The organism is Neisseria sp. 23W00296 (genome assembly GCF_044772855.1).
Lineage (GTDB): Bacteria > Pseudomonadota > Gammaproteobacteria > Burkholderiales > Neisseriaceae > Neisseria.
Window position 1 is genome coordinate 330,624 of sequence record NZ_CP173024.1, and the last position, 224,729, is coordinate 555,352.

Below are 224,729 nucleotides of genomic sequence, written 5' to 3' on the forward strand. Positions count from 1 at the left end.
CTTTACGGCCTGCCCGCCGAACTCTCCGACGCCGAAGTGGTGGAGTTCGCGCAGCAGAAACGCCGCGCCAAAACCGGCAGCGATTTCATGCCACTGCACCTGCAACGCGTCGTCGCCATATCCTGCTGCATGCGCTGGGGGCAGGACAAAATCCACGTCGGCACGATAGGCGAAATCGGCGACGACGAAGAAACCGTCATCGCCCGCTTTTTCGAGCTGGTGGAAAGCCACACGCCGCAGCTGGTGAGCTGGAACGGCGGCGGCTTCGACCTGCCCGTTCTGCACTACCGCGCCCTTATCCACGGCATCACCGCCGCCCGCTACTGGGACACCGGCGAAGGCGACTTCGGCGACAGCCGCGACTTCAAATGGAACAACTACATCAGCCGTTACCACAGCCGCCATTGCGACCTGATGGATTTGCTCTCCCTCTACCAAGCCCGCGCCGCCGTGCCGCTGGACGACATGGCCAAACTCTGCGGCTTCCCCGGCAAACTCGGCATGGACGGCGGCAAAGTATGGGAAGCCTTCCACGCAGGCCGTCTGAAAGACATCCGCGACTACTGCGAAACCGACGCCGCCAACACCTATCTGATGTACCTGCGCTTCCGCCTGATGAACGGCGCGCTCGACGCCGACGAATACGAACAGGAAATCCGCCGCCTGAAAAACTACCTGTCCGGCCTGTCCGAACAGCCGCACTGGCGCGAATTTCTCGCTGCCTGGGGCTGAGAGACAGATAGGCGAAAGGCCGTCTGAAAACCGCGAAAGCGGTTTTCAGACGGCCTTTTTCAGACGGCCTTTTTCAGACGGCCTTTTTCAGACGATCTGACGTTTTTTCCGCCGATGCGTAGGTTGTGTCGCACAGCGACGCACGCGTCCCCAATGTTCCGACAAAACCATTCAGGCTGTTGCCCGCAAAAAAATCAAAAACCGCGTGCGCCGCAAAGGTTGCCAGCAGTCCCTGCACCCGGTTAATAGGGAAAGGCCGTCTGAAAGCCTTGTGCGAGACTTTCAGACGGCCTTTTGGCGTGTGGCGGCTTATCCCTTATATTCTTCGCCGTTTTCCAAGAACAGCAGCGGCGGTTGCTGTTTGTCGATAACGTCGGCGGTGATGAGCACTTTTTTCACCTGCGGCAGGTCGGGCAGGCGGTACATGGTTTCCATCAGGGCGCGTTCGACGATGGAGCGCAGGCCGCGCGCGCCGGTTTTGCGGCTCATGGCGAGTTTGGCGATGGCGCGCAGGGCGGCTTCTTCAAATTCGAGTTCCGCCCCTTCCATGGCCAGCAGCGCCTGATATTGTTTCACCAGCGCGTTTTTCGGCTCGGTGAGGATGTTGATGAGTGCGTCTTCGTCGAGTTCGGCCAGGGTGGCGATTACGGGCAGGCGGCCGATCAGTTCGGGAATCAGGCCGAATTTGATTAAGTCTTCCGGCTCGACGATTTCAAACAGCTCGGTGATGGCGGCGTTTTCGTCTTTGCTGTGCACCGACGCACCGAAGCCGATACCGCCTTTTTCGGTGCGCTGGCGGATGACTTTTTCCAAACCGGCAAACGCGCCGCCGCAGATGAAGAGGATGTTGGTGGTGTCGACTTGGACGAAATCCTGGTTGGGATGCTTGCGCCCGCCCTGCGGGGGCACGCTGGCAACCGTGCCTTCGATGAGTTTGAGCAGCGCCTGCTGCACGCCTTCGCCCGACACGTCGCGGGTGATGGAGGGGTTGTCGCTTTTGCGCGAGATTTTGTCGATTTCGTCGATGTAAACAATGCCGCGCTGGGCTTTTTCCACGTTGAAATCGCATTTACCCAAGAGCTTGGTGATGATTTGCTCGACGTCTTCGCCGACATAGCCCGCTTCGGTGAGCGTGGTGGCGTCGGCCATCACGAAGGGCACGTCGAGTTTGCGCGCCAGCGACTGCGCCAGCAGGGTTTTGCCCGATCCGGTCGGGCCGATGAGGAGGATGTTGGATTTGGACAGTTCGACTTTGCCGCCCGCCTGCGGGTGGCGCAGGCGTTTGTAGTGGTTGTAGACGGCGACGGCGAGGGCTTTTTTCGCCTGTTCCTGGCCGATAACGTGGTCATCGAGGTTGGCGACGATTTCGGCGGGCGTGGGCAGTTTGTCTGTGGTACCGTCGCTGCCGTCTGCCTTGCCGGCACCGTCGTCGGCTTCGAGCATCACGCCGCAGGTTTCCACGCATTCGTTGCAGATATAGGCGTCTTGGCCTTCAATCAGGTGTTTGACTTCCTGCTCGGATTTGCCGCAAAAGGAGCAGTGGCGGTTTTCTGTGGTCATGGTTTTACCTCGGCAGCGCAAACGGACAGGCCGTCTGAAAGTCTGAAAAAAGTGGGCGATTATAATGATCGGCCGTGGTTTTTTCAATTTTCAGACGGCCTGACAAGGCAGTGCGGCGGCAGGGGCGCTGGCGGCGGAAACGAAAACTCGTGCAAAACTGCGTCTGCCCGCTTTACAAGGCGTTTGCTTTTCACAGACAATGCGCCGCGACCTCAAACAGGCAGCGCTTCTCCCTAAGCCGATGGCGCGGAATAAAAAATATTTTCAGACGGCCTCCCCGTCTTTGTGTCGCGCCGCCGGACGAATCTTTGCAATTTTACGGATAACACGATGTACGCAACCCGGTTTTACAAAAAGGCCGCCGCCGTTCTGCTCGGCCTGAGCCTGTTCCCCCTCAATGCCGCCGCCGACGATTTGGACGTGCTCGGCCAGTTTCTGCAACAGAATTTCCCCACCGAGCAGGATCCGTTGGGCACTTTCCTTGCCAACAATCCGGGCGATATGCTCGAAGCGCAGGCCGCCATCGCAGGCCCGCTTTTGGCTTCGCAGTCGGCTTTGATTATGAACAACCGCACAGGCGAAGTGCTGTATCAGAAAAACATGAACCGCGTGATGCCCATCGCGTCGATTTCCAAACTGATGTCGGCGATGGTGACGCTGGACGCGCGCCTGAATATGGACGAGGTGATTACCATCACGGAAGACGAAATCGACCGCCTCAAAGGCACGGGCAGCCGCCTTTCGGTGGGTACGCAGCTGACGCGGGCGCAGCTTTTGCACCTGAGTCTGATGTCGAGCGAAAACCGCGCCACCCACGCGTTGGGGCGCACCTATCCGGGCGGCATGGGTGCGTTTGTCGCCGCGATGAATGCCAAAGCGCAGAGCCTGGGCATGGCCAGCAGCCGTTTTTACGAGCCCACCGGCCTGGACTACCGCAACGTGTCCACCGCCGCCGATTTGAGCAAACTGGCGAACGCGGCGGCCAAATATCCGCAAATACGCCGCAACAGCACATCCACCTACGGCTCGGTGTACACCAGTGTCGGCCGCCAGCAGAACTATAAAAATTCCAACGCCCTCGTGCGCGAAGGCTTGTGGGATATAGAATTGCAGAAAACGGGCTATATCCGCGAGTCGGGTCGTTCGATGGTGGTGAAAGCCAGAATCGGCAGCGAGCCGGTAACCATCGTGCTGCTCAATTCGCCCACCACCACCACCCGCGTCAACGACGCGCGCAAAATCCAAAGCTGGATGATGCAGAGGCCGTCTTAAAAACGGCGGCTGCGGCTTGCAGCATTCAAAGAGGCCGTCTGAAACGTTCCGGCGTTTTCAGACGGCCTCATCCGATGCGCGGACGCAGGCCGGTTCGGATACGAAAGCGGTTTGAAACAGCGGCGGGTATGGTTTGCCGCCATACGAAAAGGCCGTCTGAAAGCCTTTCGGCATTTTCAGACGGCCTTTTTTTCAGACGGCCTCAGGCGATATCGGGCATACAGCCTTCGTTTTGGTAGAGCGTAAACAGCGGCACGCCCGCGTCGCGGATGCGTTGTCCGCCCGGCAGATCGGTAAATTCCAAAATGGCGGCGGCTTCCACCACATTGCCGCCGAGGCGGCGGATCAGCTCCGCGCCCGCCAGCATCGTGCCGCCCGTGGCCACCAAGTCGTCCACCAGCAGCATGCGTGCGCCCGGCTGCAGTGCGTCGGTGTGGATTTCCACCGTTGCCTCGCCGTATTCCAGCGCGTATTTCTGCGACACGGTTTTGAAAGGCAGCTTGCCTTTTTTGCGGATGGGGACGAAGCCGACGTTCAACTGGTAGGCCAGCGCCGCGCCGATGATAAAGCCGCGCGCGTCCAAACCCGCCACGGCGTCGATTTTCTGATCCATGTAGCGGTAGACCAGCAGATCCACCAGCAGGCGGAAATACTGCGGGCTTTGCAGAATCGGCGTAATGTCGTGAAACAGAATCCCCTTTTCCGGCCAGTCGGGAATCGTGCGCATTTTTTCAAAAAGGGCTTCCACGCCCATCACTTCGGGATGAATCAACACCGCCGTAATCCTCGTTGTCAAAGCAAAAGCGGCATTGTAACAAATTTTCTATTCCGTCGCGGTTGCGCTATAATCCGAAGCCTTATTCCACGCGATTTCCGTATCATGAGCGCAAAAAATCCCGGCAATATTTTCATCATTTCCGCCGCTTCGGGCACGGGCAAAACAACGCTGGTGTCGCGCCTGCTGTCCGCCCATGCCGACGTGCGCGTTTCCATATCGCACACCACCCGCGCCCCGCGTGAAGGCGAGCGGCACGGCGAGCATTATTATTTCGTCGGCACGGCGGAATTTGAAGAAATGGCCGATGCGGGCGGCTTTCTCGAACATGCCAACGTGTTCGGCAATTATTACGGCACCAGCCTCGCCGGCCTCAAAGCCCTGCAAAACGAAGGCTTCGACGTGATTTTGGAAATCGACGTACAAGGTGCCGAGCAGGTTCGCCGCGCCCTGCCCGAAGCCGTCGGCATCTTTATCCTGCCGCCGAGTTTCGCCGAGCTGGCCGAACGCCTGCGCGGGCGCGGCACCGACGCGCCGGAAGTGGTGGAAAAAAGGCTGCGCCAGGCGCGCGGCGAAATCGAACAGTCGCTGCTGTTCGACTACATCGTCGTCAACCGCGATCTGGCCGAGGCCGAAGCCCAGCTGGGCGCGATTATCCGTGCGCACAGGCAGACTCTGGAGCGGCAGCAGAACTTTATCGAACACCTGCTCTCGGAAAATTTCTGAATTTCTCCGAATCCGTCTCAAACCAATTCTCAAACAAACAAGGAAACCCGAAAATGGCACGCATCACCGTAGAAGACTGTTCCGACAAAATCACCAACCATTTCGACCTGACACTTGCCGCCGCCCGCCGCGCCCGCCAGCTGGAAAACGGCACCGCGCCGCTGGTGGACGACGTGCGCAATGACAAGCCCACCGTCACAGCATTGCGCGAAATCGCTGCCGGACAGGTCACGGCCGATATCCTCAACCGCAGCAAATAACGTTTCAGGCCGTCTGAAAATGTCCGTCCCCGCGCCCGCCGCCCCCTACGATCCGCTGACCGCCCAAGCGCGCGGCCTGCTGTTCGATGCCGCGTCCTACCTTCCCAAAGAAGATTTGGAGCGCCTGGAAAAAGCCTGCGCCTACGCCTTTTCCGCCCACGACGGACAAACGCGCAAAAGCGGCGAGCCCTACATCACCCATCCGATTGCCGTTGCCACCGAGCTGGCCAAATGGCATATGGACATCCAAACGCTCAGCGCGGGGCTGATGCACGACGTCTTGGAAGACACGGGTGTCACCAAAGAGGAAATGGCTGCCGAGTTCGGCGACGCCATCGCCGATATGGTAGACGGTCTCTCCAAGCTGGAAAAACTGCAATACGACAACCAAACCGAACATCAGGCCGAGAGCTTCCGCAAGCTGATTCTGGCGATGACCAAAGACATGCGCGTCATCATCGTCAAACTGTCCGACCGCCTGCACAATATGCGCACGCTCGGCTCGATGCGCCCCGACAAACGTCGCCGCATCTCGCAGGAAACGCTGGAAATCTATGCCCCGATTGCCAACCGCATCGGCCTCAACCCCGTTTACCGCGAATTGCAGGATCTCTCCTTCCAAAACATCTACCCGTCGCGCTACCGCACCCTGCAAAAAGCGATGAACAACTTCCGCCGCAACCGGCGCGACATCGTCGGCAAAGTGCTGGCGGCGTTCAGCCAGCGGCTGGTCGGCGTCAACATCGAAGCGCAAATCAAAGGGCGTGAAAAAAACTTGTACAGCATCCATCAGAAAATGCGCAACAAACACCTGCGCTTCGACGAAGTGATGGACATCTACGGCTTCCGCGTCATCACCAACAGCATCCCCGCCTGCTACGCCGCACTCGGCGCGCTGCACGGCCTCTACCAGCCCAAGCCCGGCAAATTCAAAGACTACATCGCCATCCCCAAAAGCAACGGCTACCAAAGCCTGCACACCACACTCACCGGCCCGCACGGCCTGCCGATAGAAGTGCAGATACGCACCCGCGAGATGAATGCCGTTGCCGAAAGCGGCGTTGCCAGCCACTGGGTGTACAAATCGGGCGACGACCGACCCGACCAGGCCACGCTCAACGCCAACAAATGGCTGCAAAACATTCTCGACTTGCAGGCGCGTTCGGCCAACGCCGTCGAATTCCTCGAACACGTCAAAGTCGACCTTTTCCCCAGCGAAGTCTACATCTTCACCCCTAAAGGCCGCATCCTCGTACTGCCCGAAGGCGCAACCCCCATCGACTTCGCCTACGCCGTGCACACCGACATCGGCAACCGCACCGCCGCCGCCCGCGTCAACAACAGCATGGTGCCGCTGCGTACCCGCCTGAAAACCGGCGATACCGTCGAAATCGTCACCTCCGATCAGGCACGGCCGAACGCCGCCTGGCTCAACTTCGCTGTTTCCGGCCGCGCCCGCAGCGCCATCCGCAGCTACATCAAAAACATGAACCGCCGCGACGCCGTCGAACTGGGCGAAAACCTGCTGCAAAAAGCCCTCGCCGGCCTTCTGCCGCGCGACGTCCTCCTGTCGGAAGAACTCAAAGAAGCCTATCTTGCCGACCTCACCGAAAAACAAACCAGCTTTGAAGACGTGCTGTACAGCGTCGGCATGGGGCACACCCTGCCCGTTTCCGTTGCCATGCACATTGCCGAGCTGGCGGGACAGCACCTCGGCGGCGAAGTGCGCCTCAGCCCGATAAAAATCAGCGGCAACGAAACCGGCCGCGTCCACCTCGGCCAATGCTGCAACCCGATACCCGGCGACGCCATCCGCGCCATCCTGATTAAAGACCAAGGGCTGATTATCCACCGCGAAACCTGCCCCAACCTGCTCAAAAGCGATCCCGACCAGCAGCTTGACGCCGACTGGGAAAACATCGGTGGCCACACCTACCACACCGTCCTGCTTGTCGCCTCGCAGGACAGCCACGGCCTGCTGGCGGCCATGGCGATGGCCATGTCCGAGCAGGGCGCCGACATCGAAGCCGTGGAAACGCCCTCGCAAAGCCAGTCGGGCACGGAAGGCTTTATCGAATTCAAATTCCGCATCAAAACGCAGGATCTCAAACAGCTCAACAGCATCATCCACGCCCTGCACACCATCCCGCAGGTACGCCGCGTCACCCGTTTGTAAATCCCAAGCGTAAACGAGAGGCCGTCTGAAAAACCGAAAAAGGTTTTGCAGACGGCCTGATTTACATCTTGTGCTGAGTCTTTGCTAGGGGCTGTTGACATTCAGCTTGCGAAGCGGTTTTTTGAGGAAAAATTCGTGTTTGCAAGGAAAAAGCGTAGCAAGGTTGGACACCTTGCGAGCATTTTTGACGCGGCAGGCACGGATTTTTACCAAAAATACCGCCGCAAGGCTGATTGTCAACAGACCCTACGTTGCATAAAGAAAGATAAAGGCCGTCTGAAAGCTGTTTTTTGTTTTCAGACGGCCTCTGTGTAAATGAAGAGTGGCGGTTTTGCCGTGTAACCCTTCATCGGAGGCAAAAGGCTGTCTGAAAGCGGTGGGACGACTGAACTCCCTTTTCCGCCCGTAGGGGAGGGCTGGGGCGGGGCTTATGTCGTTGCGGCAACTTTTGCGGGAGCGGCAGCGAATGCAGCTCTGCGAACTGTCACCCACCCCGACCCTCTCCCGCGCTTGTGGCGCAGGGGAGGGAGTAAAGAGAGTGGGAGAGTTGGCGGTTTCAGACGGCCTTTCGGGTTTTCGGGCTGCATGATTCAAATTTTGTGCTGAGCCTTTGCTACGCTGCATAAAGAAAGATAAAGGCCGTCTGAAAACCGGTTTTCCGTTTCAGACGGCCTTTTAAGCGGTCAAGCCCAATCGGGCGGTTTTACAGCGAGCCTAAGATAATCCGCAGTACGCGGCGCAGGGGTTCGGCCGCACCCCAGAGGAGCTGGTCGCCTACGGTAAACGCGCTGATGTATTCGCCGCCCATGCCGAGTTTGCGGATACGGCCGACGGGTACGGACAGCGTGCCGGTTACTTTGGCGGGGGTCAGCTCGTGAATGCTGGCTTCTTTTTCGTTGGGGATGACTTTCACCCAGTCGTTCGCACCGGCCAAAATGCTTTCGATTTCGGCTACGGACAGGTCTTTTTTCAGCTTCAGCGTGATGGCCTGGCTGTGGCAGCGCATTGCGCCGACGCGCACGCACAGGCCGTCGATAACGGTGGGATTGGCGCTGCGGCCGAGGATTTTGTTGGTTTCCACGCCGCCTTTCCATTCTTCTTTCGACTGGCCGTTGCCCAAATCCGCGTCAATCCACGGAATCAGGCTGCCGGCAAGCGGTACGCCGAAGTTGGCTTTGGGATAGGAGTCAGAGCGTAAAAAATCGGACACTTTTCGGTCGATGTCGAGAATCGCGCTTGCCGGGTCGGCCAGCTCGGCGGTTACTTGGCTGTGAATCGCGCCCATGCCGCTGATGAGTTCGCGCATATTTTTCGCACCCGCGCCGGAGGCGGCCTGATAGGTCATGCTGGTTGCCCATTCGACGAGGTCGTTTTGGAACAGGCCGCCGAGCGCCATCAGCATCAGCGATACTGTGCAGTTGCCGCCGATGTAGTTTTTCACGCCGTTTTGCAGGCCGGCATCGATGACGTTGCGGTTGACGGGGTCGAGCACGATAATCGCGTCGTCGGCCATACGCAGCGAAGATGCCGCATCAATCCAGTAGCCGTTCCAGCCCGAATCGCGCAGGCTTTGGAATACGGATTTGGTGTAATCGCCGCCCTGGCAGGTAACGATAATGTCCATTTTCGCCAATTCGGCGATGTTGTTGGCATCGAGCAGCGTTTTGGCGGCCTGGCCGAAATCGGGTGCCGCGCCGCCTACGTTGGATGTGGTGAAGAAATACGCGTCGGGGATGTGGGCGAAGTCGTTTTCTTCGCGCATGCGCTGCATCAATACTGAACCGACCATGCCGCGCCAGCCGACGAAACCTACTTTCATGATGTGTCTCCGTTTGGGTGTTGGTGAAGAAAGGAAAGCGCGCGTTTTAAACCTGTGCGGGGGAAAAGTAAAGTTTTTTATGCGGCACTCTTTTCAGACGGCCTTTTTGGGCTTTGAGGCCGTCTGAAAAGGGTGTTTTTCTGTTTTCAGACGGCCTTTTTGTCGGACGGTTGGCGTGCGCGAAGTATGAGGCCGTCTGAAAGGTTTTAACCTCTTTCAGACGGCCTTTGTGCTTTATACGGTTTGCGAGTATTGGGCGGTGGTTTCGCGGTGGCGCAGGTGGTAGTCGAAGACCATGGCGATGTTGCGGATGAGGAAGCGGCCTTTGGGGGTGACGGTGAGGCCGTTGGTTTTGAGTTTGACCAGGCCGAGGCGTTCCATTTGTTCGAGGTCGGCCAGTTCGTCGGCGAAGTATTGGGAGAAGGGGATGGCGAAGGTGTCTTGGTAGACGCGGAAGTCGAGGGCGAAGCGGCACATGAGGTCTTGGATGATGTTGCGCCGCAGGATGTCGTCGCGGGTGAGGCGGTAGCCGCGCATGACGGGCAGGCGTCCGGCGTCGAGGGCGGCGTAGTAGTCGGTGATGTTGCGCTCGTTTTGTTCGTAGGTGCAGCCGATTTTGCCGATGGCGGAAACGCCGATGGCGACGAGGTCGCAGTCGGCGTAGGTGGAATAGCCTTGGAAGTTGCGTTGCAGAAAGCCTTCGCGCAGGGCGACGGAGAGTTCGTCGTCGGGTTTGGCGAAGTGGTCCATGCCGATGAAGACGTAGCCTGCGTCGGATAGGCGCTCGACGGCGTATTGCAGGATGTCGAGTTTTTCTTCGCTGGAGGGGACGGCGTCGGTGTCGATGCGCCGCTGGGGTTTGAAGATGTGGGGGAGGTGGGCGTAGTGGTAGAGGGCGAGGCGGTCGGGATCGAGGGAGAGGACGGTGTCGAGGGTGGGCTTGATGCTTGCGAGGCTTTGGTGGGGCAGGCCGTAGATGAGGTCGACGCTGACGGATTTGAAGTCGGCTTCGCGGGCGGCTTCGATAACGGTGCGGGTCTCTTCGACGCTTTGGATGCGGTTGACGGCCTGCTGCACTTTGGGGTCGAAATCCTGGATGCCGACGCTCATGCGGTTGAAGCCGAGGCGGCCGAGGTGGTGCACGGTTTCGCGGCTGACTTTGCGCGGGTCGATTTCGATGGAGTATTCGCCGTCGGGCAGGAGGTTGAAGTGGCGGCGTATCATGGCGAAGACGCGGTCGAGTTGGCCGTCTGAAAGGAAGGTGGGGGTGCCGCCGCCGAAGTGGAGTTGGGCGAGGGGATTTTTGCCTCCGAGGTGGGGGGCGAGCAGTTCCATTTCGCGTTCGAGATAGCCGAGGTACTCGTCGGCGCGGGTTTTGTCTTTGGTGATGATTTTGTTGCAGCCGCAGTAGTAGCAGATGGTGTCGCAGAAGGGGATGTGGATGTAGAGGGACAGGGGTTTGTTGAGTGCGCCCGCGCTGCGCAGGGCGAGGGTTTCGATGTATTCGTTTTCACCGAAATCTTTGTGGAAGCGGTCGGCAGTGGGGTAGGAGGTGTAGCGCGGGCCGCTGGCGGGGAGGGAAGCGATGAGGTTGCGGTCGAATTCCGGCTTTTCTTTGTTGATTATGTTGATGATTTTCATGCGGAAGGGTTTGATGTTGGTAAATGTATGGTAGTTTGCTAGAATGGCACAAAGCCGATGATGATACTTTGATATTAGTCAAGGCGAATTGTATACAGTTTGCCTCAGGTGCAAAAAATTAAGGACTGTAACCAGTATGGCCGCACACACTTTGCTACAACCGATGAAGACGCTTTGTTCGACCTGTTCGCTGCGCGAGCTGTGCCTGCCCGTCGGCCTGCGTCCCAATGAATTCGAGCAGTTGGACACCGTTATCCGACAGAGCCACAGGCTGAAAAAAGGCGAGTTTCTGTTCCGTTCGGGCGAGTCTTTCCATTCCCTTTTCGCCATCCGCACCGGTTTTTTCAAAACGACTGTCGCTTCGCAGGACGGCCGCGATCAGGTAACCGGTTTTTTTATGTCCGGCGAATTGATCGGGATGGACGGTATCTGTACGCATGCGCACAGTTGCGATGCGGTGGCTTTGGAAGACAGCGAGGTGTGCGAGTTGCCGTTCGGCCATATGGAAGAGCTCAGCAAAGTGATTCCGAGCATCCAAACGCATTTCTTCCGCCTGATGAGCCGCGAGATTGTGCGCGATCAGGGTGTGATGCTGCTGTTGGGCAATATGCGTGCCGAAGAGCGGATTGCCGCCTTTTTGCTGAACTTGTCGCAAAGGCTGCACCACAGGGGTTTTGCCGCCAATGATTTCATCCTGCGTATGTCGCGCGAGGAAATCGGCAGCTATTTGGGGCTGAAACTGGAAACGGTCAGCCGCACGCTTTCGCGTTTCCATCAGGAAGAGCTGATTTCGGTGGAGCATAAACACATCAAATTACTGAAACCGGAAGTGCTGAACAGAATGGTATCCGGCGGCAGTATGCACACAGTTTGAATAAAGAGGCCGTCTGAAAAAGCAAAAGCGCTGCAGAGCAAACGTTCTGCGGCGCTTTTGCTTTTTCAGACGGCCTAAATCGAAAAGTCTTCGACAACGGGCGTATACAGAAGTTGGTCGAGCCGCGCCTTGGTTAAAGACGGATCGAAGAGTTCGATAAAACCGTAAACATATCCGCGCAGATAGCTGTCGCTGCGCAGCAGCAGGCCGGTGTGGCAGGGTTCGGTAAGATAGGGAATATCGACCAGCGTCAGATCCGCATCTGCCGTTTTGTCGTAGGCCGGCTTGGCCATCAGGCCGACGCCCAGTCCCAGTCGGACGTAGGTTTTCAGCGCATCGTTGTCGGCCACCGAGACGGCGATCTCCGGTTCGGCAATGTCTGCTTTGGCGAACGCGCGCGAAAGTACGCTGCCGCGCACGAAAGCAGATTCGTAGGCGATTAAGGGATAGGACGCAATGGCTCGGACAGACAGTGCGCCTTTGTGATCGAGCAGCGGATGATCGTTCGGCACGAGCAGACCGTAATGCCAGCTCGAACAGGAAATGCCGCGCAGCTCCGTGCCGTAATCGGAAAGTTCCGATGTCACGGCAAAATCCGTCATGCCTTCTGAAACCATCCGGCGGATTTCCTCGGGTGTCCCTTGTCGGATAACCAGCCGCACCTTCGGATAGGCTTTGGCAAACTGCGCCACCACAGGCGGTAAAACATAGCGCGCCAAAGTGTGCGTGGCGGCGAGCGTGAGCACCCCGCCGTCTTGTTTGGCAAACTCGCTGCCGATGTTTTTGATGTTTTGGATATCGTGCAAAATCCTCTCGGCCGTCTGTAAAACCGCCTTGCCCGGCTGCGAAACGGAAACGATGCGCTTGCCGCTGCGGATAAAGATGCGGATGCCGAGTTCCTCTTCCAAAAGGCGGATTTGCTTGGATACGCCGGGCTGCGACGTGAACAGAGCATCCGCCGCTTCGGAGACGTTGAGATTGTGTTTGTAGACTTCGAGCGCGTAGCGCAGCTGTTGCAGTTTCATAAGTATGGCGGCGGAATGCGGAATCGGGCTGCGGACTTTAACATAAAAACAAATCCTAATGGCAGAAAACCGCGGCAGATAAAGGGTTGGAGAGCTGCAACGGCGAATGGCGGAAGTGTCTGGCGGTAAAAAGTTCCTGTTGTTTTTGCGCAACTTTAATAAAGGAGGCAGCGTTTTTTCCGGTAAATAAGTGACAGAAAATTGATTTTTCGGCATGATGCGGCATTAGGAAACAGGTTGCTGCCCGCACAGGAGGCAGCGGGATATTGACAGTTTGCATCGGGATTTTTATAGTGCGGACTTGTATATTCTGGTTGCCGTCACGCTGCGGCCTGTATATTGTGCTTTGTAATGGTCTCACAGGTCATTGCATTAACAATCTTTTGATGAGGGAATAATAATGACCAAACAGCTTAAATTAGGTGCATTAATCGTTGCCGCTATCGCTTCTGCCAACGCATTGGCAGCCAGTGAGCCGCATACCAAACACGGCTATGTAGTCAGCCGCGAATCTCAGGAAATCGTCCGCAACAACTATGAAGAGTGCTGGCGTACCATGTACTTCGACAAAGCGACACAGGGTCGTATCGAGTGCGGCGACGCAGAAGCCCAAGCTCCTGCCGCTCCCGAATTTGTAGACGAAACCGTATCGCTGTCCGCCAACACCCTGTTCGGCTTCGACAAAGACAACCTGCGTCCGCAGGCCATCGACACCCTGAACGACTTGGCAGGCCGCCTGTCCAACGAAAACGTACAGGCTGTCCGCGTAGAAGGCCATACCGACTTCATGGGCTCCGAGCAGTACAACCAGGCTCTGTCCGAACGCCGCGCCAATGTAGTGGCAAACTACCTTGTAAACCAAGGCGTACCCGCAGGCAAGATTTCCGCAGTCGGTTTGGGCGAATCCCAAGCTCAGATGACCGCAACCTGCGAAGACCAGCTCAAAGGCAAAAAACTGTCCAAAGCCAAACGCCGTGCACAGTTGATCGCATGTATCGAACCCGACCGCCGCGTAGATGTGAAAATCCGCAGCGTAGTTCAGCGTCAGGTTTCTGCCGGTGCTGAAGCTGTCGGAGAGCGTCCTGCCAGCGACAACCACTGGTTGCCGGGTGAGCGTTCCAGCATCCACGGTTACACCCGTTGGTAAGATGATTTTAAAAAACCCCGCGAATGCGGGGTTTTTTCTTTTCATGGGTTTTATGTGCGGTTTTTTGATGTGTGCAGGGTAGCCGTTTTGTTTGTGGTAGCAGCTTCGTCGGGTGGGGCATTTATTTGTTTTCAGACGGCCTGACGGAAATGCCGCAGTGCGGTTAAATATAGTGAACCAACACGAAAATCTACGGCGTTGCTGTGTCTTAGCTCGAAGAGGGCAGGTGTGCTAAGTAAGGTATTAAAAATGCCAAGCAAACCTGCCCGTACTTAGGTGTACTGTCTGCGGCTTGCGGCCTTGTATCTTTCCGTGTTGTTTCAGTTTGGTTTTACGCAGATATAATCGGCCGAAATGGAAAATTTGCTGCCCGGCGTTTTGTTCCCTGATTTTGTCCGGCTGAAAATGAAGCGGTGTGCGATGGTTGCGTGCTGCCAAAGTCTAAGCTGTGAATGGCGGCGGCAAAAAATGGCAAATCCGGTGTTTTTTTTGCATTTGGAAAATACAGTACAGAAAACAATGGAACCAAAACGGCGAAATAAAAACAGCAGAATAAAAAACGTAAATACAGGAGGCGGCAGACAATGAACGAGTTTGACTTTATCAAAACCTATCTTGCCGATGCGGCGAAAGACAAGGCGGTATTGCTTGGGATTGGCGATGATGCAGCCGTGGTTCGTCCCGAACGGGGTAGGGATTTGTGTGTTAGCAGCGATATGTTGCTGGCGGGGAGGCATTTTTTTGCCGATACGGCGCCGCAGGATGTGGCGCACAAGGTTTTGGCGGTTAATTTGTCGGACATGGCGGCGATGGGTGCGCGGCCGCGCTGGGTGTTGCTGAGTGCGGCGCTGCCCGAGCTGGATGCAACATGGCTGCGCTTGTTTTGCGACAGTTTTTTCGCGCTTTGTGCCGAATACGGCGTTTCGCTGATTGGTGGGGATACCACCAAAGGACATTCAGTCTTCAACGTCACGATTATCGGCGATGTGCCGCAGGGTTTGGGATTGCGCCGCAGCGGGGCGCGGGTGGGCGACGATGTTTGGGTGTCGGGGCATATCGGCTCGGCGGCGGCAGCTTTGCAGCATATGCTGGGCAAGGCGGTTTTGCCCGAACCGGCCGCAGAGCATTGCTGCGGGGCTCTGCTGCGCCCCGTGCCGCGCGTGGCTTTGGGACAGGCACTGTTAACGCTGGCCAATGCCGCGCAGGATATTTCAGACGGCCTGATACAGGATTTGACGCATATTCTCGATGCATCGGGCGTCGGCGCGGAGATTGAGGAAGACAGGCTGCCCGTTCTGCCTGTCTTGCGGGAGTGCCTGCCCGAAGTGGTGCGGCGGCAATGCGTGCTGGCAGGCGGCGACGATTACGAGCTGCTGTTTACCGCTTCTCCGGCGCGGCGCGCCGAAGTGGAGCAGGCGGCGCGGCAGTGTCAAACGGAGGTCTGCCGCATCGGCAGGATTACGGCGCAACACGGCCTACAGGTGCGCGATGCGGCGGGGCGGCCGATACATTTGGCACGCGGCGGTTACGACCATTTTTCCTGAGCAGCGGCGTTTGAAAACCTGTTCGGAGTTTCCGACATTGTCGCCAATCCGTATCGGCCTTTCCGCGTGAAGTTTCTAAGGCCGCTTCCACCTTCGCGGGAGGGCGTTTCTGAAAACGAAGTTTTATAGTGAGTCAAAATAAAAAAGATACAAGGCAGCAAGCCGTAGACAGTACAGGTAGTACGGGGCAGGTTTTCTTGGCATTTCCAATGCCGTAGAAAACCGCCCTCTTCGAGCTAAGGCGCAGCAACGCCGTAGATTTTTTATTTTGGCTCACTATAACGAAGTGAAACCGCAGCTGCGTCTTGCCCAAAAGGCCGTCTGAAAGTTCTTTCAGACGGCCTTTCCCGCATCCGCAACCCATGTCCGCCCTCAGCGGATAATTTCCGGCTTGGCGGCAAACCATGCCAGCACGCACTCGAACACCATCAGCGCCGCCAGCAGCGACAGCGATGCCGACCACGAACCGAAGCGGTCGTAGAGCATGCCCATGCCCAGCGGGCCGGCGACGGCGATGGAGTAGCCCACCGTCTGCGCCATGCCCGAGAGCGCGGCGGTGGTGCGGCTGTCGAAGGCGCGCAGAGCGAACAGCATCAGGGCGGAAGAAAAGCTGCCCGACGCGCCTGCGCCAGCCAGCATTACCCACAGCCACGCGCTGCCCGCAGGCGCGAGCCACAAGCCCAGCACGCCGAACAGCATCAGCGAGGCCACCGCCAGATTGAAAAGCTGCCTGCGCCCGCTGCGGGCAAACCGTGCCGACACCGCCAGGCTGCCAGCCAGCGTGCCGACTTGGAACAGCGAAACATAATTGCCCGCCGCTGCCGCGTCCGCCCCTTTTTCCGCCAGCAGCGAGGGCAGAAAGTTCACCAGCGTGTAAAACAGCAGCGACTGCACGCCCATAAACGCGCTCAAACACCACGCGGCGGGCAGTTTCCACGCATTGAGGCCGTCTGAAACCGCCGTTTCAGACGGCCTTTGGGCACCCCGGCGGCAGAGCGGCAGCCAAGCGGCACACGCGGCCAGCGCGGCAAACAGCCACACCGCCAGCGACCACTGCCAGCCGAAACGCACCGCCAGTGGCACGGCGGCTGCGGCAGCCAGCGCCGACGACAGCGACATCCCCGCCGACAGCGTGCCCACCACCAGCCCGACGCGCGTCGGCAGATTGCGTTTGGCCAGCGCCGGCAGCAGCACATTGCCCATCGCCACCGCTGCCGCCAGCAGCAGCGTGCCGAGTGCCAGCAGCGTTTCAGACGGCCCCCACGAGCGCACCGCCATGCCCGCCGCCATCAGCGCCGCCGCCGCCGCCAGCACCCTCTCCGCGCCGAAACGGGCAGACAGGCGCACCGCCAGCGGCGAAAACAGCGCGAACGCCAGCATGGGCAACGCGGCCACCACGCCCATAAACGTGCCCGAGCTGCCCAAATCCGCCCGTATCATCCCCACCAGCGGGCCCAAAGCGGCCAGCGGCGCGCGCAGGTTGGCCGCCAGCAGCGCGACGGCAATCAGAAACAGCGCAAGCGGCGCGGTATCGCGTGCAGTCTTCATTGCGGTCTCAAAACAGTTTTTTCGAATCGAGCAGCAGCGTCACCGGCCCGTCGTTGCACAGCGACACCTGCATATGCGTGCGGAAACGCCCCGTCTCCACGCGGATGCCCCGATCGCGCAGCATCTGCGCCGTCAAAAGATACAGCCGCTCCGCCTCGTCGGGCTTGGCGGCGGCGGAAAACGACGGCCGCCTGCCGCTGCGCGCGTCGCCGTGCAGCGTGAACTGCGATACCAAAAGCACCGCTCCGCCCGTTTCGCGCAGCGACAGATTCAGCTTGCCCGCTTCGTCTTCAAAAATACGCAGGCCGGCGGTTTTGTCGGCGATATAGCGGGCGTCGTCTTCGCCGTCGTCCTGCCCCACGCCCAGCAGCACCAAGAGGCCGTCTGAAATCTGCCCGACGGTTTCACAGCCGCCCCCGTGCACAATCCCGACTTCGGCACGGGTGACTTTTTGGATAACGGCACGCATGGTTTGTTCCTTTCGTGTAAATGTTTTCGTTAAGGATTGTATAGTGAGCCAAAATAAAAAATCTACGGCGTTGCTGCGCCTTAGCTCGAAGAGGGCGGTTTTCTACGGCATTGGAAATGCCAAGAAAACCTGCCCCGTACTACCTGTACTGTCTGCGGCTTGCTGCCTTGTATCTTTTTTATTTTGACTCACTATAACGCATCTGCCGCCGCAAGCCGAACGCGGGAAAAGCCGATAAGGCCGTCTGAACGCGGGAAACAGGCTTTCAGACGGCCTTATCTACCCGATTTGCGGGGCGGGCGGACAGGTTTTGTCTACGGTTGATATGTATTCCGCTTAAAACGGTTATATAATCCGCACGTTTTTTAACACATAGGAAACAGAAAACATGAAGAAATTGTCTTTGGCGGTATTGGGCGCGCTGTTGCTGGCGGCCTGCGGCGGCGGTCACGAGCAATATGAAGGCTATTGGAAACGGCAGGGCGACGGCGACAAGCGGCCGGACGTCGTGCAAATCGTGAAAGAAGACAGCAAAACCTATCTGCTCAAAGAAAACCTGCTGCCCAACCGCAAAGGCGAAGTGCACGAAAAAAGCCTCGTCCTCTCGCAGAAAGACGACGGCACGCTGGCCGTAGACACCGGCTTCGGCAGCATACCGCTGGTGCTGTCGGAAGATGGCAAAACCCTGCGTGCGGAACGCAGGGCTTATGACAAAATCAGCTCCGGCGACTTCGACGGCATCCGGCAGCAAGTCGAGCAGGAAAACGCCGAATATGCGAAAAACGAACAGCTTTGCAAAGAGGCGGAAAAAGAATACCAGGCAGAGCGGGATGCCCATCCCCAGCCGCAGGTAGGCGGCGGCAAAGAGGTTTGGGAACGGTGGCGTGAAGAAGACAACGCCTTGAAAGAGAAATTTAAAGCTAAGCGCGACGCCATTGACCACTGCCATTTCCTGATTCTCTGACCCGTCTGCCACCTTGGCAAACGCCCGCCCCGCGGGCATAACGGCATCCTTGCCGTTCAGACGGCCTTCGAGGCTTGGCAAAGATTCCCGGCCATATCGGATAAACCGCTGCCGTTTGCGGACGGCGGCGGTTTTTATGTACAGGCCGTCTGAAAGCGCAGCTTCAACGGAGTTATAGTGAACCAAAATAGAAAAGATACAAGGCAGCAAGCCGCAGACAGTATGGGTAATACGGCAAGGCGCAGCAACGCCGTATATTTTTTATTTTGGCTCACTATAAAAAACGAAACGGGCTTTCAGACGGCCTTTCTATGGCTTGCAGGCTTCGCAACCCCGAATCCGCCCGAGCGGCATCATTCCGCGCAGGCGGGAATCTTGGCGGAATCAAAGCAGTCTTGCGGTTCGCAATTTCCGTATCGTCAAAAAGATGCCCGCCTGCGCGGGAATGACGGCGGCGGTGTCTTTATGCAGAGGCCGTCTGAAAGCCGTGTGTGGGCGTGTTGCACGGCAACGCACGTGTTTCATGCGATACCTTATGCCTTCTTTGCTTTCGTGCTGGCAAAGGCCGCCTGAAAAGTTTTCAGACGGCCTTTTATTTGAATGCCGCAGGCGTGTGTCTGCGCGGCTGTCTGCCAAAAATCGCATGTGCCGCTTTGACGGCACCCCCTGCCTTAGCGGCAGAGGCCGTCTGAAAGCGGATGCGGGGCGTTCAGACGGTCTTTTGTGATGTGCAGCCGCAGACGCGGCAATGAGGGTCTTTGGGGATGGCGAAGCTGTGCCATCGGCCGCCCAATGCGTTGTAGGTTTGCAATGTTCCGTGGGCGGGCGTGCCGGTGCCCAGCAGGACGTTCAGCGCGGCGGCGGCCTGCATGGTGCCGATGATACCGACCAGCGGAGCGAACACGCCGAAGAGGGCACAGGCGCCGTCGTCGGCGGTTTTGCCGTCGAAGAGGCAGGCGTAGCAGGGGCTGTCGGGCAGGTCGGGGCGGTAGACGGCGAGCTGGCCGTCGAAGCGCACGGCTGCGCCGGAGACGAGGGGTTTTTTGTGGTACACGCAGGCGCGGTTGACGGCTTGGCGGGTGGCGAAGTTGTCGCAGCAGTCGAGCACGATGTCGGCCTCTGCGGCATGTTGCGCCAAGCGTTCTGCGTCGAGAAAGTCGGGCAGGGCGCGGATGGTGCAGCGGCTGTTGATGCTTTTCAGTCGGTCTGCGAGGGCTTGGGCTTTGTTGCGGCCGATGTCGGCTTCGCCAAAGGCGGTTTGCCGTTGCAGGTTGGTTTCGTCGACGGTATCGCCGTCGGCGATGTTCAGACGGCCTATGCCCGCTGCGGCGAGATAGGGCAGGGCGGCTGCGCCGAGGCCGCCGCAGCCGATAACGAGGGCGGTGGCGGACAGGAGTTTTTCCTGTCCTTCAATGCCGATTTCGTCAAGCAGGATGTGGCGGCTGTAGCGCAGCAGGTCGCGGTCGTCCATGGCGGGGTTTCCTGTGTTGAGGCCGTCTGAAAGGCTTTCAGACGGCCTGTGTTTATTGTGCGGGCGCGGCGTTTTGCCATGCGTTGATTTGGTCGAACTGTGCGCGGCTGCACCGGATGTTGAAGAGCGGTTTGCCGCTGTCGGCGCGGGTGGCGGCGAGTTCTCCTGCCTGCCGGTTCAGTCGGACGCTGTGGCGCGGCAGGTTGGCCTTGCCTCCCTGTTTGCAGGCAATGATGTAGCTGATACGTTCCGCGCCCAGGCTGATGCTGCCGCAGTCGGGATTGGTTTCCGTGGCAAGGTTGGGCACCAGATTGCCGTTTTGCGCTTGGATGCGGACGACGTGGGGTACGGGGGCGCAGCCTGCCAAAGCCAGCAGGATGGGGATGAGGGAGAGTTTCATATTATTACCGTTTTGTGTTTCTGCTTCGCGGAAGACTGCAAAACCGCTTTCGGAGACGTCATTTCCGCGCAGGCGGGAACGGCTTAAAGCAGTCAGGGCGCTTCAACGGTGCAGACGCCGATTTCGCGCCCGCCGTCCATAAAGGGGAAGGCGAAACCGGGTTGCAGCAGGTGGTGCGGCGCAGTTTCGACGAGGAAGAATATGCGGTCGGCGGCGAATGATTGGGTGTTCTGCTCGTATGGCGTGTGCCCTTCGTCAAACTCAAATACCACGCTCCATGCGTCTTTGCCGTCGGACGGGCGAAGCTGGGTGTAGAGGCGGAAACATAGGGCAGCGGGCGGGTCGGGTCGTGCCAGCGGATACGGCAGGGCGGAAGGGCGGTTGGCATTTTCAGACGGACTCTTTCATCGTTTTTTGGACAAACAAAGTGTTCGGTTTGACGATGTGATTGCCCTGATTTAGATGGGTTTCATCGGCTGCTCCCCGAATCAGGCCGCGGTTCCGTTGCGGTCGTGCAGCTCGGCGGCCTGCAAGGTGTTTTCCAGCAGGGAGGCGATGGTCATCGGGCCGACGCCGCCGGGAACGGGCGTAATCATCGCGGCGCGTTCGGCCGCGGCGGCAAATTCCACATCGCCGCACAGCGAGCCGTCGTCCAGGCGGTTGATGCCCACGTCGATCACCACCGCGCCGGGTTTGATCCACGCGCCTTTGACGAAGTTGGCAATGCCCACGCCGGCCACGACGATGTCGGCCTGCGCCACTTCGGCGGCGAGGTTTTGCGTTTTGCTGTGGCAGACGGTGACCGTGGCGCGGGCGAGCAGCAGTTCCAAAAGCTGCGGGCGGCCGACGATGTTGGACGCGCCGACGACCACGGCTTTTTTGCCTTCGGGATCGATGCCGTAGTGTGCCAGCAGCGTCATGACGCCTTTGGGGGTGCAGGGGCGCAGCAGCGGCATTTTCACCGCCAGCCGCCCGACGTTGTAGGGATGGAAGCCGTCGACGTCTTTGTGCGGCGCGATGCGTTCGAGCACGGCCTGGCTGTCGATTTGCTGCGGCAGCGGCAGCTGGACGAGGATGCCGTCCACGGCTTCGTCGGCATTGAGTTTGTCTACCAGGTTTAAAAGTTCGTCCTCTGCGGTATCGGCGGGCAGCTCATAAGAGAGCGATTCGAAACCGACTTTGGCGCAGGCGGTTTTTTTGTTGCGCACATACACTTGGCTGGCGGGGTCGGATCCGACCAAAACCACGGCCAGACAGGGCGCGCGCAGCCCTTTGCTTTTGCGTTCGCCAACCTTCTCCGCCAATGCGGACAGGCGTTGCTGCGATACGGCTTTGCCGTCGATAAGTTGTGCGGACATCGGAAAACCTTTCGTTTGTGCGGATGGGAAAGCGTGCATTATGTCATGTCGTGCCGCGCTTTTCACGCGCGGGAAAGGCCGTCTGAAAGAAAATAAATGCGTTGCGGAAATAAGGGCTAAACAGACCGTCTGAAAAAATCCGCCGCCTTTTGCTTGACGCTTTTTCAGACGGCTTGTATAGTGCGCGTCTTCTCGTCGGGGCGTAGCGCAGCCCGGTTAGCGCATCTGCTTTGGGAGCAGAGGGTCGTGAGTTCGAATCCCACCGCCCCGACCAGATACCCGACGGAAAACAAAGCCCGCAAAAGTTGATGCGCCCGTAGCTCAACCGGATAGAGCACCCGCCTTCTAAGCGGGCGGTTACAGGTTCGATTCCTGTCGGGCGCGCCAAAACGGCAGATTTTGAAATTAAAGTTTTTTGTGGTGGCTGTAGCTCAGTTGGTAGAGCCCCGGATTGTGATTCCGGTTGTCGTGGGTTCGAGCCCCATCAGCCACCCCAGCATACAAACCCGCTTCGTTTGCGAAGCGGGTTTTCTGTTTTCCGGCAATTCCGATGCGGAGGCCGTCTGAAAACTGTTGCACCGGCCGTGTGCGCCCGGGGTGGGTAAAGGCCGCTTCCGTTGCCGTAATCCCATGCTTTCGGTATGATTTGCGCTTTTCGCCCGCCCGAGTAAAAACATGGAAACTTGGCCGCTGCCCGCGTTTGAACAAAAAATCTGCCCGCCCGAAGAATTGGCGGTGCGGCTTGCCGAACTGCCGCGCCCGCTGGTGTTTACCAACGGCTGCTTCGACATCCTGCACCGCGGCCATGCAACCTATCTGGCGCAGGCGCGCGCAACCGGCGCGGCGATGGTGCTGGCCTTGAATACCGACGCTTCCGTGCGGCGGCAGGGAAAAGGCGACGACCGTCCGATTAACGGGTTAGCCGACCGCGCGGCCGTTGCGGCGGCTTTGGCCGATGTCGATTTGGTGACCTGGTTTGACGAGGATACGCCTGCGGAACTGATCGAGCAGATCAAGCCCGACATATTGGTTAAAGGCGGAGACTGGCCGGTGGAGAAAATCGTCGGCGCGGAACAAACGCTGGCGCGCGGCGGCAAAGTGTTTTCCATTCCCTTCCTGCACCAAACGTCTACCACGCAGACGCTGGCGAAAATCCGCCAAACGGAACGGAAATAACATGCAGGAAGCGCATTGGCGGCTGTTGGCCGCGCTTTCAGACGGCCTGCCGCAGCATATTTCCCAACTGGCGCGCCAAGTCGGAGAGAAGCCGCAGCAGCTCAACGGCCTGTGGCTGAAAATGCCCGGCCATATCCGCGGCCTGCTGCGCCAACACGACGGCTATTGGCGCCTTATCCGACCGCTGGCGGTTTTTTCTGCGGAAAGCCTTGCCGCTGCCGCGCCCGGTTTTTCCGTCGAACTGCTGCACAGGCATCCGTCCAGCAACGATGTCATTCTCGCGCAGGCCAAACAGAGTATCACCGCCGCCCACCGCCGCCTCTGTCTGGTGCACGAACAGACGCACGGGCGCGGCAGGCAGGGGCGCAACTGGCACAGCCGCATCGGCGAATGCCTGACATTCAGCTTCGGTTGGGTGTTCGATGTGCCGCAGGCGCAGCTGGGCGCCTTGTCGTTGGTGGTGGGGCTGGCCTGCCGCAACGCACTTGCCAAGCTGAATGTCGCCGCGCAGGTTAAATGGCCGAACGATTTGGTGGCGGGAGACGGCAAGCTCGGCGGCATTCTGATTGAAACCGTCCGCGCCGAAGGCAAAACGGCCGCCGTTATCGGCATCGGTTTGAATTTCATCCTGCCCAAAGAGGTGGAGCACGCTGCCTCGGTGCAGGCCGTCTGTAAAACTGCGCCGCCCACCGCAGACATATTGTTGCGGACGCTGACGCAAGAGCTGGCCGATGTGCTGCCGCGCTTTGCCGAACACGGTTTCGCCCCTTTTCTTGCCGACTATTCGCAAGCCAACCGTGACCACGGGCAATACGTCCGCCTGCTGCTTGACGGGCAGGCTCTGGAAGAGGGTATCGTGGCAGGCGTTGCCGAACAGGGTGCCCTGCGCCTGCAAACGGCGGCGGGCGAAAAACAGATTGTCTGCGGCGAAATCAGCCTGCGCCGCCATCCCGTGCGTTTGGAGAATGCCCCGCGCCGCTATCTGCTGCTCGACGGCGGCAACAGCCGTCTGAAATGGGCATGGCTGGAAAACGGCAGGCTCGGCGCCGTATCAAACGCGCCCTACCGCGATTTGAAACCGCTGGGCGATGCCTGGCGGCAGGGAGGCAGCGAAGATACCGTTATCGTCGGCAGCGCCGTATGCGGCGAAGAAAAGAAAAAACTGGTGGAAGCGCAGCTAGGCAAGCCGGTAAGCTGGCTGTCTTCGATGTCACAGGCGCTCGGCATCCGCAACCACTACCGCAATCCTGCGGAACACGGCGCCGACCGCTGGTTTAACACGCTCGGCAGCCGTATGTTCAGCACCAATGCCTGCGTGGTTGTCAGCTGTGGAACAGCCGTTACCATCGACGCCCTCACCGACGACAACCACTATCTCGGCGGCAGCATCATGCCCGGTTTCCATCTTATGAAAGAAGCGATGGCACAGAAAACCGCCAACCTCAACCGCCCTATCGGCCGCGCATACCCCTTTCCCACCACCACTCCTAACGCGCTAGCGGGCGGTATGATGGATGCCGTATGCGGCGCCATCATATTGATGCACGGCCGTCTGAAAGAAAAAGTGGGGCAGGAAAAACCTGTCGACATCGTCATTACGGGAGGCGGAGCGGCCAGAGTGGCACAAGCCATGCCGCAGGCCCTCGCTTCGGAAAACAATATCAAAGTCGTGGACAACCTCGTTATCTACGGACTGTCAAGCTGGGTAGGACAAGAATGAAATGGCTGTTTTTTGCGCTCGTCGCGCTCAACCTCATTGTATTCGGCGGAACAATGCTTCATAAAATTGCCGCCGAACAGGAAGCTGAAATGCTCGCGCGGCGCAAAGCCGCGGGAGAAAAACTGGCGCAGACCTCGGCTTCGCTGGCAGAGCCTATGGTCAAACCAAAAGGCGGCATAAGGCCGACTGAAAGTCCCGCATCCGCCCCCGCTTCGGGCGACTGGCTGCACGACAACGGCGGCGCACAAGACGTGTTCATCGAGCCCACCGACACGGAAGAAGACGTTGCCAAACGCATTTCCGAACGCGAGAGATGGCAGGAAGAAAACAAACGCCGTCTTGCCAGAGAAGAAGCCGAGCGCCGCAACCGGCAAAACAGAGGCTTTGCCGATAACGGCGGTTCTTACGGCGGCGAGCCGCCCGCCCCGCAGGCAGCAGGCGGCAGACAATGCACGGCCACAGCCAATGTCACCATGCCCGAAGACGACTACCACCGCATCAAAGGCCTGCTGGTAAAATGGCCGCACGCCGCCAACCGTACCGTCGAACGCCGCGAAGCGCCGAAAAGCAAAACCACCTATGCCGTGTGGACGCCGATACAGATTGACGCAGGCAGCCAAATGCAGGCATTGCAGGAAAAAGGCTTCAATACCGTTCTGATGGAAGGCGGAATCAGCGTCGGTATCCGCGCCGACCGTGCGCAGGCGCAGGCGTTGCTGTCCCGTTTGCAGGGCGCGGGTTTCAGCGGGCAGCTGCGCGAAATCAATTCCGCAGGCTCGGGCGGGCAGAGTGTGGCAAAAATGCAGGTGACGTTTATGACCGTCAACGATGCCGATGCAAAAGCCATCCAAAACATCGTCGGCAGCTATGGCAGACTAAGCCGCAATAAATGCCGCTGACCGTGCCGCTGCGGATAAAAGGCCGTCTGAAAATACCTTGTTTTTAAAATGAAGACAGGGTTTTCAGACGGCCTTTTAAGCAGCTTCGGCCTGCTTGATTGCGTTTGAAGTGTACAAAGGCAACAAATCGATAAAGCGCCTGCCGTTGTTCTGCCGCAAAACCGATAAACGGATAACAAAATGAAATTCCAGCAATAAATTAAAATCTGTTGGATAAATCCCACACTTTTTTGCCGCATCCGTCTGACAAAAAGGCAATAAAGTTTGTTTTTTTACAGCGGAGCATTTATATTAGCAGTCATGTAATCACCCGAGCGGGTGGTCGACGCAACAGCTTAATCGGAGTCATCCGGTTCTGCCTGATTTTCTTAAACATAGAAAAGGAATACAGCAATGAAAAAAACTCTGATTGCTCTGTCTTTGGCCGCTTTGTCTTCTGCTGCAATGGCAGACGTGACTTTGTACGGCACTATCAAAGCCGGTGTTGAGACTGCACGTGTAAAACAAACTACTAACGGTCAAACAACATACAAAGGCCATACCGAAACAGCTATTGCCGACTTCGGTTCCCGTATCGGCTTTAAAGGTCATGAAAACTTGGGTAACGGCCTGAATGCAATTTGGAAAGTTGAATCTAAAACTTCCGTAGCAGGTAATAACGCAGGCTGGGGTAACCGCCAAGCTTACATTGGTTTGGAAACTACCGCCGGTACTATTCGCGCTGGTAAAATCCCGACTCAACTGGACGATATGGACAAAGTTGACGCTTGGGAGTACTCCAACAGCGCTTTGGGTCTGGGTATGCTGACCCGTACTGGTCAGAAAATCGTTTCTGTCCGTTACGACAGCCCTGTTTTCGCAGGTTTCAGCGCAAACGTACAGTTCACTCCGCGTGATAACAAAGTAAACACTGTTCGTGGTACTGCTAACCCGACTTCCGGTCGTGATGCCTCTCCTGCAAAAGACAATGCCGCTTACTATGCTGGTTTGAACTATGAAAATGCTGGTTTCTTCGCCCAGTATGGTTTCGGTTACAAAAAATCTGCTTATGTAACTGCTAATAACCAAAGCAAATCCGGCCAGGCTCACCGTGTTGAAGCTGGCTACGATGCAAACAACCTGTTTGTCGGTGCTGCTTACCAATATACCAACGGCTGGGATAGCGTAAACAGCTATAAAGCTGCATTGGCAAGCAATGACAACTACGATGCTGATTCCGATAAAAGTGCTGGTTTGAAAACTCACGAAGTTGCGGTAACTGGTGCATACACCATGGGTAACGTTACTCCTCGTGTTTCCTACGCTCACGGTTTTAAAGCTAAAGGCAAAAACCTTTCCAACGCAGATAAAGCCCACACTGAGTACAACCAAGTTGTTTTGGGTGCTGACTACGACTTCTCCAAACGCACTACCGCTTTCGCGCAAGCAGGTTGGTTACGTGCCGGTAAAAAAGAAGACAGAACAGAAACAACTGGTGGTTTGGTTGGTTTGCGTCACAAATTCTAATCTAATGATTGGATAAAATTGAAGAGCCTGCGAAAGCAGGCTCTTTTATTGTCAAGGCCGTCTGAAAGCATGTGACCTTAGTAAATCGATTTTCAGACGGCCTGCCGATATATATGACAGCTACCTTGCCACAGACGGACAAAGAATAAAAAGTGGCCGTTTCCTGACCTTATAATCGCCTTCTGTTTCCGCTACAATGCGAACATTCTTTTTCAAACGGCCTTTTAACTATAAAAGGCCGTGTCCTAATCCGACTCATACAAAACCGGAATAAAACATGACCGATTACCGCAAAACCGTTAATTTATTGGATACGCCGTTTCCCATGCGCGGCGATTTGGCCAAGCGCGAACCCGCATGGCTGAAAAGTTGGTACGAACAGAAGCGCTATCAGAAGCTGCGCCAAATTAGCGCAGGCCGTCCTAAATTTATTCTTCACGACGGCCCTCCTTATGCCAACGGCGATATCCATATCGGTCATGCCGTCAATAAAATCCTGAAAGACATTATTTTGCGCAGCAAAACGCTGGCCGGGTTTGATGCTCCTTATGTGCCGGGTTGGGATTGTCACGGTCTGCCGATTGAAGTGATGGTGGAAAAACTGCACGGGCGTGATATGCCCAAAGCCAAGTTCCGTGAGCTTTGTCGCTCTTATGCAGCCGAACAGATCGCACGCCAGAAAAAAGACTTTATCCGTTTGGGTGTGCTTGGTGATTGGGATAATCCTTATCTGACAATGGATTACCAAACAGAAGCCGATACCGTGCGCACTTTGGGAGAAATCTACAAAGCAGGTTATTTCTATCGTGGTGCAAAGCCCGTCCAATTCTGCCTAGATTGCGGCTCGTCACTGGCCGAAGCCGAAGTCGAATACAAAGACAAAATTTCCCCGGCTATCGATGTGGCGTATTTGTTCAAAGACAATGCAGCGCTGGCAGCTGCATTTGGTTTGGAAAAAATCGAGGGTGAAACCTTTGCCGTGATTTGGACAACCACGCCGTGGACACTTCCTGCCAGCCAGGCTATTTCCGCAGGCGCCGATATTGTTTACCAACTGATTGATACGCCGAAAGGCAAAATCGTTTTGGCCAAAGACTTGGCACAAGACGCTTTGGCGCGCTACGGTTTTTCAGACGGCCTCACAGTGTTGGCCGAAACCACAGGCGCGAAGCTCGAAAACCTGCATCTGAGCCATCCGTTTTTGGAGCGGGATATTCTGATGCTCAACGGCGACCATGTCACCACGGAAGCCGGTACCGGTTTGGTGCATACCGCGCCTGCCCACGGCTTGGAAGACTATTTTGTCTGCCTCAAATACGGTATCGAGATGATTAACCCTATCAACGCCCAAGGACGCTATATCGCAGGCACGCCGCGTGTGGAAGGCATGAGCGTATGGGAAGCCAATCCTGTGATTGTCGAGTGGTTGAAGGAAAACGGCCGCCTGCTTGCCGATGGCAAAATCGAGCATAGCTACGCCCACTGCTGGCGGCACAAAACCCCGCTGATCTACCGCGCCACCGGGCAATGGTTTATCGGCATGGACAAAAACGGGGCAGACGGCAAAACCCTGCGTAACAAGGCTTTGCAGGCAGTGGACGACACCGAGTTTTTCCCCGCTTGGGGCAGGGCACGTTTGCAGGCCATGATTGAAGGCCGCCCCGATTGGGTGGTTTCTCGCCAGCGTTTTTGGGGCACACCAATGACGTTCTTTGTGCATAAAGAAACGGGTGAATTGCATCCCAATTCCGCTGCGTTGCTCGAAGCTGTTGCCAAGCGCATCGAAGAAAAAGGCATTGAAGCATGGTTTGCCTTGGATAAAAGCGAGCTGCTCAGCCCGGAAGACTGTGAACAGTATGAAAAACTGGCCGACACCATGGATGTATGGTTTGATTCGGGCTCTACTCATTATTCTGTTTTGAAGCAGCGCGAAGAGTTGGCCTGGCCTGCCGACCTGTATCTCGAAGGCAGCGACCAGCACCGGGGCTGGTTTCAGTCTTCCATGCTGACAGGCTGCGCGACCTTGGGGCGGGCGCCTTACAAGCAGCTTTTGACCCACGGTTTCGTTGTCGATCAAAACGGCAGGAAAATGTCGAAATCATTGGGTAACGTCGTTGCGCCGCAAGAAGTGTATAACGAATTTGGCGCCGATATTCTGCGCCTGTGGGCAGCGGCCACCGATTACAGCGGCGAGCTGGCGATTTCCAAAGAAATCCTGAAACGGGTGACCGAAAGCTACCGCCGCCTGCGCAACACCCTGCGTTTTCTGTTGGCCAATCTGAGCGACTTCAACCCGATTGAAGATGCCGTGCCGCAGGCCGATATGGTGGAAATCGACCGCTATGCGCTGGTGCTGGCGCGCAAATTGCAGGAAAAACTGGCCGGCGATTATTATCCGCGCTATGCCTTCCACTTTGCCGTGCAAGACATCGTGGCTTTCTGTTCGGAAGATTTGGGTGCGTTCTACCTCGATATTTTGAAAGACCGCCTCTATACGACCAAAGCGGACAGCCATGCACGCCGCAGCGCGCAAACCGCGCTTTACCATATTACCCGCAGCCTTGTTCTGCTGATTTCTCCGATTTTGTGTTTCACAGCCGAAGAGGCGTGGGACATCATCGGCGGCGGCGAGGAAGACAGCGTGCTGTTCCACACTTGGCACGATTTTCCGCAAATGCCCGCCGCCAGTGAGGCAGAGTTGGTGAAAAAATGGCAGGCAGTCCGCGAAGCACGCAATGCGGTTACCGCTGCCATCGAGCCGCTGCGCGTCGACAAATCGGTAGGCTCTTCCTTGCAGGCCGAAGTGTCGCTGACCGCGCCGGAAGATTTGGCTGCCGCACTTGAAGCCTTGGGTGAAGAATTGCGTTTTGCCCTTTTGGTTTCCCGTGCCGAAGTTCGATCAGGCGCAGAGCTGGCCGTTGACGTGCGGGTAAGCGGCGGAGAGAAATGCGAGCGTTGCTGGCACTATACCGCCGATGTCGGAACGGTTGCGGGACATGAAACCATCTGCGCCCGCTGCGCCGACAATATCGACGGACAAGGCGAAACCCGCAGCTATGTCTGATGGTTAGAACAGTCTGATACGCTGAGGCCATCTGAAAACCCGAAAGGTTTTCAGATGGCCTTTAAGTTTGTAAGCAAAAACATAAAAATCATTGGATTGTGCAAAAAATTTGCGTTAGTCAAAAAAAACGACCGTTTGTTTTTAAAAATAACCGATAAAACCAAAAGTAATAGTCGTTGGGGCGGTTGTAATACAATCGCGCCCTTTTCCACACAACCACCCCACTTTCGAAGGAAGCATAAATGCAGCTGATGTATATGACTCCGCAGGAAATTTTGGATTTCTGGTTTGATAAAGATACACGCCGCCATTGGTTTACGAAAAGCCAGTATCTGGATTTGAAAATCCGAGCAACCTATGAGCGGATTTTTCGTGATGCCGTGAATTGCGAATTGTCGGATTGGCGCGATACCATTCAGGGGCGTTTGGCCGAAATCATTATTTTGGATCAGTTTTCCCGCGCCATTTTTCGTGGCAAGCCCCATGCCTATACGCAGGACCGCATGGCGCTTTTGCTGGCGCAGGAAGCAGTCCGCCATCAGTCCTTTCCCTTTATGGAAGCGCGTCAGCGCCAATTTATCCTGATGCCCTTTCTGCACAGCGAAAACCGCAATATCCATACCACGGCGATGGGTCTGTTCCAACGTTTCGGCACGCGTAAAAGCGTATTGTTGGAGCAGCAGCACAAATCAGTTATCGACCGCTTCGGCCGCTATCCGCACCGCAATGCGATATTAAGACGGCAGACTACGCCGGAAGAAGCTGCATTCCTCAAACTCTATCCGAGCGGTTTCGAGCCGAACGAAGATGACGACGACGACGAATAAACCATGTTGACAAACCTCGGCTGCACAGAGGCCGTCTGAAAACCTATATGCTTTCAGACGGCCTCTGTACGTGTACAATTTCAATTCCATCCCAACCGTTTTGATGAGAAATACCATGTTCCGACACATAGATTTTTATCCCGGCGATCCGATTTTGAGTTTGGTGGAAACTTTTAATGCCGACCGGCGCGAAGGAAAGGTCAATCTCGGCATCGGCATTTATTTTGACGGAGAAGGCCGTCTGCCTGTTCTGCCTTCGGTACGTTCGGCAGAAATCGAGCGGGCAGCGGAGGCTCAGCCGCGCTCTTATCTGCCCATGGAAGGTTTGGCACAATACCGCAGCGCGGTGCAAAAACTGGTTTTCGGGACGGAAAACCCATTGCTGCAAGAGGGTAGGATCGCGACGATTCAGACCTTGGGCGGTTCGGGTGCACTGAAAATAGGCGCAGATTTTCTGCACCGCTGGTTTTCCGAGGCAAAGGTCTATGTCAGCGATCCGACGTGGGACAACCATAAAAGCATTTTCGCCGGCGCGGGTTTCGAGGTCGGGACTTATCCGTATTACAACGCGGCCGATGGCAGTCTGCGCTTTGATGAGATGCTGGTTTTTTTCGCCGGATTGCCGGCACGCAGCGTATTGGTGCTGCATCCGTGCTGCCATAACCCGACAGGTGTCGATCTGAGCCGCAGCCAATGGGACGAATTGCTGAAAGTGCTTGCGGAACGCGGCCTCATTCCGTTTATGGACATGGCTTATCAGGGCTTCGGCGAAGATTTTGACAATGATGCCTATGCCGTACGCCGCGCCGCGCAGATGGGTTTGCCCGTGTTTGTTGCCAATTCGTTTTCCAAAAATCTGTCGTTTTACGGTGAGCGTATCGGTGGACTGAGCGTGGTGTGTCCGAGTGAGGCAGAAGCGGATTTGGTGTTTGGTCAGCTTAAAGCCTGCGTGCGCCGCATTTATTCCAGCCCGCCCGCGCATGGCGCGTTTGTTGCTGCTGCGGTCTTAAATACGCCGCAGCGGATGGCGCAATGGCGGGACGAAGTGGCGCAGATGCGCGGCAGAATCCGCGGAATGCGGCAGTGCCTGCACGCTTTGCTGCGAGAGCGGCGGCCGCAGAGAAATTTCGATTATCTGCTCAACCAGCGCGGTATGTTCGGTTATACGGGATTTTCCGCAGAACAGGTTCGGCGGCTGCGCGAAGAGTTTGCCGTTTATTTGGTGGATTCAGGGCGGATGTGTGTGGCCGGCCTGAACGAGGGCAATATCGAGCGTGTTGCTGATGCGTTTGCCGCTGTGTCGGAGTAGGGCAAAAAAGGCAAGAGGCCGTCTGAAAACCTTTTTTGGGGTTTTCAGACGGCCTCTTGATATATAAAAGGTGTTTTAATTCATTGAGTTGTAATAAACGTAGGCTTTGTCCATATTCTCGAAGCGGTGCATATGTCCGCGTTCCAGCACCATGGCGTTGTCGCAATATTGCCGGATGGCGTTGTCGCTGTGGGAAACGAGGATAATCGAGCGGTCTTTGCGCTTTTCAAACAACTCGTGTTTGCACTTGTTGGTGAAACGCGAGTCGCCGACAGCGATGACTTCGTCGATCAGGTAGCAGTCGAATTCCACGGCCAAAGACAGGGCAAAGGCCAAACGTGCTTTCATACCCGAGGAGTAGCGTTTGACGGGTTCGTAAAGATAGCGGCCAAGTTCGGAGAATTCTTCCGTAAACTGTTTGACGTAGTCGATATCGACATCATAGATGCGGCAGATGAAGCGCAAGTTGTCCATTCCCGTCAGGCTGCCTTGGAAGGCACCGGAAAAAGCCAGCGGCCAGGAGATGCTCATCGTGCGCCTAATTTCTCCTTCGGTCGGCGGTTCTACACCGCTGATCAGGCGGATAAGCGTGGATTTTCCGGCTCCGTTCCGTCCGAGAATGCCGATTTTTTCGCCTTTTTGCAGCGAGAAATTGATGTCGTTTAAAACGGTACGTTTGCCTTGGCGGGTTTGGTATTGTTTGTAGACGTGTTCTACTGAAATCATTGCGGTTCCACCCCTTTGCTGAATTGGGCGACCATGGACAGGCCGAGAAGTAGCAGAATCAGATTGCATAAGACAATAAACCACGGGTTTTCATAGGTAATTGAACTTCCGCCGAAATAACCTGCGCGGAACATTTCCGTGCCGTGTACCATCGGAATCATCAAAACATAATGCTGTATCTGCTGGGGCAGGTTGTGTACAAAAAAGAATGCCCCCGAAAGCGGCATCATCACAAAGCTGAGGCTGTTCCATACTTTGCCGAACGGCTCGAAACGGAAAGCGACCGAGCAGATAACCAAGCCTAATCCGATAGCAAATACGGACATCAGCAGCCAAGCCAGCAACATATAAAAAATATCGGCGGGCGGTTCGATCCACTGCACGGCAATCAATACACCCATAATGAGTATTTGGGCGATGGTCGCCCCTGCAATTTCCAAAAACATTCGGGCCAGAATGGTATCCAATACGCGGACATTACGGTGGTAGAGCAGGCTGGCGTTAGCGCTGATCGAACCGATGGCGCGGCCGGAAGCATTGCGCCACATCATCATCATCGGATAGCCGGTAATGACAAATGCGATGATGTTTAAGGAAGAGACATTGCTTGCCCTGAAGAATTTCCACATTAGGACAATAACTAATGTGAACAGCAGGGGTTCGACGAACAGCCATAAAAAACCAATATTGTTGCGTCCGTAGCGCGTGATAATTTCGCGCATCAGTAGGGCGCCGATTACCCGTTTTTGAATCGTCAATGATTCGCGAAACGAAGTTTTATGCAGCTCTTTCATCAGTTTTTATGCTCGCGTATGCTGGCCGACAGCAGGCTGGTGATGCCGTAGATAATCAAGCCGATGATGAAAGTGGCAATGATGTTGTACAAGCGCGCGGGTTTTTGCGCCAAGTCGGGTTTGCTGGGGCGGGAGATTACTTCAAGATAAAGTTGTTGCCGGTCGGCTTCGGCTTTGGCGTTTTCTAGTGAAGTAATGGCCGCTGCCAATTGTTTTTCGGCAAGTTCGTTTTCCAGATAGATGCGCTGGTATTCCGACGCCTGACTGCTTAAAGAATGATCGCCCCCACCCGAAATGGCACGCAGCTGCCGGGCAATTTCTTGGCGCAGGCTTTTTTCCCGAGCCGTCAGGCCGGAGATTTGCGGGTTTTCCGGTGTGATAGCTTTAACCTGATCCAATTGGGTTTGGATGACAATTAGTTCGTCTTGTAGTTTGGAAACCAAACCGAGTTGAACATCGGATTGTGCTTTTAAGTCGAAGATGCCGTTTTTGATTCGGAATTGGGCCAGTTGCGAAGAAGCTTCTTTGACCTGTTTTTCTGCTGATGTTACAACTTCTTCAGCATAACGGATGGTGTCTTTTCTGGCTCTTTCATTCAGCTGATTAATGAGTGCCTCGCCTTGTTTGAGCAGGGCCTCATTGATTTTCTGGGATTCTTCCGCATCAAACGAGGTAACATTTAGGTTAGAAATTCCCGAAACCGAATCAAAGTGAATGCCGATTTTTTCTCTGTAATACTGATAAAAAGCTTCGTTTTCTCCCGTTAATCCGAATGCATTGAAACGGCTGAAGATATCCCCTTTTGTTTCGTAGAATTGTCGCACGGGCATTTTTTTCATTAGTGCATCAAGCGATGAGCGAGACTGCATATATTCTTGCACAGTATAGATATCATCTTGTGAACGCGAAAATCCAGAATTTTGCAGAATCGCCCCCAAACCACTTAATGAGGTTTGATTTTTGGGTGAGCGAACAACGAAACTGGATTGGGAGATAAACTGTTCTGAGGCAATCAATCCGAAATATGTTATCGAACAAATAGTGGGTACAGCAACAGTAATCCAAAAAAGCGGACTGATTTTTTTCAGAATGTTTTTTTGCTTCTTTTTTTGTGGAGGAGTCGGCGTCTCCGTCGCTACTTGTGCCGATTGTTTCTCAGAGGTAGAAGGATTGGCAATTTGATCAGACATAATCTAAAAAACTTTCGTGGTTAATTGGTCAGATTGTTGATGCTGTTTGCACTGCTAACCACAGGAGAAAAGACAAACGACAAGAATTTTTGAACTTCTGCCAAAGGTGCGTTAGATACATAGACCACATCTTTGTTTTTGATGGGAAAACGCTGCATCCAAAACAGAGAGTTGGCATCAGTGAGATTCAAACGGTAAACGACAGGGATTTCCGCTGTAAGGCTGTATCCCTGTGTAATCCATTTGGATTGTTTTTCAGACGGCAGTTCGGACAGGGGCGCATAACGGAAAACAAATACACCGCGCGCATCGGCACGCCTGTCTTGTAAACCACCCATACGACCGACCGCTTCTGCTAATGACAACCCCTTCACGGAGAAACCGATCTGTTGGGTTCTTCCAACCGCCCCCATCGATGTGAAACTGCTGGGATTGGTAATCATGGTAATAATGTCGCCTCGGCGAAGTAGGATGTTTTGTTGTGGATCGGATACCAGATCTTCTAATGCAACTGTTTTTACCTGATTCCCACGTGTCAACTGGACATTGGTGTCTTGTACATTGGCAGTGGAACCGCCAACAGCAGCTATTGCATCCAACACCCGCTCTCCTGCCGTGGTCAGCGGCATCCTGACGCTATTACCCGCACGGATAACGGAAACGGTTGCGGCATTGTTTTGCACTGTTCGGACGATAACTTGCGGTTGGTTCGCCATTTTTTTCAGACGGTCTTTGATTAAGTCCTGAATCTGTGCCGGTGTTTTTCCGACAACTGAAACATCACCGATGAAGGGAACGGAGATTGTTCCTTTACTGCTTACCATTTGATCAGGCAGTTTAGCCTGCTGTGCATTACCCGAACCTACGGAAGATAGAGAGCCACCGAATAATAAGGCAGGGGGAGCTTCCCAGATAGTAATGTCCAGCATATCACCAGTATAAATAATGCCTCCAGACGCTGCTCCATTACCGAACTGAGCGAGAGATTGGCTGTTTTGTACTTGATAGAGGGATTCAGTAACAGCATTGTTGACATCAATCAACTCCACTGTAGGTGTTACAGATTCCCTTTGTACGACATTTTTTAAGGAGACTATATTTTTAGCACTTGGACCAGAGGATGGTATAAAAGCGCAAGCAGATAGAGTCCACAATATCGGGTAGATTAAAATTTCTTTTTTCATAAAGTAGTTTTAGTTATCCTAGTAGATCATTTAAATCCTGAAATTGCAAATAATTTCTTATTAATGATTTGGGATTTGTGTTATAAATAATGCCACCCCTCTCTCTGATGGCTAAATCTGCATTGACAATATTAAAAATTTGTACACTACTTTTTGAATCATCAATTTGAATTTCATTTTCAAGATAAAACCTAGCATTTTCTTGATTATAGATTAGATCTACCCCTAGAAGGTAGATTTCCCTAATTCCTAGATAGCTAGCAAGTTGGATAGCAAGCATCACTGTTGTACACCCATAATAATAACCATGATATAAGTCAAATGAAAAGCCATCTCTTTCAAGAGCTGAGACATAATATACATTATCTATATCATTAGGATATACATCTATAATTTCTTTTCTGAATACCTTAATCGTATTTTTACCCAATCTATACGTTGCTAATTGTTTCTTCATAGCTACATCAAAAAAACGTTTGTCTGATACGACATAATATGATTGTGTAAAATCAAATTTTTCTGATAATAAAGTAGATGCATTAATACCGATTGTAACTTCATTTTTCAGCTTTGAGAGATCGTATTCGTTTATTGATGGGCCATTTGCTAGAATAAAGCAGCGATTTCCTCTTTCTCTATCCTTTAATTTTCTAATATCATACATCAGTTAATATCTCCAAATAGATTTTATTATATATTTCAAATAATTTATCGGCTCTAAGATATTGATCAAAAAAATCAAATGATTTTTTTTGATAGTCTCGAACTAAATCGTAATTAGCTAATAGTGCGATCATGTTCTTCGAAATATTACTGGGATTACATCGATAGAAAGGTGGCATTTCTGGTGCAGTAGCAAGCGATGCTAACATGAATGAAGAAAAATAATCAGCATTGTTGATAACAACATTGCCTGCACATAAACCTTCCAAACTAATCTGGTGATAAGCTCCTGTACTTATTTCATCAATAGAAACATGGCATGTCTTTCTTACTTCAAGTAGTGTATCTTGTGGCAAAGGAGAATCAAGTTTAATTATCTCAATACTTTTCATTTTCTCCAATGAGGATATGACTGTATTCAATTCCTCTGAAAATTTATTATTCCACCTTCCGCCACGTTTATGCGTTGGGGAATACATGACTCTTAACGGTTCATCATCTTTTACCAAGTTTTTACTAGGTGCACCAAGCACAATATTAGGAACAGGATAAAAATCTGGGTAGTGCCTAGGATGATATTGCCCAACAACTAGCTTCTTTGAAAAATTAACACCAAAAGAATTTGTTTTATCAATAAAAATAGGTCCTTCTCTTAATGGAGAATGAACATGATAAATAAATTTTTGATTACTTTTCCATGTAATATCATGAAAAATATTGAAATCATTATGGATGTGTATAATATCAGCTTCTTCTATATAAGATAGTAGTTGATCAGTTAAGTATGGTATTTTTTTATTCCATAAAATTGAATACTTCATAAATTTTTCGTTTAAGCCTGATTTTTCAGGATAATCACCCAATATAATCGAATGTGATAAATATCCATTTTTTTCGCATAGGTAGCTAAGTTTTCCAGGAGCACCAACTAATGGGGTATTGGATAGATGCACTATTTTTTTCATTCACTGACACTCCACGTCGAAATATAAACCGTCTTTTGACGCATATAGATAGAAATTAGCCAAGTTGTCAAAGGTTGGATTAACTAGTAAATTTTGATATTTTAAGAAAACTTGTTCTGTAACATATAGACCATTTGTTAAATTAGCCATCGATATACACAATTCACTATGATATTTAATATTATTATTCTCTATTTTTGATAAACTCAAGTATATTTTAATATCGTAATTACGATTTTTTTCTTTAAAAAGATCAATCCGATAGTCGTCTTTCGATGATATGACAGGCAATAATATATTAATGTCCCTTGGCAAAATTTCCTGTAATACCTTTCTAATGTATAAAGATAAATTTAAAGTAGTGTCATAAATAAACGTTTTTCTAATAGGTTTTTCTTCTAATTTATTAATATTATCTTTATGAATTAAATAGTAACCTAATACATTACTAGTGACTAACTTATTGTTTTTTTGTTTTGGGATAATTTGTATTACATTTATTGTATGATTGCAATGATATAGGGATAAAGAAAAATTTTCAGTATCGTCCAGTATGAAGATATTCCTAATATTTGATAATCTATCCCTGTTGGCATTGTTTAATTTTTCAAGCATATGAAAGGGTTCTATTTCACTAAAATAATCATCATAACAATAAATAATGAGTTCCCCATCTCGCAAAGGTAAGAAATCTTTGTGTCTATGAAGTAGAGGAATTAATTCTTCTGCAATGGGATTATACCGCTCAGGGAGAAGAATCATGGTTCTTAGGTGCGCTTTCTTTGCATCCATTTCTGGAAAGACAATAAACCCACTAGGAGAAATATCCAATTTTTTTATTTTAGGACGTAACAATTTATTTTCTATTGGGATTGTATCGTGCTTATTTTTTAGAAGTATAAAATTGTATTTTTTAATTTTTAAATAAACTGGCTGAAAGTATCGGGAATCTTTAAAAAATAGGATAGGATTTCTAAAGAATTTCTTAATTTTTTTCTTTATTCTCATAAATTTGCTTTCGTTATTTCTAATTGATAGTAATTTGTCCAGATTAATTTTAATGGGGTGATATTCTCCTTTTGAAGATTGCTCTCCATATATAATGCCATTAATATTTTTTAAAAAACAGGCATTCCACTCATAAATGGTTTGTTTGGAATATTTAATAATATCAGTATTTTTTATTTTTGTGGAAATAGCATTTTTAATAGTCTGTGCAAAAATATTGATATCCCATATAGGAACTGTATGGGCAAATTTATAGTTTTGTATAAATTGACATATGCCACAATGTTCCCATAAAACAATTTGGCATCTGTTTAATATGGCTTCGCTGGCAACCATAGACCAAGTCTCAAAAATACTGGGTATAAGTACGATATCCCCAGTATTGACTAAATTTTCTAAATTTGCATCCACTCCATCAATAAAATTAAAATTTGGATGGTGCATAAACGTTTTTCTTAGCTTATCATCACCCACCAATGTAATATTTAAGGAGGGTTCTTTCTGGATTATTTTTAATAGAAATATCGTACCTTTTAAATAGTCTCCTCTTCCAATAAAAAAAATTTTTCTAGAATTATCCGATGGAATATTGTTTTCTCGTCTGGCGTTATGCAAATATATTGGATTAGGTATAATTACAACATTGTCTAAATTATCAAAAAATAATCTGCTGATGTCTACAGTAATTGACGAAGGCGCTGATATGATGTGTGCTTTGTTAATCTCAGCTTGTTCTTCACGGATTAACTCAGCTGATACCGCTAGATTTTGAAGATAGTTGCAATATGTTCTACTTCCATGTAATCTGATATGTAGTCTCGGATGGTTAATATATTTACTTGCTGTTCTAGTCTCGGGAGCTTCAACAATAGTTATCTCGTTATTATTGATAAAAAGTGCCACTCTTTTTCGAAAATCTTCTATAGGTTCCCCAAGTCTAATACTTAATATTTCAACAGTAAAGTGCTCTGATAATATATCTTTTGCTTGTTTGGTATATGCAGTTACTCCGCTTTTGTGAGATGCAAACGGATCAATAAACAAGTAATCTATTTTTCTTGACATATTGTAATTTCATATTTAAAGGTATGCTAGATAAAAATTTATATTAATCATTTATTCATGGGTCTATTTTTAATAGATAGTGAACAGAGAAATTGCTTTATTTTTTCTAGCTGTTTGTCATGTAATCTCCTGTGCAGTATCGTGAAATTTTTCTGTAAAAATTTCTGTTTTTTTAAAAATTGCATTACCTCAATGACGTTAACGAGATGTTGTGTTCGGGGATTCACATATTCCGGATAATAAACCAGCGTTCCCGTTATCAGCTGCCACAGTTCCAACTTGCGGCTTCGGCGGGGGATGGGCAGGGTATCTTCGGTCAGTCCCCAGCCTGCATAGAAGGGCAGGCCGTAGCAGCAGACTTTTTTGCCGCGCAGCAGGGCTTCGAATCCTGTCAGCGAGGTCATGGTGTGAACTTCGTCGGCGTATTGCAGGCAGGTCAGAATGTCGGCTTCGGGGGCGGTTTGGTCGGCGTAGCGGGCGGCATCTTCGGCGGAGATGTGGCCGGTGCGGTTGCCGCTGACGACGTCGGGGTGCGGTTTGTAAACGATAAAGGCATCCGGGTTGCGTTCGCGTACGGTTTTGAGCAGGTCGAGGTTGCGGCAGATTTGCGGCGAGCCGTAGCGGATGGAGGCGTCGTCTTCGACTTGGCCTGGCACAAGGATAACGGTTTTATCGGTTTTTGGCACGCTGAAATTTGTGTTGCCGACGTTGTATTTGCTGATTTTGTTTTCCGTGAGCGCCTGTTGCAGCACGGAGGCCGTCTGAAAATCCTGTTCGTCGAAGACTTGGTTTTGCAGGATGTGTTCGAGGCGCGACAGGGTTTGCGGGTTGAAATAGATGCCCATGTCGTCGATAACGAGAGACAGCGGCGGCACGAGGTTGGAGCCGAGGCCGACGGAGCGGATGAAACCGTCTTCCATACGCAGCAGCGGGATATTGTGTTCGCGGGCAAAGCGGACGGTTTCGTCTTTGCCGTTTCCCCATGCCAGCAGGCGGGCGTCGGCGGGCAGGGGTTTTCCCGCCAGTTTGTCCACGGATTTGACGAATTTCAGACGGCATGAAGGCACGTTGAAAAACGGTTTGACCACGGCGCGTTTCCACAGCGACATGCCCACGCAGTATAAGCTGCCGCGCAGTTTTTCGTTGCTGCGGCGGACGGTGGTGAGGTAGTCGATGACGTCAAACAGGCTGCCGGGTTCGCCGGTGTTGGGGTTGATGTGGCGGCTGTATTGCAGGTAGGCGGCGGCAAAGAGCTGAGGCAGGGTTCTCGGTGCGCGGCGCTGTTGTTGTGCCAAAGTTGCGGCATCGGGGTGGCGGTCGTCGCTCACGCCCCATCCGGCATACCACGGCAGGCCGAAGGTGACGGTCGGTTTGCCGCAGAGCAGGGCTTCGAAGCCCATTTGCGAGGTGACGCAGTAGACTTTGTCAACGGCTTGCAGCAGGGATACGGGGTTGATGTCTTCTACCAGCAGGCGGACGCGTTCGTGTTGCGCCAAGCCGGTCAGATAGCCTTGTTTTTTGCCGCTTAATACGTCGGGATGGGTTTTGATCCAGATTTGCGCCTGCGGGTTTTCCGCTAAGGCCGTCTGAAACATGCGCTCGAATGCCGCTTCGTCGGCTCCGCCGTATTGCACGGCCATGTCGCCGAAGGTTTGGTCGATCAAGAGCACGTTTTCCCGCTCCCGCATTTCGGACAAGAGGCCGTCTGAAAGGTCGGGAGCATGATTGTATTTGGACAGGCGGTGTTTCAGAATCAGACCGATGGCGCGTTCCGCTTCTGCCGTCGTTTCCGGCGGCATGGTGTCGGCGGCCAGAATCAGCTGCTCCAAACGCGAGGGGCGGCTTGTGTCGTAGTAGATGCCGATGTCGTCGAATACGAGGGAAAACGGCGGCCATCCTTCGACGCCTAGTCCGAGCGAGCGCAAGAAACCGTCTTCCAGTGCTACAAACGGCAGACCGTGCGCGTCGGCGAATGCGCGTGCCTTGCGGGTGGTGGGACGCAGCCCCCAGCCGATAACGGTCTGCGCGTCTGCCGGTTTGTTCCGGATGTGGAATTCGGGCAGGAATGCGGCCAGGTTGGGAATGCCGCGTATGCCGCGCGACGGGATGTAGGCGTTTTTCATGATTGTTTCAGGGTCGTCGGTTCTGATCCCGCCATTGGTTTTAACTTCGTTGAGGCCTCGTTTTCAGACGGCCTTTTACGGATGGTTGAGGCCGTCTGAAAAACCTGCGGGCGGTTCAGACGGCCTTTTTGTGCGTGTTTAAAACGTTGCCGCTTCGGCCAGTGGTTTGCCGGCAAGGTCTTTGGCTGACAGGTTCGGCTCGCCTTGCAGCGGCCATTCGATGCCGACGGCAGGGTCGTTCCAAATCAGCGAGTGTTCGGCCTGCGGGTTGTAATAGTCGGTGCATTTGTAAACAAACTCGGCTTCGTCGCTCAAAACGTAAAAGCCGTGGGCGAAACCTTCGGGCACCCAAAGCTGGCGTTTGTTGTCGGCGGAGAGGATTTCGCCCGCCCATTGCCCGAAAGTCGGCGAGCTGCGGCGCATATCGACGGCTACGTCGAACACTTCGCCCGACACCACGCGCACGAGTTTGCCCTGTGTGTTTTCGGTTTGGTAATGCAGGCCGCGCAATACGCCTTTGCCTGATTTGGAATGGTTTTCCTGTACGAATGTGCGTTCGCATACATTGGTCTTAAACCATTCGTCGCGGAAGGTTTCCATAAAAAAGCCGCGTGCGTCGCCGAAAACCTGCGGCTCTAAAAGTTTCACGTCGGGGAGGGCGGTGTCGATGATTTTCATGATGCGGTGTGTGTCGGTTTGAGGCCGTCTGAAGAGGCTGCGGTGTTTTAACTCCGTTGCAGCCCCGCTTTCAGACGGCCTGTTGCGTTACAGATAGCGGACGTTTTCGGCCGCGTCGATTTTCAGGTATCCCTGCTGTTGCAGGCCGGCAAGCAGCGCGGCGGCATCGGCGGCGTGCTGCTGTTGGAGCAGGGCGAGCAGGGCGGTTTTCTTTTTCGGACGGTTTTTTCTGATGAGCAGAACGATATGGGCGGGCACTGTGGAAGTGTCTGCGGCGGGCGCGGGATGTTGCGGTGGCGGCAACAGGACGGCCGTGGCGGCGGCACGCACTTGCACGGCGGCTTCGGCAATGATGTTGTTTTCAGTTTCCTGCACGAGGGCATTGCCTGCTTGGAGGCCGTCTGAAACGTTTTCAGACGGCCTGTTGCCTGCGGACAGGAAGCGGCGCGCTTTTTTGCCCAGTTTGCCGCCGCAGAAGATGCGTGCGTCGGGGTGGCGCTGTTGCAGTTTGCCGAGTTTCAGGCGCAGTTTGCGGCGGGGGCTGATAACGGCGATTTCGGCTTTCGGGTCGGTAGCAAGGATTTTCTCCGCTTCGGCCAGAATGGCGGCTCGGACGGCGGATTTGCGCAGCACCAGCAGGCGGAATCTGCCGCTGCCGCTTTGGTTTTTTTTGCCGTCTGCTTTTTTGCGGATGCGCAGCAGGCTGCGGAAGGGTGTGGCCGATTTTTTGTCGGCAAACAGGCGGACACGGTGTGTGCCGAAGGGAATGTATTTTTTGCCGGAATCGGTTTTGACGGTGTCGATCAGCAGGTGTGCCATATTGTTTTCTCCTTTGTTTTCGGGGCTGTAGACCATCAGACTTGCAGTATGAAACACTGCTTAGCAGGCCGAATGTCACACGCCGGGCGGAATCTGTGTTCAGTTTGCGGCGGCTGAGAAAGCGTCGATAACCGCCTGTAAGCGGTTGTGTTTCAGTTTCAGCGCGGCTTTGTTGACGACAAGACGGCTGGAAATGTCGCAGATGTGTTCGACGGCTTCAAGGCGGTTGGCTTTTAGGGTGTTGCCGGTGGAAACGAGATCGACGATGGCGTCGGACAGGCCGACCAGCGGGGCGAGTTCCATCGAACCGTAGAGTTTGATGATGTCCACATGCACGCCTTTGCCTGCGAAATGTTCCGCGGCGATGCGGGGATATTTGGTGGCGATGCGCAGGCGGCTGCCGGGCTGCGAGGCGGCGGCGTAGTCGAAACCCTGCGGCACGGCCACCATCATGCGGCATTTGGCAATCTGCAAGTCCAGCGGCTGGTAAAGTCCTTCGCCGCCGTGTTCGATGAGGACGTCGCGTCCCGCGATGCCGAAATCGGCCGCGCCGTAGCGCACATAGGTCGGCACGTCGGAGGCGCGGACGATAACCAGGCGGATGTCTGGATCGTTGGTGGCGATAACCAGTTTGCGCGATTTTTCGGGGTCTTCGGCGGGTGAGATGCCTGCTGCCGCCAGCAGCGGCAGGGTTTCTTCGAAGATGCGGCCTTTGGATAGCGCGATGGTGAGGCTGTTGTCCGGCATGGGGTTTTCCACGGTTGAGGCCGTCTGAAAAACGCGCGGCGGCGGTTTCAGACGGCCTGAAAAGCATTTAGGATTGGAGCAGGCGTTTGACGTCGGCGGCGATTTCGCCCGATGTTCTGCCGTAGTTTTCCATCAGTACGGTTTCGCCGTTTTTATCGAGAACGTAGGTGCCGGCGGTGTGGTCGATCAGGTAGATGTCGGCCGACTGTTCCTGCGATTTGGCCGATACCACGCGGTATTGCTGTTTGACGACGGGGATGCTTTGATCGCCGGTGGCGGTGAGGCCGATGAAGTCGGGGTTGAAGGTTTTGGCGAATTTGCCCACTACTTCGGGCGTGTCGCGGTCGGGGTCGACGCTGACGAATACCACGGCCACGTCTTTGGCCTGTTCGCCGAGTTGGCCGAGCACTTCGCTGTAGGTCAGCAGGCTGGTGGGGCAGACGTCGGGGCAGTTGGTGTAGCCGAAGGTGAGCAGCACGACTTTGCCTTTCAGGCTGCTGAGGGTAAAGGGTTTGCCGTTGCCGTCGGTCAGCGTGAAATCGCCGCCGATGTCGTCTTTTTGTACGTTGGTGCCGAAAAAACCGCCCTGTGCTTGAGATTTCGGTGCGGAAGCGGCGGGGACTTCCTGTGCCTGAGAAGCGGCGGGTGCGTTGTTTTGCGCGGTTTCCTGCGAGCAGGCGGCAAGCAGGAGGGTGCTCAGCAGAGCAAGGTAACGGTGTTTCATGGTCAGACCTTTCGCAAGTGGACAAAATCGCCGCAATCTTACCGTGTTTCAGGCGGCAGGGGAATGAAACTGCGGGAGAAAGTAAAGGAAAGTTGATTTGGGCAAAGTTTTTTGTTTGGGGAAAATCGTTTTTTTGTTCAATGCATTGGGCTGTATTTCCCGTAAAATCCATCCGTGCTGCTTTACAAGCGGTTTTTTTCCGCTATAATCGCACCTTTACTACCTGCCCGGGTGGTGAAATTGGTAGACACAGGAGACTCAAAATCTCCCGCCGAAAGGTGTGTCGGTTCGAGTCCGACCCCGGGCACCATCAGCCGCTTCGAGCGGTTATTTTTTTGTCCGGCGTTTAGGTCGCGTGGATAGCCTGCTTTTGCGGGTGCGGTAGAAGGTTTGGAAAAAGGCCGTCTGAAAAACTCTGTCGGGAGTTTTTCAGACGGCCTTTTTGTCATGCCGGCTTATTTGGCGGCAGAGGCGGCAGAAGCGGCTTCTGCTTTGGCGCCTGCGGCGGCGTTTTCACCCCAGGAGGCGGGGTATTTGTAGCCGGCGAAGCGCTGGTGTGCGTAGGTTTTGAATTCGTCGGAGTTGTAGGCGGATTCGATGTCTTTCACCCATTTGGCGTCTTTGTCGGCAGTGCGCACGGCAGACCAGTTGACGTAGGCGAAGCTGGGTTCTTGGAACAGGGCTTCGGTGAGTTTCATGCCGCTGCTCATGGCGTAGTTGCCGTTGACGATGGCGAAGTCGACGTCTTGGCGGCTGCGCGGCAGGTTGGCGGCTTCCATTTCGACAAACTCGATGTTTTTGCTGTTTTCGGCGATGTCGGCACGCGAGGCTTTGAGCGGGTCGATGCCGTCTTTGAGTTTGATCCAGCCCAATTTGTCCATCATCACCAGCGCACGGGCGAGGTTGGAGGGGTCGTTGGGGATGGCGACGGTGCTGCCGTCTTTCACTTCTTCGAGTTTGGCCAGTTTGCCCGGGTAGATGCCCAAGGGGGCGGTAGGCACTTGGAAGACTTCGGTCAGGTCGAGTTTGTGTTCGGCTTTGAAGGAGTCGAGATAGGGTTTGTGCTGGAAGATGTTGATGTCGATCTCGTTTTCGGCCAGGGCTTTATTGGGAGTGACGTAGTCGGGAAATTCGGTGAGGCTGACGGTGTAGCCTTGTTTTTCCAGCATGGGTTTGATTTGCTCTTTGACCATGTCGCCGAAATCGCCCGGAGTCGTGCCGAAGCGGAGTTCGCTTTTGGCGGCGGTTTCTGCGGCGGGGGCGCTGCCGGCCGTGCCGGAGGCGGCGTTATCGGCGGACTGGCTGCCGCAGGCGGCAAGGCCGAAGCCGAGGGCTGCGGCGAGAGTGAGTTTGACGAATGCGTTCATAAATAATCTCCTATGGGTGGGTGTGGGTACCGCGGTGTTGCGGCGTTTTTTTCAGACGGCCTTTTGCAGGACGCCGGAATGGTGCGGCCGTCTGAAAGCGGATTGGGTGCGTTCGCGGCCGGTTGCGGATTTTAAACGGTTTGCGTGCGGGCGCAAACGGGTTTCAGACGGCCTTCCCGGGTGCGCGGGCTAGCGTTTGTCCGCTTTGGCCGACAGGTAGTTGCCGAGGCTTTGGACGACGACGACGATGGCGCTGAGCAGGGCGACGACGGCGGCCATGACTTCGGGCATGTAGCGCTGGTGGCCGTAGCGGATGCCGAGGTCGCCGATGCCGCCGCCGCCGATGAGGCCGGCGGCGGCGCTTTCGCCGAGAATGGCGATCATCAGGATGGTGATGCTGAGGATGAGGCCGGCGCGGGCTTCGTTTATCAGCACTTTGAAGATGATGGTTGACGGTTTGGCGCCCATGGCCTGTGCGGCTTCGATCACGCCTTTGGGCACTTCGTTGAGGTTTTGTTCGACGAGGCGGGCGAAATAGAAGCTGGCGGCGATGGAGAGGGAGACGCAGGCGGCCAGGGGGCCGAAGGATGTGCCGACGACGGCGCGGGTGAGCGGCATGAGCACAATCATCAGGATGACGAAGGGGAAGGCGCGCATGAAGCTGACCAGCCAGCTGACGATACGGTTGAGCGGCGGGTTGGCGAATATCTGGCCGCGCGCGCTGGTGAAGAGCCAGATGCCGAGCGCGCCGCCGGCGATGACGGCGATGGTGGCGGAAACGCCGACCATGACGAGGGTCTGCTGGATGGCTTTTTGGAATTCGGGCAGCAGGGATTGCAGGTTTTCGAGGGCGTTGCTGTTCATAGTTCTTCCGTAATCAGTTCGCGGCCGATGTCGGTGCGGGCGAGGATTTGGCGGTCGCGCACGTCGGCCACTTCGAGGAGGCGGCCTTGGTGCAGCAGGGCGGTGCGGCGGCACAGGCGGCGGATGACGTTCATTTCGTGGGTGACGATGACGATGGTGACGTGGAAGCGGCGGTTGATGTCTTCGAGGCATTCGAGCACGCTGCGGGTGGTGGCGGGATCGAGTGCGGAGGTGGGCTCGTCGGCCAGAATCACTTTGGGGTTGGGGGCGAGGGCGCGGGCGATGCCGACGCGTTGTTTCTGCCCGCCGGAGAGCTGGGCGGGATAGTGGTGCGCGCGGTCGGACAGGCCGACGATTTCCAGGCATTCTTTGACGCGCACGGCGGTTTTTTCAGACGGCCATCCTGCGATTTCGAGGGGGAAGGCGACGTTGCCGGACACGGTGCGGTTGGACAGGAGGTTGAACTGCTGGAACACCATGCCGATGTTTTGCCGCGCGCGGCGCAGTTGGGCGGGTGTCATGGCGGTGAGGTATTCGCCGCCGACGAGGACGCGGCCGGAATCGGGGCGCTCCAAGAGGTTGATGAGGCGCAGCAGGGTGGATTTGCCTGCTCCCGAATAGCCCATCAGGCCGAAGATTTCGCCCTGTTCGATGTCGAGGCTGGTGGGTTCGACGGCGGTAAACCATTGTTTGTCGCGCGTTTGGTAGCGTTTGGAGACCCTGTCGAGAGTAATCATTGTGTCGTTTCCGGATAAAACAAAGCCCGATGTGGAACACAGCGGGCTTAAAAAATAACAGCTTAAATCGAAAAACTCTGTAACGCTTTAGCTGTTTTAACGCCCGCAAGCTGTGTCAAATCGGCGTATACATCAAGTTTCGTGATTAAAACGCAAGTTTGGGTAAATGTCAAACCTTCTCATCGGCTGTGTTGTGCGACAGGTACAGAAGGCCGTCTGAAAATCGGTTTCAGACGGCCTTCTGTCTTGTGCCGCTTTATTTCATGGCTTTGGCGAGGGCGTCGACGTTGTGGCGGATCATGCCGGTGTAGGTGTCGGCGGGCGGGGTTTTGCTCAGGGCGTCGGAATAGAGTTTGCCGCCGACTGTGCTGCCGGACTCTTTGGCGATGCGTTCGAGCATGCGGGAGTCTTTGATGTTTTCGGCGAACACGGCTTTGATGCCTTCCTGTTTGACCTGGCGGATGAGGGCGGCGACGTGTTTGGCGGAGGGTTCGGCTTCGGTATTGATGCCCTGCGGTGCGTAGAATTTGATGTTGTAGCGGCGTCCCATGTAGCCGAAGGCTTCGTGGCCGGTGAGGACTTTGCGGCGTGCGGCGGGGACGGCGTCGAATTTGGCTTTGGCGTAGGCGTCGAGCTGTTGCAGCTCTTTGCCGTAGTTTTGCAGGCGCTGGCTGTAATAGGCTTTGTTTTGCGGGTCGGCTTTGATGAGGGCGTCGGCGACATTGGCGGCGTATTTCTGCATCAGGGAGGGGTCGCTCCACACGTGCGGGTCGTAGGCGCCGTGATGGTGGTGGTGTTCGTGGCCGTGGTCGTGATCATGGCCGTGGTCGTGGTCGTGATCCGCTTCGATGGCTTTGATGCCGGCAGCGGCTTCGGCGTAGCGCACTTTGCTCTGCTGCACGGCGCGGGTCATTTCGCCCGATTCGAAACCGAGGCCGTTGAGCAGGACGAGTTTGGACGAGCGGATTTTTTTCAAATCGCCGCTGGTGAGGCGGTAGACGTGCGAGTCCTGATCCGCGCCGACGAGGTTGGTGACGGCGATTTTGTCGCCGCCGATTTGTTTGGCGACGTCGCCCAAGATGCTGAAGCTGCTGACGACATTGAGCGGCTCGGCATTGGCTGCGCCGGCAATCAGGAGGGCGAGGAGGGCGGGTTTCCAGTGTTTCATGCTTGTTCCTTTCGATGGGGGGGTTAGAAGGTTTTGTGGCGGCTGCGGCGCAGCTGTTTGGTGAGCACGCCGCCTTCGCTGCCGATGAGCACGGAGAGGGCGTACCAGCCGCCGCAGAAGAGGATGATGGCGGGGCCGGAGGGGATTTCGACATGGTAGGAAAACAGCAGTCCGGCCAGGCCGCACAGCAGGGCGAAGACAACGGACAGCAGCATCAGCATGCCCATATTGCGCGCCCACAGGCGGGCGGTAATCGCCGGAATCATCATCAGGCCGACGGCCATCAGCGTGCCGAGGGCTTGGAAACCGGCAACGAGGTTCATCACCACCAGCACGAGGAAAATCAGGTGCCACAGCGCGCCTTTGCCGTTTACCGCCTTTAAAAACAGCGGGTCTATGCTTTCGAGCAGCAGCGGGCGGTAGATAACGGCGAGGGTGAGGATGGTGGTGCTGGCGACGAGGGCGACGAGGGTGAGCGCGCTCAAATCGACGGCGAGTATCGAGCCGAACAGAAGGTGCAGCAGGTCGATATTGCTGCCGCCCATGCTCACCAGCAAAACACCGATGGCGAGGCTGGTGAGGTAGAAGGCGGCGAAGTTGGCGTCTTCCTTCAAATCGGTGAAACGGCTCACCAGCCCCGCCAGCAGCGCCATCACCATGCCGGCGACGAAACCGCCCGCGCTCATGGCGGGCAGGCTGAGGCCGCCGAGCATATAGCCGACGGCCGCGCCCGGCAGTACGGCGTGTCCCAGCGCGTCGCCGACCAGGCTCATGCGCCGCATGACGAGAAACACGCCCACCGGCGCGGCACTCAGGGCGAGAAACACCACCGAGGCGAGCGCGTGGCGCATAAAGTCGAATTCGGCAAACGGCTCGATCAGCCATTCGTAAAGGGGGATGGTCATATTCGGTTTTGTTTTTCAGACGGCCGTGCGGCTTGGAAAAACGTTTTCAGACGGCCTCCGATGCCGCCGCTTTGAGGGCATCTGAAAACGGATTTTCCATTACCAGAACGCTTTGCTGCCTTCAAAGATTTGCAGGGCGGCGGCGCAGGTTTGGGCGGCGCATTTTTTCATGGTTAAAACGGCGGTGTAATCGCCGTCTTTTTCGGCTTTCCAGCTGAAACCCGGGCTTTTGAGGATGTGCAGGTTGTTTTTCACGTGCAGGCCGTGTTTGGTTTCTTCGTCGTACAGGTCGAGATACACGTTTCTGTACAGATCGAGATGCAGATTGTCGCACTCGGGGCCGCAACGGCCGGTAATGTTGTAGGTTTTGCCTGCGGTGAAGTGCGTGCGCACGACGATTTCCTGCCCCTGGGCAAGTTTTTCCTCTGTGGCGGCGATTTCGCGCGATTCGGGGTCGTTGCGCTGCTGATATTGGCGGATCACATCGGTTGCGCGTGCCAGGGTGTGGGTTTTCGAATACCGGTCAAGCACGGCTTTTTCGTCGGCTTTTGCATCGGTTTGGGCGCGGTCTTTTGCCGCAGCCTGTCCGATACCGACGGACAGCAGGGCGGCGAGGAGGGTAAGGGCGGGTTTGATCGTCATATACGGTTTCCTTTTGGTTTGCTTGTCACAGGCGCGGCCGAGGCCGTCTGAAAACGGGTTTTAACTTCGTTGAAGCGGTGCTTTCAGACGGCCTTCACACTCAGGCGGCGCACCACTGCACGTAGTCGTAACGCTGCATGGCTTCGTTGGCCTGTTGCAGATAGCCCTCGGTCAGCACCTCTTCCGTTTTGCCCGCCGTGATTTTCTCCCGCGCAATCAGCAGCGTGTTGGGGAAATAGGCGCGCACCTGCTCGTAATCGTGCAAAACGGCAATCACCGCCTGATGTTCGGCGTTGCAGCGGCGCAAAACGTCGAGCAGGGCGTAGGTCGTTTTCGCGTCCACCGCGTTGAAGGGTTCGTCGAGCAGCAGGAATTTGGCGTTCTGCGCCAGCATCCGCGCAAACAGCACGCGCTGGAACTGGCCGTTGGACAGGTGGGCGATTTGGCGGTGGGCAAATTCGGCCATCTCCACCCGCGCCAGAGCCTGCATCACGCGCTCCTTCTGCGCGGCACTGACGCGGCCGAAAAAGCCGATTTCGTACCACAGCCCCATCGCCGCCAGCTCGAACACCGTCATCGGCTGGCTGCGGTCGATGTCGGCCTGCTGCGGCAGATAGGCGATGTCGCTGCGGCGCAGGCCGTGCCACGACACCTTGCCCGTGCTGCATTCGAGCAGGCGCATCACGGCTTTGAGCAGCGTCGATTTGCCCGCGCCGTTGGGGCCGAACACCGCCCACATCGAAGCGTTGTCGAAACGCATGTCCACATGGTGCACGGCCGGTTTGCGCTGGTAGCTGACGGTGAGGTTTTCCACTTCGATCATGACGATGCCGCCCAAAAATAAACGCCCCACACCACGGCCAGAGCCGCCGCCGCCAGAAGCAGCCGTTGGAGCAATCCGCTGAGTAATAGATTCATTGTCGTATGTTCCCGCGCGCGGCGGGCGGTGCAGACGGCCTGCCGCCTGCGGAGGGTTGTCGGAACGTGTTTTCAGACGGCCTTCACGAATATGGCGGCGTCGGAAAAGGCGTGATGATACGTTGTAACACTTTTTTTGTAAATCTCGATGCAAGGGCGGCTGCCGACATATCCGAAAGCCGTCTGAAAACCGGGGCGGCGTATAATCGCCGCTTTTTGACGCGAGGGAGCAGCCAATGACCGAACCGCTTTTAAACGACAAACTCAACCTCGAAACCGCCCGCATTGCCTGGGCAGACCTGCAAACCCATTTCGCACGCGGCGCGGCGGTGTATGTGTCGTCCGATGTTGATTTGATTGCCGCCGCGCGGCTGGTTGCCGACGACGACCGCGAAGCTGTCGCCCGCCTGATGGAGGAGGGCAGGTTCGGTTTGGTGACGGAAGAACAGGCGCGGCGGTTTTATGCCGACAAGCAGGAGATGTGGGCGGTGGTGGTCGCACCGTGGGTGCTGGTGCAGCCGGTGCGTGAGGCCGTCTGAAAAAACGCAGGCCGCAAACGAAAAAGGCCGTCTGAAAACCCGAATCGGTTTTTCAGACGGCCTTTTGGCGCGTCAGACGCGGAACTCAGATTTTGCACGCGCCGCCGGGGCAGGAATCGTCGTCGCTGTCGCTGTCGAATCCGCCTTCCACGGCCACGTCGTCAAAACCGGCCAATGCGTCGTCGAGGTTGTCCATTGCGCTGTCGAAATCGGTATCTTCCATTTTGCTGCTCCTGATTGTGTTGCGGGATAAGGGCGCGCATTCTACCGAAGCGGCGGCTTGGCGGCAAAAGGCCGTCTGAAAACCGGTTTTAACTTCGTTGAAGCGGTGCTTTCAGACGGCCTTTTTGCTGCATTCAGAAACGTCATTCCCGCGTTTATGCCCCGCAGGGGTATAGGCGGGAGCGGCCTCAAAGCTGTATCCGCATCAGCCGCACATCCAGATTTTCGCGTCCCCATTTGGTTTTATAAATCAGACGCAGGATAAAGGGATAATGCGGCGCGCAGAGGCTGCTGAGGTGGATTTCTTCAATCAGGCGGCTGCCGGGGGCGAGTTTCAGCACATCGTTTGCATCGCGCACGCCCCAGCGGAATTCGGGCGGCGTTTCATTCATTTTTTTCAGCGCATCGTGCTGCTGGGCGCGGCCGACCATTTTTTGAGCCAGCGCGTCCATCGCCACCTGCGTGCCGGGCAGTTTGCGCTGCACCATTTCAAAAAACGAGCGCACCTGCGCTTCGTCAAAATACATCAGCACGCCTTCGATAATCAGCAAAACGGGTTTGCCATGCGCGGCAACGGTGTCCGTCCACGCTTCGTCAAACATCGAAATGCCCAGATAGCGGTTGCTCGATTCGGGCAGCAGCATCCGCCGCACATCGATCACTTCGGGCAAATCCAAGTCGTACCACGCGGTAACGTTCGGTCTGCCCATGCGTTCGTAACGCGCGTCCAAGCCCGAGCCCAGCTGCACCACCACGGCATCGGGATGCTCGTCGATAAAACGCTGCGCCATTTCGTCGAGTATCCGCGCCCGCCCGCAGCAGCCGACTTGTGATGCTTTGACTTTGGCAAAGGGGGTGAAGTCGTAGTCGATCATGTCCAGCATCCGCGCGGCTTCTTTGTCGTGCAGGATGGCGTCCGGCCGCCCGTATTCGACGGCTTTTGCCCACAGGGGAATCAGCATGGTGGCGGACAACACGGTGATGTCTTTCGGGGAAATTTTCTCGCTCATTTGTATTCTCCAAAATCAGGCAAACGGGAACGGTTTGCGTTTTTTCACTATACGCCGCCGCTCCCCGTCTGCCAACTGCGGCGGGCGCGGGAGGCCGTTCCGCCTGCTCGGGAATGACGTTCCTGAACGCGGCGCGGTTGTCAACGGCGCGCGTGGCGTGTTTCAATCCGCCGATGCCGTCTGAAACCCCTTTTGAAAGGAAAACCATGTCCGAGTCTGCCGACCAACCTGTTATCGAAACCCGCCCCTTCCCGCCTTTTCTGCCGCCGCAAGCCACGGTGATGCTGATGGGCACTTTCCCGCCCGCAGGCGAAAAGCGGTCGATGGAATTTCATTATCCCAATTTCCAAAACGATATGTGGCGCGTATACGGGCTGGTGTTTTTCAATGACGCGGCGCACTTTCAGAAGCCGTCTGAAAAAGCGTTTGACGCCGACAAAATCAAAGCGTTTTTAACCGAACGCGGCATCGCCTCCTGCCCCACCGTCTACAAAGCCATCCGCGAACACGGCAACGCATCCGACAAATTCCTGAAAGTGGTCGAACCCGTTGATTTGCAGGACGTGTTAAGCCAAATGCCCGCCTGCCGCCACATTGCTACCACAGGCGGCAAAGCCACGGAAATCCTGCTCGGCATACAGGGCGGCGGCATCAAAATGCCCAAAACCGGCGACACCGTGCCCTTTCCCTACGCTGGCCGCGAACTCACCCTCACGCGCCTGCCCTCCACCTCGCGCGCCTATCCGTTGAGTTTGCAGAAAAAAGCCGCCGCCTACCGCGCCTTCTTTCAGACGGCCGGACTGGTTGGATAAACCGAACGGGGCGGCGCATAATGCCGCCTTTCTTCATAAAGGCCGTCTGAACCCCCGTCAAACAAAGGAAACCCGCCATGCAAAACTACCTCACGCCCAACTTCTCCTTCGCCCCCGTTATCCCCGAGCGCGGACTCGGCAGCCGCGTTTGGGACAACGAAGGGCGCGAATACATCGACCTCGCAGGCGGCATCGCCGTCAACGCCCTCGGCCACTGCCATCCCGCCCTTATCGCCGCCCTCAACGAACAGGCGCAAAAACTCTGGCACATCTCCAACATCTACACCACCGAGCCCGCGCAAAACCTCGCCCGCCGCCTTGTCGAGAACACCTTTGCCGACAAAGTATTCTTCTGCAACTCCGGCGCAGAAGCCAACGAAGCCGCCCTCAAGCTCGCCCGCAAACACGCCCGCGACACCTTCGGCGCGCACAAACACAAAATCATCGCCTGCACCAACGCCTTCCACGGCCGCACCCTCTTCACCGTCTCCGTCGGCGGCCAGCCCAAATACAGCCGCGACTTCGCCCCCCTGCCCGAAGGCATCGTCCACATCCCCTTCAACGACCCCGCCGCCCTCGCCGCCGCCGTTGGCGAAGACACCTGCGCCGTCATCATCGAACCCGTGCAGGGCGAAAGCGGCGTCCTCCCCGCCACCCCCGAATTCCTGCGCACCGCCCGCGAACTGTGCGACCGCCACCAAGCCGCCCTCATCTTCGACGAAGTGCAAACCGGCATGGGGCGCACCGGCAAACTCTTCGCCTATGAGCACACAGGCGTTACCCCCGACATCCTCACCAGCGCCAAAGCCCTCGGCAGCGGCTTCCCCCTCGCCGCCATGCTCACCACCGACCGCCTCGCCCCCGCCTTCGCCCCCGGCAGCCACGGCAGCACCTTCGGCGGCAACCCCCTGGCCTGCGCCGTCGGCTGCGCCGCCTTCGACCTCATCAACCGCGAAGACACCCGCGCCAACACCGTCCGCCAAGGCGCAGCGCTCACCGCCGCCCTCGAAACGCTCGGCCGCGACACCGGCATCTTCCAAAGCGTGCGCGGTCAAGGACTGCTCATCGGCTGCGTCCTCGCCGAGCCCTACGCGGGCAAAGCCGCCGAACTCACCGCCGCCGCCCTGCGCCACGGCCTGATGATCCTCGTCGCCGGCGCCAACGTCCTCCGCCTCGCCCCCTCCCTGCTGCTCACCGACGAAGACCGCGAAGCCGCCGTCCCCCGCCTCGCAGCGGCGGTGAAAGAATGGCTGCAAACGCAGTAAAACCCCGTTTCAGACGGCCTCCGATGCCGCTTGCGGCGCACGCGGTCTGAGGCCGTCTGAAACCCAATCCGACCAAGCCGCGCAGGTCGGGCATTTATGCCCGACCTGCCGAACTGCGGCAACTTCTGCGAAGCAGCAGAGAATGCGGCTCGGTAAACCGCCACGCCACCCCGCCCATCCCCCGCGCAAGCGTAGGTCAGGGTAGGGAGCAGCTTGCAGTTGCCTGCAAGGCAGCGCAGGTATGCCGCACCGCGATGCCCTCGTTTTCAGACGGCCTGTCACATCCAACCGCACACCGCGTCCAAACAACCAAACCGTAGCCTTCCCCTTACAACCCGCTATACAATCCGCCCCTTTTTCAGACGGCCTACCATGAAACGCACACCGAAAATCATCTTCTTCGACATCGACGACACCCTGTGGATCAAAGACGAACAGCGCATCCCCGACAGCACCCACCTTGCCTTAGGCCGTCTGAAAGAGTGCGGCATCGCCGCCGCCATCGCCACCGGCCGGCCGCCCTGCCTGATTCCCGACCCCATCCGCGCCCTGATGGCCGATGCCGCCATCGACATCCTCGTCGCCATCAACGGCCAATACGTCGAACGCGGCGGGCAAGTGCTGGCCGAATTCCCCCTCAGCCGCAGTGAACTGGACACCGCCACCGCCCACCTGCGCCGCCTCGGCATCGCCTATGCCTACGAATCCGCCCGAAAAATCAGCGTCCCCGCCGACAGCCGCGAAATGCAGGCCGCCCTCGGCTCGCTCGCCATCCCCTACCAAACCGGCGAAACCGACCCCGCTATTCCCGTCCACCAAATCCTCGGCTTTTACGACGAAAGCCGCGCCGAAGCCGTCGAATCGGGTCTGCCCGACAGCCTGCGTACCACCCGCTGGCACACCTTCGGCGTCGACATCCTGCCGCGCCGCGGCTCGAAAGAGCGCGGCATCCGCACCGCCCTCGACAGCCTCGGCCTCGCCACAGACGACGCCATGGCCTTCGGCGACGGCCTCAACGACATGGAAATGATACAAAGCGTCGGCTGCGGCGTCGCCGTCGGCAACGCCCACCCCGAACTCAAAGCCGCCGCCGCACACGTCTGCCCGCCGATACGCGAAGACGGCATCCTGCGCGGCCTCACCGAACTGGGCGTGCTCGGCTGACCGAGTCGGCCCGACGCAGACAAAAAAGGCCGTCTGAAACCCTTTCAGACGGCCTTTGCACATTTGCCGCACGCGCGGTGCAACGGTAACATACGCCGCCTTATCCACCCTTTCAGACGGCCTGCCATGCAGCACATCACCGAACTCATCCGCAGCGAAACACCCGCCGCCGTGCGGGAAACCCTCGAATTCATGCTCTACGAATGCAGCCTCGACCAAGCGCCCGATGCGGCCGACGTCGGACAATGGCGCGGCATCCTGACACAGCGCGGCGGCAAATTCCTACCGCTGGCGCAAATATGCAGCGACTGGCTGGCCGAGGAAGGCGCATGAACCTGCCGCGCAACCGATACACCCTCTTTGCTGCCCTATGGTTCGCCGCCCTGTGGTTCGCACTGCTGCGCGAAAGCGGCAGCCACACGCCGCCGCCCTTTCCCCACTTCGACAAAACCGCCCATTTCGCCGCCTTTTTCGCCCAATTCCAGCTGGCCGCACGCGCATGGAACGAAGAGCGCCGCCGCCCGCCGATACTGCACCTGGCCGCCGCCGCCCTCGTGCTCGCCGCCGCCACCGAAGCGGCACAGGCGCTGTTCACCCGCACCCGCAGCGCCGACCCGCTCGACGCCCTGGCCGACCTGGCCGGTACCGCCGCCGCGCTGTGGCTGGCAGACAAAGTATGGCGCAGCCGCAACGGACAATAGAATGCAAAGGCCGTTCCCGCCTTCGCGGGAATGACGTTTCTGAAACTGAACCGGATAACGGAATTCCCTCTCCCGCCCCGCGGGGGAGGGCTAGGGGCTGTTGACATTCAGCTTGCGAAGCGGATTTTTACCAAAAACACTGCCGCAAGGCTGATTGTCAACAGCCCCTAGGGTGGGGCTTGCACCGCTGCGGCAACTTTTGCAGGGCATCGGCGCGAATGCAGTTCTGCGGACTGCCACCCCCTCCCCGACCCTCCCCCGCGCGGGCGCAGGAGAGGGAGTCAAATACGCGGCGGGATTGGCGGTTTCAGACGGCCTTTCAGATTTGAAAACCACGTTTTCACTCCGTTTAAATTTCGCTTTCAGACGGCCTTTCAGGTTTCAGGCCGATTTGAGGCCGTCTGAAACCTTTCGGGCAACCGCTTCCCCTCTCCCGCCCTGCGGGGGAGGGTTAGGGTGGGTGGTGCCGCTACGGCAAAACTTTTGCAGGGCATCGGTGCGAATAAAAAAGGCCGTCTGAAACCCAAATCGAGTTTTCAGACGGCCTTTTGTTACGGCAGCGGCTCAGGATTCGAGTATGGCGAGCTCGAAGCGGTTGCCGAAGATTTCGACGAAGCCTGTCATGACGCGTTCGGGGTCGGTGACGGCGGGGTCGTAGGTGATGCGGGCGTTTTGGCCTTCCAGATCGGCTTCGGCGGTGGTGACGCCGTCAACGGACGAGAAGGCGCGGTTGACTTTGGCAACGCAGTTGGGGCAGTGCATGCCGCGGACGGCGGCGAGCATGGTTTTGGTCATGGCGGGGTTTCCTTGTGTGAAAGTCCTTTCGGACAAAAAGCTTGCGGGGGTGGCCGTCGGGTGGTTCAGACGGCCTATACTTCCAAATCGTCGCTCAGGTAGACGCGGCTGCCGTTGTCGTGCGGCATCAGCAGGTTCATCAGGAGTGCGGCGCAGCCGCCCATGCAGATGGGGTTTTGGAACAGTTCTTTGAGCGGGAGCAGGGCGAAGACTTCGGGTTTGAAGCTCACGCCCAGGCCGAGGCCGATGGAGGTGGCGGCGATAACCATTTCGCGGCGGTTGATGCCGCGGCTCATCAGGATGCGCACGCCGGCCACGGTAATCAGGCCGAACATCAGCACCATGGCGCCGCCGATAACGGGGCTGGGGATGGTGGTGAAGGCGCGGCCGACGACGGGAAACAGCCCAAGCAGTACCAAAATCGCGGCGATGTAGCGGCCGACGTGGCGCGAGGCGACGCCCGTCATTTGAATCACGCCGTTGTTTTGCGCGAAGGTGGTCAGCGGCAGCGAGCCCAGCGCGGTGGCAATGACCGACACCAGCCCGTCGGCCAGCACGCCGCCGCGCAGGCGGCTGCGGAAGGCTTCGCCTTCGTAGTCTTCGCCCGACACCATGGCCGTGGCGGTCAGGTCGCCCACTGCTTCAAAGATGCTCAGAAGGTAAACCAGCGCGGCCACCAGAAACGGCGCCGGTTGGAAGTCGAAGCCGTATTTGAAGGGGACGGGCAGGGTGACGGCGGGCAGCTTGTCCAGCACGGAAAAATCGACCATGCCCAAATACAGCGCCACCGCGTAGCCCGCAATCATGCCCACGGCGATGCCGCTCATGCGCAGCAGCGGGTTTTTCAGGCAGTTGAACACCAGCACCACGGCCAGCACGAAGGAGGCGAGGCCGATGTTTTGCAGCGAGCCGAAGGTGCCGTTGCCCTGTGCCGCGAAGCCGCCGCCGAACTCGGTAATCGCCACACTGATAAGGCTCAGGCCGATCATCATCACCACCACGCCGCTGACGGTGGGCGTAATCACTTTTTTCAGATAGGGCAGCAGCCAGGCCGAACCGGCCACGATAAACGCCCCTGCAAAAGCAATGCCCATCAGCGCCGACATCATCGCGTTTTCGTCCATGCCCTGCGCCTTCATGCCGCTGCCCAGCGCAATCATCACGCCGACGAAGGAAAAGTTGACCGACTGGATGGACAAGAGCCCCGAGCCGACCGGCCCGAAGCGGCTCACCTGCAAAAACGTGCCGATGCCCGAGGCCACCATCGCCATCGACACCAGATAGGACGTCATTTCCGGCGGCAGATTGAGCGCGCTGCCGACAATCAGCGCGGGCGTAATCATCGGCACAAAAATGGCGAGCAGGTGGGTAACGGCGCTCAAAAGCGCATTGGCAAACGGCGGCCTGTCTTCGAGGCGGTAGACCAGATCGGCGGGCTGCTGCGGGGCGGGGGCGGACATATCGTGCTTTCGTGTGTGCGGGAAAAACCGCAGCGGCAGAAGGCGGCTGCGGGGAAAGGGCGGCATTATAAAGCGGAGGCGCGCCGCCCGAAAGCGGCAGAAAGGCCGTCTGAAAAATCAAAAACGGGTTTTGGCTTTGTTGAAGCTCCGCTTTCAGACGGCCTCAAAGTATCGGGGCGCGGGGTGAGTGCCGCAGGTGTGCGGGGCTGCTGTGCAGATTGTCGGGATATGAAAAAACCGCGTGCGTTGCTGCGCAACACACCCTACTGGTGGCGGAAAAGCCGTCTGAAAGCCCTTGCGGGTTTCAGACGGCCTGTTGTTGCCGTGTCAGCGGGATTTTTTGTCTGCCGTTTTCTTTTTGCGGGCGGCGGTTTTGCCGCTGCCGCGCGGTTTGCGGGTTTTGCCTTTTTCCTTTTTATCGGATGCATCGTCCGCCGTCGTTTTGCTTGGCGCGGCAGGGGCGCTGTCGGCGTGGCCGGAGACGAGGGTGATTTTGCCGTTGACGGTGGCGAGCACGCGGGCTTGGGTTGGCCGTGCGGCGGGTGTTGGGCTATTGGAAGATGCTTGGCGGCTGTTTTCAGACGGCCTCTCCTGCTGCGCTGCCGTTTGCGGGGCGGCGGCTTCGCTGTTTTTTCCGCCGCGCTTGCGTTTGCGGCTTTGGGTTGCGGTGTTTTGTGCGCTTTCAGACGGCCTCTCCTGCTGCGCTGCCGTTTGTGGGACGGCTTCAGCTTTGTTTCCGCCACGTTTGCGCTTGCGGCTTTTGGCGGGGGCGTCTGGCTGCTGTTTTGACCTCGTTGAGGCTTCGCTTTCAGACGGCCTTCGGGCGGGCGTTTCGGCGGTGTTTTGCTGTTTGGCGCCGCGTTGGCGCTTTCCTTCGCCGCCGCTGATGAGGGCGAGATCGATTTTGCTGGTGTCGAGGTCGGCGCGGGTGACGCGGACGGTGACGTGGCTGCCCATTTCAAAGCGGATGCCGCTGCGTTCGCCTTCGATACGCATGACTTCGGGGCGGTAGTGGAAATAGTCTTCGCCCAGGTCGCTGATGTGCACCATGCCTTCGATGTGGATGTCGTCGAGGGTGACGAAGAGGCCGAAGTTGGCCATGCCGGTGATGCGGCCGTCGAAGGTTTCGCCGACTTTGTCGCGCATGTAGTAGGTTTTGAGCCAGTTTTCGACGTCGCGGGAGGCGTCGTCGGCGCGGCGCTCGCAGGCGGAGGTGTGCACGCCCGCTTCGTTCCATGATTCGGGGGCGTAGGTACCGCCTTCGAGCACGGCTTTGATGGCACGGTGCACCATCAGGTCGGGGTAGCGGCGGATGGGGGAGGTGAAGTGGGCGTAGTGCTCGTAGGCGAGACCGAAATGGCCTTGGTTTTCGGCTTCGTATACGGCCTGCTGCATGGAGCGCAGGAGCATGGTTTGGATGAGTTCGCGGTCGGCCCGGCCGCTGATTTTTTCGGCAAGTTCGGCGTAGTGTTTGGGGGGGGGGTTGTCGCCGCCGCCGAGACTGAGGCCGAGCAGGGCGAGTTGTTCGCGCAGGGCGGCGAGTTTTTCGGGGGTGGGGCCGAGGTGGTTGCGGAAGAGGCCGCGGTGTTTGTTTTTGATGAGGAAGTCGGCGGCGCAGACGTTGGCGGCCAGCATGCATTCTTCGATGAGTTTGTGGGCGTCGTTGCGCACGACGGGGACGATGCGCTCGATTTTGCCGTGGTCGTCGAACAGCATTTGCGTTTCGACGGTTTCAAATTCCATCGCGCCGCGCTGCGCACGTTTTTTGTGCAGGATTTGGAAGAGTTTGTAGAGGGTTTCGATTTGGCTTTTGTGCGGGTAGTCGCCGCCCGCTTCGAGATGTTGCCAGACTTGGTCGTAGGTAAGGCGGGCGTGCGAGCGCATGAGGGCGGGGTAGAAGCGGTATTCTTTGATGTTGCCGGCGTAGGTGACGGTCATGTCGCACACCATGCACAGGCGTTCGACGCCGGGGTTGAGGGAGCAGATGCCGTTGGAGAGGTTTTCCGGCAGCATGGGGATGACGCGGCGGGGAAAGTAGACGCTGGTGGCGCGTTCGTAGGCGTCGCGGTCGATGGGTTCGCCCGGGCGGACGTAGTGGCTGACGTCGGCGATGGCGACGACCAGACGGTAGTTGCGGCCTTGTTTTTCGGCGTAAACGGCGTCGTCGAAATCGCGGGCGGTGGCGCCGTCGATGGTGATCAGCGGCAGTTTGCGCAGGTCTTCGCGGCCTTTGCGCTCGGCGGGACGCACTTTGTCGGGGATTTTGGCGGCGGCTTGGGTGCAGGCGGCGGAAAATTCGTGCGGCAGACGGTGTTTGCGTACGGCGATTTCGATTTCCATGCCGCTGTCGGCGTAGTCGCCCAGCACTTCGGTGAGGCGGGCGACGGCGGGCTGGTGGTTGTGCGGGTAGCTTTCGATGCGGGCGGCGACGACTTGTCCCTGCTGCGGTTGGAGGGCGGCGACGGAATCGGGTTCGAGCAGGATGGCGCGGTTGAGACGCTTGTCTTCGGGCTCCATGATGGCGACACCGTGGTCGAGGTAGAAGCGGCCGACGACGTCGGTTTGCGCGCGTTCGATGATGTCGAGCACTTCGCCTTCGCGGCGGCCGCGGCGGTCGGTGCCGGCGGGGCGGACGGTGACGATGTCGCCGTGCATCAGGTTGCGCATCTGCCGTTCGTATAAAACGAAATCGGCCTGTTTGGGCAGCTTGTCGACGGGTACGGCAAAACCGAAGCCGTCTTTGTGCGCTTCGATACGGCATTTGACCAGCTCCAGTTTCTGCCCGGCGCACACCGCGCCGCGGCGGTTGATGAGAATCTGCCCGTCGCGCGCCATCGCCTTCAGACGGCGTTCGAAAAATTCGTATTCCGCTTCGCTGATGGAGAGTTTTTCCGCCAGCGCGGGCATGGACAGCGGCACGCCCTCGTTTTCCAATATTTCGATAATCCATTCGCGGCTGGGCAGGGGGAAGTCGTAGCGCTGCTGCTCGCGTGCCAAAAACGGGTCTTTTTCCCGAAGGCTTAAAGGTTTAGCTTTTTTCTTCATTTTTCTGATTGACATTCCTTAATGGGGATATATAATGCACCCTTTCGGTCGGGCGTTACTTTAACGCAAGACGGATATTAAAGCAAAGCCCGGGTGGCGGAATTGGTAGACGCGCCAGCTTCAGGTGCTGGTATCCTCACGGGTGTGGAAGTTCGAGTCTTCTCCCGGGCACCAAACACTTTGCTTTGAAACGATGCTGTAAAAATTCGGATTGCCCGGGTGGCGGAATTGGTAGACGCGCCAGCTTCAGGTGCTGGTATCCTCACGGGTGTGGAAGTTCGAGTCTTCTCCCGGGCACCAGAATAAAACAGCAGACGATAAAACAGAGATACGGAAACAGAGCCGCGCAAAGCGGTTTTTATTTTGCCCGCAGTTTGCGGGCATTTTCGTTTTCGTTTGCCGCGTGTGGCATACGTGATGGGCAGGATGCACAGAGGCCGTCTGAAAGGTTCGGGTTGGTTGAAACCGGGCTTTCAGACGGCCTTTTCGCGTTGTCCGTTCAGTGCTTCTGCGTCGTGCGGGCGCGTTGTTTTTGCGCGGCGTGCGGCGGGTCGAGCCACGGGAGGTTGAGGCTGTTGAGGGCGGCGTGCCATTGCGGCAGTAAGGCTTCGAGGCCGTCTGAAAGCGGTTTGCCGGACGCATCCTGCTGCAAGAGCTGGACGATGGCGCCGCCTTGCGCGGCGGCGGCGAGGGCGGCGGTTTGGCGCAGGATGCCGCGGTCGGGCACGGTGTGGGCGCGGATGCCGATCAGCAGGCGGACGGGTTGGGCGGCGAGGCGTTCGCGCAAGGCGGCTGCGGCGTCGCGGCTGTCGGCGCAGCCCTGGTCGAGCCAGTCTTGGCCGAGGACGTTTTTGTACCAGCCTTTGTCGGGCCACTCGGTTTCGAGCATTACTGCCCATTTGGCCGCGCCGTTGTCGGCGGAGATGTCGGGCAGCGGGGCGGGGGCGGGTTCGCCGCCCTGGTCGGCGTCGGTGACGGCGCTCTGCCACTGGCGGATGATGTTTTGGTAATACGGTTTGTCGAGCGGCAGGGTTTCGGCGGCGCGGCGCAGGAGGAGGGTGCAGGCTGCCCAGGCGGCCAGGCGCGGCAGGATGCCGTAACAGAGGATGCTGCCGATCAGCAGTCCTGCCCAAGCGCGGGCATGGGCGGCGTTGCCGTTCAGACGGCCTTGCAGCACGGCGGCATCGTCGGGTACGGGGAAACCGAGGGCGGCGGGCAGTTTGGCGAGGGCGGCGACAGTCTGTACCAGCGCGCCGTTGTCGAGCAGGGTGCTTTCCCAGTTGAAGGTGTACTGGCGCACGGTGAGCAGCAGCAGGATGCAGACGAGCATGCCGGCGAGGGTGCAGAGCCACAGGCTGTGCGAAGCGGCGCCGATGCGCCAGCGCACGGCGGGTTTGCGCCATTCGTCTGCGTAAAGCCGCAATACGGCCTGGTTGACGCTGTCGCGGCCGCGCAGCCAGGTGGAGGGGCTGGAAACGGGCAGCAGGGTTTTGACGTGCAGGAAGACGGTTGCGGCAAGCCAGACGGCGAGCATGACGGTGTTGGTGCCGAGCACGCCGGCAAGGATAAGGAAGAAGTTGAGGCCTTTTTCGTCCATCAGGACGAAGGTGGCGGAGAACGCGGCGGAAAAGAGGGCGGTGGCGGTCACAACCCACAGCCAGAACACGCCTTGGCGGTTGCGTTGCAGGGCGTCGGCGAGGCGGCCGTCGCGGTCGGCCAGTTCGGCGCGGCGCAGCAGGCGCTCTTCCGTGCCGAGGCTGCTGTGGCGCAGGGATTCGGTAATCGGGGCGGGATCGGCGGCGAAGAGGTGGCCGCTTTCTTCGAGAAGGCGGACGAGTTCGGCAAGTTGGCGGCGGGAGTCGAGCAGCATGGCGGAATGTGAAGGCCGTTTCCGTTCTTGCCTGCGGGTGGCGGCACGGGAGCGGTGTGGGTGGAAGAGGCCGTCTGAAAGGGCGCGGCGGCGTTTTCAGACGGCCCGGGGCTGATTGTCAACAGCCCCTGAGGTTAGAGATAGAATTTTTCGAGGACGTTGAGTTTGTCGTCGAGTTTGTACACCAACGGCTGGCCGGTGGGGATTTCGACGGACATGATGTCGTTGTCGCCTATGCCTTCGATGTGTTTGACGAGGGCGCGCAGGCTGTTGCCGTGGGCGGCGACGAGGACGCGTTTGCCGCTCAAAACGGCGGGAGCGATGCGGTCGTGCCACACGGGCAGGACGCGTTCGAGGGTGGTTTTGAGGTTTTCGCCGTCGGGGATGATGTCGGCGGGCAGGTGGGCGTAGCGGGGGTCTTTGCGGGCGGAAAATTCGTCGTCGGCGTCGAGCAGGGGCGGCAGGGTGTCGTAGCTTCTGCGCCAGATGCGCACTTGCTCGTCGCCGTATTGTTCGGCGGTTTGTTTTTTGTCGAGCCCCTGCAGGCGGCCGTAGTGGCGCTCGTTCAGCCGCCATGTTTTGATTTGCGGAACGTAGAGCTGGTCGGATTCTTCGAGGACGATGTTGCAGGTTTTGATGGCGCGGGTGAGGACGGAGGTGAAGGCGAGGTCGAAGCGGTAGCCCTGTTCTTTGAGTTTGCGTCCGGCGGCCTGCGCTTCGGCGACGCCCTGTTCGCTGAGGTTGACGTCGCGCCAGCCGGTGAAGAGGTTTTTGGCGTTCCATTGGCTTTGGCCGTGGCGGATGAAGACGAGTTCCATGGTTTGCTCCTTTGGGTTTTTGCGGTTTCCGGTTTGGGGAAGGCCGTCTGAAAGGGTTTTCAGACGGCCTGAATGGGGCACGCGGGTCGGACGGTAAGCCGGGTTCTGTCGCGGACAGTCATTCCTCTAGGCGCACCGTTGCCGATACGCTCCAGCAACCTACCCGAACGCTCGGCGGGCCGCGTCAATGCGTTCTGTTTGGTCTTGCTGCGGATGGGGTTTGGCCTGCTGCGCCTTGTTGCCAAGTGCACGGTGCGCTCTTACCGCACCTTTTCACCCTTGCCCGTGCGCCCTTTGCGGGGCGCCGTCGGCGGTTTTGCTTTCTGCTCCACTTTCCGTCGCGTTGCCGCGCCCGGCCGTTAGCCGGCATCCTGCCCTGTGCAGCCCGGACTTTCCTCCCCGTATGCCTTACGCGATACGCGGCGACTGTCTGTCCGGCCCGTGTGCGGCGCGGATTATAACGGAAAAGGAAAAAGGCCGTCTGAAAAGCTGCAAACGCGCTTTCAGACGGCCTTGGTGTCCGGCAAAACGGTTCGGGTGGCGCTAATCGGCGTTTTAACTTCGTTGAAGCGCTGCTTTCAGACGGCCTAACGGCTGCCGTGTACGGCCTGCCAGGCGGCGTTGAGGCGCTCGCCCGCCTGTTGCAGGGCGGCATCGTTGGCGGCCTTGCGCTGCTGCGCTTCGCCAAGCTGCTGCGTGTAGGCTTGGATGTCGGCTTCGGCGGAGGCTTTGCGCTGTTGGGCGGAGACGAGTTTCTGTTGCAGGCCGGAGAGGTTGGCGTCGACGGTGTTTTGTTCCGACAGCGCCTGACGGAAGGCGGCCTGGGCGCTGAGAAGTTCGTCGGCGGGCTCGGCCGACGCGGCGGCGCAGAGGGTGAGTGCGAGGACGGGAAGCAGGAGGCGGATGTTCATTTCATGTTCCTCGAAAATGGGTTTTCAGTGAGTTCAACCTAGATACGGTGCGATTGCTTTTAAGGCCTTCAAGAGAATATGCTTTTGATAAAAAAGGATATTCTTATGGTTATTTTGACAGTTGTTTCCACAAAAGGGGGAACGGGTAAAACAACGCTGACAGCGTCTTTGGCTGCAGTTTTGGCAGATATGGGATTCAGGGTGCTGATGGTCGATACCGACACGCAGGCATCTTTGAGCAAATACTATCCGCTGCACCGCCGCTCGCCCGACGGCACAGTCGAATTGCTGTTGGGCAAAAACGACGAAGCATCCATCCGTTCCACCATCTCCAATACGGTTTACCCGAATCTGGACATTGTGATGTCCAACAACATCCGCGACGATGTTCAGAGCAAGGTTTACGACCGTCCCGACCGCGCGTTTCTGCTGCGCAACAAACTTATCCATCCCTATATTTCCGAAAACTACGATGCCGTCCTAATCGACACCAAAGGTGCGGTGGGCGTAATTCAGGATGCTGCCTGCTTTGCAGCCAACATGTTGATTTCGCCGATTATGCCCGAAACCCTGAGTGCCCGTGAGTTTATTTCCGGCACACAGGAAGCATTGGACAGGCTGGCACACGGTGCGGCGATGAATCTGCCGGTACCGCCGTTGCGCGCGCTGATTTACGGTAAAGACCGTACCAAAGATGCACGGATGATTACCGAGAGCATCAAGACATACTTCAACAGCGGTTTGGACGGTAAAAAACAACTGCTGTCTTTGGAAATTCCCCATGCCAAAGCCTACAAGGAGGCGGCAACCTTGCGGATTCCGGTGCACTGTCACGAGCATACCCATGCGGGCAAATCCGATTCCGCCCGCCAGCTGATGATCGCGCTGGTTCAGGAATTGTTCCCGAAAATCAAAGAAGAGCAGATTACCTGCCATATGTTCGGCGACAATCTGGAAAACCTGTTGCCCGAAGAAAGGGCAGCATTGCCTGAAGCAGCGCGGGAGGGGCAGCAATGAGCAACCCCGTACACACCAAACCCAAAATCCAACTGACACCGGAGGCGGTTACCGGCAGCCTGCTGGTACCGCAACCTGCGCAAACATCAATGGACATCGGCCGCAAGGAGGATGTATTCCCCGGTTTGTTTATCAATGTTTCGGTGGCAGAGATTGACTTTTTCGACAAAAACCCGCGCACCCGCCACGATCCGGAACTGTACCGGCAGATCAAGGAATCCGTCCGCGAAAGCGGCGTACAGCAGCCGGTACACATTACCCGCCGCCCGGGCAGCAGCCGCTTCCTACTGTCGCAGGGCGGCAATACGCGGCTCAAAATCATGCAGGAATTGCTGGCGGAAACTGGCGATACACGGTTTGCCGAAATTCCCGCCATCTATACCGAATACACTTCGGAAGCAGACATTCAAATCGCCCACCTGATCGAAAACGAGCAGCGTGCGGAGATGTGCTTCTGGGACAAGGCGCAGGCCTATGCGGCTATTCGTGAGATGTTTCAGAGCCAAAGCGAGAAAAAACTGAGCCTGCGGGAGTTGGAGACGCTGTTTCTGACGCATGGTTTGTCGATGTCGCATGCCCAATTAGGATTAATGTTTTTCGCAGCCGACAACCTGTATCCGTTGGGCGGGTTAAGTCTGTATCTGTCTAATCCCAAGTGCTTGGACATCCGCAAGCTGTTCAATCGGTTTGACACCGAACTGAAAGCAGTCGGTGCGGAAGCCAAATTGCCGGATTTCTGGCGCAACAACCTGTCCGCATGGTCGGAAACACATCCCGATGATTCGGAACTGGATGTCCCTGCTTTGGGTAAATTCCTGCAACAGCATTTTACCGAAACCTTCGGAGACATCCTGCCGAAGCAGGAGACACCCAACAGCGCAGAACCGGCTGCAACAGCATCCGTATCTGGACAGAAAACTGCAACAGCAGATCACCCTATCAGGCAGCCTGAAAACCCAGCCGATACTTCCGCACATGGCCAAAGGCGATCCGAACGGCAGGAAGCCGGCACAGCAAGCCAACCGGACAGCGGCACGCAGCCGTCTGCCCCGACAGAACACGGCAATTCTACTGCCACTGTTCAGTCGGCGGTCGACCCGCAGACTGAACAGCACACAGTACAGGCAACTGCGCCCGCAGCCATTTCTGCGCTCTCACACGGCGAAGCTGTCCGCAAACTGCATGCGGCGGTACGCACCATGTTGGAACAGGTGCATTTGGCACACTGCTTCCGCAGCCATGCGGCCTTCCGTTACGGCTTCTATCTCGAATATCCCGATTTCCACCACATCCGTCCTGCCGATCCGCCCGCACTGTACGTCATCGACAACCTGCACGAAGACGCAGGCGACGTATTCGCCTATCTGAGCCGAGTATCGATGCAGGATGCGTTACTCAACAATCCCGATTTGGGCGGCGGCAATCCGTTACTGCAACTGCCGGCAGATTCACCGCTGCGGCTGGCCTATCAAGATCCCGACATACTGGACGAATACAACACGATGGGCATCGGCGAACGGCACTATCTGCTCGACCAGGTTCTGCGCTGGCAGATCACCGACACGCCGTACACGCAGCCGGTAGAGGATATCCTGGCAATGCTCCGGCATATCCACCGCAGTGAGGAGAGCAACCGTGGATAAGGAATATTACCGTATCAGAACAGGCGGCAGGACCGCCGTCCACCAACAACTGCTGGCCGCAGTCGGTTCGCTGCTGGTTCTGCCCAAGAGCCGGTGCGAAGCGGCGGCCAATGCCGTGATGCTGCACCGCTATGCCGCACTGTTTGCCCGTCTGCAGGCAATGACGCCGGAAGAACTGCACCAAGTGGCCGGGCGTCTTGCCGCTGCGGTGGAAGTGCGTGTTTCCCTGCCCGATCTGCAGGCAGCGGTGGACGGTACAGCGGCCGACTCGGAGCGGCGCAGCCTGCACCTGCAGCGCTGCGAATGGTTGATCCGTAATGGCGGCAGTAACCGGATGATTCTGCTGCTGTGTTGCGAAATCTCGCCGCAGGACATCCGGCAGATGCGTCAGGAAATGAAGCTGCCGGCCGGCAAAGGCCGTATTCCCGTGCTGCCGGTGGAAGACCGGTTGTCGGTGCTGGACAGCTGGCGGCAGGGGGCGGACGAAGCAGATACCTTTGTCCGCTACCAAAAGCTGGCCGTACAGTACCCGCAATACAGTCTCGGCCAGTTGTACTGCACCGTCTGCTGTTCGGGAGAATCAGCATGAGACCGGATGCTGCCTTATTGCATACGGCAGATATGGCCGTACCCGCTGCCTTCGGGCAGGATGACACCGCCTATCTGGCTGCCTTGTGGGACGAGCCGGTGGTGTACGTTACCCAGTTCGCCCAAGCACTGGGTTCGGTTACCGCAGGTTATTTTCTCAGCTGTTATGTCGGGCTGTACGACCACGACGAATGGGCAGCATTGAATGAAAACATCGTACACAAGCAGACCGGTTTGGGGCGCGGCCGCTGGTATGCGGTGCGCGACACCCTGCTGGCCGCCGGCGTACTGGAAAACCGGCGCGACACCGGCGTATCGCTCTACCGCCTTGACGGAGCGCGTTTGGAAGAGATGGTGCGCGACAAAGCATCACTGCTGCTTGCCGATATCGCCTCGCCACCGGTATCGCTCAACCGGCTGCACCTGCGTACCCTGCTGCATTTCGGTCTGTCGTTTAAGGCTGCGCTGTATCTGGCCGTTATTCAGTCGGAAACGCCGCATTGCAGCCTGAACGACCGCAAAGCATGGAGCGACTGGGTACTGCTGCCCGAGAAAAACGTCAGTGAGCGCAGCTTTCTCAGCAAAGCCGAACAGCGGCGTGCCGGCGAAGCACTGTGCGGCATCGGCGTATTGGAATACGGCTACGGCGGTTTCCCGCGCATGCGCCGCTGCCGTTACAGCCTGAACCGGCTGGCCGAACTGACCACTGACTATATGCAGGCTTTGGCTGTCTGAAAGGGGGAATACGATGAAAACCAATATTCCGCCGCGCCCCGACCCCCGCGATTCCGAACTGGTCATGGCGGCCGTCCGCGAGGCACTGTCCTGCTATCCTTTTAGCGAAGAGCAACTGGCTTTGATACGCGACTGCTATATCCGCGAATACTTTGAAGTGTCGCAGCGCGGCTACCGGTTGTTACGCTTTTTGGAGCGCTACCACCCTGACTGTTTCGATTTTGATTCCCTTGAAGACCGGGATGTCGATAACTTTGCCCGAATCGGTACGATTCTGTTCATGCGGCACCGTGAAGCAGAAAAACGCTGGGTGGCGGACAACGGCATCCGGCCGCAATTGCAGGCAGGCTGCAGGGTCAGGCTGTCCGACGGTCTTGAAGAGATATCCGGCACCATACTCGGCGATGCCGGTAAAGACGGTTATCACGGCTTCTATTGGGTACAGACCGACCGGCAGGGAAGCGCACCGAGAATCGTGCGGTACGAGGATCGCAGCCTGAAACCGGAAACAGCGGATACGGAGGCGGAATAGACCATGAAGCTGCCCGCTGCCGCCGAGTTCAACCGCGACATCATGCTCTGCAAACAGGCTTTGCAGGGCGGGCGCACCATTGCCGTTTACAAATGCCTGATTGCCGTCGCCGGTTCGGTTAAAGCGGCGGTATTTCTGTCGCAGCTGGTCTATTGGACGCGCCACGGGCGCGATACGGCGGCTGCACAGGGTTGGATATTCAAATCGGTGGCACAGATGTTTGAAGAAACCGGTCTGTCCGAACGCGAACAGGGTACCTGCAAGAAAAAGCTGCAGGAGCGCGGACTGATCGAAACCCGCTACCGGCGTTTCGGTTTTGCCAAAAGCAGGCTGGAATTGCGCCTCAATCTGGAAAGGCTGGCACGGGCGGTGTGCACTGCCAACGGCGTACCCTGTCCCGAGGGTGCGCCCGCACCGACGCTGCACGAGTCCGATCTGTTCTTCCTGCGCTATTTCAAAGAGCGTATCGCCTACCACCGCGACTTGGTCGAACTGACCGGTTGCATCCATTCCGCGCTGATGCTGTCGTTTATGCTGCAGCAATGCATCGCCAAAGGCAGCGGCAGCGGCCAAGAACGCTGGTTTGTCAGCTTCAACATCCCCGCATGGCAGCAACACCTGTCGCTGCCCTACAAAACCCAGCTGACCGCCCGCAACAAGCTCAAGTCGCGGAAGTTTATCGTTGAAAAACATTTTTACGCCTCACGGCGCATCTTCACCCTGATCAACGGACAGGCCATCTGGCAGGCGCTGCAAAACCGCCGCAGCCGTTTCCTACCGGTACAGCCTGAAAACGGAAATACCGCCGTTTCTCCGGCAGAAACCCTTGCGGAACACACACCCGACAAATGGGAAAATACAGCAGTCGCTTTTTCGGAGAACACACCCGACAAAAGGGCGAATACAGTAGTGCACTTTTCGGAGAACACACCCGACAAAAGGGAAAATACACAACCTACAAATGGGAAAATACATACCCGACAAAAGGGGAAATACACAGCCGACAAATCGGAAAATACACACCCGACGAAAGGGGAAATTGTTAAGGTTTTAGATTACAGACAGTTCCCTATCGGGAACAACTACAACAATACCCCACCTTTGCAGATGCAACACAGGCAGCCTGAAAGCACGCAGGATGTAGTGGTGGGGAATGGCGGATTTTTTTCTCCAAGCCCGTCCCGCCATGACGGACTGGTCTACCCCAAGACCTTCGGCAGTTCGCTGCAAAACAACGCCCGCCAAATCTTCGACAAACTGCTGCCGGAAACCACGGCCGAACGTTTGCAGGAGATTCTCGATGAAATTGCCGGACAGACCAAACCCGTAACCAGCCCGCTCGGGTTGCTGACCGTACTGTGCCGCAAAGAGACGGCGGGAGAGCTGATCTGCGTTGTTGCGCCACTGGCGAGACAAAACCGCGAACGGCAAACCGCTTGGGCGGCGGCGTATGAAAACCAAGCACAGCAATCCGCTCCGAAACACGAAGCACGGAGAACGGCCGAAAGCGATGCGGCACGTGACAAAGCGATGGAAGAGATGCGGCAGAATTTGAAACGGCAAGGTTTGTGTGGACTCCACACAGATTCGGATGCGGCAGGGTTGTAAACAGTGTTTACAGATTTGGGTGTGGCAAGGTTGTAAACAGTGTTTACAGATTTTCCAATGCAATACATGACAAACAAACCAACAAGGAGTACGAAATGGCTCAAACCAAGCAGAAACTGGTAATCAAACCGAAATCCGTCCATGTGGCACAGGCCTTTGATGCGGTATTTCCGGTATCGGAGCAGTCGGTGTTTTCAGACGGCTACGATTGGGAGCAAGAACGCAAACGTTTGTCGGGTTTATCGGATGCGGAGAATGGACATCCTGATGCGGAAGCATTGGAAGTGTTGGCGGCCCATGAGATGTTGTTGAAGCAGCATATTATGCGGCAGCGTATCCGTGGCGGACGGGCGCGCTCGCGTTCGATTGCTGCAATCGATTTGGACGATTACGACATTTATCCGTCGGAAGACCGGGCATTTGAAGATGTCGGCCAGTTGGGCGGCAGTGAAGATGCGTTCGAACTGCACACCAAGCATGGTGTAAGAATGTGGGAGGGGCGTAACGATCCGAAAGGGCCGCGCTGGCCCGGTATCCGTTACGCAATGGGTTTGTGCGGGGAATTAGCGCGTGCAGCCAAAGCGGACAATCCGTTTGCCCATGCGGAACTGTTGCGCTTGGAGAGAGAAATGGAGGCGGTGTCGGCACAGCTTGCGGCGGATACCGACCGTTTGCAGCAGCAGTTGGAGTCCTATGGTAGCGGAGGCATCCATATCAGTGTGGTGGCCAATCATAATCCGCTGCTGATCAAAGTGGCATCATTGCGCGGCTACGGGTTCAGGCTGCTGCAACTGCTGCTGTCCTATGATTATCTGGTACGTGTGGCTATGACGATGGGGATGAAGGGTGTGATGACTAATCATGCAAGCAATGATGTCATCCATCTCAGCGGTCGGGGTATGCGGGTGATGCTGCAGGGAATCTATCTTTCGGCAATGCGTATCCGCCAGATACGCCAGGTAAGCCGCCGGACATTGCTGGAAAACGATGCGCTGGCAGCCAAGTTGGCTGAAGGTGTTGCTGCGGGCGGGTTGGCTCCCCTGCCTAAAGAAGTTTTATTGTACGAAACGGCTCCGGCTTATGTATACGTTTCCCGAAAAATCGAAGACAATCGGCTGGGTGAACTGTATGAAAAGGCATCGGCACTTGGTCTGACCAGGGGCTCTGATGTGGAATAAGAAGGAGGTTTGGCTGTTATGGGCGATATGTTTTCTGACCGTGAAAAATCTGTGTGCGACAAAAGCCTTTTAAGGGTAAGGGGGATTGAAGCAGTTCAGACGGAAATCCGGGAGACGGAGGAGGCGGTGCTGCAGTTGGTCAGGAGTGCCAGGCAGTTCGTGGAGCAGTCGCGCAAAATGAACTTGGTGAGACGGGTGGCCTATCGTACGCTTCCTGTCCGAATCGGCCGAAACGTACTGCCATATCCGCTACGGGAATTTAATGTCCCGAACATTTGCTGGGCGGAATACGAAGGCAAACTGCGTAAGGATATTACCGATTGGGATATGGTGGCCGCTTATTTGGATACGGCAAATGCGTCTTACGACGAACGGTTGCTGCATATGCGGATACACTTGGCGATGAAGCGCTACCATTTGGAAGGGAGACGCTTACAGGAAAAACTGAAAGCAGCTTATGTGTTGGCGGACGAGATAATGGGGATGGCTCAGTCGCAAAATATTCCGGTGGGGATGCTGGTTCAGGATTAGATTGTGTGTGGGGGGTACACAGACAGCCGTTGTACCCCCCCTTTACAGATTTGGGTGTGGCAAGGTTGTAAACAGTGTTTACAGATTCGGATGCGGCAAGGTTGTAAACAGTGTTTACAGATTTGGGTGCGGTGGTTTGTTTCTATTGAAGAGTCTACGAAAAATAAAAAAATATGCTTGACAGGTTTTTTAATTTATGAAACCATAAAAACGTTTCATATGTTTTGTTGCTTTCATCCAAAAAGCAAAGGTACAGCTGCCGCTCGATCTGTACGGTTTGATTCGTCAAACCACGGCTTTTTTGTCATCCCGCCTTTACGGCTTTTCTTTATCCAACCCTTTGGGGATATATCCGTCCCCTTTGGGAAAGGTATATCCCCTGTTTTTATGGAGATATACCATGTCTGCAAATCAAACCCAACAAGTACCCGCCTACTTCAACCTGACCGCCGACGGTGTCGGCTACCTGAACCGTGTCCGCATTGTTCAGTCAGGGAAACGAGGTTCCGAGTATTACGCATGTACCATACAGGCTCTCCACGGAGATGCCGATGAGAAGTCGCGTTTCGATGTCCGCATTGTCGGCGGCGAAGCCAAGGAGATCTTTGCCCGTATGCTGGATGAATTTCCCGCACTCTTGGACAAGGATTACAGACGCAGACCCACTGTGTTTGTAGGGTTCCGGGTTTCCGACCTGAAACCAGTCTGCTTTGAAACGTCGGCCAGGAATGACAAAGGCGAAGAAATTAAAGTAACCACACCGTCGATTGACGCGCGGTTACTGAAATTCAAATTTGTCAAAGTCAATCGCGAACTCTGGTACAAGTCTGATGCAGAATCTTCTTCGGAAGTGCCTGCTGATGCAGTTTCCGCTTAAACCCGCAGTCTGACTGCACAGGAAAGAAAGCATCCGCTTTCTTTCCTTTTCTCCCCGCCGGGGCAACAGTCCCGGTTCCGGGTTCTGCTGCTCCGGCTTTTTTCAATTTTTGGAGTGGTTATGAACCTGAACTTTTTCCACAAGCTTTATCAGAAGTCCGAGGCCGTCGTTTTGTCTCTCCTGAGTAAAAGACAGTGGTCTGAAAAACAGGCAGATGCTCTGGCAACCAAGCTCGATATTTTCGGGGCGTTTTTGGTTACACAGGCTTGGTTGGGTTTTACCAAATACGGTTGGCATTTCCTGCCCGCTTTGGTACTATTCTTGGCAAGTCTCGCAGCGTGCTGCTTCTTTTGGATGATCGCGTTCATATTGAAAGGGTATAAAAAATGATGGTACACGTCTGGACTACTGTTTTCGGTGTAGCTGTGGCTGCCGCCGTCGGAACTTATTTTTGGGTTGCCGGAAGTAAGGCATACAATGAAATGAGTGATGAAGAACGTGCGGAATTTAAAGCCAAGTACAATCTCACAGATCTGAAAGACTAACCCGTTTTATATTACGAAAACCCGCTCCGGTGGGTTTTCCCGGAAATGTTGGTATGCAGCCTTTCCCGGAAAATCCATCCCCCTGTACGGTTGCCTGTATCCGTACCGCCGCTTCTGCGGCGCAGGCTTCTTTTCCGAACTCCTTTTCTTTACCATCTGGCCGTATCCGGCTTCTTTCATTCCTGATGATGCTGACCACAGCGTGGTTCTGACGTACTATGCTGCGGTCAGTATCATCGGACGAACTCTCCTTGTTTCTCCGGCAGTACGGGTTGCGGTTCCCGCCTTAACCGCAGGCTTACAACTTTATATTGTTTGTGATTGCTTACGGATGCCCGTCCTTTCGGGCGGGCATCGGCAAGCGATTAGGATGCATAGTTTTTAGGCATCGCAATTTGCTCTTTAACAATCGGGACTTTGAATTTTACAGACAGATTTATCCACATTTTCTGTGAATAGTGGAAAGTCTCTATTTCAGATTTGGGAACGGCCGTGCCCGCAAACGGTATGACCTTCCTGTATTTTCAGCGGCTGTCTGCTTGCAGGCAGCCTTACCTGAGCGGCTTGACCTTGCAGGGCGTTCAGGTAAGTTTTTACCGGCCGGCAGACCGTTTCTGTCCTGATGCAGCCGTTAGACAGCATCAGCCGCACCCGTGCGGTTACGGCGTTCACTTGTTTCAATCTTTCTTTCCCAACCCTATGGGGCGCGTCCCCTGTGGGTGTGCCCCTTTTTTCAGGAGGCACATTATGTCTATCGCCATTCCCGGCAAACTCACTGTCATCGAACGCAACGGCAGCCGCGGTATTTTTACCGTCGGCGAACTGCAGACGCAGATCGGCGCGTTTCAAATCAAGCACCGCGTACTGGACCAGTTTCCCGAAGGTTCTTACGACGGTATGTTCTATCTCACCCGTGTTTACAACCAATCCAACTTTGCCAAAGGCCGCATCTGGGTCAGCCTGTATGCCGATCTCGACTGGGAACAGTTGCAGATTATGGCGCAGAACCAGGTGGCGGAAGTGTCCGAATCCCTGCAGATGGCCGGCATTGCTGCCGAGCAGGAGGAAGAAGAGCTGCTGCCCGTCCGACCGGCGGCTTCTGCAACAGCTCCTGCTCCTGCCGAGACAGCCGAATCCGTCTGCGTATCCGATGCGCCGGATGCTGTGCCAATGCAGAAAGAAGACGATTTGGCCGACTCGATGGAAAGGCTGGAAGGGATGCTGGCTGCCGAAATGCCGGTTATCCGCCTTGACCCGTCGATGGACGACCGCAATCTGTTCCGGCAGATGCGCGAAGCCGTCAAACAGCAGGGCTACCGCTTCCATGCACCCACCCAGTCTTGGCATAAGGAGAACCTATGATGCTGTACCGCACTTCTTCGCATGATCTGTTTGCCGATGCTTTCTTTATCCACCGGGGGCGGCTGATGTTTGCTTCCCTGCACGGGCGCGATGCCAATGTGCTGTCGTTTATGGCTGCACTGACTGCCCCGCCCGAGCAGGGCGGCATCCGCCAAGTCGGTTTCAGGCTGCCTGGCGATGCACAGCTGCATCCGCCGCGTACCACTGCGCAGCAGGTGTACGGCATGGGTAAACGCATCAGCAAATACGCCACGCACAATTTCGGCATACTGACACATATGTTTCTGTATGCCGACGTGCTGGAAGAACCCGACCGCGACAACCGCAGCGCGTGGATTGTGCAGACAGATACCGCCGCCGATTTAGGCAAAGCAGTGTGGCAGGCGGTGGAACAGTTGTCCGACGTACCACTGCTGCCGCAGTGGCAGTCTTACCTGACATCCGCTTTGGTTGAGCGGGAAAACATCCGCTGTTATATCGGAAACGAAGGTGATTCCTCTCTGTTCAACCTGCAAGCTGCGTATGTGTGCATCCCTGAGGATTTCGACGTATTGGTTTCCGAGGGACTGCGCTCAGGCCGTCTGAACATATAAGTACCAACCCGCCGCCCTGCGGCTTTCCCCGAACCCGCCGCAAGGTGGGTTTTTCAGGCTGCTTTACTGTGTGAGACAGCCTGAAAAACCGATTTTGACTCACACGCCGGCAGTCGTTTTACTGTCTCGATGCAGCCGTTAAACAGCATCAGCCCTTATTTGTAAGGGCATGGCTTTTCTTCAACCCTTTTATCAACCCTGTGGGGACGACCATCCCCGCAAGGGGCGTGGTTTGACCCGTTTTTCAAAGGAAAAAACCATGTGTTATTACGACGAACCCTCCTACGGAAACATCCGTATCGACCGGGATTTGGAAATCGAGGCTGATTGCCCGTATGACGAAGAAGTTGTGGAACGGATGCCTTGCAGCTTCGTTCCATACCGTTCTGCGAAAATCGTGCTGGCTCCTGCTGCAGTCATCCGCTTTTACGAGCGCATGCAGCAAAACAGCGGCTGGGAAGGCAAAACCCTCGGCGACGGTGCGGTGCGCAGCTACCTGATCTTTTCAGGGGTGTTCCGCTGCAAGGCGGAAGACGCAGAGCTGTCTTACAGCGAGTTCAACGCGCTGGTCAAAGCCCGTGCTTTGGCTGTGCTGGAACAGGCGTGTCCGCACTGATTTCCCAATCTTGATTTTTTAACCCAACCCGACGGGGATGCCTTCCCCGTCGGGGCGGTATCCCCGTTTTTACAGGAGATACCGAAATGAACCCATCCCAACCCTTGGTTACCTGCTACAGATTCAGTTCCTGCGCTGCTAAGGAGCAGCCCGTCAGGCATTATGCTGCCGAGCTGATGGATAAAATCAACCGTGGCATCCCGCTGGATCGGGAAGACAAAAACACGCTGACGCGTGGTGTCAATGACAACTTTTTTTTCAAAAGAGCGATACCCGTCTGCGGCTGGGCGTTTGACTTTTCTGATGTGCTGAAACTCTTTCTAGTGAAGCAATACGGCCATTGGTACGAAATGTGGGCAACCGATAAAACGGCAGTCCGCGCCCATGTGTATGGTCGTATCGAACGGATTGTAGAAGCCTGACGCAGTTTTTTTCCAACCCTGACGGGGATACCCTCCCCGCTGGGGCGGTATCCCCATTTTCAACCGGAGATACCGAAATGACGATTGATGCAGCCTTTACCGAGCATACTTGCGAAGACTTCCCGCTGTGGTGCGCCCTGCTGGGCAGACTGCGGCCGGAAAAGTCTGGCAGCCTGGACAAGGAAATCTGGAATGCCGCCAGATGGTACAACTATGAAAACTTGCCACCTTTGGGCAATGTCGCGCAAGCTGTGGTTGCCGACCGGCTGGCAGCGGCCATTCGCGAAAAATGGCCGCTGTTCCGTATTTCAGACAACATCAACGGCGAAGCAAGTTGTTTTTGGATTGAAGACCGCCCTGTTGCCGACTTCGTATCCGAAAACCTCTATACACCCGGTGGCGGCGTCAGCTACCACATCGATACCGGCAAGTTGGACGAACTCTATCAGGCACTTTATCCGGATGAGGATAAGGCAGCCTGATTATTCAAACCTGCGCAAGCAGGTTTTTTCAGACGGCCTGATGCTTTCAGGCAGCCTGAAAAAACCTGTTTCACACGCCGGCAGTCGTTTTACTGTCTTGATGCAGCCGTTAAACAGCATCACGCCTATCCGTAGGCACACGGCTTTTACCCAACCGCCTACACAGGCGTTTTTTCTAACCCCGTGGGGATACGTTTCCCCCTGCGGGACACGCATCCCCGTTTGTTCAGGAGATGTTTATGTTCCGCAAACTCTTCCGGCATCCCGCTTTACTCAGATGCCTTCCGCTGTCGATCGGCTTGTCCATGTATGCCGCGCTGTTTTACGGCATGTCCTTTGCCCTGTGGGGACCGGACTCGCACCGTAACCTGTCGCTGGCTCTAATGTTGCTGTCGGCTCTGCTGACTGCGGTGTTGGCGCTGAACGACAAACCGGCGCAACGCTGATTTTTCCATATCAACCCTTTGGGGACTTGCTTCCCCAAAGGGAGGCAGTCCCCTGTTTGCCAGGAGTATTGCCATGACTGCCCGACTTTCCCAAACCCTTTACCGCAAAACCTGCTGTCTCGACATTGAGGCTGAATACGGCGGCACGGGCGGCCTTGCCGCCTCACAGCCGCAGTACTACCTCGAAATCATGACCGGCCGCTGTGTTTCCGACCTGCGCATTATGTGCTCGGGTGCCGGATTCTATGTCGGCCGCCACTATTATCACGAAGACGAGCCGGATTTTCTCCAGCCCTACGGCCGTGCGTCCGATTATTTCAAGACCATCGATGAAGCGGTGGCCTTTCGTGACTTTCTGCACGAAATCAACCGCAAATACCGGTCGCCGTAACCCTGCCGCCCTGCGGCTTTTTAAGAAACCTGCGCAAGCAGGTTTTTTCAGACGGCCTGATGCTTTCAGGCTGCCTGAAAAAACCTGTTTTACACGCCGGCAGTCGTTTCACTGTCTTGATGCAGCCGTTAAACAGCATCATGCCCATTCGTGGGTACACGGCTTTTACCCAACCGCTGCTTGCAGCGTTTTTTCAACCCCATAAGGGAACCTAACCCTTATGGGCAGGGTTCCCATTTTTTTAGGAGAACCCTATGTATCACGATAACGAAACCCCCGCCGTCCTGCCGCCGCTGCCCGACACAGGGCAGCCTGAAAGCCCTGAGCCAGCTTGCAATAACGAAATGCCGCTGTCGCAGTTTCTGGCCGATTTCGGCGGCAGCCTGTTTCAGGCGGTTACCGAGCAAAACCGGCCGCTGTATCAGGGGCAGACCTATCCCGAAACCGAGCGCGTGCTGGACGCACTGGCACGGCCGCTGTTTGCCGCCCAGCGCGAAGTGGTGCGGGCGGTGTTGCAACTGTTGCTGCATGAAGACCGCCCCGCTGCGGTCATTAACGCGGAAATGGGCACGGGCAAAACCATGATGTCAATTGCCGCCGCTGCGGCGATGCACCATCAGGGCTGTCCCCGCACGCTGGTATTGAGTCCGCCGCATCTGGTGTACAAATGGCGGCGCGAAATTCTCAAAACCGTGCCGGAAGCGAGGGTGTGGGTGCTCAACGGCACCGACACGCTGGCCAAGCTGCTGCATATCCGCCGCCACTGCCGCAAAACCCCGACGGTACCCGAGTTTTTCGTACTCGGACGGGTGCGCATGCGCATGGGCTACCACTGGCGGCCGGCATATGCGGTGCGCTACCGCAGCGAAGACGGCGTACGGCGCAAGCTGTTCTGCTGTCCGAAATGCGGCGGCGAAATCACCGATGCGGAAAACCAGCCCTATGAAGATGCGCAAAGCCTGACCGACGCGCTGTCAAAAAACCGCCTGTTCTGCCGCGCCAAACGCGGTAAGGGTTTGGCATCACGCGAGTGCGGCGAACCGCTGTGGACACTGTGCCGCAAGGAGCAGAACGGCAGCCAAAGCACGGTGTACGAGCGGGTCATCCAAGCCATCTCTGCATTGCCGACCATCGGCCCGAAAACCGCTGCCAAACTGGTACAGACCTACGGCGAGAGCTATCTGGCCGAAATCCTGGAAAACAACGTGCAGGCGTTTTCCAACCTGATGGACGAGAACGGCGAGTTTGTGTTCGGCGACCGTCAGGCGGCGCGGCTGGACAGGGCTTTGAGCAAAGCCGAGTTCACGCTGGGACAAGGCGGCTACCAGCCGACCGAGTTCGTCAAACGCTATCTGCCCAAGCATTTTTTCGGACTGATGGTGGTGGACGAGGGACACGAGTACAAAAACTACGGCACCGCCCAAGGGCAGGCGATGGGTGTACTGGCACGCTGCGCGCGCAAAGTGCTGTGCCTGACCGGCACGCTGATGGGCGGCTATGCGGACGACTTGTTTTACCTGCTGTGGCGGCTCAATCCGCAGTCCATGCTGGCAGACGGTTTCGGCTACAACAAAGCCGGTACGCTCGGCACGGCGGGCATGGCGTTTATGCGCAAGCACGGGGTGTTGAAAGACATCACGCGCAGCCATCTGGGCAGCGAGTACAGCGAAGGGGCGTTCAACAGCTCCAAAGCCACCCGCAACCAGGTGCGCACTGCCAAAGCGCCGGGCTTCTCGCCGCTGGGCATCATGCGTTATGTGCTGCCGCTGACGGTGTTTCTGAAACTGCGCGATTTGGGCGAAGGCGTGCTGCCGGGCTATCGGGAAATCTTCCGGCCGGTGGACATGGACGACGCACAAAAAGAGGTGTATCAGCAGATGGAGCGTGTGCTTAAAAGCTACCTGAAAGAAGCATTAAGCAAGCGCGACAACTCGCTCACCGGTGTAGTGATGAATGCCCTGCTGGCCTGGCCGGACTGCTGCCATCAGGAAGAAACGGTGTACTGGAAGCGCAAGCGGGAAACCCTGTTTTACACGCCGGCGCAGTACGGGCCGCAAGACGTTTCGCCCAAAGAAGCCGACCTGCTGGAAGTGGTGCAGGGCAGCCTGAAACGCGGCAGACGCTGTCTGGTCTATACCGTGTATTCCGACACCCGCGACACCACGGGCCGTCTGAAACAGCTTTTGCAGCGGCACGGCATTAAAGCCGCCGTGATGAAAGCCACAGTTAAGGCCGACGAGCGCGAAGACTGGGTGGTCGACCGTTTGGAAGAAGGCTGCCAAGTCGTCATCTGCAACCCCGAGCTGGTCAAAACCGGTCTCGACCTTCTGGCGTTCCCCACCATCTACTTCATGCAAACCGGCTACAACGTCTATACCCTGATGCAGGCCGCCCGCCGCTCATGGCGCATCGGCCAGACGGAAGACGTGGAAGTGTATTTCGCCGGTTACAAAGACTCGGCGCAGCACATCTGCCTCGAACTGATGGGTAAGAAGATTGCCGTAACCCAATCCACTTCCGGCGATATGCCGGATTCGGGCTTGGACATCCTCAACCAGTCGGGCGACTCCGTCGAGGTTGAGCTGGCCAAACGCCTGATTGAAAAAAGCCGGACCGCTGCGGCGGCATAGGCTTTACACCTGCCCCGAACCGTGTCCGCAAGGATACGGTTCGGCAAGCAGGTTTTTTCAGACGGCCTGATGCTTTCAGGCAGCCTGAAAAAACCTGTTTCACACGCCGGCAGTCGTTTTACTGTCTCGATGCAGCCGTTAAACAGCATCGCCTCCATTCGTGGAGGAACGGCATTGTTCCAACCTTTTTCACTTTTTTCCAACCCAACAGGGGCTTGTCCCTGCGGGGTGGCCTCTTTTTCTTACGGAGGCCGATATGCTTACCCAATCCCAACCCCAACCCCAACAAAACCATCTGATGTTTGACCGTGTGGCCCGCAATCACATCAAAAACGGCTACTTCCCTACTGACGAAGCCACGTTGGCCGGCATTGCCGAACGCCTGGACATCGGCGGCAGCGAAGTGCGTATTTTTGACCCGTGCTGCGGCGAAGGTCTGGCACTGGAAACGCTGGCCGGCCATCTGACCGCCTGCGGCAGCCGCTGCCGCACCTTCGGTGTCGAACTGGACAGACAGCGTGCCGCCGTTGCTGTGCAGCGTTTGGAGCACCTAGTACGCGCCGACATCGAAAACTGCATCTTGCAAGCCAAAACCGTCGGGCTGCTGTTTCTTAACCCGCCCTACGGCTTTGCCGCCAAAGACCAGTTGGACAGCCGCAAGGCGCAACGTCTGGAAGAGGTGTTTTTCGCCAAAACCGCAGGCGTGCTGCAAACCGGCGGCATTCTGGTGCTGATTGTCCCCACTCAGGCGCTGACCGAAGGCTTCTGCCGCGAAATCGCTTCCTACTTTACCGATATACGGATATTCAAAGCAGGGGTCGATACCTACCGGCAGGTGGTCGTCATGGGCATCAAATCCGCCAACCGCAGCCAAATCGGCAAGAAACTGGTGCAGCAGCAAACCCAAACCCTGCTGGCTTTCGAGCAGGCCGGGGACATCGGCAGCGAAGCGGACTGCTGTTACGAAGTGCCGCCCGCTGCTGCCAAGCCGTTCAAGCCCCTGTGCTTTGAGGTTTCCGCCGACGTGCTGGCCGAAGAACTGACCGCGCTGCACGGCCAAACCCTGTGGCCGCATTTCGGACACTGGTTCGGCTCGCATCTGGTGCAGGAAAAACGCCGCCCGCTGTGTGCACTGGGTCAGTGGCATTCCGCGTTGGCACTGGCTGCCGGCCAGGTCAGCGGCATTGTTACCGCTGCCGACGGACGCAGGCTGCTGGTCAAAGGCTCGACGCACAAAACCAAGGTGGTTACCACAGCTGAAGAATACGACGCCAAAGACCGCCTGGTGGTTACCACCACTGCGCTCGACCGTTTCGTGCCGAGCATCCGCGCCGTCAACCTGACCGAAGGTTCGCCGGAGTATGGCGAAGTGCTGACCATCCGTTAAACCCTGCCGCCCTGCGGCTTTTCCCCAAACCCGCCGCAAGGTGGGTTTTTCAGGCTGCCTTGTTGGTCGAAGGCAGCCTGAAAAACCGACTTTGTTTCACACGCTGGCAGTCGTTTTACTGTCTTGATGCAGCCGTTAAACAGCATCAGCCGCATTCGTGCAGTTACGGCTTTTTCTTCAACCCGAGCGGGGTGTCCGTGCCCCGCGCATGGCAGCCTGCTTTTTTCATTAGGAGTCTGTTATGCAAGAAGTTTTATCCAACACCTATATCGTCTGGTTCAAAGACTGTTTCGAGACGGCGGAAGAAGCCGCTTTGGCGTTAAACGGCCAAACGGTTTTCCCGCTGCAGCACCCGCAGGAAACCATACAGGACGCAGTCGGCCGTTTTTTGGAGCAGAGAGTGGGCTATGCCAAATCCCTGATTCAACTGGTTGAGCCGGCGGCGGAGTACGTCCGCAGGGAAAACGTTTTTGAAAACACGCCCTGCCGCAGCAGCAACTGCTACACGGCGGCAGTGGTTGTCCCGTCTGCCGCAAGGCAGCCTGAAAACGCTGCATTGCCGTCCGGTACTGCCGACATCCTCTATCTGCTGCAGGACGCGGAATACGATGCAGGCAGTCTGCCGACGGTATTGGCCAAGCTGACCGAAAACGACACCCGCTGGCTGTACGGCCGCCACCGCCAGAGTATTTTCGACTGGATGGGCAGCAAAGGCCTCAGCCTGCACGACTTCGGCTACAACGCCGATGTGGTGCTGGAACAGCCGGACAAAGTCTGCTGGGAGGTCGTTTACAACTGGGCGTGCGATACCGTCCGCAGCCATTTGGGCAGCCTGAAATAGCAGGCCGTTCCGATAAAGCACCAGCCGCCTGAAACGGTGCGCCGGATTCGTCCGGCGGCGGTATTTTTACCAACCGGGACCTTTGTCCCTTTTTGCCAACCCTGCGGGGGCGTCTGCCCCTTATGGGGCGGCGGCTCCTGCATTTTTTGGAGAACATCCATGAACGATTGCAATATCTCCGAAACCCCTTTAGTCTTTGCTCCCTTTTGCAAACTGCAGACACGGGAAACCTGCCTGTTGCTGGACTTGCCGGCAGAACGCAAAGACGAATGGGCGTTTTACTGCAACGACGAATACGACCTGCCGGTACCGGATGCCCGTATTGTCATCAATGCGCAAGTATTGGCCGATGCGCTGGCTGTCTATTCGCAATATTCCGAAACCTTCCGCAGTGTTTCCATCCGTATCGACATTGATTCAGACGGTTACGAAGGTAAGCTGCGCCATGAAGAGTTGAAAATCTCTATGGCAAGATACATCGGCTCATTTTGTTCCGGCATTGAGTTTACTAATGACTGGAGCGGCAGCACCTACTGGCTGGATGCCGACAACCACTGGCCGGTACCCAATGAAGAAATACCAGCCTATCTGGCAGATCTGTTGAAGCATGATTGCTGACTTTTCAAACTATGGGGCGTTTCTGCGGAAACGCTCCCTTTTTATGCAAAGGATTTCTGATGCAGTACCACCCTGTTGTCCCCCTTGTGCAACCGACACTGTACCAAAGCAACCGCTGTCTGGAACTGACGCTGCCTTGTAGCAGCGAAGTACTTGACGGGTTTTACCGGCATACTGCCAGTTGCCGTTCTTTCGAAAACACCGCTGTGTTTTATGTCAAAGTGGAAGACCTGCTGTGTGCCCTGATGGCTATGCAAACTTCCACCGGCCGAATCCGGTATGCAGCCGTCGATATGCTTCTTGATATTTCCGATATCGGCAAAGGGCAAACAGCCGCCTGCCTTGAAATTCCATCTGATTCAGATTGGGAGTCCGGAATGTCCGTTGTTTTTATCGATGAACGCGGTAACCGGTTCTACGGTTTCGAGTGGTCGCAGTACCTGCCCGATGTGATTGTCGGGCATGAAAGCCTATATTTCTGGCTGCGTTCGTTGTAAGCCTTTTTAAGTGAAAAGACCGTCTGAAATTTCAGGCGGTCTTTTCTGTATTCAGTCCTTGTAAAAACAGCTTGCGCATATTACTAAAATTCAGTAATATTTACTCACGCACGGCGCGATTTTAATGATTCCCGTAAAAACTACTGGAGAGAGGATGGCAAAACCCATCCCGAAGAATCTGGCATAGCCAACATGGAGTGCAGTAGCAGCTGGATAAGTTTATGATTTAATTTGATAATCAGGTGGTTACAATGAAAGACTTTAAGTATGCGAGTAGAGGATTTAGAATTGCTTTGGCTTTCACATTGAAGTATACGGTTATTTTTTCTTTATTTACATTAATTGTTTATACAGCATCCTATTGGATTGGCCGGATGGCATGGCCTTTATTTTATAAAGCTAATTGTATAAATCCTATGGAATTTTATTATAAATCAGGAAGTTGTTTTCATGCAAGTGAAATGAGTGGAGATTTTTTTGGATTTGGTTTTTTTATTTTGTTTTTTAGCTCTGTTTTTTTGATTTTAGCTATCTTATTTTTAATAGAAGTTTATAAGGCGCTGGTAAAAATAGGAAAAAATACCAAGTAATTCAATAAAGGAATTTCTATGATATTCAATAACCGCACTGGCCGTCATACCGGCGCTTGCCACTGCCAATATTCGACCCAACCACCATTACCAGCAGTAGCAGCTGACAGCAGCTTGTTTCCGCCTGCCTGATCCGGCAGTTCGGCGCAAGCACCGGCAGCAACATTGCCGAACCCGTCGGCACGGTCATGAGCGACGGCGGAGGCCGGCCGCTGACCAAAACCGCCCAAGTAAGAATGTGCGGCAATTCCGTATCGCCGCCGCCGATGGCCGCGCTGATACGGGCAAACTACCGCCCCGAAGCAGTACCGGAAATACTGGCAGCTTAATTTCCATTTACTACCGACATAAGGAGCAACACCATGATTGGAGCAGTAAAAAGTAGTAATGCCCAACAGACAAACAGTATAGCTGTTGGTTCAGGCGGAGAATTTGGCCTTACCAAAGGAGTCAAAGAAATTGCTGAGGAGCGTCGTCGGCAGATTGAAGATTTGGGCTATACCCGCGAACATGACCGCAACCATCAGGGGGCGGAACTGATACGGGCGGCACTCAGCTACTTGGGGTCGTCTCAGAAAACGGAAAATAAAGCACGCTAAGCCGGTTGCAGAGGCCGTAGCGGCCTGAACTTCCCCGCGCCGATCTTGGCGCTGCTGCGCCATAGGTAATCACCGGTCAGGTTGATGTGCTCCCAGCCGAGTGGCGACAGGTACTGCAATAGCGAGTCATCGACGGCATGACCATTGCCGCGCAACGCATGCGCCGCACGCTCCAGGTAGACCGTGTTCCACAGCACGATGGCCGCCGTCACCAGGTTGAGGCCGCTGGCCCGGTAGCGCTGCTGCTCGAAACTGCGGTCACGGATTTCACCAAGGCGGTTGAAGAACACGGCACGGGCCAGCGCATTGCGCGCCTCGCCCTTGTTCAGCCCGGCATGCACGCGGCGGCGTAGCTCGACGCTTTGCAGCCAGTCGAGGATGAACAGCGTGCGCTCGATGCGGCCCAACTCGCGCAGCGCGACGGCCAAGCCGTTCTGGCGCGGGTAGCTGCCGAGTTTCCTGAGCATCAGCGAGGCCGTCACCGTGCCCTGCTTGATCGAGGTGGCCAGCCGCAGGATTTCGTCCCAATGGGCGCGGACGTGCTTGATGTTGAGCGTGCCGCCGATCATCGGCTTGAGCGCGTCATAGGCGGCATCGCCCTTCGGGATGTAGAGCTTGGTGTCGCCCAGGTCGCGGATGCGCGGCGCGAAGCGGAAGCCCAAGAGGTGCATCAGGGCGAAGACGTGATCGGTGAAGCCCGCCGTGTCGGTGTAGTGCTCCTCGATCCGCAGGTCGGATTCGTGGTACAGCAGGCCGTCGAGCACGTAGGTTGAGTCGCGCAGGCCGACATTGACCACCTTGGTGTGGAATGGCGCGTATTGGTCGGAGATGTGGGTGTAGAAAGTCCGTCCTGGGCTGCTGCCATATTTTGGGTTGATGTGCCCCGTGCTCTTTGCCTTGCTAGCGGTTCGGAAATTCTGTCCGTCCGATGATGATGTGGTGCCATCGCCCCAGTGCCCGGCAAAGGGATGCCGAAACTGAGCGTTGACCAGTTCAGCCAACGCTGTCGAGTACGTTTCGTCGCGGGTATGCCAGGCTTGCAGCCAAGCGAGCTTCGCGTAGGTCGTGCCGGGGCAGGACTCGGCCATCTTGGTCAGGCCCAGGTTGATCGCGTCGGCCAGGATCGTGGTCAACAACAGGTTCTTGTCCTTGGCCAGATCGCCCGATTTCAAGTGCGTGAAGTGCCGGGTGAAGCCCGTCCACTCATCGACTTCGAGCAGCAGTTCGGTGATCTTGACGTGCGGCAGGACCATGGCTGTCTGGTCTATCAGCGCCTGCGCGGTGTCGGGCACCGCCGCATCCAGCGGCGTGATCTTCAAGCCCGACTCGGTGATGATGGCATCCGGCAGGTCGTTGGCTGCCGCCATGCGGTTGACGGTGGCAAGTTGTGCTTCCAGCAGCGTCAGCCGCTCATGCAGATATTGTTCGCAGTCGGTGGCCACGGCCAGCGGCAATTCGCTGGACTGCTTGAGGCTGGTGAACTTCTCGGGCGGTACCAGGTAGTCCTCGAAGTCCTTGAACTGGCGTGAACCCTGCACCCAGATGTCGCCCGAGCGCAGGGAGTTCTTCAACTCGGACAGCGCGCACAGTTCGTAGTAGCGCCGGTCGATGCCGGCGTCGGTCATCACCAGTTTCTGCCAGCGCGGCTTGATGAAGCCGGTCGGTGCATCGGCTGGCAGCTTGCGGGCGTTGTCGGTGTTCATGCCGCGCAGCACCTCAATGGCATCAAGCACGTTTTTGGCGGCGGGCGCGGCCCGCAGCTTGAGCACGGCAAGGAATTCCGGTGCATAGCGGCGCAGGGTGGCGTAGCTCTCGCCGATGCGATGCAGGAAATCGAAGTCATCGGGTTGCGCGAGCTTCTGCGCCTCGGTGACGCTCTCGGCAAAGGAATCCCAGGACATGACGGCCTCGATGGCGGCAAACGCATCGCGGCCTGATTGCTTGGCGTCGATCAGCGCCTGACCGATGCGCCCGTACAGACGTACCTTGGCGTTGATGGCCTTGCCTGACGCCTGGAACTGCTGCTGATGCTTATTCTTGGCAGCGTTAAACAGCTTACCCAGGATGCGGTCGTGCAGGTCGATGATTTCGTCGGTGACGGTGGCCATGCCCTCGGTGGCCAGCGCCACGAGAGTGGCGTAGCGCCGTTGCGGCTCGAATTTGGCCAGGTCGGCGGGTGTCATCTGGCCGCCCTCGCGGGCAATCTTGAGCAGGCGGTTCTGGTGAACCAGCCGCTCGATGCCGGTAGGCAGATCGAGTGCCTGCCATGCCTTGAGGCGTTCGATGTGTTCCAGCATATGCCGCGAATTTGGCTTGGCCGGAGACTGGCGCAACCAAGCCAACCAGGTCGTCTTGCCGTTGTCCCGGCGCTTGAGCAGATCGTCGAGGCGGCGGCGATGCGCGTCCGCCAGTGGTTCGGCCAAGGCGTCGTAGATGCGCCGGTTAGCACGGGTGATCGCCTCGGCACTCGCCCGCTCGACGGCGTTGAGGGCGGGCAGAATGACCGACTGCCGCCGCAGGTGCCCGATCAAGGCGCTGGCCAGCACGATGCCTTTGTCGGTTTGCATCGCCAGCTCGGTCAGCATCTGGACGGCCTGCCGGTAATGGCTCATGGTGAAGGGCCGGAAACCGAACACGGTTTGCAGCTCGCTCAGGTGCTCGCGCCGGGTCTGCTCCCGCTGGCCGTACTCGTTCCAGCTTTCGACGCCGACCTTGAGCTGGTCGGCGACCAGCTTCAACAAGGGCGGGAACGGTAGTTCATCGACGCCCAGGATGACGCCGGGAAAGCGCAGGTAACAGAGCTGCACCGCGAAGCCCAGCCGATTGGCTGGCCCGCGCCGCTGTCGGATGATCGAGAGGTCGGTATCGTTGAATGTGTAATGTCGGATCAGGTCGTCCTTGGAGTCCGGCAACGCCAGCAGGCTTTCCCGCTCGGCGGCGGACAGGATGGAACGACGTGGCATATTTACTGATCCGTTCTCAAGTATTGATACAGGGTTTCGCGACTGATTCCGAATTCACGAGCAAGCTTGGTCTTTTGCTCGCCAGCCTCGACACGTTGGCGCAGTTCGGCAATACGCTCAGACGACAGGGATTTCTTCCTGCCACGGTAAGCCCCGCGTTGCTTGGCGAGCGCAATACCCTCGCGCTGACGCTCGCGGATCAGGGCGCGCTCGAACTCGGCGAACGCGCCCATCACCGAGAGCATCAGGTTCGCCATCGGAGAGTCTTCGCCAGTAAAACTGAGGTGTTCCTTGACGAATTCGATATGCACGCCGCGTTGTGTCAGCGTTTGCACGATCCGGCGCAAATCATCGAGATTGCGCGCCAGGCGATCCATGCTATGCACCACCACGGTGTCGCCGGTGCGGGCGAAGCTTATCAGCGCTTCCAGTTGCGGACGCTTGACATCCTTGCCGGATGCCTTGTCGCTAAAAGCGCGATCAACCTTGACGCCTTCCAGTTGCCGTTCCGGGTTCTGGTCGAAGGTGCTGACCCTGATATACCCAATGCGCTGTCCAGTCATGGAATTCCCTGCAAAATGTCAGGGAAGACTCTATGACCTTCAACGAGATATGTCAATAAATTCAAAATTCAATCCTATCCTGACGCAATTTACACATGGCATCTGACATCAGGTTAGGGTATGCCTCAACCTGACGGCGGCGAATCACAAGCGTCCGGTTTGACGCTGGTTTCGGTCGCAGTGCTGGCCCGCGCCTGGAAGCGCTGATAGCACTCCAGCCCGCAGAAATGCTCCACGTACTCGGCCCCTTCCGGCGTGAAGGCGGCATCGAGCGGGATTTCCTTGCAGCACACGCAGCAACTGGTGCTCGGTTCATTGGCGTTCATGGTGGTGTTCCTCCATTGGTTGACGAAGCCGACGAAGGCCGCCGCCGGCATCGGCCTGGCGAACAGGAAACCCTGCACCGTGTCGCAACCCGCCTGCCGCAACCACGCAAGGCAGTCGGGTGTTTCCACACCCTCGGCTACCACCTCCATTGTCGTTTTCAGAAGACGGCTGCACTGAACGTCAGAAGCCGACTGCACTATAGCAGCGGAGGGGTTGGATCCATCAGGCAACGACGGGCTGCTGCCGGCCATCAGCGGACGCAGGGAGGACTTTCCGCAACCGGCCGTTCGATGCGGCACCGATGGCCTTCGCGCAGGGGTAGTGAATCCGCCAGGATTGACTTGCGCTGCCCTACCTCTCACTAGTGAGGGGCGGCAGCGCATCAAGCGGTGAGCGCACTCCGGCACCGCCAACTTTCAGCACATGCGTGTAAATCATCGTCGTAGAGACGTCGGAATGGCCGAGCAGATCCTGCACGGTTCGAATGTCGTAACCGCTGCGGAGCAAGGCCGTCGCGAACGAGTGGCGGAGGGTGTGCGGTGTGGCGGGCTTCGTGATGCCTGCTTGTTCTACGGCACGTTTGAAGGCGCGCTGAAAGGTCTGGTCATACATGTGATGGCGACGCACGACACCGCTCCGTGGATCGGTCGAATGCGTGTGCTGCGCAAAAACCCAGAACCACGGCCAGGAATGCCCGGCGCGCGGATACTTCCGCTCAAGGGCGTCGGGAAGCGCAACGCCGCTGCGGCCCTCGGCCTGGTCCTTCAGCCACCATGCCCGTGCACGCGACAGCTGCTCGCGCAGGCTGGGTGCCAAGCTCTCGGGTAACATCAAGGCCCGATCCTTGGAGCCCTTGCCCTCCCGCACGATGATCGTGCCGTGATCGAAATCCAGATCCTTGACCCGCAGTTGCAAACCCTCACTGATCCGCATGCCCGTTCCATACAGAAGCTGGGCGAACAAACGATGCTCGCCTTCCAGAAAACCGAGGATGCGAACCACTTCATCCGGGGTCAGCACCACCGGCAAGCGCCGCGACGGCCGAGGTCTTCCGATCTCCTGAAGCCAGGGCAGATCCGTGCACAGCACCTTGCCGTAGAAGAACAGCAAGGCCGCCAATGCCTGACGATGCGTGGAGACCGAAACCTTGCGCTCGTTCGCCAGCCAGGACAGAAATGCCTCGACTTCGCTGCTGCCCAAGGTTGCCGGGTGACGCACACCGTGGAAACGGATGAAGGCACGAACCCAGTGGACATAAGCCTGTTCGGTTCGTAAGCTGTAATGCAAGTAGCGTATGCGCTCACGCAACTGGTCCAGAACCTTGACCGAACGCAGCGGTGGTAACGGCGCAGTGGCGGTTTTCATGGCTTGTTATGACTGTTTTTTTGGGGTACAGTCTATGCCTCGGGCATCCAAGCAGCAAGCGCGTTACGCCGTGGGTCGATGTTTGATGTTATGGAGCAGCAACGATGTTACGCAGCAGGGCAGTCGCCCTAAAACAAAGTTAAACATCATGAGGGAAGCGGTGATCGCCGAAGTATCGACTCAACTATCAGAGGTAGTTGGCGTCATCGAGCGCCATCTCGAACCGACGTTGCTGGCCGTACATTTGTACGGCTCCGCAGTGGATGGCGGCCTGAAGCCACACAGTGATATTGATTTGCTGGTTACGGTGACCGTAAGGCTTGATGAAACAACGCGGCGAGCTTTGATCAACGACCTTTTGGAAACTTCGGCTTCCCCTGGAGAGAGCGAGATTCTCCGCGCTGTAGAAGTCACCATTGTTGTGCACGACGACATCATTCCGTGGCGTTATCCAGCTAAGCGCGAACTGCAATTTGGAGAATGGCAGCGCAATGACATTCTTGCAGGTATCTTCGAGCCAGCCACGATCGACATTGATCTGGCTATCTTGCTGACAAAAGCAAGAGAACATAGCGTTGCCTTGGTAGGTCCAGCGGCGGAGGAACTCTTTGATCCGGTTCCTGAACAGGATCTATTTGAGGCGCTAAATGAAACCTTAACGCTATGGAACTCGCCGCCCGACTGGGCTGGCGATGAGCGAAATGTAGTGCTTACGTTGTCCCGCATTTGGTACAGCGCAGTAACCGGCAAAATCGCGCCGAAGGATGTCGCTGCCGACTGGGCAATGGAGCGCCTGCCGGCCCAGTATCAGCCCGTCATACTTGAAGCTAGACAGGCTTATCTTGGACAAGAAGAAGATCGCTTGGCCTCGCGCGCAGATCAGTTGGAAGAATTTGTCCACTACGTGAAAGGCGAGATCACCAAGGTAGTCGGCAAATAATGTCTAACAATTCGTTCAAGCCGACGCCGCTTCGCGGCGCGGCTTAACTCAAGCGTTAGATGCACTAAGCACATAATTGCTCACAGCCAAACTATCAGGTCAAGTCTGCTTTTATTATTTTTAAGCGTGCATAATAAGCCCTACACAAATTGGGAGATATATCATGAAAGGCTGGCTTTTTCTTGTTATCGCAATAGTTGGCGAAGTAATCGCAACATCCGCATTAAAATCTAGCGAGGGCTTTACTAAGCTTGCCCCTTCCGCCGTTGTCATAATCGGTTATGGCATCGCATTTTATTTTCTTTCTCTGGTTCTGAAATCCATCCCTGTCGGTGTTGCTTATGCAGTCTGGTCGGGACTCGGCGTCGTCATAATTACAGCCATTGCCTGGTTGCTTCATGGGCAAAAGCTTGATGCGTGGGGCTTTGTAGGTATGGGGCTCATAATTGCTGCCTTTTTGCTCGCCCGATCCCCATCGTGGAAGTCGCTGCGGAGGCCGACGCCATGGTGACGGTGTTCGGCATTCTGAATCTCACCGAGGACTCCTTCTTCGATGAGAGCCGGCGGCTAGACCCCGCCGGCGCTGTCACCGCGGCGATCGAAATGCTGCGAGTCGGATCAGACGTCGTGGATGTCGGACCGGCCGCCAGCCATCCGGACGCGAGGCCTGTATCGCCGGCCGATGAGATCAGACGTATTGCGCCGCTCTTAGACGCCCTGTCCGATCAGATGCACCGTGTTTCAATCGACAGCTTCCAACCGGAAACCCAGCGCTATGCGCTCAAGCGCGGCGTGGGCTACCTGAACGATATCCAAGGATTTCCTGACCCTGCGCTCTATCCCGATATTGCTGAGGCGGACTGCAGGCTGGTGGTTATGCACTCAGCGCAGCGGGATGGCATCGCCACCCGCACCGGTCACCTTCGACCCGAAGACGCGCTCGACGAGATTGTGCGGTTCTTCGAGGCGCGGGTTTCCGCCTTGCGACGGAGCGGGGTCGCTGCCGACCGGCTCATCCTCGATCCGGGGATGGGATTTTTCTTGAGCCCCGCACCGGAAACATCGCTGCACGTGCTGTCGAACCTTCAAAAGCTGAAGTCGGCGTTGGGGCTTCCGCTATTGGTCTCGGTGTCGCGGAAATCCTTCTTGGGCGCCACCGTTGGCCTTCCTGTAAAGGATCTGGGTCCAGCGAGCCTTGCGGCGGAACTTCACGCGATCGGCAATGGCGCTGACTACGTCCGCACCCACGCGCCTGGAGATCTGCGAAGCGCAATCACCTTCTCGGAAACCCTCGCGAAATTTCGCAGTCGCGACGCCAGAGACCGAGGGTTAGATCATGCCTAGCGTCGGAAAGGCGCTGGAAGCCCCGTAGCGACGCGGAGAGGGGCGAGACAAGCCAAGGGCGCAGGCTCGATGCGCAGCACGACATAGCCGGTTCTCGCAAGGACGAGAATTTCCCTGCGGTGCCCCTCAAGTGTCAATGAAAGTTTCCAACGCGAGCCATTCGCGAGAGCCTTGAGTCCACGCTAGATCTATCTCATCTGCGCAAGGCAGAACGTGAAGACGGCCGCCCTGGACCTCGCCCGCGAGCGCCAGGCGCACGAGGCCGGCGCGCGGACCCGCGCCACGGCCCACGAGCGGACGCCGCAGCAGGAGCGCCAGAAGGCCGCCAGAGAGGCCGAGCGCGGCCGTGAGGCTTGGACGCTAGGGCAGGGCATGAAAAAGCCCGTAGCGGGCTGCTACGGGCGTCTGACGCGGTGGAAAGGGGGAGGGGATGTTGTCTACATGGCTCTGCTGTAGTGAGTGGGTTGCGCTCCGGCAGCGGTCCTGATCAATCGTCACCCTTTCTCGGTACTTCAACGTTCCTGACAACGAGCCTCCTTTTCGCCAATCCATCGACAATCACCGCGAGTCCCTGCTCGAACGCTGCGTCCGGACCGGCTTCGTCGAAGGCGTCTATCGCGGCCCGCAACAGCGGCGAGAGCGGAGCCTGTTCAACGGTGCCGCCGCGCTCGCCGGCATCGCTGTCGCCGGCCTGCTCCTCAAGCACGGCCCCAACAGTGAAGTAGCTGATTGTCATCAGCGCATTGACGGCGTCCCCGGCCGAAAAACCCGCCTCGCAGAGGAAGCGAAGCTGCGCGTCGGCCGTTTCCATCTGCGGTGCGCCCGGTCGCGTGCCGGCATGGATGCGCGCGCCATCGCGGTAGGCGAGCAGCGCCTGCCTGAAGCTGCGGGCATTCCCGATCAGAAATGAGCGCCAGTCGTCGTCGGCTCTCGGCACCGAATGCGTATGATTCTCCGCCAGCATGGCTTCGGCCAGTGCGTCGAGCAGCGCCCGCTTGTTCCTGAAGTGCCAGTAAAGCGCCGGCTGCTGAACCCCCAACCGTTCCGCCAGTTTGCGTGTCGTCAGACCGTCTACGCCGACCTCGTTCAACAGGTCCAGGGCGGCACGGATCACTGTATTCGGCTGCAACTTTGTCATGCTTGACACTTTATCACTGATAAACATAATATGTCCACCAACTTATCAGTGATAAAGAATCCGCGCGTTCAATCGGACCAGCGGAGGCTGGTCCGGAGGCCAGACGTGAAACCCAACAGACCCCTGATCGTAATTCTGAGCACTGTCGCGCTCGACGCTGTCGGCATCGGCCTGATTATGCCGGTGCTGCCGGGCCTCCTGCGCGATCTGGTTCACTCGAACGACGTCACCGCCCACTATGGCATTCTGCTGGCGCTGTATGCGTTGATGCAATTTGCCTGCGCACCTGTGCTGGGCGCGCTGTCGGATCGTTTCGGGCGGCGGCCGGTCTTGCTCGTCTCGCTGGCCGGCGCTGCTGTCGACTACGCCATCATGGCGACGGCGCCTTTCCTTTGGGTTCTCTATATCGGGCGGATCGTGGCCGGCATCACCGGGGCGACTGGGGCGGTAGCCGGCGCTTATATTGCCGATATCACTGATGGCGATGAGCGCGCGCGGCACTTCGGCTTCATGAGCGCCTGTTTCGGGTTCGGGATGGTCGCGGGACCTGTGCTCGGTGGGCTGATGGGCGGTTTCTCCCCCCACGCTCCGTTCTTCGCCGCGGCAGCCTTGAACGGCCTCAATTTCCTGACGGGCTGTTTCCTTTTGCCGGAGTCGCACAAAGGCGAACGCCGGCCGTTACGCCGGGAGGCTCTCAACCCGCTCGCTTCGTTCCGGTGGGCCCGGGGCATGACCGTCGTCGCCGCCCTGATGGCGGTCTTCTTCATCATGCAACTTGTCGGACAGGTGCCGGCCGCGCTTTGGGTCATTTTCGGCGAGGATCGCTTTCACTGGGACGCGACCACGATCGGCATTTCGCTTGCCGCATTTGGCATTCTGCATTCACTCGCCCAGGCAATGATCACCGGCCCTGTAGCCGCCCGGCTCGGCGAAAGGCGGGCACTCATGCTCGGAATGATTGCCGACGGCACAGGCTACATCCTGCTTGCCTTCGCGACACGGGGATGGATGGCGTTCCCGATCATGGTCCTGCTTGCTTCGGGTGGCATCGGAATGCCGGCGCTGCAAGCAATGTTGTCCAGGCAGGTGGATGAGGAACGTCAGGGGCAGCTGCAAGGCTCACTGGCGGCGCTCACCAGCCTGACCTCGATCGTCGGACCCCTCCTCTTCACGGCGATCTATGCGGCTTCTATAACAACGTGGAACGGGTGGGCATGGATTGCAGGCGCTGCCCTCTACTTGCTCTGCCTGCCGGCGCTGCGTCGCGGGCTTTGGAGCGGCGCAGGGCAACGAGCCGATCGCTGATCGTGGAAACGATAGGCCTATGCCATGCGGGTCAAGGCGACTTCCGGCAAGCTATACGCGCCCTAGGAGTGCGGTTGGAACGTTGGCCCAGCCAGATACTCCCGATCACGAGCAGGACGCCGATGATTTGAAGCGCACTCAGCGTCTGATCCAAGAACAACCATCCTAGCAACACGGCGGTCCCCGGGCTGAGAAAGCCCAGTAAGGAAACAACTGTAGGTTCGAGTCGCGAGATCCCCCGGAACCAAAGGAAGTAGGTTAAACCCGCTCCGATCAGGCCGAGCCACGCCAGGCCGAGAACATTGGTTCCTGTAGGCATCGGGATTGGCGGATCAAACACTAAAGCTACTGGAACGAGCAGAAGTCCTCCGGCCGCCAGTTGCCAGGCGGTAAAGGTGAGCAGAGGCACGGGAGGTTGCCACTTGCGGGTCAGCACGGTTCCGAACGCCATGGAAACCGCCCCCGCCAGGCCCGCTGCGACGCCGACAGGATCTAGCGCTGCGTTTGGTGTCAACACCAACAGCGCCACGCCCGCAGTTCCGCAAATAGCCCCCAGGACCGCCATCAATCGTATCGGGCTACCTAGCAGAGCGGCAGAGATGAACACGACCATCAGCGGCTGCACAGCGCCTACCGTCGCCGCGACCCCGCCCGGCAGGCGGTAGACCGAAATAAACAACAAGCTCCAGAATAGCGAAATATTAAGTGCGCCGAGGATGAAGATGCGCATCCACCAGATTCCCGTTGGAATCTGTCGGACGATCATCACGAGCAATAAACCCGCCGGCAACGCCCGCAGCATCGCGACCGTCATCGGTGAGAAGTTCGGCAGGTATTGGGTGGTGACAATGTAGGTGCTGCCCCAAATGGCAGGTGCTATCGCTGTGAACAATAAATCGGGGCAGACGGCGCTTCCAGCGTGACGACCATGCCGAGCACGCAGCGGGTGAACACGTCGATGGCGAGGGTCAGGTACGGGCGGCCAATAGGTTGCCGGTCGCGGTCATCGACCACGATCAGGTCGATGACCGTATGGTCTATCTGCACCTGCTCCAGCGGCGCGGTCACGGCAGGAGGCTCGCCGCCCACACCTTGTAGGTCACGAGCGGCATCCTGGCCTTCCCGCCGGCGGATGACCTTGCGCGGGTCAAGGCTAGCGATCCGTAAGGCCACGGTATTGCGCGCCGGCACTCGCAGTTTTTGAGCCTTGCACACCTGAGTGACTTCGCGGTGAAAGGCCGCTAGGCTGCGCTTCTGCTTGGTCAGGAACCGCTTTTGCAGTAGCTCGTGGATGACGCGCTCGACCGGTTCCGGCAAGCGCCCCTTACCTTTACCTCCACCGGACTGGCCGGGCACCAGATCCGTCACGAGGCCGCTGCCTTGCCGGGCACGCCGGATCAGAACGTATACCTGGCGCCGAGACAAGCCCAGCGCCTGAGCCGCCATATCGGCCGCTTCGTGCCCGACCGTCTCCGACTGCGCCAACGGACTGATGATCTCCGCACGACGGCGCGCACGCTCCCAAGCCTCATCAGGCAGAGTGGCCACGCCTTGTTCTGGAATCCGTGGGGTGTCCGTCGCCATGCTCACCTCGCTTTGGTGCACACGAGTATTGAGCATAGTCGAGATTGGTGCAGATCACTTCTGATATTGAACTGTCAGGAGCTGGCTGCACAACAGCCATTACGCCCAATCAACTGGTGCAGTCGTCTTCTGAAAATGACATCCATGCCCAGCCCGTGCGCGAGCTGGATCACCGCCCGCACGATAGTTTGGTCACGGGCATCATCCGGGAGCCTGGCGACAAAGGATTGGTCGATTTTCAATGTGGTGATGGGGCAGCATTTCAGATGTTGCAGGCAGGAATAGCCGGTGCCGAAGTCGTCGGCGGCGAAGCGCACGCCGATGGCGCGCAAGGCGTCGAAACTGGCGAACAGGGCTGGATTGCCGAATGCGACCGATTCGGTCAGTTCGATCTCCAGAAGCTCGGCGGGCAGGGCCATATCGGCCAGCACCCGCTTTACCTCGTCGTCGAACGTTGGCCCAACCTGGCTGGCGGACACATTGATGGCAAGACGGAACGGTTGCCATGCCGGTCCTTGCCACTTGTGCATCTGGCGACAGGCCTCGCCCAGCACCCACGCGCCTATTTCCGGCATCAGGCCGAACGACTCGGCCAGCGGCAGGAACTGGCCGGGCGGCAACAGGCCAAGCCTCGGATGCCGCCAGCGCATCAACGCTTCCGCGCCAGCGATCCGGTGATCGCGCAGATCGACCAGCGGCTGGTAATGCAGGTCAAGCTGTCCGCGCGCCGCCGCCTGCGCCAACTCGGCCGCCGTCCATCCGGCGGGCTGCGAACTCGTCATGATCCGCCCCGGAAGGCGCGCAGCAGCCGCGTTACGGCCAGAACGAACAAGCCGGTCAGCGCGAGCGCGGCAACACCCCAATGCTCGCCAAGGAAGGCACCGGCGGTCGTCCCGGCCAGCACGGCGGCGAGAATCGGCAGATGGCAGGGGCAGGTCAACACGGCCAGCGCACCCCACAGGTAGCCGGAAACGGGTTGGCGCGTCTCGGGCGGCAGTTTGTCAGGGGCGTTCACGGCAATGCCTCCTCGTGCGCCCGCTCGGCTGGCATGGAGGCCAGTTGCGCGTCCAGATGGGCCAACGCCGCGCGCCGCCGCTCGACCAACTGGCGCAGCACGGCAAGCTGCGCTGCGGCTTGTGCGCCGTCCGCTGCGTCGAGCGCACGGCACAGCCGCGCCAGGGCATCCAGGCCGATACCCGCCTCGAAGGCCGCGCGCACGAAGCACAGCCGTTGCAAGGCCGCATCGTCGAACACGCCGTAGCCGCCCGTGGTGCAGGCCACCGGCCGTAACAAGCCGCGCACCAGGTAGTCGCGCACGATATGTACGCTCACCCCAGCGTTATGGGCCAGTTGCGATACCGTGTAGGCGCTCATCGCACACCTCCTTGTCCTCACCCGGCGCAGCAGGAAAGCTGCTTCACATCCTTGTTGAAGGTCTGCGCCGCGAGCTTCAACCCTTCGACCATCGTCAGGTAGGGGAACAACTGGTCGGCCAGTTCCTGCACCGTCATCCGGTTGCGAATCGCCAGTGCGGCCGTCTGGATCAGTTCGCCCGCTTCCGGGGCCACTGCCTGCACGCCGATCAGTCGTCCGCTGCCTTCTTCAACCACCAGTTTGATGAAGCCGCGCGTGTCGAAGTTGGCGAGCGCGCGCGGCACGTTGTCCAGCGTTAGCGTGCGACTATCAGTTTTGATGCTGTCATGGTGCGCTTCCGCCTCGCTGTAGCCTACGGTCGCCACTTGCGGGTCGGTGAACACCACGGCCGGCATCGCGGTCAGGTTCAGGGCCGCGTCACCGCCGGTCATGTTGATCGCGGCGCGAGTGCCGGCCGCTGCCGCCACATAGACGAACTGCGGCTGGTCGGTGCAGTCGCCTGCGGCGTAGATGTGTTCCACGCTTGTACGCATGCCGGGGTCGATGACGATAGCGCCTTGCGGGGTGAGCGTGACGCCCGTCGCATCCAGTGCCAGCTTGCGTGTGTTGGGCGCGCGGCCGGTGGCGACCAGCAGCTTGTCGGCGCGCAGTTCGCCGTGCGCCGTGGTGAGCACGAATTCGCCGTCCCCTTCACCATTGATATACGCGACCTGGCTGGCCTGGGTGTGTTCCCTCACCTCGATGCCCTCCATGCGGAATGCGGCCGTGACGGCTTCGCCTATAGCTGGGTCTTCGCGGAAGAACAGCGTGCTGCGAGCCAGGATCGTCACCTTCGCTCCGAGTCGGGCGAACGCCTGCGCCAGCTCCAGCGCCACCACTGATGAGCCAATCACGGCCAGGCGCTTAGGAATCGTCTCGCTGACCAGCGCTTCAGTGGAAGTCCAGTACGGAGTGTCTTTCAGGCCGGGAATCGGCGGCACGGCCGGGCTCGCGCCGGTGGCGATCAGGCAGCGGTCGAATGCCACCACGCGCTCGCCGCCGTCGTTGAGTTGCACGATCAGGTTGCGATTGTCCTTAAAGCGGGCGGAGCCGTGCAGCACAGTGATCGCCGGATTGCCCTCCAAGATGCCTTCGTACTTGGCGTGGCGCAGTTCATCGACGCGGGCCTGCTGCTGGGCCAGCAGCGCCGTGCGCTGGATGGTCGGCGTGGTAGCGGCGATGCCGCCATCGAACGGGCTTTCCCGGCGCAGATGGGCGATATGGGCGGCGCGGATCATGATCTTGGACGGCACACAACCGACATTGACGCAGGTGCCGCCGATGGTGCCGCGCTCGATCAGCGTGACACGTGCGCCTTGCTCGACGGCCTTCAGCGCCGCTGCCATCGCGGCCCCGCCGCTGCCGATGACGGCGATATGCAATGCGCCGCTGCTACCCGTCTTGTCGTTTCTGCCCAGCAGATCGCGCATCTTGTCGAGCAATCCGCCCGGCGTCGAAACTGAGGGGGCATCGGCCAGCGTGGCCCGATAACCGAGTCCAGCTACAGCGGCCGTCAGCGCGTCGGGTGACGTGCCGACCTCAATGGCGAGCTTGGCGCTGCCCTTGGCGTAGGAGACATCCGCTGATTGCACGCCGGGCACTTTCTCCAGGGCGTCCTTGACATGCACTGCGCACGAGTCGCAAGTCATGCCGGTGATTTTGAGAGTGCTCATACCATCGTTCCTTATTCGTGTGGGCCGCCGTGTCGCACGGTCAGCCGTCTTTCACAAGCGCTTGGCGGGGAGTTCGCAGCCGTCCGGTCCGCAACGGCGATGCGCCGGCGACACGAAGTCCCAGATCGACACCCCAATCATCAAGGCCAGGCCGACGTACATCAGGTTCGCCGTCCACCAGTTGCCGAGCAGCCAGACCGTGGCCGCAAACACGATGGCCGGGCCGATCATGCCGAGCAGACTGCGCAGCCATTGCCGATGACTGAACCAACCCAGCGCGTTCGCCAGGAAGGCCAGCGCGGCAAACAGCGGCAGCAGGCGGCTGATGAACAGTCCCTCGTACTGGCTCAAGAAGCCCAGCCCGATGGCCGCGCCGAAGCTGGCGAGGGCTGGAAAGCAGGCGGCGCAGCCCATCGCGGAAACGACGCTGCCGAGCGCGCCGGTTTTATCGGCAATGCGTGTCATCAGTCCCATGAAGCGGCTCTCGCTGTTGTCGTTGGCTTGCTGGCTCACTGCTTGACGCTGGACGGATAGCCGGCGTCTGCGGTGGCCTTGGTCAGCTTCTGTACGCTGGCCTTGGTGTCGTCAAAAGTGACGACGGCCTCGCGCTTCTCGAAGCCCACATCGACCTTGCTCACGCCTTCGACCTTGGAGAGCGCTTTCTTGACTGTGATCGGGCAGGCGGCGCAAGTCATGCCGGGAACCGCTAGCGTGACGGTCTGGGTAGCGGCCCACACCGGGGCAACAGCGGCGGCGAGGGCAAGGGAGGCAAACAGTTTCTTCATGATGAACTCCTGGTTAATAGAAAAATGGAACGACATAGGGAAATCCAAGCGCGACCAGGACCAGCACGGCCACGATCCAGAAAATCAGCTTGTAGGTGGCGCGCACCTGCGGAATCGCGCAGACCTCACCTGGCTTGCATGCCTGCACGGGCCGGTAAATCCGCTTCCAGGCGAAGAACAGCGCCACTAGCGCCGCGCCGATGAACAACGGTCGATAGGGTTCCAGCACCGTCAGGTTGCCGATCCAAGCACCGGAGAAGCCCAGGGCGACCAGTACTAGCGGCCCCAGGCAGCAGGTCGATGCAAGAATGGCGGCCAGCCCGCCGGCGAAGAGCGCACCGCGCCCGTTTTGTGGTTCAGACATACGTTGGCCCTTTTGAATTTGGATTGGATAGCGTAACCTTACTTCCGTACTCATGTACGGAGTCAAGCGATATGGAAAATAATTTGGAAAACCTGACCATTGGCGTTTTTGCCAAGGCGGCCGGGGTCAACGTGGAGACAATCCGCTTCTATCAGCGCAAGGGCCTGTTGCGGGAACCGGACAAGCCTTACGGCAGCATCCGCCGCTATGGGGAGGCGGACGTGGTTCGGGTGAAATTCGTGAAATCGGCACAGCGGCTGGGGTTCAGTCTGGACGAGATTGCCGAGCTGTTGCGGCTCGACGATGGCACCCACTGCGAGGAGGCCAGCAGCCTGGCCGAACACAAGCTCAAGGACGTGCGCGAGAAGATGGCCGACTTGGCGCGCATGGAAACCGTGCTGTCTGAACTCGTGTGCGCCTGCCATGCACGAAAGGGGAATGTTTCCTGCCCGTTGATCGCGTCACTACAGGGCGAAGCAGGCCTGGCAAGGTCAGCTATGCCTTAGCGTGCTTTATTTTCCGTTTTCTGAGGTGCCCCCTACTTGGCCGCTGCTGATTTCGGTGACAACCCGCCTCTGCCGTTTGACTGGCCGTTTGATCCGAAATCATGGAGGCCGGAAGATCGGCGCAATAATCTGATTCGCGCCGGAGCCCTAATTGCTGCCGAACTGGATCGCATGGAAAACTGATATGGTTACCCATAACCGCTGACGTTTTATTTTTGCTTTTGCAGTGTAGAATCGCGTGTTTATCACAAACACGGAAAAGGCATTATGGGTAACTCAAATACCGAACACAGTAAAAAACTGAGACGGCAAAGTTCAGAAAAACGGGTTCAGCGTGTTTTGGATGAAGGCGGGTTGAGACTTTTTGCCCTGTTGGAAAAAAAGCATGCGGACGTTTTTAGACGGCTTGAAACAAGAGGCATGACTAAAAAAGCGGCACTGATTCATCTGATCGAGTTTTATGAGCAGCACCATAATGATGAGAAATAATAAATCAGCTTATTTATGTCAACCTGTTAAGCTAGGCTCATTTAAGCCAATTTAGCAACTTTTGTAATCCTGCTTTCCATACTGGCTTATAAAGCATACTTTTTTAAGACACATTTACAATGGATATAATCCTAGAGTTATTCCGGCCATTTGCAGAATTTTTTGCCCTGTTGGTCATATTACTGGCTCACTTCTTCTTGCTGTTAAACGCAAAAAGACAACTTGATGAAAAAAACAGAAGCAGTACCTATTACCTAATTTTGGTAATTGCTATTGGGACAGTGCAGATACCTACTCTGACTTACCTGTACTCCCAAAAGGAATTACTTTTCCAAAGACTTATGGGATATGCTTTTGTAGTGTGGAGTACACTTATTACTTGTAATGCAGCAGTGCTTCTAGTGAAAGACTTTTCAACAGGTAGTAAAAACTAGACGTTGGAGAAAATTTCCGAATGCGCAAATCATTTAAAAATCTGCTTATCGCTAACGCTATTGTGATTGCTTTTGTCTTCGGGGTTTGGTTCGCCGGGAAAATAAATCCGCCACGGGATTTTTGGGAAATACGGTATTTGCTCTTAGGTGTGGATGGATTGATTAATAGCTCGGATGATGCCGAAATGATTTCTTTCCATTGCTCCGAGCGTGCCAAACTCTATAAGCGGTATGCCGATATTACTTGGGGACAAAATCCGAAATGTCCGAAATAAACAAAATCGCCCGTATCTACTGCCGGGTCTCGACGGAAGAGCAGGATCTGTCCCGCCAGCTCGGATTGAAAAAGTGGGCCGAATCGCGCGGCTTCTATGTGGCCAAGATTTATGCCGAGAAAGCCAGCGGCCGCCATGCCGACCGGCCGCAGCTTTTGGAAATGATCAGAGACCTGCAGCCCGGCGAAATCGTGATTGCCGAGAGCATGGACAGGTTGAGCAGACTGCCGCTGGCCGAAGCCGAGGCGCTGATTGCCCAAATCAACAGCCGGGGCGCGCGCCTGCTGCTGCCGGAAGTATTGGATTTGCCGGCCATCAGGGCAGCAGAGGATAGTATGGAATCGATTGTATTCAAATCCATCCAAGACCTGCTGCTGAAAATCCTTTTGAAATCGGCCAGCGATGATTACGAGATGCGGCGAAGCCGTCAGGCAGCAGGCATCAGCCGGGCAAAATCCGAAGGAAAACAGTTTGGCCGCAGGGTCAGCCAGAAACGGGTTGACGATATCGTCAGCTGTCGCAGACAAGGCCTGTCGATCAGCCGTACAGCTAAAATTCTGGGATGCAGCGAAGCGACGGTCAAACGCATCTGCAAACTGGTTGCAGACGGAAAATACACCGTATCAAAGGCATAGTGCTTTTGCTAAAACTGTCGCAGTAGTAGGCCATAAATTTCAGGCTGCCCAATCATTCAGGCAGCCTGAAAACAAAATATGCGGATGTTTACTGCCTACGGCCGTTCGGCAATATCCTTATTGGGGCGGAAACACAGAGACTGGCGTGTCTTGTCGCAGTTGCGCGAAGTAAAGACATACCGCTGGGAAGAGTACTTCGGATAATCCGGGTTGCGACGGATATAACCCCATTCCAGCATCTGCTGAATCGATGTACCTTTGTCATAGCAGGTAACGCAATGGTTGCCGAAACGGTCTCCACCGCCGGTTTTTGCGATAACTTTGTCGGTATTGCGGTTCAGTTTCTGAACACCCTTATCGACCTTGGTGGCCACCTTGTTCAGCGGGTTGTCCGACCAATTGACGCTGCCGTCGGGATTGGTCGAACAGGCTGCCAAAAGAACCGCAGGCAAAAGAACAAAAAGCAGTCGTTTCATCATGGATCTCCTTATCCGGCCTGACGGCCGTGGTGTTGGTGAAACATTTCCTGGACAAAACCGTTGTCCAAATGGGTGTAGATCTGCGTGGTGGCGATACTTTTATGGCCGAGCAGAATCTGCACAAAGCGTAGGTTGTGGGTTTTCAGAACAAAGTGGGTGGCACATGAATGCCTGAGCCTGTGCGGTGTAATGTATACGTCTTCGCCGAAGCAGGCTTTCACCGTTTTGCGCAGAGACAGCCGAATGCTGCACGGGCGTAACTTCTTCCCGCCCCGTCCGATGAACAAATGGTTGGTCTGGACATTGACCGCCGATGCCGAACGCTCTTTCAAATAGCTGCGGATGCGCTTGGATACCACATCGGTTATCGGTACCAGGCGGGTGCGCTGTCCTTTGCCCGTTACCCGTATCTGGCGGTTGGAAAAATAAATATCGGTCATCAGCAGATTGCTGGTTTCGGAAATACGTAATCCCGAATAGGCCATCAGTTCGAAAATGCACAGGTTGCGCAGATACATCCAATGCGGCTGCTTCGGTAAGGGTGGCGGATTGTCGAGCAGTTTGTCCAGCAGCGACATATCTACTGATTTGGGCAGCGTCTCCGGCAGTCGTGGCAGCCCGAAGCGGAAACGGTCGTAAGACAAATCCAGTATGCCGATGTTGACTAGGTAACCGATAAAGCTGCGCCAGGCACAAATATAACGGCGGATAGTGGTCGCTTTCAATTCAGGATTGTCCGCCTGTTTCATAGTGATCGTTTCCATCATCACGATTTCAGTACAGGCAGCCTGAAAATCCGCAATTTTATGTTTGGCCGCATAACCATCAAGCAGCGACGCAAACTGGCGAAGATTGCTGCGGTAGCCCTCAATGGTTCCCTCCGAAAAGCAACGGGAACGGCAGTTGTCTAAAAAACCGTTGATATGTTGATGCAGCTGTTCTGAGATGTTAGACTTTAACATAATGCTTTCCTTATGAAAAATTAAAGAAAGGCGGCGACACCGCCGCTATGCAGTCTAAAAGCAGCCGTTTTTGCTGTCAGCGGCTACGGAATCAGTTCAGATTGGAAGTGTAGGACTGGTAAGGGTCGGAACGGTTTGGAACGGATGCCTTAATACGGGATTTGGGCGTGGCCGAAACCGCAACAGTTTTACCCGAAGATACCGCGTGGGGTTCTTTTTCCCGGCTCTTAAATTCCCGAAACAGCGCTGAAACCTTATTTACATAGTTCCGGGTTTCAGCAATCTGCGGCACACGGTAACCCGCTTTAACCACACGGCCGGGACCGGCATTGTAGGCGGCCAAAGCCAAATCCGTTCGGCCAAACTGCCCGTACATTTTGCGCAGATAGCGCGCACCCGTACGGATAGATATTTCGGGGACAAACAGATTGGACGGGTTGATATTCAGTCCCCGTGCCGTCCCCGGCATAACCTGGGTCAGTCCGGCAGCCTGTTTGGGCGAAACTGCCCTGTGGTTGTAATGGCTTTCATAGGCGATCAGTGCTTTAAGCAAGGCCGGCTCTACCCCTTCCTGTCGTGCGATCCGTTCGATGGTTTGATGGTGCGTCCAGTAGTTTGCCACCATTGTCCGGCAGGCAGCCGATTGGGAGCGGCCTTTCAGACAGTCGCTGACATGGTCGGCCGAAGCAGCCTGAAAAGGGAAGGCTGCCAGCAACAGCAAACAGATGCAGGATGGAAGTTTGGCCATCTTGGTTTTTTCCGAAGAGTGTATGGATAAAGGAGTGGGCAAATGGATAGGCATACCAGTGAATTTATCGAACAAATGAACCGCGATACCAATCCTATGTTTCAGCATGAAGTCACTAATCTTTGGCATAGTTTTGACTATGCTGCCAACAATGGCGAAGATGTTATTCAGGTGCTGAAACGGAATAAAGGATTAAGGCGGTTTGTTATTTTCGTGCTGTCATTGACATTGTTAATCCATATCCTTAATTAGGAGATGATCGTGAAAACCCACCGCATTCTGCTGATTGGCGCATTACTCTGCCTGGCTGTTCCTGCTGCTGCGGATTCCGTAAAGGACAAAGTGGACTTTGTGACCCAAATCTACAGTGTTCCGATTGGCAGTAGGGAGCTTGGAAATGTGCGTTTCAGCAAAGAAATTCAGTTTCTGGAAAAGCGGCGCGATTGGATTAATTCGCGCCCGGGCAGTCTTGGTTTGGATTGCGAAGCATTTTCTGAAATTATTCCTGGGAATGCTGGTATTGAGCCTGACTTTTTTAAGCACCCAGTAAAAGTTACCGCACTTCACAATGGCCGGATTAGGGCTGAATTCTTTAACGCAGGGGAAAAAGAACAAGTGGATCTGGCTGTCAGCTGCTCGAAAAAATTTTGTCAGGTTGATGACGTGTTTTATCGAGGAGTGAGTTATAAGAACAGTTTAAAGCAATGCCGTTAGCTTGTTTATGCTTAAAAAGGCTGTGCTGTCAGGCACAGCCTTTGTTGCAATTATTTTTTAGGATTGTTTGGCATACGCACAATTGTCGGTGTCATGCCGTGATAGTGTCTGCCCGGATAGATACTGTTTTGCACAAAGTCGGATACCCATGCCCCCTTTCCACCATTGGCTTTTTGCGACCAAATGGCAGCATGACCATGAATTCCACCTCCGTCTTTTGTTTTACCATGTGCAGCAAATGACAGTACATCTCCGTCACGGGGTACATAGTTCTGATCATAGGGAACTTTTTTCCAGCCAAACCGTAATAAATTATTTGCAACATCTTTACCATGTCCGTATATCGGTATGCCTTGTGCTTGTAAGCCGTTATTCACATATTCGGCACACTGCCCATGACTTGTAGCATGGGCATGCGTCAGCGCATAATTTGCAGCAGCAGATGCCTTAGGTGCACTGGGCTGGCCATTATTCGATGCGGGATGTGATTCGCTTTGCAGTTTGTGTCCGATCACTTTCTCAATCGGCGTACCGTCAATAGTACGGCTCATATCATTCGGGTTGAATGTTTTCATCCGCTGCAGGTTTTTTTCCATCTGCTTAATGTCGTCGTTCATCTGTGGATCAAGCCCTTCGGACAAACCGGTACTGCTCCTTTCCTCTTTGCCCAATGCCCTGCGCAGGGTTTTACCGCCGCCGAGTGTGGCAATATCGGTCGCACCAAGGGTGTAGCCCAATACTGCTTCTCCATACTTCCCCTCTTCCCATTGTTCGCCTGCCATATCCCAAGTCTTGAACGCATCGACTAAAGCATAATCGCCTGCTTTTTCGGCCACGCTGCGCAGGTTGTATTTCTCGATAACCTGGTTATTGAAATCCACCATCTTTTTAAATTCGTTATAGTTGTGCGTCATAAGTTTCCGCTCGTCTTCCGGTGACATGTCTTTCAAACTGCTGGCCGCATGACCAGGGTCACCGTAAGCGGATTGGTTAAGCCCGAACAAATCGTTGCGCAGATTGCTGTGATCGATCGGATTGGCAAAGGCACTCTTGGAAAGATTATCGGTTGATATGGCTTGGTCGATGGCCGAGCGGTTGGCATGCGGCATATCGTGCCTGTGCTGTTCGACAGCCAAAGCACCATCCGCCATTTGCGCATAGGCTTGGGCATGGCCGGCCGGATTTTCTTTGGCTAAACCATGGATGGCGGCATAAGCGGCGGAACGCTCTCCAGCGTTGGGCGAAGAAGCAAGGTTCGCCAAAGTAGAGAAATAAGATGCCGCATTGCCCGACGCGTCATGCAATTTGGCGGCCGCACCTTGGTCATATTGGGCAGCGGCATTGGCACCGCTTTCCAACTGGTGGTGCGCGTCGTAAGGATTCGCGGACAGCAGTGCGGAGAATGCTCTCTGATCCAGCCTGGTACTGAATCCGTTACTGAGGGATTCACTGCTGGCCTGGCTTAAGCTGTATGAACGTTCGCGAGCATCACTCAACTGTTGCGTAATGGAGTGGCTCAATTGTTGGCTGTCCATTGTGCCGTAAGCCGTTTGAATACCTTTGGTACTGCCAACATTTTTTCCTTGACTGTATGCGTGGGTCTCACCATTACTGTCTGTATAGGAGACATCACTACTGACGGTTCCGTTGGCCCCTACGCTTACCGCACCATTGGCAACGCCTGCCGAACCGCCTGCGCCACCTTTTGCACCCACAACAAAGTTTTCTCCTGTCCGAACCACGAGCTCTCCTGCATTGGCAAAGCGGACACTACTTTCCCCATTGTTATTCTTGACATACAGTATCCCGCTTTGGGTAACAATGCCGTCTTGACCGATTTTCGCCAATGTCGTTCCATCGGCCGCCCCTTGCAGCATCTGTATTTTTGCTGCCTCTGCCTGCATCGCGGTATCGACATAGCTGCGGTCGGCCTGCAGGTTAATTTCGGCATGGTGGTTTGCGTTGGCATCGGAAACACGATGCATCTCAAATCCGGCCGTAGTCAGCGGTCCGGCAGCCGAACTGTTGGCAATCATGCGGCTCATGCCGATAACTTCCGACTGATCGAGCGGTGGGGTGGCTTTGGTTTCGTCTACATAGTCTTTGCCCACCATATTCGCCCGCTGTGCCAGTTGTACCAGCCCGTAAACCGAACCGGATAGCAGTGACAGCATGATCAACGGCGTCGAAGCCATCATGGTGGAGGCCGAGGCAAGCATATCTTGTGTACCGTCAAAGATGCCTTGGATGACGGAGGGTGAATACACCTGCAAAGGGTTGTCCGATGCAGAGATAGTCATAATCAGCTCGCGCATCCGGTTGTTGTAGCTTTGCAGCATGTAGTAAGCAATCGCACTGTTGAGTGGTAACCAGGAATTGACCCAGGCGGCAAACAGCAGATAGCTGCTCAGAACCCGGATACCGCCCCAACCCATAACCAGCACCACAAAGATGATGATCGGCGACATCACGATGTAGATGAACATCAGGATGTTCATGCTGTGTCCCATAAAGTTTTGGTAGAGCGAGGCTTCGCCGGCGGCATCCACCGCCGCCCGGTTGCGGGCTTCGGTCATCATATACGCCTGCCGCGCACAGGTGGTGTCGCTGCCGCCCAGGCACTGCTGCACGATGTGCGAGAACACCATATTGGCTTCGATTTCGGCGGCATTGACCGCGTTGTACGCCGTAAATGCCTGTGCCAGTGCCGTCGGCTGCATCTCGCCCCTTTCGATTTCGCTGCGTACCATTTTCAGCAGGATGTCGGGATCGTTCACACCCATTGCCGCTGTGCTGCGCGAAGCGTTGCCGCCCGCTGCCAGTGCCATCGCCGAGGGCAGTTGGTCCAATTCCTCTTGGACTGACTTATAGCGCTGCGCCAAATCGGTGGTACTGCCTTTAACGCCGGAAAGGTTGCGGCTGTTGGATGCGGCCACCGCAGTGGGCGAGTAATCCTTGCCCGGCAAGTTGGCCACCTGTTTGAGCATCATCAGCGAGATGATTTTGCCCGCTTGGTCGCAGCCGACCCTGCCGATAACCGGCGGTGCGCCTTCTTTTTCGCCGGGCAGCGCAATATTGGTTACACCGCTCTGGTGGCCGCGTGCCAGTACGTTGAAGATGCCGCCTTTTTCAGCGTCGCCCCAACGGTCCGACCAGTTGCACACCCGTGAAGCATTGGCCAGGTTGGCCAGCAGCAGGACATTGTCCGGGCCGGAAAACTGGTTGCGCAGGCGCAGCACGGTTTTAAGCGGACTGAAATAGCCTTCTGCACCGTGGGTCAGGATGCCGCCCTGCGGTGCTGCGGTGGACGGGCCGGACAGCGAAGAATCGGGCAGCACCTGCATACCGGTGTCGTAGATGCCGGTTAATTTCTTGGACACATAGGAAAACAGTGCCAGTGGATAGGCCACACCAACCGGCACATGGTCGATTTTGCGCACACCGACCGCACCGCCGCTACTGCCGCCGCCCGCATCGTAGTAGGAAGCGATCCAAACGGGAGTTTTCGGGATAAACATAGCCGCCACCAGCACAATCATCAGGAAGTTATTGCCCGGCTGCATGGTGCGGCGGGTAATAAACTGTCCCAGCATCGCGCACAGGGCGAGTACCGAACCCAGTACCAGCAGGCTGATCAGCGGCGAACCGCTGCCCATGCCGTTGAAGAACATGGCCACCGCATTCAGCCCTTTGGCAATCACATCGACATCGCCCACCACCCACAGCGTCATAATTTCCGAAGGGGCATCGGTATCGACGCTGTCTGGCAGTGCATCGGCGTGTGCGGCAGCGGCGGCGGCCAGCATCAGTAACGGCAGCCACAGGCGCATCAGGTGTTTTTTGGGGGCTGCAGGCAGCCGGAAAAGATCGGAAAATCGGAGCGGGGCGGACATGGTTTCTTCTCCTGTTCGGGCAGCCTGAAAACTGTTTTCAGGCTGTCTGCATGTCAAAGCGGGGCTTCTTTTTAGGCGGTGCGTTTTGTCTTACTGCCGTTCGTTGCCGCCGCTGTTGCCGGTCAGTGCCACCGCACCGGCGACGGCGGCGGCAAAATTCTGCTGGGCGGCCGCGCGGTAGCTGCTTTCGCCATAGCGCGCGGCTTCGGCTTCCAGTTTGGCCAGCTGCTGTTTCTGCGCGGGCGACATGGCGACGATTTTCTTGCCGCTGCCGGTGATATTGGCCGAATAAGCGATGGAAACGGTACGGTTCATTGCAATGACCAGTTCGGCCGCCATCTGTTCGCCGTACAGCCGGGCAGCGGCATCGGCAGCCTGAACGGCAGTTTTCGGACCGGCCTTGGCCGCACGGCTCAGTGCTTCGGTGGTTTCCCTGGGCAGACGGTCCAAAAAGGCTTTCTGTTCGGCAGTCAGCGCCTGGGTGTTGTCGGCCAGATAGGACATCAGCGAACCGGCTTGAACCTGCACCGCAGCCGAATCGCCCATCTCGTTACTGTCACCGTAGGCGGTTTGTTTGCCGATCAGCATGGTCAGGATGTAGCGGTAGGTTCCGGGAAAGGTCGAATCGGCAGTTGATACCTGCTGGCAACTGTCGGCCTTGGCAGGATTGAAGTCTTTGCAGCGGTACTGCGTCAGCGGCGTATCGGTTTTGGCACCGTAGACCACGTTTTGGAAGGTCCAAATCGGTGCCAGATCTTTGTCGGTTTTCTGTTCGGAACCTTTGACAAACTGTCCGCCGGATGCGGAAGAAGAGGCATCGGCTCCGGTCAGCAGAATCTGTGTGCCGTACAGACTCATCGCCATTTCCAAAAATGCCTGGTCACCGCCGTAGGGGCGGGTATCGACGGCCGGTTGGGCGCCGTTACCGCCGAATACGCCGGTTGAAACTAGGGTGTTCATCATGTTGTTGCCGTAGTCGGTGGATTTGTCGGCAGCATCGTCTGCTCGGTTGGCGTTTTTGCCCTTGTAGCTACGGCTGTCGTTGGCTTCGGCAAAGTCTTTGGCCGCACCGGATGCGGCGGCGGAAACCGCTTCTTCGGTTGCTTTGCCGTCGTCGGCTGCCGCCGAGGGATTGCGAAGTCCACGAACGTAATCAATGGCTGTCGCACTCAACTGACAAGTATTTTTTGCCTGACTATTGATTTTAGTTGTCCAGTCCTGCAATTCAGACATAATGTTTTGGCAGGGAGGGCACAGGTTGTCTAGGGCAATCTTGGCCGCGTACCCGGTGCCGTTGGCAATAATGGCACGGATCAGGTCTTTCATATTCTTCTCGGAAATCATCGAGAAGCTGCCGAAATAGGCATCAATGCCGCCGCATCCGGCCGAAAAGCGCGGCGGATCGAATGCCATTACATGGAAACTGCGGACCGGCGTACGCAGCGACATCCCGCCGAGCGTGCCGCCGTAGTTGCCGTTTACGCCGCCGGATGCGGGTGCGGTACTGTTCCACATCGCATCCATGCCTTTGCCGATGTCGGATCCGGCGGCAGAAGCGGCAGCAGGTACCGCCCACAAAGAAGCAGCCAGCACGCAGGGCAGTACGCGGGCTTTCAGGCTGCCTGAAAATGTTTGGCGTCGGGTATTCATACGTTTTCCTTTACATCCGGTTGCGGATCAGTCCGTTGAGCATTTTGACCAGCTCGTCGGGGTTTTCGGGGTTGCGGATTTGGCGGCGGGCTTTGGCAATATCCTGTGGAGTCAGCACGCCGCGATCTTGCAGTTTGGCCAGATCAGTCAGTTCGGGGGAAGCCAACTTCATATCGATAGCAGCCAGCACGATTTTGTCTTCCAGCTCCGATTGCGACATCGCACCGTGGGCGACAATCGCCATCTGCTCGGGTGGGGCAGCCAGCACTACTGCCGGCGTCAGCTTGATGCCTAGCGCGCGGGCACGGCTGCCACCCAGGTCGAAGCGCAGATTACCGGCAGTCATACCGCCGATAATGCCGCCGTCGGTGCTGATATAACGCACCTGCAAGCCGTATTTTTTCGCCAGCATCTGTACCACGGCATACTGGCTGTGGCAGAAGCGGCATTTGGAATCGAAAAACAGCCACAGCCCGGCCTTGCCGGACAGGTCGCGAATAATGCCTTCCTTCGCTTGGGAGATTTGCGACAGGGCCTGTGCCCGCGCCATCGAGGCAAGCGGGAAGCGTACCGATTCGTCCAACATCGGATCGTTGCGTACCACGCGCTCTGAGGCGTCGGCGAAATTCATCGACATGTCCACCATCAGCCGTGACATGTATTTGTAGGCCCGCACGTTCTCGTCGGTGGGATTGGTAATCGCACGATCAAGCAGTACCGGCAGTTGGGCGCGTACCCAGGCCGCCGAAAACGGTTCGGGGGCAGCCTGAACGGATGGAGCCGATGCGGGTGCGGCAGGCATGCTTTGCGCTTGGGGCGGCGGCGGCGGTTTGGGTTTCGCTACGGGTTTGGGCGCATCATCCTCATACCACAGCCAGCCCTGCGGTTTGGCCTTGCGGTAGGCATCGGCCGATGCCTGGCCGCCGGCCAGCAGCAGACAGGCGGCCGACAGGCAGAGTGCAGTGCGCAGATACGGTATCCGTTTCATACTTGTTTTTCCTTTTCAGCGCTGCGGTAGGGTGTCGTTGACCGGTTTTTTCCAGTCGAAACTTTTGGGAATGGTGGTGTGGGTGGTTAGCCACGATCGCACCTGCGATCGCACCTGCTGCTGCTTGGCGGCCGGCAGCGCAGCTACCGCTTTTTCGGCCTGGCGGGTGTAGCGTTTGTCGGCAGTGGCCGCCAGCATCCACCATTTGGCCGCATCGGCCGGATCGGCATCGCGCAGTCTGTCGCCCCTTCCCTGATACTGTGCCAGTGCCACCATCGCACCGGTATGCCAGCGGTTGGCTGCCTGCAGCAGCAGCGGATAGGCACGGTAGGGGTTTTGCAGGCCTCCGCGCCCGTTGAGAATGAACATCCCGTAACCGTACAGCCCTTCCGGCACGTTGGCTTTGGCGGCGCGCTCCCAGTATTCGGCTGCCGCCGCTTCATTTTTCGCCACACCGTAACCGCGCTCCAGTATCTGCGCGGCATAGACTTCCGCCGGCCAAAATACGCGTGAAGACACCTTGCTGCGGTAATTCTCGGCAGCCGTCTTAAACAGGCGCAGTGCTTCCGCGCCGTTGGCTTTCATGCCGCTGCCGTAGTAGTACATCAGCCCGAGATTGTAGGCGGCCAGATAATTGCCGCTGCCGTCTTTCAGGGCAATACGGTAGGCTTTGGCGGCAGTAACGGTATCCGTTCTGCCGGCAAGTCCGGGTAGGCGTCCGGTATGGGCAAGATAGCCGTACTGCACCGCCGCCCAGCGGTTGCCGCCGTTGGCAGCGTTTTTCAGTTCGAGTACGGCGGCGGTATCGCCGTTTTCCGCACGCTTGGCCAAAGCCAGCGCATAGTTTTGGTCGTTCTGCCAGAGCTGTTGTTTTGAGGGCTGTCTGTTCTGCGTGCCGCCGCTGCGTGCGCCGTGCAGGCCGCCTTTGCCGAAGGCACGCTCCTGGTCGTTTGCCGCTGCCGGCATGCCGACAGCCAACAGCAGGAAAAACGGCAGCAATTTCTTCATCGTCGTCATTTTGGCTTCTCAGTTGAATTCGCAGCAGTCCACCCAGCGCCACAGCAGGTAAACCGCGTCCGAATCGTTTTCGTTGGCAATCTGGTCGCTTCTGCCGTTTGCCCAGGCGAAATTGCTCGCACCCAGCCGGTGTGCGCCTTTGCCGCCGACATTGGCAAAATCGGCTACCTCTCCGCTCAACTGGCCGAATAGGCTACCTTGATCGATACCTGCATCTCCTTGATTCTGCGCCCCCTGATCCGATTCCGGATAGGGAAACAGCATTGATGCCTTGAATTCGGATTTGCTCGGATACGGTACCGGAACCGGCATGCACAATGCTTTGTCTCCAACCGTCGAAACGGAGGCGTAGCCACCGGTGCGGTTGGATACCATCAGCGAGCGGTTGAGAATGGTGGAAGTGCCGATAATGCTGTTTTTGGCGGCCGACATCGAACCTGCGGCAGGCAGGTTGTTATCCATACAGCCGCCCAGCCAGTAGGCGGTATCGTCAACCGGTCCCCAGCCGATTCCGGTGGTGTTGGCAATGCAGGAAGCACTGTGTGCAGTCAAATCAGCCAGAGGTTGATTCATCATCCGGCTCAGTCCGGCCCACTCGGGATACAGCAGGTTCATATATACGGGATCTTTGGCAGACCATACCGGTTGGGATACGGATGTCTCCAGATTATTTCCTTTGTAAAAGCAGCGCGGATCCCAGTTGTAGGGATTGAATGGAAACGACCAACTGTGAAAATGGCGGAACGAAGTCCCATGTGGTTTATACGATTCTCCGGCCGGCTGCAGGGTGGTTTTCCCCTGCATCAGACCCGACATCTGTGCCATCTGTTGCAGCATCGGTTTGACCGATTCGCCGTACACCGGCGAGCAGGAGGCTTCTCGTACCACCTCGACAAAGCGGGTCGGCAGCCACATGCCGCGCGTATAGCCGTATAGGGCATACGGGTCTTGGCCGCATTTGCAGGTCGACTGGGTGGTTGCCATTGGCGGGGCGGGCACATCGCTGCCCTGCACGGTATCGTTACCCATAATGCGCAGCGGAAATGCCGAGTCGTAGTTAAAATTCATCAGCGCGTCGTAGCCGGCATTGGAGCAGGTGCGGCCGCTGTCTTTACTGCTGCCGGATGCGCCGCCCGATCCGCCGGATGGTGAAGATACGGACGGGGCGGCTTTCAGGCTGCCTGAAAATAGCAGGGCGGCAGCCAGGGCTGCGACGGTATGGCGGGAAGCATTCATGTTTTGTCCTCAATCGGCAGGCGGGGCGGAAACGATGCGCCAAGCTGTTCCCTGTTGTTGCAGATAACTGGGCACGGTGCGCAGCCCGAGCCGCTTGACCAGGGTCGGGTTAAGCGGAAAAGCGGACGGTACGGCTCCGGCCAGCCTGCCCAAACGGGTGTAGAGCACCACTGTCTGCGGCCGCTCGCGTACGATGCGCTGTGCGTAACGCACTTGCCGTTCATCGCGCCCGTCCACCACTACCAGCGAGCGGTTGCCCTGCGGGTCAAGTGTCAGTACATTGAAGCGGCTGCCGCGCGGATACAGCACCCGTCCGCTCTGCGGATCGCGGATGTCGAAACCGGTCAGCGAATAAGGGGTGTAAAGGCGGTTGGAAACTTCCCGTACGGCAGTCAGATCCGTGCTGCCTTCGAGCTGCTGCGCGGCGGATTGCGCCGCCTGTTTGGCTGCGCCTTTCCAGTCGAAACGCGCGGCCGCCGCTTTGATGATTTCGGTCTGATCGGGTTCGGATACCCGCCACTGGCGGCTCAGACGGCGGTTAAATTCACGCCTTTTTACCGCTGCGACAGCCCCGTCCAATGTGCCTGCGCCCTGCACCAGATACCATTTGCCGCCGTCGCGGTGCAGTACCGCCGGAGCATAGGCAATCCGGTAGCGGCGGAAAGCGGCGGGCAGCACCATAATCTGCGGCGGATTACGGCGTGCAGCCGGCGGCAGCTTGCGCATCAGCGCTTCGGCATAGGCAAACGCGCTGTCCGCACCGCCGCTGCCCCAACCGCGATACAGGAACACCGTGCCTTTTCGTCCTGCACCTTGTGCGAGCAGTTTCAGCAGTTCTGCCTCGGGTATGGCGCGGGAAACGAACACCACGGTGTCGGCCTGTGCCAGCTGTGCAGCCATCGGATTCTGACCCTGCGGCAGCAGCATTTGGCGGTTTGCCCCAAACATGCCGGCTGCATTTTCAGGCTGCCTGCCCGCAACCAGCCCCATCTCTCCGGCCAGTTCCCGGGCGCGTGCCTGCTGTCCGGCCAGTCTGCGTTGCAGGTCAAAATCATCGGCTGTTGCGGTTGCGCTAAAACAGCAGACGCAAGCGGCCGCGAACCAGTGAAGCCGGATACGGCCCCCAGTAGCGGGAATCCCAGGAATGCACTTCGCTGCCGAATACAAAAATCTCATCCTTACCCAACCTGTATGTCTTGTCCCAGTAGTCGATCGGTTTGTCCAATTTGGCTGCTCCGTAGGAAACATCGGTCAGCAGATGGCCGTTGATATAGACCTGCCCCCGCTCAATGCGCACTTCGTCGCCGGGCAGCCCCGCCACCGTTTTGCCGATGGGGCGGTTGTCGGCGATCACTGGCTCCATACCGCGTGCCGGAAACAGAATCAGGTCGCCGCGCTGCAGTAGCGGCTTGGGCTGTTTTTTGTCAAACCAGTAAAACTGCCACGGCAGGCAGCCCGCCTGCTTTTTCTCGTACATCAGCGCCCACCGTTCCTGCAACAGCGGGCGTGCCTGCCAGGCCATTGCAGTAACAGCTGCGCCCGAGAGCATGACCAGCAGGCGGGTGCGCAGCGGCGGTAACGGTTTTTTGCTGCTCATCAGTCCAGCGAACTGCCCAGTGCGGATGCGGCCGGTTCGGCCGGAAGTGCGCCGGGAAGGTTTTCAGGCTGCGTTGCGGCAGGCAGTAGGGATGTGGTGCCGCCGGCTGCCGGCAGCGGCTGCGCCGCTGTAATGTCCGGCGTCAGGCGGATGCCCAGCTCTTCGGCCACCTGTACCGTGGCATCGGCGCTTTCAGGATAAGTCAGTACTGCCGATTTGCGTACAATCAGCCGTCCTTCGCCCGCCATCGCATCGAGTTTGGCCTGCAACCCGCCCAAGCGGCTTTGCAGACGCTGCTGTACTGCTGCCGGATCGCCGCCTGCACGGGTGTCGGCCAGCGCTTCTTGGAGATAGGCGGCGGCCAGTCGGTCGGAATCGACCACCGTAATCCGGTTTGCATGGGTGGGATACAGGCTGCGGTAGAAGCTGTAGCCGCCCATCAGCAGCGACAGCAGCAACAGGGTGCCGGTCAGAAAACCGCTGCCTGTGCCGGAAGCAGACGGGGGATTGGCGGTGGGCGCGGCAGGTTTTACGGTTGCGGAGTGTTGTTCGGATTCGCTCATGACGGATTCCTTGTCTGGTTGGTTTTTCAGGCGGCCTCTGTGTTTTCAGGCTGCCTTACAGCGTGCCGTCGCCGTACAGCCGCAGGGCTTCGGCTTCGACCAGATGGGTGATCTGCTCGCCGGCACGCACACGCCGCTGCAAATCTTTGAAAAATTCGCCCTCGGTGCCGAACAGCACGCGGTTGAACGGTGTCTCCACCAGGCGGGCAATGCCTGCACTGCCGCCGCTGCGGATTAGGATTTCGCTGTACTGCCCTTTGGCGGTCTGTACTTCGCGCATCAGTTTTTCGGTATAGGCATCGGTTTTGATCCAGCCCTTCTCAATGCCCTCTTCAATGGCTTCCGGTGTCTGCTGCATATGGAACTTGGTGTGGCAGGAGGCCATAATCGCCGAGCCGTGCGGCGTGCTGTATACCTGGGCGAACGTCTGCACCACCACGCCGACCGAGCCGGTCTCCTTGCGGACTTTCGAAGCCAGTTTGGCGGTAAAGTCGGCAAACGAAGCATCGGTAATCCGGTCTCCTCCTTCTTCGATAACCAGCATCTTGCGGCGGCCGCCGGCGGTAACGAACATCTCTTGGGCGATGGTGGTGGAGATGGTCATCAGCACCACGTCGCACAGGTGCTTGTTGCCGGTCAGACCGGAAAGTTCCAGCACCGTCCAATCTGCCTCAGTGCGGAAATTGTTTTCGCCCCTGAACCAGCGGCCCATCGAGCCGGTGGAACCGAAGGGCGAAAGCAGTACCGCCAGTTCGTGCTGCTCGCGCATCATCGAACCGGTCTGGTTGTTGAAAAAACGGATGATGTCGGTGATTTCGGCCTGGTTACCTTTGTCGGAATAGACGGATTTGACCGCTTCCTCTACCAGCGCGCGCTGGGTATCGTTCAGCCCCTCGTTCGGTCGCGCCATCTTGCCGATAATCGGAATGATGAGCTCGATTTCTTCATCGATGTTGTCAATGCGGGTAAACGGATTGAGACAGACTTGGGAGTCGAAATGGAAGTCGAGAATCTGCGCCCCGGATACCTGTGCGGCGGCCAGGTAGGATGCGCCGGTGTCGATGGTCCAGATTTTGGTGCCCAGCGACAGTTCGTCCTGGGTCAGACGCTGTACGGCAAACGACTTACCCGTGCCGGACGCGCCGGTCCAAATCCAGTTGTAGTTGAGGTTGCGGCGGTCCATCAGCGCGTAATGAAAAGGCCGCCCCAAACGGGTGGTCAGCAGCATTTCGCTGCCGAAACCCTGCCATTCGCCGGTTACCGGCAGCAGGTGTGCGGCATGTTTGCCGCCCATCGTTTTGAAACGGTGGGTGTTGCGGATGCTTTCTGCAGAAGCATTGAGCGGAAGCTGGTTGAAGAAGGAAACCTCGGGGATGTATTTTTCCGGCCGCATCACAAAGCCGAAACGTTTGTAATACGAGGCAATTGAAGCCTGGGCGCTGCGGATTTCTGCTGCCGAACGGTTGAACAGGCACAGCGTAGTGGTGGCTTCAACGAAGTTGCCTCCCTCTACTGCCAGCTGTGCCAGCTGCTCGAAGCCTTCGCGTTTTTTACGCAGGCGCGGCGACCATTTGAGCATCAGCGCATTGGACGATTTTTCCACCTGCGCCTGCGAAGCACGCACTTTGGCTGCCTTGACACCCTGGTCGGGGAAGTGGATGGTGGTGCACAGCGCATAAGGCATGGGAATCTGCGGCCCGTTGCCGGGCGGGTTACCCAAGAGTTCGACCATGCGGCCGAAATGGAAAGGCTGCTCCTGGCCGGGATAGCGGTCGGTCACCAGCATCCCTACATACTGCCGCTCCCCCGAATTGGAAAATCCGGAGAAATGGATCAGGTCGTGGCGGCGGTTGTCCCAGTTCATCCGCGAACCGGCAGGGAAAAGCTGCTCGTTCAGCGGACGGGTTTCTTCCACGCCTAAATCCCACGGTTCGTATACCGCAAAATACCGGCGCAACACTCCCATCAGTTCGGACGTGGACAAGGATCTGGCCTGAATACCCATCACTTCCAGTTGCGAGACGGCAGTGTCACGCAATTTGACAAAGGCATCACATTCGCGCCGGAACGCCGACATTTCCTTTTCGCTGCCGGTAAACGGATTTTGCACTTTCAGCGGTACTTTGACCGTCCACAGGCAGTAGCTGTCGAGCAGGCGGGTATTGGATGATGCGGTCAGCTTGTGCCGCGCACCCAGAGCGAGAAATTCTGCCCGCCGCGCGACACCGTGTTGCGCCGTCTGCACTGCCGAATCGCCGGAGATCCCGTCTCGCGGCGTAAGGTAGCTGCCCAGTACCGGATCGAGATAGGGAGAAGCAAACTGTACGAACTGCATCATTGTCCCGCCGGGGTAGGCTTCGTTCAGCAGCGTGGCTGCCGCACCCGGGGTTTTGTCGTCCCAACCGGCCAGCGGCGCAAACATATACACCGAGCCGATGGCATTGTCTTTTTCGCAGTAGAAAATGCCATCTTCATCATTGCCGGTACTCAGGCTGATGTATTCCCAGCCCAAATCGCGGGCGGTGTTTCGCTCAAAAATACCCATAACGCCGCCGGTCAGAACGGGATCCCGTCGTCATCCGCATTCTCGGCGGTGCGCGGCGGTTTGAGCACGATGTTGTCGATGCGTTCAGATGCCAGATTCAGATAGATGTTCTCGACGCGCAGCTTGCGTACTTTGATTTTTTGGCCGTCTTTTTCGTAGAATTCGATCAGCTCTTCGCCATCCACCACCACCGGCATACCTTTAGACAGTACTTTTTCCAGATGCGGTGCCTGACGGTTCCAGTATTCGCATTCGACCCATTCGGCAGGGCCGGCCGGTTCGTAACGGCTGCCGCCGTCGGCGGTTTTTTGACGTTTGTAGCGTGTGGAAGCGACGGAAAAGTTCAATACCGTGCTCGGCTCGCCGTCACGGTTGATGGTTCTGAGAGAGAAATTTTGTCCCAGGTTGCCCCGGATAGTTGAGAAGATAGACATAAAGCCGTCTCCGTTTCGGGAGACAACCGGATAAGAAAACCGGAAAAATTTCCAGCTTGTAAGAATGGGGGTGTGGCAATACTAGCCTGCGTTTGTGTCCTTGTCAAGACAAGGGTTTATGTCGAAGCAAAATACCGTTACAATGTTCCGGTATGTGAAAGTGCAGCACCTGCTGCAAGGAGAGAGTGATGAATGCCGTACCGAAACCTTATCTGATGACAGACGCGCAGATGATCCGTGAGGCTTTGGAAGCGAAACGCGATTTGGACGAAACCCGTCTGTACATGACCATGCGGGATTTTTCGGCGTGGATTGAGGCATTGGAAACCAACCCTGAGGCGCAACCCGAGCCATGCCACCTGTAAAACCGTTTGATATTGAGATTTCCAGACAGGCGCAGAACGATCTTCTGCGCTTTTACCGTTTTTATGCGAATCAAAACCTGCCTGATGTAGGCAGACGTGCGCTTGTGACAATCCGGAACAGTCTGAACAGTCTCACTGCCATGCCCCTGTCCGGCAGACCTGTTGATGAAACAGACCTGAGAGAATGGTTGATTACTTTCGGCAAAAGCGGCTATGTTGTTCTCTATTATGCCGATACCGAACGTGGGTGTGTCGAGGTGCTGAAAATGAAAAGTCAGGCAGAGCTTGATTACCACAATGGCGGCGAATGGGACGAATGGTTTGACGATACGGATGTTCCCGATGACTTTTTAAAAAACCGCGAACAACCCGATCCGCAAAAAAGGGAAGATTTTTAAACGCAGGCTACCCCCGCCAGTTCCTGACCCTGCCGGTATCCAGATGGATAAAACTGTCATAGATGCCGATGCCGCCCGCTTTGAAATGCGCCGCCATGTCTGCCAGCTGCCGCAGGCCGATACCGCGCATAGTCAAATCGACGGCCCGGCCGTGAATGTGCATCGAGTTGCGCGCCGCGCCTTCAATCGTTGCGTTACGCCGTGCGGTGCGGTAGGCGCTGTTAACGGTAATCAGCGGATCGCGCTTCCCGGCAATTCTTGCCCATTCCTGCAGGCCGTACAACAGGTTGAGCAGTCCCGCATCAATATTGGTAACCGCGTTGCCGTCTTTGGCGTCGCGCAGAAACCAGCGGGCGGCCAGATAGCCGTCTTTCAGATAACCCCTGTCGGCGGCATAGAAGCGGATGCTGCGCCGCTCGCCCGTGTCGGCCCGGCGCATTTCCAACAGACGGTCGCGCCGCCAGAAACCGCTGTTGTCGGCCAGCGCAAACGCTTCGTCGGGAAACAGGATGCCGGCAGCCGATACGGCGGCGGCGGATAAAAACTGTCTGCGGTTCATCGTGTGTTGTCCGATAACAGGCCGTCTGAAATCTTTTCAGACGGCCTTATGTTTTCTTTCAGGCTGCCTGTTTCGGGCATCGGCCTGCGCTTCGGCCACCAGTTTGCGGATCATGCCTTCCTGGTAGGCGGTAAATTCTTCCAGGCTGATTTTGCCTGTTTCAATGGCGCTCAGAGCCATCTCCCATTTGGCGGTGGTAACCGGATCGGCGATGGTTTTGGGAATGCGGGCAATTAGCCGACGGCCTTTTTCGGTGGCATAGACTTTGCGCTTTTTCTTTTCCAGATAACCCATCTCAAACAGCCGTTTGATAATTCCGGCACGGGTGGCTTCGGTGCCCAGTCCTTCGGTGCGCCGCAGCACTTTTTTGACTTGCTCGTCGTCTACGGTTTTCAAAAAATCCGACAGGGTCTGCATTTCGTCCAGCAGGCTCGATTCGGTAAAGCGCGGCGGCGGGGCAGTCTGCTTTTGCTGTGCCTTACTGCGGCTGCCTTGCACGGCATCTCCGGCTTTGACCGGCGGCAGGGTTTGGCCGCTGTCCTGTTCTTCGTCTCCGTCTTTCAGGCTGCCTTCGGTTTCTTCGTCCGCATCGCCCAGCAGGGCTTTCCAGCCGGGTTTGGCGGGGCGGCGGCCGACGGTACGGAACAGCTGACTGCAGCATTCGACTTCGATAACGGTGGAATCGTATTCGCAGTCGGGATAAAACTGGGCGATATAGCGGCTGCGTATCATCAGGTAGAGATCGCGTTCGGCTTTGGAAAGTGCCGACAAATCGGCATTGGCGACGGTGGTCGGTATGATGGCGTGGTGCGAGTGTTTGTTGACCTGCGTGTCATTCCACACCCGCGACGGCCGTTGCGTATCGGCTCCCTGCAGCACGCCGTCCAGCGACGGATCGAGTGCCAACAACGCGGCAAACACCTGCGGTACTTCGGCCTGCTGCGATTTGGGCAGATAGCGGCACGGTGTGCGCGGGTAGGAAGTGATTTTGTGTTTCTCGTAGAGCGATTGGGCGGTTTTCAGCACGTCGTCGGGACTCATGCCGAAGCGGTTGCCCGCTTCTTTCTGCAAGGCCGACAAACTGTACGGCAGCGGTGCGGGTGTGTGTTTGCGCTCGGTGGCGGCGGTGCGGACGGTGCCGCTGCTGCCGTCCAGTTGCGCCGCCAGCATCTCGGCGGCAGCTTTATCGGTACACAGGCCGTCTGGATTTTTCAGGTGCTCCGGTATCTGCCATAGGGCGGTAAAGCTGCCGGAGGCAGCCTGAAAAACCGCAGAGAGCGTGTAATAGGCATAGGGCTTGAAGTTGTCGATGGTTTCGTCGCGCCGCACCACCAGTGCCAGCGTCGGCGTTTGGATGCGGCCGACCGACAGTGTGTGCTCCTTGCCGTAGCCTTCGGCATAGGCGGCGGTGTAGGCACGGGACAGGTTCATGCCGACCAGCCAGTCGGCGCGGCCGCGTGCCAGTCCGGCCAGATACAGTCCTTCGGTTTTGCTGCCGGGCAGTATGTTGGCCAGGGCTTTTTTGACCGAAGTCGCATCCAGTCCGCTGGTCCAGAAGCGGGAAACCTTTTTGCGGTAGCCGCAGTAGTCCAGTATCTCCCGTGCGATGACTTCGCCCTCGCGGTCGGCATCGGTGGCGATGACCACCTCGTCCGCCTCGGCCAGTAGTTTTTGGATGACCTTAAACTGCTTGGCCGCACCTTTGGACACTTCCATCCGCCAGGTTTCGGGAATCACTGGCAGTACGGCAATATTGCCGAAATCGGCATATTGCTCCCCGTATGCGGCAGGCGGCATCTGGCTCAGGATATGGCCGAAGGCCCAGGTAACGGCGGTATTGCCCTTGCGGAAATAACCGTCGTTCCGTCCGCCAAGCACGCCCAGCACCTTGCCGATGTCTTTGGCTTGCGAGGGTTTTTCGCAGAGAAAGAGTTTCATCAGGCAGCCTGAACAATATCCTGCTTCAGATTGTGGCGGTAAACATGCCGATGATGATGGCGGTGCCCAGCGTGGCGGCAGCGACAACAACCAGTACCGCCATAAAGGCTGTGAACTTGCCCATCGACGCACTTATGATGGCAATCACCAGTGCGACTAGGGCAAGCAGCATCCCCATCGAGCCGGTCAGCTTGTCCTGTATCCAGTCCACCATGCTTTGGAAGGTGGTGTCCGATCCGGCAAAGGCGGGGGCGGAAAGCAGGCCGAACAGCGGCAGCAGCAGATAGCGTGTATTTAAGCGGGACAGTCGGGATCGAAGAGTTTGAAGTGTTTTCACAATGTATTCCTCGTAACGGAGTATGGGAAAGCGGTTTACTGCAGAGGCGCAGTCAGTTCGCCAGCAGGCAGGCTTTCAGGCTGCCTTTGTGCCGGGCTGCTGCCCGAGTCCTGCGGATTGGTGTTTTCAGACGGTTTTTGCGTATTGTCCGGCTGTGCCTGCGGCGCGGTTTCGACGCTGTCGCTTTCTCCGGTATCTGCAACGGCACTACCTTCGGAAACCGCCGCACTTTGTCCGCCGGCATCATCTTGATCGGCTTTGCTGACAGCAGGAGCCACCAGCGGGGTAACGGTGCGCGACGATTCGATCGCCTGCATCGCCGAATAGCCGACGTTCCAGCGGCGCGGTGTCACTTCGGAGAAAACGCGGGTCGGATAGACCAGGCTGCCACTGCTGTCTTCATAGGCATTGACCCACACCCGTAATACCTGTGCAGGCATCAGTAGCGGTTTGGGTTCGTATATGGCGGCGGCATTGGGAACCGGCTCGGGCAAAAAGGGGGTAATTCTGCCTCCGTCCGAGTTACCCCGCGCCGGATATTCACCCGGCTGGTAGTCGTCTGATGCGTCCCACGCCTGTGCCATACCCATGCAGGCACCCTGCTTGGTTTTGCCACACCCCAGCTGCCCCGAACCGGTATTCATCGAAGCGGCGCAACCGGCCAGCAGCAGGGCAACCAATACGCTTGAAACGGTCTCTTTAATCATCGTTTGTCCTTTGCATATTCCAATGAGATACCGGACTGAATCAGAATGTCACCGGTACGCAGCGGCTGGATTTCGATTACCGGAAAAGACTGCTGCGCGTATTTTTCGTAAATCGACGCCACACGGCCAAAAATATCATTCAGCCCGTTGGCCGCCACCGTAGCGGCCGCCTGTCCGGGGGCGGTACTGCCGGTACCGATATTGATGCTGTTGCCGCCACCGTCGCGGCGGCCGATACGACCGCTGCCCGCTACTGCCACAGTAGCTTGTCCGGCGGTATTGATCATGCCGATTTTGACCATCTGGGCGATGGCTTTGCCGTCGCGGGAAACCAGCCGCCCGTGCCAGCCGGGTTTGCCGTCTTCGCCGATCAGCGTGCCTTTTAGCGTTGCTTCGACCGCCTTACCGTCGGAGCGGATGCAGGTAATCGATTTGGTGCGTACATAGGCGCGCTCGTCAGCCAGCTGGCCGTAGGCATTGGCGATAATCACGCAGTCGGACAAATCGCTTTTGAAGCCGTTGGCCATCCGTCCCAAGCCTTTCACACGCAACAGGATGGGCATGGCGTTTTCGCCCGAACTTCCGGCTTCGCCGTTGCCATCGCCAGTGGGGGCATTGATGCCGGAGACGGCGATAACCGAGAGCTGCGAACCGGCGGGTAGATAGCTGCGGGTGTCGTTTGCCCCGCCGCTTTCCCCGCCTGAAGCGGATTGGCTGCCGCCCTTGTCCTTACTGCCGCTTTTGCCGCTGTTGCTGGTATGGTTTTGGTAAGGGTTGTCGTCTTCCCCTTCCGCTGCCGCAGGCGTGTTTTGCGCACTACCGTCAACACCCGGCGCAAGCGGTGCGCCGCCGGTATCGCCGGGCAGCGTGCCGGGTGGAACAAAGCCGTTGCCGATGCCGGAAGCAGCCTGGTTTTCCAAACCGGTGTTGCGGCTTTCGGCAATGATCTGCCGCACCTGCTCTTCGGTCAGGCCGCCGCCGTTTTCAGACTGCCTTTGCGCCTGTTGCTGCTGCATCTGCTGGATTTGGTTGCGCAGTGCATAGATTTCCGCCGCCAGTCCTTCCTGAGTCAGATTGCGCTGGTTGGGCGTGACCACCTGCTCGACTTCGGTCTTGCGGCGGCCGGAGCGCGTGCCGCGCACGCTGTCGGTAATCATCGCGGCAATGGTGGCCAGCGTCAGAAACGCCGCCACGCCGCCCAAGACCATATTGCGCTTCTGTTTGCCGCCGGCATTACGCCAGGTTTCTTTCAGTCCCATGCTAACGCCCCCTGCCGACCATAATCAGCACATCGGTGCTTTCGCCCGGGTGTACTTGGATTTTCGGGTAGAACGCCACCGCCACCACCCGTGCGTCTGCACCGAACATTTCTTCGGCCAGCGTCTGGGTGCGGTTGGTGGTGTTTTTCAGGCGGTAGCGGAAAATATCGAACTCGTTGCCGCTGTAACGCTCGACAGGCGACACGCTCATGCCCGAAGCCATCGAAAAACTGCGGCGCAGCGGACGCACGCTGTAACCGGCGGGTGTTTTCAGCATCACGATGTCGCGGATAACGGCGGCCAGCTGCTGCGGAAAACCGCCCGACGGTGCCGCCGCTCCCGCGCCCTGCCTGCCGCCGAGCGACACGGTAATGGTTTGCGAATCCAGCTTGGTGCTGGGAACCAGCGTCAGTGAAATGGGCATGCCGGTCGGATTGTCGGCATCGGTAATCGACACGAAAAACGGTTTGTCGGTTTTCGGGGTAACCAGAATCGCCGAGCCGTTAGAGCCGAGGTCGTAATGGGTTTTCAATCCGACGGCATGGGCGCGGGCAAAAGGCGTATTAATGATGTTCGGATGGCGGCGCGACACCGGCACGCGGTGGTTTTCGCCGTAGGAAGAGACAATGGCGTGCACGCCGTGTATCCGTCCTTCCTGAATGCTGCCGGCCGCAGCGGAAGACATGCTGCCGACAGGGGCGGTTACCTGCACGGCGCGGCGGCGGGCATAGTCCGAAGCACGTATGGCTTCGTCCGCATGGGCAGCCGCCGCACACAGCAGGAGGCACGCAATGCCGAGACGGGGTAAACGTTGGTTCATAAAACGGCTCCTACAAAACATCGGGGTTGTCGTCGGGGGCGGTGGGCTGCACGCCGGAAGCAGGAGGCGGCAGCACGGCGGGAGAAGGTGCGGATGCGGCAGGCGCTGCCTGTCCGGCAAAAGGACTTGTCCCGAAAGGCGTTTGCGGATTTTCAGGCTGCCCCTGCGGTGTGGCCGGTGCAGATGCTGCCGGTGTTACCGACGGCGCCTGTGGGAAAGTAATTTCGCTTTCCGGCACTTGCGGTACTACCTGAATCTGTGCTTTGCGGTCGGCTGCTTCTTTTTCCGCCTTGTCGGGGTAGCGGTCGGCCCAGGCAAAGGTATGCGGTTCGCCCGGGTAGACGTACCAGGAAGTAACACGCGGCAGGCCGCCGACCACTTCCATCTGCAACTCGTAGGTAACCGCCACCTGCCCTAACTGGGTCATGCCGCCCTTGCTGTATGCGGATGAAACCAGCTTGCCGGAAATGAAGATTTTTCGGCTTTTGGCCTCGAAAATAATGCCGCCTTCCGGTGTGAAATTGCTTACCGGATTGACGCCGATATAGTTCGGGTTGCTTTTGATGGCCAAGAGTTGCGGCTTGACCAGCTGCCACACTTTCGGATCGAACAGCGGTTCCATATTGCGGTCGATAAAGTCCACTGTTCCTGGCGTGGCCGAAGACATAGTGCCGACAATGTAGGCGGCAAACGAGTTGAGATAATTCTGCGAAGCGCTGTCCCAGCCGATAACCGCCTGCTCGGGCAGCTCGCTGGGCGGTTTGAGTACCACCCGTTCGCGCATCCGCGCCAGGCTGACCCCCTGCACGATGTTCAGAATCAGTAGGCCGATGGCAATCATGCCGAGTATCGTGTTGTTTTCCAGTGCCTTGCGGAACGTGGTTTTGAATGTCGGCCACTGCATCAGTTGTCCACCCTTTTGATGAGCCCGTTGGAAAAACGTTCGCTCAGCGCAAACAAACCGGTTAGCGCGTACAGCATGTGCATCATGGTGCCCGGCAGGGTGTTGCGCTTGAATTTGACGTACTGGTAGGACATCCATATCCCCAGCGCGATACCTGCCAGCATGCCAAAGGCCGTGCGTAATGCGTAGTTCAGCACCACCCCGACCATCATGCCGACGATAAACACCGAAATGTCGTCCGATTCCAAAAACAGAAACTGGGGCAGGGTATCGACGTATTCGGGAAAGACCACGGCGCGGTTGTTGTCGCTCATTGCGTTCTCCATTCGCATAAATCGCTGTCGGGCAGACGGGTTTCGCCGAAAATGCAGCGGCGGTTGACCTTTACGCCTAATCCGTCCAAATAACGCGCCACGCTCTCGGCACGGCGTGCGGCCAGGCGGTTGTTGTACGCTACAGACGCACGCGGGTCGGCATAGCCTGAAAGGGTAACCCCCTGCTGCCGCAGTATCGGGGCGGCACGCCGCAGCGCCTGTTTTTCATGTGCGGACAATGCGGCCGAATCGGTGCGGAAATACACGGTGTGCAGTACTTTGTGCTCTCCGGCTGCCGTCTGAAACGACAGGGAAATACCTGTCTGACTGACCGTCTGCGGCAGCCAGAAATAGCTGCCTTCTTCTTCGCCAAGTAGGGCGGCATCGCTGTATCCGGTGCGTTTAAGCACCACAATCTCGGTGCGCCGTGCCACCGGCGTCTCGGGCGGTGGTTTGGTCGCGCATGCTGCCATCAGGCAGCCTGAAAGCGCCGCTGTCAGAATCGTTTTGGCCATATTTTCCTTTCTTGCTCCTTGGCATCAGCCGCCGGATAAGGCAGCCTGAAAACAGCAGCAGTAAAACCGCATAGGTCTTGCGCCACGAATCGAACGCGCGGTAGGCATGGGGGCGCAGCATCTGTGCCGCATATACCGTCCAGCCACTTTGTGCGGCAGATTTCAGGCTGCCGAAGCATTGTGTTTGCCGTTTTGCGCCGAGGGCGAAAGCGCGGGCGGCCGCTGCCGGATGGCGGATCTCCGCGCTGTCGTAGCGCAGGGTTTCGTCCGAAGGCAGCGGACACAGGGGCGGCAGCGGTGCCGTCCACAGCCACAATGCCCACAGCGCAGGCAGTACGACCAGACACCTAGCGGCGCGTGCTCTGTAAGACATCGGATACCAGTCCGTTCATCAGTTGTACCAGCACGCGGTAGTCGCCGCCGGTAAAACCGGCATGGGTGGTGTAGCGGCCGCCGACGGCGAAAAACGGGGTAGCGGTAACCCGGTAGCGGCGCACCAGCAGCATCGCCCGCGCCATCCGCTGCTGTGTCCGCCTGTCGGCTGCGGCTGCGGCAATTTGGCTGTGGGAAAATCCCATGCGGTGCAGCACGGCAGCGAAACCGGCACTGCTGCGTGCCGTTTTGGCCGCTTCAAAAGCCAGCCGCTGGTATTCGGTAATCCGTTCCGGTGCCAGGCTGCGCACGATGTAAAAACCGGTGGCGGCTGCATCGAGCCGTCTGTTGCCGGTATAGATCGGCACATACACAAAGCGGAACGGTTCGGGCAGCGTGCGCCCCCATTCACCCATGCCGTACCACGTCTGTTCGCAGTAGGGACACTCGTAGCTCATAAACATGAACACGCGGGCTTGGTCGTCGGCATAGGGGCCGACCGCCAGATAGGGTTTGACGATATCCGGTTGGGTGGATTGTCCGAGAGCACCGCCGGTGTTCTCCGGTAGTCCGAAAGGGTTGTCTGCACGTGCGGATACGCCTGCGGCCAGTGCGGCCATTCCTGTCAGAAAACGGCGGCGGTTCATGCATTCTCCTTCGAAGACAGGGCATCCACCGCCATGCTGCCGATGGCGCAGGCATCGTCAAAATCGACCAAACCCTGGGCCGACAATTCCAGTGCGGCCTCGGTCAGCGTGCGGTACTGCGGTTGCGCATACAGGGCTTCGCGTACTGCCGCCATATCACGTGCCAGCAGGGCTTGGCGCACCTGCGGCGAATTGAGGGCGAACTCGATAACCGGAATCCGTCCGGTATAGCCCGAGCGGCAGTTGTCACACCCGTTCGGATTGCGGCGGTAGCAGGCTGCCTGAAAAAAACGGGACGGCGGTTGTTCCGTCTCGCAAAGCGTGATTGCTTCACGGCAGTGCGGACACAGCCGGTTGAGCAGGCGCTGCGAGAAAAAAGCCAGCAGCACATCGGCCAGCATATAGCCCTCCACACCCAACCCCATCAGCCGGTACAGCGACAGCGGCGCATCGTTGGCATGGATGGTGGTCAGCACCAGATGGCCGGTATTGGCAGCGTTGACCGCCATCGAAGCGGTTTCGCCGTCGCGCACCTCGCCGACCAGAATCACGTCGGGGTCGTGGCGCATAAAGCTGCGGATGACTTTGGAAAACGGCCGGTAAACCGGGTGGATGCTGACCTGGTTTGCGCCTTTAACCGGGTATTCGACCGGATCTTCGGCGGTGCAGACATGGATGTCGGGGCGGTTGACGTGGTTGAGACAGGCATTGAGCGTGTGCGACTTTCCCGATCCGGTCGGGCCGCAGCACAGAATCAGCCCTTCGTTTACGGCCAGCACTTTTTCCAGGGCGCGACGCACGGTATCGGGCATATGCACGGCATCCAGTCCGAAATGTGCGTTTTCCTGATTCAGAATGCGGCACACCGTGCTTTGGCCGTAACGGTTGGGCAGAATACTGACCCGCACGTCCACCATTGTTTGGCTGGCCTGATCCAGCAGCCAGAACGATCCATCCTGCGGCGACTCGCGGTCGCTGCTGCCGATGCGGCATTTGGCGCGGATTTTTTCGTCTACCGCCTGCGAGGCGGCACGGCTGAACAGCCAGCGGTCGGACAAGGCCATATCGCGGCCGCGCAGCCTGACCATACAGCCGTTTTCCTGGTCGCGGAAATGGATGTCGGACGCTTTGACCGATGCGGCATAGGGAAATACCCAATTCAAAAAATCCACCACCGGTTTGTCGCCGTTCGAGGTGGATATGAAACGGGCCGCCACACCCAAATCGAAGGCTTTGCCCTCGTCCTGCAGCAGCAGGCCGAGGGAGGCGGGTTCGTCGGTATCGGCGGTGTCGTACATGGTTTTCCCAAAAATGCCGGCTGGCATACTTTCGGGTTCGGACAGTCGGCAGTGCGGTGCGATGGCACTGCTGACGCAATACTTCTCAGGATATTGCGGCACACGGGTGTGCGGACTGTCCGAACCGGAAAATACGCGGCCGGACGTATTGTCTGACAGGCTTTCGGTTCGAGATGCCCCCATCCTTACCCGGCTGCCTCGGTTGGCGATTTGCGGCATAAAATCCTGCCGCACCTGCCCGGCATTTTTGACAAAAAATCCTGAAAAGTCATGCAACAAAGGAAAAAAGTCCGATTTCTTTTGTTGCTTGACAAGGCGCATCTGTTTTTTGCATAGTACGCGGTTGGCCTATCAGGCAGCATGGTTTTCCAAATCTGGCAATTCATTGTTTCAAATAAATAAAGCAAAGGTAAGGGCGATTATCCAAAAGCCAAAAAGCGGGGTGCTTAAAGCACGCACCCCGCTTTTTTTTGCAACAGCCCCAAAGGCAAAGGGAAAAGATTTAAGGCTAAGAGGAAAAGGTTTTAAGGGAAAATCCCAAAAGACTTTAAAGGCAAACGGATTGTTATTCTTTGAATAACAATCCGTTAAAACGCCATAAAGCCGCAGCACAAACAGCCTGAAAAAGCAAGCAACAACGCAAGAAACCTGTTTTTCACTTTGTTGCTTGCTTCTGCGCGTTTTTGTCCGAAATACTTGGGGCATTTGTCCGACGGAGCCGAAACGCCATGCAGCCCGAACATTTCATGCATCTGCACCGCAGCCTTGAGCGTCTGCACGGTGTTTCGCCGCTGTGGCCGGCGGTATTGGCTTACCGCATCGCCCGGTGCGGCGGTTTTATGGAGCAACTGACGCTCGGCGAAGCGGATAGCAGCAGCGTACTGGCCGCACATACTGCCGCCCTGCTGGACACATTGCCCGCCGACAGCAGCGACCGGACACTGGCTCAGGCGCTGGCCTCCGGTTTCGACGGCTTCTACTGGCATGCCTGCGGTACAGCCGTCGGACGCACCGCGCACTGGAACAGCCTGCATGAGTCTTTTCACGCCTTCTGTGCGCGCACCGCCGTATCCGAACTGGTACAGCTGTCTGTCCCGCATACTTCTGAAGCTGAGGCAGCATCCTGGCTCTTGGCCGCTGCAACAGGGGGCGCCTTATGTCGCTGACATGGTATGCGGTCATCGCCGCCGCCGTCATCCTGATTCTGCTCTATCTCTTTTACCATCCCGAAAAACATTTGCCCGCCGCAACCGTTCAAACCCGCGAACACCTGCCCGATACGGCAAACGGCAGATTCCGCGTACTGGATGCGGAGGAGCTTGTCCGTCTGCTCGATCTCGATCCGGTACTGGCCAATATCAAGGCCAATCTCGGGCTGTCAGACGAAAACTGGCGACGCGACGCGCTGCCGACGCTGTATGCCTACATCGTCTTCGTCCAGCGGCTGCCCGCTTCCGAATCGCACCACCATGCGGGCGACGGCGGGCTGGTGCGCCACACGCTCGATGTGGCGGTGCTCGCACTGACTGCCGCAGCAGCCCGCAGTTGGCCGCCCGGCGCGCAAACCGAAGACATTGCCCGCTTGGGCGCACCGTGGCGTTTCGGCATCCTGACCGCCGCGCTTTTGCACGACATCGGCAAAACCCTGACCGGCGTAACCGTAGAACTCTTCGAGCATGCCGAAGATGCGCAGGGCAGTCCGTGGCTGCCCGATGCAGGCAATATGGCGCAGAACGGCGGCCGCTGGTACCGCGTATCCTTTCCCGAACACAAAGCCCCCTACACCCTGCATGCCGAACTGGCCTGGACGTTTTTTGCCGCTATTGTTCCCGCCACCGTGCGCCGCTGGCTGGCTTCCGGCGACCCGAAGCTGCTGCCCGCGCTGAGGCAGTATCTGAGCGGGCAGCACGAAGGCAGTCCGTTTGCCGACATTGTCCGCAAGGCGGACATGGCTTCCACCGCCCGCGACCTGAAAAGCGGCTCCCGCCAGCGTTTCGCTACCGCCAGACGCACGCCGCTGATTGAAACCGTGATGGAAACCCTGGTCGAAATGCTCGCCGAGCGCGGCCGCTGGTTCAGCGTCGCATCCTCTGCCGGCGGCGACCTGTTCCGGCAGGGCGGCACGGTGTACATGGTGTCCAAACACGTCCCCGACCGCATCCGCGAGTTTCTGAAACAGACCAAGCATCCGGCCGCCCCCTCTTTTCCGTCCGACAACCAGCGCGTATTCGACACCCTGCTGGAATACGGCGCGGTGCTTCCCAATCCCGCAGACGAACGCCGTGCCGTTACCGCCGTCGATATCGCTTTTACGCGCAGCGACGGCGAAACGCGCGCCCAGCGTTTCACCATGCTGGCCTTCAAACTGGAAACCCTGTACCCCGACGGAAACTATCCTGCTGAGTTTGCAGGCAGCCTGAACGTCAGCAGCGACCAAAGTCCCGCCCAACATCAGGGCAGCAGCGACACCGAAAAACAGGAAACTGGGGCAGAAAATACCTTGCAGTCGGCGGAATCCGTTATTCCCGCCGACATCCCGCCCCCGCCGCGCAAGCGTCGGGACACTGAGACAGAAAACCATATCGGAAACGAAACTGAGGCAACGTCGGAACTTCAAACACGATTTATGGCTACCGCTGCCGACTTGTCTGAATACCGCGAAACGCCAAGGCAGCCTGAAAACGCACAAAGACTGTCTGAAAAACCGCCCGCAGGGCAGCCTGAAAATGCAAGCAGTCCCGCCGATACTTCCGGCGGCATTGACGCACTGCTGGCCAAACACGGGCTGCTTGACGACGATGAAGAAACTGGGGCAGAAAACGAAATCGCCGCTGCGCAGCAGGCAGCGGCAGCGCAGTCTGAAAGGCCGTCTGAAAATACACAAAAACCGTCTGAAAACACACCCAAAAGGCAGCCTGAAAAGCAGGAAACTGGGGCAGCAAACCGCTCTTCTCCCAAACCGAAAAAATCACAAGCTAACAGCGCGGCCGGTCTGAAAGTGCTGCAAAAGCTGTTTGAAGACGGTGCGGACAGCCTGCCGCCGCAGCAGGATGCCGCCGCCGGACTGGCCGAAATACAGGCGGAACGCACCGCCAAAGCACCGCGCTCGCCGCGTCCGGTCAAGGTACAGAACCCCGATGCCGCCGCACCGCCGCCATTTGTTGCGGAAGAAGTGGACGGGCAGCCTGAAAGACCGTCTGAACACGCTGCAAGGCAGCTTGAAACGGCGCAGGTACTGTCTGAAACACCACCCGACAAGCAGCCTGAAAACGCACAAAGACTGTCTGAAAACAGCACGGACGGTACGGCTGTCGCCGATGCATTTGAAGATGTCCGCCTGCGCCAACAGCAGGACGGCCGCCATTTCTGGATGTGGCTGGCTGCCGGTCTGGCCGACGGCAGCATTACCGTCAATCAAAGCGGTGCACCGGTACATTTCGTATCGCAGGGTATGCTGTTGGTCTCTCCCGCCATCTTTCGCGACTACGCAGGCGGCGTGTTCAATAAAAACGACGAAAACTGCCCGGGCGTACGGGCGCAGCGCGGTTTTGTCGGTCTGAAACTGCACAAACGCAGCAAGCGCACCGCGTTGTTTAACGTTGAAACCGCCAAGGGCAGCAGAAAGCGGCTGTTCTACTGCTATCTGATTCCCGAAGAAAACCTGCACCACATCATCCGCGCCGACAGCCGCCCGCCGAACAATCCCGACATCACCATCGCCGAAGGCGACCTGCTCGACGCGGGTCTGGCTTCGGACACTGCAAAGGAGGCCTGATATGGGCATTACCATCCGTCCGCCGGAAAACGTCTACCGTAAACCGCACGAACTGGTTTCGTCGGTTTCCTACCTGACGGCGGCACTGGGCACGGTATTCCTGCCCGTACCGCCCGCCGCCGTCGCATTAAGCGCGCCGGTACTGCTGGCACTGTCCGCCCTGCGCACCAAACAGGGTTTACGTATCCGCCGCTACCGCCGCAACCTGAGCCGGCTGTCGTTCTACGCCATGACGCCGGCACAGATACCGGTATCGGACAAGGCGCTGTTTCTCGGCAAAGGCTTCAAATGGACGCAGACCCACACCCAGCGCCTGCTGATGGCAAGACTGCCTGAAAACGAAAAACTGCTCGAACCGGGGCGGCTGTACCGTTGGGCAAGGCAGAAAGAAATCAATACCGAAGGCCAATCGTGGCTGACCCGCCGCACTGCGGCACAGGCATGGTGGAACCCTGTCGCACCGCTGCCGCCGGTAGGCGGAAAACCCGAGCTGCACGGCGTGGAGCCTTACGAATCGGATATCTGGTTTCCGTTGGGCGAGCGGGTCGGCCATACCATCGTGCTGGGCACGACCCGTGTCGGCAAAACCCGCTTGGCTGAGATTCTGATTAACCAAGACATTATGCGCGGTGATACGGTCATTACCTTCGACCCGAAAGGCGATGCCGATCTGATGCTGGCCATGTATGCCGCCGCCCGCAAAGCCGGACGGCCGTTTTACATGTTCCATCTCGGGTTCCCCGAACAGTCCTGCCGCTACAACCCGATCGGCGACTTTACCCGCATCACGGAAGTGGCCACCCGTATCGCCAACAACCTGCCCGACGAGGGGCAGTCGGCGGCTTTCCGCGATTTTGTTTGGCGATTTGTCAATGTGCTGGGCAAGATGATGGAAGCCCTGTCGATCAAACCGAGCTACATCCTGATTTACCGCTGTGCGGTCAATGTCGACGATTTGGCGGCACAGTATTTCGTGTCGGTGCTGGATAAGGAATGCCCGGGATGGGCGGAAGAGTTTGAAGATTTCGAACTGTCGAAAGCAGAAGCGCAACAGGTCAGCAAGACCGGGCGCAGTATGGAAGCGGTCAAACTGTCTCAGTTTCTCAAACGCAAAAAACTGAACAACGCCCTGAGTGATGCGGTAGCCGGTATTTTGGGCAACGAACGCAGCTATTTTGAAAAGCTGGTCAGCTCGCTGTATCCGCTGTTGGAAAAACTAACCAGCGGCAAAGTGGTGGAACTGATCAGCCCCGATTTTGAAAATCTGGACGACACCCGCCCGATTATGGACTGGCGCAAAGTGATGGAGCAAAACGCAGTGGTGTATGTCGGTCTCGATGCGCTGACCGACGCCGAAGTGGCGGCTGCCGTCGGCAACGCCATGTTTGCCGATCTCACGTCGCTGGCCGGACAGATTTACAAACACGGCCACGGCTACGGCCAGTCCGGCACCACCGGCAAACGCAAAGTCGCCATCCATGCCGACGAGTTCAACGAACTGATCGGCAACGAATTCATCCCCATGCTCAACAAAGCCGGCGGCGCGGGCTACCAAGTTACCGCCTACACCCAGACCTGGTCGGACGTGGAAGCCAAAATCGGCTCCAAAGCCAAGGCCGAACAGATGGGCGGCAACTTCAACACCATGATCATGCTGCGCGTTAAACTTGAATCCACCGCCCAAATGCTAACCTCCCAACTTCCCGACGTGCGTGTGGTAACCGGCACGCTGGTTTCCGGCGCGGGCGACATCGCCAGCCCCGAAGGCTACGAAGATTTTACCAGCAGCAATGAAGACCGTCTGAGCAGTGAAACCGTGCCGACACTGATGCCAGCCGACCTGACCTCGCTGCCCAAAGGCCAGGCTTTCGCCCTTTTGGAAGGCGGCAACCTGTATAAGTTACGCCTGCCGCTGCCCTTGCCTGATCCGGACAGTGACGCACCCGACGATCTCGTCAAAATGGCGGAACGGATGCGGGAAACCGTCCGCCTGAGCCGCAAACCGGAAAACGACGAAGAAGAATTATTTGTCGAAGGACGGCGATATGGCTAAGAAACCCCAACAGGACTTCATGGCCGAATCCTTACTGCTGCGCTTTCTGAGCGCCCCGGTCAGATGGCTGAAAATCCTCTGCCTGGCGGTACTGATCTTGTTCGGCAGTTCAATCCTGCTGCAAAGCTACTTCCACCAAAACGACCTGTTGGAACAGGAGCTGACGGCTACCGTCCGTATGGGCAGCCGCAGCCTGTGGCAGCAGTGGGCGCAGCCGGACGGCAGAAACACCGAAAGCAGCGGAACCGGCTTTAACCTGACTGTCAGCCGCACTGTCTATCAGGCACTTTCTACCGTTCTTTACGACTGGATTCCGATCAACTACCTGCTGTCGGCAGAAGCGGACGATCCCGGCTATACCGCCAAAGAACGCCTTCTCGAACCCAACCGTCGCCATCTCGAGCGCTTTGACCAAGCCTTGCGTATCATCTCGCTGAGATTGGGCAACGCCGTATTTTTCGCCATGTTCGCCCTCTATCTGGCCGTTCCCGCGCTGACCGACGGCTTTATCCAACGGCGTATCCGCCAGGAAAACGCCTCGCGCGAAAGCGCGGGCATCTACCATCGGGCAAAATACTGGCGAACCGGCATCTTGTCCGCCGGTCTCCTAGCCTATCTGTCATGGCCGATCGCGACTTCTCCCTTATGGCTGATGCTGCCTGTCGGCGTACTAGAAGCCATGATTTACCTACAAGCGAAGTTTTTGAAAAAATATCTGTAATATCCTTGCGTCAAGTGATAATTTGAGTTAATCTCTGCCTGCCGTGAATTTTCTTGTTGCGGTATTCTCAAATTCTTCAAATCTATTCCTTGAGGGCGAGTATCTAGCCCAACTCACATAAAATGCGGTTTACGGCGCGCAGACGATTTTGCGCTGTTCGTCGGTAAGCGAATTGGGCGGCACGGCCATCGGGCGGATGTCGATGGCGCTGTAGCTTTCGTCGGAGATGATTTTGCCTTTTTCGTCGTAAAGCGTGGACGCGGTGAGGCGGAAGGTTTTGTTGGTGCAGTGCATTTCCCAAGTGCTGATGGCGGTTTTGTAGGCGGGAACGTTGACAAAGCGCTCGTTTTTCATGTCGACGACGATTTTGCGGTCGCGGAAGGTGACGAGTGCGCCGTTGCGTTTGATGCTGTTTTTATCGACGGCCAGCATCAGGTTGCCGTTGCCCGCCTCGCCCATATTGTGCCAGTCGCCGCCGGCCTGCGGCACGTTGTTCATCGGGCAGCCTGCCAGAAAAAAAGCCGCCAGCGCGGGCAGTGCGGCAAGGCGGAGGGTGCGTTTTGCGTTCATTTGCTATCCTTTCAGACGGCCTTTACAATAACGCGCCCATTATAACGGAAAACGCTTTATGTCCAACCCGCGCGCGCTCGAGATTCTGAACGGTGTGTTCGGCTATCCGGCCTTTCGCGGCAGCCAGGCCGAAATCGTCGACACGCTCGCGGGCGGGCAGAGCCTGCTGGTGCTGATGCCCACGGGCGGCGGCAAATCGCTGTGCTACCAGATTCCCGCGCTGATGCGCGAGGGTGTCGCCATTGTTGTGTCGCCGCTGATTGCGCTGATGAACGACCAGGTCGCCAACCTGCGCGCGGCGGGCGTGCACTGCGCGGCGGTACACAGCGGCACGCCGCCCGACGACGTGCGGCAGATTGCCGAAGACATCGCCCAAGGCCGTCTGAAACTGCTTTATGTGTCGCCCGAACGCCTTGTTACCGAGCGTTTCCTGCGTTTTCTCGACCACACACCCGTCAGCCTCTTTGCCATCGACGAAGCCCACTGCGTCAGCCAGTGGGGACACGACTTCCGCCCCGAATACCGCCGCCTCGGCCTTCTGGCCGAACGCTTCCCCAATATTCCCCGTATCGCCCTCACCGCCACCGCCGACGCCGAAACCCGCGCCGACATCAAACACTATCTCAAACTCGAAAACGCCCGCGAATTCGTCGCCGGTTTCGACCGCCCGAACATCTACTACCAAGTCGTCGAAAAAAACGGCGGCAAAAAACAGCTCCTGCAATTCATCAAACAGCAGCCGCCCGGGCAAAGCGGCATCGTCTACTGCCTGAGCCGCAAAAAAGTCGACGACACCGCCGCCTTCCTCAACGAAAACGGCATCCCCGCCGCCGCCTACCACGCGGGCATGGGCATGGCGCAGCGCGAAGCCGCCCAACACCGCTTCACCCACGAAGACGGCCTCACCATCGTCGCCACCGTCGCCTTCGGCATGGGCATCGACAAACCCGACGTACGCTTCGTCGCCCACCTCGACATGCCGCAGAGCATCGAACACTTCTATCAGGAAAGCGGCCGCGCCGGACGCGACGGCCTGCCCGCGCAAAGCTGGCTGTGCTACGGCCTCAACGACTACGCCCTGCTGCGCGAGCGCATCCAAACCGGCACGGGCGACGACTTCCAAAAACAAATCGAGCTGCAAAAACTCGACGCCATGTTTGCCGTGTGCGAAACCGCCGCCTGCCGCCGCGCCGCCCTCCTGCGCCACTTCGGCGAAACCATTGAACCATGCGGCCACTGCGACAACTGCCTGCACCCGCCCGTGCGCTTCGACGCCACCGAAAACGTGCGCAAACTCCTCAGCTGCGTCTACCGCGCCGGACAACGCTTCTCCTCCGGCTACATCATCAACATCCTGCGCGGCAAAGCCGACCAATGGATACGCGACAACCGCCACGACACCCTCTCCACCTACGGCATCGGCGCCGATTTGTCCGACAAAGAATGGCGCGGCATCATCCGCCAGTGCATCGGCCTGGGCTACCTCGAAACCGACGCGCAAAACTACCACGCCCTGCGCCTCACCGAAGCCGCCGTGCCCGTGCTCAAAGGCAGCGAAACCGTCATGCTGCGCCCGCTCAAACGCGACAAAGCCGCCACCCGCAGCCCGCAGGACACCTGGCTGCGCACCGAACGCGAAGAACGCCTGTGGCAGGCGCTGCGCCACTGGCGGCTCGAACGCGCCCGCGCCGAAGAAGTGCCCGCCTACGTCGTCTGCGGCGACAAAACCCTGCGCGATTTGGTGGAAAAACAACCGCAAAGCCGCGCCGCCCTGCACGACATCTACGGCCTGGGCGCGGCCAAAATCGACAAATACGGCGACGAAATCCTCGCCGTCACCGCCGCCGCGCAGGAACATAACAGGCCGTCTGAAACAGACTTTGCCGCCGAGCCGCCCGCCCTTTCAGACGGCCTTAACGACACAGACGGCAACCCCCGCGCCGCCGAACTGGCCGCCGCCCTGCGCCAATGGCGCCGGCGTCAGGCCGAAAGCGAAAACACCGCCCTGCACACCGTCTTCCCCGACGACAGCATAGACGACCTCGCGCGCAACCCGCCCGCCGAAACCATCGACCTCGCCGCCGTTTACGGCCTCGGCAAAGTGCGCACCGAACGCTACGGCGCCGACATCCTCGCCCTCTGCCGCCCCTTTTCAGACGGCCTCCCGCCCGAGGCCGAACGCCGCCGCAATCTCGCCCGCCGCCTGACACAATGGTGTGCCGCCACTGCCGCCGCCGAAGGCGAGGAAGACTTCCGCATCCTCAGCAAAATCGCCCTGCGCGCCATCGCCGCCAAACAGCCGCAAACCCTAGACGACCTGGCCGCCATCCACGGCATGGGCGCAGAAAAAACCGCCCGCTACGGCAGCGAAATCCTGCAAATCTGCCGCGAAGAGGCCGTCTGAAACCCTTGTTTGAGGCCGTCTGAAACCGTTTCAGACGGCCTCCCGCCCGAAAGGACACCCATGACCGTTTTTCTGATTATCCTCGGCATCGCCGCCCTGATTGCCGGCCTGTTCGGCACGGTTTATCCCGCGCTGCCCGGCCTGATACTGATGTTTGCGGGCGCGTGGCTGCTCGGTTATGCCGACGGCTACCAAACGATAGGCGGCGGCACGATTACCGCCGTCGGCATCCTCGCCGCCATCGGCACGGCCACCGACTACGTCGCGGGCGTGCTCGGCGCCAAATTCACCGGCGCGAGCCGCGAAGCGCTGTGGGGCTCGTTTTTCGGCGGTATCGCCGGAGCTTTCTTCGGCATCCCCGGCCTGCTGCTCGGCCCGCTGCTCGGCGCGGCCGCAGGCGAATTCGCCGCCCGCCGCGAAGCTTTGCGCGCGGGAAAAGTCGGCCTCGGCGCCTTCGTCGGCTTTATTGTCGGCACGGCCGCCAAAATCGGCTGCGCCGCCGCCATCGTGCTGACACTGCTGGGCGTGTGGCTCTACGGCCTGTTTTGAGAACCTGTTTTATAGGCCGTTTGAAAAGACAAGAGGCCGTCTGAATCCCCGTTTTCAGACGGCCTTTCGGCTTTTCAGGATGATTTTGAGGCCGTTCCCGCTTGAGCAGGAATGACGTTTCTGAAATCTGTCGGGACAACAGCATTCCCTCCACTGCGCCCGCGCGGGGAAGGGCTAGGGTGGGGGCTTGCGCCGCTGCGGCAACTTTTGCGGGTAGCGGCGGAAAATGCAGTTCTACGAATCGCCACCTCTCCCCAACCCTCCCCCGCGCGGGCGCAGGGGAGGGAGCTTGGTGTGCTGCGGGATTTTTGGTTTCAGACGGCCTCCCGTTTGTCCCGTTCCGCCAATCTTCCGTGCCGCAACGGCAAAAGGCCGTCTGAATCTTTCAGACGGCCTTTTGTTTCGGCAGTGCGGCGGGTCAGCCGGGTTTGCCGTCGAGGCGGGGGCGCAGCAGCCAGGGGGTGTAGCGCCAGGCGTAGATGAGCAGGGATGCGGCAAAGAGGACGGCGGAGAGGCGCAGGCTGTGTTGGTAGCCGGTTTGGTTGACGTAGAGCATGACGGCGGCGAGGACGCGGACAAGCAGGGCGGCGAGCATCAGCAAGAAGGCCGTGGGCATGGGTTTGGGCGCGGGGTAGAGGTTGCGGCCGGTGTGGCCGAGGGCGGTGCGGGTCATCATGCTGACGGTGAGCATGCCGATGCCGCCGACGGCAACGAAGTGCACGCCCGCGCTCATCAGCTGCGGCTGCCATTGGCCGATGCCCATCACAATCAGTCCGAGGGCGGTGGCGGCGTAGCCTGCGTGCAGCGTCCACAACAGGGGCTCTTTGGCCGTGCCTTTCGCCCACCAACGCACGGTCTGCACGAGGCCGAGGATGCCGCAGGCGATGCCGCAGAGGGCGGCGACGGGCAGGGCGGCGCGGGCGGTCATCAGTGCGGCCATCAGCATGGGCAGGGCGAGGGGGGCGACCAGTGCCCATTGCGGCGAGGCGGGCTGCGGGGTGTTGAGGCGGCGCGAGGTGAAGAAGGCGATGATGCGCGAGCCGATCAGGCCGATAAAGCCGGCGACCATGACGAGTCCGGCAAACAGGTTTTGCTGCAGGTTGGCACTGTTGCCCATGTATAGGGCGGTGTGGAAGGCGGCGACGGTGATGCCCATCAGAACGAGGGCGGCAACGGCAATGTAGTTGCGGCTGCTTTTTGCCGCGAAGACGGATTGTCCCATGTAGTAGGCGGCGAGCCAGTAGAAGGCGGTGCCGCAGAGGCCGGAGAGGAGGGCGGTTTGCGGGATGAAGGAGAAGAGGCGTGCCAGCAGCCAGCAGGAGACAAGCAGAATCAGCCTGCCGCCGCCGACGGGCGGCTGTTTTGTCCAGGTGGCGACGGCGGTGAGCAGGAATGCGACGACCACGCCGCCGGCGTAGCCCCAAATCATTTCGTGGGCGTGCCAGAAGAAGCCGGGCAGGGCGGAAGTGCCTTGGTAGCCGAAGCCCCAGAGGAGGACGGAGATGGCGCCGTAGATGGCGGTGAGGGAGTAGAGCGGGCGGAAGGCCATCGCCCAGACGGGGTGTTTGGAGAAGGTCATGGCGGTGTGTTTTCTTGTGGTTTGGTTTTTCGTGTTTGAGGCCGCCTGAAACGGGTTCAAACCGTTTTTTCAGACGGCCTTTTTGTCATTCTGCGGGCGGCAGCAGGGTTTCGATGGCGGGGAAGAGTTCGCGCTCTTCAAAACGGGCATGATCGCGCAGCAGGGTGGCGAATTTTACGTTCCAGGCGGGGTTGGTGTAGTCGGGGGAAACGTGCATTTCGCGCAATTCGGTGTGTTCGGCTTCGAAGCGGCCGCGCAGGTCGTCGCGGCCGAGTTTGTCCCACAGCGGGGCGAACATGGTTTCTTCGTGGACGAAGTGTTTTTCCAAGTCGATGTAGTGTTCGTTGATGTCGGCGGAATGGTCGGTTTCGGGATGGCGCAGGATGCGCGTGCACAGGGCGAGTGTGTGGTGGTGCTCGTGCGACAGGGGGATGAGGGCAGGATGGCGTTTCATTGTTTTTGTCCTACGGCTGCGGGCGGTTTGTGTATAATGTTGCACATATTATGAAACTTTAACATTGCGCTGGCAACATGTACCTGACCCAACAAACCGACTACGCGCTGCGCGTTTTGGCCTACGCCGCAGTGAACAACGAAGACCTGGTCAACATCTCCTCCATCGCCGAAGTCTACGGCATCTCCAAAAGCCATCTGATGAAAGTCGTTACCGCCCTCGTAAAAGGCGGTTTTCTTGAAAGCGTGCGCGGCAAAGGCGGCGGCCTGCGGTTGCGGCGGCGCTCCGAGCTCATCCGCATCGGCGACGTTGTCCGCCATATGGAGCCGATGAAACTGGTCGAATGCATGGGCGCGGGCAACCAGTGTCTGCTCACCTCCTGCTGCCTGCTCACTGCCGTGCTCAACGACGCGGGCAAAGCCTTTCTCGATCATCTCGACAAATTCACCCTCGCCGACCTCATCAACAAGCCCACCTTCGACATGCTCTACACGCCCAAAATCACCCTCGCCGCCGCAAGCGCCTGAGCGCAGCGCCGCCGCCCCAAGGCCGTCTGAAAACGCCCCGCCGCTTTTTTTCAGACGGCCTGATTCTGTTAAACTGCGCCGCATTTCCCACAGCAAGGACAACTCGTGAACGCACCCGCAAAACTCGTTATCGCCAGCCGCGAAAGCGCCCTGGCCATGTGGCAGGCCGAACACATCAAAGGCCGTCTGAAAGCCCTCTATCCCGCCTGCGACATCACCATCCTCGGCATGACCACGCGCGGCGACCAAATCCTTGACCGCACCCTGTCCAAAGTCGGCGGCAAAGGACTTTTCGTCAAAGAACTCGAACAAGCCCTGGCCGACGGCCGCGCCGACTTGGCCGTCCACTCGGTAAAAGACGTGCCCATGGATCTGCCCGACGGCTTCACCCTCGCCGCCATCGGCGAACGTGCCAGCCCCTTCGACGCACTCGTCTCCAACCGCTACGACAGCCTCGCCGAGCTGCCCGACGGCGCCATTGTCGGCACATCCAGCCTGCGCCGCGAGTCCCAGCTACGCGCCAAATATCCCCACCTTCTTATCAAACCCCTGCGCGGCAACGTGCAAACCCGCCTTGCCAAACTCGACAACGGCGACTACGACGCCATCATCCTCGCCGCCGCAGGATTGCAGCGCCTCGGCCTCGACGGCCGCATCCGCGAAATCCTCAGCCTCGCCGACAGTCTGCCCGCCGCAGGACAAGGCGCGCTCGGCATCGAAACCGCCGCGCACCGCACCGACCTCCTCAGCGTCCTCGCCCCCCTCAACCACCCTGCCACCGCCGCCTGCGTCACCGCCGAACGCGCCCTTGCCCGCGCCCTCGGCGGCAGCTGCCAAATCCCGCTGGCCGCCTACTGCACCGAAGACGACGGCACGCTCACCCTGCGCGGCCTTGTCGGCCACCCCGACGGCTCGGTTATCATCCGAGCTGCCGCCCAAGCCCCCGCCGCTTACGCCGACGCCCTCGGCCGCGCCGTCGCCAAACGCCTGGCCGAACAGGACGCCGAAGCCCTGATCGACGTCGTGCTGGCCGAACAGGCGCAAAAACAGGATTAAACGCCCGCCAAACCCAGCGCCGCCGCCCCGCAGAAACAGGTTTCAGAAACAGGTTCCCGTGTTTCAGACGGCCTGATGCCCTCTCCCATCCAACCTCCATCCGCCATGAAAACCCTTCTGATCGTCCGCCCGCCCGAACAGGCAGCCGCCGACCTGCAAACCTGCGCCGCCGCGGGCTGGCGCGGCATCGTTGCCGCCCCCTTTCTGATTGAACCCGATGCCGCCGCCCTCGCCGCGTTGCCCGCGCGTTTTCAGACGGCCGCCGCCGTGTTCTGGGTCAGCCCCTCCGCCGTGGCCGCCGCCGCGCCGCATGTGGATTTTTCAGACGGCCGCATCGTGCAGATTGCCGTCGGCGAGGCCAGCCGCAAAGCCCTGCAAACTTATTGTCCGCACCCCGTGCTCGCCCCCGCCGACGGCAGGGACAGCGAAGCCGTGCTGCGGATGGGCGTGTGGGACACCCTGCCGCGCGGCGCAGAAATCCTGATTGTGCGCGGAAATGGCGGGCGCGAATGGCTCGCCGACGCGCTGCGGCGGCGCGGGTTTTCCGTGAGCGCCGCCGAAGTGTATTTCAGACGGCCTGCCGCGATAGATTGGCCTGCCGTGGCCGCCGCCAAGCCCGATGCGGCATGGGTTGCCTCGGGCGAAGCGGTGTGCGGCCTCTTCGCAGGCGCGCCGCCGCCGTTTAGGCAAATGCTGCAATCCTTGCTATACTTCACCCACCACAAACGCGTCGCCGAAGCCCTTTACTCGGCGGACGCACAGCACATCGCAGTGATCGAATCGCTCGATGCCGACACTTTAAACCGATACACGGAGCAAACCGATGAGCGGACAAGAAACCGATAAAACCCCCGCCGGCAACGGCGCTCAGCCCGAAACCCCGAACACAGCGCTTTCAGGCGGCCTAAACGAGAACAGGCCGTCTGAAAGCGCTTCTGCCGCTGCGGGCACGCAAAACGCCCCCGCCCCCGTCGTTATCCGCCAAAGCGGCGGCCGCGGCTTGGCCGCAGGCGCGCTGGTGCTGGCGCTGCTGGCCGTCGGCGCCAGCGGCTTTTTGTTCGTGCAGGGACAAAACGTGCTGAAAATGCAGGAAATGGCCTTCGCGCAGAAAATCGACCAAGCCGCCGTCGGCGAGAGCGAAAACGCCAAGATTTTGCAGGAAAACAACCGCCGCCAGGCCGAGCTGGCCGCCGCGCTGATGCAGCTTTCAGACGGCCAGAGAGCCGACCGCGAGCGCATCGACAACACCTCCCGCGCCTATCAGGAGCTGCTGCGCAGCCGCGCCGACTGGCTGGTGGACGAAACCGAAGCCACGCTGAACATGGCTTCGCAGCAGCTTCTGCTCTCGGGCAACGTGCCGGTGGCGGTGGCCGTGTTGGAAAACATCGAAAGCCGCCTGAGCCGCTTCGACCAGGCCGACCTGCTGCCGATCAAACAGGCCGTCAGCAGCGATTTGGCGGCGCTGAAAAACCGCCCGTACCTCGACGTTTCGGGCACCGCGCTGCGCCTCGACCGCCTCGAAGCCGCCGTGTCGGGCATGCCGCTGGTGTTGGAAAGCACCTTGCAGCCGGGACGCGCCGAACCCGAACCGCAGGACGACCCGAACGCTTCATGGTGGCGGCGCACATGGGGCAAAACCCTGACCGAGCTGGGCAGGCTGGTGGAAGTGCGCAGGCTCGACAGCAGCGACGCCATGCTGCTCGCGCCCGACCAGGCCTATTTCGTGCGCGAAAACCTGCGCCTGCGCCTACTCGATGCCCGCATCGCCCTGATGCAGCACAACGGCGAAGTGTTCCTGAGCGATTTGAACGCGGCCGAAGCGGCGGTGAAGCAGTATTTCGACAGCCGCTCGCCCGCCACGCAGGCCTGGCTGAAAGAATTGTCCGACCTCAAATCGCTCGATATGCGCCAAGTGTCGAACGAGTCGCTCAAAGCCAGCTTGGCCGCCGTGCGTACCTATCAGGACACCGTGCGCGGCACGGTTGCCGTGCGCTTGGACGATGTCAAAACCGCGCCGCAGGAAGCACCCGCCTCCGCCGTAACGCCGTCTGAAAAAGCCGAAACCGCCGCTTCCGAAGCAGCCGCGCAGCCCGCCTCCGCTCCTGCCGCGCCGTCTGAAAAAGCGCAGGAAGCCAAAACGCAGGAAGCGCCGAAAGCCGACAAGGCGGGAGACAAAGCGGCCGAGAAGTCGTCTGAAAAAACCGCCAAACCGGCCGAGGGCGGCAATAAAGACGCCAAGCCCGCCGCGCCCAAAGCTGCCGAGCCGGCCAAAGCGAAAGGCGGTGCGGCATGAAAGCGCTGCTGTGGTTAATCGTCCTCTTCGCCGCAGGCGTCGCCCTGTCGGTAGCCTCCACCATGTTCGGCGGCAACGTCTATTTCGCCGTCGGCAACACGCTGGCACGCGTTGATTTGAAACTCTTCGTGCCCGCGCTGATTGTGGCCGTGGTGCTGCTTTACATTGTTATCCAGCTTTTGGGCGGCCTGTTTAACGTGCCCGCCCGCCTGCAACGCTTCGGCACCGCGCGCAAAGGCCGCAAAGCGGGCAGCAACCTGAACGCCGCCGGTTTGGCCTATTTCGAGGGCAAATACCAGAAAGCCGAACAGGAAGCCGCCAAAGTCCTCGCCAACAAAGAAGCGGGCGAAAGCCGCTCGCTGGCGCTGATGATTGCCGCCCATGCCGCCGACCGCATGAACGACGCCGCGCTGCGCGACCGCTACCTCCACGAAATCGCCGCGCTGCCCGCTGCCGCCCAGCTTTCGCGCTACCTGATGCTGGCCGAAGACGCGCTCAACCGCCGCGACTACCCCGCCGCCGAAGAAAACCTGGCCGCCGCCGCCAAAATCAGCCCGCGCCTCACCCGCCTGCTGCGTTTGCAGCTGCGTTATGCCTTCGACCACGGCGACGCCGCCGAAGTGCTCGACAAGGTCGGCGATCTGCAAAAGCAAAACGCCGCCAATCCGCACGAAGCGGCGCAGTACCGCGACTGGGCATACCGCCGCCTGCTGGCCGAAGCCTCGGATTCAGACGGCCTCAAACGCGTTTTGAAGCGGATTCCCGACGAAATGAAAAACGGCGCGCTGTGTGCCGCCGTAGCCGAAAAATACGAAAACCTCGGCCTGTATGCCGCCGCCGCCGCATGGGTGGAAAAACACTATCCGCAAAACGGCCGCGCCGACCTGCTGCCGCCTTTCGTGCGCAGCGCTTCATTCCTCGCCGACAAAGACCGTCTCAAAGCGCTCGATGCCGCTGAAGGCTGGCTGAAAACGCGCCAAAAAGACGCCGCCCTCCTGCTCGCCCTCGGCCAACTTGCCGAAAACAGGCAGCTTTGGGGCAAGGCGCAGGGTTATCTGGAAGCCGCCATCGCCGAACACGACAGTCCGCAGGCGCGTTTGGCGCTGGCCAAAGTTTTCGACAAAACGGGCGACGAAGCCGCCGCGCAGGAACAGCGCCTGCGCGCCCTGACGCTGGGCGAACCCGAACTTTCCCTGCCCGCGCCGCAAGGCTGATTGCCAACACACTAAGGCCGCCAAACCGAAAAGGCCGTCTGAAAACCGTCTGCCCCGCAGCCGGCGCCGTTTTCAGACGGCCTTTCCGCATCCCGAGCCTGCCGCCCGAGGCAGCGGTTTTGACAAAGCACCGCGCTTGCCCTTAATATTGCCCGCCTTAACATATTTTAGCTTTACGCAAACGAAGAGGAGCATTTATGCAAGACAACGCATGGGTTTTCAACGGCTATTACACCCTGATTGCCGCCACTATCGTGCTGCTGATCGGCAGACTGATGGTGAAAAAAATCAAATTTCTGCAAGACTTCAACATCCCCGAACCGGTGTCGGGCGGCCTGTTGGCCGCGCTGGTGCTGACCGTGCTCCACTCGGTTTACGGCGTCAGCTTCCAGTTCGACAAATCGCTGCAAACCGCCTTCATGCTGATTTTCTTCACCTCCATCGGCCTGAGCGCCGACTTCTCGCGCCTGAAAGCGGGCGGGGTGCCGCTGGTGGTGTTTACCCTTGTCGTGGGCGCGTTCATCCTTGTGCAGAACGCCGTCGGCGTCGGCCTGGCTTCCGCTTTGGGACAAGACCCGCTGCTCGGCCTGATTGCCGGTTCGATTACGCTTACCGGCGGCCACGGCACGGCGGGCGCGTGGGGGCCGACTTTTGAGCAGAAATTCGGCTTTGTCGGCGCAACCGGCCTGGGCATCGCCGCCGCCACCTTCGGCCTCGTTTTCGGCGGCCTGATCGGCGGCCCCGTTGCCCGCCGCCTGATTAACAAACAGGGCAGGGCGCAGATCGACCGCGATACCGTGCAGGAAGACAACCGTGCCGACGACGTGTTTGAAAACCACGACAAAGTGCGCCTGATTACCGCCGACTCCGCCGTGGAAACGCTGGCGATGTTCGCCGCCTGTCTGGCCTTTGCCGAAATCGTCGACGGCTACGACAAAGAATATTTCTACGACCTGCCGAAATTCGTCTGGTGTCTGTTTGCCGGCGTCGTGCTGCGCAACATCCTGACCATCGGCTTCAAAATGAATATGTTCGACCGCGCCGTAGACGTGTTTGGCAACGCTTCACTGTCGCTGTTCCTCGCCATCGCCCTGTTGGATTTGAAACTGTGGCAGCTGGCAGGCATGGCCGGACCGATGGCTATCATCCTGGCCGTGCAGACCGTAGTGATGATTCTCTACGCCACCTTCGTCACCTACGTCGTGATGGGACGCGATTATGACGCCGCCGTCCTCTCCGCCGGCCACTGCGGCTTCGGTCTCGGGGCAACGCCGACTGCCGTCGCCAATATGCAGTCCATCACCCAAAGCTTCGGCCCCTCGCACAAAGCCTTCCTGATTGTGCCGATGGTGGGCGCCTTCTTCGTCGACCTCATCAACGCCGCCATCCTGACCGGCTTCGTCGAATTCCTGAAGAAATAATCTGTAAAGCGCACGAAAAAGCACCCGCCGCAGCTTAACCTGCACGGGTGCTTTTGCTATGATGCCCCGTCTTTTTCAGACGGCCTCCCGCAGCCAAACGCTTAGGCCGTCTGAAAAACCTCCGTTCCCAAAGAAAGGAATCCGAATGACCGCATCCGTCCGCCCCCTTCTCTCCACCGCCGCGCTCGTCTGCCTCTTGGCCGCCTGCGGCAAAAAAGAAGAGCCCCAACCTGCCGATTTGGCCTGCGCCGACCCGGCAGTGCTGCAAAACATCCAAAACACCTTGCAGCAGAGCGTGCGCGAGCAGGCGCAGACCTTCGCGCGCAACGACGTGCGCCAGTTTGTCGATGCCGACAAAGTCATCGCCGCCGCCGCGCAAATGACCTTCTCCCTCGATAACCCGCAGCAGGACAACAGCAGCACGCGCCCCTTCTGCCAAGCCGCGCTGAACGTCACCCTGCCCGCCGACAGCCTGAAAACCGCGCATACCAACGCCCCGCTGATTTACGGCGACAAGCCGCTCGACAAAGTCATCGCCGAACGCATCCTCGGCAGCGGCCTGAATTACAACGGCAGCGGCACGTTCACACAAACCCTCAAATACACCCCCGCCCGCGCCGAAGACGGAACCCTCTCCGTCACCTACGCCGACAACGGCCTGGCCGCTGCCGCCAATGCCCTCTCGGGCGCACTCCTGCCCTACGGCATCAAAAGCCTACTGCTGGTAGACGGCAAAGCCGTTTCGCTCGAAGACGCGCTGAAAATGGCAAAAAGCGGCGGCAAAATCGAAATCGTCGAAGAACCCGCGTCAGAGCCGCAGGCCGCGTCTGCCGCTGCCGACAACGCCGCCCCCGCGCCCGAAGTACTGACCCCGCCGCTGCGTAACGAAGAAGCCGCCAAGCCCGCCGTGTCCGACGACGAAATCGACCGCGCCAAAGGCGACCACCGCGCGGCCGACAGCGAAATCAACGCCCTCTGGCGCAACCTCGATCCCACCGTCCAACAAGGCTTGCAAGACGAGCAGCGCGAATGGATCAACCGCAAAACCGCCAACTGCCGCCGCGCCGCCGCGCAGGCCGACAGCCCCGAACAGGCCGAATACCTGCGCCTGCAATGCGACACCCGCCAAACCCGCGAACGCATCCGCTACCTGCGCGGATACAGCGACAGCGAATAGGAAGGCAGAGGCCGTCTGAAACCCTTTTCAGACGGCCTCACTCCAAATGTCAACAGCCCCGGCGTTATTGCGGCATCAGGCGGGAAACGCTAAAATCGCGCATTCCAACAAAGCGGTATCATCATGACTAAATTCATCTTCGTAACCGGCGGCGTCGTATCTTCACTTGGTAAAGGTATCGCCGCCGCTTCTATTGCCACCATCCTCGAATCGCGCGGCCTGAACGTGACCATGCTCAAGCTCGATCCGTATATCAACGTCGATCCCGGCACCATGAGCCCGTTCCAACACGGCGAAGTGTTCGTAACCGACGACGGCGCGGAAACCGACCTCGACCTAGGCCACTACGAGCGTTTCATCAACGCCACACTCACCCGCCGCAACAGCTTCTCCACCGGCCAGGTGTACGAAAACGTCATCATGAAAGAGCGGCGCGGCGACTATCTGGGCGGCACGGTTCAAGTGATTCCGCACATTACCGACGAAATCAAACGCCGCATCCACGAAGGCGCGGCAGGCTACGACGTGGCCATTGTCGAAATCGGCGGTACTGTGGGCGACATCGAATCGCTGCCCTTCCTCGAAGCTATCCGCCAGATGCGTAGCCAACTCGGCCGCAGCAACACGCTGTTTGTGCATTTGAGCTACGTTCCCTACATCGCCGCCGCAGGCGAAATCAAAACCAAGCCGACGCAGCACTCTGTCAAAGAATTGCGCGAAATCGGCATCCAGCCCGACGTACTCATCTGCCGCATGGACAGAATCCTGCCCGAAGACGAACGTCGCAAAATCGCCCTGTTCTGCAACGTGGAAGAGCGCGCCGTGGTCGGCAGCTACGACGCCGAAAGCATTTACGAAATCCCCGAAATGCTGCACAACCAAGGCATCGACGCAATTATCACCGAGCAGCTTCAGCTCAACGTACAGCAGGCCGATCTGACCGCGTGGAAAAAAATCGTCCACGCCATCAAAAACCCCAAACACACCGTCAAAATCGCCATGGTCGGCAAATATGTAGACTTGACCGAGTCCTACAAATCGCTGATTGAAGCACTCAGACACGCCGGTATCCACACCGAAACCGACGTGCAGATTACCTTTATTGACAGCGAAAGCATCGAAAAAAACAACGGCGACGTATCCGCGCTCAAAGACATAGACGCGATTCTCGTGCCCGGCGGCTTCGGCTCGCGCGGCGTGGAAGGCAAAATCGCCGCCGTGCGTTATGCGCGTGAAAACAACGTTCCCTATCTGGGCATCTGCCTCGGTATGCAGATTGCGCTCATCGAATACGCCCGCGACGTAGCCGGTTTGGCAGGCGCAAACTCCACTGAGTTCGACCTCAAAGCCGCCGCGCCCGTTGTCGCCCTGATTGACGAATGGCAAACCGCCGACGGCAGCGTCGAAACGCGCGACGAATCCGCCGACTTGGGCGGCACCATGCGCTTGGGTGCACAAGATGTCGAACTCAAACCCGGCAGCCTCGCCGCCCGCATCTACGGCTCGGAACACATCCGCGAACGCCACCGCCACCGCTACGAAGTCAACAACAATTACGTTCCGGCTTTGGAAAAAGCCGGTCTGGTTATCGGCGGCGTATCCGTCGGCCGCGAGCGTTTGGTCGAAACCATCGAATTGCCGCAGGGAGAACACCCGTGGTTCTTCGCCTGCCAGTTCCACCCCGAGTTCACCTCCAACCCGCGCAAAGGCCACCCGCTGTTCAGCGCGTTTGTCAAAGCTGCGCTGGAAAACCGCAAACCGTAAGCTGCTTTGATTGAGATAAGGCAAAAGGCCGTCTGAAAACCCAATTTGGAGGTTTCAGACGGCCTTTTTTGTGTCCGTGCAAACACGCGCAATATGTTTTTCAGACGGCCTTTTAACGCATCAGGCTTTTATTTCCACACCAAGAGCGCGTGATTTCGTTTGCCACGCCGTACGATGGTGTATTTGCCGAAGCGTTTGTGCGCGTCGGTAATCAAATAGGCATCGTCGGGCTTGTCGGCGGGCGGGTTGGGGTTGTTGGCTTCGACGGCCGCGCCGTTGAGCATCACGGCTTTGCTGTTCACAAAACCGCGTGCTTCTTTGTTGGACTGCGCCAAGCCGGTTTTAACCAGCGCTTCGACAACGTTGAGGCCGTCTGAAACTTCAAACGCGGGCAAACCGTCAAGCGCAAGCTGCTCGAAATCGCTTTCTGTGAGGCTGCTTTGGTCTTCGGCAAACAGGCTTTCGGAAATGCGCTGTGCGGCTTTTAGGGCTTCTTCGCCGTGAATCAGGCGGGTCATTTCTTCGGCCAAGATGCGTTGTGCTTCGGGTTTGGTGCCGCTCTCTTTGTCTTTCGCTTCGATGGCATCGATGTCTTCCACGCTCAGGAAAGTAAAGTATTTCAGGAATTTATATACGTCGGCATCGGCCACTTTGAGCCAGAATTGGTAAAACTGGTAGGGCGAGGTTTTTTTCGCGTTCAGCCACACCGCGCCGCCTTCGGTTTTGCCAAACTTGGTACCGTCGGATTTGGTAACCAGCGGCAGGGTCAGGCCGTAAACGGTGGCTTTGTTCAGGCGGCGTGCCAAGTCGATGCCGCCTGTGATGTTGCCCCATTGGTCGGAGCCGCCGATTTGCAGGCGCACGCCGTGGCGTTTGTTCAGCTCGGCAAAATCGTAGCCCTGCAAGAGCGCGTAGGCAAACTCGGTAAACGAAATGCCCGCATCGTCGCGGTCGATGCGCTGCTTCACCGATTCTTTGTTGAGCATGGCGTTAACGGAAAAATGCTTGCCGATGTCGCGCAAAAAATCGAGGCAGTTCATGCCGCCGAACCAGTCGGCGTTGTTGGCCATAATCGCAGCGTTGCCGCCCTCGAAGCTCAAAAACGGCTCAAGCTGTGCGCGGATGCTGGCCACCCAGCCTTTCACCGTTTCGGCGGAATTGAGGCTGCGCTCGGCCGCTTTGAAACTCGGGTCGCCGATCATGCCGGTGGCCCCGCCCACCAAAGCCACGGGCGTATGCCCCGCCTGTTGGAAACGGCGCAAGGCCAACACAGGCAAAAGATGGCCGATGTGCAGGCTGTCGGCGGTGGGGTCGAAACCGCAGTAAAGCGAGATTTTGTTTTCGGTGAGAAACGCGTCGAGCGCGGCGATGTCGGTGGTTTGCGCGATCAGACCGCGCGATTGGAGGTCTTGGATGATGGAGGTCATGGGGTTTCCTTGAATGGGTTTTCAGGTAGCCTTTTGGCTGACGGCAAAAGGCCGTCTGAAAACCAAATTTATCTGATGCCGGCTCAGCCTAAATTTGGTTTTAATTTCAAGCCGAAATAGGGTTCAAGTATCAGATACTCAAATAATTCAAGTTCGTTCTCTGGTACTTCTGTGAATGTGGAATTATGGTTTGGAGTCCACCATTTTTGCTCGCCTTGATAGCTGCCAGATTTTTTTGAAGCCCTAATTAAAGTATAAGGCCGCTCTATCCATCCTTCCGAGTCGCCAAAAAAATTGGCCGGGCCTGTAAACTGGCCTAAAAGATAGATACCTTTGTTGCCATGAGTAAGATAGAAATAATCGCCAATGGGGGCTTTAACAAATTTGTCAGCTTGAGTAACAGCAGAACCACCTTTTGATTTGGTGTTTTTGCTAATCATCACGATATTTTTAGAAATATAGTAAATCAAATCTTCAAAAGAAAAATCTTCTGATCCATGCGACATTTTCCAAAAACTCGGTATAAATTTATTTTCCATAAAATTCAGTCCTTATACATTAAATGAAATACCCAGCTTTCAAACTTTCAGACGGCCTTTTTTCAGGTAGCCTTTGCTTTTCAGACGGCCTGTTGCGCGCCCGAGGGGTGCATCAGTTCTTCCACGTCGGCCAGCGAGAGTTCGGGGGTTGCGCCGTGGTGGGAGGCGGCGAGCGCGCCCCAGGCGCAGGCGCAGGCGAGGGTGTCGGCGGGGCTTGCGCCTTGCAGCAATTTATAGACGAAGCCGGCGAGGAAGTTGTCGCCCGCGCCCACGGTGTCGGCCACTTGCACGCGGTAGCCGTGGTGGGCGTGGGTTTGGCCGTTGCAGTAGTAAATTGCGCCGTGTGCGCCGAGGGTGACGCAGATGTGCGGCGCGCCGACGGCTTGGGCGAGGTAGTGCAGATTTTGTTCGAGGCCGTGGTAGGGCGATCCGAGTTCGGCGGCCAGCTCGTAGAGTTCGTCGTCGTTGAGTTTGACCAGGTCGGAGCGGCGCATCAGTTCGCACACGCGCTCGGGGCGGTAGTGCGGTTTGCGCAGGTTGACATCGAACACTTTGAAGCGGGCGGCATCCAGCAGCGTGTCCAGGGCGGCGCGGGCGGTGTCGTCGCGCGAGGAGAGGCTGCCGAACACCAGTGCGTCGGAGTCGGCGACGTAGGCGAGGGCTTCGGCGGGGACGGCGATTTTGTCCCAGGCGCAGGGATAGACGATGTCGTAGGAGCCGCTGCCGTCGTGGTTGATGGACACTTTGACCAGGCCGGTGGCGTGTTCGGGGTCGGTTTGGATCAGATGGGTGGCGACGTTTTTCGCGGCGATGCGGCGCAGCAGTTCTTCGCCGTCTGCGTCGTCGCCGCGCCTGCTGACGATGGCGCAGTCCGCGCCCAGCGCGCTCAGGCGCACCAAAACATTGAGCGGCGCGCCGCCCAGCACTTTTCCTTCGGGAAAATCGTCCCACAATACTTCGCCGAAACTGCTGATTTTCATGGCGTATATCCTTTTTGGAACTCGTTTTGAGGCCGTCTGAAAAGGTTTTCAGACGGCCTCTGCCTTGCTGTTTACACGTTAAACAAAAAGTGCATCACATCGCCGTCCTGCACCACATATTCCTTGCCTTCCACGCGCATTTTGCCCGCTTCTTTGGCTTTGGCTTCGCCGCCGAGCGCGACGAAATCTTCGTAGGCGATGACTTGGGCGCGGATAAAGCCGCGTTCGAAGTCGGTGTGGATGACGCCGGCGGCTTGCGGGGCGGTGTCGCCTTTGTGGATGGTCCAGGCGCGGACTTCTTTGACGCCGGCGGTGAAGTAGGTTTGCAGGCCCAAGAGGTCGTAACCGGCGCGGATCAGGCGGTTCAGGCCGGGTTCTTCCAAGCCCATTTCGGCGAGGAACTCGGCTTTTTCGTCGTCTTCCAACTCAGCGATTTCGCTCTCCATCGCGGCGCAAACGGCGACGACGGGGGCGTTTTCTTTTTCAGCCAATTCTTTTAGGCGGTCGAGGTGCGGATTGTTTTCAAAACCGTCTTCGGCAACGTTGCCCACATACATGGCAGGCTTGGCAGTCAGCAGAAACAGCGGTTTGAGCATTGCGAGTTCTTCCGCGTCTAAGCCGAAAGAGCGGACGGGTTTGCCTTCGTCCAAATGCGGCAGCAGTTTTTTGCACAGTTCGACCAGTTTTTGCGCGTCTTTGTCGCCTGAGCGGGCGCGTTTTTCTTCGCGGGCGATGGCTTTTTCGACGCTGGCGAGGTCGGCAAGCGCCAATTCGGTGCCGATGGTTTCGATGTCGGCAATCGGATCGACTTTGCCTGCGACGTGGACAATGTTGTCGTCGTCAAAGCAGCGCACGACGTTCACGATGGCGTCGGTTTCGCGGATGTTGGCGAGGAACTGGTTGCCCAAGCCTTCGCCTTTGCTCGCGCCTGCAACCAAGCCGGCAATGTCGACAAATTCGACGATGGCGGGCTGCATTTTTTGCGGATTGACGATTTTCGCCAGCGCGTCCATGCGCGGGTCGGGCACTTCGACGATGCCGACGTTCGGCTCGATGGTGCAGAAAGGATAGTTGGCCGCTTCGATGCCCGATTGGGTCAGCGCGTTAAAGAGGGTGGATTTGCCGACGTTGGGCAGGCCGACGATGCCGCATTTCAAGCTCATGGCTGGGATTCCGTAAAGAAAATTTAACGCGCGATTGTAGCATAAAACGCATTTGAGGCCGTCTGAAAAGGGTTTCAGACGGCCTCAAACAAGGTCAGTACCACGGCGCGCGTTTCACCGTCATGTCGATTTCAAAGCGCCGCGCCTGCGCGTTCCATTTGAGCGGGCGGCTGCATTTTTCGTAGCCGTTGCGCTTTTCTTCTTCGCGCGTTTGGCCGCACAGCGTTCCGGCCACGCCGATATAGGCTTTGGCCTGCCTGCCCGCATAGTCGAGCTTGGAGCCGAACGCGCCGTGGAAAAAGGATTTTTCCGCGCCGCCTTCGGGCAAGCCGATGAAAACGGTGACACCGCCGCCTTTGCGGCTGCCGAAGATGCCGCTGCCGCCGTAGCATTGGAATTCGCCGTCGTCCAGCACGTAGTCGTCGATGCCGTCGCCGTTCAGATCGGCTTTTTCCACGGCGTGGCGGAAGCCGTAGGGACGCCCGCCCGAGAGGCGGCAGACGGAGGCCAGCACGTCGAGTTCGTGCGCCACCGCTTCGGGCAGCGGCGCGGCTTGGGCCAAGAGCGGGGCGGACAGCAGAAAAGCGGCGAAGGCGGTTGTTTTCATGGTTAAAAAAGCGCGGTGGCGGGCTGTGCGGCGATGATATAGGCAAACGGCGGGGGCAGACGTTTACAGCGAAGCGTCGAAGCCGCCGTCTTCCACGGCGGCTGCGAGGGCGGCCGGCTGCGTTATGGCGGGGTCGAAACGCACGGTTGCGCTGCCTGCTTCCAGGCTGACTTCGGCGCTTTCTACGCCGGGCGCGCCTTGCAGGATGCGGGTGACGTTTTTCACGCAGCCGCCACAGTTCATGCCGCCGATGGCGAGGGTTACGGTTTCCATGGTTTGCTCCTTTGCGTTTGCGGGTAAGGGTGGGGGACGCGGCACTATAAACCAAATGCGCGGGGGCGGGTCTGACGGCGGTCAAGTCTGCGCTTTCAGACGGCCTTAAAGTGCTGTTGCAGGATGTTTTCGATTTCGGCGCGGACTTGGTTTTTGTCGCGGTTGCTGTCGATAACGCGGTAGCGTTGCGGGTCGGCGGCGGCACGCTCGAGATAGCTTTGGCGCACGCGCGCGAAGAAGGCGGCTTCTTCCTGCTCGAAGCGGTCTTTTTCGCGTGCCTGCGAAACGCGGGCGAAGGAGGTTTCGAGGGGGACGTCGAGGATGAAGGTGAGGTCGGGGCGCAGGCTGCCCTGTACCCAGTTTTCAAGAACGGCGATGTCGGCTGCGGGGATGCCGCGCCCGCCGCCCTGATAGGCGAAGGTGGCGTCGGTGAAGCGGTCGGAAACGACGTGGATGCCTTGGGCGAGGGCGGGCAGGATAACGTCGTCGAGGTGCTGGCGGCGGGCGGCGAACATCAGCAGGGTTTCGGTGTGCAGGCCGACTTTTGTTGCGGGGTCGAGCAGGATGCGGCGCAGCTCTTCGCCCAGCGGCGTGCCGCCGGGTTCGCGGGTGAAGAGGACGGGCAGGTTTCGTTCGGCAAACCAGTTTTCGATGGTGGCCAGGTGGGTGGATTTGCCGGTGCCGTCGATGCCGTCGAGGGTGATGAAGCTGGGTTTCATGGGGTTTTCCTTTGTGTGTTTGGCGGGAGGCCGTCTGAAAACGGGTTTCGGGGCTTTCAGACGGCCTTTTCTGTCTATTCTTTGGCTTTGCCGTTTGTGCCGCCGCCGTTTCCGTTTCCGCCTGCGGCGGCGGGGGGCTGCACGGGGAAGAGGAGGTTGAGGGGGTTGGCTTTGATTTGCAGCCACAGGGTGTCGATGAGTTTGGACAGGCTTTCGATGCGGGTGCCGCGCGAGCGCAGGGCGACGGTGAGGGCGAGGGAGAAGCTGACGACGAGGTTTACCGCGCCTATCATCAGGACGAAGGCGAGGTTGAGCAGGAAGTAGAGGAAGCCGCTGTGGTCGCTGACGGCGGCGTAGCCGAGGTTGGCGGAGGAAAAGGCAACATGGCGGATGTCGAGCGGCAGGCCGAGCAGGTGGCCGAACCAGCCGGTCATGCCCAGCAGCATACCGAAGATGAAGTTGCCCGCCAGCGAGCCGTAGTGGCGGTGGAGGTAGTCGGCCAGCCATTCGCGCAGGCGCAGGGGCAGCAGGCGTTTGAGCAGGGGCTGGACGGTGAGGCGGCGGCGCAGGTTGAGGTAGTCGGCGCGGTTGTCGTAGAAGCCCGAGATGATGCCGGAGCAGAAGAGCCACACGCCTGCGATGGCGGCATACCAGAGGGTGGGCTGGGTGAAGGGTTGCAGGGATTTGAACTGGTAGGCGGCGCCGTGGGCGTCGAGCATGGGTGCGCCGGTGCGGGCGGAAACGGCGGCGGCGACGAGGGAAGCGACGATAACGGCGACGACGACGTTGCCGAACACGGCCACGGCCTGCGAGCGGGCGACGTCGATGAGGAGTTTGGCCAGTTTGCCTTCGACGGCGCGGGCGCCTGCTTTGTGTTCGACGTGTTCGGCGATGCGGGCGGCGGTCATGGCGGGCTGTTTGGTGGCGACGGTGCAGCCGACGATGTGGATGAACATGAAGCCGATGCCGTAGTTCAGTCCGGCGAGAAAGGCGGTGGTGAAGTCGCCGAGGCCGAGGCCGGTAATGCGGATTTTGTTGCCGGCCATCAGGGCGATGATGACGCCGCCGCCTGCGGCGGAGGCGAGCATGGCGAAGTATTCGCGTTTGTTGCGGGTGATGTAGTGTTCGCCGTGGCCGCTGGTGTTTTCGCTGATGCTTTTGGCGAGCATATTGATGCTGCGGCGGCGCAGGAGGGTGGTGCTGTGCTGTTCGACGGCGGCGGTGGTGAGCGATTCGAGCAGGCGCACGCAGTGGCGGCGGCATTCTTTTTCGTCGGGCGCGGTTTGGATGTCGAGCAGGACGGTGAGGCGGTCTAGCGTTTGCGACAGGCGCTCGAGCAGGTGGGCGACTTTGACCGACGAACCCGCGCCCGCGCCCGTGCCTTTGCGGCGCAGGCGTTCGACTTGGGCGCGGCATTGTTCCATCATCACGGCGATGTGGGCGGTGTCGTAGTGTTCGGTTTGGCCGCTGCGGTAGTGGGCGACGAGGCGGCTGATTTCCTGATGCAGGGCGACGAAGGCGGAATCGACTTCCATCAGTTTGGGTTCGAGGCGGGTGAATTCGGGCTCGAGTTCTTCGGCGGCCACCCAGATGGAGAGCATTTCGAGGGCGTGCAGCCGCGCTTGTTCGAGGTGGCGGGAGGCCGTCTGAACGGCGGCGGCTTCGCTGTGGCGGCCGAGGATGTCGTAGAGCGACAGCCATTGGTGCAGGCTGACGGTTTGCAGCCATTTTTCGTCGTTTTGCGAGTGGAAAAGGTAGAGGAAGACGTCGCGCAGGTTGTTCAAATCTTTGAAAGAAGGCATGAAGCGCTCGTAGATGCGGATGCCCATTTCGCGGGCGAAGCCGCTGCGCGAGAAGATGCCCAGGCCGACGAGGGCGGGGTAGATGTGGATACTGGCGAGCCAGCGGTGGAACTGCGTGCCGAAGGTTTCGGCCAGTTCGGGGTTCTGCCGCAGGGCATCCAGCAGTATGTCGAAACGCTGTGAGGCGCGTTTGACGCCGCCGTCGCGCAGGAATTGGACGATGGCGTTGAGGATGTAGGACATGTCTTTTTCGGACAGGGCGGCGGCCAGAAGGGCGGGAAGGTTGTCGGCTGTGATTTTTTTCATGTTGTCCGCAGGGCAGGGTAGGTAGTGTGGGAGTGGAAAATAGCGGAAAAGGGCGGGATGTGTAAAGGCCGTCTGAAAAGCATGGGGCTTTTTCAGACGGCCTTTGCCGTTTTTTATGCCGCACGCCGTTTCGCAGACAGGCGCGGCAGGCGGGTTGCGGCGAATTTTTTCAGACGGCCTCATGCGCCGCGGCGTCGGAAGAGTTCCACCATGCGGCGCGCGCCTTCGAGGCAGTCTTCGAGCGGGGCGACGAGGGCGATGCGCACATAGCCGCGGCCGGGGTTGCCGTCGGCCGTGTCGCGGGCGAAGAAGCGGCCGGGCAGCACCTGCACGGCGGCTTCGCGCCACAGTTTTTGCGTGAAGGCCAAATCGTCGCCGTCGGGCACTTTGAGCCAGATGTAAAACGAGGCTTCGGGCACGGCAAGGTCAAACGCCTGCCGCAATACGGGCACGACGCGCTCGAATTTTTCGCGGTAGAGGCGGCGGTTTTCGGCGACGTGCGCTTCGTCGTCCCAGGCGGCGATGCTGGCGCGCTGGACGGGCAGGCTCATGGCGCTGCCGTGGTAGGTGCGGTAGAGCAGGAAGGGGCGCAGCAGATCGGCGTCGCCCGCCACGAAACCCGAGCGCAGGCCGGGGGCGTTGGAGCGTTTGGAGAGGCTGGTGAACATGACGATGCCTTTGCGGCTTCGTCCAAGTTGCGCGGCGGCCTGCAAGGCGCCTGTCGGTTTTTGGTCGGAATAGATTTCGGAATAGCATTCGTCGGCGGCGATCACGAAGCCGTATTTGTCCTGCAAGGCAAACAGTTTCTGCCAGTCGGCAAGGCTCATCACGCTGCCGCTGGGGTTGTCGGGCGAGCAGGCGAAGAGGATTTTGACGTGCGGCCAGATGTCGGCGGGAACGGAATCCCAGTCGGGCAGAAAGCGCGGCGGGGTGCTGTTGGCAAAATAGATTTCGCCGCCGCCGAGGAAGGTGGCGCCTTCGTAAATCTGGTAAAACGGGTTGGGGCAGACGACAATCTGCCGATCGTGTGCGGCGGGGTCGAGCACGGTTTGGACGAAGGAAAAGAGGGCTTCGCGGCTGCCGAGCACGGGCAGGATTTCGCTTTCGGGGTCGAGACGCAGGCCGTCGTAGCGGCGTTCCAGCCAGCGGGCGCAGGCTTGGCGCAGCTCGGGCAGGCCTGCGGTGAGCGGGTATTGGGAAAATTCTGCGGCAGAGGCGGCGAGTGCGTCGGTAATCAGGGCGGGCGTGGGGTGCTTGGGTTCGCCGATTTGCAGCATGACGGGTTTGAGGTGCGCGGGCGGGGTGATACCCTGCATGGCTTCGCGCAGGCGGGCGAAGGGGTAGGCTTGGAGTTTGTCTAAGAGGGAATTCATGGCGGAAAAAACGGAAAAAAGAAGCGGCGATTCTAGCAGAACGGGCGGCGGAATAAAGAAAGGCCGTCTGAAAAAACGTTTTCAGACGGCCTGTTTGTGCGGCGGCATCAGGCGACGGCGAAACCTGCGTCGGCGATGGCTTTTTTCACGGCTTCGACGTCCATGCCCTCGGCGTGGGTAACGACGACGACGCCGGTTTCAAAGTTAGCGTTCACCATGCGCACGTTTGCCACTTCCTCGGCTTTGGCGATCAGTTTGCGGGAATCTTCTTTGCTGGCCATTCCGGTCACATTCAGTTTCATTTGCGGCATATTTCTTTACCTCTCGTTAAAGTATCCAATAAATAAGAATGAGTAATCCATTGTCTCTCCCCGCTTTGTTTTGTCGCACATCCGGCTTTGGCCGAACGCATAGTTGCGGGGAAAACGGGGCGATTGTCTACCTAATCGCCCGGCTTGTCTATCATTTATTCTGATGTCGTTTATGGTTGCGGCATTTTGACAAGTCGTTGAAAGGCCGTCTGAACGGGCGCGGCGCGGCGCGGCGGCGGGTTTTTCGGTAGAATGCCGCGCCTTGTCCACGAGAGCCTTTTTGCGAGCGATATGTTTGCCAAACTCGACACCTTCTGGCGCCGCCGCGCCGTGTATTGGCCGCTGCTGCTTCTGCTGGCCGCCGCCACGCCGCTGTGCTTCGCGCCGTATTACCGCTTCTGGCTGATGCCGCTGCTGTTTGCCGCCTTTATCCGCCTGCTCGAACTGCGCCCGCAGGTACGCGTGCGCAGCGCTTATTTGTTCGGCTTTGCCGCCTATTGCTGCCAGTTTTACTGGATACACACCGCGCTGCACGACATCTCCGGCCTGCCCAATCTCTACGCCCTGCCGCTCACCGTGCTGCTGCCCGCCTATCTCGCCCTGTTTCCCGCCGCCGCCGTGTGGCTGTGGGGCAAAACCCGTTTGAACCGCAGCCTGTCAGTAGGGCTGGCGCTGCCCGTGTTTTGGACGCTGGCCGAATTCGCCCGCGAACGGCTGATAACCGGCTTCGGCTGGGGCGCGCTCGGTTATTCGCAAATCGCCGACGCCTCGCCGCTGGCCGGATTCGCGCCTTTGGGCGGCATCCATCTGGTGACGTTTGCTACCGCGCTGGCCGGCGCATGGCTGGTGTTGCTTGTCGACGGAGAAGGCCGTCTGAAAATCCGTGCGGCCTTTGCCTGCGGCGTGCTTGCCCTGCTGGCGGCGGGACATTTCGCCAAAGAGGCGGATTTCACGCAGCCGACCGGCCAAAGCAGCACCGTCGCCCTCGCGCAGGGCAACATCCCGCAAACGCTGAAATTCCGTGAAGACCAGGTACTGCCGACCCTGCGGCGCTACTACGGCCAAATCGCCCAAACGCAGGCCGACATCGTTATCCTGCCCGAAACCGCCATCCCCGCCATGTTGCAGGATTTGCCTGACAGCGTGTTGGCCGAATTTGCCGAAGCCGCGCGGCAGAACGGCAGTGCGCTGGCCGCAGGCGTTATCCGTCTCACTTCAGACGGCCTCAACTACCAAAACGCCGTCGTCGACCTCACCGGCTTTCAAAACAACGCGCAAACGCTGCCGTATTACGCCAAAAACCACCTCGTCCCCTTCGGCGAATACAAACCCCTGCCCGCGCTGACCGAACCGCTTTACGCCATGATGGACATGCCCCTGTCCGACTTTCGCGCGGGCGGCGGCAGCCAGGAGCCTTTGGCGATGAAAAACCAGCGCATCGCCTTCAACATCTGCTACGAAGACGGCTTCGGCGACGAACTGATTTCCGCCGCCGCCCGTTCCACGCTGCTGGCCAACGCCAGCAACCTGGCCTGGTATGGCAACTCCAACGCCATGTACCAGCACTTGCAGCAGTCGCAGGCACGCGCCCTCGAACTCGGCCGCCAGATGGTGCGCGCCACCAACACGGGCGCCACCGCCGTTATCGACAGGAAAGGCCGCGTCACGGCGCTGGCTGCCGCCGATACCGACACGGTGCTGACGGCAAGGGTGGAAGGTTACACGGGCGAAACGCCTTATATGAAACTGGGCGGCTCGCTGCCTCCGATCGGCCTGCTGTCTGCCGTTGCGATTGCCTTGTTGGCGGTGGGGCGTAGGAAAAAGGCTGTCTGAAAACGAAATCCGACGAAGTCAAAATGCGCTTGCTGCGGGGTTGGAACTGCCCGTATTTTGACTGCGTTCGCGACGACGCAAAACAAAACGCCGGAACGTTTTCCGTTCCGGCGTTTCTTTTTGGTTTGGCGCATTGGTTTGGCGCATGGCAAGGTGGTTTCCCGTTGTCCGCAAGCCTTCGCCAAATCTTGGAGGCCGTCTGAAAGCGGGATCTCAACGAAATTAAAAATAGCGCGTGCCGCCATTTCCGCAGAGGCGGAAATCTTTTTGGCTGCACGGAAATAATTGCATAAGCAGAAATCCGGTTCGCCTCCGCCAAAATTTCCGCTTTCAGACGGCCTCTTTGATTTGCGCGGCAGGCGGACAAAAAAATGCACACATTTTTTCAAATGTGTGCCAAGTCTACAAAGGAGAAATAGAGGAGAAACTGTCAAACGGCTGCTGTCAGCCGCCCAACGCCGCGCATTATCGGCAAGCGCTGCGGCAGCGTCAAGTTTTCGCGCCTCTGTTTTGCATAAAATGGAACATTCTTGATAAAAACACACAAAAACGAAAAATAAGGAAGGTTTTGGAACGTTATTTTCTGTTGTTGTTTTCGTTTTTGTATTGGAAAGACGGATGCGGAAGCTGCGGACAAAAAAATGCACACATTCGCGGGAATGTGTGCCAAGTCTACAAAGGAGAAATAGAGGAGAAACTATCAAACTGTCATTAGCAACGGCTTGACGGCGCGCATTATCGCGGCCGCGTTGCGCCCGGTCAAGCGTCTGCCGTTGTTTCCGGCAGCGCTTTGCTGCATTCGCGCAACAGCCGCGTTGCGTTTCGTTTTTGTTTCTTTCGCAACAAAGTGCGACATTCAGCGGTAGCCGACCGTGACGGGGTCGCGTTCGGCAGGTTCGAACCAAATGTCGCGGTAGGCGGCGTAGACGGTGAGATAGCCGAGGATGTTGAGGGCGAGCAGCAGGGCGCTCAATACATAGGAAGCAACACCTTCGCGCAGGCCGGGAAGGGTGAGTATTACGATATAGAAGAACGCGAAACAGACGCCGCACAAGGCCAGCGGCAGGATGTTTTTCACGGCGGCCTTGGCGCTCAGCAGGATGGCGGCAAACGGGGTTTCGCTTTGCAGGAACACCAAAACGGGGGCGAAACCGAGCAGCAGCTGCCACGACAGATACCAGAAAACCAGCAGCAGGACGAGGGAAACCGGCAGGGTGGCGATGCCCTCCGTATTGCCGAGCCAGCCCAGTGCGTTGGCCGCGCCGTACAGCAGCAGAGCCCAAGCGACGGCAGACAGGAACATCAGAACAAACAGCAGCACGAACTCGAATATCTTGCTATCGAAGATGGCAAACAGATGGCCGATGCGCGGCGGCGTTTCTTCGTATTCCTGAAACGAAGCGGCAGACATGATGCCGCCCGCCTTAAAAAGTACGAACATGCCGTACACTGCCGCCCCTATCATGCCCGAGTAGGTCATGATGCCTTTGCAGATTTCTTCTGCGACGAACAGCACGAGGGCAATCAGCATCCATGCCGCCCAATATTCGCGAAACAGCAAAAACGCTTCGTGTATCCAGCCGATGCCGCGCCCGATGCTGCGTGCGGCGGGTTGGTCGAGCAGGCGTTCGTCTTCTTCGCCGGCGGTGTCTCCGTTGTCTGTAAAAACGTCCTGCATGGTTTTCTCCTTATTGTCGGCCGTTGGCATTTTTCTGTCCGGTCAAACAGATACAGACGGATACTAACATAATTTTACTCTGTTTCCGTATCTTTACATACAGCGGTGTTTGGAGGCCGTCTGAAAGGCAAAGGCCGTCTGAAAACCTTTTTTGGGCTTTCAGACGGCCTTTGGCCTGATTGCGGCCGGACGGGTCAGGCTTCGACGGGGATGATGCCGATTTTGGCCTGCCACTGTTTCGGGGCGACGGCGTGGACGGATTGTCCCTGCGAGTCGACGGCGACGGTGACGGGCATGTCTTTCACTTCAAATTCGTAAATCGCTTCCATGCCCAAATCGGCAAAGGCGACGACTTTGGCTTCTTTGATGGCTTTGGCAACGAGGTAGGCCGAGCCGCCGACGGCCATCAGGTACACCGCACGGTTGTCGGCGATGGCCTGACAGGCGGCCGCGCCGCGTTCGGATTTGCCGATCATGCCCAAGAGGCCGGTTTGTTCGAGCATCTGGCGGGTGAATTTGTCCATGCGGGTGGCGGTGGTGGGGCCGGCGGGGCCGACGACTTCGTCGCGCACGGGGTCGACGGGGCCGACGTAGTAGATGAGTTTGCCGTTCAAGTCTACGGGCAGGGTTTCGCCGCGGTCGAGCATTTCGGTCATGCGTTTGTGGGCGGCGTCGCGGCCTGTGTAGATTTTGCCGTTCAGCAGCAGCACGTCGCCCATTTTCCAGGTGGCGACTTCTTCTTTGGTCAATTCGTTTACATTGACGCGGCGGCCGTTTTTCGGGTTGTAGGTGATGTCGGGCCAGTCTTCGATGGTGGGCGGGGTGAGGACGGCGGGGCCGCTGCCGTCGAGTTCGAACTCAATGTGGCGGGTGGCGGCGCAGTTGGGAATCATGGCGACGGGTTTGGAAGCGGCGTGGGTGGGGTAGTCGAGAATTTTGACGTCGAGCACGGTGGTGAGGCCGCCCAAGCCCTGTGCGCCGATGCCCAGCGCGTTCACCTTTTCAAAAAGTTCCAAACGCAGGGCTTCGACGGTGGAGAGTTCGGCGCCCGCGGCGGCTTTTTCCTGCAATTCGTGGATGTCGATGTGGCTCATCAGCGATTCTTTGGCCATCAGGGCGGCTTTTTCCGGCGTGCCGCCGATGCCGATGCCGAGGATGCCGGGCGGACACCAGCCGGCACCCATTTCGGGCACGGTTTTCAGCACCCAGTCGACAATGGAGTCGGAGGGGTTGAGCATGACGGTTTTGGCTTTGTTTTCCGAGCCGCCGCCTTTGGCCGCGCAGGTGATTTCAACTTTGTCGCCGGCGACGATTTCCATGTGGACGACGGCGGGGGTGTTGTCTTTGGTGTTGCTGCGTTTGCCGGCGGGGTCGGCCAGCACGGAGGCGCGCAGCTTGTTGTCGGGGTTGGTGTAGGCGCGGCGCACGCCTTCGTTCACCATCTCCTGCACGCTCATGTCGGCCTCCCAGCGCACGTTCATGCCGACTTTGAGAAAGACGGTGGCGATGCCCGTGTCCTGGCAGATGGGGCGGTGGCCTTCGGCGCACATACGGCTGTTGACGAGGATTTGCGTCATGGCGTCTTTGGCGGCGGGGTTTTCTTCCTTCTCCCACGCTTTGCCTAGGGCTTTGATGTAGTCGACGGGGTGGTAGTAGCTAATGAATTGGAAGGCGTCGGCAATACTGCGGATGAAGTCTTCCTGTTTGATTACGGTCATGGGTGTTCCTTTATATTTGAAAGATGTTTTTGTTATTGCCTGCCGCGGCCTTTTCAGACGGCCTGAAACAGGCTTGCGGCAGGCGCCGCAGGATAGCATAAAGGCCGTCTGAAAGCACAGAAAGGCGCTTTCAGACGATCTGCCTTTACCTGATTGCAGTTTGGGCGCAGAATAAACGCGAATGTTCATTAATTAAGGCCGTCAACCAAAAGGAGAAAACCCATGCAGTTCAACCGACGCGAATTTTTGAAAATCACCGCCGCGCTGGCGGCCGCCGGCGCATCGCCCGCGCTCTTGGCCGCAGCCAAAGAGCAGTTTACCGTTTACGGCGCACCCGCGCTGCCGAGCATGATTATCGCCGTGGCTGCCTTGCAGGGGCAGCTGGCCAAACAGGCTGATGTGTCGCTGAAAATCTGGCGCTCGCCCGACCAGCTTCGCGCGGGTGTGGCAAGCGGCCAGTTTAAAGTGATGATGAGTCCGAGCAACGTGGGCGTAAACCTGCGCAACCAAGGCCGCAAAGTCGGCATGGTCAACATCCTCACCAACGGCATCACGCAGCTTGTCTGCAAAAACAAGGCCGTTGCCTCGCCGCAGGAGTTGGTGGGCAAAAAAATCCTCGTGCCGTTTAAAAACGATATGCCCGACATCGTGTTACAAGCCCTGTTGAAAAAACTCAAAATCGACGCGGCCAAAGTCGGCATTACCTACGCCGCCACGCCCGCCGAAGCCGTCGGCCTGTTTTTAGGCAAAGATTTCCACGCCGCCATCCTGCCCGAGCCGATGGCATCCGCGTGTATCCTGCGCGGCAAAACCATGGGCGCAAACATCGTGCGCGGCTTTGATTTGGTGAAAGCCTGGGGGCAGGCGTTTGACACCAAAGCCCTGATTCCGATGGCGGGCATCATCGCCGATGAAGCTTATTTCCACGCGCACAAAGCGCAATTCGACACCTTCCACCAAGACCTGAAAAACGCGCTCGCGTGGATAAACGGCCACCGCGCCGAAGCCGCCAAAATCGGCAAAAACTACCTGCCCGCGCCCGAACCGGCCTTAGTGTCGGGCATAGACGGCGCAAGGCTCACCGTAACCAAACCCTCTGAAATCAAAACCGAAATCCTGCATTTTTACGAAATCCTGATGCAGTTCAATCCGAAGCTCTTGGGCGGAAAAATGCCCGACAGCGGCTTCTTCCTCGCCTGAGCAACACTATAAAAGGCCGTCTGAAAACCTGTTTTTCGGTTTTCAGACGGCCTTTTTATGCGGAAAAACGTGCGGCGCTTACTGGTCGACAAACGCACGCTCAATCAGGAAGTCGCCGCGCACGCCGACTTTGGGCGATTCGACAAGACCGAAATCGTTGAGCACCTGGCGCGTGTCTTTGAGCATGGCGGGGCTGCCGCAGAGCATGGCGCGGTCGTCTTCTTTGTTGATGGGGGGCAGGCCGATGTCTGCAAAGAGTTTGCCCGAGCGCATCAGGTCGGTGAGGCGGCCGTGGTGTTTGTAGTCTTCGCGCGAGACGATGGGGTAGTAAATCAGTTTGTCGCGCACGAGTTCGCCCAGGTATTCGTCGTTAGGCAGCTCTTGGGTGAAGCGCTCGTAATAGGCCAGGTCTTTTTGGTAGCGCACGCCGTGGACGAGGATGACTTTTTCAAACATTTCGTAGATGTCGGGGTCTTTGGTGACGGCCAAAAACGGCGCGATGCCGGTACCGGTGGACAAAAGATACAGGTGTTTGCCGGGATTGAGGTCGCCCGCCACCAGCGTGCCGGTGGGCTTTTTGCTGATGAGCACGTCGTCGCCGACTTTGAGGTGTTGCAGGCGGCTGGTGAGCGGGCCGTCCTGTACTTTGATGCTGAAAAATTCGAGGTGTTCTTCGTAGTTGGCGGAAGCGACGCTGTAGGCGCGCATCAGGGGTTTGCCGTCGACCATCAGGCCGACCATGACGAACTGGCCGTTTTCAAAACGCAGGCTTTCGTCGCGGGTGCAGGTGAAGGTGAAGTAGGCGTCTGTCCAGTGGTGGACGGAGAGGACTTTTTCTGTGTTGAATGCTGCCATTGGGGTTTCCTGTGTCGTATGGGTAAAAGGGTCGGAGGCCGTCTGAAAAGGGTAATTTTGTTGAAGCTCTGCTTTCAGACGGCCTGATCTTTAAGATTCGGCCGTGCCGGAAGACGTTTTGCGTTTGCGCGGACGGCGGCGGCGTTTTTTGCGCGGCTCGCCCTCTTGGGCGGGGGCGGCAGTCATGGCGGCGCGCTCTTCTTCGTCTGCGTGCTGGAAGCTTGTCCACCAGTCGGCCGTTTCCTGCGGCGCATAGCCGAGTTTGGTGCGCAAAACGAGGAAATCGTAGGCGGCGCGGAAACGCGGCTGGGCGAGCAGGCGGTGCGGACGGGTGCCGCGGCGGTGGTCGAACTGGGGTTGGAGTATCCAGATTTCGCGCATGGTGGCGGAGAATTTCTGCGGCACGCCCCAGCCTTTTTCCATGGTTTCGCGCAGGTCGGACACGGCGCCGGTGAGGGCGGGGGCGGCTTTTTCGCCCAATTCCATGCGTTTTTGCCAGAGGCTGTTGAGCCTGTCCCACATCAGGGCGGCGAGGACGAAGCCGACGGAAACGGATTTGTCGGCGCGGACGCGCTCGTCGGTGTTTTTTAGCGAGGCGGCGACCATGTTGGGACGGTTGTCGCGGGCGGCTTCCTGCAATGCGTCGAGCAGCGGATGGACGGCGGTATCGATGCCGAGGGTATGGAATTGGGCGAGGCAGCGGCGGGCGTGGCCGGAGAAGAGCAGCTTCATGATTTCGTCGAACAGGCGGGCGACGGGTTCTTCTTTCAGACGGCCTGCGTATTTGGGAATCGGCGCGGCGGTGCGCTCTTCGACGGTGAAACCGAGTTTGCCCGCCAGCCGCACGGCACGCAGCACGCGCACGGGGTCTTCCTGATAGCGTTCGGCCGGATCGCCTATCATCACGAGGCGGCGGGCTTTGACGTCGGACACGCCGTTGTGGAAATCGTGGATTTCGCGTTTGACCGGGTCGAAGTAGAGGGCGTTGCAGGTGAAATCGCGCCGGCCGGCGTCTTCGGCCAGCGTGCCGTAGGTGTTGTCCTTCATGATGCGGCCGTGTTCGTTCTGCACCGCGCCGCCGCTGCCGCGGAAGGTGGTGACTTCGATGGTTTCCGGGCCGATTTGGACGTGGACGATGCGGAAGCGGCGGCCGATGATGCGGCTGCGGCGGAAGAGGGCGCGCACTTCTTCGGGCGTGGCGTTGGTGGCGACGTCGAAGTCTTTCGGTTCGGCGCCGATCAGCAGGTCGCGCACCGCGCCGCCGACGATATAGGCTTCGTAGCCTGCCTGTTGCAGGCGGGAAACGGTTTTTTCGGCGGCCAGGCTGATGTCGCCCGCGCTCAGGCCGTGTTCGGAATGGGAAATGGTTTGTTTGGCGCTTGCGGCGGCAGGTTTGCCCGCCATTTTGCGCCAGAGTTTTTTCAGCATGCGTGTTTCCAAAATCGCGCCGTCCGAAACGCGGTTTCGTGAAAAACCTTTGCCCAATCTTGTGTGCGCCACAATGCTCGGCAAAGGTTTCAGACGGCCTCGGTTTAACTGTGTCAAAAAATGGCGCGCATTATACCCGCCGCGGCGCGGGAAGTGGAACAAAAGGCCGTCTGAAACACGGTTTTAACTTTGCTTTCAGACGGCCTTTACGCGGCGTAAAATAAAGCATCCCAACCCGAAAAAGGAGAGCAGCATGAATATGAAACAAACGGCGGCGCTGGTGTTGGCGGCGGCCGCGCTGACCGCCCATGCCGGCGGCAGAACAGAGACCGAGTGGAAGCAGATGGAGACGGCAGTACGCCTGTCGGCGGAAAACACCAAGCGTTATCAGGATACTTACAGCGACATTTATTTCGACTTGGGCAGCCTGACTGCGGCCGAATTCGAGCGGCGCGTGGCGGCGGGTGACACGGTATACGCCTACATCGGCCGCCCGAGCTGCGGCGACTGCAACGCCTTCGAGCCGCTGTTCAAACGCTACATTGCGCAACGCAGACTCGACGGCAAAATCTGGTTTGTCAACGTCCACCGCCTGCATCAGGACAAGGAAAAATGGCAGGCGTTCAAACAGCGCTACGGCCTGTCGGGCACGCCCGTGCTGGCGAAATACGCCGGCGGCAGGCAGCAGAACAAGCTGGATTTTGAGGACAACGGCGGCATCCGCGCCAAGGATTTGGAGCGTTGGCTGGATGCCAACGGGCTGTAAACGGGCTTTTCAGACGGCCTCTTTATTTTTGCCAAAGGCCGTCTGAAAATGTTTTACCGCTGTTTGGCAGGAAAGGAGCAATAGCAACATGGCACATTCATGGTTTTACTGGGCTTTGGCTTCGGCCTTTTTCGCCGCGCTGACGGCAATTTTCGCCAAAGCGGGCTTGCAGGGCATCGATTCCGATTTCGCCACCTTTATCCGCACGCTGGTGATTATCGCCGCGCTGGCGGCCTTTCTCAGCTACGCGGGAAAATGGCAGGGCGTGGGTGCGTTCACAGCGAAAAACTGGACGTTTCTCGTGTTGTCGGGCTTGGCAACGGGCGCGTCATGGCTGGCCTATTTCAAGGCTTTGCAGATGGGCGAGGCGTCGAAAGTGGCACCGGTCGACAAATTCAGCATTGTTTTGGTCGCGCTCTTTGCCGTCGTGTTCCTGAAAGAGCGGCCGTCGTCGCAGGAATGGCTGGGCATCGCCATGATTGCGGGCGGCGTGCTGACGCTGGTTTTGAAGAGATAGGCCGTCTGAAATATAAAAAGGCCGTCTGAAAACCCGATTCGGGGTTTTCAGACGGCCTTTTGACATCGTTGCAGCGGGATTAGGCCTGTTCCAAGCCAAAGGTTTTGTGCAGCACGCGGGTAGCCAGTTCCATGTATTTCTCGTCGATCAGCACGGAAACTTTGATTTCGGAGGTGGAAATCATCTGGATGTTGATGCCTTCTTCGGCCAGGGCGCGGAACATCTGCGCCGCCACACCCGCGTGCGAGCGCATGCCGACGCCGACGATGGAGACTTTGCACACGGTGTCGTCTCCGTTTACTTCGGCTGCGCCGAGATCGGATTTGAGGCCGTTCATCAGGTCGAGCGTCGGTTTGTAGTCGCCGCGCGGCACGGTGAAGGAGAAGTCGGTGGTGCCCTGAGCGCCGACGTTTTGGATGATCATGTCCACTTCTATGTTGGCGTCGGCGATGCTGCCGAGTATCTGGTAGGCGATGCCGGGTTTGTCGGAGACGCCGCGCACGTTGATGCGGGCTTGGTTTTTGTCGAATGCGATGCCTTTTACAACCGCTTTTTCCATGTTTTCGTCCTCTTCAAAGGTAATCAGGGTGCCTTCGCCGCCGTCTTCCAGGCTGCTCAATACGCGCAGGCGCACTTTGTATTTGCCGGCAAATTCCACCGAGCGGATTTGCAGAACTTTCGAGCCGAGGCTGGCCAACTCGAGCATTTCTTCAAAGGAGATGGTGCTCATGCGGCGGGCTTCGGGCACGACGCGCGGGTCGGTGGTGTAGACGCCGTCGACGTCGGTGTAAATCTGGCACTCGTCGGCTTCCAGCGCGGCGGCCAGGGCGACGGCGGAGGTGTCCGAGCCGCCGCGGCCGAGGGTGGAAATGTCGCCGCCTGCGGTCACGCCTTGGAAACCGGCAACGATAACGACGCGGCCTTCTTTCAGGTCGGCGCGCATTTTGCCGTCGTCGATATGGTCGATGCGGGCTTTGGTGTGCGCGTCGTCGGTTTGCACGGCGACCTGCCAGCCGGTGTAGCTTTTGGCGGGCACGCCGATATCTTTCAAGGCCATAGCCAGCAGGCCGATGGTGACCTGCTCGCCGGTGGCGAGGACGACGTCCAGCTCGCGCGGGTCGGGGAATTCCTGCATTTCGTGCGCCAGTGCCACCAAGCGGTTGGTTTCGCCGCTCATCGCGGACACCACCACGACCACGTCATGACCTTCGGCGCGGGCTTTGGCGACACGTTTGGCAACGTTTTTGATACGTTCGGGCGAACCGACCGAGGTGCCGCCGTATTTTTGTACGATAAGTGCCATTTTCGTGCTTTCTTGTGTGGAGAATCGAAAAAGGCGGTATTATTGCCATTTTTCGCCGTGCCGACAAGGCGTTTGGCAGGCTTTCAGACGGCCTTTCGCGCCCGTTTCACCCGTCTGCCAAATCCCGACACAGCCGCACCGCTTCATCCAGCCGCTCCACGCCGTAAATCTGCAGATTCGGAAACTCTTTGGCGTTGCGCGGCAGGTTGGCTTTGGGGACGATGGCGCGTTTGAAGCCGAGTTTTTCCGCTTCTTTGAGCCGCTCCTGCCCGCGGGCGACGGGGCGCACTTCGCCGCTGAGACCAATCTCGCCGAAGGCGACCATTTTCTCGGGCAGGGCTTTGTTGCGGAAGCTCGATACCATCGCCAGTATCACCGCCAAGTCGGAAGCCGGTTCGCCGATTTTCACGCCGCCGACGGCGTTGAGAAACACGTCTTGGTCGAAGCAGGCGATGCCGGCGTGGCGGTTGAGCACCGCCAAGAGCATGGACAGGCGGTTTTGTTCCAGCCCTACTGTTAAACGTTTGGGCGTGAAGCCGTGCGCGTCGTCCACCAGCGCTTGGATTTCCACCAACAGCGGGCGGCTGCCTTCTTGTGTTACCAGCACGCACGAGCCTGCCACGTCGTCGCGCCAGCTTGCCAGAAAAATCGCCGACGGGTTGGACACGCCTTTCAAGCCCTGCTCGGTCATGGCGAACACGCCCAATTCGTTCGCCGCGCCGAAGCGGTTTTTAATCGCGCGGATCATGCGGTAGTTGGAATGCTGGTCGCCTTCAAAATACAAAACCGTGTCCACCATGTGTTCCAGCACGCGCGGGCCGGCGATTGCGCCGTCTTTGGTAACGTGTCCCACGAATATCATGGCGATGCCCATTTGCTTGGCGATGCGGGTGAACTGCGCCGCGCATTCGCGCACTTGCGACACGCTGCCGGGGGCGGATGTGATTTGGTCGGAATACATGGTTTGAATAGAATCGATGACCACCAGCTTGGGCTGATGCTGCTTTAAGGCAGCCTGAACCGCCTCTAAGCGGATTTCTGCCAGCAGATGGATGCCCTCGCTTTGCACGCCCAACCGCTGCGCGCGCAGGGCGACTTGCTGCGCCGATTCCTCGCCCGACACATACAGCACCTTGCGGCTCTGCGCCATTTTGGCGACGGTTTGCAGCAGCAGCGTGGATTTGCCGATGCCCGGGTCGCCGCCGAGCAAAATCACCGCGCCGTCCACCAAGCCGCCGCCGAGCACGCGGTCTAGCTCGCCCATGCCTGTGGGCTGGCGCGGCACTTCCACCGCGCTCACTTGCGACAAATCCACCACTTGCGCACTGTCTGCCGCCCACGATTGGAAACGCGCGTTTTTCGGCTCGGGCGCGGCGACGCTTTCCTGCAAGGTGTTCCACTCGCCGCAATGCGGGCATTTGCCCTGCCATTTGACGGCGGTGCCGCCGCATTCGGAGCATTGGTAGATGGTTTTGGGGGCTTTTGCCATGGGGAATTCCTTGCGTGTGGGGTGGGGGTTCAGGCTGCTTTTGGGGCGGGCGGATAGGCAGCCCGAAAGCGGGATTGGGATGGTTTCAGACGGCCTTCCCGTTCGAGGCCGTCTGAAAAGGCCGTCTGAAAGGAGAAACGTTTTTTCAGACGGCCTGAATCTCCCGAAGCTGCCCGGGCGCCTGCAAACGGGCGCGGGCATTATGCGGTTTTCGCTTCGGAATGCAAGATGCGCGGCTGCCTTGCCGATTTCGTAAAGACACGTTAAATTATGCCGTATTCCGCAAACCCGAAGGAGAAACCATGCAACTTCACCGCCGCCGATTCCTGCAAACGGGCGCAGCCCTTGCCGCTGCGTTTGCCCTGCCGCTGCCCTTATCTGCCGCCGCGCAGCCTTTGCCGCTGCCCTTGCCGGAGCATCTGAAAAACAATCCGCTCTTAACATTCGGCCGCCTGCCCGACTTTGCCGCCGTCAAGCCCGAACACATTAATCCTGCGGCGGATTTTCTGCTGAAAAAACACCGCGAGGCGGTGGAAACGTTGAGCCGCCAGCCCGACATCACTTGGGAAAACTTTTATCTGCCGCTGGAAGACATTACCGCCAAGCTGGAATACGCCTGGGGCATCGCCGAGCATCTGGTGAGCATGGACGGTTCAGACGGCCTGCGCCGCGCGTTTGAAACGGCCGAGGCGAAAAACAGCGAATATTGGGCGTGGTACGGCCAAAACACGCAGCTTTACCGCGCGTTTGAAAAGCTGAAAAACGGCGCGGCCTTTGCCGGTTATACGCAGGCGCAAAAAGCGGCGGTGGAACTGGCTTTGCGCGATTTCAAGCTCTCGGGCGTGGCTCTGCCTGCGGCGAAGAAAAAGCAGTTTGCCGCCATCAGCCGCCGCTTGGTCGAATTGCGTACCAAATTTGACAACAATGTGGTTGATGCGGTGAAGCATTGGGAAAAACTCGTTGCCGACAAGGCCGATTTGGACGGCCTTACCGAAAACGCGCTGGCCGCCGCCGCCGAATCGGCCAAAAGCAAGGGCAAAAAGGGCTACCGTTTTACGCTGGATTACCCTTCGTACTCCGCCATCATGACCTACTGCCGCAACCGCCAGCTGCGCGCCGAACTCTACCGCGCCTATGCCAACCGCGCCGCGCTGCGCGGCAAATGGGACAACACGCCCGTTATCGAAGAAATTTTGAAGCTACGCCTGCAACAGGCCAAGCTCTTGGGCTACCGCAATTACGCCGAATACGCGCTGCAAACGCGCATGGCCGAAAGCCCGCAGCAGGTTTTGGGTTTTCTCAACGATTTGAAAACGCGCAGCAGGGCGCAATGGTTTAAAGAAACCGAAGAGCTGCAGGAATACGCCCGCGCTTCAGACGGCCTCGACAAGCTCGAAGTGTGGGACACCGCCTATTACGCCGAAAAACAAAAAACCGAACGCTATGCCGTGGATAAAGAAAGCCTGCGGCCGTATTTCCCGCTGGAAAAAGTCTTGTCCGGCCTGTTTGCCGTGGCCAACCGCCTTTACGGCATCAGCGTGCGCGAGAAAAAAGATGTGTCGGTGTGGCATCCCGACGTGCGCTTTTTTGAAATTTACGACGAGGCCGGCCGCCACGCCGCATCGTTTTACACCGACATTTTCGCCCGCGAAGGCAAACGCGGCGGCGCGTGGCAAAAAGGCTGGCTCAGCCGCTGCCGCCTTTCCGACGGCACCGAGCAAAAACCTGTGTCGTTTATCGTGTGCAACTTCGGCAAATCGGCCGACGGCAACAACCTGCTTTTGCACGACGAAGCCGTAACCCTGTTTCACGAATTCGGCCACGGCCTGCACCAAATGCTCACCCAAATCAACGTCGCCGCCGTATCCGGCATCAACGGCGTACCGTGGGACGCGGTGGAATTTCCCAGCCAGATGCTGGAAAACTGGGTATGGAACAAAGAAGTATTGCCGCTGGCTTCCGCACTACCAAACCGGCGAGCCGCTGCCGCCCAAGCTCATCGACGGCCTGATTGCCGCCAAACGCTACCTTGCCGCCCGCCAGCTCAACCGCCAGATCGAATTTGCCCTCAGCGATTTCCGCCTGTACCACGAATATCGCGGCCAAGCGGGCTTGGCGGACAAAATCCGCCGCGAGCTGCAACAAGGCTCGCCGCTGCCCGAACCCGACTGGGTACACCGCGCCCAATCGTTCGGCCACATCTTCAGCGGCGGCTACGCGGCAGGCTACTACAGCTACCTGTGGGCGGAAGTATTGGCCGCCGACGGCTACGCCTATTTTGAAGAACACGGCGTACTCAGCCGCAAAGCGGGTCAGCATTTCCTCGACACCTTCCTCGGCCGGGGCGGCTCGCGCAAAGTCGCCGATATGTACCGCGCCTTCCGCGGCCGCAACCCCGACACCGCCGCACTCTTGAAATCCTACGGCATCAAATAGGCCGTCTGAACGCGCCGCGTGCCGGCGTTTCGCATATGTGTGTTGACAGCAAAAGGCCGTCTGAAACCGAAATTTGGTTTCAGACGGCCTTTTGGGTTTCAGACTGATTGAAGGCCGTTTCCGCCTGCGCGGGAATGACGTTTCTGAAACTTATCAAGCAACAGAGTTCCCTCTCCCGCTCGTACCCCTTCGGGGCATAAACGGGGGAGGGTTAGGGTGGGGGCTGCGCCGCTGCGGAAAATTTTGCGGGCGGCGGAAAATGCAGTTCTGCGAACTGCCACCCCCTCCCCAACCCTCCCCCGCGCGGGCGCAGGAGAGGGGGTAAGGTGCGTGGTGGGATTTTCGGTTTCAGAAATGTTATCCCCGCGCGATTCATGCGGAGATGGTCTGAAAATGTCGGATACAAGTATCCGACCTACGGCCGAACCGAGATTCGGCTTTCAGACGGCCTTTCTGCCTTACCGTTTACGCGGCGGGGAAGCGTTCGAGCAGGCGCAGTACGGTGCGGGTGAGCAGCAGGTGCAGCCAGGCGGCCAGCATCAGGGCGGGGTAAAAGAGCAGCAGGCCGTGCGGGTGGAGGGTTTCGGGTAGGGGAATCATCAGCACGGCGGCAATCACGGCGGTTTCGAGAATCAGACCGTATTGCCTGTTCATGGCGGTGCGCAGGGTGTAGGCGGGTATCAGCAGCAGCCACAACACGCCCGCCGCTATGGCGGCAAAGGGGCGCAGCGGTATGGAGGCCGTCTGAAAACGGGCAGCGCGGCCGATAAAGGCGGCGATGCGCTCGAAACGCGCCCTGCGGTCGAAAAACAGAAACAGGTTGGCGTTGAACCACAGCAAAACGGCGGCCAAAGCGTCGAGCCGCATATTTTCGGGCAGAGCCTGCGCTATCCATTCGACGGTGGGGGCGAGGCTGAGCAGGGCGGCCGTCCAGTTCCAGTTCCATGTGCTGTCGGTCTGTTTGTCGCCGAAGCAGTGGGGAAAGTAGTAGAAGGCACTCGCGGCGAAGCAGCAGAAGGTAATCAGGCCGTTGTATTCGCCGTCGGGCGCGATGTGCGCCACTACGGACGGCAGGGCGGGCAGGGTGATGAGGAACAGGGGCACGGCTTTGGGGTGGTATTTGATGCGCGGCCATGTGGTTTGCAGCCAGTTTGCCAGCCAAGGAATATTGGCGGGCAGGCCGACTAAGAGGCTGTAGCCGACAATGGAAAGCGCGGTGAAGAAAGCGCCGGCGAACAGCCCGACAAGGATGCCCCACGGCAAGGATTGGCCGCCTTCGCTCGGCGAAAACCAAACGCCCGCGGTGATGCAGGCGGAAAGGATGATGATGAGCCAGGCGCCGCGCCATTCGCTGCCCCATTCAAACAGCCGGTAGAGGGAGGGATGGAAGGCGGCGGTTTCGTCGCGTTCGGCAGGATCGGTTTCGCGGCTGACTTCCGGCCAGACTGCCATCACGGCGCAGGCAGCGGCCAGGCTGCGCCAAAAACCGGGGCTGCGGCCGAGGAAGCGGGCGAAGGCGCGGGTGTAGGGCATGATGCGGGGCGGGTTGCCGAGGCCGTCTGAAAGGGTTTCTTGGGCAGACGGATCGTCCGCACTTGTTATGCCTATGCCTGCCAAAAGGGCGGCGGTGCGGCGGTAGGCGGCGAGCCGTTCGGATTCCGTGGGCGAGAGGATTTGGTTGCGGAAGTCTTCGTGCCAGCGGAAATAGTCCGCCCACTGCGTCCACAGCAGCGGATGGGTGATGCGCCTGCGGCGCAGGAAGTCGGCGAAATGCGGCGAAACTTCGTCGGCGCCGCCCAAAGGCAGCTCGTCGAGCATGGCGCGGATTTGCGGCCACGCCTGCACCAGCGCGGCGCTGCCGTCCTTGTCGTTGCATTCTTGCAGGAAAGCGAAGATGTGATCGGCTTCGAGGCTGTCTGAAAAGCCGAGACCGTCTGAAAAACCGTCTGCGCCGTATTCTGTGTCTGCGCCGTCTTCTTCCGTTTCGGCGAAGCGGCGCGGCACGTCGGCATCGGGTATGGGTGTGCCGTAGTGTTCCTGCCAAAGCAGCAGCAGGCGGCGCGACAGGCGCTGCGGGTGTGGCCAGCAGGAGAGGAAGGCGGTGACGGTGTCGTAGTCTTCGTAATGGTTTTTTTCGAGTTCGCGGGCAAGCTGCGGCCACGCTGCCAGCAGGCCGCCGCTGCCTTCCTGCCAATAGGTGCGGCAGATGCGGCGGATCAGGCCGGCGGCGTGCACGGACACGGCTTCCGGCCACGATGGGGAGAGGAAGGCGGCGGCGGGGAAGTCCTGCGCTTCGAGCCGCCGCCAGTGTTCGAGTTCCGCCGCTTCGCCTGCGTCCAAAAGATGGCGGTAGAACGGGGCGAACCAGTTGAAGCTGTCGGCGAAAAGCAGCCACAGCTGCGGGCTGTCGAGGCCGCGTTCGCGCAAAAAGGCGGCAAGGCCGTCTGAAACGGCGTCGATTGCCTCGGGCGGTATCTCGTGCAGCAGGGTTTCGATGCGCGTGCGCTGTTGCAGTAGGGCGGCGCTGCCGCCTTCTGCCGCGAACTTGTCGAGCAGGGCGAAGAGGCGTTCGGACGGATCGGCGGGAACGGTTTCGGCATCGGTACTGGCGGCCAGCAGGCGCGTTTCTTCCGTGGAAAACAGGTTGGGGAAGCTGTTGGCCGTCCAGCCGAAATATTTTGCCCAACGCTGCCAGACCAGCGGCGCGGTGACGCGGTCGTGCAGGAAGGCGGCGCATTGGCGGGAGAGCCTGTCGGCCGAGCCGAGCGGGAAGCGGTTGAACAGGTCGCGCGTTTTCGGCCAGCATTCCGTCAGTTTTTTGTCGCCGCCTTCTGCAAACCAATTTTCCAACTGCACGGCCAGCTGTGCCGAAAGTTCCGCTTCGCTTTCGCGGCTGCGCGGCGGTGGGGCGGGGGTTTGCAGGGTGTCTTGGCGGTAGGCGGCGAGGTTTTCCAGCTCTTCTTCGCTGAGACTGTTGCCCGACAGGAAGGAGCGGTTGTAGTCGCCCCAGCCGAAATATTCCGCCCACGAGAGCCAAAGGTGCGGGTTGCGGATTTGCCGCCGCCGCAGCCATTGCAGGCAGTGGTAGGCAAGGTAGCCCGTGTCTTCGAGGGGGAAGGCGGCGAATGCCGTTTCGATTTCGTCCAGATGTTCGAGTACGGGGCGGATGCCGTCGCTGTCGTACCAGCGGTCTATCTGGCTGAACAGGGCGCGCACGCTTTCCTGTGCGTCCACGCCCGCTTCGGGCTCGGCTTCGACAATAAACAGTCCGGCAAAAAAGTCGTCTTCTTGGTTTTCAGACGGCCTCTCCTGATATTCCTGACCGGCGGACAGGCCGTAGTCTTTCTGCCAGCGTTGCCGCAGTTTTTTCGGCAGGCCGCTGGGCTGTTGCAGCCATCCGGCCAAGTAGCCGAGCACTTCGCCGCGCTCGTATTCGTCAAGCGCGGTGATACGGCGGGCAATCGGCGGCCACAGTTTGAGCAGGCCGCGTCCGCCCGCTTGGTGGTGAATGTTTTGGATGTGGCGGATGATGCGGTCGGCGTTTTCAGACGGCATCGCCGTGTCGTCGGCTTCGCCAAGGCCGTCTGAAAACGCTTGTCCGTCTGCGCGGCCTGTTTCGGCTTCGCTGTCTTCGTTGTCAAACGACCAGTCGTCGTCTTCATCATCGGTTGCCAGATAGGGCGCGATGGCCAGCGCTTCGTCGAAGGCTTCGCGTAGGGTTTGATAGGCGGCCGCGTCGTCGTCGGGACGGGTGGTTTTTAAAAGTTTGGCGTAGGCGCGGCGGATGGCGCGCGTATCGTTGGTCGGCTCGATGTGGAGGATTTGCCAGCAGGACATAACAGGCTTTCGGTGGGAGGCCGTCTGAAAACAGCATTTTTGGTTTCAGACGGCCTTTTGGTGCAGACAGAGATTGCTTTCAGACGGCCTTACAGCAGCCAGCCGCCGTCGTAGTGGGTAAGGAAATCGCCGAACTCTTTTTGCGCGCGGCGGATGGCGGCGGGGTCTTGGCTCTCTAATACGCGCTCGAATTGGGCGAGGGCGTGGCCGATGGTTTGGCGCTGGTCGCCGAGGTATTCTTCGTAGAGGCGTTTGGCTTTTTCCAAGAGATAGACGTTTTCCTGCTGCTCGCGCGGATGCACTTTGAGCGCGGCGAGTTTGGCCAGCGAGGCTTGGATTTCGGTTTCGCTGAGGTTGGCGCTGTTGTGGCGGAAAGTTTGGTTGGCGCGGATGTCGAACTCGTCGTTGCTGATGTCCACGTCGAGCAGGCCGTTGATGTCGTAGCTGAAACGCACGTCGGCATACACTTCGCCGGCGGGGCGCGGCGGGACTTTGATTTCCATCGTGCCCAGATGCAGGTTTTCGCGGGCAACGGCCGATTCGCCCTGGAACACTTCAAATGCCAGCGCGGTTTGTTGGTCAAAGGCGGTCACGTAGCGTTCGACGCGCGATACCGGCACCGGCATATTGCGCTCGATAATCGGCGAAAAGCGGCCTTCGATGCGGCCGCCGTTTTCCAGCGGAATGCCGGTTTCCACGCCCAGCGAGAAGGGCATCACATCGGTGAGCACCACTTCTTCCACGCTCTCGTCGCGGGCAATCAGGGCAGCCTGAACCGCCGCGCCGCGGGCGATGGCTTCGTCGGGATTGACCGATACGTTGGCAATGCGGCGGAACAGTTGGGCAATGCTCTGGCGGATCAGCGGCATACGGGTGGCGCCGCCGACCAGAATAATGCTGTCGATTTGATCGGGGCGCAGCTTGGCATCGCGCAGGGCGCGTTCGAGCGGGCGGCGCAATCGCGCCATCAGCGGCTTGGCGGCTTCGTGGAACTCGTTACGCGTGATGGTTGCCGACACCATGCGGCCGTTGATATTCACGGCGATTTCGGCCTGCATCTCGTCGCCGAGTTTGCGCTTGGCGGTTTCCAACGCCTGCCACAATTCGCTGCTGTCAGTAAGTTTGGCGCGTTCGCCGTCGCTCAAGTCTTTGCACTGGCGCAAAAAACAGTGGCGCAGCACCTGCACGAAATCTTCGCCGCCCAGATGGTTGTCGCCCGCGCTGGCGGACACCTGCACCACGCCGTCGAAATAATCGAGCACGGATACGTCAAACGTGCCGCCGCCCAAGTCGTAAATCAGAAAACGGGTGTCGTCCGGCCGCTCCTGCAGGCCGTAGGCCAGGCCGGCGGCGGTGGGTTCGTTTAACAGGCGCAGCGCGTTCAGCCCCGCCATTTGCGCCGCGTTGCGCGTGGCCTGGCGCTGGATGGCGTTGAAATAGGCGGGCACGGTAATCACAACGTCGGTAACGGCCTCACCCAAAAAGGCTTCGGCGTCTTCTTTAAGCTGCTTCAGCACCAGCGCCGACAGCTCTTCGGCGCGGAAGTTTTTGCCGCCGATACGGAAGGTTTTGTCCGTGCCCATAAAGCGTTTGAAGGCCGAGGCGGTGGACTGCGGCGCGGTACGCAGCCGCTCGCGGGCGGCGAGGCCGACCAGAATATTGCCCGCGTCGTCGGCGCTGACGACGGAGGGTGTGAGAAAGTGGCCGAGGCGGTTGGGAATCAGGCGGGTTTCGCCGTCGAGAAATTGGGCAACCAGGCTGTTGGTGGTGCCCAGGTCGATGCCGATTTGCGGTGTCATGGCGGTTTGGTTAAATGTTTGTGAAGAAAAGGCGCGTATTGTAAAACAAGGCCGTCTGAAAACAGAATTTTTGTTTTCAGACGGCCTTTTTGTCACAAACGGAAATGACGGCATCAGCCTGAAAGCCCGCCGGTGTTTTCAGACGGCCTCTGCCGCTTGGGCGATGTGGTAGAGAACGGCGGCGGTCAGCCCCCAGATGTCGTAGTGAAGATAGGGCAGGGCGGGAACGGAGACGGCGGGGTCTTGCGGCAGGGGGCGGAAGCGGTAGTTGGCGGGGTTGAGGGCGGTGGCGAGCGGCAGCAGGAAGATTTCCGCCACTTCGTCGGGACTGGCGCGCCATGTGCCGCCGGTGTGCAGGGCGGGAACGGGGCGGACGGCGTAGCCTGCGGGGGTGTAGAAGGGGGCGAGCGGCGGGAAGGTTTGCCAGCTCTCGGGCGGGGTGTGGATTTCTTCGGCGGCTTCGCGCAGGGCGGTGGCGGTGTGGCTGCCGCCGTCCTGCGGGTCTTGGCGGCCGCCGGGAAAGGCAATCTGGCCGCCGTGGTGGCGCAGGCTGTCGGTGCGGCGGGTGAGCAAAAGCTGTGCGCCCGCCGCGTCGGGAACGATGCCGACGAGTACGGCGGCTTCTTTAAACGGGGCGCAGTGCCGCGCCATGCTGAAATTGCGGGCGTTTAAGGTGGCGCAGGGGGCGCGGCGGTGGAGGGTGGAGAGAAAGGCGGGGAGGTTGGCGGGGGTCATGGCGGCGGGCGGGTAAAGGTACGGATGCTACGGTTTCGCGGACGCTTTTTCAACGGCAGGATCTGCGGCGGGGGCGCTTTCAGACGGCCTTTGCGTTATAATCCGCGCCGTTTTAGGCCGCTGTTGCGGCCTGTATTTTTGTTTTGAGGCCGTCTGAAAAGAAGCGTGTTGCGCTGTAAACGGGTTTTAATTTTGTTGAAGCTCCGCTTTCGGAAACGTCATTCCCGCGTAGGCGGGAGCGGCCTTTTGCGAGGTGTTTTGCATGGATGTCGGTAAAGGCGCGCTGCCGCAGAGGCTGGCGGCGTTTTCCCTTTTGGCGCTGATTGCGCTGTGTCTGGCCTGGGAGCTGTGGTTTGCGCCGCTGCGGCCGGGCGGTTCGTGGCTGGCTTTGAAGGCGCTGCCGCTGTGCCTGCCGCTGGCGGGGGTGTTGAAGGGGCGGGTGTATACTTTTCAGTGGTCGTGCATGATGATTCTGCTGTATTTCGCCGAGGCGGTGATGCGGCTGTTTGACGTGTCGGCGGCCAGCCGCTGGTGCGCGGCGGCGGCGGTGTTGCTGAGCTCGTTGTATTTTGTGTCCTGCCTGTGGTTTGTGCGGCAGGTGCGGGGAGGCGGCGATGCGCGTTGAACGGCAAAACGATCCGTGGGGCTTCGCGCTGCTTTTGGCGGCGTTTTCCCTGATTGCGGTTGTGCCTTTCCTGTCGATTTGGCGGGTGGGGCCGCAGCCGGGTTTTTATTTGGAAAGCGGCTCGCTGCTGTTTGCGCTGCTGTTGGTGCTGCTGACCTTTGCTCTCGGCCGTCTGAACGTGCTGCCGCCGCGCGGCACGGTGTTTTTTCTGATGCTGGCGCTGTTTTGGCATGTGCACGCGCGGGTGGTGGGCGCGGATTATTTCGGGCTGTCGGACATGGCGGTATGGACGTTTGTCGTGCTGGCGGCGGCCTCGTGGGCGTGCCGCGGCTGGGTGCTGTCGCTGGGGCAGGAGAAGGCGGTGGCGGCGCTGGCTTGGGCGCTGGCCGTCGGCGGCTGTTTGCAGGCGGCGGTGGCGCTGATGCAGTATTTGGGCTGGACGGCGCATTTCACGGGTTATCTGGCGCGGGGTTCGGCGTCGAATATCACGGGGCAGCTCGGCCAGCGCAACCATTTGGGACATTATCTGATGTGGGGGCTGCTGTCGGTGTCGTACCTGTGGGCGCAGCGGCGTCTTGCGGCGGTTGTGGCGTTGCCGGCGGTGTTGTTTCTCACGGGGACGATGGGCTTGGTGAATTCGCGCACCATGCTGCTTTATGTGCTGGCGGCGGGGGCGCTGGCGGCGCTGTGGCGGCTGCGGCAGGGCAGGGCGGGCAACCGTCTGTTTCTGACGATGCTGTTTTCGCTGGCGATGCTGGTGGCCGTGCAGCTGTCGCTCAATACGGTGCTGGGTTGGCTGGGCGCGGGGCAGGTGGAAACGGCCTTGCAGCGCGTGGAAAGCAGCTCGTTTGCCATGTCGGCGCGCGATTTGGAATGGCGCGATGCCTGGCGCGTGTTCCTTTCCGCGCCCGTGTGGGGGCACGGTTGGGACAGCTTTTCATTGCAGGGCTTTCTGGCCGCCGAGTTTCCCGACGGCTACAGCCCCAACGGCATCAGCGTGCTGTTTACCCATTCGCACAATATCGTCTTGCAACTTCTGGCCGAGATGGGGCTGGCGGGCACGCTTTTGGTGTTCGGCGGCGCGTTGTGGACGGTGTGGCCGTATTTCAAACGGCCTGCCGCCGATGCCGCGCTGCTGCCTTTGGCGCTGATGGCGGTGAGCCTGTGCCACAGCATGCTGGAATATCCGCTGTGGTATGTCTATTTTCTGACGCCGTTTGCCCTGATGATGTCGCTCGCGCCGACCCGGCGGCCGCCTTTTCAGACGGCCTTCGGTCTGGTTGCCATGCTGCCTGCCGCTGCTGCCGTCGTGATTGCTGCCGGCATCGTCAAACTCGGTTTCACCTATGCCGACCTTGTGTATTTCGACAAACGCGGCAAAGACGACAGCCCGATGGAAACCTACCGCAAAATCGACGGCCTGCGCGCCATCGCCGCGAAAGAGCCGCTCTTGGCCTATTACGCCGAACTCTCGCTCACCCGCCGCGCCTCGCCGTCGGACAACGTGGTCAAACCGTGGGCGGAAGCCGCCGCCAACCGCGCCCTGCGCCACCGCCCCTACGCCACCGCCGTCCAATACGGCCTCTACCAATACCGCGCGGGCAACCGCTACACCGCCGAACAGTGGCTCAACCGGCTCTACCGCTACTATCCGACTTCGATGAAACAGTATGCCGCGCAAATCCACCGCTCGCCCCACTTTGCCGCGCTCTATCCCGACCTCTACCGCGCGTGCAACGAATACCAAAAGCTCAAACCGCGCACCGAAAGCTGCCCGCAGCCGTGAGTGCAGGCCGTCTGAAAAGGCAAAAGGCCGTCTGAAAAAAGGGCGGATGGGGTTCGGCTCCGCCGAAGCTGTGTTTTCAGACGGCCTTTTTATGCCGCATGGCTTATAATCACCCCCTTTTTTATCCGCCGTTTCTCCACCATGCCCATCACCCAAACCGCTGCCTGGCAGGCACTCGAACAACACCGCCGCGACACCGCGTCCCTCACCATCAGCCAACGCTTCGCCGCCGAGCCCGACCGCTTCGAACGCATGCACGGGCAGCTGCACGGCCTGCTGGTCGATTACAGCAAAAACCGCATCGGCGAAGACACCCTGCAATTATTGTGCGCCCTCGCCGAAACCGCCCGCCTGCCCGAAAAAATGCAGGCCATGCGCCGCGGCGACGCCGTCAATGCCAGCGAAAACCGCGCCGCCCTGCACACCGCCCTGCGCCTGCCCGCCGATGCCGCCCCTGTGTATGTGCACGGCGAAAACGTCCTGCCCGCCATGCACGGCGAACTGGCGCGCGCCCTTGCCTTTGCCGACAGCCTGAACGACGGCTCCTACGCCAATTCAGACGGCCTCCCCTTCACCGACCTCGTCAACATCGGCATCGGCGGCTCCGACCTCGGCGCGCGCACCGCCGTCGAAGCCCTCGCCCCCTATCACGGCAGGCTGCGCGTGCACTTTGCCGCCAATATCGACGGCGCCGAACTGGCCTCAGTCCTCGAACGCTGCACGCCCGCGCAAACCCTGTTCGTCGTCGCCAGCAAAAGCTTCACCACCCCCGAAACCCTGCTCAACGCCCGCGCCGCCCGTGCCTGGCTGCTGGACAACGGCCTTGCCGAAAAGCAGATTCCCCGCCACTTCGCCGCCGTGTCCGCCAATGCCGAAGCCGTGCGCGCCTTCGGCGTCGCCGAAGAAAACCGCTTCGCCATGTCCGACTGGGTGGGAGGCCGCTACTCCGTCTGGTCGCCCGTCGGCCTGCCGCTGATGGCCGCCGTCGGCGCGCAGAACTTCCGCGACTTCCTCGCCGGCGCGCACGCCGTGGACGAACACTTCTTCAACACCCCGCTGCGCCGCAACATCCCTGTCCTCCTCGGCCTGATTTCCCTGTGGTACAACAACTTCCACGGCGCGCAAACCCACGCCGTCATCCCCTACACCCACCTCTTGCGCAGCCTGCCCGCCCATTTGCAGCAGCTTGATATGGAAAGCAACGGCAAACACACCCTTTCAGACGGCCGCCCCGCCCGCTGCGACACCGGCAGCATTATTTGGGGCAGCGAAGGCGTCAACTGCCAGCATGCCTATTTCCAACTGCTGCACCAGGGCACGCGCCTGATTCCCGTCGACTTCATCGTCCCCGCCGACACCCCCTATCCGCAGGAAAACCGCGCCTTCGCCGCCGCCAACGCCTTCGCCCAGGCCGAAGCCCTGATGGCGGGTAAAAGCAGCGGTGAGCCGCACCGCAGCTTCGAGGGCAACCGACCCAGCAACACCCTGCTGGCCGAACGCCTCGACCCCTTCACCCTCGGCATGCTCATCGCCCTCTACGAACACCGCGTCTTCGTCCAAGCCGCCGTGTGGGACATCAACCCCTTCGACCAATGGGGCGTGGAATACGGCAAAGTGCTGGCCAAAACCATTCTCGCCGAACTGGAAAACGGCGTCCCGGCCGCACACGATGCCTCCACCGCCGCCCTGATCGCCCGTTTCAAGCAACAGGCCGTCTGAAAAACGGAGGTGCATATGAAAAAGGCCGTCTGAAACCCTGTCGGACAAGGTTTCAGACGGCCTCTTGCCGTATTTTTATAGTGAGTCAAAATAAAAAAGATACAAGGCAGCAAGCCGAAGACAGTACAGGTAGTACGGCAAGGCGCAGCAACGCCGTAGATTTTTTATTTTGGCTCACTATAAAAGCCCTTGGCTGCAAACCCGATAGCCGGAATGTTTGGAAGGCTCGTTGCGTCTCAATCTGCCGTCTGAAACGGGCTTGCAGTTTTCCCACAGGGACTTCCTTTGGCCGCAGACGGCCTTTTGCCGCAGCCTGCGACAAAACGGTTGCGACACAATTCGCGGGTTTGCAAAAAGGCCGTCTGAAAGCCCCCTTTCAGACGGCCTAAGCGTTTTCAGACGGCCTTTCTCCTTATCAGCCCAACACCTTGCGCGCGGCGGCGAACATCCGATACCAGCCGCCCAATTCGCCCCAGTTTTCAGGCTGCCAGCTCATTTGCGCGGTTTGGTACACGCGTTCGGGGTGGGGCATCATGATGGTGATGCGGCCGTCGGCGTTGGTGATGCCGGCGATGCCCTGCGGCGAGCCGTTGGGGTTGAGCGGGTAGGTTTGCGTTACCGCGCCCACGCCGTCGATGTATTGCAGGGCGATGTTAAGGCCGTCTGACACTGCATTGCCGTCGCGTCCCAAGTGGGCGAAATCGGCGCGGCCTTCGCCGTGGCTGACGACCACGGGCAGGCGGCTGCCCTGCATTTCGGCCAGAATCAGCGAGGGCGATTTGGCGACTTCGACCATGCTCAAACGGGCTTCAAACTGCTCGCTGCGGTTGCGTTTGAACTTCGGCCAGCCTGCGCTGCCGGGGATGATTTCGGCAAGGTTGCTCATCATTTGGCAGCCGTTGCACACGCCCAGCGCGAGGGTGTCTTGGCGCGCAAAGAAGGCGGCAAACTGCTCGCGCAGCGCGGGGTTGAACAGAATCGATTTCGCCCAGCCTTCGCCTGCGCCGAGTACGTCGCCGTAGCTGAAACCGCCGCAGGCGGCGAGCATTTGGAAGTCGGCGAGCTTGGCGCGGCCTGCCATCAAGTCGCTCATGTGCACGTCGTAGGCATCGAAGCCCGCGCGGGTAAAGGCGGCGGCCATTTCTACCTGGCCGTTGACGCCCTGTTCGCGCAACACGGCGATTTTCGGTTTCGCGCCGCTGTTGATGTAGGGCGCGGCGATGTCGTCTTGCGGGTTGAAAGTCAAATCGGCAAACAGGGCGGAGCGCTGGTCGTCCGAAAGTAGGGCAAACTCGCTGTCGGCGCATTCGGGGTTGTCGCGCAGGCGCTGGATTTGGTGGCTGGTTTCCTGCCAGGCTTTTTGCAGCTCAACGATGGATTCATCGAGCAGGACTTGGCGGATAGCGCGGTATTCCGTTGCGCCGAATATGGTATCGCTGTCGGTTTCCACGTCGCAGGCGTTGACAATCCGCAAACGCTTGTCGGCATTGGTTCGGCCGATTGTTTTAACCGGCATGCCCGCCGCATTAGAGAAACCGCAGGCATCAAATGCCGCTTTCACCGCATCGTAATCCGATTTTCTGATCTGAATCACCGCGCCCAATTCTTCGTTAAACAGCTGGGATAAGGCTTCTTCATTGCTCCATTCGCGGGCGCGGTACGGCGTGGAAAGATTGATGTCCAAGCCCACCCGCGCCGCAAACGCCATTTCTGCCAGCGTAGCAAACAAACCACCGTCGCTGCGGTCGTGGTAGGCCAAGAGCTTGTCTTCGGCCACCAGCTTCTGCATCACATCGTAAAACGCTTTCAGGCTGCCTGCGTCGATGTCGGGCGCTTCGCCGCCGGTTTCGTTGTACACCTGCGCCAGCGCCGAGCCGCCCATGCGTGCTTTGCCAAAGCCCAAATCGACCAACAGCAATACGCTGTCGGCGACGTTTTTCAATTCGGGGGTAACGGTTTTGCGCACGTCCGCCACCGGCGCGAAGCCGGTAATCACCAGCGATAGCGGCGAAGTTACGGATTTTTGTTCGCCGTTTTCCTGCCACACGGTTTTCATCGACAGCGAGTCTTTGCCCACGGGAATGCTGATGCCCAAATCTTGGCAGGTTTCGGACACGGCGGCGACGGTGCGGTAGAGTTTTTCGTCTTCGCCCGCGTTGCCGCAGGCGGCCATCCAGTTGGCGGACAATTTGATGTTGCCGATTGGGCCGATGTTCACCGCCGCCAGGTTGGTAATGGCTTCGCCGATACACATTCTGCCCGAGGCGGGCGCGTCAAACAGGGCGACGGCGGGTTTTTCGCCCATCGCCATCGCTTCGCCGCGATAGGTGTCGAAGCCCATCATGGTTACGGCGCAGTCGGCCACCGGCGTTTGGTATCGGCCGACCATTTGGTCGCGGGCGGTCAGGCCGCCGACGCTGCGGTCGCCAATGGTAATCAGGAAGTTTTTGGCGGCCACGGCAGGCAGGCGCAACACGCGGTAGGCGGCTTCTTTCAGGTCGATTTGGCTGCCTGAAAATGCTTTTTCAGACGGCCTTACGGTCTCATCGCGGCGGGTGGTTTTGGGCGGTTTGCCGAGCAATACGTTGAGCGGCAGATCAACGGGATTGTCGCCGTACAAATCGTCGCGCACCTGCAAATGGCCGTCGTCGGTGGCCGTGCCGACCACGGCAAACGGGCAGCGTTCGCGCTCGCACAGGGCGCGGAAGGTGTCGAGATTTTCCGGCAACACCGACAACACATAACGCTCCTGCGCTTCGTTGCACCAGATTTGCAGCGGGGTTAAGCCGTGTTCTTCCAGCGGCACGTCGCGCAGCTTGAACACCGCGCCGCGACCCGCGTCGTTCACCAATTCGGGGAAGGCGTTGGACAAGCCGCCCGCGCCTACATCATGGATGGCGATAATCGGGTTGGCCGCACCAAGCTGCCAGCAGCGGTCGATCACTTCCTGCGCGCGGCGTTCGATTTCGGGGTTGCCGCGCTGTACCGAGTTGAAATCCAAGCTGGAATCGTTGCTGCCGGTGTCCATCGAAGAAGCCGCGCCGCCGCCCAAACCAATCAGCATCCCCGGCCCGCCGAGTTGGATTAACAACGCGCCTTCGGGGATTTCGTTTTTATGCGTCTGCTGCGCTTGGATATTGCCCAAGCCGCCGGCAATCATAATCGGCTTGTGGTAGCCGCGCATTTGGCCGTCAAACTCCTGCTCGAAGGTGCGGAAATAGCCCAGCAAATTCGGGCGGCCGAATTCGTTGTTAAACGCCGCGCCGCCGATGGGGCCGTCGATCATAATATCCAGCGCAGAAGCCAGATGGCCGGGCTTGCCGTAGGGCTGCTCCCACGGCTGGGCGAAACCGGGAATATTGAGATTGGACACGGTAAAGCCGGTCAAACCCGCTTTCGGCCGCGCGCCGCGACCGGTTGCGCCCTCGTCGCGGATTTCGCCGCCCGCGCCGGTGGCCGCGCCCGCAAAAGGCGCGATGGCGGTGGGATGGTTGTGGGTTTCCACTTTCATCAGGATGTGCGTGTCTTCCTCGGCGAAACGGTAGCCCTGATTTTCCGCCGCATGCGGATAAAAACGCCGGATTTTCGCGCCTTCGATAATCGACGCGTTGTCCTTATAGGCCACCACCGTGCCCTCAGGGTGTGCCTCGTGGGTGTCGCGGATCATGCGGAACAAGGATTTCTCCTGCGCCTGCCCGTTTAACACAAAATCGGCGTTGAAAATCTTGTGGCGGCAATGCTCCGAGTTGGCCTGCGCGAACATCATCAGCTCGACATCTGACGGATTGCGGTTCAACGCGCGATAGTTTTCCACCAGATAATCGATTTCGTCGGCCGAAAGTGCCAAACCCAACTCGGCATTGGCCTGCACCAGCGCGTCGCGGCCGCCGTTTAACACGTTTACCGTGGCAAAGGTTTGCGCTTCGGGGTGGGCAAACAGCTTTTCGGCAGCCTGAAAATCGGGCAAAACCGACTCGGTCATGCGGTCGTGCAGCAGCGCCGCCCACGCGCGTTTTTCGTCTTCGTTCAGACGGCCCGACACCCACACCGCCATGCCGCGCTCGATGCGGGTAATCTGCGACAGGCCGCAGTTGTGCGCGATGTCCGTCGCCTTCGATGCCCACGGCGACACCGTACCCAAGCGCGGCGTAATCAAAAACAGATTGAGGCCGTCTGAAACCTGCGGCGCGGCCACGCTCTGCGCGTCGATCAAGGCTTCGAGTTTCGCCGCATCATCCGCTGCCAAAGGCGCGTCGGACGCGGCAAAATACCAAAATTCGCTGGACAACTGAGCCGCCGGCAAACCCAGCGCAGCGGCCTTTTGCAGCAGTTTTTCAACACGGAAATCGGAAAGGGCGCGGGAGCCGCGCAGGGGGAGAACGACGGACATGGCTGGGCTCTTCAAAACGGAGTTGGAAAAGGCGCGCATTATACGACGGGCGGGCGCGGCGTGGGCGGTGCGGACGGTAAAAATGCAGACAATCGGCCGGATGCCGCCGCACGGTTTTGTCGGCAGCTTTTCCGATCGCGCCGCCGATTGAAGCGCATGTGCCTTTGTGTTACTTTCGCCGCCTTTCAAACCCCGCTTTCAGACGGCCTTTGCAGGAGATGAGGCCGTCTGAAAGCCCCGACCCGACAGGTGTTCTCATGAAAAAAATCGAAGCCATCATCAAACCCTTCAAACTCGACGACGTGCGCGAGGCGCTCACCGACATCGGCATCACCGGCATGACCGTTACCGAAGTCAAAGGCTTCGGCCGCCAGAAAGGCCACACCGAGGTCTACCGCGGCGCGGAATACGCCGTCGACTTCCTGCCCAAAGTCAAAATCGAGCTGGTGTTGCGCGACGAACAGGTCGACCAGGTGGTGGACGTGATTATCGAAACCGCCCGCTCCGGCAAAATCGGCGACGGCAAAATCTTCATCATCCCCGTCGAAGAAGCCGTGCGCATCCGCACCGGCGAGCGGGCGGATTCGGCGGTGTAAACGTGTCTGCGCGGCAGGAGGCCGTCTGAAAAAGGCCGTCTGAAACCTCGGATTGGAGTTTCAGACGGCCTCTGTGTACCTGTACGTTTCCCTACGCTTCCCCGCAAAGCCGCAAACCGCGTGCGTTGCTGCGCAACACACCCTACCGGTGCGGCAAAGGCCGTCTGAAACAGCGAATCTGCTTTTTCAGACGGCTTCTGTGTACCTGTGCTTCCCGCAAAGCCGCAAACCGCGTGCGTTGCTGCGCAACACACCCTACCGGTACCGTAAAGGCCGTCTGAAAGCCTCAAACTGCTTTTCAGACGGCCTTTGCGGCGGGCGGGTGCCGAATCAGAATTCTTTTTCCAGAGTCAGCAATACCTGTTTTTTGTTGCGGGGGAAGGCGTAGATATTGCTTTTGACTTTGAGATAGGAAAATTCCAGCTTGGGTGTGATGCCGCCGGGCAGCCATTTTTCTTTCCAAACCGAGGCATCGGCATAAATTTCTTTGTCGCGGCGGATGTCGCCGCCGTAGAGGGTGGCGGGGTTGGCGAAGCGGCGGGAGACGTGGCGGCCGCCGATGCGGAAGTTGATACCGTTGTCGAAGCGGTAGAGTGTGCCGAGGCTGAGCGAGCGGCGGGTGGAGGTTTCTTCTTTGTCGCGGGTGTTTTCGCGCTGTACGGCTGCGCCGCCGAAAACAAACCAGTTGCCCGTCAGTGCGTAGACGGAAGACAGGGAGAGGCTGTTGGCGGTGCTGTCGTAGCCTTCGTAACGCTCGTCGCGGTATTTTCTGCGCAGCGCGGAATACGAGCCCGAGAGTTGCAGGCGGGGCGTGACCCAGCGGCTGACGGATGCCGCCGCGCCGATGCTGCGGCTGTACGGTCTGCCGCCGAGCCATGAGGCGGAGACAAGCGGGGTGAGGGTGAAGGTGTTGTTCAGGTTTTGGTATTTGTAGCCCGCGTCTGCCGAGAGGGAAAATTCGTTGTCTTCGTGCCGGCCCGGATAATGCACGCCGTCGGCTTCGATGTTGAAGCCGATGTTGTGGTTGCCCGAGAGGTTAAAGTCTTTTTGCAGTTGTGCACCGTAGCTGTAGCCGTGGCCGGAACGGGGCAGGCTTTCGGGATCGCGCGGCAGTTTGTAGTAGTAGGTTACGCCGTCGATAACGGCAAACGGCCACAGGAAGTAGTCGTTGGAGGTGGCGTTGTTGGTGTTGCTGCTGTATTGCAGGCCGCCGCGCAGCTTGAACTGCCACGGATTGGCCTGTTTCACGGCCTGCAAATAGGCGTCGGCTTGTGCGGCGGCTTCCGGTTCGATGTCTTCCTTTTTTACCTGCCCGAATTCTTTTGCCGCATCCCGATAGGCGCGGTTTTCAAACAGCATGCCTGCCAAATCGAGGCGGACATAGCTCAAATCGGGCTGTTTGTCCAAGATTTTGCGATAGGTTTTGATGGCTTTGCCGTGCTTGCCCTGAGCGCGCCAAAGCGCGCCTTGAACAAAATCGTACATAACGGGATCGTGGCCGGGAATGTCGCGGTAGAAACCCATGATGTGTTCCAGCGTATCCCAGTCTTCGCGCAGCATGGCGGTGTTCAGGATGTGGTTGGCGATTTCGGGATTTTTTTTCAAATCTTCGTCGCTTAAATCAGGCGTGTCGTCTTCCTGTGCGCCGTCGGTATTTTTTCTGCGCAGGCTGTCGTTGCGCTCGATCTGCTGCTGCCGATCGCCGATATCGCCGCCCACGTCGCGGAAAATACCGAAATCGTCGCGGATGCTTGTTTTGGCTGACGGATCGTCGGCCAAGGCGGTTTGCTGTGTCAGCAGCAGGAGGAGGGAAAGGCTGAGCGGGCGGATGTGTGTCCGATACATGGGAATCCCCGAGAATGTTTGCAGAGGAATGGTTTGCACAGAGTGCCGGAATGTTTCAGACGGCCTGACGGAAAAGGCCGTCTGAAATACGGGCGTGAAAAAAGCGGATTGCGCGCCGCAACCCGCTTTTGCAAGGGCGTATCAGCGTTTGCCGATGATGGCCACGCCGCCGACGCGGTCGGGCAGTCCGTTGACGAAGCCGGCAACTTCTTCGCCGTTCGGGCCGTACACGTTCAGGGTGTAGTGCGGGTCAACTTTGCCGTAGATACTTTCCTTATGCTTGCTTACAACTTCTTGATAAGCAGCTTGGGCGGCAGCAGTGTTGGTAATATACTGCTTGCCTTTTTCAGTAGCGGCTGCACCGCGCACTTCCGCTTTGCCATTGGTTACGCCCAATGTGCCGTTGGCATTGGCGACAATCGGAGCTTCTTTCAATGTGCCGGCTACATTAATAAAACGATTGATATTTTTACCTTTTTCTGATGCTAGGTTCGGGTTCTTAGAACCTTCAATCCATGCAGCGGGCACCAGCAGCTTGTTCAGCGTAAAATCACCCTTGCCGCGTTTGCTTGCCAGATCGATCTGATAGTTGAAATCGCCCTGCGGGAAGTTGGTAAAGGCCACACCGTGATAGCGGAAAGTACCCGATTTCGGCAGGTTGGCGAGTTTGGTGTTGTCGCCGACGATGTGTTTGACAAAATTACGGTTTTTGTATTTGGTGCCGTCCGATTTCAGCTTGGTAACGTTGGCCAGAACACCGGAATATTTCTGCCGGTAGATTCTGTATACCACGTTTGAATCCGTACCTGCCGAGCCGTTGTTGCCGAGCTTGGTTTTGTCGTTGTAGGCCGGGTCTTTCGCCTGCGCGTTGTGCAGTTTGTCGGGTGCGAAAGTGTTCAGCGCGATGGTGGTCTGCGTTACCTTGCGGCCGTTCTGTCCGGCAACGGCGGTGGATGGGCCGTAGGTTTGGCGGCCATAGGTGAATGAACCGGCATATACGCCGTCAACAGATTTGTCGTAGGGCGAATGCTCGTTCAGGTTTACGCGCCAGCCGTTCCAATCTACGGCGGAAGCCGATTGGGTGGCGAAGAGGGCTGCAATGAGGGCGAGGGATTTAAGAGAATTTGCTGCCATGTTAGAATACTCCTATAAAAGGCAAAAAATGAAAGAAAAAGCGCGTAGCGCATTCCCGTTTCTTGATCCGCTGCTCCCCGAAACTGAAATTTTAAGAGACAGCAGCGGGTCAAGTTTTTTTTCCGCATTGCTGCGGGAATTCTGTTTTATGGCTTGGGTTCTGAAATGGCGGCTGATGCCGCTTTTTTGTTGCCTGCCGGAAATTACGGCGGCTTACGGCGGCGTTTGGATTTAATGTAACGAATGAATATTAATCCTACAAATTAACAGAGCGCAAGCAAAAACAGATAAAATAACCATATTTATTTTAATACTGTTGCTTTATGTGAATAAATTTTTATATTACCACCTTATTTTTATCGCTGCGTTCACACTTCTGTGTTTGCCGTAAAAATTACCCCGTGCATTGGTGTAGTAGCGTTTGTTGAACAGATTGCCGACATTGACTGCAACGGCAGCATGTTTGTTGATTTTGTAAGAAGCCATCGCATTCCATACAGCGTAAGAAGGCTGCCACAGTTCCTTCGGTTTGTCTGAAACATAATATTGGCCGTTGGACATTCCGTGTCCCCAAGGTTTCGGCTTCACGCCACTGTTCCATCTCATGCCGATACCTGCGGCAAATTTCGGTGTGAAATCATAGCGGGTAAAGAATTTGAAGGTTTTGGCGGGAGCGGTATAGGTTTCGCCGTAATCCATATTCAGCTCGTCGCCCAATTCGCTGTCGGAATTGGGGGAAGCGTAGGGTTTGCCGATTTTCAGCTTGGTAAAGCCTGCCTGAACCAGCCATTTCGGCGTGATTTTCCCTGCGATATTGATGTCGAAACCGCTGCTTTTGTAGCCGTTGGTAATATCGTATTCCAGCGGGCGGCTGATACACTGACCCGAACTGTCCCAGCCGTTGCATTCGCCTACGCCTGTCGGCTCGAAGGAGGGGTAGCCGTTCTGCGTCATGGTGAAATAGGCAAGGGAGAAATTGAGTTTGTCGTCGAACAGGCCGCCTTTGATACCGAATTCTTTCGAGTTGCCTGTAATCGGCGGAAATTTGCCGCCGCCTTTGGGCTGGCGGTCAAACTGGGTTACGCCGAATGTATCGTTGTCTTTGGCAATACCCGTATAGCTGGCATAAGCATTAACGGATGGGGTTAGTTCGACAATCAGGCCGCCATACGGAATAAATTTTTTGAAATCGCCTGTGCTACTGCCGGCTCCACCACTTATTTCATATTCATATATCGGTGCTTTCTGCCAATTAGCGTCTTTTCTTCTCACGCCGAGCTGTTTATTGAGATCAGACCATCCATGTCCGCCTTTGCGTTTCCAATGAAGCCAGCGTCCTCCTAAAACAGTGGTGATTTTTGCTGTTGGTTTGAGTTTTAAAGAAAAATAAGGTCCAAACTGATAGCTTTTAATTTTCAGGCCTCCTGTCGGATCGTCTGCTGGTCCGAATTTTCCTTTATAAACAAGATTTTCATTCATCATCGGGAAATTACCGTTATTCCAGTAATCCAAAGGCATTGCCTCTGACAAATATGCGGTGGTTTCATAATACGAACCGTTAAAAGCAATACCGTCAGGTTTGGTATTAGCAATAAGCAAGTCTCCCGTTGGAGTTTCACCTAAATAAAATCCACCGCGCGAAGTTCTGTGATCACCACTAATTCCAATAATAAATTGCTGTTCCTGCTTAAATAGTTTGAAACGTCCATCAAGAAAAATATCAAGAGCATGACCGATAAAACTGGCTTTTTCCCTCCCCCATTCGTAGCTGGCGGCATTTAATTTTGGTGCATAACCTGTTGTGCCGATGTCGCCATAAAGAAAATGCTGTTTGTTACGGGTTTGATTATAGGTAGTTTGAAGAGAGAGATTAGAATTAAAAAAGTGCTTGTATTCAATAAAAAAATTGTCATTTATTTGCTTGTCAAACGCCCAGTCTGCGCCGTTATTGAAATTCGGCGGGGTGTCGCGGGCATCTATCCATTCCAGTTTCTCTTCATATGTATTGGGGTCTAGCCCCAAATTGACGCGGGAGTAGCGGGAAACTCCTCTACGTGGTGCGCCGCGCACAACACGGTGCTGGTGGCGGTGGCCGAAGGTGAGAAAGTTTTTATTGTCGGGCGACCATTCGACTACGCCGTAGAGCGCGTGCGAACGCTGCCTTACTCTGTCTAGAAAGCTGTTGCTGTGCCCGAGCGTGGCGACAAAGCGGCCTTTGAGGGTTTTCGATTCGTTTAACGCGCCGCCGTAGTCGAATTCGATGCGCTTGTCGTTCCATGAGCCATATTTCAGATTGAGCGTACCGGCTTTTTCGGCGGTGGGGCGTTTGCGCACAAAATTGATGCTGGCGGACGGATCGCCCGCGCCCGTTGTCAGTCCGGTCGAGCCGCGTACCACTTCCACGCGGTTGTATAAAAAGCTGTCCTGCGCGGTGCGCCCGCCGAGCATGGAGCGGCTGACCATCACGCCGTCAAGCTGGTAATTATCGACGGGGAAGCCACGCGAATAGTATTCCGCATCGCTCACGCCGGGTATGGAATCGTTAATTACCGTAATGCCTGGGGTTTCTTCGAGAATATCGTTGAGGTTTTGCAGGTTCTGATCCTGCATCTGCTGCTGGGTGAACACGCTGATGCTCTGCGGCGTTTCTTTGAGTTTCAAATCGAGCTTGGCGGCGGAGGTGCTGCCTTTGACGGTGTAATTGTCGCCGCTCTGGCGCGGGGTGTTGCGGTTGGCGCGGACGACGACGGCGCTGATGCTGTCGCGCGCATCAACTGTTTCGGCGGAAGGTTGCGGATTGGCGGCCGGGGTTTCGTCTGCCGCACGGGCATAGGCGGACAAGAGTGCGGCGGCAACAAACAGGGAAAGGGGTTTGACGCTCATCTGGATCTCCTTACAATTTGACGAAAAAAGAAATTTACAGGAGTTTACATTCAATCAACCATGATTTCAATAATTAGAATCAATAAGTGTATTGGTCTTAGGAATAAACGGAGGCCGTCTGAAACAACGGGCAACCGGTTTGCACTTTGTTGCAACTCCGCTTTTAGACGGCCTTTTGCTTTGGATGTCCGCACGGTCTGCCTGCGGTTTGCAGCAAAGCGAAACCGCGTGCATTGCGGGGCGGTACATCCTGCCTCAGCGGCACAAAGGCCGTCTGAAAGCTTTTTCAGACGGCCTTTCTGTTAAAATGCGCGCCGTTTTTTCCACACGCACGCCGCCATGAACCAACGCAGCCAATACAGCGAATCCAGCATCACCGTACTCAAAGGCTTGGAGCCGGTTAAAGAACGCCCGGGCATGTACACCCGCACCGACAGCCCCACGCATATCTGCCAGGAAGTCATCGACAATGCCGCCGACGAAGCCTTGGGCGGCTTTGCCGACCGCATCGACGTACAAATCCACGCCGACGGCTCGCTGTCGGTGCGCGACAACGGGCGCGGCATTCCCACCGGTATCCACCCCACCGAAGGCTTGCCCGTGGTCGAACTCGTGTTCACGCAGCTGCACGCGGGCGGCAAGTTCAACAAAAAAGACGGCATGGGCGCGTATTCCTTCTCCGGCGGCCTGCACGGCGTGGGCGTGTCCGTAACCAACGCGCTGTCCACCCGCTTGGAAGTAACGGTCAAACGCGAGGGCCAAATCCACCGCATCGTGTTCTCCGGCGGCGATGTTGTCGAGCCGCTGCACGAAACGGGCAAATGCGCCGTGAAAGACAGCGGTACGGAAGTGCGCGTGTGGCCGGACGGCAAATACTTTGAAAGCCCCAATTACAGCATCGCCGAACTCGAACGCCTGCTGCGCGCCAAAGCCGTGTTGCTGCCGGGTGTAACCGTATCGCTCACGCGCCCCGTAAAAGGAGAAGACGCGCCGCAAACGCAGACTTGGCACTACCCCGACGGCCTCAAAAGCTATCTCACCGACCTCATCAGCGACGCGCAGGAAGCCGTGCCGCTGTTTTCCTGCGCCAACTATCTTTCAGACGGTCAAAGCGGCGATTTCAGCGCAGGCGAGGGCGCGGCCTTCGCGCTCACATGGCTGGAAGAAGGTTCGTGCGCCAATGAAAGCTATGTCAACCTGATTCCCACCCCGCTGGGCGGCACGCACGAAGCAGGGCTGAAACAGGCCGTGTTCCAAGCCGTGAACAATTTCATCAACCTGCACAATCTGCTGCCGCGCGGCGTGAAAGTACAGAGCGACGACGTGTTCGGCAAAGTGGCGTTTGTGCTTTCCGCCCGTGTGCTCGATCCGCAATTCCAAGGCCAAACCAAAGACAAACTCACCAACCGCGACGCGCTCAAACTCGTCGCCGCCGTGTCGGGCGACCCGCTCGAATTGTGGCTCAACCAAAACGTCGAATACGGCAAAAAAATCGCCGAACTGGCCATCCGCCAGGCGCAGGCGCGGATGCGTTCGGTGAAAAAAATCGAAAAGAAAAAAGGCAGCGGCGTGGCCGTATTGCCCGGCAAACTCACCGACTGCGAAAGCGAAGACATCCGTGAAAACGAGCTGTTTCTCGTTGAGGGCGACTCCGCCGGCGGCTCGGCCAAACTCGCCCGCGACAAAGCCACCCAAGCCATCCTGCCCCTGCGCGGCAAAGTGCTCAACAGCTTTGAAATCCACCCCGACCAGCTTTTTGCCAACGCCGAAATCCACGACATTTCCGTCGCCATCGGCGTCGATCCTCACGGCATCAACGACAATCCCGATTTAAGCGGCCTGCGCTACGGCAAAATCGCCATCCTCTCCGATGCCGACGTGGACGGCTCGCATATCCAGGTTTTGCTGCTCACCCTGTTTTACCGCCATTTCCCCAAACTCGTTGCCGACGGCCATATTTACGTCGCCCAGCCGCCGCTGTTCCGCGTGGACGTGAACGCGCAGGGCAAAAGCAAACCCGCGCGCAAATTCTACGCGCTCGACCAGAACGAACTCGACGGCATCTTGGAGCGGCTGCAAAAAGAGGGCGTGGCCGAGTCCAAATATTCCATCAGCCGCTTTAAAGGCTTGGGTGAAATGAACCCCGACCAGCTCAAAGACACCACCATGCACCCCGACACCCGTCGCCTGCTGCGCGTCGAAATCCCCGAGGGCGCGGACGAAGAAACCTACGACATCTTCGTCAGGCTCATGGGCAAAGGCGAAGCCGCCGCCCGCCGCGCCTGGATGGAACGCGAGGGCGATACTGCGCAGGTGGATATTTAGGCCGTTTGAAAATCTGAACAAGGCCGTTCCCGCGCAGGCGGGAGCGGCCTTTTCCGTTTCATCAAACCAAGGTTTCAGACGGCCTTTCCGAGTTTCGGTTTGCCGGAAACCGTATTTTCACTTCGTCGAAGTTTCGTTTTCAGGCGGCCTCTTTATCCGAATCGCGTATAATCCGCCCGTTTTGTCCGTTTCCGTCTGTCCTGTCATGAAATCCTACCGAACCGTTCTGTTTGTTGTGTTCCTGCTGTCCGCCGCTGCCGCGGCGGGTTCGTTTTTTGCCCAATATGTGATGGGGCTGAACCCTTGTCCGCTGTGCATTTTGCAGCGCGTGGCGGTGCTCGCGGTGCTGGCCGCCTCGGCGCTCGCGCTGCTGCTGCCGACGGCCAAGGCCGCCGGACGCGCCGCTGCCGCGCTTTTGGTCGGCACGCCTGCGGTGTGGGGGCTGTATGTCGCGTGCTACCAGCTCTGGCTGCAAAGCCTGCCCGCCGAAGAGCAGCCCAGCTGCGGCGCGCCGTGGACGTTCCGTCTGAAAGAGTGGCCGCTGTTCGATTACTGGCGCTTCGTCGTCGAGGGCTTCGGCAACTGCGGCGTGCGCGAGTATGTGCTAGGCGTGCCGCTGCCCGTGTGGAGCCTGCTGTTTTTCGCTGCGGTGCTGCTTTTGGCGTGGGGCATGCTTCTGCGCCTGCGCGGGCGTTAAACCGCCGCATCAAGGCCGTCTGAAAAGGTTTCAGACGGCCTCTCCCGTTTCCCGAAGCGATAAAAAAACCATGCGAAAACGTTTTGCCCTTCTCCTTCTTTTCCTTTCCCTGCCTGCCGCCGCACTCGATTTGGGCGGCCTGCGTCCCGACGAAGCCGCCGTGTACGTTCGCAATCTGCAAACGGGCGAAGTGATTGCCGAACACCGCGCCGACGTGCCGGTCAACCCCGCCTCGACGATGAAGCTGGTTACCGCCTTCGCCGCCCTGCGCGCGCTGGGGGCGGATTTCCGCTGGCAGACGGCATTCAAATCCGCCGCGCCGCTGCGCCCCGACGGCCTGCTCGACGGCGATCTCTACTGGGTCGGCAGCGGCGATCCCGTATTCGACCAAAACGGCCTGCTGGAAATGCAGGCGCAGTTGCGCGACAAGGGCGTGCGCCGCATCGGCGGACATCTGGTGCTCGACCGCAGCGTCTGGCCGCACACCGGCAGCGCCGACGGTTTCGACGACGACGCCCACCGCGCCTTCGCCACCGCGCCCGACCCGCAGATGCTCGCCTACAAAGTGGCCGCCGTCACGCCCGGCTACGCCCTCGGTAACGCCTCCGCCCCGCCCGCGCTCAATCCGCCCCTGCCCGACGTGTTGGTAGACAGCCGCGCCGTCTTTACGCCCTCACCCGCTCCCTGTCCCGACCCCTCGCGCTTTCTGCGCGGCCGCTACGCCGAAGGCGTGATTACCGTGGAAGGCCGCGCCCCCGCCGCCTGCGCCGGACGCGAAATCTACGTCAACATGCTCGGCGCGGCCGAATTTGCCGGACGCAGCTTCGCCGCACACTGGCGGCAGAACGGCGGCAGCCTCGCCGACGGCCTGATGCAGGGCAAAACCCCGCCCGCCGCCCGCACCCTCGCCCGCAGCATATCCAAACCGCTGGGCGAAGTGCTTGCCGACATGAACAAACACTCCAACAACATCATCGCCCGCACCGTTTTCCTCACGCTGGGCGAACGTTTCGGCGGCAGGGACACGCAAGACCCCGATGCCGCCGTGCGCGTCCAATTCATGCTCGCAGGCATCGACACCGCGCCCCTGGTTTTGGAAAACGGCTCCGGCCTGTCGCGGCGCGAGCGCGTGTCCGCCCGCATGATGGGCGAAATGCTCGCCGCCGCCTACAAAAGCCCCTTCGGCCGCACCTTCGCCGCCACCCTGCCCGCCGCAGGCGGCGAGGGCACGCTGAAAAACCGCTTCCGCCACATCGGCGCGCCGCTGCGTCTGAAAACGGGCACGCTCAAAGACGTGCGCGCGCTGGCAGGCTATTACGATGGCGGCAACGGCACGCCGCCCCTGGCCGTTGTCGTGATCGTCAACAGCCCGCGCGCCGAAAAACTGCTGGGCGAATTGGACAGGCTCATCGAACGCCTGATTTTCCCGCCCGCCCCGCTTTCAGACGGCCAAACGCCCAAGTAAAGCGCAGGCCGTCTGAAAACCGTTTGAAAACCGTTTAAAACCCCACCGAAAGGACAACCCGTGAATATCGAAAAAGGCCGCCGCGTCGGCATATTCTACACCCTCACCGACGGCAGCGGCCGCCTGCTCGACCAAAGCGAAAACGGCCGGGCGCTGCGCTACACCGCCGGCGCGGGCGAAATCATCCCCGGCCTCGACCAAGCCCTGATCGGCCGCGCGGCGGGCGACAAACTGACCGTTACCGTTGCCCCCGCCGAAGGTTACGGCGAGCGCGACGAAAATCTGGTACGCGAAGTAGACAAAGCCTATCTCGCCTCGGTATTGCCGCAGATGGAAGAAGGCATGGCGATAGAGGCCGACACCGGCGACGGCGCGCGCGTGTTCTACGTCCGCGAAATCGACAGCGAACGCGTCACCCTCGACGCCAACCACCCGCTCGCAGGCATGACCCTGCATTTCGACATCGAAATCGCCGACGTGTCCGAAGCGGGCAAAATCCGCGTGGATTATTAGGGGCTGTTGGCAATCAGCCCCCGCCCGCACGGCAAAAGGCCGTCTGAAAACCCGGAAACAGGTTTCAGACGGCCTTTCTGTCAGCCCCCGACAGTGTTTTCACTTCGTTCGTTGAATCTTCGCTTTCAGAAACGTCATGTCCGCGCAGGCAGGAACGGCCTTTCGGGTTTCAGGCTGATTTGAGGCCGTCTGAAACCTATCGGACAACAGCGTCCCCTCTCCCGCTAGTACCCCTTCGGGGCATAAACGGGGGAGGGCTAGGGTGGGGCTTGCGCTGCTGCGGAAATCTTTGCGGGCGGTGAAAAATACAGTTCTGCGAACTGCCACCCCACCCCGACCCTCCCCCGCGCTTAGGCGCAGGAGAGGGGGTAAGGTGCGCGGAGGAAATGACGGTTTTAGAAACGTTATCCCTACGCAGGCGGATGGCCTGAAAATGTCGGATACAAGTATCCGACCTGCGGCTGTTTCTTTGAGGCTGTCTGAAACAGGGCGTTCAGACGGCCTGTTCTATCCACGCGCTCAGGCCGCCTTCGCGGCGGTTTTCCAAACGCAGGGTCAGGCCGTGCAGGGCGGCGATTTGTTCGACGATGGAGAGGCCGAGGCCGCTGCCTTGCTCGTTTTGTCCGGCGGGGCGGTAGAAGCGTTCTTTGATGCGCGGCAGGTGTTCGGCGGCGATGCCTGCTCCGTGGTCGCGGATTTCGATGCGGTCGGGGTAGAAGTACAGGCCGACTTCGCTCTCTTCGGGCGAGTGGCGCACGGCGTTGTCGATGAGGTTGCGTAACATGAGTTGCAGTAAAACGGGGTCGCCCTGTATCGGCAGGGGGCGGCCGGCAAAGTCGCGTTTGAGGCGGATGCGTTTTTCGCGGGCGGCGGGGTTGGCCTGTTGCAACACTTGGCCGCTGAGGGTTTCCCAGTCGATGTTTTCGCGCCGGGTGAGGCCGCTTTCGGGATCGAGGCGGGCGAGGGTGAGGAGCTGGTTGATGAGGTGTTCGGCGCGTTCGAGGCTTTGGCGGATTTGGTGCAGGTGGTGCGGCTGTTCGTCGGGGCTGCTGAGGGCGAGGACGTCGGTTTGCACTTTGAGGGCGGACAGGGGGCTGCGCAGTTCGTGTGCGGCGTCGGCGGTGAAGCGTTTTTCGCGCTCGGAGGCCGTCTGAACGCGCTCGAGCAGGCGGTTGAGGGCGTTGACGACAGCTTGGGTTTCTTTGGGTACGGCGCGGGTAACGGGGGTGAGGTTGTCGGCGCGGCGTTCGGAGAGTTCGCGCGCCAGCAGATCGAGCGGGCGGATGCTGCGTTTGACGGCCAGATGCAGGAGGATGGCGAGCAGGGGCAGGACGAACAGGGAGGCGGCAAGCTGCACCCAGACGATGTGCCAGAGCATTTCGAGGCGTTCGTGCCAGCGTTGGGCGACGGCGGCGGTGAGGCCGGTGGCGTCGTTGCGGTAGTAGACGACGCGCCAGCTGTCGTCGCGCCAGACGGGGGCGGTGTCGGTGAAGCCGGGGGTGTCGCTGAAGGGGATGCGGCGGCCTTTTTCGTCGGCCAAAAGCAGGCGGCCGCGTTTGTCCCAGATGGCGATGCCGTTGTGTTTGTCTTTGGCACTGCCGCGCCGAGCTTCTTCAAAGCTGTGTTTGATTTTGGGCAGGAGGATGGTTTCCCAGTCGGCTTGGCCTTCGGCGTCGTCTTCGTCTTCATCGTCGGCATCGTCGTCGTGTTCGTCGTCTTCGATGTCGATATAGGGCAGGGCGCGGGCGAGTTCGCTCATCTGGCTGTCGGCCGATTCGTTGAGCTCGTTCAGGGCGAGGGTGAGGGAAACGGCGTTGGTGACGAGCCAGACGGCAAACAGGCCGCCCGCCAGATAGTAGAACAGGCGGGTGCGGATGGCGGTTTCGGGCGGCAGGGTTTTGAAAAGGGGCATGGCTGTTCGGGCGGTTTGGGTTGGCGGATGTGCGGAGGCTTTCAGACGGCCTTTTCAGACGGCCTAAGGCGCTTCGCCGAGGCAGTAGCCCAGTCCGCGTTTGGTTTGGATAACGGAGGCGCCGATTTTTTTGCGCAGGTGGTGGATGTGCACTTCCACGGCGTTGCTTTCGACTTCCTGCTCCCAGCCGTAGAGGCGGTCTTCGATTTGGGCGCGGCTGACGATGTGTTTGGGCTTGGACACCAGCATTTCGAGCAGACGCCATTCGCGGGCGGTCAGATCAAGCGGCTCTCCACCGAGCGTGGCCGTTTGCGCGGCGGTGTCGAGTTTCAGACGGCCGAAGGTCAGGCCGCTGTCGCTGCGTCCCCGGCTGCGGCGCACGAGGGCGTTGAGCCGCGCGGCGAGTTCTTCGAGGGCGAAGGGTTTGCACAAATAATCGTCCGCGCCGCCGTCCAAACCGGCGAGGCGGTCGGGCAGCGCGTCGCGGGCGGTGAGGATTAACACGGGAAAGCTCAGGCCGCTTTGCCGCCACGCACGCAAGACTTCCATGCCGTCCATACCCGGCAGGCCGAGGTCGAGCACGGCGGCATCGTAAGGCGCGAGGGCGGCGGCATCGCGCCCTTGGAGGCCGTCTGAAAACCAGTCGGCGGCCATGCCGAGCTTTTTCAAACCGGCGGCGATGCCGTCGCCGATGTGGGGGTCGTCTTCTATCAACAGTATGCGCATGGGAGATTCCGTATGAGTGAGAGGCCGTCTGAAAGGCGTTCAGACGGCCGGTATTAAAGCACGGTTTGATTAAGGGAAGCTTAATAGTGAGCCAAAATAAAAAATCTACGGCGTTGCTGCGCCTTAGCTCAAAGAGGGCGGTTTTCTACGGCATTAAAAATGCCAAGAAAACCTGTCCCGTACTACTTGTACCGTCTGCGGCTTGCTGCCTTGTATCTTTTTTATTTTGACTCACTATAAACAAAACACGAAGGCCAAACGGGGGTCAAATTTGTTTTCTGTAAAAACAATGGATTGAATAAAAATCTGCGTCAAAATGCCTTCTTAAGATTCGCTTAATCTTGCTTTGGTTTAATGCGCTCCATCGAAAGGGATGGTAGCAGAAAAACATCCCGCCCCATTTACCTCAAACCGAAAAAAGGAATCCGACATGAAAAAATCCCTCTTCACCGCCCTGATCGCCCTCACCGCCGCCGCTTCTTTTGCCGACGACCACATCGAGCGTCAGATTTACAGCGACAGGAATTTTGAGCAAAACCGCGCCAAAGCAGTGAAAATGCTGGAAAAACGCGGCTATCAGGTTCAAGAAGTCGAAGCCGACGACCGCCGCGGCAAACCCGTTTTGGACATCGACGCCTATAAAAACGGCCGCAAATACGACATCGTGCTCTCCTATCCCGACCTGAGAATCATCAAAGAGCGCATCGACTATTGATTTTCCGTTTTCCGATTATCCTGTTAACCATCATTCAGATACCAAAGAAAGAAACCTTATGAAAGCCAACAAAAAAAGCATCATCGCCGCCCTCGTCACCGCCGCCGTCCTGAGCACCGCAGGTGCGGGCGCCTACGCCGCAGGCATGGTTCCCGGCAGCAAACACGCCGCCCTCGTCCAAAGCAAAATCAGCGCCGCCCAAGCCATTGATTACGCGCTGGCCAAAGCCAAAGGACAGGCTGTCGACGTCGACTTCCGCCACAAACACGGCCAAAGCTATTACAAAGTGGAAATCATGGACGGCAGCGAGCAAACCGAAGTGTTCGTCGACGCCAACAACGGCAGCATCCTCGACAGCCGCCCCGACTACGACAGCAAGCCGCGCCGCCCCGTGCCGCAGACCGGCATTTCGCTGAAACAGGCGATTGCCGCCGCCGAAGCGAAAACCGGCGGCCGCGCCAAAGACGCGGAGCTGAAATACAAACGCGATCTGCCCGTTTACAAAGTGGAAACCGTCAAAGACATGCGCAAATACGAAGTGCGCGTGAACGCCGCCGACGGACAGGTTCTCTCCTCGCATCTGGATTTCTAAGGCATTCCGTTTGCCCCTAGGGTCTGCTGATAATCAGGCCGTCTGAATCATTTTCAGACGGCCTTTCCCGTGTTTCAGAAACGTCATTTGCGCGAAGGCGGGAGCGGCCTCATCCCGTTCTAGGCCGTCTGAAAACCCCGTCCCGCCTCCTTTCGGCTACAATCCGCCCCGTTTCCCACATAAGGAATAAGGAGCAGAACATGAGCGCCGGCCATCATCACGACCATGCCCACACCGCCAACAAAAAAGTGCTGGCCGTGTCCTTCTTCATCATCGCGGGCTATATGCTGGTGGAAATCGCCGGCGGCCTCGCCACCGGCTCGCTGGCGCTGCTCTCCGACGCGGGACATATGCTCTCCGACGCCCTCTCCGTCGGCCTGTCGCTTCTGGCCTTCAAACTCGGCGAAAAAGCAGTGAACAGCAGCCAGACCTTCGGCTACAAACGCGCCGAAATCCTCTTTGCCCTGTTCAACTGCCTCACCCTGCTGGCGATTGCCGTGTTCGTCGTTATCGAAGCCGTCGAACGGCTGGACAACCCGCCCGCCGTCGCCGGCGCGGGCATGCTGGCGGTGGGCGCCGTCGGACTGGCCGTCAACCTCTTCGTCGCCCGCTATATGCACAGCCGCGGCGACGTGCACGAAAACATCAACATGAAAAGCGCCTACCTGCACGTTTTGGGCGACCTGCTCGGCTCGCTGGGCGCCGTGGCCGCCGCCCTGCTGCTGATGTTTTTCGACTGGCGCTGGGCCGACCCCGTTATCAGCGTGCTCATCGCCCTGCTTATCGCCAACAGCGGCGCTTCCGTGCTGCGCCACACCCTGCACATCCTGATGCAGGGCGCGCCGCCGCATATCGACCAGGCCGCGCTGGTTGCCGAAATCCGCACCGTGCCGCAGGTGCTGGGCGTGCACGACCTGCACATCTGGACACTCACCAGCAGCCGCCACCTGCTCTCCGCCCACCTCGTACTCGACGGCGCGCTCACCGTGCGCGAAGCCCAAGCCGTCGTCCGCACCGTGGAAGAACTGGCGCGCGGCAAAGGCATCGGCCACATCACCCTGCAAACCGACGCGCAAGACCACACCCACGGCGACCATCTCTACTGCCAAACCGAAGACGCCGACGACGGACACGGCCGCCATCATTAGCCGCACCCGTCACGCAAACGGCAAAAGGCCGTCTGAAACCCGCTTTTACGGGTTTTCAGACGGCCTTTTTTTTCGACGCCGCGTGCTCAGAAATCCGCCATCGGCGCGGGGTAGCCGTTGCGCTCGATGCCGCTGCCTGCGCGGTGCGGCGCGTGGATCAGGCTGTTGTCCAGGTGCGCCAGTTCGGGCAGGTGGCTGCGGATGAAGCGGCCGTCGGGGTCGAGGTGCTGCGATTGGACGAAGGGGTTTTTCAGACGGCCTCCCGCCGCTTCCTGACAGCCGGCGCGGCAGAGGGCGGGGTCGTAGTCGGCGAGGGTGTCGGCGAAAAAGCGTTCTGCCGCCGCAGCGGGCATATCGGGCAGGGCGGCGGGGAAGGCGGCGCACAGCAGGCGCAGGCGCGGGTGCAGCCAGCCGCTGCGCACGAGCGAGCGCATGGCGGCGTCGACAAGCGGCACGCCCGTTTCGCCGCGCTGCCAGCGGCTCAGGGCTTCGCTGCGGGCGGTGTCGGCGGCGGGTGTTTCGGGCGGCGGCGCACTCGGCAGGATTTCGCGCAGGCTGCCGTTTTCCCAAGTCCACAGGCCGTCTGAAAACGGCATTTTGCGGCGGCAGTAGTCGGCGTAGACCAGACCTTCGAGCCATTGCGGCGCGTCTTGGCGCAAGGCTTCGCGGGCGAGGGCGCGCACGGGTAGGAGGCCGAAGCGCAGGGCGGCGGAGAGCTGCGACGTGCCTTTTTGCGCGGGCAGGTCTTTGAGCAGGGGGTAGAGCGCCAGTTTGGGAACGAACGCGTGCCAGGCCGCCTGCGCCGCCGCTTCGCCGCCCTGCTGCAACAGCGGCGTGTCGGGGGCGTCGGGCAGCGGCGGCACGTCGCGCAGCTCTTCGGGCAGGCCGCGCTGTATGCGCTCTGCCGCCGCCCAATCGGGTTCGCCGTCTGCGCCGTCGTCGGCCTGCGCCTGCCGCAGCCATGCCTGACGGAACACGGAAAAATCGGGCGGCGGCGCGGCATCGGCGCCGTGGCGCATGACGGGCACGGCGAGGATTTCTTCCTGCACGCGCAGCACGCGGTTTGCGGCTTCGCTGCCCGCGAGGCGCACGGCCTGCGCTGTGACGAGGCGGGCGGAAGGATGCCGCGCCATCAGGCCGTTTAGGGCGTCTGCGGCGCTGCCGTGCAAAACGTGCAGCGGGATGCCGTGTGCGGTGAGGCCGTCTGAAAGTTCGGCCAGCGTTTGCCGCAGAAAGGTCTGCTGGCGCGGGTTGGCGTGCTGCGGCCAGACGAACACGCCCGCCACGGGCAGGCCAAAGCGCAGCGCCGCGTTCAGGGCGGGGTTGGCGGCAAGGCGCAGGTTGCGGGTGAAGTGGAGCAGGATAAGGGTGGGTGCGGGCATGGGAGGCCGTCTGAAAAAAGGAAAAGGTTGCAGGGGCGGGTTGCGGCGGTCGGCGCGTGTTCAGACGGCCTCTTTGCCGTTGGTGCGGCGGACTTGGCCGAAAAAGCGCAGCACGGTTTCGGGCAGCCAGCGCAGATGGCCGAGGCCGCCGCCGGAGACAAAGCCCGCATGGCCGCCGTGTTCGGGTTGCAGCAGGCGCACCTGCGGGGAAACGTCGTGTTCGGCGGGCAAAAAACGCGCGGGCAGGAAGGGGTCGTTTTTGGCGTTGACGAGCAGGGTGGGCACGGCGATGTCGCGCAGGTAGGGCAGGGCGGCGGCTTGGCGGTAGTAGTCGTCTTTGTCGGCGAAGCCGTGTATGGGCGCGGTGTAGGCGTTGTCGAAATCGCCGAGGGTGCGGATTTTCTGCGGCACGGGCGGCATTTTCGCCAGCAGGCTGCTAAGGAAATAGCGGGTGTAGATGAGGCGCGGCAGGCCGCTCTCGAGGGCGGCGCCCGAGGCGGCGAGGTTGACGGGGGCGGAGAGGACGGCGGCGGCACGCGGCACGGCGGGCGCGTTCAGACGGCCTTGTTCGCCGAGGTATTTGGCCAGCGCGTTGCCGCCGAGGGACACGCCTGCGGCGTAGATTTCGCGGTAGCGCTCGGCGAGCAGGCCGAGCATGTGGGCAATTTCGCGGGTGTCGCCGCTGTGGTATTTGCGTTGGGCGGGATGGCCGCCGCAGCTTCTGAAATGGGCGACGACGCCGTGCCAGCCGCGCGATTGCACGGCGTGCATGAGTTCGACGGCGTAGTGGCTGCGGCTGCTGCCTTCGAGGCCGTGGAAAAGGACGACCAGCGGCGCGTCGGGGTTGGCCGCGTCGACGAAATCGTAGGCGGTCAGGTCTTCGCCGTAGCTGTCGGGCAGGAGTTCGCGGCGGTAGGCGGGCGGCGGGCTTTGCCGCAGCTTGGCGTAGATGCTTTGCAGGTGGCCGCCGACGAGCCAGCGGGGGCTGCAAAAAGGCGGCAGGTCGGGAAGTTTGTTTTGGTTCGAGGTCATGTCGGGAAGGGCGGGAGGCCGTCTGAAAGCGTGTTTGCGGTTTTCAGACGGCCTTTGGACTTTCGGGCGGTTCAGGCCGTCTGAACGGCGGGAGGGGGTGTGAAGGCGTTGTCGCGCGGGGCGAGGAGGACGGCGGCTTGGGCTTCGATGGCTTCGGTGCGGCCGAGGTAGCCGAGTTTTTCGTTGGTTTTGCCTTTGATGTTGACGCAGCTTTCGGGCAGGCCGAGGTCGGCGGCGATGTTGGCGCGCATGGCAGGGATGTGGGGGGCGAGTTTGGGCTGCTGGGCGATGACGGTGGTGTCGGCGTTGACGACGCGCCAGCCCGCTTCCCGCACGCTTTGGTAGGCGGCACGCAGGAGGACGCGGCTGTCGGCGTTTTTGAATTCGGCAGCGGTGTCGGGGAAGTGGCTGCCGATGTCGCCCAGCCCCGCCGCGCCGAGCAGGGCGTCGGTGAGGGCGTGCAGGAGGGCGTCGGCGTCGGAGTGGCCGAGCAGGCCTTTGTCGAAGGGGATGGCGACGCCGCCGAGAATGAGGGGGCGGCCGGGGACGAGCTGGTGTACGTCGTAGCCTTGGCCGATACGCAGGTTCATGTCGGTATTCCTTTTTGGGTGGGAGGCCGTTTGAAAGGGTTTCAGACGGCCTCTTCGGGTTTATTGCAGTTTGAATTTGTCGGCGCGGGGCGCGTCGGGCATCGGTTGTCCGAGCGCGGCCAGGATTTCGCGTTCGACCAGCAGCACGATGGCGTCCAGCGGCAGGTCGTTGGCCTGTGTGCCGAAGGGTTCTTCCAGTTCGCCGCCCAGTGCGTCGAGGCCGAGAAACAGGTAGGCCAGCCAGGCTACCATCACGGGCGTCCATACGCCCAAGATGTTTTCGATGCCGAAGGGCAGCATGAAGCAGAAGCCGTAAATCGCGCGGTGCAGCAGCACGGAATAGGAAAACGGCAGCGGTGTGCCGGCGATGCGGTCGCATCCGGCCTGCACGTTGCCCAGCTCGGCGAGGTGGGCGGATAGCGAGGTGTAGACGATGCTGTCGATTTGTCCTTCGCGCAGCGCCCGTATCAAATCGCGCTGCATGGTTTCCAAGACGAATTGTGGCGGATTGATGTGGCGGATCAGGCTTTGTGCGTCGAGCGTTCCGTATTGGCTCAGGTCTTCGTGGGCGGCGGTTTCCTGCCGCAGCCGGTCGCGCAGCAGGCGGGCGAACAGGATGACGCGGCGGAGCAGGCGGCTGCGGGTGTCGTCGTCGAGCACGCCGCTTTCGCGTACCAGGTGGCGCTGCGCCGCAATCAGCACGCCCCACAGTTTGCGCCCTTCCCACCAGCGTTCGTAGCTTGCGTTGTTGCGAAAGCCCAGCGAGATGGAAAGAATCACGCCGAATACGGTAAAGCCTACCAGGGGCGGCGTGGGAATGTCGAACCATTTGTAGTGCGCGACCATGCCCAGCAGCACCGAGGCGGCGCTCAGAAACAGTATCGGCATCAGCACGCGCGGCAGGATGGTGCCGTGCCACGAGAAAAGCAGTGAAAAAGGGGTTTTGTTGCGGATAATCATGGCGGGTGGAAGGGCGGTTTCAGACGGCCTTTTTCCTGTTCGTTATATGTTAAAAGCCAGTCCGTGCGCCCATTTCACGCGTTCTACCGGCTCGCGGGTAAAGAGGCTGCGGCCGGATTCGAGCGCGGCGATGGCGGCTTTGTCTTCATCGTCGAGCGCGAAGTCGAACACGTCGAGGTTTTCCGCCATGCGCTCGCGGCGGGCGGATTTGGCCAGCACCACGATATTGCGTTCCACCAGCCAGCGGATGATGACCTGCGCCGCCGATTTGCCGTGTTTCGCGCCGATGGCACAGAGCGCTGGGTTTTGGAAAATGCCGTGTTGTCCTTCGGCAAACGGCGCCCACGCCTGCACGGCGATGCCTTCGGCCTGCAATTCGGCGGCTTCGCGCAGCCGCTGGTGGAAGGGGTTGACTTCGATTTGGTCTGCCTGCGGCATCACGCGGTTGAATACGCCCAAATCCACGGCGCGTTCGGGCGCGAAGTTGCTCACGCCGATGGCGCGGATTTTCCCTTCGGCCTGCCATTTTTCCAGCGTGCGCCAGGTGCCGTAGTAGTCTCCGTAGGGCTGGTGCACCAGCACCATGTCGATGTAGTCGAGGTTCAGACGGCCTAAGGAGCGGTGCAGCGAGGCTTCGGCGGCGGCTTCGCCCGCGTTTTCCACCCAGATTTTGGTGGTGACGAACAAGTCTTCCCGCGCCACGCCGCAATGCGCGATGCCGCGGCCGACTTCGCTTTCGTTCAGATAGGCCTGCGCGGTGTCGATATGGCGGTAGCCCGCTTCGACGGCATGGATAACGGCCTGTTCCGTGTCTTGCGGCGGGATTTGGTACACGCCGAAGCCGAGCAGCGGGATTTTTACGCCGTTGTTGAGGGTGAGGGTATGCATAAGGATTCCTTGCGGGTAAACAGAAGTTTCAGACGGCCAATCTTACCGCAAAGGCAGCCCAATCAGACAGAGGCCGTCTGAAAAGAAGCCTTTGACAATCCCGCCCGCCGCGCCTAAGCTGCCCGCCCAACCTTCCAACCGGAGAGCTGCCCATGTCATTGAAAACCCTCGCCCTTGCCGCCGCCCTAGCCGCCGCAGGCGCAAACGCCGCCGATTTGGATTTTGCCAAGCAGCCGCACACCAGCCGCAGCGCCGAAATCAACGGCCAAACCGTGCAATACCGCGCCTTTGAAAACATCCCCTACGTGAAAAACCCCGTCGAAGCCGACTACCAGACCATCAACATCTACATCCCCGAAGCCTATTTCCACGGCGGCAGCATCAACGGCTACACCGCCGACACCGCGCCGATTTTCCTGCCCAACAAAATCGGCGGCTATATGCCCGCCAAAGCAGGCACTCCCGGCCAGAAAGGGCGCGGCGGCGAAGACAAAGGCGCAGACGCGATGCAAGTTGCCCTGTCGCGCGGACTCGTTGTCGCCAGCCCCGGCGCACGCGGCCGCACTTCGCCCACCGGCAAAGCGCCCGCCGCCATCGTCGATTTGAAAGCCGCCGTGCGCTACCTGAAAGCCAACGACAAAATCATGGCGGGCGACGCGCGCAAAATCATTTCCAACGGCACCAGCGCCGGCGGCGCCTTGTCGGTATTGCTCGGCGCGTCCGCCAACCAGCGCGACTACGCAGGCCGTCTGAAAAAACTCGGCGCCGCCGAAGCCGACGACAGCATCTTCGCCGTGTCCGCCTACTGCCCGATTTCCATACTCGATCATGCCGATGCCGCCTACGAATGGCAGTTTCACGGCGTGAACGACTACCAGAAAATGAACATCACCATGCTCGATTACAACGTCGAGCGCAAATTGGTCAAAGGCACGCTCACCGAAGCCGAAAAACAGCTTTCAGACAGCCTGAAACCCCAGTTCGCCCCCTATCTCAACAGCCTGAAACTCAAAAACGCGCAGGGCAAGCCGCTCACGCTGGACAAAAACGGCAACGGCAGTTTCAAAGACCACATCGCCGCGCTGCTCGCCCAGTCCGCGCAAAGCGCGCTGGACGCAGGCAAAGACCTGTCCGATCGCAACTGGCTCACCGTGTCCGGCGGCAAAGTTACCGCCGTCGATTTCGATAAATACGCCGCCGCAGCCGGCCACCAGAAAACCCCGCCCGCCTTTGACGGCGTGGATTTGTCCACCGGCGAAAACCAGCTCTTCGGCAGCCAAACCCAAGACAAGCGCCACTTCACCGCCTTTGCCGCGCAACACAGCACCGTCAAAGGCGCGGGCAAGGCCGACGCGCAAACCGTCAAAATGATGAGCCCCATGCCCTACATCGCCCACACGCCCACGCAGCACTGGCGCATCCGCGTCGGCACCAACGATCGCGACACCTCGCTCGCCGTCAGCGCGATACTCGCCGCCAAACTGCAAAACAGCGGCAAATCCGTCGATTACGCCCTGCCGTGGGACGTGCCGCACAGCGGCGATTACGATTTGGACGAGCTGTTTGACTGGATAGACGGGATTGCCAAAGGGAAGTAGGGCCGTCTGAAAGGTAAAGGCAGCCTGAAAAACCGCGCGGCAAACGAAAGGCCGTCTGAAAACCCGTGTTTTGGGTTTTCAGACGGCCTTTTTGTATTTTCGGGCTGCCTTGCCAATCTTGCTATGTTGTCAAACGGCAGCCTGAAACCTTATCTGTAAACCGGCTGCCACATCGCATCCTGCACGGCCTGCACCCAGTTTTCAGGCTGCTTCGCCGCTACGCCGTCTTTGGCGGCCTGTTTGGCGACGGCGACTGCGACGGTGGCGGAGGAGGCGCGCAGGTTGTCCACAGGGGGCAGCAGCGACGCGCCCAAATCCTGCGGATTGACCTGCGAGGCGACGGCTTCGGCGGCGGCCAGCAGCATGCCGTCGGTTACCTGTTTCGCGCCGGAAACGATCACGCCCAGTCCGAGGCCGGGGTAGAGCATGGCGTTGTTGGCCTGGCCGATGTGGTAGTCCGTGCCTTTATAGGGTACGGGCGGCACGGGGATGCCGACGGAAATCAAAGCCTTGCCGTCCGTCCATTCAACCGCGTCGGCGGGCATGACTTCGATTTTTTCGGTGGGGTTGGACAGGGGGAGCAAAATCGGGCGTTCCACGCCTGCGGCGAGGGCTTTGACCACTTCTTCGGTAAACGCGCCGTGGTCGGTGGAGGTGCCGATAAGGATGGTGGGCTTGACCTGTTTCACCACTTCGAGCAGGCCGATTTTGCCGTCTTTGCGCGCCCAGTCCGCCGCTTCGGCAGCGGAGCGGGCGTATTCCCGCTGGTAGTCGGGCAGATCGGGCATGTCGTCGGTAACCAGGCCGTTGATGTCGATGAGCCAGACGCGTTTTTTGGCTTCTTCTCGCGAGAGGCCGTCGCGCTCCATCGCCGCGCTGATCTGGTCGGCCATGCCGGTACCGGCCGTGCCTGCGCCGTACACGACAAGTCGTTGTTCGGCAAAGGTTTGCTTGGTAACTTTCAGGCCGGAGAATACGGCGGCCATCACAATCGCGCCGGTGCCCTGCATGTCGTCGTTGAAGATACGGTAGCGGTCGCGGTTTTCCACGAGGATGCGGCGGGCGTTGGACGGGCCGAAGTCTTCAAAGTGCAAAAGCGCGTTGGGGAAGAGTTCGGATGCGGTTTGCAGATAGGTTTTGATGAGTGCGTCGTAGCGTTCGCCGCGCACGCGGGCGTGGCGGTTGCCGAGATAGGCAGGGTCGTTCAGCAGGATTTCGTTGTCGGTGCCGACGTCGAGGTTGACGGCGATGGCGCGGGCGGGGTCGATGCCCGCGGCGGCGGTGTAAACGGCGAGTTTGCCGATGGAAATGTCGGTGCCGTTCACGCCCCAGTCGCCGATGCCGAGGATTTCTTCCGCATCGGAAACCACAATCAGATCAACGTCGTCTGCGCCCAGCCCCAAAGTTTCAAACGAGGCGCGGACGGCTTCGGGGCGGTTGATGTTGAGATAGACGGCGCGCGAACGGCGGTAGTCGCGGCTCCATTTTTTGATGGCTTCGCCGACGGTGGGGTCGTACACAATCGGCAGCATTTCGGCCAGATGGTCGGTGAGCAGGCGGTAGTAGAGGATTTCGTTGCGGTTGTGAAGCTGGTCGAGAAAGATATATTTTTCCATGTCTTTTTCGTAAGACGAAAACTGGCGGTAGGCGCGCGCAGCCTGCTGGTCGAGGGTTTCCACGGCGGCGGGCAGGCGGCCGGTGAGGCCGTAGCGTTCGCGCTCTTCCAGTGTAAAGGCGGTACCCTTGTTGGTTAAGGGGTTCTGCATGATTGCGGGGGTGTTGCTCATAGCGTGTCTCCTGAACAGGATGGGAACAAAGGCAGCCTGAAAGCCGCTGCCGCTTCAACGGCTTTCGGAAACGCTTCTTTGGCCGCGCGGCGGATTGTACACAGGTTATCCGTATCTAAAGGTTGTTTTACCATATTTAAAAGTCCTTAAATATTCGTTTTGAAAAGGCGAATATCCAACTTTTAAAGATCAATCGGATGCAAAAATGAACCTGAACCACAGCGAAATCAACAAACGCATCGGCAAAGCCATTGCCAAATACCGTCAGGAAAGCGGCCTCACTCAGGAGCAGGTGGCCGAAATCCTGCAAATCGGCAATGAAGCCGTCTCGCGTATGGAACGCGGCCTGATTATGCCCAACGTCATGCGTCTGCTCGAACTGGCCGAAATCTTCCAATGCACCGCAGCCGACCTGCTGGCCGAAGGCAGCCCGCGCCTGTTTGACAAAACCCATAAAATCCACCTGCTGATTTCTGATCTGGCCGAAGCCGACCGCCAGCTGATGCTGCATTTTCTCGAACAGTTCGGCAGCCGTCTGAAACGCGGCGCAGTGCAGGCGGTTTGAAACAGAGGCCGTCTGAAACCCCTTTTCAGGCTGCTCCAAGCGAAAGGAAAACCATGAACTACTGGCATATGCAAATCCACCCAAGCGGCCAAGCCGCTGAGTTTGCGCCGCATCTGGCGGGCATTCTGCAGCGCGGCATTATCGGCCTGGGCGAGTGGCCGCAGGGCGCGGCGGCAATCCGCGCGTTTCGCGAAACCATGCAGGCAGGCGATATTGTTGCCGTCAAACGCGGCGGGCAACTGGTGGCGCTGGTGGAAGTGGCGGGCGACGCCTACACCGCCGCCCCCGCCGACGATCCCGACCCGCACAGCCGCTGGATGGCGCACCGCCGCCCCGTACGCGTTCTCGATTGGGCAGACGGCAGCGCGCGCATCCCGCACAACCGCGGCACGCTGGTGCGCTGCGCCGATATGCAAACCGCCACGAGCCAAATCATCCGCGACTGGCATCACCGCGTACAGGCAGCCTGAAAGCGTTGCTCCGCCAATCTGCCGAAGCGGCGTTATCCGTGTCTGCACAGGCATCAACGCGGGAAGGGCGGGAGGCCGTCTGAAAAATCAAAAAGGCCGTCTGAAAACCCTGTTTGGGGTTTTCAGACGGCCTTCAGTTTTATTTGCCCGCATCAAACTGCGACACGATGTTTTCCAAAAAGTCCTGCATGGTTTCCAGCGGCGGGCGGCGGGTGGGTTTGAGATTGGCGACGATGTGCGAGACGCCGATTTCCTGCTGCTGCGCGTAAAAGTCGGCAATGGCTTTATGACCACCGCGCAGGTAGATGCCGTTGAACACTTGCAGCGGCGCGTCTGCGTCTTCCAAAAGCTCGACGAAGTTGCACGTGCCAAACGGCCGCCAGATGCCGCTTTCGTTCAACGCATCGAGTTCCGCCAAGAGTTTTTTCAGGTGCAGCAGGTCGGCGGAATACCACAGCCAGCCGTCGGATTCGTTGGCAATCCAGCGCAAATCCTGCCGCGCGCGGCCGACGGTCATCATCGGCAGGCGCGATTGGGTCGGCTTGGGGGTTAAATCCAAATTGCCGTAAAAGCGGCCGCCGTGTGCGGTGTCGAAGCGCGGGAAGCTCTGCTCGGTGAGGCGGCGGATGGTTTGCCAGTTTTCTTGGAAACGCTCGGCGCGGTTGTCAAACTCTTTGGCAAAGGCGGGGTATTCGCTGGGGCGGTCGCCGCCTGCCAGACCCAACACAAAACGCCCGCCGCTCATCTGGTCGACGGAGGCGGCTTCTTTGGCGGTGAGTATCGGCTCGCGCAGCGGCGAAACGTAGCCCGCCGAGCCGATAGTGATGTGTTCGGTGAGCGCGGCGAGATAACCCAGCGTGGCGGTGATGTCGTACATTTGCCCCGCGTCGCCGAAATTGGGGTCGTAAAACGGCACGTCGCGCACCCACAGCGCACCCAGCCCGCTGTTGTCGGCCTGTTTCACCAGCGCGGTGAAGTCGCTCATGTCGGGAAAGGGCGAATCGGCGTAGCCCATAAACGGCGAAATAATGCCCAGCGTGAGCCTGCCCGGGCGGAAGGCGCGGGCGAAACCGCGATGGTTTTGCAGATGTTGCGGCACGGTTTTTTCCATTTGCTGCTCCTTAAAATCAGTTGCCCGAAAGGGAATGGCTGCATTGTAGGCTGGCTATTGGCAGAGAAAAACCGCATAATGATGAAAAAACTTTTTGATTGTTTCAAATAATCGGGGTTTCAGGTGGCCTGAATGCTTAGCAAGCCAACTTCCTAAATGCCGTCATTCCCGCGCAGGCGGGAATCTTTTCTACCCTTTAACCGGCCGATTGTTCTATCAGAAATAGCCGAATGCCAACCAAGATTCCCGCCTGCTCAGGAATAGCGGCATTTAAAAAACATTAGAGAAAACCGATATGCACGATTTCCGCGCCATGGCGATATTCGCCGAAGTCATCAAACACCAGTCCATGCAGCAGGCGGCAAAAGCCTTGGGTCTGACCGTGTCCACCGTCAGCCTTGCCGTGTCCAAGCTCGAACAGCAGCACGGCATCAAGCTGCTCAACCGCACCACGCGCAGCCTCTCGTCCACCAACGCCGGCGAAGCCTTTTACCAAGCCTGCCTGCAAATGCTGCACGGCGCAGAGCGCGCCCATCGGATTTTGGAGCAGCAGAAAACCGAAATCGAAGGCACACTGCGTATCGCCAGCTTCACTTCCGTAAGCGCGCTGCCGATTGCCGACAGCCTGAAAAACCTGCTCGCGCAACACCCCGCGCTCACCGTCGAATGGCACGTGGACGACAGCTTCAGCAACCTCTACCGCCAACAAATCGACATCGCCATACGCGGCGGCGCACACGCCCTCAACGACCCGCAGCTCATCGCCCGCAAACTCTTGGAAACCGAAAGCGTACTCTGCGCCAGCCCCGACTATCTCGCCGCCGCACCCGCCATCCGTACGCCGCAAGACCTGCCCGCCCAGCAATGGATAGATGCCGCGCCCGCCGAATACGTGTTTACCCATGCCGCACAAGGCAGCGTCCGCATCGCCCCCAAAGCCCGAATGCTGTGCAACAACGGATTGTTATCCAAAGAACTTTTGCTCAAAGGCTTCGGCATCGCCGTGCGCGCCCGCGCCGAGTTTGACGGCGAATTCGCCCAAGGCCGCCTAATCGAAATCCTGCCGCAATGGACGCTGCCGAAAATCCCGATTTACCTCGTTACCCTCAACCGCGAACAACCCGCCCGCGTACGCGCCGCAGTCGAAGCCCTCGGCGCGGCTTTGTATGAGTACCGGCCGCAGGGCGGGAGTGAAAGGGGGGGGCCGTCTGAAAGCCTGCAAAACAGGGTTTTCAGACGGCCTCAAATCGGCCTGAAATCCGAAAGGCCGTCTGAAAGCGAAGTTTAAACGGAATGAAAACGTGGTTTTCAAACCCGAAAGGCCGTCTGAAATCAAAAATCCCGCCGCGCACCTGACTCCCTCCCCTGCGCCCCAAGCGCGGGGGAGGGTCGGGGTGGGGGTGGCAGTTCGCAGAACTGCATTTCCCGCCGCAGCCGCTCCCGAAAAATTTCCGCAGCGGTGCACATCTCACTCTAGCCCTAACCCGTTTATGCTCCGAAGGGGTACAGGCGGGAGAGGGGACGCCGTTGTCCGATAGGTTTCAGAAACGTCATTCCCGCGAAGGCGGAAACGGCCTCAAATCGGCCTGAAACCCGAAAGGCCGTCTGAAAGGAAAGCTTAAACGGAGTGAAAACGTGGTTTTCAAATCTGAAAGGCCGTCTGAAAGGTTGAGGCCGTCTAAAAAAACGCGGATGTGGTTTTTTCAGACGGCCTCTGTCTGCGTTTTGCAAGCCGCAAGGCGGTGTTCAGTTGCCGATCATCTTCCGGTTGCCGTTTGCGTCGATTTCCATATATCCGGCATCGCCGCTGAGGATATTGCCCGTTACATAGGCGGGTAGGCAGGGGGCGGCGGGGTAGCTGTAGCCGAGCAGGCCGATCATCCAGGCGGACAGTTGGTAGTGGTGGTTGCGGCGGCAGGCGGAGAAGGTTTGTCTGACCTGCTCCTGTAAGGTGCTGTCGGGGGTGTAAACCATCAGGGGCACGGTGTAGACGTCTTCGTACCAGACGCCCGCTGCGGCGTCTTTGTCGTTGACGAGCTGGCCGTGGTCGGAGGTGTAGATGAAAATCCAGTCGCTGCCGCCCGTGCTTTGCAGGTGTGGGAGGATTTCGTCGCGGACGGTGTCGGTTTGGCGGACGGTGTTGTCGTATTTGTCGGTTTGCGAGGCCGTGCCGAATACCTGCTCCTGCGGTTCGAGCAGCTTGCCGTAGGGCATATGCGAGCCCCGCTGGTGGAGGACGATGAAATGCCTGCCCTGCGACAGGTCGGTTTCTTTGAGCTGTTTGACGAGGTTTTTGTCGGGCATGCTTTCTTCCGCGCCGAATCCGAAGCTGCCGGAGTAGGTGAGGCGGTCGATCCACTTCATGCCCAGCAGGTTCATTATCCGCATTTCGCCTTCGGCCTGGGCGCTGTGGAAGTGGTTGGTGTAGCCCTGTTCTTTGGCCAGGCGCATCAGGGAGGTGTCGCCGCGCGATATCTGCATGAAGCCGTTGGGGCGGGGCACGGCGTTAAACAGCATGGGCAGGGCGACGCGGGTCATCAGTCCGGCGGAGTAGGCTTCGGCTATCTAGGGTGTGTTGACAATCAGCCTTGCGGCGGTGTTTTTGGCAAAAAATACCCGCCTGCCGCGTCAAAAATGCTCGCAAGGTATCCAACCTTGCTGCGCTTTTTTCCTTGCATTCGGGCATTTTTTACTCAAAAAACCGTCTCGCAAGCTGAATGTCAACACGCCCTGGGATAACGGACAGGCTTTTTTTCATGTTATGTTTTGGTGGCGCGGCCGGTAGGGGTTTGTTACGGAGTGTAAAGAAGAGGCCGTCTGAAAAAAAGCGCGATTACACGATGGCGTGATATTTCAGACGGCCTTAACGCTTTAAAACGATATAAAACGTCTTTTAAGAGATAATTTTGGAATATCGTGTTTTAAAAATATGTTTTTTGGAAAGATAAATGCGCGTTGCGGGGCTCTTCGGCACAAAGCCTGCCTTATTGCGGCGGGCGCTTTTTTCAGACGGCCTTTTTGTTAAAATCGCGCGCTTCTTGTTTACATTCGGGTATGTGTTGATGAAAACCCCTTCGAGCTGGTCTTCCAAGATCGGTTTTATTTTGTCCGCTGCAGGCTCGGCCATCGGCCTGGGCGCAATCTGGAAATTTCCCTACACCGCCGGTACCAACGGCGGTGCGGTTTTTTTCCTGCTGTTTCTGCTGTTTACCGTTTTGGTGGCGCTGCCGGTGCAGCTTGCCGAGTTTTATATCGGCCGCAAGAGCGGCAAGAATGCAGTCGATTCGTTCAAAGCGCTCTCGTCGAGCAGAATCTGGCCGTGGGTGGGGCGTTTGGGCGTGTTCGCCTGCTTTGTGCTGCTGTCGTTTTACAGCGTGGTCGGCGGCTGGGTGCTCAATTATGTGGTGCACGCCTTTACGGGCGAAATCCACACGGGCGCGGATTTTGAGGCGTTGTTCGGCGCGACGATTGCTGATCCCGTCGGCTCGATCGCCTATCAGGGGCTGTTTATGCTGATGACGGTGTGGGTGGTGAAAAGCGGGATTTCAGACGGCATCGAGAAGGCCAACCGCTATATGATGCCCGCACTGTTTGTGCTGTTTGTCGTGCTGGCGGTGCGCTCGCTGACGCTGCCTGACGCGATGGCGGGGGTGTCTTTCCTGCTGAAACCAGACTGGTCGTATTTCACGCCGCAGTCGATGCTCACGGCGCTGGGGCAGGCGTTTTTCGCGCTGAGCATCGGCGTGTCGACGATGATTACCTATGCGTCCTATCTGAACAACAAGCAGGATTTGTTTCGCTCGGGACACAGCATTATGTGGATGAACCTGTTTGTGTCGCTGCTGGCCGGGCTGGTGATTTTCCCCGCCGTGTTCGCCTTCGGTTTCGAGCCCAGTTCCGGGCCGGGGCTGATTTTTATGGTGCTGCCTGCGGTGTTTATGAAGATTCCCTTCGGCAGCGTGCTGTTTGCGGTGTTTATGCTGCTGGTGGTGTTCGCCACGCTGACTTCGGCGTTTTCGATGCTGGAAACGGTGATTGCGGCGGTGATCCGCGAAGACGAGGCCAAACGCAGCAGCCGCACCTGGCTGATTGGCACGGCGATTTTTATCGTTGGCATTCCGTCGGCGCTGTCCTTCGGCGTGATGGCGGAGGTGAAGTTTTTCGGCAAGACACTGTTTGATTTGTGGGACTATATGATTACCGCGCTGATTATGCCGCTGAGCGCATTGAGCGTGTCGGTGTTCGTTGGCTGGCTGCAAAACCGCGCGGCGGTGCTGCAACATATGCGCGAGGGCAGCACCGTGCCGCAGGCGGTGATTGTGTTGTGGCTCAATACGCTGCGCTTTATCGCGCCGGTGGCGATTGTGCTGGTG

The 224,729-nt window shown here is 58.3% G+C and carries 209 protein-coding genes, 6 tRNA genes, 1 other RNA gene and 5 pseudogenes (2 of these 221 cut by a window edge); 105 read left to right on the forward strand and 116 right to left on the reverse strand.

The genetic code is table 11. The annotated features are described in order from the left end of the window. Positions 1–732 carry the 3' portion of a 3'-5' exonuclease gene (locus tag ACG2K1_RS01775; protein WP_395428373.1) on the forward strand. The gene continues 60 nt to the left of window position 1, outside the view, so only the last 732 of its 792 coding nucleotides appear in the window; its start codon lies off the left edge, out of view; it ends in the stop codon at positions 730–732. Positions 733–1,041: 309 nt separating this feature from the next. On the opposite strand, the gene clpX is transcribed toward ACG2K1_RS01775, so the two are convergent. After that, entirely contained in the window at positions 1,042–2,292 is a 1,251-nt protein-coding gene (gene clpX / locus ACG2K1_RS01780) for an ATP-dependent Clp protease ATP-binding subunit ClpX (protein ID WP_395428372.1), read from the reverse strand. A 330-nt stretch (positions 2,293–2,622) separates the two neighbouring features. Between clpX and ACG2K1_RS01785 the strand changes: the two genes are divergently transcribed. Further along, positions 2,623–3,564, forward strand: coding sequence for a serine hydrolase (locus ACG2K1_RS01785; protein ID WP_395428371.1), 942 nt, complete (start codon positions 2,623–2,625; stop codon positions 3,562–3,564). Between the two features lie 202 nt (positions 3,565–3,766). On the opposite strand, the gene ACG2K1_RS01790 is transcribed toward ACG2K1_RS01785, so the two are convergent. Further along, a complete protein-coding gene (locus ACG2K1_RS01790; protein ID WP_009426125.1) occupies positions 3,767–4,318 on the reverse strand; it encodes an adenine phosphoribosyltransferase in 552 nt (183 codons plus the stop codon). Between the two features lie 126 nt (positions 4,319–4,444). Here ACG2K1_RS01790 and gmk point away from each other — a divergent pair, with 126 nt between their 5' ends. The 3 genes from gmk to ACG2K1_RS01805 are packed head-to-tail and all read left to right on the forward strand — an operon-like array spanning position 4,445 to position 7,501. Next, positions 4,445–5,065 (forward strand): guanylate kinase, encoded by a 621-nt coding sequence (gmk, locus tag ACG2K1_RS01795; protein ID WP_009426126.1) that lies wholly within the window; start codon positions 4,445–4,447, stop codon positions 5,063–5,065. A 53-nt stretch (positions 5,066–5,118) separates the two neighbouring features. After that, positions 5,119–5,325, forward strand: coding sequence for a DNA-directed RNA polymerase subunit omega (gene rpoZ, locus ACG2K1_RS01800; RefSeq protein ID WP_009426127.1), 207 nt, complete (start codon positions 5,119–5,121; stop codon positions 5,323–5,325). A gap of 19 nt (positions 5,326–5,344) precedes the next feature. Continuing rightward, a complete protein-coding gene (locus ACG2K1_RS01805) occupies positions 5,345–7,501 on the forward strand; it encodes a RelA/SpoT family protein (protein ID WP_395428370.1) in 2,157 nt (718 codons plus the stop codon). Positions 7,502–8,204: 703 nt separating this feature from the next. Here ACG2K1_RS01805 and asd read toward each other — a convergent pair. Together asd and hemN are read right to left on the reverse strand one after the other, a co-directional pair. Beyond that, a complete protein-coding gene (gene asd, locus ACG2K1_RS01810) occupies positions 8,205–9,320 on the reverse strand; it encodes an aspartate-semialdehyde dehydrogenase (protein ID WP_395428369.1) in 1,116 nt (371 codons plus the stop codon). 234 nt (positions 9,321–9,554) lie between these two features. After that, the gene (gene hemN, locus ACG2K1_RS01815; protein WP_395428368.1) at positions 9,555–10,961 is read right to left on the reverse strand and encodes an oxygen-independent coproporphyrinogen III oxidase; all 1,407 of its coding nucleotides are present in this window, start codon (positions 10,959–10,961) and stop codon (positions 9,555–9,557) included. Positions 10,962–11,097: 136 nt separating this feature from the next. Between hemN and fnr the strand changes: the two genes are divergently transcribed. Further along, positions 11,098–11,835 (forward strand): fumarate/nitrate reduction transcriptional regulator Fnr, encoded by a 738-nt coding sequence (fnr, locus tag ACG2K1_RS01820; RefSeq protein WP_395428367.1) that lies wholly within the window; start codon positions 11,098–11,100, stop codon positions 11,833–11,835. Positions 11,836–11,909: 74 nt separating this feature from the next. Here the strand turns inward: fnr and ACG2K1_RS01825 are convergent, their stop codons facing one another. Next, entirely contained in the window at positions 11,910–12,860 is a 951-nt protein-coding gene (locus tag ACG2K1_RS01825; protein WP_395428366.1) for a LysR substrate-binding domain-containing protein, read from the reverse strand. 400 nt (positions 12,861–13,260) lie between these two features. Between ACG2K1_RS01825 and ACG2K1_RS01830 the strand changes: the two genes are divergently transcribed. Together ACG2K1_RS01830 and thiL are read left to right on the forward strand one after the other, a co-directional pair. After that, entirely contained in the window at positions 13,261–14,007 is a 747-nt protein-coding gene (locus ACG2K1_RS01830) for an OmpA family protein (RefSeq protein WP_395428365.1), read from the forward strand. A 644-nt stretch (positions 14,008–14,651) separates the two neighbouring features. Then, entirely contained in the window at positions 14,652–15,551 is a 900-nt protein-coding gene (gene thiL / locus ACG2K1_RS01835; protein ID WP_395428382.1) for a thiamine-phosphate kinase, read from the forward strand. 372 nt (positions 15,552–15,923) lie between these two features. Here the strand turns inward: thiL and ACG2K1_RS01840 are convergent, their stop codons facing one another. Beyond that, positions 15,924–17,099 carry an MFS transporter gene (locus ACG2K1_RS01840; protein ID WP_395428364.1) on the reverse strand — a complete coding sequence of 392 codons (1,176 nt, stop codon included), beginning with the start codon at positions 17,097–17,099 and terminating at the stop codon, positions 15,924–15,926. Between the two features lie 7 nt (positions 17,100–17,106). Continuing rightward, on the reverse strand, positions 17,107–17,568 hold the full coding sequence (dtd, locus tag ACG2K1_RS01845) for a D-aminoacyl-tRNA deacylase (RefSeq protein ID WP_009425880.1): 462 nt from the start codon (positions 17,566–17,568) through the stop codon (positions 17,107–17,109). 388 nt (positions 17,569–17,956) lie between these two features. Here dtd and ACG2K1_RS01850 point away from each other — a divergent pair, with 388 nt between their 5' ends. Together ACG2K1_RS01850 and ACG2K1_RS01855 are read left to right on the forward strand one after the other, a co-directional pair. After that, positions 17,957–18,532, forward strand: a complete 576-nt coding sequence (locus ACG2K1_RS01850) for a hypothetical protein (protein ID WP_395428363.1) — start codon at positions 17,957–17,959, stop codon at positions 18,530–18,532. A gap of 177 nt (positions 18,533–18,709) precedes the next feature. Continuing rightward, positions 18,710–19,105, forward strand: a complete 396-nt coding sequence (locus ACG2K1_RS01855) for a hypothetical protein (protein ID WP_395428362.1) — start codon at positions 18,710–18,712, stop codon at positions 19,103–19,105. 136 nt (positions 19,106–19,241) lie between these two features. Here ACG2K1_RS01855 and ACG2K1_RS01860 read toward each other — a convergent pair whose 3' ends face one another. The 4 genes from ACG2K1_RS01860 to folD all read right to left on the reverse strand — a co-directional run bounded on the left by ACG2K1_RS01860 (position 19,242) and on the right by folD (position 21,761). Continuing rightward, positions 19,242–20,003, reverse strand: coding sequence for a HesA/MoeB/ThiF family protein (locus ACG2K1_RS01860; RefSeq protein ID WP_395428361.1), 762 nt, complete (start codon positions 20,001–20,003; stop codon positions 19,242–19,244). Between the two features lie 52 nt (positions 20,004–20,055). Next, positions 20,056–20,403 (reverse strand): hypothetical protein, encoded by a 348-nt coding sequence (locus tag ACG2K1_RS01865; RefSeq protein ID WP_395428360.1) that lies wholly within the window; start codon positions 20,401–20,403, stop codon positions 20,056–20,058. Between the two features lie 92 nt (positions 20,404–20,495). Further along, entirely contained in the window at positions 20,496–20,675 is a 180-nt protein-coding gene (locus ACG2K1_RS01870; RefSeq protein ID WP_395428359.1) for a hypothetical protein, read from the reverse strand. A 216-nt stretch (positions 20,676–20,891) separates the two neighbouring features. Further along, the gene (gene folD, locus ACG2K1_RS01875) at positions 20,892–21,761 is read right to left on the reverse strand and encodes a bifunctional methylenetetrahydrofolate dehydrogenase/methenyltetrahydrofolate cyclohydrolase FolD (protein WP_395428358.1); all 870 of its coding nucleotides are present in this window, start codon (positions 21,759–21,761) and stop codon (positions 20,892–20,894) included. Positions 21,762–21,957: 196 nt separating this feature from the next. On the opposite strand from folD, the gene ACG2K1_RS01880 reads away from it, so the two are divergent. The 10 genes from ACG2K1_RS01880 (at position 21,958) to ACG2K1_RS01925 (ending at position 32,262) form a co-directional block, all read left to right on the forward strand. Further along, positions 21,958–22,035: transfer RNA gene (locus ACG2K1_RS01880), tRNA-Pro, on the forward strand. Between the two features lie 36 nt (positions 22,036–22,071). Continuing rightward, a tRNA-Arg gene (locus ACG2K1_RS01885) sits at positions 22,072–22,148 on the forward strand. Positions 22,149–22,181: 33 nt separating this feature from the next. Further along, a tRNA-His gene (locus ACG2K1_RS01890) sits at positions 22,182–22,257 on the forward strand. Positions 22,258–22,436: 179 nt separating this feature from the next. Beyond that, a complete protein-coding gene (locus tag ACG2K1_RS01895) occupies positions 22,437–22,937 on the forward strand; it encodes an adenylyltransferase/cytidyltransferase family protein (protein WP_036495909.1) in 501 nt (166 codons plus the stop codon). Between the two features lies 1 nt (position 22,938). After that, positions 22,939–24,657, forward strand: a complete 1,719-nt coding sequence (locus ACG2K1_RS01900; RefSeq protein ID WP_395428357.1) for a bifunctional biotin--[acetyl-CoA-carboxylase] ligase/type III pantothenate kinase — start codon at positions 22,939–22,941, stop codon at positions 24,655–24,657. Continuing rightward, positions 24,654–25,556, forward strand: coding sequence for a hypothetical protein (locus ACG2K1_RS01905; protein ID WP_395428356.1), 903 nt, complete (start codon positions 24,654–24,656; stop codon positions 25,554–25,556). Before ACG2K1_RS01900 ends, ACG2K1_RS01905 begins: the two co-directional genes overlap by 4 nt. Before the next feature lie 393 nt (positions 25,557–25,949). After that, positions 25,950–27,062, forward strand: coding sequence for a trimeric porin PorB (porB, locus tag ACG2K1_RS01910; protein ID WP_094030961.1), 1,113 nt, complete (start codon positions 25,950–25,952; stop codon positions 27,060–27,062). Positions 27,063–27,339: 277 nt separating this feature from the next. Next, entirely contained in the window at positions 27,340–30,126 is a 2,787-nt protein-coding gene (gene ileS / locus ACG2K1_RS01915) for an isoleucine--tRNA ligase (RefSeq protein WP_395428354.1), read from the forward strand. Positions 30,127–30,368: 242 nt separating this feature from the next. Continuing rightward, positions 30,369–30,953 carry a DUF924 family protein gene (locus ACG2K1_RS01920; RefSeq protein WP_009427281.1) on the forward strand — a complete coding sequence of 195 codons (585 nt, stop codon included), beginning with the start codon at positions 30,369–30,371 and terminating at the stop codon, positions 30,951–30,953. 115 nt (positions 30,954–31,068) lie between these two features. Next, the gene (locus ACG2K1_RS01925) at positions 31,069–32,262 is read left to right on the forward strand and encodes an aromatic amino acid transaminase (RefSeq protein WP_395428352.1); all 1,194 of its coding nucleotides are present in this window, start codon (positions 31,069–31,071) and stop codon (positions 32,260–32,262) included. Positions 32,263–32,337: 75 nt separating this feature from the next. Here ACG2K1_RS01925 and ACG2K1_RS01930 read toward each other — a convergent pair whose 3' ends face one another. The 12 genes from ACG2K1_RS01930 to ACG2K1_RS01985 all read right to left on the reverse strand — a co-directional run bounded on the left by ACG2K1_RS01930 (position 32,338) and on the right by ACG2K1_RS01985 (position 44,948). Beyond that, positions 32,338–32,988: an ABC transporter ATP-binding protein gene (locus ACG2K1_RS01930; RefSeq protein WP_395428350.1), complete on the reverse strand. Its 651-nt coding sequence runs from the start codon at positions 32,986–32,988 to the stop codon at positions 32,338–32,340. After that, positions 32,985–33,782, reverse strand: coding sequence for an ABC transporter permease (locus ACG2K1_RS01935; RefSeq protein WP_395428348.1), 798 nt, complete (start codon positions 33,780–33,782; stop codon positions 32,985–32,987). The genes ACG2K1_RS01930 and ACG2K1_RS01935 overlap by 4 nt, the downstream gene beginning before the upstream one ends. Further along, positions 33,782–34,972, reverse strand: coding sequence for a polysaccharide export inner-membrane protein, BexC/CtrB/KpsE family (locus tag ACG2K1_RS01940; RefSeq protein WP_009427285.1), 1,191 nt, complete (start codon positions 34,970–34,972; stop codon positions 33,782–33,784). The genes ACG2K1_RS01935 and ACG2K1_RS01940 overlap by 1 nt, the downstream gene beginning before the upstream one ends. A 20-nt stretch (positions 34,973–34,992) precedes the next feature. Beyond that, positions 34,993–36,156, reverse strand: a complete 1,164-nt coding sequence (locus ACG2K1_RS01945) for a polysaccharide biosynthesis/export family protein (protein ID WP_051040476.1) — start codon at positions 36,154–36,156, stop codon at positions 34,993–34,995. A gap of 13 nt (positions 36,157–36,169) precedes the next feature. Continuing rightward, positions 36,170–36,820 (reverse strand): DUF115 domain-containing protein, encoded by a 651-nt coding sequence (locus ACG2K1_RS01950; protein ID WP_009427287.1) that lies wholly within the window; start codon positions 36,818–36,820, stop codon positions 36,170–36,172. Continuing rightward, positions 36,813–37,784, reverse strand: a complete 972-nt coding sequence (locus tag ACG2K1_RS01955; protein ID WP_395428345.1) for a hypothetical protein — start codon at positions 37,782–37,784, stop codon at positions 36,813–36,815. Before ACG2K1_RS01955 ends, ACG2K1_RS01950 begins: the two co-directional genes overlap by 8 nt. Continuing rightward, positions 37,785–39,857, reverse strand: a complete 2,073-nt coding sequence (locus ACG2K1_RS01960; protein ID WP_094030806.1) for a glycosyltransferase — start codon at positions 39,855–39,857, stop codon at positions 37,785–37,787. Positions 39,858–39,904: 47 nt separating this feature from the next. Further along, positions 39,905–41,980 (reverse strand): capsular polysaccharide biosynthesis protein, encoded by a 2,076-nt coding sequence (locus ACG2K1_RS01965; protein ID WP_009427290.1) that lies wholly within the window; start codon positions 41,978–41,980, stop codon positions 39,905–39,907. Between the two features lie 138 nt (positions 41,981–42,118). Further along, positions 42,119–42,658, reverse strand: coding sequence for a dTDP-4-dehydrorhamnose 3,5-epimerase (rfbC, locus tag ACG2K1_RS01970; RefSeq protein ID WP_395428342.1), 540 nt, complete (start codon positions 42,656–42,658; stop codon positions 42,119–42,121). Positions 42,659–42,745: 87 nt separating this feature from the next. Beyond that, positions 42,746–43,477 carry a hypothetical protein gene (locus ACG2K1_RS01975; RefSeq protein WP_157058155.1) on the reverse strand — a complete coding sequence of 244 codons (732 nt, stop codon included), beginning with the start codon at positions 43,475–43,477 and terminating at the stop codon, positions 42,746–42,748. A 99-nt stretch (positions 43,478–43,576) separates the two neighbouring features. Beyond that, a complete protein-coding gene (gene hisG / locus ACG2K1_RS01980; protein WP_009427293.1) occupies positions 43,577–44,224 on the reverse strand; it encodes an ATP phosphoribosyltransferase in 648 nt (215 codons plus the stop codon). A 67-nt stretch (positions 44,225–44,291) separates the two neighbouring features. Beyond that, entirely contained in the window at positions 44,292–44,948 is a 657-nt protein-coding gene (locus ACG2K1_RS01985) for an SCO family protein (RefSeq protein ID WP_009427294.1), read from the reverse strand. 225 nt (positions 44,949–45,173) lie between these two features. On the opposite strand from ACG2K1_RS01985, the gene ACG2K1_RS01990 reads away from it, so the two are divergent. Then, positions 45,174–45,258: transfer RNA gene (locus tag ACG2K1_RS01990), tRNA-Leu, on the forward strand. A gap of 145 nt (positions 45,259–45,403) precedes the next feature. Here the strand turns inward: ACG2K1_RS01990 and ACG2K1_RS01995 are convergent. The 7 genes from ACG2K1_RS01995 to ACG2K1_RS02025 form a co-directional block, all read right to left on the reverse strand. Beyond that, complete coding sequence (locus ACG2K1_RS01995) at positions 45,404–46,315, reverse strand: MetQ/NlpA family ABC transporter substrate-binding protein (protein ID WP_395428339.1); 912 nt, start codon at positions 46,313–46,315, stop codon at positions 45,404–45,406. Between the two features lie 189 nt (positions 46,316–46,504). Beyond that, positions 46,505–47,179, reverse strand: coding sequence for a methionine ABC transporter permease (locus tag ACG2K1_RS02000; RefSeq protein WP_395428337.1), 675 nt, complete (start codon positions 47,177–47,179; stop codon positions 46,505–46,507). Further along, positions 47,176–47,916 carry a methionine ABC transporter ATP-binding protein gene (locus tag ACG2K1_RS02005; protein ID WP_395428335.1) on the reverse strand — a complete coding sequence of 247 codons (741 nt, stop codon included), beginning with the start codon at positions 47,914–47,916 and terminating at the stop codon, positions 47,176–47,178. The genes ACG2K1_RS02000 and ACG2K1_RS02005 overlap by 4 nt, the downstream gene beginning before the upstream one ends. A 256-nt stretch (positions 47,917–48,172) precedes the next feature. Further along, a complete protein-coding gene (locus ACG2K1_RS02010) occupies positions 48,173–49,084 on the reverse strand; it encodes a metal ABC transporter solute-binding protein, Zn/Mn family (protein WP_395428332.1) in 912 nt (303 codons plus the stop codon). A gap of 23 nt (positions 49,085–49,107) precedes the next feature. Continuing rightward, on the reverse strand, positions 49,108–49,989 hold the full coding sequence (locus ACG2K1_RS02015; RefSeq protein WP_395428330.1) for a metal ABC transporter permease: 882 nt from the start codon (positions 49,987–49,989) through the stop codon (positions 49,108–49,110). A gap of 99 nt (positions 49,990–50,088) precedes the next feature. Further along, positions 50,089–50,631: a hypothetical protein gene (locus ACG2K1_RS02020; protein WP_009751884.1), complete on the reverse strand. Its 543-nt coding sequence runs from the start codon at positions 50,629–50,631 to the stop codon at positions 50,089–50,091. 100 nt (positions 50,632–50,731) lie between these two features. Continuing rightward, positions 50,732–51,454, reverse strand: coding sequence for a metal ABC transporter ATP-binding protein (locus tag ACG2K1_RS02025; RefSeq protein WP_395428381.1), 723 nt, complete (start codon positions 51,452–51,454; stop codon positions 50,732–50,734). A 331-nt stretch (positions 51,455–51,785) separates the two neighbouring features. Between ACG2K1_RS02025 and ACG2K1_RS02030 the strand changes: the two genes are divergently transcribed. Next, the gene (locus ACG2K1_RS02030) at positions 51,786–52,088 is read left to right on the forward strand and encodes a DUF2288 domain-containing protein (RefSeq protein WP_009751887.1); all 303 of its coding nucleotides are present in this window, start codon (positions 51,786–51,788) and stop codon (positions 52,086–52,088) included. Between the two features lie 85 nt (positions 52,089–52,173). Here the strand turns inward: ACG2K1_RS02030 and ACG2K1_RS02035 are convergent, their stop codons facing one another. Both ACG2K1_RS02035 and ACG2K1_RS02040 read right to left on the reverse strand, forming a co-directional pair. Then, positions 52,174–52,311 carry a hypothetical protein gene (locus ACG2K1_RS02035; RefSeq protein ID WP_395428327.1) on the reverse strand — a complete coding sequence of 46 codons (138 nt, stop codon included), beginning with the start codon at positions 52,309–52,311 and terminating at the stop codon, positions 52,174–52,176. Between the two features lie 187 nt (positions 52,312–52,498). Continuing rightward, entirely contained in the window at positions 52,499–53,320 is an 822-nt protein-coding gene (locus tag ACG2K1_RS02040; protein WP_094030809.1) for a class I SAM-dependent methyltransferase, read from the reverse strand. A 206-nt stretch (positions 53,321–53,526) separates the two neighbouring features. Between ACG2K1_RS02040 and ACG2K1_RS02045 the strand changes: the two genes are divergently transcribed. From ACG2K1_RS02045 to ACG2K1_RS02065, 5 genes are all read left to right on the forward strand, one after another. Further along, positions 53,527–54,132: a DNA glycosylase gene (locus ACG2K1_RS02045; RefSeq protein ID WP_395428325.1), complete on the forward strand. Its 606-nt coding sequence runs from the start codon at positions 53,527–53,529 to the stop codon at positions 54,130–54,132. A 77-nt stretch (positions 54,133–54,209) separates the two neighbouring features. After that, positions 54,210–55,397, forward strand: coding sequence for an acetylornithine/succinyldiaminopimelate transaminase (locus tag ACG2K1_RS02050; protein WP_395428323.1), 1,188 nt, complete (start codon positions 54,210–54,212; stop codon positions 55,395–55,397). A gap of 372 nt (positions 55,398–55,769) precedes the next feature. Beyond that, a complete protein-coding gene (locus ACG2K1_RS02055; RefSeq protein ID WP_009751894.1) occupies positions 55,770–56,561 on the forward strand; it encodes a Cof-type HAD-IIB family hydrolase in 792 nt (263 codons plus the stop codon). Positions 56,562–56,687: 126 nt separating this feature from the next. Continuing rightward, the gene (locus ACG2K1_RS02060; RefSeq protein ID WP_009751895.1) at positions 56,688–56,894 is read left to right on the forward strand and encodes a hypothetical protein; all 207 of its coding nucleotides are present in this window, start codon (positions 56,688–56,690) and stop codon (positions 56,892–56,894) included. Next, a complete protein-coding gene (locus ACG2K1_RS02065) occupies positions 56,891–57,262 on the forward strand; it encodes a VanZ family protein (RefSeq protein ID WP_009751896.1) in 372 nt (123 codons plus the stop codon). The genes ACG2K1_RS02060 and ACG2K1_RS02065 overlap by 4 nt, the downstream gene beginning before the upstream one ends. Positions 57,263–57,826: 564 nt before the next feature. Here the strand turns inward: ACG2K1_RS02065 and ACG2K1_RS02070 are convergent. The 3 genes from ACG2K1_RS02070 to rnr all read right to left on the reverse strand — a co-directional run bounded on the left by ACG2K1_RS02070 (position 57,827) and on the right by rnr (position 62,577). Next, positions 57,827–58,057, reverse strand: a complete 231-nt coding sequence (locus ACG2K1_RS02070) for a heavy-metal-associated domain-containing protein (protein WP_009427404.1) — start codon at positions 58,055–58,057, stop codon at positions 57,827–57,829. A gap of 74 nt (positions 58,058–58,131) precedes the next feature. Then, the gene (locus ACG2K1_RS02075) at positions 58,132–59,517 is read right to left on the reverse strand and encodes a nucleobase:cation symporter-2 family protein (RefSeq protein WP_395428320.1); all 1,386 of its coding nucleotides are present in this window, start codon (positions 59,515–59,517) and stop codon (positions 58,132–58,134) included. A 327-nt stretch (positions 59,518–59,844) separates the two neighbouring features. Continuing rightward, positions 59,845–62,577, reverse strand: coding sequence for a ribonuclease R (gene rnr / locus ACG2K1_RS02080; protein ID WP_395428318.1), 2,733 nt, complete (start codon positions 62,575–62,577; stop codon positions 59,845–59,847). Positions 62,578–62,649: 72 nt separating this feature from the next. On the opposite strand from rnr, the gene ACG2K1_RS02085 reads away from it, so the two are divergent. Both ACG2K1_RS02085 and ACG2K1_RS02090 read left to right on the forward strand, forming a co-directional pair. Beyond that, a tRNA-Leu gene (locus tag ACG2K1_RS02085) sits at positions 62,650–62,736 on the forward strand. Positions 62,737–62,775: 39 nt separating this feature from the next. After that, positions 62,776–62,862 (forward strand) — tRNA-Leu (locus tag ACG2K1_RS02090). 199 nt (positions 62,863–63,061) lie between these two features. On the opposite strand, the gene ACG2K1_RS02095 is transcribed toward ACG2K1_RS02090, so the two are convergent. The 4 genes from ACG2K1_RS02095 to ACG2K1_RS02110 all read right to left on the reverse strand — a co-directional run bounded on the left by ACG2K1_RS02095 (position 63,062) and on the right by ACG2K1_RS02110 (position 66,161). Continuing rightward, positions 63,062–64,429, reverse strand: coding sequence for a DUF2868 domain-containing protein (locus ACG2K1_RS02095; protein WP_395428380.1), 1,368 nt, complete (start codon positions 64,427–64,429; stop codon positions 63,062–63,064). A gap of 137 nt (positions 64,430–64,566) precedes the next feature. Beyond that, the gene (locus ACG2K1_RS02100) at positions 64,567–65,250 is read right to left on the reverse strand and encodes a 2,3-diphosphoglycerate-dependent phosphoglycerate mutase (protein ID WP_395428316.1); all 684 of its coding nucleotides are present in this window, start codon (positions 65,248–65,250) and stop codon (positions 64,567–64,569) included. Positions 65,251–65,328: 78 nt separating this feature from the next. Then, positions 65,329–65,692, reverse strand: an RNA gene (gene rnpB / locus ACG2K1_RS02105) — RNase P RNA component class A. A 145-nt stretch (positions 65,693–65,837) separates the two neighbouring features. After that, on the reverse strand, positions 65,838–66,161 hold the full coding sequence (locus ACG2K1_RS02110) for a hypothetical protein (protein WP_009427395.1): 324 nt from the start codon (positions 66,159–66,161) through the stop codon (positions 65,838–65,840). 105 nt (positions 66,162–66,266) lie between these two features. Here ACG2K1_RS02110 and ACG2K1_RS02115 point away from each other — a divergent pair, with 105 nt between their 5' ends. The 26 genes from ACG2K1_RS02115 (at position 66,267) to ACG2K1_RS02240 (ending at position 86,889) form a co-directional block, all read left to right on the forward strand. Continuing rightward, positions 66,267–67,178, forward strand: a complete 912-nt coding sequence (locus ACG2K1_RS02115; RefSeq protein WP_402838536.1) for a ParA family protein — start codon at positions 66,267–66,269, stop codon at positions 67,176–67,178. Positions 67,179–67,267: 89 nt separating this feature from the next. Beyond that, a complete protein-coding gene (locus ACG2K1_RS02120; RefSeq protein WP_395428311.1) occupies positions 67,268–68,821 on the forward strand; it encodes a ParB N-terminal domain-containing protein in 1,554 nt (517 codons plus the stop codon). Beyond that, positions 68,814–69,410, forward strand: coding sequence for a hypothetical protein (locus ACG2K1_RS02125; protein ID WP_395428310.1), 597 nt, complete (start codon positions 68,814–68,816; stop codon positions 69,408–69,410). The genes ACG2K1_RS02120 and ACG2K1_RS02125 overlap by 8 nt, the downstream gene beginning before the upstream one ends. 32 nt (positions 69,411–69,442) lie before the next feature. Continuing rightward, positions 69,443–70,144, forward strand: a complete 702-nt coding sequence (locus ACG2K1_RS02130; RefSeq protein WP_395428308.1) for a hypothetical protein — start codon at positions 69,443–69,445, stop codon at positions 70,142–70,144. Between the two features lie 13 nt (positions 70,145–70,157). Beyond that, positions 70,158–70,676: a hypothetical protein gene (locus ACG2K1_RS02135; RefSeq protein WP_395428306.1), complete on the forward strand. Its 519-nt coding sequence runs from the start codon at positions 70,158–70,160 to the stop codon at positions 70,674–70,676. A gap of 3 nt (positions 70,677–70,679) precedes the next feature. After that, positions 70,680–72,284 (forward strand): hypothetical protein, encoded by a 1,605-nt coding sequence (locus tag ACG2K1_RS02140; protein WP_395428304.1) that lies wholly within the window; start codon positions 70,680–70,682, stop codon positions 72,282–72,284. Between the two features lie 95 nt (positions 72,285–72,379). Then, positions 72,380–73,462: an AcaB family transcriptional regulator gene (locus ACG2K1_RS02145; RefSeq protein ID WP_395428302.1), complete on the forward strand. Its 1,083-nt coding sequence runs from the start codon at positions 72,380–72,382 to the stop codon at positions 73,460–73,462. Positions 73,463–73,480: 18 nt separating this feature from the next. After that, positions 73,481–73,993, forward strand: coding sequence for a hypothetical protein (locus tag ACG2K1_RS02150; RefSeq protein WP_395428300.1), 513 nt, complete (start codon positions 73,481–73,483; stop codon positions 73,991–73,993). A 400-nt stretch (positions 73,994–74,393) separates the two neighbouring features. After that, positions 74,394–74,870, forward strand: a complete 477-nt coding sequence (locus ACG2K1_RS02155) for a DUF3577 domain-containing protein (protein ID WP_395428298.1) — start codon at positions 74,394–74,396, stop codon at positions 74,868–74,870. A 120-nt stretch (positions 74,871–74,990) separates the two neighbouring features. Further along, entirely contained in the window at positions 74,991–75,260 is a 270-nt protein-coding gene (locus tag ACG2K1_RS02160; RefSeq protein WP_395428296.1) for a hypothetical protein, read from the forward strand. Next, entirely contained in the window at positions 75,257–75,415 is a 159-nt protein-coding gene (locus ACG2K1_RS02165) for a hypothetical protein (RefSeq protein ID WP_395428294.1), read from the forward strand. Before ACG2K1_RS02160 ends, ACG2K1_RS02165 begins: the two co-directional genes overlap by 4 nt. A 747-nt stretch (positions 75,416–76,162) precedes the next feature. Beyond that, positions 76,163–76,777, forward strand: a complete 615-nt coding sequence (locus ACG2K1_RS02170) for a DUF3275 family protein (protein WP_395428292.1) — start codon at positions 76,163–76,165, stop codon at positions 76,775–76,777. Continuing rightward, a complete protein-coding gene (locus tag ACG2K1_RS02175; RefSeq protein WP_395428290.1) occupies positions 76,774–77,370 on the forward strand; it encodes a hypothetical protein in 597 nt (198 codons plus the stop codon). Before ACG2K1_RS02170 ends, ACG2K1_RS02175 begins: the two co-directional genes overlap by 4 nt. A 259-nt stretch (positions 77,371–77,629) precedes the next feature. Next, entirely contained in the window at positions 77,630–77,986 is a 357-nt protein-coding gene (locus ACG2K1_RS02180) for a hypothetical protein (RefSeq protein WP_395428288.1), read from the forward strand. An 86-nt stretch (positions 77,987–78,072) separates the two neighbouring features. Beyond that, on the forward strand, positions 78,073–78,408 hold the full coding sequence (locus ACG2K1_RS02185; protein ID WP_395428286.1) for a molybdenum ABC transporter ATP-binding protein: 336 nt from the start codon (positions 78,073–78,075) through the stop codon (positions 78,406–78,408). 77 nt (positions 78,409–78,485) lie between these two features. Continuing rightward, entirely contained in the window at positions 78,486–78,890 is a 405-nt protein-coding gene (locus ACG2K1_RS02190; RefSeq protein ID WP_395428284.1) for a hypothetical protein, read from the forward strand. A gap of 239 nt (positions 78,891–79,129) precedes the next feature. After that, on the forward strand, positions 79,130–79,336 hold the full coding sequence (locus ACG2K1_RS02195; protein WP_395428282.1) for a hypothetical protein: 207 nt from the start codon (positions 79,130–79,132) through the stop codon (positions 79,334–79,336). Positions 79,337–79,409: 73 nt separating this feature from the next. After that, positions 79,410–79,727, forward strand: a complete 318-nt coding sequence (locus ACG2K1_RS02200) for a hypothetical protein (protein ID WP_395428280.1) — start codon at positions 79,410–79,412, stop codon at positions 79,725–79,727. A 254-nt stretch (positions 79,728–79,981) separates the two neighbouring features. Further along, positions 79,982–82,357, forward strand: coding sequence for an SNF2-related protein (locus ACG2K1_RS02205; RefSeq protein ID WP_395428278.1), 2,376 nt, complete (start codon positions 79,982–79,984; stop codon positions 82,355–82,357). Between the two features lie 256 nt (positions 82,358–82,613). Further along, entirely contained in the window at positions 82,614–83,744 is a 1,131-nt protein-coding gene (locus ACG2K1_RS02210; RefSeq protein ID WP_395428276.1) for a DUF6094 domain-containing protein, read from the forward strand. 241 nt (positions 83,745–83,985) lie between these two features. Further along, a complete protein-coding gene (locus ACG2K1_RS02215; RefSeq protein WP_395428274.1) occupies positions 83,986–84,585 on the forward strand; it encodes a hypothetical protein in 600 nt (199 codons plus the stop codon). 159 nt (positions 84,586–84,744) lie between these two features. After that, positions 84,745–85,203 carry a hypothetical protein gene (locus ACG2K1_RS02220; protein ID WP_395428272.1) on the forward strand — a complete coding sequence of 153 codons (459 nt, stop codon included), beginning with the start codon at positions 84,745–84,747 and terminating at the stop codon, positions 85,201–85,203. Between the two features lie 59 nt (positions 85,204–85,262). Further along, positions 85,263–85,700 (forward strand): hypothetical protein, encoded by a 438-nt coding sequence (locus ACG2K1_RS02225; protein ID WP_395428270.1) that lies wholly within the window; start codon positions 85,263–85,265, stop codon positions 85,698–85,700. 251 nt (positions 85,701–85,951) lie between these two features. Continuing rightward, positions 85,952–86,290 carry a hypothetical protein gene (locus tag ACG2K1_RS02230; RefSeq protein ID WP_395428269.1) on the forward strand — a complete coding sequence of 113 codons (339 nt, stop codon included), beginning with the start codon at positions 85,952–85,954 and terminating at the stop codon, positions 86,288–86,290. Positions 86,291–86,478: 188 nt separating this feature from the next. Next, complete coding sequence (locus ACG2K1_RS02235; RefSeq protein ID WP_395428267.1) at positions 86,479–86,619, forward strand: hypothetical protein; 141 nt, start codon at positions 86,479–86,481, stop codon at positions 86,617–86,619. A gap of 33 nt (positions 86,620–86,652) precedes the next feature. Continuing rightward, the gene (locus ACG2K1_RS02240; RefSeq protein ID WP_395428265.1) at positions 86,653–86,889 is read left to right on the forward strand and encodes a hypothetical protein; all 237 of its coding nucleotides are present in this window, start codon (positions 86,653–86,655) and stop codon (positions 86,887–86,889) included. On the opposite strand, the gene ACG2K1_RS02245 is transcribed toward ACG2K1_RS02240, so the two are convergent. The 5 genes and pseudogenes from ACG2K1_RS02245 to intI1 form a co-directional block, all read right to left on the reverse strand. Beyond that, entirely contained in the window at positions 86,886–89,852 is a 2,967-nt protein-coding gene (locus tag ACG2K1_RS02245; protein WP_001138064.1) for a Tn3-like element TnAs3 family transposase, read from the reverse strand. The two genes, ACG2K1_RS02240 and ACG2K1_RS02245, sit on opposite strands and share 4 nt — an antisense overlap. Before the next feature lie 2 nt (positions 89,853–89,854). Next, positions 89,855–90,415, reverse strand: a complete 561-nt coding sequence (locus tag ACG2K1_RS02250) for a recombinase family protein (RefSeq protein WP_000147567.1) — start codon at positions 90,413–90,415, stop codon at positions 89,855–89,857. A 125-nt stretch (positions 90,416–90,540) separates the two neighbouring features. After that, the gene (locus tag ACG2K1_RS02255; RefSeq protein ID WP_000993264.1) at positions 90,541–90,741 is read right to left on the reverse strand and encodes a DUF3330 domain-containing protein; all 201 of its coding nucleotides are present in this window, start codon (positions 90,739–90,741) and stop codon (positions 90,541–90,543) included. Positions 90,742–90,840: 99 nt separating this feature from the next. Then, positions 90,841–91,125 (reverse strand): annotated as a pseudogene (locus ACG2K1_RS02260) (hypothetical protein); the annotation flags it as partial. Next, the gene (gene intI1, locus ACG2K1_RS02265) at positions 91,094–92,107 is read right to left on the reverse strand and encodes a class 1 integron integrase IntI1 (RefSeq protein ID WP_000845048.1); all 1,014 of its coding nucleotides are present in this window, start codon (positions 92,105–92,107) and stop codon (positions 91,094–91,096) included. The gene intI1 and the pseudogene ACG2K1_RS02260, both read right to left, overlap by 32 nt. Before the next feature lie 148 nt (positions 92,108–92,255). Here intI1 and aadA1 point away from each other — a divergent pair. The 4 genes and pseudogenes from aadA1 (at position 92,256) to ACG2K1_RS02285 (ending at position 94,847) form a co-directional block, all read left to right on the forward strand. Beyond that, positions 92,256–93,094 (forward strand): annotated as a pseudogene (gene aadA1, locus ACG2K1_RS02270) (ANT(3'')-Ia family aminoglycoside nucleotidyltransferase AadA1). A gap of 116 nt (positions 93,095–93,210) precedes the next feature. After that, positions 93,211–93,558, forward strand: coding sequence for a quaternary ammonium compound efflux SMR transporter QacE delta 1 (locus ACG2K1_RS02275; protein WP_000679427.1), 348 nt, complete (start codon positions 93,211–93,213; stop codon positions 93,556–93,558). Then, complete coding sequence (gene sul1 / locus ACG2K1_RS02280) at positions 93,552–94,391, forward strand: sulfonamide-resistant dihydropteroate synthase Sul1 (RefSeq protein WP_000259031.1); 840 nt, start codon at positions 93,552–93,554, stop codon at positions 94,389–94,391. The genes ACG2K1_RS02275 and sul1 overlap by 7 nt, the downstream gene beginning before the upstream one ends. A 213-nt stretch (positions 94,392–94,604) precedes the next feature. Then, positions 94,605–94,847 (forward strand): transposase, encoded by a 243-nt coding sequence (locus ACG2K1_RS02285; RefSeq protein ID WP_000844627.1) that lies wholly within the window; start codon positions 94,605–94,607, stop codon positions 94,845–94,847. Positions 94,848–94,878: 31 nt separating this feature from the next. Here the strand turns inward: ACG2K1_RS02285 and tetR(A) are convergent, their stop codons facing one another. Beyond that, positions 94,879–95,529: a tetracycline resistance transcriptional repressor TetR(A) gene (tetR(A), locus tag ACG2K1_RS02290; protein WP_395428379.1), complete on the reverse strand. Its 651-nt coding sequence runs from the start codon at positions 95,527–95,529 to the stop codon at positions 94,879–94,881. Positions 95,530–95,634: 105 nt separating this feature from the next. Here tetR(A) and tet(A) point away from each other — a divergent pair, with 105 nt between their 5' ends. Continuing rightward, positions 95,635–96,834 carry a tetracycline efflux MFS transporter Tet(A) gene (gene tet(A), locus ACG2K1_RS02295; protein ID WP_000804064.1) on the forward strand — a complete coding sequence of 400 codons (1,200 nt, stop codon included), beginning with the start codon at positions 95,635–95,637 and terminating at the stop codon, positions 96,832–96,834. Between the two features lie 31 nt (positions 96,835–96,865). Here tet(A) and ACG2K1_RS02300 read toward each other — a convergent pair whose 3' ends face one another. The 9 genes and pseudogenes from ACG2K1_RS02300 to ACG2K1_RS02340 all read right to left on the reverse strand — a co-directional run bounded on the left by ACG2K1_RS02300 (position 96,866) and on the right by ACG2K1_RS02340 (position 102,653). After that, positions 96,866–97,777 carry a DMT family transporter gene (locus ACG2K1_RS02300; protein ID WP_065897011.1) on the reverse strand — a complete coding sequence of 304 codons (912 nt, stop codon included), beginning with the start codon at positions 97,775–97,777 and terminating at the stop codon, positions 96,866–96,868. Further along, positions 97,735–98,418, reverse strand: a pseudogene (locus ACG2K1_RS02305) (DNA-binding domain-containing protein); the annotation flags it as partial. The pseudogene ACG2K1_RS02305 and the gene ACG2K1_RS02300, both read right to left, overlap by 43 nt. Before the next feature lie 134 nt (positions 98,419–98,552). Further along, positions 98,553–99,200, reverse strand: a pseudogene (locus ACG2K1_RS02310) (EAL domain-containing protein); the annotation flags it as partial. Further along, on the reverse strand, positions 99,197–99,433 hold the full coding sequence (gene merE, locus ACG2K1_RS02315; protein WP_000993386.1) for a broad-spectrum mercury transporter MerE: 237 nt from the start codon (positions 99,431–99,433) through the stop codon (positions 99,197–99,199). The gene merE and the pseudogene ACG2K1_RS02310, both read right to left, overlap by 4 nt. Then, the gene (merD, locus tag ACG2K1_RS02320; RefSeq protein WP_001277456.1) at positions 99,430–99,792 is read right to left on the reverse strand and encodes a mercury resistance co-regulator MerD; all 363 of its coding nucleotides are present in this window, start codon (positions 99,790–99,792) and stop codon (positions 99,430–99,432) included. The genes merE and merD overlap by 4 nt, the downstream gene beginning before the upstream one ends. Positions 99,793–99,809: 17 nt before the next feature. Next, positions 99,810–101,504, reverse strand: coding sequence for a mercury(II) reductase (gene merA, locus ACG2K1_RS02325; RefSeq protein WP_395428248.1), 1,695 nt, complete (start codon positions 101,502–101,504; stop codon positions 99,810–99,812). Between the two features lie 51 nt (positions 101,505–101,555). After that, complete coding sequence (merC, locus tag ACG2K1_RS02330) at positions 101,556–101,978, reverse strand: organomercurial transporter MerC (protein ID WP_001340589.1); 423 nt, start codon at positions 101,976–101,978, stop codon at positions 101,556–101,558. Positions 101,979–102,013: 35 nt separating this feature from the next. Then, positions 102,014–102,289, reverse strand: a complete 276-nt coding sequence (merP, locus tag ACG2K1_RS02335; protein ID WP_000732292.1) for a mercury resistance system periplasmic binding protein MerP — start codon at positions 102,287–102,289, stop codon at positions 102,014–102,016. A gap of 13 nt (positions 102,290–102,302) precedes the next feature. Next, positions 102,303–102,653 (reverse strand): mercuric transport protein MerT, encoded by a 351-nt coding sequence (locus tag ACG2K1_RS02340; RefSeq protein ID WP_001294663.1) that lies wholly within the window; start codon positions 102,651–102,653, stop codon positions 102,303–102,305. A 71-nt stretch (positions 102,654–102,724) separates the two neighbouring features. Here ACG2K1_RS02340 and merR point away from each other — a divergent pair, with 71 nt between their 5' ends. The 4 genes from merR to ACG2K1_RS02360 all read left to right on the forward strand — a co-directional run bounded on the left by merR (position 102,725) and on the right by ACG2K1_RS02360 (position 104,992). Further along, positions 102,725–103,159: an Hg(II)-responsive transcriptional regulator gene (gene merR, locus ACG2K1_RS02345; protein ID WP_000429836.1), complete on the forward strand. Its 435-nt coding sequence runs from the start codon at positions 102,725–102,727 to the stop codon at positions 103,157–103,159. A 267-nt stretch (positions 103,160–103,426) separates the two neighbouring features. Beyond that, the gene (locus ACG2K1_RS02350; protein WP_395428246.1) at positions 103,427–103,648 is read left to right on the forward strand and encodes a hypothetical protein; all 222 of its coding nucleotides are present in this window, start codon (positions 103,427–103,429) and stop codon (positions 103,646–103,648) included. Positions 103,649–104,102: 454 nt separating this feature from the next. Then, positions 104,103–104,357, forward strand: coding sequence for a hypothetical protein (locus ACG2K1_RS02355; RefSeq protein ID WP_395428245.1), 255 nt, complete (start codon positions 104,103–104,105; stop codon positions 104,355–104,357). Then, positions 104,345–104,992, forward strand: a complete 648-nt coding sequence (locus ACG2K1_RS02360; protein ID WP_395428243.1) for a recombinase family protein — start codon at positions 104,345–104,347, stop codon at positions 104,990–104,992. The genes ACG2K1_RS02355 and ACG2K1_RS02360 overlap by 13 nt, the downstream gene beginning before the upstream one ends. A gap of 95 nt (positions 104,993–105,087) precedes the next feature. Here ACG2K1_RS02360 and ACG2K1_RS02365 read toward each other — a convergent pair whose 3' ends face one another. The 3 genes from ACG2K1_RS02365 to ACG2K1_RS02375 all read right to left on the reverse strand — a co-directional run bounded on the left by ACG2K1_RS02365 (position 105,088) and on the right by ACG2K1_RS02375 (position 107,181). Continuing rightward, positions 105,088–105,471, reverse strand: a complete 384-nt coding sequence (locus tag ACG2K1_RS02365; RefSeq protein ID WP_395428241.1) for a hypothetical protein — start codon at positions 105,469–105,471, stop codon at positions 105,088–105,090. A gap of 8 nt (positions 105,472–105,479) precedes the next feature. After that, positions 105,480–106,433, reverse strand: coding sequence for a tyrosine-type recombinase/integrase (locus ACG2K1_RS02370; protein ID WP_395428239.1), 954 nt, complete (start codon positions 106,431–106,433; stop codon positions 105,480–105,482). Positions 106,434–106,524: 91 nt separating this feature from the next. Next, positions 106,525–107,181 carry a lytic transglycosylase domain-containing protein gene (locus tag ACG2K1_RS02375; protein WP_395428237.1) on the reverse strand — a complete coding sequence of 219 codons (657 nt, stop codon included), beginning with the start codon at positions 107,179–107,181 and terminating at the stop codon, positions 106,525–106,527. Positions 107,182–107,223: 42 nt separating this feature from the next. On the opposite strand from ACG2K1_RS02375, the gene ACG2K1_RS02380 reads away from it, so the two are divergent. Continuing rightward, a complete protein-coding gene (locus tag ACG2K1_RS02380; RefSeq protein WP_395428235.1) occupies positions 107,224–107,433 on the forward strand; it encodes a hypothetical protein in 210 nt (69 codons plus the stop codon). A gap of 9 nt (positions 107,434–107,442) precedes the next feature. Then, the gene (locus ACG2K1_RS02385) at positions 107,443–107,895 is read left to right on the forward strand and encodes a hypothetical protein (RefSeq protein WP_395428233.1); all 453 of its coding nucleotides are present in this window, start codon (positions 107,443–107,445) and stop codon (positions 107,893–107,895) included. Between the two features lie 50 nt (positions 107,896–107,945). Here ACG2K1_RS02385 and ACG2K1_RS02390 read toward each other — a convergent pair whose 3' ends face one another. The 10 genes from ACG2K1_RS02390 to ACG2K1_RS02435 all read right to left on the reverse strand — a co-directional run bounded on the left by ACG2K1_RS02390 (position 107,946) and on the right by ACG2K1_RS02435 (position 121,818). Beyond that, entirely contained in the window at positions 107,946–111,788 is a 3,843-nt protein-coding gene (locus tag ACG2K1_RS02390; protein WP_395428231.1) for a conjugal transfer protein TraG N-terminal domain-containing protein, read from the reverse strand. Between the two features lie 90 nt (positions 111,789–111,878). Then, entirely contained in the window at positions 111,879–113,438 is a 1,560-nt protein-coding gene (locus tag ACG2K1_RS02395; protein WP_395428229.1) for a conjugal transfer protein TraH, read from the reverse strand. Positions 113,439–113,448: 10 nt separating this feature from the next. Next, positions 113,449–114,426 (reverse strand): conjugal transfer protein TraF, encoded by a 978-nt coding sequence (gene traF, locus ACG2K1_RS02400; protein ID WP_395428227.1) that lies wholly within the window; start codon positions 114,424–114,426, stop codon positions 113,449–113,451. A gap of 15 nt (positions 114,427–114,441) precedes the next feature. Beyond that, a complete protein-coding gene (locus ACG2K1_RS02405; RefSeq protein ID WP_395428225.1) occupies positions 114,442–115,434 on the reverse strand; it encodes a tetratricopeptide repeat protein in 993 nt (330 codons plus the stop codon). Between the two features lie 18 nt (positions 115,435–115,452). Next, complete coding sequence (locus ACG2K1_RS02410; protein ID WP_395428223.1) at positions 115,453–116,679, reverse strand: TraU family protein; 1,227 nt, start codon at positions 116,677–116,679, stop codon at positions 115,453–115,455. A gap of 9 nt (positions 116,680–116,688) precedes the next feature. Further along, entirely contained in the window at positions 116,689–117,627 is a 939-nt protein-coding gene (locus ACG2K1_RS02415) for a TrbC family F-type conjugative pilus assembly protein (RefSeq protein WP_395428221.1), read from the reverse strand. A gap of 124 nt (positions 117,628–117,751) precedes the next feature. Then, positions 117,752–118,276, reverse strand: a complete 525-nt coding sequence (locus ACG2K1_RS02420; RefSeq protein WP_395428219.1) for a S26 family signal peptidase — start codon at positions 118,274–118,276, stop codon at positions 117,752–117,754. Further along, positions 118,276–118,839: a hypothetical protein gene (locus tag ACG2K1_RS02425; protein WP_395428218.1), complete on the reverse strand. Its 564-nt coding sequence runs from the start codon at positions 118,837–118,839 to the stop codon at positions 118,276–118,278. Before ACG2K1_RS02425 ends, ACG2K1_RS02420 begins: the two co-directional genes overlap by 1 nt. 55 nt (positions 118,840–118,894) lie before the next feature. Further along, positions 118,895–121,384: a TraC family protein gene (locus ACG2K1_RS02430; protein WP_395428216.1), complete on the reverse strand. Its 2,490-nt coding sequence runs from the start codon at positions 121,382–121,384 to the stop codon at positions 118,895–118,897. A gap of 11 nt (positions 121,385–121,395) precedes the next feature. Next, complete coding sequence (locus ACG2K1_RS02435) at positions 121,396–121,818, reverse strand: single-stranded DNA-binding protein (RefSeq protein WP_395428215.1); 423 nt, start codon at positions 121,816–121,818, stop codon at positions 121,396–121,398. 188 nt (positions 121,819–122,006) lie between these two features. Here ACG2K1_RS02435 and ACG2K1_RS02440 point away from each other — a divergent pair, with 188 nt between their 5' ends. Next, the gene (locus ACG2K1_RS02440) at positions 122,007–122,183 is read left to right on the forward strand and encodes a hypothetical protein (protein ID WP_395428213.1); all 177 of its coding nucleotides are present in this window, start codon (positions 122,007–122,009) and stop codon (positions 122,181–122,183) included. Further along, the gene (locus ACG2K1_RS02445; protein ID WP_395428211.1) at positions 122,171–122,581 is read left to right on the forward strand and encodes a type II toxin-antitoxin system RelE/ParE family toxin; all 411 of its coding nucleotides are present in this window, start codon (positions 122,171–122,173) and stop codon (positions 122,579–122,581) included. Before ACG2K1_RS02440 ends, ACG2K1_RS02445 begins: the two co-directional genes overlap by 13 nt. A gap of 7 nt (positions 122,582–122,588) precedes the next feature. Here ACG2K1_RS02445 and ACG2K1_RS02450 read toward each other — a convergent pair whose 3' ends face one another. The 12 genes from ACG2K1_RS02450 to ACG2K1_RS02505 are packed head-to-tail and all read right to left on the reverse strand — an operon-like array spanning position 122,589 to position 132,278. Continuing rightward, positions 122,589–123,140, reverse strand: coding sequence for a YcbK family protein (locus ACG2K1_RS02450; protein ID WP_395428209.1), 552 nt, complete (start codon positions 123,138–123,140; stop codon positions 122,589–122,591). Between the two features lie 36 nt (positions 123,141–123,176). Next, positions 123,177–125,078 carry a DNA topoisomerase 3 gene (locus tag ACG2K1_RS02455; protein WP_395428207.1) on the reverse strand — a complete coding sequence of 634 codons (1,902 nt, stop codon included), beginning with the start codon at positions 125,076–125,078 and terminating at the stop codon, positions 123,177–123,179. A gap of 25 nt (positions 125,079–125,103) precedes the next feature. Further along, the gene (locus ACG2K1_RS02460) at positions 125,104–125,415 is read right to left on the reverse strand and encodes a TrbC/VirB2 family protein (protein ID WP_395428205.1); all 312 of its coding nucleotides are present in this window, start codon (positions 125,413–125,415) and stop codon (positions 125,104–125,106) included. Between the two features lie 35 nt (positions 125,416–125,450). Beyond that, on the reverse strand, positions 125,451–126,122 hold the full coding sequence (locus ACG2K1_RS02465; protein WP_395428203.1) for a TraV family lipoprotein: 672 nt from the start codon (positions 126,120–126,122) through the stop codon (positions 125,451–125,453). Beyond that, entirely contained in the window at positions 126,119–127,381 is a 1,263-nt protein-coding gene (locus ACG2K1_RS02470) for a TraB/VirB10 family protein (protein ID WP_395428201.1), read from the reverse strand. The genes ACG2K1_RS02465 and ACG2K1_RS02470 overlap by 4 nt, the downstream gene beginning before the upstream one ends. A 1-nt stretch (position 127,382) precedes the next feature. Next, positions 127,383–128,201 carry a type-F conjugative transfer system secretin TraK gene (locus ACG2K1_RS02475; protein ID WP_395428200.1) on the reverse strand — a complete coding sequence of 273 codons (819 nt, stop codon included), beginning with the start codon at positions 128,199–128,201 and terminating at the stop codon, positions 127,383–127,385. Positions 128,202–128,211: 10 nt separating this feature from the next. Next, positions 128,212–129,105 (reverse strand): TraE/TraK family type IV conjugative transfer system protein, encoded by an 894-nt coding sequence (locus ACG2K1_RS02480; RefSeq protein ID WP_395428198.1) that lies wholly within the window; start codon positions 129,103–129,105, stop codon positions 128,212–128,214. Continuing rightward, a complete protein-coding gene (locus tag ACG2K1_RS02485; protein WP_395428196.1) occupies positions 129,105–129,419 on the reverse strand; it encodes a type IV conjugative transfer system protein TraL in 315 nt (104 codons plus the stop codon). Before ACG2K1_RS02485 ends, ACG2K1_RS02480 begins: the two co-directional genes overlap by 1 nt. Next, the gene (locus ACG2K1_RS02490; RefSeq protein ID WP_395428194.1) at positions 129,416–129,829 is read right to left on the reverse strand and encodes an OmpA family protein; all 414 of its coding nucleotides are present in this window, start codon (positions 129,827–129,829) and stop codon (positions 129,416–129,418) included. Before ACG2K1_RS02490 ends, ACG2K1_RS02485 begins: the two co-directional genes overlap by 4 nt. Continuing rightward, on the reverse strand, positions 129,822–130,307 hold the full coding sequence (locus tag ACG2K1_RS02495) for a hypothetical protein (protein WP_395428193.1): 486 nt from the start codon (positions 130,305–130,307) through the stop codon (positions 129,822–129,824). The genes ACG2K1_RS02490 and ACG2K1_RS02495 overlap by 8 nt, the downstream gene beginning before the upstream one ends. Next, positions 130,282–130,953 (reverse strand): hypothetical protein, encoded by a 672-nt coding sequence (locus ACG2K1_RS02500; RefSeq protein ID WP_395428191.1) that lies wholly within the window; start codon positions 130,951–130,953, stop codon positions 130,282–130,284. The genes ACG2K1_RS02495 and ACG2K1_RS02500 overlap by 26 nt, the downstream gene beginning before the upstream one ends. Next, on the reverse strand, positions 130,950–132,278 hold the full coding sequence (locus tag ACG2K1_RS02505) for a GspE/PulE family protein (protein ID WP_402838628.1): 1,329 nt from the start codon (positions 132,276–132,278) through the stop codon (positions 130,950–130,952). Before ACG2K1_RS02505 ends, ACG2K1_RS02500 begins: the two co-directional genes overlap by 4 nt. Before the next feature lie 34 nt (positions 132,279–132,312). Here ACG2K1_RS02505 and ACG2K1_RS02510 point away from each other — a divergent pair, with 34 nt between their 5' ends. The 5 genes from ACG2K1_RS02510 (at position 132,313) to ACG2K1_RS02530 (ending at position 138,800) form a co-directional block, all read left to right on the forward strand. Next, on the forward strand, positions 132,313–132,831 hold the full coding sequence (locus ACG2K1_RS02510) for a hypothetical protein (protein WP_402838630.1): 519 nt from the start codon (positions 132,313–132,315) through the stop codon (positions 132,829–132,831). Between the two features lie 148 nt (positions 132,832–132,979). Beyond that, complete coding sequence (locus tag ACG2K1_RS02515; RefSeq protein WP_395428185.1) at positions 132,980–133,417, forward strand: hypothetical protein; 438 nt, start codon at positions 132,980–132,982, stop codon at positions 133,415–133,417. Further along, positions 133,408–136,026, forward strand: coding sequence for a MobH family relaxase (mobH, locus tag ACG2K1_RS02520; RefSeq protein WP_395428183.1), 2,619 nt, complete (start codon positions 133,408–133,410; stop codon positions 136,024–136,026). The genes ACG2K1_RS02515 and mobH overlap by 10 nt, the downstream gene beginning before the upstream one ends. Position 136,027: 1 nt before the next feature. Further along, positions 136,028–138,079: a type IV conjugative transfer system coupling protein TraD gene (traD, locus tag ACG2K1_RS02525; RefSeq protein ID WP_395428181.1), complete on the forward strand. Its 2,052-nt coding sequence runs from the start codon at positions 136,028–136,030 to the stop codon at positions 138,077–138,079. Continuing rightward, positions 138,072–138,800 (forward strand): DUF4400 domain-containing protein, encoded by a 729-nt coding sequence (locus tag ACG2K1_RS02530; RefSeq protein WP_395428180.1) that lies wholly within the window; start codon positions 138,072–138,074, stop codon positions 138,798–138,800. The genes traD and ACG2K1_RS02530 overlap by 8 nt, the downstream gene beginning before the upstream one ends. Before the next feature lie 129 nt (positions 138,801–138,929). On the opposite strand, the gene ACG2K1_RS02535 is transcribed toward ACG2K1_RS02530, so the two are convergent. Then, positions 138,930–139,370, reverse strand: coding sequence for a surface-adhesin E family protein (locus ACG2K1_RS02535; RefSeq protein ID WP_009427394.1), 441 nt, complete (start codon positions 139,368–139,370; stop codon positions 138,930–138,932). A gap of 58 nt (positions 139,371–139,428) precedes the next feature. On the opposite strand from ACG2K1_RS02535, the gene recQ reads away from it, so the two are divergent. Next, the gene (recQ, locus tag ACG2K1_RS02540; RefSeq protein WP_395428179.1) at positions 139,429–141,774 is read left to right on the forward strand and encodes a DNA helicase RecQ; all 2,346 of its coding nucleotides are present in this window, start codon (positions 139,429–139,431) and stop codon (positions 141,772–141,774) included. A gap of 60 nt (positions 141,775–141,834) precedes the next feature. Further along, on the forward strand, positions 141,835–142,323 hold the full coding sequence (locus tag ACG2K1_RS02545) for a DUF456 domain-containing protein (protein ID WP_009427391.1): 489 nt from the start codon (positions 141,835–141,837) through the stop codon (positions 142,321–142,323). Positions 142,324–142,741: 418 nt separating this feature from the next. Here the strand turns inward: ACG2K1_RS02545 and ACG2K1_RS02550 are convergent, their stop codons facing one another. Both ACG2K1_RS02550 and ACG2K1_RS02555 read right to left on the reverse strand, forming a co-directional pair. After that, positions 142,742–143,902: an NnrS family protein gene (locus tag ACG2K1_RS02550; protein WP_009427390.1), complete on the reverse strand. Its 1,161-nt coding sequence runs from the start codon at positions 143,900–143,902 to the stop codon at positions 142,742–142,744. An 85-nt stretch (positions 143,903–143,987) separates the two neighbouring features. After that, the gene (locus ACG2K1_RS02555; RefSeq protein WP_395428176.1) at positions 143,988–144,356 is read right to left on the reverse strand and encodes a hemerythrin domain-containing protein; all 369 of its coding nucleotides are present in this window, start codon (positions 144,354–144,356) and stop codon (positions 143,988–143,990) included. 77 nt (positions 144,357–144,433) lie between these two features. Between ACG2K1_RS02555 and ACG2K1_RS02560 the strand changes: the two genes are divergently transcribed. The 8 genes from ACG2K1_RS02560 (at position 144,434) to ACG2K1_RS02595 (ending at position 153,808) form a co-directional block, all read left to right on the forward strand. Beyond that, complete coding sequence (locus ACG2K1_RS02560) at positions 144,434–144,883, forward strand: RrF2 family transcriptional regulator (RefSeq protein ID WP_395428174.1); 450 nt, start codon at positions 144,434–144,436, stop codon at positions 144,881–144,883. A 105-nt stretch (positions 144,884–144,988) separates the two neighbouring features. Further along, positions 144,989–145,939, forward strand: coding sequence for a hydroxymethylbilane synthase (gene hemC / locus ACG2K1_RS02565; protein ID WP_395428173.1), 951 nt, complete (start codon positions 144,989–144,991; stop codon positions 145,937–145,939). Between the two features lie 75 nt (positions 145,940–146,014). Then, the gene (locus ACG2K1_RS02570) at positions 146,015–146,785 is read left to right on the forward strand and encodes a uroporphyrinogen-III synthase (RefSeq protein ID WP_395428172.1); all 771 of its coding nucleotides are present in this window, start codon (positions 146,015–146,017) and stop codon (positions 146,783–146,785) included. Further along, positions 146,763–148,232: a uroporphyrinogen-III C-methyltransferase gene (locus ACG2K1_RS02575; protein WP_395428170.1), complete on the forward strand. Its 1,470-nt coding sequence runs from the start codon at positions 146,763–146,765 to the stop codon at positions 148,230–148,232. The genes ACG2K1_RS02570 and ACG2K1_RS02575 overlap by 23 nt, the downstream gene beginning before the upstream one ends. Next, a complete protein-coding gene (locus tag ACG2K1_RS02580) occupies positions 148,229–149,446 on the forward strand; it encodes a heme biosynthesis HemY N-terminal domain-containing protein (RefSeq protein WP_009427384.1) in 1,218 nt (405 codons plus the stop codon). Before ACG2K1_RS02575 ends, ACG2K1_RS02580 begins: the two co-directional genes overlap by 4 nt. A gap of 197 nt (positions 149,447–149,643) precedes the next feature. After that, positions 149,644–150,867, forward strand: coding sequence for a sodium/glutamate symporter (gene gltS, locus ACG2K1_RS02585; protein ID WP_009427382.1), 1,224 nt, complete (start codon positions 149,644–149,646; stop codon positions 150,865–150,867). A 145-nt stretch (positions 150,868–151,012) separates the two neighbouring features. Further along, entirely contained in the window at positions 151,013–152,044 is a 1,032-nt protein-coding gene (locus ACG2K1_RS02590) for a lysozyme inhibitor LprI family protein (RefSeq protein WP_395428168.1), read from the forward strand. A gap of 123 nt (positions 152,045–152,167) precedes the next feature. After that, positions 152,168–153,808, forward strand: a complete 1,641-nt coding sequence (locus tag ACG2K1_RS02595; RefSeq protein ID WP_009427380.1) for a CTP synthase — start codon at positions 152,168–152,170, stop codon at positions 153,806–153,808. A 128-nt stretch (positions 153,809–153,936) separates the two neighbouring features. On the opposite strand, the gene tyrS is transcribed toward ACG2K1_RS02595, so the two are convergent. From tyrS to ACG2K1_RS02645, 10 genes are all read right to left on the reverse strand, one after another. Continuing rightward, positions 153,937–155,235: a tyrosine--tRNA ligase gene (tyrS, locus tag ACG2K1_RS02600; protein WP_395428166.1), complete on the reverse strand. Its 1,299-nt coding sequence runs from the start codon at positions 155,233–155,235 to the stop codon at positions 153,937–153,939. Positions 155,236–155,318: 83 nt separating this feature from the next. Beyond that, positions 155,319–155,774, reverse strand: coding sequence for a hypothetical protein (locus tag ACG2K1_RS02605; protein WP_009427378.1), 456 nt, complete (start codon positions 155,772–155,774; stop codon positions 155,319–155,321). Positions 155,775–155,854: 80 nt separating this feature from the next. Then, positions 155,855–156,754, reverse strand: coding sequence for a carbohydrate kinase (locus ACG2K1_RS02610; protein WP_395428164.1), 900 nt, complete (start codon positions 156,752–156,754; stop codon positions 155,855–155,857). Between the two features lie 71 nt (positions 156,755–156,825). Then, complete coding sequence (gene ychF, locus ACG2K1_RS02615) at positions 156,826–157,917, reverse strand: redox-regulated ATPase YchF (RefSeq protein ID WP_009427376.1); 1,092 nt, start codon at positions 157,915–157,917, stop codon at positions 156,826–156,828. 94 nt (positions 157,918–158,011) lie between these two features. After that, the gene (locus ACG2K1_RS02620) at positions 158,012–158,524 is read right to left on the reverse strand and encodes a hypothetical protein (RefSeq protein ID WP_395428161.1); all 513 of its coding nucleotides are present in this window, start codon (positions 158,522–158,524) and stop codon (positions 158,012–158,014) included. A gap of 63 nt (positions 158,525–158,587) precedes the next feature. Then, positions 158,588–158,797, reverse strand: a complete 210-nt coding sequence (locus tag ACG2K1_RS02625) for a heavy-metal-associated domain-containing protein (RefSeq protein WP_395428159.1) — start codon at positions 158,795–158,797, stop codon at positions 158,588–158,590. 95 nt (positions 158,798–158,892) lie between these two features. After that, complete coding sequence (gene tmk, locus ACG2K1_RS02630) at positions 158,893–159,516, reverse strand: dTMP kinase (RefSeq protein ID WP_395428157.1); 624 nt, start codon at positions 159,514–159,516, stop codon at positions 158,893–158,895. Between the two features lie 74 nt (positions 159,517–159,590). Then, positions 159,591–161,624, reverse strand: a complete 2,034-nt coding sequence (locus ACG2K1_RS02635; RefSeq protein WP_395428156.1) for a site-specific recombinase — start codon at positions 161,622–161,624, stop codon at positions 159,591–159,593. 179 nt (positions 161,625–161,803) lie between these two features. Beyond that, positions 161,804–162,997 carry a succinyldiaminopimelate transaminase gene (gene dapC, locus ACG2K1_RS02640; RefSeq protein WP_395428154.1) on the reverse strand — a complete coding sequence of 398 codons (1,194 nt, stop codon included), beginning with the start codon at positions 162,995–162,997 and terminating at the stop codon, positions 161,804–161,806. 107 nt (positions 162,998–163,104) lie between these two features. Further along, the gene (locus ACG2K1_RS02645) at positions 163,105–163,299 is read right to left on the reverse strand and encodes a hypothetical protein (RefSeq protein ID WP_395428152.1); all 195 of its coding nucleotides are present in this window, start codon (positions 163,297–163,299) and stop codon (positions 163,105–163,107) included. Between the two features lie 300 nt (positions 163,300–163,599). Between ACG2K1_RS02645 and lnt the strand changes: the two genes are divergently transcribed. Next, positions 163,600–165,141 carry an apolipoprotein N-acyltransferase gene (gene lnt, locus ACG2K1_RS02650; RefSeq protein WP_395428378.1) on the forward strand — a complete coding sequence of 514 codons (1,542 nt, stop codon included), beginning with the start codon at positions 163,600–163,602 and terminating at the stop codon, positions 165,139–165,141. On the opposite strand, the gene ACG2K1_RS02655 is transcribed toward lnt, so the two are convergent. The 3 genes from ACG2K1_RS02655 to ACG2K1_RS02665 form a co-directional block, all read right to left on the reverse strand. Continuing rightward, entirely contained in the window at positions 165,045–165,788 is a 744-nt protein-coding gene (locus ACG2K1_RS02655; RefSeq protein ID WP_157058158.1) for a hypothetical protein, read from the reverse strand. The two genes, lnt and ACG2K1_RS02655, sit on opposite strands and share 97 nt — an antisense overlap. Positions 165,789–165,997: 209 nt before the next feature. After that, entirely contained in the window at positions 165,998–166,819 is an 822-nt protein-coding gene (locus tag ACG2K1_RS02660; RefSeq protein WP_157058157.1) for a hypothetical protein, read from the reverse strand. Positions 166,820–167,013: 194 nt separating this feature from the next. Beyond that, complete coding sequence (locus ACG2K1_RS02665) at positions 167,014–168,537, reverse strand: fumarate hydratase (RefSeq protein WP_009427360.1); 1,524 nt, start codon at positions 168,535–168,537, stop codon at positions 167,014–167,016. A 222-nt stretch (positions 168,538–168,759) separates the two neighbouring features. Here ACG2K1_RS02665 and ACG2K1_RS02670 point away from each other — a divergent pair, with 222 nt between their 5' ends. After that, on the forward strand, positions 168,760–169,737 hold the full coding sequence (locus ACG2K1_RS02670; RefSeq protein ID WP_395428150.1) for an ABC transporter substrate-binding protein: 978 nt from the start codon (positions 168,760–168,762) through the stop codon (positions 169,735–169,737). Positions 169,738–169,815: 78 nt separating this feature from the next. On the opposite strand, the gene ACG2K1_RS02675 is transcribed toward ACG2K1_RS02670, so the two are convergent. Beyond that, positions 169,816–170,592 carry a ferredoxin--NADP reductase gene (locus ACG2K1_RS02675; RefSeq protein WP_009427358.1) on the reverse strand — a complete coding sequence of 259 codons (777 nt, stop codon included), beginning with the start codon at positions 170,590–170,592 and terminating at the stop codon, positions 169,816–169,818. A gap of 90 nt (positions 170,593–170,682) precedes the next feature. Then, the gene (pcnB, locus tag ACG2K1_RS02680; RefSeq protein ID WP_395428148.1) at positions 170,683–172,020 is read right to left on the reverse strand and encodes a polynucleotide adenylyltransferase PcnB; all 1,338 of its coding nucleotides are present in this window, start codon (positions 172,018–172,020) and stop codon (positions 170,683–170,685) included. Between the two features lie 253 nt (positions 172,021–172,273). Between pcnB and ACG2K1_RS02685 the strand changes: the two genes are divergently transcribed. After that, positions 172,274–172,786 carry a thioredoxin family protein gene (locus ACG2K1_RS02685; protein WP_395428146.1) on the forward strand — a complete coding sequence of 171 codons (513 nt, stop codon included), beginning with the start codon at positions 172,274–172,276 and terminating at the stop codon, positions 172,784–172,786. Positions 172,787–172,874: 88 nt separating this feature from the next. Continuing rightward, positions 172,875–173,303 (forward strand): EamA family transporter, encoded by a 429-nt coding sequence (locus tag ACG2K1_RS02690; RefSeq protein WP_395428144.1) that lies wholly within the window; start codon positions 172,875–172,877, stop codon positions 173,301–173,303. A gap of 79 nt (positions 173,304–173,382) precedes the next feature. Here ACG2K1_RS02690 and ACG2K1_RS02695 read toward each other — a convergent pair whose 3' ends face one another. After that, positions 173,383–174,606 carry an aspartate kinase gene (locus ACG2K1_RS02695; RefSeq protein ID WP_009427353.1) on the reverse strand — a complete coding sequence of 408 codons (1,224 nt, stop codon included), beginning with the start codon at positions 174,604–174,606 and terminating at the stop codon, positions 173,383–173,385. Between the two features lie 106 nt (positions 174,607–174,712). Next, complete coding sequence (gene radA, locus ACG2K1_RS02700; RefSeq protein WP_395428142.1) at positions 174,713–176,095, reverse strand: DNA repair protein RadA; 1,383 nt, start codon at positions 176,093–176,095, stop codon at positions 174,713–174,715. A 302-nt stretch (positions 176,096–176,397) separates the two neighbouring features. Here radA and ACG2K1_RS02705 point away from each other — a divergent pair. Beyond that, positions 176,398–178,531 (forward strand): annotated as a pseudogene (locus ACG2K1_RS02705) (M3 family metallopeptidase). Positions 178,532–178,996: 465 nt separating this feature from the next. Here the strand turns inward: ACG2K1_RS02705 and ACG2K1_RS02710 are convergent. From ACG2K1_RS02710 to ACG2K1_RS02720, 3 genes are all read right to left on the reverse strand, one after another. Further along, complete coding sequence (locus ACG2K1_RS02710) at positions 178,997–182,368, reverse strand: hypothetical protein (protein ID WP_395428140.1); 3,372 nt, start codon at positions 182,366–182,368, stop codon at positions 178,997–178,999. 89 nt (positions 182,369–182,457) lie between these two features. Next, the gene (locus ACG2K1_RS02715) at positions 182,458–184,167 is read right to left on the reverse strand and encodes a molecular chaperone HscC (RefSeq protein WP_395428138.1); all 1,710 of its coding nucleotides are present in this window, start codon (positions 184,165–184,167) and stop codon (positions 182,458–182,460) included. A 138-nt stretch (positions 184,168–184,305) separates the two neighbouring features. Next, positions 184,306–184,902: an NUDIX hydrolase gene (locus tag ACG2K1_RS02720; protein WP_395428137.1), complete on the reverse strand. Its 597-nt coding sequence runs from the start codon at positions 184,900–184,902 to the stop codon at positions 184,306–184,308. A gap of 262 nt (positions 184,903–185,164) precedes the next feature. Between ACG2K1_RS02720 and ACG2K1_RS02725 the strand changes: the two genes are divergently transcribed. From ACG2K1_RS02725 to pgi, 3 genes are all read left to right on the forward strand, one after another. Continuing rightward, positions 185,165–185,527: a DUF2069 domain-containing protein gene (locus ACG2K1_RS02725; protein ID WP_395428135.1), complete on the forward strand. Its 363-nt coding sequence runs from the start codon at positions 185,165–185,167 to the stop codon at positions 185,525–185,527. Further along, on the forward strand, positions 185,517–187,313 hold the full coding sequence (locus ACG2K1_RS02730; RefSeq protein WP_395428133.1) for a Wzy polymerase domain-containing protein: 1,797 nt from the start codon (positions 185,517–185,519) through the stop codon (positions 187,311–187,313). Before ACG2K1_RS02725 ends, ACG2K1_RS02730 begins: the two co-directional genes overlap by 11 nt. A gap of 141 nt (positions 187,314–187,454) precedes the next feature. Next, positions 187,455–189,032: a glucose-6-phosphate isomerase gene (gene pgi / locus ACG2K1_RS02735; RefSeq protein WP_395428131.1), complete on the forward strand. Its 1,578-nt coding sequence runs from the start codon at positions 187,455–187,457 to the stop codon at positions 189,030–189,032. A 415-nt stretch (positions 189,033–189,447) separates the two neighbouring features. On the opposite strand, the gene purL is transcribed toward pgi, so the two are convergent. Then, a complete protein-coding gene (purL, locus tag ACG2K1_RS02740; RefSeq protein ID WP_395428129.1) occupies positions 189,448–193,422 on the reverse strand; it encodes a phosphoribosylformylglycinamidine synthase in 3,975 nt (1,324 codons plus the stop codon). A gap of 257 nt (positions 193,423–193,679) precedes the next feature. Here purL and ACG2K1_RS02745 point away from each other — a divergent pair, with 257 nt between their 5' ends. Beyond that, positions 193,680–194,018, forward strand: coding sequence for a P-II family nitrogen regulator (locus ACG2K1_RS02745; RefSeq protein WP_009427336.1), 339 nt, complete (start codon positions 193,680–193,682; stop codon positions 194,016–194,018). A 330-nt stretch (positions 194,019–194,348) separates the two neighbouring features. On the opposite strand, the gene ACG2K1_RS02750 is transcribed toward ACG2K1_RS02745, so the two are convergent. Together ACG2K1_RS02750 and ACG2K1_RS02755 are read right to left on the reverse strand one after the other, a co-directional pair. Then, positions 194,349–195,863, reverse strand: a complete 1,515-nt coding sequence (locus ACG2K1_RS02750) for a surface lipoprotein assembly modifier (protein ID WP_395428127.1) — start codon at positions 195,861–195,863, stop codon at positions 194,349–194,351. A gap of 141 nt (positions 195,864–196,004) precedes the next feature. Then, positions 196,005–196,997, reverse strand: a complete 993-nt coding sequence (locus ACG2K1_RS02755) for a factor H binding protein domain-containing protein (protein WP_009427334.1) — start codon at positions 196,995–196,997, stop codon at positions 196,005–196,007. Here ACG2K1_RS02755 and ACG2K1_RS02760 point away from each other — a divergent pair. Next, positions 196,996–197,232: a hypothetical protein gene (locus ACG2K1_RS02760; RefSeq protein WP_395428126.1), complete on the forward strand. Its 237-nt coding sequence runs from the start codon at positions 196,996–196,998 to the stop codon at positions 197,230–197,232. The genes ACG2K1_RS02755 and ACG2K1_RS02760 overlap by 2 nt on opposite strands. A gap of 107 nt (positions 197,233–197,339) precedes the next feature. On the opposite strand, the gene ACG2K1_RS02765 is transcribed toward ACG2K1_RS02760, so the two are convergent. Then, positions 197,340–199,880: a TonB-dependent siderophore receptor gene (locus tag ACG2K1_RS02765; protein WP_094030817.1), complete on the reverse strand. Its 2,541-nt coding sequence runs from the start codon at positions 199,878–199,880 to the stop codon at positions 197,340–197,342. A gap of 339 nt (positions 199,881–200,219) precedes the next feature. Between ACG2K1_RS02765 and ACG2K1_RS02770 the strand changes: the two genes are divergently transcribed. The 4 genes from ACG2K1_RS02770 (at position 200,220) to ACG2K1_RS02785 (ending at position 204,880) form a co-directional block, all read left to right on the forward strand. After that, a complete protein-coding gene (locus ACG2K1_RS02770; RefSeq protein ID WP_395428125.1) occupies positions 200,220–202,205 on the forward strand; it encodes a DNA topoisomerase IV subunit B in 1,986 nt (661 codons plus the stop codon). A gap of 205 nt (positions 202,206–202,410) precedes the next feature. Continuing rightward, positions 202,411–202,902, forward strand: coding sequence for a disulfide bond formation protein B (locus tag ACG2K1_RS02775; protein WP_009427325.1), 492 nt, complete (start codon positions 202,411–202,413; stop codon positions 202,900–202,902). 70 nt (positions 202,903–202,972) lie between these two features. Then, positions 202,973–204,367, forward strand: a complete 1,395-nt coding sequence (gene dacB / locus ACG2K1_RS02780; RefSeq protein WP_009427324.1) for a D-alanyl-D-alanine carboxypeptidase/D-alanyl-D-alanine-endopeptidase — start codon at positions 202,973–202,975, stop codon at positions 204,365–204,367. Between the two features lie 60 nt (positions 204,368–204,427). Next, complete coding sequence (locus ACG2K1_RS02785; RefSeq protein WP_009427323.1) at positions 204,428–204,880, forward strand: peptidylprolyl isomerase; 453 nt, start codon at positions 204,428–204,430, stop codon at positions 204,878–204,880. A gap of 493 nt (positions 204,881–205,373) precedes the next feature. On the opposite strand, the gene ACG2K1_RS02790 is transcribed toward ACG2K1_RS02785, so the two are convergent. Both ACG2K1_RS02790 and ACG2K1_RS02795 read right to left on the reverse strand, forming a co-directional pair. Beyond that, positions 205,374–206,792 carry an ATP-binding protein gene (locus ACG2K1_RS02790; protein ID WP_395428122.1) on the reverse strand — a complete coding sequence of 473 codons (1,419 nt, stop codon included), beginning with the start codon at positions 206,790–206,792 and terminating at the stop codon, positions 205,374–205,376. 63 nt (positions 206,793–206,855) lie between these two features. Next, positions 206,856–207,518 carry a response regulator gene (locus ACG2K1_RS02795; protein WP_395428120.1) on the reverse strand — a complete coding sequence of 221 codons (663 nt, stop codon included), beginning with the start codon at positions 207,516–207,518 and terminating at the stop codon, positions 206,856–206,858. A 430-nt stretch (positions 207,519–207,948) separates the two neighbouring features. Here ACG2K1_RS02795 and ACG2K1_RS02800 point away from each other — a divergent pair, with 430 nt between their 5' ends. From ACG2K1_RS02800 to ACG2K1_RS02810, 3 genes are all read left to right on the forward strand, one after another. Further along, complete coding sequence (locus tag ACG2K1_RS02800; RefSeq protein ID WP_009427318.1) at positions 207,949–208,233, forward strand: PepSY domain-containing protein; 285 nt, start codon at positions 207,949–207,951, stop codon at positions 208,231–208,233. 58 nt (positions 208,234–208,291) lie between these two features. Continuing rightward, positions 208,292–208,825 (forward strand): PepSY domain-containing protein, encoded by a 534-nt coding sequence (locus ACG2K1_RS02805; RefSeq protein ID WP_395428118.1) that lies wholly within the window; start codon positions 208,292–208,294, stop codon positions 208,823–208,825. A 200-nt stretch (positions 208,826–209,025) separates the two neighbouring features. Next, on the forward strand, positions 209,026–209,973 hold the full coding sequence (locus ACG2K1_RS02810; RefSeq protein WP_395428116.1) for a cation diffusion facilitator family transporter: 948 nt from the start codon (positions 209,026–209,028) through the stop codon (positions 209,971–209,973). An 86-nt stretch (positions 209,974–210,059) separates the two neighbouring features. Here the strand turns inward: ACG2K1_RS02810 and ACG2K1_RS02815 are convergent, their stop codons facing one another. The 5 genes from ACG2K1_RS02815 to ACG2K1_RS02835 all read right to left on the reverse strand — a co-directional run bounded on the left by ACG2K1_RS02815 (position 210,060) and on the right by ACG2K1_RS02835 (position 214,825). Continuing rightward, entirely contained in the window at positions 210,060–211,355 is a 1,296-nt protein-coding gene (locus tag ACG2K1_RS02815; RefSeq protein ID WP_395428115.1) for an FAD-binding domain-containing protein, read from the reverse strand. Positions 211,356–211,415: 60 nt separating this feature from the next. Then, positions 211,416–212,387: a YheT family hydrolase gene (locus tag ACG2K1_RS02820; RefSeq protein ID WP_395428113.1), complete on the reverse strand. Its 972-nt coding sequence runs from the start codon at positions 212,385–212,387 to the stop codon at positions 211,416–211,418. 71 nt (positions 212,388–212,458) lie between these two features. Next, positions 212,459–212,977: a 2-C-methyl-D-erythritol 2,4-cyclodiphosphate synthase gene (ispF, locus tag ACG2K1_RS02825; protein WP_009427312.1), complete on the reverse strand. Its 519-nt coding sequence runs from the start codon at positions 212,975–212,977 to the stop codon at positions 212,459–212,461. A gap of 60 nt (positions 212,978–213,037) precedes the next feature. Beyond that, positions 213,038–213,937: a bestrophin family protein gene (locus ACG2K1_RS02830; RefSeq protein ID WP_009427311.1), complete on the reverse strand. Its 900-nt coding sequence runs from the start codon at positions 213,935–213,937 to the stop codon at positions 213,038–213,040. Between the two features lie 42 nt (positions 213,938–213,979). Next, entirely contained in the window at positions 213,980–214,825 is an 846-nt protein-coding gene (locus tag ACG2K1_RS02835) for an aldo/keto reductase (RefSeq protein WP_395428111.1), read from the reverse strand. A 152-nt stretch (positions 214,826–214,977) separates the two neighbouring features. Here ACG2K1_RS02835 and ACG2K1_RS02840 point away from each other — a divergent pair, with 152 nt between their 5' ends. Next, a complete protein-coding gene (locus ACG2K1_RS02840; RefSeq protein WP_395428109.1) occupies positions 214,978–216,423 on the forward strand; it encodes a subtype B tannase in 1,446 nt (481 codons plus the stop codon). A gap of 149 nt (positions 216,424–216,572) precedes the next feature. Here the strand turns inward: ACG2K1_RS02840 and ACG2K1_RS02845 are convergent, their stop codons facing one another. Next, the gene (locus ACG2K1_RS02845; RefSeq protein WP_395428107.1) at positions 216,573–218,210 is read right to left on the reverse strand and encodes an NAD-dependent malic enzyme; all 1,638 of its coding nucleotides are present in this window, start codon (positions 218,208–218,210) and stop codon (positions 216,573–216,575) included. 205 nt (positions 218,211–218,415) lie between these two features. Between ACG2K1_RS02845 and ACG2K1_RS02850 the strand changes: the two genes are divergently transcribed. Together ACG2K1_RS02850 and ACG2K1_RS02855 are read left to right on the forward strand one after the other, a co-directional pair. After that, positions 218,416–218,775, forward strand: a complete 360-nt coding sequence (locus tag ACG2K1_RS02850; protein WP_009427306.1) for a helix-turn-helix domain-containing protein — start codon at positions 218,416–218,418, stop codon at positions 218,773–218,775. Between the two features lie 53 nt (positions 218,776–218,828). Beyond that, entirely contained in the window at positions 218,829–219,245 is a 417-nt protein-coding gene (locus ACG2K1_RS02855) for a pyruvate kinase (protein WP_395428105.1), read from the forward strand. Between the two features lie 139 nt (positions 219,246–219,384). On the opposite strand, the gene ACG2K1_RS02860 is transcribed toward ACG2K1_RS02855, so the two are convergent. Further along, positions 219,385–220,356, reverse strand: a complete 972-nt coding sequence (locus tag ACG2K1_RS02860) for a TIGR03571 family LLM class oxidoreductase (RefSeq protein WP_395428104.1) — start codon at positions 220,354–220,356, stop codon at positions 219,385–219,387. 295 nt (positions 220,357–220,651) lie between these two features. On the opposite strand from ACG2K1_RS02860, the gene ACG2K1_RS02865 reads away from it, so the two are divergent. Further along, the gene (locus tag ACG2K1_RS02865) at positions 220,652–221,644 is read left to right on the forward strand and encodes a LysR family transcriptional regulator (RefSeq protein WP_395428103.1); all 993 of its coding nucleotides are present in this window, start codon (positions 220,652–220,654) and stop codon (positions 221,642–221,644) included. A gap of 458 nt (positions 221,645–222,102) precedes the next feature. Here the strand turns inward: ACG2K1_RS02865 and ACG2K1_RS02870 are convergent, their stop codons facing one another. Continuing rightward, positions 222,103–222,921: a sulfatase-like hydrolase/transferase gene (locus ACG2K1_RS02870; RefSeq protein ID WP_395428377.1), complete on the reverse strand. Its 819-nt coding sequence runs from the start codon at positions 222,919–222,921 to the stop codon at positions 222,103–222,105. 497 nt (positions 222,922–223,418) lie between these two features. On the opposite strand from ACG2K1_RS02870, the gene ACG2K1_RS02875 reads away from it, so the two are divergent. After that, a protein-coding gene (locus ACG2K1_RS02875) for a sodium-dependent transporter (protein ID WP_395428101.1) crosses the window boundary here: on the forward strand, positions 223,419–224,729 show its 5' portion. It continues 27 nt past the right edge of the window; 1,311 of the gene's 1,338 nt are visible here — the first part of the coding sequence; it begins with the start codon at positions 223,419–223,421; its stop codon lies off the right edge, out of view.

What these genes read in the sequence shown, in the direction of transcription:
- clpX (WP_395428372.1), bottom strand. Translation starts at nt 2,292, where the DNA reads ATGACCACAGAAAACCGCCACTGCTCCTTTTGCGGCAAATCCGAGCAG.
- ACG2K1_RS01785 (WP_395428371.1), top strand. Translation starts at nt 2,623, where the DNA reads ATGTACGCAACCCGGTTTTACAAAAAGGCCGCCGCCGTTCTGCTCGGC.
- ACG2K1_RS01790 (WP_009426125.1), bottom strand. Translation starts at nt 4,318, where the DNA reads ATGGGCGTGGAAGCCCTTTTTGAAAAAATGCGCACGATTCCCGACTGG.
- gmk (WP_009426126.1), top strand. Translation starts at nt 4,445, where the DNA reads ATGAGCGCAAAAAATCCCGGCAATATTTTCATCATTTCCGCCGCTTCG.
- rpoZ (WP_009426127.1), top strand. Translation starts at nt 5,119, where the DNA reads ATGGCACGCATCACCGTAGAAGACTGTTCCGACAAAATCACCAACCAT.
- ACG2K1_RS01805 (WP_395428370.1), top strand. Translation starts at nt 5,345, where the DNA reads ATGTCCGTCCCCGCGCCCGCCGCCCCCTACGATCCGCTGACCGCCCAA.
- asd (WP_395428369.1), bottom strand. Translation starts at nt 9,320, where the DNA reads ATGAAAGTAGGTTTCGTCGGCTGGCGCGGCATGGTCGGTTCAGTATTG.
- hemN (WP_395428368.1), bottom strand. Translation starts at nt 10,961, where the DNA reads ATGAAAATCATCAACATAATCAACAAAGAAAAGCCGGAATTCGACCGC.
- fnr (WP_395428367.1), top strand. Translation starts at nt 11,098, where the DNA reads ATGGCCGCACACACTTTGCTACAACCGATGAAGACGCTTTGTTCGACC.
- ACG2K1_RS01825 (WP_395428366.1), bottom strand. Translation starts at nt 12,860, where the DNA reads ATGAAACTGCAACAGCTGCGCTACGCGCTCGAAGTCTACAAACACAAT.
- ACG2K1_RS01830 (WP_395428365.1), top strand. Translation starts at nt 13,261, where the DNA reads ATGACCAAACAGCTTAAATTAGGTGCATTAATCGTTGCCGCTATCGCT.
- ACG2K1_RS01840 (WP_395428364.1), bottom strand. Translation starts at nt 17,099, where the DNA reads ATGAAGACTGCACGCGATACCGCGCCGCTTGCGCTGTTTCTGATTGCC.
- dtd (WP_009425880.1), bottom strand. Translation starts at nt 17,568, where the DNA reads ATGCGTGCCGTTATCCAAAAAGTCACCCGTGCCGAAGTCGGGATTGTG.
- ACG2K1_RS01850 (WP_395428363.1), top strand. Translation starts at nt 17,957, where the DNA reads ATGAAGAAATTGTCTTTGGCGGTATTGGGCGCGCTGTTGCTGGCGGCC.
- ACG2K1_RS01860 (WP_395428361.1), bottom strand. Translation starts at nt 20,003, where the DNA reads ATGGACGACCGCGACCTGCTGCGCTACAGCCGCCACATCCTGCTTGAC.
- ACG2K1_RS01865 (WP_395428360.1), bottom strand. Translation starts at nt 20,403, where the DNA reads ATGAAACTCTCCCTCATCCCCATCCTGCTGGCTTTGGCAGGCTGCGCC.
- folD (WP_395428358.1), bottom strand. Translation starts at nt 21,761, where the DNA reads ATGTCCGCACAACTTATCGACGGCAAAGCCGTATCGCAGCAACGCCTG.
- ACG2K1_RS01895 (WP_036495909.1), top strand. Translation starts at nt 22,437, where the DNA reads ATGGAAACTTGGCCGCTGCCCGCGTTTGAACAAAAAATCTGCCCGCCC.
- ACG2K1_RS01900 (WP_395428357.1), top strand. Translation starts at nt 22,939, where the DNA reads ATGCAGGAAGCGCATTGGCGGCTGTTGGCCGCGCTTTCAGACGGCCTG.
- ACG2K1_RS01905 (WP_395428356.1), top strand. Translation starts at nt 24,654, where the DNA reads ATGAAATGGCTGTTTTTTGCGCTCGTCGCGCTCAACCTCATTGTATTC.
- porB (WP_094030961.1), top strand. Translation starts at nt 25,950, where the DNA reads ATGAAAAAAACTCTGATTGCTCTGTCTTTGGCCGCTTTGTCTTCTGCT.
- ileS (WP_395428354.1), top strand. Translation starts at nt 27,340, where the DNA reads ATGACCGATTACCGCAAAACCGTTAATTTATTGGATACGCCGTTTCCC.
- ACG2K1_RS01920 (WP_009427281.1), top strand. Translation starts at nt 30,369, where the DNA reads ATGCAGCTGATGTATATGACTCCGCAGGAAATTTTGGATTTCTGGTTT.
- ACG2K1_RS01925 (WP_395428352.1), top strand. Translation starts at nt 31,069, where the DNA reads ATGTTCCGACACATAGATTTTTATCCCGGCGATCCGATTTTGAGTTTG.
- ACG2K1_RS01930 (WP_395428350.1), bottom strand. Translation starts at nt 32,988, where the DNA reads ATGATTTCAGTAGAACACGTCTACAAACAATACCAAACCCGCCAAGGC.
- ACG2K1_RS01935 (WP_395428348.1), bottom strand. Translation starts at nt 33,782, where the DNA reads ATGAAAGAGCTGCATAAAACTTCGTTTCGCGAATCATTGACGATTCAA.
- ACG2K1_RS01940 (WP_009427285.1), bottom strand. Translation starts at nt 34,972, where the DNA reads ATGTCTGATCAAATTGCCAATCCTTCTACCTCTGAGAAACAATCGGCA.
- ACG2K1_RS01945 (WP_051040476.1), bottom strand. Translation starts at nt 36,156, where the DNA reads ATGAAAAAAGAAATTTTAATCTACCCGATATTGTGGACTCTATCTGCT.
- ACG2K1_RS01950 (WP_009427287.1), bottom strand. Translation starts at nt 36,820, where the DNA reads ATGTATGATATTAGAAAATTAAAGGATAGAGAAAGAGGAAATCGCTGC.
- ACG2K1_RS01955 (WP_395428345.1), bottom strand. Translation starts at nt 37,784, where the DNA reads ATGAAAAAAATAGTGCATCTATCCAATACCCCATTAGTTGGTGCTCCT.
- ACG2K1_RS01960 (WP_094030806.1), bottom strand. Translation starts at nt 39,857, where the DNA reads ATGTCAAGAAAAATAGATTACTTGTTTATTGATCCGTTTGCATCTCAC.
- ACG2K1_RS01965 (WP_009427290.1), bottom strand. Translation starts at nt 41,980, where the DNA reads ATGAAAAACGCCTACATCCCGTCGCGCGGCATACGCGGCATTCCCAAC.
- rfbC (WP_395428342.1), bottom strand. Translation starts at nt 42,658, where the DNA reads ATGAAAATCATCGACACCGCCCTCCCCGACGTGAAACTTTTAGAGCCG.
- ACG2K1_RS01975 (WP_157058155.1), bottom strand. Translation starts at nt 43,477, where the DNA reads ATGGCACACCTGCTGATCGACACCGTCAAAACCGATTCCGGCAAAAAA.
- hisG (WP_009427293.1), bottom strand. Translation starts at nt 44,224, where the DNA reads ATGCCGGACAACAGCCTCACCATCGCGCTATCCAAAGGCCGCATCTTC.
- ACG2K1_RS01985 (WP_009427294.1), bottom strand. Translation starts at nt 44,948, where the DNA reads ATGAAACACCGTTACCTTGCTCTGCTGAGCACCCTCCTGCTTGCCGCC.
- ACG2K1_RS01995 (WP_395428339.1), bottom strand. Translation starts at nt 46,315, where the DNA reads ATGAACGCATTCGTCAAACTCACTCTCGCCGCAGCCCTCGGCTTCGGC.
- ACG2K1_RS02000 (WP_395428337.1), bottom strand. Translation starts at nt 47,179, where the DNA reads ATGAACAGCAACGCCCTCGAAAACCTGCAATCCCTGCTGCCCGAATTC.
- ACG2K1_RS02005 (WP_395428335.1), bottom strand. Translation starts at nt 47,916, where the DNA reads ATGATTACTCTCGACAGGGTCTCCAAACGCTACCAAACGCGCGACAAA.
- ACG2K1_RS02010 (WP_395428332.1), bottom strand. Translation starts at nt 49,084, where the DNA reads ATGAAACACTGGAAACCCGCCCTCCTCGCCCTCCTGATTGCCGGCGCA.
- ACG2K1_RS02015 (WP_395428330.1), bottom strand. Translation starts at nt 49,989, where the DNA reads ATGACCATCCCCCTTTACGAATGGCTGATCGAGCCGTTTGCCGAATTC.
- ACG2K1_RS02020 (WP_009751884.1), bottom strand. Translation starts at nt 50,631, where the DNA reads ATGACGATCAAACCCGCCCTTACCCTCCTCGCCGCCCTGCTGTCCGTC.
- ACG2K1_RS02025 (WP_395428381.1), bottom strand. Translation starts at nt 51,454, where the DNA reads ATGATCGAAGTGGAAAACCTCACCGTCAGCTACCAGCGCAAACCGGCC.
- ACG2K1_RS02030 (WP_009751887.1), top strand. Translation starts at nt 51,786, where the DNA reads ATGACCGAACCGCTTTTAAACGACAAACTCAACCTCGAAACCGCCCGC.
- ACG2K1_RS02035 (WP_395428327.1), bottom strand. Translation starts at nt 52,311, where the DNA reads ATGGAAGATACCGATTTCGACAGCGCAATGGACAACCTCGACGACGCA.
- ACG2K1_RS02040 (WP_094030809.1), bottom strand. Translation starts at nt 53,320, where the DNA reads ATGAGCGAGAAAATTTCCCCGAAAGACATCACCGTGTTGTCCGCCACC.
- ACG2K1_RS02045 (WP_395428325.1), top strand. Translation starts at nt 53,527, where the DNA reads ATGTCCGAGTCTGCCGACCAACCTGTTATCGAAACCCGCCCCTTCCCG.
- ACG2K1_RS02050 (WP_395428323.1), top strand. Translation starts at nt 54,210, where the DNA reads ATGCAAAACTACCTCACGCCCAACTTCTCCTTCGCCCCCGTTATCCCC.
- ACG2K1_RS02055 (WP_009751894.1), top strand. Translation starts at nt 55,770, where the DNA reads ATGAAACGCACACCGAAAATCATCTTCTTCGACATCGACGACACCCTG.
- ACG2K1_RS02060 (WP_009751895.1), top strand. Translation starts at nt 56,688, where the DNA reads ATGCAGCACATCACCGAACTCATCCGCAGCGAAACACCCGCCGCCGTG.
- ACG2K1_RS02065 (WP_009751896.1), top strand. Translation starts at nt 56,891, where the DNA reads ATGAACCTGCCGCGCAACCGATACACCCTCTTTGCTGCCCTATGGTTC.
- ACG2K1_RS02070 (WP_009427404.1), bottom strand. Translation starts at nt 58,057, where the DNA reads ATGACCAAAACCATGCTCGCCGCCGTCCGCGGCATGCACTGCCCCAAC.
- ACG2K1_RS02075 (WP_395428320.1), bottom strand. Translation starts at nt 59,517, where the DNA reads ATGTCCGCCCCCGCCCCGCAGCAGCCCGCCGATCTGGTCTACCGCCTC.
- rnr (WP_395428318.1), bottom strand. Translation starts at nt 62,577, where the DNA reads ATGTCAATCAGAAAAATGAAGAAAAAAGCTAAACCTTTAAGCCTTCGG.
- ACG2K1_RS02100 (WP_395428316.1), bottom strand. Translation starts at nt 65,250, where the DNA reads ATGGAACTCGTCTTCATCCGCCACGGCCAAAGCCAATGGAACGCCAAA.
- ACG2K1_RS02110 (WP_009427395.1), bottom strand. Translation starts at nt 66,161, where the DNA reads ATGAACATCCGCCTCCTGCTTCCCGTCCTCGCACTCACCCTCTGCGCC.
- ACG2K1_RS02115 (WP_402838536.1), top strand. Translation starts at nt 66,267, where the DNA reads ATGGTTATTTTGACAGTTGTTTCCACAAAAGGGGGAACGGGTAAAACA.
- ACG2K1_RS02120 (WP_395428311.1), top strand. Translation starts at nt 67,268, where the DNA reads ATGGACATCGGCCGCAAGGAGGATGTATTCCCCGGTTTGTTTATCAAT.
- ACG2K1_RS02130 (WP_395428308.1), top strand. Translation starts at nt 69,443, where the DNA reads ATGGCCGTACCCGCTGCCTTCGGGCAGGATGACACCGCCTATCTGGCT.
- ACG2K1_RS02135 (WP_395428306.1), top strand. Translation starts at nt 70,158, where the DNA reads ATGAAAACCAATATTCCGCCGCGCCCCGACCCCCGCGATTCCGAACTG.
- ACG2K1_RS02140 (WP_395428304.1), top strand. Translation starts at nt 70,680, where the DNA reads ATGAAGCTGCCCGCTGCCGCCGAGTTCAACCGCGACATCATGCTCTGC.
- ACG2K1_RS02145 (WP_395428302.1), top strand. Translation starts at nt 72,380, where the DNA reads ATGGCTCAAACCAAGCAGAAACTGGTAATCAAACCGAAATCCGTCCAT.
- ACG2K1_RS02150 (WP_395428300.1), top strand. Translation starts at nt 73,481, where the DNA reads ATGGGCGATATGTTTTCTGACCGTGAAAAATCTGTGTGCGACAAAAGC.
- ACG2K1_RS02155 (WP_395428298.1), top strand. Translation starts at nt 74,394, where the DNA reads ATGTCTGCAAATCAAACCCAACAAGTACCCGCCTACTTCAACCTGACC.
- ACG2K1_RS02160 (WP_395428296.1), top strand. Translation starts at nt 74,991, where the DNA reads ATGAACCTGAACTTTTTCCACAAGCTTTATCAGAAGTCCGAGGCCGTC.
- ACG2K1_RS02165 (WP_395428294.1), top strand. Translation starts at nt 75,257, where the DNA reads ATGATGGTACACGTCTGGACTACTGTTTTCGGTGTAGCTGTGGCTGCC.
- ACG2K1_RS02170 (WP_395428292.1), top strand. Translation starts at nt 76,163, where the DNA reads ATGTCTATCGCCATTCCCGGCAAACTCACTGTCATCGAACGCAACGGC.
- ACG2K1_RS02175 (WP_395428290.1), top strand. Translation starts at nt 76,774, where the DNA reads ATGATGCTGTACCGCACTTCTTCGCATGATCTGTTTGCCGATGCTTTC.
- ACG2K1_RS02180 (WP_395428288.1), top strand. Translation starts at nt 77,630, where the DNA reads ATGTGTTATTACGACGAACCCTCCTACGGAAACATCCGTATCGACCGG.
- ACG2K1_RS02185 (WP_395428286.1), top strand. Translation starts at nt 78,073, where the DNA reads ATGAACCCATCCCAACCCTTGGTTACCTGCTACAGATTCAGTTCCTGC.
- ACG2K1_RS02190 (WP_395428284.1), top strand. Translation starts at nt 78,486, where the DNA reads ATGACGATTGATGCAGCCTTTACCGAGCATACTTGCGAAGACTTCCCG.
- ACG2K1_RS02195 (WP_395428282.1), top strand. Translation starts at nt 79,130, where the DNA reads ATGTTCCGCAAACTCTTCCGGCATCCCGCTTTACTCAGATGCCTTCCG.
- ACG2K1_RS02200 (WP_395428280.1), top strand. Translation starts at nt 79,410, where the DNA reads ATGACTGCCCGACTTTCCCAAACCCTTTACCGCAAAACCTGCTGTCTC.
- ACG2K1_RS02205 (WP_395428278.1), top strand. Translation starts at nt 79,982, where the DNA reads ATGTATCACGATAACGAAACCCCCGCCGTCCTGCCGCCGCTGCCCGAC.
- ACG2K1_RS02210 (WP_395428276.1), top strand. Translation starts at nt 82,614, where the DNA reads ATGCTTACCCAATCCCAACCCCAACCCCAACAAAACCATCTGATGTTT.
- ACG2K1_RS02215 (WP_395428274.1), top strand. Translation starts at nt 83,986, where the DNA reads ATGCAAGAAGTTTTATCCAACACCTATATCGTCTGGTTCAAAGACTGT.
- ACG2K1_RS02220 (WP_395428272.1), top strand. Translation starts at nt 84,745, where the DNA reads ATGAACGATTGCAATATCTCCGAAACCCCTTTAGTCTTTGCTCCCTTT.
- ACG2K1_RS02225 (WP_395428270.1), top strand. Translation starts at nt 85,263, where the DNA reads ATGCAGTACCACCCTGTTGTCCCCCTTGTGCAACCGACACTGTACCAA.
- ACG2K1_RS02230 (WP_395428269.1), top strand. Translation starts at nt 85,952, where the DNA reads ATGAAAGACTTTAAGTATGCGAGTAGAGGATTTAGAATTGCTTTGGCT.
- ACG2K1_RS02235 (WP_395428267.1), top strand. Translation starts at nt 86,479, where the DNA reads ATGAGCGACGGCGGAGGCCGGCCGCTGACCAAAACCGCCCAAGTAAGA.
- ACG2K1_RS02240 (WP_395428265.1), top strand. Translation starts at nt 86,653, where the DNA reads ATGATTGGAGCAGTAAAAAGTAGTAATGCCCAACAGACAAACAGTATA.
- ACG2K1_RS02245 (WP_001138064.1), bottom strand. Translation starts at nt 89,852, where the DNA reads ATGCCACGTCGTTCCATCCTGTCCGCCGCCGAGCGGGAAAGCCTGCTG.
- ACG2K1_RS02250 (WP_000147567.1), bottom strand. Translation starts at nt 90,415, where the DNA reads ATGACTGGACAGCGCATTGGGTATATCAGGGTCAGCACCTTCGACCAG.
- ACG2K1_RS02255 (WP_000993264.1), bottom strand. Translation starts at nt 90,741, where the DNA reads ATGAACGCCAATGAACCGAGCACCAGTTGCTGCGTGTGCTGCAAGGAA.
- intI1 (WP_000845048.1), bottom strand. Translation starts at nt 92,107, where the DNA reads ATGAAAACCGCCACTGCGCCGTTACCACCGCTGCGTTCGGTCAAGGTT.
- ACG2K1_RS02275 (WP_000679427.1), top strand. Translation starts at nt 93,211, where the DNA reads ATGAAAGGCTGGCTTTTTCTTGTTATCGCAATAGTTGGCGAAGTAATC.
- sul1 (WP_000259031.1), top strand. Translation starts at nt 93,552, where the DNA reads ATGGTGACGGTGTTCGGCATTCTGAATCTCACCGAGGACTCCTTCTTC.
- merD (WP_001277456.1), bottom strand. Translation starts at nt 99,792, where the DNA reads ATGAGCGCCTACACGGTATCGCAACTGGCCCATAACGCTGGGGTGAGC.
- merA (WP_395428248.1), bottom strand. Translation starts at nt 101,504, where the DNA reads ATGAGCACTCTCAAAATCACCGGCATGACTTGCGACTCGTGCGCAGTG.
- merC (WP_001340589.1), bottom strand. Translation starts at nt 101,978, where the DNA reads ATGGGACTGATGACACGCATTGCCGATAAAACCGGCGCGCTCGGCAGC.
- merP (WP_000732292.1), bottom strand. Translation starts at nt 102,289, where the DNA reads ATGAAGAAACTGTTTGCCTCCCTTGCCCTCGCCGCCGCTGTTGCCCCG.
- ACG2K1_RS02340 (WP_001294663.1), bottom strand. Translation starts at nt 102,653, where the DNA reads ATGTCTGAACCACAAAACGGGCGCGGTGCGCTCTTCGCCGGCGGGCTG.
- merR (WP_000429836.1), top strand. Translation starts at nt 102,725, where the DNA reads ATGGAAAATAATTTGGAAAACCTGACCATTGGCGTTTTTGCCAAGGCG.
- ACG2K1_RS02350 (WP_395428246.1), top strand. Translation starts at nt 103,427, where the DNA reads ATGGGTAACTCAAATACCGAACACAGTAAAAAACTGAGACGGCAAAGT.
- ACG2K1_RS02355 (WP_395428245.1), top strand. Translation starts at nt 104,103, where the DNA reads ATGCGCAAATCATTTAAAAATCTGCTTATCGCTAACGCTATTGTGATT.
- ACG2K1_RS02360 (WP_395428243.1), top strand. Translation starts at nt 104,345, where the DNA reads ATGTCCGAAATAAACAAAATCGCCCGTATCTACTGCCGGGTCTCGACG.
- ACG2K1_RS02365 (WP_395428241.1), bottom strand. Translation starts at nt 105,471, where the DNA reads ATGATGAAACGACTGCTTTTTGTTCTTTTGCCTGCGGTTCTTTTGGCA.
- ACG2K1_RS02370 (WP_395428239.1), bottom strand. Translation starts at nt 106,433, where the DNA reads ATGTTAAAGTCTAACATCTCAGAACAGCTGCATCAACATATCAACGGT.
- ACG2K1_RS02375 (WP_395428237.1), bottom strand. Translation starts at nt 107,181, where the DNA reads ATGGCCAAACTTCCATCCTGCATCTGTTTGCTGTTGCTGGCAGCCTTC.
- ACG2K1_RS02380 (WP_395428235.1), top strand. Translation starts at nt 107,224, where the DNA reads ATGGATAGGCATACCAGTGAATTTATCGAACAAATGAACCGCGATACC.
- ACG2K1_RS02390 (WP_395428231.1), bottom strand. Translation starts at nt 111,788, where the DNA reads ATGTCCGCCCCGCTCCGATTTTCCGATCTTTTCCGGCTGCCTGCAGCC.
- ACG2K1_RS02395 (WP_395428229.1), bottom strand. Translation starts at nt 113,438, where the DNA reads ATGAATACCCGACGCCAAACATTTTCAGGCAGCCTGAAAGCCCGCGTA.
- traF (WP_395428227.1), bottom strand. Translation starts at nt 114,426, where the DNA reads ATGAAACGGATACCGTATCTGCGCACTGCACTCTGCCTGTCGGCCGCC.
- ACG2K1_RS02405 (WP_395428225.1), bottom strand. Translation starts at nt 115,434, where the DNA reads ATGAAGAAATTGCTGCCGTTTTTCCTGCTGTTGGCTGTCGGCATGCCG.
- ACG2K1_RS02410 (WP_395428223.1), bottom strand. Translation starts at nt 116,679, where the DNA reads ATGAATGCTTCCCGCCATACCGTCGCAGCCCTGGCTGCCGCCCTGCTA.
- ACG2K1_RS02415 (WP_395428221.1), bottom strand. Translation starts at nt 117,627, where the DNA reads ATGTTTGGGGCAAACCGCCAAATGCTGCTGCCGCAGGGTCAGAATCCG.
- ACG2K1_RS02420 (WP_395428219.1), bottom strand. Translation starts at nt 118,276, where the DNA reads ATGAGCAGCAAAAAACCGTTACCGCCGCTGCGCACCCGCCTGCTGGTC.
- ACG2K1_RS02425 (WP_395428218.1), bottom strand. Translation starts at nt 118,839, where the DNA reads ATGAGCGAATCCGAACAACACTCCGCAACCGTAAAACCTGCCGCGCCC.
- ACG2K1_RS02430 (WP_395428216.1), bottom strand. Translation starts at nt 121,384, where the DNA reads ATGGGTATTTTTGAGCGAAACACCGCCCGCGATTTGGGCTGGGAATAC.
- ACG2K1_RS02435 (WP_395428215.1), bottom strand. Translation starts at nt 121,818, where the DNA reads ATGTCTATCTTCTCAACTATCCGGGGCAACCTGGGACAAAATTTCTCT.
- ACG2K1_RS02440 (WP_395428213.1), top strand. Translation starts at nt 122,007, where the DNA reads ATGAATGCCGTACCGAAACCTTATCTGATGACAGACGCGCAGATGATC.
- ACG2K1_RS02445 (WP_395428211.1), top strand. Translation starts at nt 122,171, where the DNA reads ATGCCACCTGTAAAACCGTTTGATATTGAGATTTCCAGACAGGCGCAG.
- ACG2K1_RS02450 (WP_395428209.1), bottom strand. Translation starts at nt 123,140, where the DNA reads ATGAACCGCAGACAGTTTTTATCCGCCGCCGCCGTATCGGCTGCCGGC.
- ACG2K1_RS02455 (WP_395428207.1), bottom strand. Translation starts at nt 125,078, where the DNA reads ATGAAACTCTTTCTCTGCGAAAAACCCTCGCAAGCCAAAGACATCGGC.
- ACG2K1_RS02465 (WP_395428203.1), bottom strand. Translation starts at nt 126,122, where the DNA reads ATGATTAAAGAGACCGTTTCAAGCGTATTGGTTGCCCTGCTGCTGGCC.
- ACG2K1_RS02470 (WP_395428201.1), bottom strand. Translation starts at nt 127,381, where the DNA reads ATGGGACTGAAAGAAACCTGGCGTAATGCCGGCGGCAAACAGAAGCGC.
- ACG2K1_RS02475 (WP_395428200.1), bottom strand. Translation starts at nt 128,201, where the DNA reads ATGAACCAACGTTTACCCCGTCTCGGCATTGCGTGCCTCCTGCTGTGT.
- ACG2K1_RS02480 (WP_395428198.1), bottom strand. Translation starts at nt 129,105, where the DNA reads ATGCAGTGGCCGACATTCAAAACCACGTTCCGCAAGGCACTGGAAAAC.
- ACG2K1_RS02485 (WP_395428196.1), bottom strand. Translation starts at nt 129,419, where the DNA reads ATGAGCGACAACAACCGCGCCGTGGTCTTTCCCGAATACGTCGATACC.
- ACG2K1_RS02495 (WP_395428193.1), bottom strand. Translation starts at nt 130,307, where the DNA reads ATGTCTTACAGAGCACGCGCCGCTAGGTGTCTGGTCGTACTGCCTGCG.
- ACG2K1_RS02500 (WP_395428191.1), bottom strand. Translation starts at nt 130,953, where the DNA reads ATGAACCGCCGCCGTTTTCTGACAGGAATGGCCGCACTGGCCGCAGGC.
- ACG2K1_RS02505 (WP_402838628.1), bottom strand. Translation starts at nt 132,278, where the DNA reads ATGCCAGCCGGCATTTTTGGGAAAACCATGTACGACACCGCCGATACC.
- ACG2K1_RS02510 (WP_402838630.1), top strand. Translation starts at nt 132,313, where the DNA reads ATGGCACTGCTGACGCAATACTTCTCAGGATATTGCGGCACACGGGTG.
- ACG2K1_RS02515 (WP_395428185.1), top strand. Translation starts at nt 132,980, where the DNA reads ATGCAGCCCGAACATTTCATGCATCTGCACCGCAGCCTTGAGCGTCTG.
- mobH (WP_395428183.1), top strand. Translation starts at nt 133,408, where the DNA reads ATGTCGCTGACATGGTATGCGGTCATCGCCGCCGCCGTCATCCTGATT.
- traD (WP_395428181.1), top strand. Translation starts at nt 136,028, where the DNA reads ATGGGCATTACCATCCGTCCGCCGGAAAACGTCTACCGTAAACCGCAC.
- ACG2K1_RS02530 (WP_395428180.1), top strand. Translation starts at nt 138,072, where the DNA reads ATGGCTAAGAAACCCCAACAGGACTTCATGGCCGAATCCTTACTGCTG.
- ACG2K1_RS02535 (WP_009427394.1), bottom strand. Translation starts at nt 139,370, where the DNA reads ATGAACGCAAAACGCACCCTCCGCCTTGCCGCACTGCCCGCGCTGGCG.
- recQ (WP_395428179.1), top strand. Translation starts at nt 139,429, where the DNA reads ATGTCCAACCCGCGCGCGCTCGAGATTCTGAACGGTGTGTTCGGCTAT.
- ACG2K1_RS02545 (WP_009427391.1), top strand. Translation starts at nt 141,835, where the DNA reads ATGACCGTTTTTCTGATTATCCTCGGCATCGCCGCCCTGATTGCCGGC.
- ACG2K1_RS02550 (WP_009427390.1), bottom strand. Translation starts at nt 143,902, where the DNA reads ATGACCTTCTCCAAACACCCCGTCTGGGCGATGGCCTTCCGCCCGCTC.
- ACG2K1_RS02555 (WP_395428176.1), bottom strand. Translation starts at nt 144,356, where the DNA reads ATGAAACGCCATCCTGCCCTCATCCCCCTGTCGCACGAGCACCACCAC.
- ACG2K1_RS02560 (WP_395428174.1), top strand. Translation starts at nt 144,434, where the DNA reads ATGTACCTGACCCAACAAACCGACTACGCGCTGCGCGTTTTGGCCTAC.
- ACG2K1_RS02570 (WP_395428172.1), top strand. Translation starts at nt 146,015, where the DNA reads ATGCCCTCTCCCATCCAACCTCCATCCGCCATGAAAACCCTTCTGATC.
- ACG2K1_RS02575 (WP_395428170.1), top strand. Translation starts at nt 146,763, where the DNA reads ATGAGCGGACAAGAAACCGATAAAACCCCCGCCGGCAACGGCGCTCAG.
- ACG2K1_RS02580 (WP_009427384.1), top strand. Translation starts at nt 148,229, where the DNA reads ATGAAAGCGCTGCTGTGGTTAATCGTCCTCTTCGCCGCAGGCGTCGCC.
- gltS (WP_009427382.1), top strand. Translation starts at nt 149,644, where the DNA reads ATGCAAGACAACGCATGGGTTTTCAACGGCTATTACACCCTGATTGCC.
- ACG2K1_RS02590 (WP_395428168.1), top strand. Translation starts at nt 151,013, where the DNA reads ATGACCGCATCCGTCCGCCCCCTTCTCTCCACCGCCGCGCTCGTCTGC.
- ACG2K1_RS02595 (WP_009427380.1), top strand. Translation starts at nt 152,168, where the DNA reads ATGACTAAATTCATCTTCGTAACCGGCGGCGTCGTATCTTCACTTGGT.
- tyrS (WP_395428166.1), bottom strand. Translation starts at nt 155,235, where the DNA reads ATGACCTCCATCATCCAAGACCTCCAATCGCGCGGTCTGATCGCGCAA.
- ACG2K1_RS02605 (WP_009427378.1), bottom strand. Translation starts at nt 155,774, where the DNA reads ATGGAAAATAAATTTATACCGAGTTTTTGGAAAATGTCGCATGGATCA.
- ACG2K1_RS02610 (WP_395428164.1), bottom strand. Translation starts at nt 156,754, where the DNA reads ATGAAAATCAGCAGTTTCGGCGAAGTATTGTGGGACGATTTTCCCGAA.
- ychF (WP_009427376.1), bottom strand. Translation starts at nt 157,917, where the DNA reads ATGAGCTTGAAATGCGGCATCGTCGGCCTGCCCAACGTCGGCAAATCC.
- ACG2K1_RS02620 (WP_395428161.1), bottom strand. Translation starts at nt 158,524, where the DNA reads ATGAAAACAACCGCCTTCGCCGCTTTTCTGCTGTCCGCCCCGCTCTTG.
- ACG2K1_RS02625 (WP_395428159.1), bottom strand. Translation starts at nt 158,797, where the DNA reads ATGGAAACCGTAACCCTCGCCATCGGCGGCATGAACTGTGGCGGCTGC.
- tmk (WP_395428157.1), bottom strand. Translation starts at nt 159,516, where the DNA reads ATGAAACCCAGCTTCATCACCCTCGACGGCATCGACGGCACCGGCAAA.
- ACG2K1_RS02635 (WP_395428156.1), bottom strand. Translation starts at nt 161,624, where the DNA reads ATGAAAAAAATCACAGCCGACAACCTTCCCGCCCTTCTGGCCGCCGCC.
- dapC (WP_395428154.1), bottom strand. Translation starts at nt 162,997, where the DNA reads ATGAATTCCCTCTTAGACAAACTCCAAGCCTACCCCTTCGCCCGCCTG.
- ACG2K1_RS02645 (WP_395428152.1), bottom strand. Translation starts at nt 163,299, where the DNA reads ATGAAACTGAATGTGACCGGAATGGCCAGCAAAGAAGATTCCCGCAAA.
- lnt (WP_395428378.1), top strand. Translation starts at nt 163,600, where the DNA reads ATGTTTGCCAAACTCGACACCTTCTGGCGCCGCCGCGCCGTGTATTGG.
- ACG2K1_RS02660 (WP_157058157.1), bottom strand. Translation starts at nt 166,819, where the DNA reads ATGCAGGACGTTTTTACAGACAACGGAGACACCGCCGGCGAAGAAGAC.
- ACG2K1_RS02665 (WP_009427360.1), bottom strand. Translation starts at nt 168,537, where the DNA reads ATGACCGTAATCAAACAGGAAGACTTCATCCGCAGTATTGCCGACGCC.
- ACG2K1_RS02670 (WP_395428150.1), top strand. Translation starts at nt 168,760, where the DNA reads ATGCAGTTCAACCGACGCGAATTTTTGAAAATCACCGCCGCGCTGGCG.
- ACG2K1_RS02675 (WP_009427358.1), bottom strand. Translation starts at nt 170,592, where the DNA reads ATGGCAGCATTCAACACAGAAAAAGTCCTCTCCGTCCACCACTGGACA.
- pcnB (WP_395428148.1), bottom strand. Translation starts at nt 172,020, where the DNA reads ATGCTGAAAAAACTCTGGCGCAAAATGGCGGGCAAACCTGCCGCCGCA.
- ACG2K1_RS02685 (WP_395428146.1), top strand. Translation starts at nt 172,274, where the DNA reads ATGAATATGAAACAAACGGCGGCGCTGGTGTTGGCGGCGGCCGCGCTG.
- ACG2K1_RS02690 (WP_395428144.1), top strand. Translation starts at nt 172,875, where the DNA reads ATGGCACATTCATGGTTTTACTGGGCTTTGGCTTCGGCCTTTTTCGCC.
- ACG2K1_RS02695 (WP_009427353.1), bottom strand. Translation starts at nt 174,606, where the DNA reads ATGGCACTTATCGTACAAAAATACGGCGGCACCTCGGTCGGTTCGCCC.
- radA (WP_395428142.1), bottom strand. Translation starts at nt 176,095, where the DNA reads ATGGCAAAAGCCCCCAAAACCATCTACCAATGCTCCGAATGCGGCGGC.
- ACG2K1_RS02710 (WP_395428140.1), bottom strand. Translation starts at nt 182,368, where the DNA reads ATGTCCTGCTGGCAAATCCTCCACATCGAGCCGACCAACGATACGCGC.
- ACG2K1_RS02715 (WP_395428138.1), bottom strand. Translation starts at nt 184,167, where the DNA reads ATGACACCGCAAATCGGCATCGACCTGGGCACCACCAACAGCCTGGTT.
- ACG2K1_RS02720 (WP_395428137.1), bottom strand. Translation starts at nt 184,902, where the DNA reads ATGACCCCCGCCAACCTCCCCGCCTTTCTCTCCACCCTCCACCGCCGC.
- ACG2K1_RS02725 (WP_395428135.1), top strand. Translation starts at nt 185,165, where the DNA reads ATGGATGTCGGTAAAGGCGCGCTGCCGCAGAGGCTGGCGGCGTTTTCC.
- ACG2K1_RS02730 (WP_395428133.1), top strand. Translation starts at nt 185,517, where the DNA reads ATGCGCGTTGAACGGCAAAACGATCCGTGGGGCTTCGCGCTGCTTTTG.
- pgi (WP_395428131.1), top strand. Translation starts at nt 187,455, where the DNA reads ATGCCCATCACCCAAACCGCTGCCTGGCAGGCACTCGAACAACACCGC.
- purL (WP_395428129.1), bottom strand. Translation starts at nt 193,422, where the DNA reads ATGTCCGTCGTTCTCCCCCTGCGCGGCTCCCGCGCCCTTTCCGATTTC.
- ACG2K1_RS02745 (WP_009427336.1), top strand. Translation starts at nt 193,680, where the DNA reads ATGAAAAAAATCGAAGCCATCATCAAACCCTTCAAACTCGACGACGTG.
- ACG2K1_RS02750 (WP_395428127.1), bottom strand. Translation starts at nt 195,863, where the DNA reads ATGTATCGGACACACATCCGCCCGCTCAGCCTTTCCCTCCTCCTGCTG.
- ACG2K1_RS02760 (WP_395428126.1), top strand. Translation starts at nt 196,996, where the DNA reads ATGTTAGAATACTCCTATAAAAGGCAAAAAATGAAAGAAAAAGCGCGT.
- ACG2K1_RS02755 (WP_009427334.1), bottom strand. Translation starts at nt 196,997, where the DNA reads ATGGCAGCAAATTCTCTTAAATCCCTCGCCCTCATTGCAGCCCTCTTC.
- ACG2K1_RS02765 (WP_094030817.1), bottom strand. Translation starts at nt 199,880, where the DNA reads ATGAGCGTCAAACCCCTTTCCCTGTTTGTTGCCGCCGCACTCTTGTCC.
- ACG2K1_RS02770 (WP_395428125.1), top strand. Translation starts at nt 200,220, where the DNA reads ATGAACCAACGCAGCCAATACAGCGAATCCAGCATCACCGTACTCAAA.
- ACG2K1_RS02775 (WP_009427325.1), top strand. Translation starts at nt 202,411, where the DNA reads ATGAAATCCTACCGAACCGTTCTGTTTGTTGTGTTCCTGCTGTCCGCC.
- dacB (WP_009427324.1), top strand. Translation starts at nt 202,973, where the DNA reads ATGCGAAAACGTTTTGCCCTTCTCCTTCTTTTCCTTTCCCTGCCTGCC.
- ACG2K1_RS02790 (WP_395428122.1), bottom strand. Translation starts at nt 206,792, where the DNA reads ATGCCCCTTTTCAAAACCCTGCCGCCCGAAACCGCCATCCGCACCCGC.
- ACG2K1_RS02795 (WP_395428120.1), bottom strand. Translation starts at nt 207,518, where the DNA reads ATGCGCATACTGTTGATAGAAGACGACCCCCACATCGGCGACGGCATC.
- ACG2K1_RS02800 (WP_009427318.1), top strand. Translation starts at nt 207,949, where the DNA reads ATGAAAAAATCCCTCTTCACCGCCCTGATCGCCCTCACCGCCGCCGCT.
- ACG2K1_RS02805 (WP_395428118.1), top strand. Translation starts at nt 208,292, where the DNA reads ATGAAAGCCAACAAAAAAAGCATCATCGCCGCCCTCGTCACCGCCGCC.
- ACG2K1_RS02810 (WP_395428116.1), top strand. Translation starts at nt 209,026, where the DNA reads ATGAGCGCCGGCCATCATCACGACCATGCCCACACCGCCAACAAAAAA.
- ACG2K1_RS02815 (WP_395428115.1), bottom strand. Translation starts at nt 211,355, where the DNA reads ATGCCCGCACCCACCCTTATCCTGCTCCACTTCACCCGCAACCTGCGC.
- ACG2K1_RS02820 (WP_395428113.1), bottom strand. Translation starts at nt 212,387, where the DNA reads ATGACCTCGAACCAAAACAAACTTCCCGACCTGCCGCCTTTTTGCAGC.
- ispF (WP_009427312.1), bottom strand. Translation starts at nt 212,977, where the DNA reads ATGAACCTGCGTATCGGCCAAGGCTACGACGTACACCAGCTCGTCCCC.
- ACG2K1_RS02830 (WP_009427311.1), bottom strand. Translation starts at nt 213,937, where the DNA reads ATGATTATCCGCAACAAAACCCCTTTTTCACTGCTTTTCTCGTGGCAC.
- ACG2K1_RS02835 (WP_395428111.1), bottom strand. Translation starts at nt 214,825, where the DNA reads ATGCATACCCTCACCCTCAACAACGGCGTAAAAATCCCGCTGCTCGGC.
- ACG2K1_RS02840 (WP_395428109.1), top strand. Translation starts at nt 214,978, where the DNA reads ATGTCATTGAAAACCCTCGCCCTTGCCGCCGCCCTAGCCGCCGCAGGC.
- ACG2K1_RS02845 (WP_395428107.1), bottom strand. Translation starts at nt 218,210, where the DNA reads ATGAGCAACACCCCCGCAATCATGCAGAACCCCTTAACCAACAAGGGT.
- ACG2K1_RS02850 (WP_009427306.1), top strand. Translation starts at nt 218,416, where the DNA reads ATGAACCTGAACCACAGCGAAATCAACAAACGCATCGGCAAAGCCATT.
- ACG2K1_RS02855 (WP_395428105.1), top strand. Translation starts at nt 218,829, where the DNA reads ATGAACTACTGGCATATGCAAATCCACCCAAGCGGCCAAGCCGCTGAG.
- ACG2K1_RS02860 (WP_395428104.1), bottom strand. Translation starts at nt 220,356, where the DNA reads ATGGAAAAAACCGTGCCGCAACATCTGCAAAACCATCGCGGTTTCGCC.
- ACG2K1_RS02865 (WP_395428103.1), top strand. Translation starts at nt 220,652, where the DNA reads ATGCACGATTTCCGCGCCATGGCGATATTCGCCGAAGTCATCAAACAC.